This window comes from Paraliobacillus sediminis (genome assembly GCF_003426055.1).
Map to the genome: position 1 here is coordinate 576,711 of NZ_QJSI01000001.1, position 230,686 is coordinate 807,396.

Consider the following 230,686-nt stretch of genomic DNA (forward strand, 5'->3'; position numbering starts at 1 on the left):
GCGTTGAAAAAGAAAGAAATAATTGATCTAGCTTTTCATGATTTTGCAAAAGAAGTTCGCAATACATTGAAACTATTAATAGATCGTCATAATGAAGATGCTGTTCCAGAAATTGTAGATCAATTCATTGCATTCGCAAATGACTCTAAAGGGATAGCGGTAGCGACGGTTTACAGTGTTCGCGCACTCTCTGAAGAAGAAAAGGAACAGTTACAAGTTGTATTCACCAAAAAATTAGCTGTTAAAACAATAAAAATTAATAATGAAATTGATACTTCAATTATGGGTGGCATCAAGCTTAAAGTTGGTAATACAATTTATGATGGCTCTATAAAAGGAAAATTAGAAAGAATTGAACGTAATATCGTTTCAGTAAACTAAAGATGATAGGGGTGAATTGGCATGAGCATTAAAGCTGAAGAAATCAGTGCGCTGATTAAACAGCAAATTGAAAATTATCAAGCGGATATTGAAGTCAGTGATGTCGGCACGGTTATTGAAATCGGTGACGGTATCGCACGTGTACATGGTCTTGATAACGTTATGTCAGGTGAGCTTGTTGAATTTTCAAATGGTGTAATGGGTTTAGCCCAGAACTTAGAAGAAAGTAATGTAGGTATTGTAATCTTAGGCGCTTATAGAGAGATTCGTGAAGGCGATGTCGTTCGTCGTACTGGTCGTATTATGGAAGTACCTGTTGGTCCTGAATTACTAGGTCGTGTAGTAAATCCACTAGGTCAACCAATTGATGGAAAAGGCCCAATCGAGACAGGTAAAACGCGTCCAATTGAAGCGCCAGCACCAGGTGTAATGGATCGTAAATCTGTTCATGAACCACTACAAACAGGAATTAAAGCAATTGATGCACTTGTGCCAATTGGTCGTGGACAACGTGAATTAATTATCGGTGATCGTCAAACAGGTAAGACAACTGTTGCAATTGATACGATTATTAATCAAAAAGACCAAGACATGGTATGTATTTATGTTGCGATTGGTCAAAAAGATTCTACTGTTCGTTCTACAACAGAGGTATTTCGTAAACATGGTGCACTAGATTACACAATAGTAGTTAGTGCCGGAGCTTCAGAACCAGCACCACTTCAGTACCTTGCACCATATGCAGGTGTAACGATGGGTGAAGAATTTATGTATGACGGCAAGCATGTACTCGTTGTTTATGATGATCTATCAAAACAAGCAAATGCATACCGTGAATTATCACTATTACTTAAACGCCCACCAGGTCGTGAAGCATTCCCAGGTGATGTATTCTACTTACACTCACGTCTATTAGAACGTGCAGCAAAGCTTAGTGATGCAAAAGGCGGTGGCTCATTAACAGCGTTGCCATTTGTTGAAACACAAGCTGGTGATATTTCTGCTTATATCCCAACAAACGTTATTTCCATTACAGATGGTCAAATATTCTTGCAATCTGATCTATTTTTCTCTGGTGTTCGTCCAGCGATTAATCCAGGTCTATCGGTATCACGTGTTGGTGGATCAGCACAAATTAAAGCAATGAAGAAGGTTGCTGGTACACTACGTTTGGATCTAGCCTCATATCGAGAGTTAGAATCATTTGCACAGTTTGGATCTGATTTAGACAAAGCAACACAAGCAAAACTTAATCGTGGTGCTCGTACGGTAGAAGTGTTAAAACAAGGCCTACATAAACCACTTGTAGTTGAAAAACAAGTTGTGATTATCTATGCGTTGGTTCATGGCTACTTAGATGACGTTGAAATAGATGATATTACGCGTTTCCAATCAGAATACTTTGATTATTTTGACGCAAAACATGCGGCTATCTTAACAACAATCCGTGAAACCGGAAACCTTGCTGAGGCAGAAGCGATGAATGCGGCAATTGAAGAATTTAAAGCACAATTTGTACCGAAAAATAAATAATTTGGAAGTGGAAGGTATGAAAAATGAGAAGCAATTCTGATTTTCGTTCTTCTTTTGCAACAGAAACCTTTTCAAGAAAGGGGGCTGAACGTAAGTGGCATCACTTAGAGATATTCAAACACGAATAGGCTCAACTAAAAAAACAAAACAAATTACGAATGCAATGCAAATGGTTTCAGCATCAAAGCTTAGTAAAGCGGAATTAAGTTCAAAGTCTTATATCCCTTACAGTGAAAAGATGCAAGAAATGGTGCATCATATTGCATTAAGTAATGAGACATTTGAACACCCGATGCTAAAACCAAGAGAAGTGAAAAAGACAGCCTATTTTGTCATTACATCTGATCGTGGATTAGCGGGTCCTTTTAATAGCAGTGTATTACGTAAAGTGTATCGAACCATTCATGAAAAACATCAATCGGTAGACGAATATACGTTGATTGTAGTTGGACGAATGGGGAGAGACTTCTTTAAACAACGAGATATGCCAATTACAAATGAGATTATTGGTTTAGCAGACCAACCTGTTTTTTCAGATATTAAGGATTTAACTTTGGAGTCCGTGCAACTATTTATTGATGAGGAAGTAGATGAATTAAATATTGTCTATAACCATTATATTAGTGCAATCTCACAAGAAGTAGTCACTAAAAAGTTACTACCTCTTACAGACTTTGAAAATGCTGAACACACAACTGAAAGCAAAAACAGTGCATTTGAATTTGAACCTAGTAAAGCAGAGATATTGGAGTCATTATTACCTCAATATGCTGAGAGCTTGATCTATGGTGCTTTATTAGATAGTAAAGCAAGTGAACACGCAGCGCGTATGTCAGCAATGCGCAGTGCTACAGATAATGCGAACGATTTAATTGATGATTTATCTTTACAATATAATCGAGCTCGTCAAGCTGCTATTACACAAGAGATTACGGAAATTGTCGGTGGAGCAGCAGCCCAAAAATAGTAAAATGTAAGTAAGGAGGGAAATCGATGAGTAAAGGACATGTAACGCAAGTAATGGGACCAGTTATTGACGTGAAGTTTGATAACGGACAACTTCCTGAAGTATATGATGCATTAGTCATTTCTCCTAAAGAGGAAAATGGTGCTGCATTAACACTTGAAGTAGCATTACACTTAGGTGACAACACAGTGCGCACAATTGCCATGCAGGCAACAGAAGGTATTCAGCGAGGCGCAGAAGTAATTAGTACTGGTGGTGCTATTTCGGTACCTGTAGGTGATGTCACATTAGGTCGTATATTTAATGTGTTGGGAGAAGAAATTGATTTAGGTGAAAAACTGCCTGATGATGTTCGCCGCGATCCAATTCATCGTCAATCACCAGACTTTGAAGATTTGGCGACGGAAACAGAAATTCTAGAAACAGGAATTAAGGTTGTTGATTTATTAGCACCATACATTAAAGGTGGTAAAATCGGTTTGTTTGGTGGAGCCGGAGTAGGAAAGACCGTCTTGATTCAAGAGCTTATTAATAATATCGCGCTCGAACATGGTGGTATCTCCGTATTTGCTGGAGTTGGTGAGCGTACACGTGAAGGTAATGACCTTTACTTTGAAATGAAAGATTCTGGTGTTATTACAAAAACAGCAATGGTGTTCGGACAAATGAACGAACCACCTGGTGCACGTATGCGTGTAGCTCTAACAGGGCTTACAATGGCAGAATACTTCCGTGATGATCAAGGACAAGACGTGCTCTTGTTTATCGATAATATCTTCCGTTTCACACAAGCGGGTTCTGAGGTATCGGCATTACTAGGTCGTATGCCATCAGCGGTTGGTTATCAGCCAACGTTAGCAACAGAGATGGGTCAGTTACAAGAACGTATTACATCAACGAATAAAGGTTCTGTTACATCAATTCAGGCGATTTATGTACCTGCGGATGACTATACAGATCCAGCGCCGGCAACAACGTTTGCGCACTTAGATGCAACAACTAACTTAGATCGTAAATTATCGGAGCAAGGTATTTATCCTGCCGTTGATCCATTAGCATCAACTTCACGTGCACTAGACCCTGAAGTTGTTGGAGAAGAGCATTATAATATATCCCGTGAAGTGCAGCGTACACTACAAAAGTATAAAGAATTACAAGACATTATTGCAATCCTAGGAATGGACGAATTATCTGATGAAGATAAATTGACCGTTTCACGCGCTCGTCGCATGCAATTCTTCTTATCACAGAATTTTCACGTAGCTGAACAGTTTACGGGTCTTCCTGGTTCATATGTGCCGGTAAAAGAAACAATTCGAGGCTTTAAAGAAATTTTAGCAGGTAAATATGATGATCTTCCTGAAGATGCGTTTCGTTTAGTTGGAACAATTGAAGACGTTGTTGAAAAAGCAAAACAAATGGCGTAAGAAATATTCTATAATAGCTTTATTCCAGCCTGAGGAGGGGTTTCATTGAAAACACTAACGGTGAGTGTTGTCACTCCTGATGGCCCTATTTTAGAAGACACATTTGAAATGGTTAGTTGTAAAGCTGAAAACGGTGAGTTAGGAATTCTCCCAAATCACATACCATTAATTGCGCCACTTGTAATTAGTGTTACACGATTAAAAAGAGATAACGAAACAATAAAAATTGCGATTAATGGTGGATTTGTTGAAGTAAATAATAACAAAGTAACCATTCTTGCGCAATCAGCTGAAACGCCTGGTGTCATCGATGTTCAGCGTGCTCGTAAAGCAAAAGAACGTGCTGAAAGGCGTTTGCAAACTAAACAAGATGATGTTGATTTTAAAAGGGCAGAATATGCACTTAAACGTGCACTAAATCGTCTAGATGTGATAGAAAACAAATAGATAAATACCACTTTTGTGGTTTTATCAAAAAATAAAAGACTTTATTTCCATATAAAATTGGATTTAAAGTCTTTTTTTTGTCCATTGCGACTATATTCAGTAAAGGAATAAGAATGTTTAGTTTAAACTAGCTGGGGAATAGTTAAAAAGTCATTTAAAAAATAGACGATCCATGGTATTATTCTTATTTAGGTTGAATGATAAAGTAAGAAATGAATTTGTGTAATAATGTCGTTATTCCCCGGGAAATGACAAATGATTGTATCGATAATTAAAACAGAAAAGTGAGGTTTCGTTTATGGAAGAACTAGGGAGATTAGCTTTAATCAGTATGCTTTCCCACATTATCTTTATTGTTATAACGTGGCAAATCATGCAAGCTTTAAGATTGGATTCGATCTTTAAAAAAGAGCGGACTTTTGAAGCGAAGATTTTTATTGTTTTTATTGCAATTGTTATTGGTACTACTGTAAGTAATTTCTTCTTAGATTTCCTTAAATGGTCACAACAGTTTGTTTACTTGTTTTAAACCTATTGTCATGATTTGACGAACGCCTTTTAGTATGGTTTGATTGCCGACCGACCATACTGAGTAATAAAAAAGGTAGGGAGATAAAATCATGATTAAAAATAGAAGTTTAGCAATCATACTACTTGTGGTACTAATTTTCACCTTTCATTTAAAAGATGTAATTGCAAAAGATTCGGCAATAAATGAATTAGTAGAAATGATCGACGCGGTAGAAGACGAAGCGTTACAGGTAAAGACATGGCAAATTATGATTAGAGAGCAAATCAACAAAAAAGAGATGCCAGATATGATGCAGGCAATAAATCAAATCGGCTTTTCTTCTAGTTATACAACTGAAACTACAAAAAATGCAATTAAATATAAGTGGAACAGCCGTATAGAAGAAAACTCAAACGAATCTATTATAATGGTAACCTCAAAAGAACAGGATACTGTTGACGTAATTTACAAAATCGAATCATTAGAAGTAGGTAGTTTGGATCAAAAATATTTAGAAAACCGCGTGCAACGTGTATTGGAAAATGTTTTCAGTGATGATATGACAAAATTTACTTGTATTTCGACAGAAGTAGATGCTATTATAGATAGTGATGTTCTTTTTGATAGAATGATAGAAAAATTACAGGTAAAAGAAATTGATGAAATGAACGAAAAAGACTTTATTGTAATGTCTGGATACACAGAAAAGTGGGAGACTGCTATGCCTTCATTGAACAAGTCAATGAATATTCAATTAGCAGCAAGAAAAGGTTTAAACGGAAAATTAAACTTTACAATAGGAACACCTATCCTAACGACTGAATATTAATAATATAGAAATTGGACTTTAGAGGAGAATGAGCCTTGGATAAAATCATCGTCCGTGGTGGTAGGCAGTTAAACGGCACTGTACAAGTAGAAGGTGCAAAAAACGCTGTATTGCCTGTCATCGCAGCAAGTATAATGGCAAGTAAAGGGAAAAGTGAGCTTCATAACGTTCCAGCTTTAGCTGATGTTGTGACTATGAAAGATGTATTAAGTAATATGAATGCAAAAATTGATTTTCAACAAAATACAATAATCGTTGATGCAGTGGAAGATTTAATTACAGAAGCCCCTTTTGAATATGTTCGAAAAATGCGTGCATCGGTTCTAGTTTTAGGACCAACGTTAGCACGTTACGGCCATGCAAAAGTAGCAATGCCAGGTGGCTGTGCTATTGGATCAAGACCGATTGATTTGCATTTAAAAGGCTTTGAAGCAATGGGTGCAGACATACATGTTGGAAATGGATATGTCGAAGTGTTTTCAAAAGGACGTCTAAAAGGTGCGAAAATTTATTTAGATGTACCAAGTGTCGGTGCAACCGAAAATATCATGATGGCAGCAGCATTAGCAGATGGTAAAACAACAATTGAGAATGCAGCAAAAGAACCAGAGATTACTGATCTTGCCAACTTTTTGAATAAAATGGGTGCAAGAGTTGTCGGAGCTGGTACGGAAACGATTAAAATAGTAGGTGCCGAAACGTTACATGGTGCAGTGCATTCAATTATTCCAGACCGAATTGAAGCGGGAACCTATATGGTTGCAGCTGCAATTACTGGTGGTAATGTACTTGTAAAAGGTGTAGAGGCAGAACATTTGCGTGCACTAATTTCTAAGATGGAAGAAATGGGTGTAAGGATTGTTGAAGAATTAGATGGCGTGCGGGTAATTGGACCACACAAATTAAAAGCAACTGATTTGAAGACAATGCCACATCCAGGATTTCCGACGGATATGCAATCACAAATGCTTGCACTTATGTTACAAGCAGAAGGCACAAGTGTGATTACGGAAACCGTCTTTGAAAACCGTTTTATGCATGTAGAAGAATTTCGTCGTATGAATGCAAATCTTAAAATAGAAGGTCGTAGTGTAATTGTCGAAGGTCCAACTGATTTACAGGGTGCAGAGGTTGCAGCTACAGATCTTCGAGCAGGAGCAGCATTAATATTAGCTGGTTTAAAAGCAAAAGGTTATACACGCGTTACAGAATTAAAACATCTTGATCGTGGTTATGTAGATATTACAGAGAAACTTGCGAGCTTGGGTGCTGATATTGAACGTGTGAATGATGATGTTGAAGAAGAAATTATCTTAGAACCAGCAGAAGAGAAACATTTTTCTGCTTTGTAAAAGAAAAGAAAAAAGCTGTGCGATGAGACGGATATTCGTCTCAATTGCACGGCTTTTTTTGTATACATATCGGCTAATCGTAGCCTGTTTTAAGTTTAGGAGTATATCTGATAAATTGCTTGGCTTTCTTAAACAAAAGCTACTTTCTTTAAGAGTGTCATTAACTTTATTATCCCGCTACGGAAGCAAAGGCTATCGCTTTCCGTGGGCACAACCTCAGCTATCTATAGAAGCAAAGAGCAGCTTCTATAGAGGATCTTCGGTTTGTGCTGTTCCCACAGGAGTCTCAAGCCTTTGCTTCCTCCGCTAGAAATAAGGGAATAATGGAATTCTTAAACAAAATGGAACAGACCCATTCCACTAGCAAAACCGGCTTCAACCCCTTGGACAGACTTGATGAAGGAATGAAAGAACATTAGACTCGTTGAGGCGTGGTGGGGATGGGCCACCAGGGGCGGTGTTGAGAATGCGTGCAGTATATTTTGGGAATAAATAGAGTTAATATCAATACATCTATTTCCGCATGCCTTCATGTAACCTTAATCATCAACAAGCATTTCATTTATCCGTTATTTTTCTTGCAACGGGTTTGAAATCCTGCGAATGAGCAATAATTTGCGAGTATATGGAATCTAACTTAGAAAGTTTGAGGATCAAATTGTAATGTAAGTTAGAAACAATTGATATGCCTGTCTTTTTTTCATAAATGTAATATTTAACTCATGAAACGTCTACGGTAAAGTTTCTCGTAGCCACCAATTATTATGAAAATAAAATTATTATCATACAAAGAATGCATCTTTACTAGCGATGGAAATATACGTAGACTCCTGTGGGAACAGCGCGGGCTGAAGATCCACTTCGTAAAGCGATCTTTGCTTTACGAAGTTAGCTGAAGCCGTGCCCACGGAAAGCGGAGTATATTTCCAGAGCGGTATGTCAGATTATTAGATTGCGTCACTTTTAAAGTTTACCAATGCTTATTTGAAAATTTTACTCTGCGAAGGTTGCGTAGATATCTCTGGAAATCAGATGATGCGGTTTTAACATATTTGCTCGTATCAAACTAAATTTCTCGTTCTACTATCTTAATTTTATGTATAGAGTAATTAGTAGAAACGAAGATGATGTTTGGTAAAGGGAGGACGTATATGCATCCGTATCATAAAAACAAAAAGGGACACGTGTATTGGAAGTCTTGCAGTATGTTACTAATAGGACTGTTGTTAACCATTATATTACTCGTTCCTGCTTTAATCGTAGCGCCTCATACAGGCACATCAACAAAAGTGAAGACATCTACTGAGAAGACGACAGAAAAGACAGCAGAGACAGCAGAGACTGTCACATTGTCTTCTGAGGACTCAGCATTTACGGTTGAAGTAATGCGATCAGAAACAGATCAAATAGAAAAGGTATTATTGGAGGATTATGTTACACGAGTAGTTGCTTCTGAGATGCCTGCTGAATTTGAACTGGAAGCATTAAAAGCACAAGCACTTGCAGCAAGAACATACATTGTGAATTATCTGGCACATGTCAAAGATGATGCCGCAAATGTTACGGATACCATACAACACCAGGTTTATAAGAACGACGAGGAGCTCAGGAAAGTTTGGGGAAGTGACTACAGTTGGAAAATAAGCAAAATAAAACAAGCGGTGGCAGGTACAGTAGGAGAAATTTTGACCTATGAGGAACAACCTATTACACCAGCCTTTTTTTCTACTAGTAATGGTTACACAGAAAATTCCGAAGATTACTGGGAGAATGCCTTGCCATATTTAAAAAGTGTGGCTAGTCCATGGGATCAAGATTCGCCAAAATTTCTGGACCAAAAGATTATTCCAATTAATCAAGTAGAAGAAGCGTTAGGTGTGACACTATCACAAGCAAGTACTGCCTTTAACATGATAAGGACAGAGAGTAATCGGGTTGAAACGGTGGAAATCGCGGGACAAACTTTTACAGGAAGAGATATACGAGAAGCATTAGACTTAAGATCAAGTGATTTTGACATAGAACAAAAAAATGATCATCTTATTTTTACAACGAAAGGGTATGGTCATGGAATTGGAATGAGTCAATATGGCGCCAACGGTATGGCTAAGGACGGGAAGAATTATCAGGATATTGTAACCTATTATTATCAAGGAACAGAGATAGAAAGAATAGAAGATGCAACACCTACTCTAGTAGTAAAGAATTGATCCTTATAATAAGGATAGTTTTTTCTGTTAGTCAAGAACTTAGCTGAATTAGAAGAGGTTTCGAAGGATATATCATCGTATTAATTAAAAAATTGCTAAACGATGTATATTATTTCCTGTTTCTGATCAGAATGGTTCCTGAGGTGATGTAAAATGAAAGAAGATAATAATAACGTTTCAAAACAAAGTTGGAAACGTATCTTCAAGAAGAAATGGTTTTTCCCTGCTGTATATTTAACAGTTGCTGCATTTTTGTTAACTGGTGTTCTATGGTATCAAAATTTAGATAACCAGATTCCAGAGGCAACAGATAATACAGAGACGAATCTCGGAAATTCTAGTGGGAATCCATTAGACTATGAACAAGATTCAGATACTGTTGTAAGCCAATCAGAAACCGTTAAAATGCCAGTAGCAGAAGACAGTCAAACTGACATTGTAACAAAATTCTATGATTTCGGTAAAACATCTGAAGAGCAAGAACAAGCACTCGTTCTATACAACAATAAATACTACCAAAGTAAAGGTATAGACATTGCATCAGCTTCAGATGAAACATTTTCAGTAACTGCAGCATTAAGTGGTGAAGTTACAGAAGTCAAAGAAGATCCATTGTTAGGTTATGTACTAGAGATGGAGCACGAGAACGGTGTTTCTACGTATTATGCAAGTTTACAAGATGTAACAGTAAAAGCGGGACAAAAGATTGAACAAGGTGAGAGTGTAGCAACTGCAGGTCAAAACGTATATGGGCAAGCAAGTGGGACACATGTTCACTTTGAAATTCGCAAAGACAACGTAGCAGTGGACCCAGAAATATACTTGAACAAACCATTATCAGATATTAAAGCTCCAAGTGAAGAGGAATCATCAGAGGAATCGGCTGAAGAAACAGAAGATCCAGATGAAGCAGAAAGTGATGAAACTCCTGTTCCAGATGAAGAGCAATCAACAGAGGAACAAGAATCTTCTAGAGCAACAACAAACACATAAGTGTAATAGAAAAGAAGCGTGAGGGATTATCCTTCATGCTTTTTTTATTATACAGATTAGTAAAGTACGCAACCCTCTTTACAGTACTTGATAATCCTTAATAAAACCTGCTTTCTAAAAGATTGACGTTTATTGCGAAATATCATCTATCAACTGCGACTTAAAATCTCTGCTAAGGGAGACCATTTGCTTGCGTAGCGTGTCTAAAGTAATTTATTGTATGCGACGCGAGCACAAAGTCAACTTCAAATTTGGATTGCGAGACTTCCTGGTTATACCAAGATTAAAATGCCTGTTTCACTCTGCAAAAGTTGAGTGAAGTAGAATATTAGAAATATATAAGAAGAAAATATCGATTTAAATCATAGACTTAAATCATATCTTGATCACTAGTTTTCAATACTTGTAGGAAAATGTCGAACGATTGTATATTTTAGGGGTTGAATAATATTGAATTTATGAAATAATAATAAATGATGGTTGATTTTGGGAGGAGGAGTGTTTATGAAACAAGATTACTCTCTCCACAGGGAAGACGAGAAAAATACCGTTATAAAAATGGATGAAATAACTAACTTAGAACAATTCATTACGGTCGCTAGTATGGAAAATGAAGAAGATACTACTATTCAAAAAACATGTGAATATTGTCTAATCACAAAAAATGAAGTCGATTGGCGGATCGGCATGCATTTTTTATACACGAATGGATTCTATGAAGAAACACAATTCTTAATAGATAAAAATAAAAAAAGTAAAAATCAGATCAACCACAAATGGGCTGCTGTTTATGAACTGGTTCTTGCCAGACGTTTTCGCAGTATACCCCATCATGAAATTTTAAAAAAACTACAAAAATTTAAAACAGAAGACACAAATTTACAATTTATCATCAAGCAAACATTGCTCAGTACAAATTTTGATATGTTTGATTATGGAAGTTTTAACGCCTTGTTAGAAGAATTACAAGGCCTATTACTTAAATTAGATAATCATGTTTTGATTTCGCTAGCTCATATTAATTTGGATCAACTCTTCTTTGTTTATTATTGGAAAAGTAATGAGGTCATCTTAGCAAGAAAGTATGGCTTTCGCTTATTGAATAAGATGTATAATAAAAAACAGAAGGCACATTTACATGTGAATTTAAGCCTAACCTATATATTTGATGATTTTAACGCTTGTATGTATCACTTAAATCAAGCGAGGTTAATGGCTGAGGAATTTCAAGATAACCGATTACTAAATATGATTCGCAATCAAAATTACCCTTTTATCTGTGCGCATTTTCAGCAAACAGATAATGTGGCATCACCAAATAACAGTGAACAAGCACATCTAGAAATAGCCAGGGGTAATCTGATAAAAGCACAAGGTTTGTTAGAGCCAGTTACACAGGTAACCCCCTTTATAAAATATTATCTTGGACTAGCACATCAAGACAGAAAACTGCTGATTAGTTCCTATAATGATTTTATAGAAAAAAGAAGCGATTACTTTTTCGCACGGTTACCTCTACACGCATTACAAAATTTATAATCGGGGAGGAGGTCAGTAGCTTGAAAAAAAATCTGTTATCTATTTTGTTAACATTTTTTCTTATTTCAAGCATCCAGATTATTCAACCAGATGTAACGCTTACTAAAGAAATAGAAATAGATATACCGTCTCCCGTCGTCAATATGATGGCTGATCCTGGACACGGAGATACGGGTTAATGTTTAAGGTTGTTCTTCATGCTAGATGAAGAACAGCCTTTTTTATGTCATATTTGAAAAGCATGGGTTGTCCTTCAACTGTATTGTTAAATTTTAATCATAATCAAAAAGATTAACTAATAAACTGATACAAACCAAGCAAGTCTAAGGTGATCATGTAGCGCAAACCAAAACTCCTACTTTTGAAAAACAAATCAGAGAAATAGTAAACAGGACATCAACTATCACCTTGTCTCATTCACACCTTGGACAGACAACACGAGGAGGCTAGTGATGTGCATGATTACATCAAAGAGAGAACGGTTCGTATTGGAAAACACATTGTAGAGACTAGAAAGACGGTGCGTGTTATCGCAAAAGAATTTGGTGTTTCAAAAAGTACAGTCCATAAAGATTTAACAGAACGATTACCGGAAATAAATCCTGAATTAGCAAATGAAGTTAAAAATATCCTTGACCACCATAAAGCGATCAGACATCTCCGTGGTGGAGAAGCGACAAAGATGAAGTATCAAGTTACACCACCTAAACCAACAGAGCCTACAATGAAATCAGTCCAATAACCACATGATCCTCCCGAATTCTTAATAATACAATCCATTTTCTAGAGCTGAAGTAAGGTATGATCAATCGAAATTCGTACAAACTAATAAAAATTCTATCATTTGTTGCAAAATATACAATTAAAACCAACTTCTTCTGAAAAATGATTAACTAATCCAGTATATGTATGATATTATATATAATTAGAAGTAGCACAATCATACGGAAAAAATGTAACACTACTAGCAGGGAGGATCTAAGAATGTTTTCTAGGGATATCGGGATTGACCTTGGAACGGCAAACGTTTTAATACATGTAAAAGGAAAAGGGATTGTCCTTGACGAACCATCAGTTGTTGCGATGGATCGTACAACAGGACGTGTCTTAGAGGTTGGAGAGGCTGCACACCGAATGGTAGGTCGTACTCCTGGAAATATTGAAGCAATCAGACCACTTAAAGACGGTGTCATTGCTGACTTTGATGTAACAGAAGCAATGTTAAAATTTTTTATAAATAAAATTAACGTGCGCGGTTTTTTATCTAAACCACGGATGTTAATTTGTTGTCCTACTAATATTACTAAAGTGGAACAAAAGGCAATTAAAGAAGCGGCTGAAAAATCTGGTGGGAAACGCATCTATCTAGAAGAAGAGCCAAAAGTTGCTGCAATTGGTGCTGGGATGGATATTTTTCAACCGAGCGGAAACATGGTAGTAGACATTGGTGGAGGAACAACAGATGTTGCGGTTCTTTCCATGGGTGATATCGTAACCTCGGAATCAATTAAGATGGCTGGGGACAAATTTGACGGGGAAATTTTAAATTATGTAAAACGAAAGTATAAATTATTAATTGGTGAACGTACATCTGAAGATATTAAAGTGAATGTCGCAACAGTATTTAAAGGTGCGCGTAATGAGTCGATGGATATTCGCGGTCGCGATATGGTTAATGGCTTACCACGCACAATCAGTATAAATTCTGGAGAGATCGAAGAGGCTTTACATGAATCAGTAGCATTGATTGTTCAAGCATGTAAAACCGTATTAGAACGGACACCGCCTGAATTATCCGCAGATATTATTGATCGTGGCATCATTTTAACTGGTGGTGGCGCACTCTTACACGGAATTGATCAATTATTGGCAGAAGAATTAAAAGTACCAGTTATCTTAGCAGATGAGCCAATGAATTGTGTAGCAAAAGGGACTGGCATCATGCTTGAGAATATTGATAAAATAGAAAAACGAAAAATTATTTAAGCTATCTTCATTGCGAAAATTGTTAGAAACTAGATACAATTACATAGTTGTAGTATTTACTGTCTAGTTACGCAATAACTTTAATTAAAATAGCGCACAATTTGTCGATTTTATGCTAAAATAAGTTTAACTAAATGAATCGCTCATTCTGTAATGAATAGAAAATGGTTCAAGCTAAGAGAGGGGGAATCGTACTTTGTTAAGAGGTTATTATACTGCGGCAAGTGGCATGATGGCACAGCAACGCAGACAAGATACATTAGCTAACAACATCGCAAATGCACAAACACCAGGTTACAAACAGGATCAAGCAACGATTCGGTCTTTTCCTGAATTATTAATTCAACGCATGGAGTCAGGTTCTACTAAAACGTCCAGTGGTCAATTGGGGTTTCCAATAAAAAATACAATTGGATCAATTAACACGGGTGCCTATGTACAGGAAGTAATTCCTGATTACACAGAAGGTAGTTTAAAGGAAACCGGCACTGCAACAGATATGGCATTGATTAATGGTGCTTTACCAGACGAAGATGGAGGTCTCTTCTTTACTGTGCAAAATGCGGATGGTGAAGAACGCTATACTCGAAATGGTAATTTTACTGTCGATGGTGAAGGGTTTTTAACAACGAATCAAGGATATTACGTTTTAGATAACGCTGGAAATCCAATTGAGACGGATGGTCAGACATTTACTGTATCAGCGGATGGCATCATACAAGTTGGTGAGCAGGCGATTCCCTTAGCAATTGGTTATACTCCGAATGTAAATGGCATGGTAAAAGATGATGAAGATCTTTTTGCAGTAGGAGAAGATGGTGTTGCAATCGAGAATGCTCGAGGTAATGCTAATACAACATTTTCTATTCAACAGGAATACCTAGAAAACTCAAACGTTGATGCTGTTCAATCGATGACTGATATGATGCAAGCTTATCGTTCGTTTGAAACGAATCAAAAAGTATTACAAGCATATGATCAAAGTATGGATAAAGCAGTAAATCAAATCGCTCGATTAACATAAAACGAAGTTAGTAGTATCATGTTCGTCGTGAAGGGGGAACCAAGTGTGAATCGTATGTCTGTGCAAGCTGCTGTAACAATGGGACAGCTTCAAAGTAAGTTAGATCTTGTTGGTCATAATCTTGCAAATGTCGATACAACTGGATACAAAAATCGTTCAGCTGAATTCTCTTCTTTATTATTTCAGCAAATTGATAACTTAAGTGATGAAGAAGCGAATGCAGTAGGACGTGTAACTCCTGATGGCATTCGCTTAGGTTCAGGTGCAAAACTCGGATCTACCAATGTGAATTTAGCATTAGGTTCGATAAAACAAACAGATCGTGGCCTTGATATTGCGTTGTTACAAGATAATCAACTACTACAGGTTGATGTAACCGAAAATGGTACAACGGAAACGCGTTATACACGAGATGGAACGTTATATCTTAATCCAATGGAAGATGGTCAATTAATGCTAACAACAGCTGATGGTCATCCTGTTATTGGTGAGAATGGTCCGATACAAATAGCTGATGGAGCAGAAAATGTTTCTATTACTGAAAATGGAGCGATTCAAGTCACTCGAAATGGTATCGCACAAAATGAAGGCCAGCTGGCGATTGTGGAAGCAATTAGACCACAATTTTTAGAATCAGCAGGTAATAATCTTTTTCGCTTACCAGATATCACTGATGAAGCATATGTTGCAGGTGACATCATTCAGGGTGTAGCGTTTAATGAGATAGAAGTTCAGAGTGGTGCGTTAGAAAGTTCAAATGTTGATTTAGCAACACAGATGACTGAAATGATGCAAACACAACGTGCCTATCAATTTAACTCTAGAACAATCTCGATGAGTGATCAAATGAGTGGATTAATTAATCAGATACGTTAAAACAGACTAAAGATTGAAGGAGTCACCAAGTATGCAGCCTGAATCAAAGGAAATAACACAAGAAGAAAAAAAGAATAACAGTAGAAAAGAAAAACGAAAGCAACGACGAACTGAGAAAAAGCTAAATAAAAAACCAATTCGTCGTATCTTTCCTATTTGGCTCCGTATTATCGTTGTCTTTCTGCTCTCTTTTTTGGCGCTTATTATTGGCTTAATTGTTGGGTTTAGTGTACTTGGAGACGGTAATGCACTAGATGTCTTAGAATTTGAAACATGGCAACATATTTTAGATATTGTTACAGGTGAAAGTTGATCGCGTCTCATAAGACCGATTAGCTTTTTATTTGTATAGAATAATTCAAAAACAACAGTTTTCTGGGGATTTATTAACACTGACATAACAAACTTTCCTGCCCCGCTTCTCAAGTGAAATCGGCTCCCTTTCCGCAGGCACGTCTTCAGCTAAATTCTTAAAGCAGAGAGCGCTTTAAGAATTGGATCTTCAGACCGTGCTGTTCCTGCAGGAGTCTCGCCAATTTCACTTGATACGCTAATTTAGTATACCTTAATAATAAGTAAGGGTTAAATTGCTTTATTAAATGTAGTTACACTCGAGTTAGACAAAAATGAAATCTGTATGCAGCAAAGATACGCTATCAAGCGAAGGAAGCAATTGGATGACACTCCAGTGGGAACAGCACAAGCCGAAGATCCACTTGGTAAAGGTTTTTTCTTTACCAAGTTAGCTGAGGCTGTGCCCACGGAAAGGGAATCCATTTGCTGACGTAGCGGGTAAGAAGCTTCCCGTACATCGCATTTTCCAGCTAATACGTTTATAATTAACAAAGTTTTTGAAGATAACTTAAAGAGAATCAAGGAGATGAAGATATTATGTTAGATATCCAACAAATAAAAGAAACGATTCCGCACCGCTATCCATTTTTACTAATAGACGAAGTAATCGAATTGGAAGAAGGAAAGCGCGTCGTTGCAAAAAAAAATGTCACAATCAACGAACCATTTTTCCAAGGACACTTTCCAGAATACCCAGTAATGCCAGGTGTTTTGATTGTTGAAGCATTAGCACAAGCAGGTGCAGTTGCAATGCTTAAAAAAGAAGGAAACGAAGGTAAAATTGGCTTTCTTGCAGGAATTGATAAATGTCGCTTTAAACGTCAAGTGAAACCAGGCGATCAATTACGACTTGAAGTGGAAATTACACGCTTAAAAGGACCAATTGGAAAAGGCAAAGCAATCGCAACAGTTGACGGTGAACTTGCTTGTGAAGCTGAAATCATGTTTGCCATTCAGTAATTTTACACCACTTCTTTAAATTATTTTAAAATAGTAGGAATTTTTCTGTGAATATGGGAAAACTACACGTGAAAATAATTTTTCTAAGGAGGGAATAATAGATGATGAAAAAACATGCAATGAAATTTTTAATCCCAATGTTTGCATTCACAATGCTGGTAGGTTGTGCGCAAGATGAAGAGGATGACGTGGAAGCACCAGTTGATGAAATGGAAGAAGAGATGGATGACACAGGTGAAGAAATGGAAGAAGATATGACCGAAGATCCAGCCACGGAAGAAAATCAAGATCAAACAGAAACTGAAACCGACACAGGAACGGGAACAGAAGAAGGCGATGCTGAAATCGATCAAGATACAGATGACGCAGACGATGCTGGTAATGAAGATACAATGGAAAATGGAGAAGAAGAGCAAAAAGAACAAGAATAATAACAACAGCAAAAGAGGGACTTGGGATTACAGCCAAGTTCCTTTTTTGCAATCATAGATATAAAAAGTATAGTGCAAGAAGCGAAATAATTGCATCGTGTTTCATTTTTATGCTATAGTGTAAATCTGAATGACTGACTGGTCATTCAGAAATGAAACCTTTTGAAACCTTATTCGTAAATAAAAATAGAACCAGGTGAGAATAGTGAATGAAAAGAAAAAACGAATTATTGAAGAAAGTATGAAGTTATTTGCAGAAAAGGGTTTTCATGCAACTTCAATTCAAGAAATAGCAAAGAAAAGTGAGGTGTCAAAAGGAGCTTTTTATTTATACTTTCATTCAAAAGAAGAACTGACCATTGCAATATTTGACTACTACACTTCCATGGTAATGGAAAAGGTAGAAAAAATTCACCAGCAAGACAAGGATGGGAAAACAAAACTTGTCGAGCAGTTGAAAATGTTTTTTGACTTAATAACAAATCATAAAGAGTATGTGATTATGCAATTCCGGGATAACCTACAAGTTGGTAATAAAATTGACGAAATGGTCATTAAACTAAATAAGCAAGGTTTTGAGTGGATTCAGAAAAGTGTTAAGGAGATTTACGGTGACAAAGCAGATGTGTATATTGTCGATATATCAATTCAATTAGACGGTATTATACAAGGATACTTTAAATCAATCGTCTTACATAATTTACATCTTGATACGAGTAACCTTGCGCAATTCGTTGTTGATCGCTTAGATGATATGATTATTGGAATGGTAAGTTCGAATGCCAAACCACAAATTACTCTTGAGCAGCTTTCCTATGATTTTATAAAAGAAAATAAAGTAAATAATGAAAGTGTCCAATTACTTATCGATCAATTAAGTAGTCGAATTAATGATTCAAGTCTAGAAAGTGATAAAAAAACACAGTTACGTGAAGCGGTTAGTGTGATACATGATGAATTACAAAAAGAGAATAAGAATGAACTAATCGTACAAGGTATGTTGACACAATTTTACGCCATACCATCTTTGCAACAAATAAGTAAAGAAATAGCTGATGCATTACATGTATCGGTAACCACAATAGATATAAAAAAGAATGAGGGGGACCAGTAAATGAAGAAGATTTGGATACCATTACTTGCATTGCTATTCATATTAGCAGCTTGTTCAGAAAATGATGCAGAGTCAGAAGAAACAGAAGAAAGTGTAACAACAGTAGAGGTTGGTGAAATCACGAGTGGGGATTTAACAATTGATAAGAATTTTTACGGACGTTCAACACCTACACAAACAACGCCAGTAATGGCACCAATGGCTGGTGAAGTAGACAGTCTTGATGTTTCAAATGGTGATCAAGTAGAAGAAGACGATGTAATTATGACCATCATTGGTGCTGAAACGGGACAATCATTTGAAATTGTCGCACAAAGTGATGGAGAGGTAACAAGTCTTACAGCTACAGAAGGCGCAATGGTTTCAAATACAGATCCAGTCGCAGTGATTGCTGATCTAGAACAACTTAAAATTCAAGTTGATGTTACAGCGGCGAATCTAGAACTTTTCAAAAAGGATGAAGAAGTTGCAATACAATTTACTGGTGATGAAGAATCATCTGTCGCAACTGTTGACTACATCCCGTCATTACCGAATGAATCAGGTTTATTCCCTGTTGAATTAATGCTTGAAAATGAGGATAACCAATGGATAGCAGGTATGGTAGCAGTTCTTACATTAACCGAAGAACGAATGGAAGATACGCTTTTAATTCCTACTGCTTCATTAATCGAAGAGGGAGATGAATCATTTGTCTTTCTTGTAGAGGATGATACAGTAAGAAAAGTATTAGTTACAGTTACTAAAACAGAAACAGATGTGACTGCAATTGAAGCAGAACTGGAAGAAGGAAATGAAATCGTAACTAGCGGTCAGTTAACCCTTTCAGATGGTAGTAAAATAAAAGTAGCAAACGGGGGAAGTGAATCGTGAAGTTAGTAGATCAATCCGTCAAAAGACCAGTCGGTGTAGTGATGATTGTTCTTGCGATTATCGCACTAGGGATTATTTCGGTACGTAATCTAGCAATCGATTTGCTTCCGGAAATTGACTTACCTATAGCGGTAGTAGCAGTGAACTATCCAGATGCTGCACCAGAAGAAGTTGAAAAACAAGTTAGTCAGCCGATAGAATCTGCCTTAGGTTCCATTCAGGGGATTCAATCGATTCAAACACAATCGCAAACAGGGTCAGCACTTGTGGTTATGATGTTTGATACAGGGACAGATTTAGATAATGCACTCCTGGAGGTAAGAGAAAGTGTTGACCAAGTAAAAGGTTTCCTTCCAGAAAGTGCAGGGGAGCCAAGTGTATTACGCTTTAATCCAAACCAATTACCAATCATCCAAGTTGGTATATCTGGCGATAGTCTTGCGCAACTACAAAGTATTGCAGAAGATCAAGTAGTACCACAGTTTGAACGTCAAGCTGGTGTGGCTTCTGTATCAGTTGAAGGTGGTCAAGAACGTGAGATAAGACTTGAACTGGATCAAGCTAAATTAACAGAGTACGGCCTGTCACCACAACAGATTATGCAAACACTGAGTCAAGTGAATCAATCAGGTTCTGCAGGTACTGTAGCAAAAGGTGATAAGGATTTACAAATTCGAATTGATGCGGAGTACACGTCAATCGATGATATAAGCGAAACAATATTACAAACGGCACAAGGTGCAACGATACACGTAGAAGATGTTGCAACGGTTATCGATACATTTGCTGATTCAGGTACAACGTTAGTAAATGGAGAAGAATCTGTTGTCTTATCCGTTATGAAACAATCAGACGGTAATACAGTCGACGTGTCCAATAACATTTTGTCTAGTATAGATGAATTAAATGAAACACTTACAGGTGATGTAGAATTAGATGTTGTTTTAGATACATCAACATTTATTAAACAATCTATTTCGTCCGTTATTCAAAATATGGTAATAGGTGGAATATTCGCCTTGCTTATCTTATTACTTTTCTTGAAAAGTTTTCGGGCAACGCTTGTTGTTGGTGTTTCGATCCCAATCGCAATTGTCGCAACATTTACCTTATTATATTTTACAGGTGGAACGTTAAATGTTCTAACAATGGGTGGTTTAGCACTCGGACTCGGGATGATGGTCGATAGTTCAATTGTTATATTGGAGAATATTATTTCCTATCGGCAAAAAGGATATAGTATGGTGGATGCAGCGAAAAAAGGTGCCTCAGAACTTGCACCAGCTGTTATTGCCTCTACGACAACAACATTAGTCGTATTCTTACCAATTGTATTCGTTGAAGGAATAGCTTCAGAATTATTTGCACCACTCGCAATGACGGTTGCATTCTCTTTAATCGCATCGTTAGTTGTTTCGATTACTTTAATTCCGATGCTTTCATCTAAATTATTAACGAAGGCAATGGAAGATAATGGTCGACGTTATTGGTTTGATCAATTACTAAATCGATTTAATAAAGGATATGAACGTGCACTACGGAAAGTAATGAAATTCAGAAAAACGACAATCTTTACGAGTTTGTTCTTAATTATCGCAAGTTTAGCTTTAACACCTTTTATTGGAACGGAGTTTATTCCAGAAGGTGATCAAGGACAATTAACTGTTAATGTTGAAACGCCAGTAGGAACAACAGAAGAAAAAACAAAAGAAGTTACGGACCAAGTCAATGAAAGGTTAGCAGAATTTCAAAATGTAATTGATGTTAGTTATGTATCGATTGGTGGATCTGGTAATGGATTGATGGGCGGAAGTGCGAATCAAGCATCATACACGATCCAATTAGTAGGTGTAGATGATCGTGATCAATCAACAGAAGAAGTCTCACAGGCCATTAGCAATAATCTAGAAGGTATTGTTGGTGCCGATATTACAGTAAGTGAAGTGGGCGCAGCAATTAGTGCTGGTGATCCGATCCAGGTCCAATTGAATGGTCCAGAGCATGAGGTCTTACAAGAATTGGCTGACCAAGTGTTAACAGAGATCGCTACGATTGATGGCGTGCATAATCCAACTACTTCTGTATCTGAAACACAGTCACAGTTGAATATCACTGTAGATAATGAAGTAGCAGCGCAATATGGACTGACCGAACAAGAAGTGATGACGCAAGTGCAGTTAAGCTTCACTGGTCAAACGGTTATGCAATATCGAGAAGATGGCGATGAAATGGATGTACGAATTACGTATCCAGAAGAATCGCAGGACACGATTAGTGATCTTGAAACATTGTTAATTTTAAATCAACAGGGATCACAAATTCCGTTAGAAACAATTGCAACATTTGAACAAACACAAGCAGCGGCATCACTAACAAGAGAAAACCAACAGGCCCAAGTTAACATAACGACCGGCGTGTCAGGTAGCGACTTAGGTACCGTATCTGCAGCAATTGAAACAAAACTAAGTAACATGAATTTACCGGAAGATTATACGTATACGATTGGTGGGCAAGCAGAGGATATGTTAGAAGCATTCTCTGATCTAGCTTTAGCACTTGTATTATCGATTTTCTTAGTCTATGCAGTAATGGCAATTCAATTTGAGAACTTCTTATTCCCATTTGTCATTATGTTCTCCATGCCAGCAACTGTAGTAGGCGTAATAGGTGGATTGTTTATTACCAATACACCACTAAGTATTACAGCCTTTATCGGGGTGATCATGCTCGCCGGTATTGTCGTTAACAACGCGATTGTGCTTGTCGATTATATCAACATACTGCGAGGGCGTGGTATGGGAAGATATGAAGCGATTATAGAAGCGGGTGTCAGCAGGATGCGACCAATCCTTATGACTACCTTAACAACAATCTTAGCGATGGTTCCATTAGCAATGGGGCTAGGTGAAGGTGCAGAAATGCAAGCACCAATGGCAATTGTCGTTATCTTTGGACTAACAGTATCAAGTATCTTTACCTTATTGTTAATTCCGGTTATTTACACATTATTTGATGATTTAACGAAAAAAATGCAAGGTAAGTCTAAAAAGAAGAAAGTAAAGACTAGTTAAATAATATATGATAAAAAAGGTAGCTCCCAAACTAGTAGGAGCTACCTTTTTTTGTGTGATGTGGAGGAGTGGAAAGCTGATCGCCCGATCCGACCAGATATCGCCAGAATAACCAGATTAACACCCGATTCAATTAGAGATAGATCACAAAATAACTTTACTTACAATCACTCCAACACAATTATTAACTAAGTTCCTCTATAAATACATTAGATAAGCAACAGCGATCCGATAATAATCAGGCTAATACCGCCAACTTTTTGCAGAGTTATTTTCTCTTTAAGAAAGATGGCAGCAAGTAAGAATGTCCACACATAGGTGATGGATGTTAATGGGAAGAGGATCGTATAGGCAACGTGTTGTAAGACATATATGTTCAGAAGTGCACCGATTCCATAAAAGCATCCACCTAAACAAAGATAAATAAATAAGCCCTTATTCCAATTCAATCCATTTTGGCCGGCCTTTTTAAAAAATAATCCGCCAACTGCACCGAACAAAGTAAACAACAATATAAGTGGTAACCAGTTAATGATCTCCACCACCAATCAAAATTGCGCCAACTATAATACATAACGTTCCAAGAAGATGGGTAGGAGTAAGCATTTCATTTAAGAAAAACCAACCAAAGAATAAAGCGACAACATATCCAAGACTTAATAAAGGATGAATGACAGACAAGCTTCCATAACGAAAGGCGACAATCATACAAACGGCACCAATGAAATATAAAAGAAAACCAGCGAATAGAGCGCTATTAATAGCGCCGTCCGCTAGCTTCCAAAATAATTGTCCAGTAGCAGTAAATAGGGAAGCTAGCGTCATAATCATGATACCAATTTTATTGTCTTGAAGTGATTGGCTCATTTTATTCATCTACAACACTCCGATCATCCACCAAAAAAGCTAACATTAATAACATATAAACAACTAGTGTATTCGAATATAGATAGCGAAAGTCTTGGGCAGGAAGGCCTGCATATATCGTAGCCGTATTCAATAATACAGGCAGGGCGATGAGCCATACCCGCCATCCTAGTTTAATAGAACTGACAAAACTTAATAAGATAATAGCGAACGTATAAACAGCAGGCCGCCAGATTATTTCTTTCATATGCGCTTGTGAAAAACTATACCATCTTGAAATATTTGTTTGTAACCATGGGCTAATCGATTGCGTTTCTAATCCATACTCATTTGGTTGATAAATCGTTGTAGTAAAGATATCTGTATACCCATTATCTGGTTGATTGATTTGCCAAACAAGAGATGTTTGTTTAGCAAATGCCTCAATTGCTAGAATAGGATTCTGATAGACGACAGCTACCCAGTTCTTTAAGAATGTACCGTTATCCGACGTGATTACCTCCGAATTAAAATCAGCAGCAAATTTAAGTGGATCAGTTCTATAAGGGTTATAAAGTGATTTCCACTGTTCAATTGGTAAGATTCGATTAAAATAGGCTTCTTGTTCTTGGCTCAATTCTCCATCAGATGTGATCACATGTGCAATCTGTTGTGTTGGAATCCCCATCGCTTCATTTGCATTTGCGGGTATCACCTCTAAATAATCATATAAAGGACCAGTTACAAGATAAAAGAAAGCAAATACGCTAGCAAGTAAAAATAGCACACGCTTAAAATAAAAGCGGTAACTACTTAATAGACAAACTCCCAACAAGATAATGATCGGAAATCCGTTATTACGAATAAACAACACACCTAGCATGGCACTGGCTAAAAGTAATAGATTTGGCCACCTTTTTAGCCACGCGCCCTCAGATAATACAATCCGAAATAATACAATGGTTAGTAAAAATAAACAAGCGCTATAGAGTACGTCTTTCCAAAGCATTAACACAAAACCACTATTAACCGGTGATAATGCGAAAATAATTGTTATCGTCCATGTGATACGCTTATGTAATCCATAGCGATTAAGGCTATACATGCCATATCCAAATATGAGCGCTAGAATAATACTTTGCCCAATTACCACAATGGCAGGAGAATGCCAAATTGACGTTAGTACTAACATAAACCAAGTATATAAAACCGGATGCCAATTACTAAACTCCAGCGTATGGATTTGACGCCAATGCGATAAGGAGTCAGGTGTCATTGCGCCTGGAAAGAAAGCCAGTAAGCATAGTATCCATACGATCGTACAGGGTATTGCATAGTAAAAAAGTTGTCTTTTTGAAATAGAAGTTGGTTTCATGGTGATAGTTGCGTTTAAGATTAAATAAGTCACTGTGTAAATGATCACTACTATCGTGAAGAAACCGCCAAGATAGACGAAAAGCTGCGTAAACCAGCTGTTGTCTGTTAAGTGTTCGAGCGATCCTTTAAAACTAAACGTCACTGCAAGAGAAAAGAGTACGATTATCAAAAAAATAACTGGTTGAGAAACCAGGTTAAAAAACATGTGTCGCTTCTTATGAATCAGCCGTGCTAAATAGTAATAAAAAGCAACAAATAGTAAACCGATGAATAAAGAAATGTACCAATTCGTATGTGTGAAAGATTGTTTGAGTGAAACAATAGATACCGTGCTACAAATACTTATAAAAAGAAGCAGAAAGGCTGTTTTACTACTCATTTTGATACCCCTCACAACTTTCTATGATTCGATTTAACTCCAATTCATAATTTTTCTTATTGGATGAAATGACTGTATCTAATATTAAGCCGCAAGAAAAGGTCAGCATCGCTATTGTAATTAATCCAGTCGCTAGAATAGCAGAAGGTACTTTCGTAATATAGCTTGTCTGGATGAACTCTAGGATAACAGGTAGGCCAACTAGTAAACCTAATACTAAAAACAGAAAGGAAAATAGCCCAAAGAATAGAAATGGCCGATACTCCTTAAATAATGAAAAAATCTTGATGAGGACTTTGAATCCATCACCAAGTGTATTCAATTTCGACTCACTTCCATCTGGACGGTCTCGATAATCAATAGGAATTTCCTTGATTGGAAAACGTTTATCTAACGCATGTAATGACATTTCCGTCTCGATTTCAAAGCCAGGACTCATAACGGGCATTGATTTAACAAACAATCGGTTAAATGCACGATAACCAGTCATAATGTCATGTACATCACTTTTATATAGAAGGTTAATACATCTTCGAACTAATGAATTACCAAAGTTATGAAATTTACGTTTATTTTCCTTCGTATAAGATCCATTAGAGAGCCGATCACCAATTACCATACTCGCTTCATTACTTTCAATCGGTTTGATCAATTGATGTACAAAAGGAGCAGGATAGGTATGATCCCCATCAACCATTACATAACAATCAGCATCTATATCGCGAAACATACTCCTGACAACGAATCCTTTACCTTGACGATTTTCTCTGCGAACAATTGCACCATGTGCTTTTGCAATTATTGCTGTATCATCTCTAGAATTATTGTCGTAAATATAAATCTTAGCTTTAGGAAGCTCATGCTTGAAGTCATCAATCACATTTCCAATTGTCAACGCTTCATTATAACAAGGGATTAAAATAGCGATTTCCAAGTTTTCACCTCATTCAAAATAGTAGTCTATGATTAAGTGCATTATAGTAAAAAGTTCCTTAAAAGAATTGAAATTTACATAAACAACAGCATTATTTTACAATTTTGTAAACACGTAACTCACTTTTTTCTTTTAGTATGAACCATTCACACACTTTTAAATCACATGTATGTAAATCCGTTACTAGGAAAAGCACAATTCGTATAGTAAGGCCTATTTTAGGCAATGATAGATTTGGTGTTTTCATTTTGTGGTAAAGTGTTAAGCTAACATGAAGAATATGTAAAATAATAGATATTCCCGTAAATAGTTGTTTCAATTCTGCTATATTTAACATATAAAGATTGGAGTGTTGTTAATGTGAAGGGGAAGATAGCGATCACGAGCATTATCTTTATTTTAGCAACATTAGTATTAAAAATAACAGGCTTACTTCGTGATATTGTCGTAGCTTACTATTTTGGTGATAGCTATCAAGCGGATGCTTATCTAGCCGCTTTTATTATTCCAAACATGTTGTTTCTATTTTTAACAACTGGAATGAAGAATGCTTTTGTACCACAATATATAGAAAGTCTGGAGCAGAATCGCTCCCGAAAGCTTTTTAATCAGATATGGAAAGCGACAGGAATAACAAGTCTCTTGTTTGCTATTTTAGGTATTTGTTTATCGCCAATCATTTTGCCTTTGGTTTATGCCAATTTTGAAGAAGTGGCACTAGAAATAACCATTCATGTCACGATGATATTTATGAGTGCATTGGTGTTTGTCGGAATAAATGCTGTTTTAGAAGCGTATTTAGATGCAGAAAACAGGTATACACTATCTATTATTTCGCAAAATATCGTACTCATCACGATGATTACCAGCGCCATTTTATTTGTCCCTGAAATAGGAACTTATGCATTAGCAATTGGCTATTTAGCTGGAACAATTATTTCATTACTATTTAAACTGTTTTTCATTATCCCAAAGAAAATTATAAAGATAACTGATAAAATCGATTTTCCTGAAGTAAAATCATTTTTCATCATTCTATTCCCTGTAGCAATCACGGTGATGGTTGGTCAAGTTAACTTAGCCGTAGATAATATCTTTGCTAGTTATTTTGAAGAAGGTGTTGTAACCTATATCAATTATGCGAAAAATCTCGTCCATTTTCCGCAATCCATATTCGGTGTGACAATAGGTACAATTGTTTTTCCACTGATTGCTAAAGCATATGCCAAGCAAGATATAGAAGGTTTTAAAGCTGGTACTGAAAGAGGATTAACTGTCATGTTTTATGTACTGCTACCAGCAATAGTAGGAATGCTTCTGTTAATGCCGACGATCATCCAATTATTATTTGAACGAGGTGCTTTTGATCAAGCAGCGACAATAGCTACAAGTAAAGTTGCCTATTATTATGCAGGCTCTGTCTTGTTTTTTAGCTTAAATATTATGATCAATAACGGATTGTATACGATTAAAAAAGGGCATTTAATTATGATGATTGGTCTCTTTTCTATCGTACTTAATGCCATTTGCAATCTGATTTTAACCAATTGGATGGGGTATGTGGGGATTCCGTTAGCTTCATCTATTGTAGGACTCAGTTATGCAGGAACGTGTTATCTCGTATTTAGAAAACATGTTGGTCCATTAGTAAGCAAAGTATTTGTCAAAGAAAGTCTGAAAGTAATGCTGGCAGTTGGTGTAATGGCAGGAGGTATTATTTTATTAAGATCTAGTCTACCACCAATCTCGGCAATTATTGATCTTATCCTATCTGTCTCTACTGGTGTAGTGGTTTATCTTGTATGTTCTTACGTGTTGAAAATCAAATCTTTTCAATTTTTATTGAAGCATGTAAAAAGGACAGAAGGTTAATAATATAAAAAAGCAGCTCATATTCGGAGGTATAGAACTAATGAAACAAATAATTCAGGGAAATATGCATCGAATAGAATACATCTTTATTTACTTTATTCTATTACAACCAATTCTAGATGTATTTGCATACATGGAATTACCGATACCCGAAGTCATTCGAGTAATGGCAATTGGACTTGGATTTTTGTACCTCACTTTTTTCCCGAATCAAAAGATACAAAAATATACACGTTTCTACCATGTGCTAGCTTTTGTTTACTTTCTAGCACATTTTATCACCAATTGGTTCATCAAAGATCCATTCTCGCTAACATTAGAACTGACACATATGATTAAAACGTTTTTCTTTATTGAGTTGTTACTGGTTTATGTTTGTTTACTTTATTCATTTAGTAAAAGAGTAGACTGGCAAAAGATAATTTTGCGCAATGTAATAATTAGTATGGCGATCATTAGCGTAATTATGCTACTTGCAAGTTTTACCGATACAGGAAAGCGTACCTATGACATGTTAGCGAAAGCTGGACATACAGGCTGGTTTTTTTCAGGTAATGAACTAAGTGCAATATTGGTGTTTGGGTTTGGTATGACACTTTTACTCATGCTGAAAAATAAAAATAGACAGCACAAACTATTCATTTTTTCGCTACTGCTTGTATTAATTTGGTCCATGATGACAGTAGGAACGAAAGTTAGCTATGGTGGATTACTCTTATTACTAAGTACAGCTATTTTGATAGCGATCGTAAATCATTTACGTACAAAAAGCTTTCCAATTAACGTAATCATTTTACTGCCGCTATTAATTGGGACTATTTTATGGACACCCTATTCGGCAATTGGTCAAAATTTAAATCTAACTCTAACGAACCAGCAAAAGAGTGAGCAAGATTTAGCTGATAATGTATTAATTGAAGAAGAAGGCGTAGGCGTAGGAATTGTATTAAGTGGTAGAAATGAATTTATGCAAGAAACGATTAGCCAGTATAAAGACGCAGCGATTCCCCAACAACTATTTGGAATGGGATATGGTGGAAATTATCAGCGTGATCCCAAGCTGATAGAAATGGACTTTTTTGATTGGTTTTTTGGATTTGGCATTATCGGCATTATCATCCTACTAATTCCGGTCGTATCAATTGGTTTTTATATTTTGAGAAACCTCTTGCAAGGTCGATTTCAAAAAATAGATATGAGTATGATTATGATTGGATTAAGTGTTTGTTTAGGATTTGGAATTGCATTTGTTGCAGGACATGTTTTATCATCGCCAGCTGCTAGTATTTATTTAGCGCTAATGATCGCCTATCTATATGTCCTGTCAAATCGGCTAAAACAACCAAATGAAGGGTTGGATTAAATGAGGCATGCAAAGGAAAGAGTTTTAGTAATTAGTACGATGTATCCAAGTAAAGAGAATAAAACGTTTGGTATTTTTGTGAAAAATCAAGTAGAAGCAATTCGTCAACAAGGTATTCTTGTTGACGTTGTAGCTATAAAAGAGCCAAGAATGGGCAAGACTATGCTTATTAAAAAGTATACCAAATGGTTTCTACAAACGGCTGGCTATTTTATCAGAAATGGCCGAAGATACACAACGGTTCATGCGCACTATACCTTTCCTAGTGGTTGGTTGGGCCTTTGGTTTAAGCGTGTCTTTAAGGCAAAATTACTCGTTACAGTTCATGGTGGAGATATCGACAAAATGGCTAGAATTAATTCATTTTTGTATAAGCAAACAAAACGTGTGTTACATGCAGCGGATGAAGTAATAGTAGTTGGAGAGGGCCTAAGGCAGGCTGTAGAAGGTGAATTTCAGGTAGACCCTAGCAAAATATCCGTATTAAATATGGGCGTTAACCGAAACATCTTTCAACCAAGAGATAAGGAAAAAATGAAGAAAGAATTAGGAATACCTTCTTCCCATAAAGTTATTCTGTATGTCGGTAATTTAATTAAGGCGAAAGGGTTACAAGAATTAGTTATGGCCTTTAAAGATTTAAAGCAAGAAGACGACGATTTACACTTACATCTAATAGGTGCGAATAAAGAACCGAACTTTTTAATCTTTATTAAGCAACTAATCCATGATGAAGATATAAAGGGGATTAACTTTCATGATGTGAAGACACAAACTGAGGTTGCGAAATGGATGGCGGCATGTGAAACATTTGTCCTACCATCTTATATAGAAGGTTTTGGTCTCGTTGCCTTAGAGGCAATGGCATGTCACACACCTGTTGTCGGCAGTGATGTCGGTGGATTACATTATTTGTTAGATCAGGAAGCGGGCTTGCGGGTTGCACCTCAAGATGTCAAAGCATTACAGCAAGGATTACGTCAGGTCTTATCCGATAAGGCCTTGAGACAAATTCTAATATACAACGGGGATAAAAAGGCACTAGAAAATGAGCAGCAGAGGTTGATTGATTCACTGATTACATTATACCGTAGATAGGAGCGAGTTAAGATGAAACAGAAAAAAATTCTTCTGATTTCTTCAGTAGGTGGGCACTTAACGCAGTTACTCCAGTTAGAGTCTTTATTTAAAAATTATCGCTATCATATCGTGACGGAAAAATCAGCAATCACAAAGGATCTAATGGATAAGTACCCAATCTCCTTATTACTTTATGGTGCACGAAATTACCCTATTCGCTACCTCTTTAAATTCCCGTATAATATTATCAAATCATTATGCATTTTTGTGAAGTATCGCCCGGATATTGTTATCACAACAGGTGCGCACACTGCGGTACCAATGTGTTATATCGCTAAATTATTTGGTAAAAAGATTGTCTTTATTGAAAGTTTTTCGAAGTCAACAAGTCCTACATTGTCTGGCAGATTAGTATATCCTATTTCAGACTTATTTATTGTCCAGTGGGAATCAATGAAAGCAATATATCCAAATGCAGTATATGGGGGGTCAATCTATTGATATTTGTCGTATTAGGCACACATGAATTACCTTTTACTAGGTTGTTAAATGAAGTGGAACGTCTTGTAGATAAAGGTGTTCTTAATAATGATATTATTGTTCAAGCAGGCCATACCCCATTTGAAAGTGACAATATGACAATTTATAAATTTGTTACCTATGAACAAATGGATAAACTCTATGAACAGGCTGACCTAATTATTACCCATGCTGGCACAGGATCTGTCATTACCGGCCTAAAAAAAGGGAAAGTAGTTATTGCTGTTCCACGATTGAAGAAGTATGGGGAACATAATGATGACCATCAATTACAGTTACTTAACGCATTTGTTGAGCAAGGACATATATTAGCTTGGCAAGATGGGGAATCATTAGAAACAAAGATAGTTGAGGCGAAGTTTTTTAACCCAAAACCATTCATATCAGGAAGAGAACGATTATTCTCGATATTAGATGATTTTATTCAACATTAGATGGAAACTGAATAATTTGTTTTTAAGGTTAAGTTAAAGAAAATGTCATAAACTAATTACTGTTACACGTAATAGAAACGAAAGAGAAATGAAAAAGAAATGAAATGCTTTTTTTTTGTGAATATGCTATAGTTATTTGATGAGATAATAATTAAGTTGAAATGAAATGAACGAAAAAATGAAACTTTTTCTTCTAGTTAACGTCTAAAAAGTAGAGCCGTAAAAAGGGCGTCAAATTTCCACAAAATTAAAATCAAACAAATAAGAGATATAGCTGGGTGACCGGGAGGAAAGATTATGAAATATATTGCATTAGTCATGTGTATGGCACTAGCAATTGTATTAACGCCATATGTAAAAAAACTTGCAATTCGGATTGGGGCGGTTGATCAACCGAATTATCGTAAAATTCATGCGAAAGTAATGCCAAGACTTGGCGGATTAGCCATTTTTATTAGCTTCATGGTAGGTTTTATCGTCTTTAATCCGAATAGTCCTTACTTTTGGCCGATTTTTATAGGTGCAGTTCTTGTTACAGGAACAGGAGTTGTCGATGACCTATATGAACTATCAGCTAGGGTGAAATTTTCTATTCAACTTGTTGCCGCAGGTGTTGTTGTATTCGCTGGAGCACAAATTAATTTTATTAACTTGCCATTTGGTGAAACCTTGCATTTTGGGTATTTCAGCATCCCGATTACCATTATATGGATTGTTGGCATAACGAATGCTATTAATTTAATTGATGGTTTAGATGGTTTAGCTGCCGGTGTATCTTCGATTGCATTGATTACCATATCTGGTCTTGCGATCACATTAGGTGACACCTTTGTTGTTGCAGTTGGTTTTATGTTACTTGGTAGTACATTAGGTTTTCTTGTATATAACTTTCATCCAGCAAAAATATTTATGGGTGACACAGGCGCATTGTTTTTAGGGTATATGATTGGTGTTTTATCGGTTTTAGGATTTAAAAACGCTACATTATTCTCCTTAATTGTACCAATCACCATTTTAGGTGTACCAATTCTGGACACGTTCTTTGCAATTGTTCGTCGCGTTGTAAATAAGAAACCATTGGCTTCACCAGATAAATTACACTTGCATCACGCCCTATTAAAATTAGGATTTGGCCATCGACAAACGGTAATTCTAATTTATGCAATGAGCGCATTATTTAGCCTTGCAGCATTGATTTTTACGAAATCAACCATGTGGGGATCAACGATTACATTCTTAGCAATGGCGTTGTTGATTGAAATAACAGTAGAACTAACTGGATTAATTAGTGATAAATATAGACCACTATTAAGCTTATTGGATCGACGGAATAAATCATAAAAAAACTTTCCTTATTTAATAAGGAAAGTTTTTTTATTTTTAACATTAATCGACAAATAAATCTTAACATTTGCCTGCAAAACGTGCATAATGGTAAGTAAGGTAGGTGATTTATATAGAAGAACTAGAATATTGTCGTGTTTAGGTTATAGTCTTATGGGGAGGTATATATGAGAAGAATTATTTCTGTAATAATGGTTGTTTTATTAATGTTCAGCTTAGTGCCTTACAATGTTGCTTTTGCTGCAACTGACAATAATCTAGTTGAAGATACTAGTGAGGAAGTTGTAGAGACTGAACAAAGTGAAGTAACATCTGAAGATGATAAATCAGCAGAAGAAGAGTCAATTGAAGAGACTAACATAGAAGAAGACTCAGTGGAAGAAAGTACAATAGATGAAGAAGTGGTTAATGATTCAGAAGAGAGTTCTATTAAAGAAGAATCGACTTCCAACAATGAATCTAGTGTAGAAGATACAGAAACTGAATCGTCGACTATAGAAGAAGAATCCTCTAGTACACAATTAAGAATGTCTTCAACAGTCGTTAGTAACATTGACGAAAGTTCTACAAGTCTATTAGGTCACATTAGAAATTCAAATGTGCGCATTTACGATAGTTTGGAGAATCTATCAGACTACGAGACTGCAGGCTCTAGTTACACTAACGCAGTCTACTATATAAAAAAGCAAGCAAAACTAAATGCTGAAACCTACTATTTAATTAGTGAAAACCCAAGTAGTGTAAATGGAGTTGTCGGTTGGATAAAAGCCTCAGATCTATCTACGCATACACATGTAGGAGAGGACAAAGACTCAAAAACCTTTTACATCAAAGGAACAGGCAGTGCATTTAGCAAAGCTTGGGGTGGAAGCAAGGATCTTGTCTTTCAAGACATGTCCACATATAAAAATCAAGAGTTCAAGGTACACTTAACAGAAAAGGTAGGAAGTAACACGTGGTATCGTGGTACGTTAGACGGTAAAACGGTATGGTTGCACTCAAGTTATGTAACAACTACTTCTTCTGCTTCTTTCGTTGAAGAAAGCAAGACTAGCAGACTAGGACATTTGATAAGTTCTGATGTACGTATTTATGACAGTTTAAATAATCTTTCATCTTACCAATCTGCGGGCGCTTATACGAATGCGGTGTACTATATTAAAAAGCAAGCAGAATTAAATGGTACAAGGTATTATTTAATTAGTCAGAATCCTAGTAGTCTAAGTGGAGTAGTCGGTTGGGTAAAAGCATCTGATTTATCTACGCACACGCATGTAGGTCAGGATAATGACTCAAAATCCCTTTATATTAAAGGAACAGGCAATGCGTATAGTAAGGCATGGGGCGGAAGTAAAGATCTAATTTATGATGATATGGCAAAGTATAAGAATCATGAATTTAAGGTACATCTAACTGAAAAAGTTGGAAGTAATACCTGGTATCGCGGAACGTTAGATGGTAAAACGGTGTGGTTGCACTCAAGTTATGTGACTAATGATGCTGTTATTGAGGAAAGTTCTACAAGTCTATTAGGTCATATTGATAATTCAAATATACGTATATATGACAATTTGAATAATCTATCATCTTACGAAACTGCAGGCACTACTTATACTGACGCAGTTTACTATATTAAAAAGCAAGCAGAGCTAAACGGTGTGCGTTTTTATCTAATCAGTCAAAATCCGAGCAGTGTAACAGGAATTGTTGGATGGGTCAGAGCATCTGATTTATCTACACATACACATGTAGGGGAAGATAAAGACTCAAAAACATTTTATATCAAGGGAACAGGAAGCGCATATAGCAAAGCATGGGGTGGAAGTAAGGATCTTGTCTATCAAGATATGTCCCAATATAAAGATTACGAATTTAAAGTTCACTTAACTGAAAAAGTTGGAAGTAATACATGGTATCGTGGTACTTTAGATGGAAAAACAGTGTGGTTGCATTCTAATTTTGTAACAACATTAAGTGAGAGTAGTACGAGTAAATTAGGACATCTAAGAAGTACTAATACACGAATATATGATAGTTTAGGTAACCCTTCATCTTATGATGTAGCTGGTACTACTTATACTAATGCAGTGTATTATATTAAAAAGCAAGCAGAGTTAAATGGTGTTAACTATTATTTGATTAGCAAGTATCCAAGCAGTGAAAGTGGAGTCGTGGGTTGGGTGAAAGCCTCTGATCTTTCTACCAATAATCACGTGACCGTAAATGGCAATACTAAAGTGCTTTATATTAAGGGAACAGGTAGTGCCTTTACTAAAGCTTGGGGTGGAAGCAAAGATCTTGTCTATCAAGATATGTCTCAGTTTGAAAGCCAAGAGTTTTTTGTTAACTTAACAGAAAAGGTAGGAAGTAACACATGGTACCGAGGAACATTAAACGGTAAAACAGTATGGTTACATTCAAGTTATGTGAATGAAACGAATACTATTACTTCAAATTATGATCTATCATTAAGTCAAATGGTAACAAAGCAAATGAGTGTTACGCCTCAAACAGATAAATATAGAAATGCAGCAATTTGGGTTCACAGTAGTGATGTAGTAGCTACGAGTGGAAAAGCTAACGTAAAGGGAACAATTACTGGATCGGGTGTTAATATTAGATCGAGTGCGAATACATCCTCTGGTATTGATGCAAATTTATCTAGTGGTACAAGATTTGAATATTTAGGTAGTGTTACTGGTACTACTGTCAGTGGAAGTAGTAGATGGTATAAAATTAGATATAATTTAAAAGTGAGTTATGTACATTCCTCACTAGCTAAAACTTCTGTTTCGTACTATGAAAGCTCTAGCGCAACAAGTCACCGATATGGTAATCTATCATCATTTTTATCGGTAAACATTGCAGAAACGTCGGGCTCTTGGTATAGATTGAGCACAACAGTAACTTGGAGAAATGCTAAATACGCTGATGTCAAATCTTATGTAGATCCAAATTTACAGGATAATTTCCAATATTTAGTTCTATCTGAAACTGTTAATGTTAGTGCTACCGATCTAAATAGAACGCTAGCAGGAAAAGGTATTTTAGCAGGAAAAGGAAGCAAATATCTTGAAGCTGGTGAAAGGTATGGCGTCAACGAAATCTACTTAATAAGCCATTCTTTACTAGAGTCGGGTAATGGTACATCACCTCTAGCAACTGGTGTAGAGGTTGGTAAAAACTCAAGTGGTAATCCTACATTAGTTACCAATAGTAATAGAAGTAGCTTAAGTAGTATAAAAACGGTCTACAATATGTATGGTATTGGTGCATATGATAGTTGTGCTTTATCTTGTGGTGCGACCCATGCATACAACAATAATTGGACTTCTGTAGATACTGCTATTGTAGAAGGTGCTGCTTTCGTAAGCAATAATTACTTTGGTAGAGGACAAAACACATTGTATAAAATGCGTTGGAATCCAGCAAATCCAGGAAGCTATCAATATGCAACTGATATTGGATGGGCAAGTAAACAAATTAGTAAGATGAAAAATTTGTATTCTATGCTAAATGATCCAAATATTGTTTTTGATATTCCGAAATATAAATAAAAGTAATAATCATAGGAGCTACCTTTAAGATAAATCTTAAGGGTAGCTTTCTTTTTTTAGAAATATCTTCATATTTTAATAGATTTAACCGATAAAAGATATGTTGTATAAATATTGTTATCTAATTTAAATTGGAGGTATGTATGAAATTACGTAATTTATTTGTGTCGATATTATTTATAATTATAACTTTGTTGTTTTCTAACGGGGTTACAATATATGCCAATGATAAAGAACAAGGATTAATAGAAGAAGTTGTAGAAATACCTATAACAATTTTTGATGATAATAATCTAGGTAAGGGAGAGTACAATGAACTAGGAGTAGAAATAGGAACTGAAGTTTATGGTGAAGATATTAGTGAACTATCAGAAGAAGAGCTTCAATACGTTCCCAAAGGTTGGCGCGATGGAGTGGATGAAAACGAGCATGAAAGTACTAATCTTATACAAAGTAGATTCTCGATCATGCGAGTTAGTTATCCAGATGTAAACAGTTATATTAATAATTTGTCAGTTGCAAAAACCGAGTATGATTATAAAAGTGTTTTTGAAAGATTCAATTATCGAAATGGTTTTGGTGCAGTGGAGGGTGTAGTTGCTCATGAAACGGCAAATGATAAGTCAACTATTAATAGTGAGATAGCCTATATGACACGAAACCATGAAAATGCGTTTGTGCATGCATTTGTAGATGATCAGCGTATTATTGAAATTCATCCTCTAGATTATGGTGCGTGGGGAGCAGGTAGACAAGCTAATAAACGATTCGTACATGTGGAATTGGTAAGAGTAAATAACTTTGATGCATTTGCTAGATCTATTAATAATTATGCTGATTATATATCAAATGTTTTGTATAATTATGATCTTGGGGTCACAAGTGCTGAGGCTAGTGGTAAAGGATCTCTGTGGTCACATAAGGCGGTTAGTATACACTTAGGTGCTACCACTCATGTCGATCCACATGGATATTTCGCTAAGTATGGTTATAATTGGAATGACTTTGTTAATTTAGTTAAATCTAAATACGATGATATAGAACCCATTATAAGTAATACGAGCAAATTGGGTCATTTGCGTAGTGAAAATGCAAAAATATACAAGAGATTAGCAGATAATGATTCGTCAATAGTCGCAAATAGCATATATACGAATGTAGTTTATTATATAAAATCAGAAGCAAAAGTAAATGGCCAAAATTATTATTTAATTAGTGAAGAACCAAGCAGTAAACAAGGGATTGTTGGTTGGGTGAAGGCACAGGACATGAATACACATGCCCATGTGGGTGTTGATAAAAAGAGTAAAACGTACTATCTAAAAGGAACTGGTATAGCTTATGATAAGGCGTGGGGCGGATCGAAGGATATTGCATATAAAACGCTATCCTCATATAAAGATCAAGCCTTTTATATTGATTTGACCGAAAAGGTAGGGAATAACACATGGTATCGCGGTGATTTAAATGGTAAGAAAGTGTGGATCCATTCAAATTATCTAACAACGAAAATAGAATCAAAAACAAGTAAACTAGGACATTTTAAAACAAGTAATGTCGATATTTACAATAATTTAGAAGACAAAGATGTAGTAATAAAATCCGGAAATAAATATAGTAATGCGGTGTATTATATCAAAAAAAAAGCTAGGATTAATGAACAAATTTATTATTTGATTAGTGAACAACCAAGTAGTTCAGCTGGTGTTCTTGGATGGGTTAAAGCATCTGAAATGAATACACATAACCATGATGGGGTAGATAAAGATAAGAAAAGTTACTATATAAAAGGAACAGGAATAGCTTATAGTAAAGCATGGGGTGGATCAAAAGATGTAGTCTATAAAGACTTAGTTTCTTATGAAGAAACTATATTTAATATTGACCTAACGGAGAAGGTTGGCAATAATATCTGGTATCGCGGTAATCTGAATGGTAAGACGGTATGGATACATTCTAGCTATTTAATAGAGAAGAAAGAATTAAATACAAGTAAATTAGGTCATTTTAAAAACAGTAGTGTAAAAGTATATAAAGATTTTAGTGATAATACATCACATGAAACGATAAATGATGAATATACTAATAAAGTATATTATATAAAAAAAGAGGCTAAAATAGGGAATCAAGTCTATTATTTAATGAGTAAGCAACCAAATTACAAAAACAGTTTAGTAGGTTGGGTAAAGGCAGAAGATGTAGCTTCCCATAGCCATCTAGGTGTAGATAATACACAGAAAACATATTACCTAAAGGGAACAGGAATAGCATATAGTAAGGCTTGGGGCGGATCAAAAGATGCTGTTTATAAAGACCTTAGTACTTATAAAGGAGCTATATTTACTGTTAACTTAACTGAAAAAGTTGGAAATAATACATGGTATAGAGGGAAATTAAATGGACAGACGGTATGGATACACTCCTCCTATCTAACATTAAATAGTTTAGTAGAGGAGAAAATAACAAGTAAATTAGGTCATATTAAAAGCCCTAATATAGTTATTTATAAAGAACCTGGTAATAATGCATCAGTTACAACTGCAAATTCAGAATATACGAATAAGGTATATTACATCAAAAAAGAAGTTAGATTAAATAGCCAATCATTTTATTTGATTAGTGAACAACCAAGTAGTGTTTCAGGAATCGTTGGGTGGGTTAAAGCGAAAGATATGAGTACACATACCCATTTAGGAATTGATAAAGAGAATAAAAAACTAAAGATAAAAGGAACAGGAAAGGCATATAGTAAAGCTTGGGGTGGATCAAAGGATATTGTTTATCAATCTTTAAGCAATTATGAAGAGCAAACATTTAATGTTAATTTAACAGAGAGTGTAGGAAATAATACATGGTATCGTGGCACATTAAATGGTAAAATTATTTGGATCCATTCAGCATTTGTAATATAGTAATAACATAATCTAAAAAACGCGTATTCCATTTTATCGGAATACGCGTTTTTAGGTTGCATAATAATAATGTGATTAATTTAGAAATAATTATTCTATGTTGTGTTGATTATAATTCATATAATAATATTGAAAATAAATACTACTTACTTTGAGGCTTCCTGTTGTTCAGTTGTTTTATATAGGAATTCAATAATATTTTTACTAGAATTACCACGAGAATATTGATTCCATTGTTGAGAAAAGGATTTAACTTTCTCGATATTAAATTGATTTTGTTTAATTGTATTAATTAAGTCGGTAGTACTCGTAACTATAGGTCCAGGTAATTGGGTTTGATAATCTTCCCAAAAACCACGATTTTGTGTATATTCATCAAAATCATAAGTGAAAAAAATCATTGGTTTTTCTAGTAATGCAAATTCAAATGGTATTGAAGAATAATCAGTGATTAATAGATCTGTAATAACTAATAAGTGATTAATATTTTGATATTTTGATACGTCTATTACAAATTCAGGATACTGATTTATAAAGGTACCTTTAACTGCAGGATGAAGTCGTAATAATAAAACATGATCTTTACTGAGTTGAGCATACATTTTTTTAATATCCAACATAATTTTTTGATCATTTAACTGGCTATCACGAAAAGTTGGTGCATACAGAATCACCTTTTTATTAGTAACAATTGGAATTTCCTCTTGTAATTGCACCTTTATATTTGCCGTTTTTACTTTATCAAAGAAAAAATCTGTCCTTGGAATTCCTGTACGTAAAATTTGCTGATTAGATAATCCAAAGCTTTTTCGGAATATAGCACTCATTTTTTCTGAACCAACAATTACATAAGTGAAACGGTTATAAACCTTAATGAATCGATCATTAGCTTGTGAAGAGCGAGTTTTAACAGATGGATCCATTAATCCGAATTGTTTAATAGCACCAGCAGCATGCCATACTTGTATACATGTCACACTAGCTTTGAACTTTGTAACAGACAAAAATCCAAAGTAATTGTCAACGAAGATCACTTTGGACGTAGCTAGGTGATAGATGGATTGGATAAAACCTATCATATTTAGTGTTTCAAACTGTAAAACTTGATTTCTACTATCTTCAAAATTAACGCGACAACTTTTACTTTTTAAAATAATTATCTTTTGATCTGTTAAACTATATGCTGATTGAGCAATATGATTTATATTGTCACCAAACGATGCAACACATGTTATTTTTTCTTGTTGAGGAAGTAATTTAAACAAAATAAAAATTATCTTGAAAATAAATAGATAACTAGAAATTGCAAACTCTCTAAGCATTATTTACCTTTTTCATATCATTTTTAATCTTTGTTGTGGAAATACCAACCGTTCTAGGTAAATAAATGACTTCGCAATGATCGACAAGAAAATCAAATTTACCTTCCCAGTCATCACCCATAACAAAGATATCAATATCATGATTAATAACGTCATTAACTTTTTGTTCCCATTCATCCTCAGGAATAACAGCATCGACATATCGAATTGCTTCTAAAATCATTTTGCGGTTTTCATAACTATGATAAGCTTTCTTTCCTTTAATTTCATTAAATTCATCAGAAGAAATAGCAACAGTTAAATGATCACCAAGCTCTTTTGCACGTCTTAGAATATTAATATGACCATTATGAATTAAATCAAATGTTCCATAGGTTATTACTTTTTTCAATTTTGAAACCTCCTAATAAATTTTGGATTAGTTACTCTATATGTTTAATTCGTTTATAATCTAATTTCACAAGCAATCTATTATAACATGAATTTCAAATTTTAATATAATTATTTCACATAAGTTTTAACATTACTTATCTATACATCTTAACTTATTTCATAGAAGGATACAAGAATACAAGAATACATTTGCAAATAATGTATATTTTGCAAATGTATTTGATAGTAGACAGAGTCTGTATTTTTCTCATACTTAAAAGTATTTCATATATTGAATAAACTCTACTTAATTAAATTTATTCTTCATAGCTATGTCTAAAGCTTCCAACCACTGTTGTTTATATATATCTTTATTAAAATGTTTGTTTATATATTTATTTGCGTTTTTACCCATAACCATTGTTTCTTTAGGATTATCAAACATATATATCATCTTATCTGCAAGTTCTTGTATGTTTTCATTTTCAACAATAAAACCATTATCATTGCTTACTATCATATCAGTTGGTCCATATTTTATGTTATAACTTATAACCGGAGTACAATTATACATACTTTCTAAAACCGATAAGGCAAATCCTTCTTTTTTCGAGGTCATTATAGAAAACAAACCCTTTTGATAGACTTCGTCAGGATTTTGCGTGTAGCCCTTTAGCAATACATTATTATCTAAATTTAGTTGATTAATCAATTCTTTTAAATTGCTTAATTCATCACCTGTGCCCCATATTTCTAATTTAGCTGACGGAACTCTATTAACCACTATTTGAAATGCTTTTATTGCATGATCAATTCTTTTTAATGTAGATAATCGACTGACTATAATTGCTACATTACTATCCTTTTTTATTGAAGGTGATAGCAAAGGTTTTAGTTTGTCAAATCCTCTTTGTTTGTTGATCTCATGGTAATGAGGTACAACGCTAAGAGGGGTATTCCCACTAAACCTAGCTTTAAAGTCCATTTGTTGTTCTTCTGTTAAAAATAACGCCAAATCAAAGGCATCAATATTATTAACACCTATAGCTGTTTTGGATGTAATGTTTGCATCCCGTGTATAAGGAGCATCCAGATGACTGCTATGAAGTCTCCAAATTTTTGCTGCCTTTTGATGGTTAAAATTCACTAAAACTTCATCAGTACTTCTAGTATCAGAGACGATAATACATCGATCATTGTTAGTATTATTAATAATATCAGTTAACCAATCAATTTTATGAGAGAGGTTATCATTTACATAGGAAGTCTTTATACTATTATTTTTATCGAATAAGACAATTCTTTTTACTTTTTCGTTGGATGGATCATTCCATTGAGATAAGAATGCTTTGTTGTTCTTATTATAATATATTAATTGTCTCGGTTTATTTGAATTAATATCCATAAAGCTAACTTTTTTCAAGTTACCCCACGGATCATATTCTTCTCTTTTGGTACGATATCGATTTTCGTTAAAGTAATCGATAAAATCCAGAACCCCATTATCATTTAATGAGAGATATTTCGAATAAATACCATTATCGTATACTCTATATGCATTATATCCACTTCTTTTATCTAATGGTAGTCCTTCAGATAATATTTCTAAAGATGCTTTTTTTGGTGGATCTTCTGTAAATAAAGGTTTTTCGTATCCTTCTAATTCCTCATACATATTTCGAATAACTACATTTTCATCAATCTTATTTAAATCAATTAGTTTTTGGCGTATAATCGGATATCTAGGGTTAAAATTAAATGTTAACATATATGTTTCATATCCCATTTCCGAAAAAAATGAAGCTTGTTTTAAAGATGCTTTAGTTAGTCCACCTCTTATTAAATCAATGGAATTAATCAAAAAAAATATTGTTGGTTTCATTTAGTAAATCCTCCATATCTATATAATTGATATCCAGTATAAAGTATATACACAAAATTACGTTATATCAATCTTGAGGTAAAAACATTTAAATGAAGTTGCTATATTGTGCCTTTCCAAATATAATGTGAATAGATTAATTATATAGAAGGAGAATTTTTTTAATGCAAAATAGTAATTTTAAACATAAAAAAATTGATAGCATTACATTAAAAGAAAACACATATCAGATAATTGTCCCTATAAAAAAATCAATGCTTGAAAAAAGTGATGACTATTATTTTATTTTAAAAGATAGAGACCATGAGAACACTATAATTAAATTAGATTATGAGATAAGGGAAAATGTTGAAGAATTAACAATATTCAACGTTATTATTTCTGTAGATATCAATGATCAATATAAGGAACTTATCTTAAACAATACTATATTGGATTTGTATTTTGTGACACTAGGTGATGAGATCGAGAAAATCACTAGAATTAAGAGTAATACAGATAATCACCGTTTTCTAGCACTTGTTTTTTCGGAACAAACGAAAATGTTTTACCCTTTCACTACAAAAAAGGGAAATATTTCATTTAGATCCAATGAATATACTTTATTTGCAAAAGTTGATGAAGTCAATATATCTAAAAATGGAAAACTAAATATTGCTGGTTTTTTTAACTATCCTCCTCTATTTAATGAGAAAGATTATGAAGTAAATAAGCTTAATTTAGTTATCACTAACAATTTAGATGATAATGAAATTATATTACCCATGAAATGTATAGATAGAAAAGATATTTCAGAGACTATTGGAAATGATAAGTTAGAACCTTGCGGATTTCAGATTGAATTTGATCCTAGGTTATATTTACTCAAATCAGATAAAACACAATTTTTTAAATTTTACTTAGAATTAGAGTATACGCTGAATGATAAGCAGGATTTAATTCGCAGTACTCGCATAATGTGTGATTATAAAGTTAATACAAACAAGTCGATAGTAACTATTGATGGAACAAAAATGAGATTTGTTACTAAAGCTACAAAGAAATCAAGGTTTTTTTCATTCTCAGTATCTTTATATGATTTAAAAACAGAATTTAAAAGAAAATTATATAAAAATTGGGTTAAGTTTAGAAGAGGTAATACAGCATTAAAAATTTATAAATTTATATTTAAACTATCAGGAAAACTACCTACTGATAATAAACTTATTATGTTTGAAAGCTTTTTAGGAAAACAATATAGCGATAACCCTAGAGCTATATATGAGTATATGTTAAAAGAATATCCTGAGTATAAGATGTATTGGAGTGTAAATAGAAGTGACTCTGTAAAGTTTGAAGATAAAAATATAAAATATGTTAGAAGATTCTCTATTAGTTGGTTAATAAAGATGTCAAGGGCAAAGTATTGGGTAACTAACTCTAGATTACCGTTATGGATACCTAAACCAAGAAAGACAATATATTTACAAACTTGGCATGGTACACCTTTAAAAAGATTAGCAGCTGATATGGAAGAAGTGCATATGCCTGGAACAAATTCTGTTAGATACAAGAGGAATTTTCTGAGTGAAGCAAGTAAATGGGATTATTTAGTCTCACCAAATAATTATTCAAGTGTTATATTTAGAAGAGCGTTTCAATTTGATAAAGAAATGATTGAATCCGGTTATCCGAGGAATGACTATTTAATAAACAGTAATAATGAAAAAACAATTAAGGAATTAAAGAAAAAAAATAATTTACCTTTAGATAAAAAAATATTGCTATATGCTCCAACATGGAGAGACAATCAATTTTATACAAAAGGGAAGTATAAGTTTAATTTGCAACTAGATTTAGAAAGACTTAAACTTGAACTCGGAGAAGAATATATTGTAATACTACGGATGCATTACCTTATAGCAGAAAAACTTGATTTGTTGTCTTATGAAGGTTTTGTTTTTGATTTTTCAACTTATGAGGACATTAGGGAGTTATATTTGATGTCAGATATACTAATAACCGACTATTCCTCAGTGTTTTTTGATTATGCTAATTTAAGAAGACCAATGCTATTTTTTGTATATGATATTGATGAATACAAGGATAATTTAAGAGGTTTTTATTTTGACTTTGAGAAAGAAGCACCTGGTCCACTTATTAAGACAACCGGTTCACTTATTGATGAGATAAATGCAATTAAAGAAAATGATTTTGTAACTTCAACTGACCTAGATTTATTTTATCAAAAGTTTTGCTATTTGGAAAAGGGTGAATCAACGAAAAAGGTTGTAGATGAAGTTTTTAAAAAATGAATGTAAACTCAAATATTACGTTTAGATAAAGATTGTGTGAAAGGGTAATTCATATGAAGTCTACATGGCAAGTTCTTAAAGAACAGATAAAATATTTCTATTTAGTTAGAAGGCTTTCCTTATATGAGCTAAAGAGTAATAATAGTAGCAACTATTTGGGGATGACATGGGAAGTTATCAACCCATTATTTCAAATTTTAATTTACTGGTTTGTATTTGGGTATGGAATTCGAGGTGAGCGTTCACCAATAGAAATAGTACCTAATGTAGAAGTTCCATTTATAAATTGGATGCTCGCAGGTATGATAATTTGGTTTTTCTTTTACCAGTCAGTTATTCAGGGTTCTAAATCAATTTATTCTAGAATAAAAATGCTGTCTAAAATGAATTTCCCAATGAGTATTATACCAAATTATATTGTTTTTTCTAGATTTTACGTGCATCTTGTTATGCTGTTAATAACTATTATTATTATGCAAATTTCAGGTTTTAGTATAAACATCTATTATATACAATTTTTTTATTTTACCACTTCTTTATTTGTACTTGTATTTTCAATAGCGTTAATTATGTCCACCTTGTCGACAATAATTCGAGACATTCAAATGTTCTTACAAGCTACATTAAGAATGCTTTTATACTTATCTCCGATACTTTGGATAGTCGACCCTGTTGGAAATGAGACGTTAATTCGTATTATGAAATTAAATCCACTTTACTATGTGATTGAGGGTTATAGGTCCAGCTTTTTTGGGACAGGATGGTACTTTATTGAAAATTGGCAATACACGTTATATTTCTGGTTTTTAATAATGTTATTTTTTGTATTTGGTTCAATACTACATGTGAAATTCAGAAGGTATTTCATTGATTACGCATAAAAGTAGGGATAATATGGATATATCAATTTCAGTTAAAAATGTTTCTAAAATATACAAATTATATACTAACAAATCTGAAAGGATTTTGGATTTAATTATGCCTAAAAGTTATGGAGAAGAATTTTGGGCACTAAATAATGTTAGTTTAGAAGCAAAAAAGGGTGACATTATTGGCTTTATTGGAGTGAATGGATCGGGAAAATCCACTCTTTCGAATATAATTGCTGGCATTGTGCCAGAAACTAGCGGAGATGTAGAACTTAATGGGCAGGCATCTTTAATAGCAGTATCATCTGGTTTAAAAGGCGATTTAACAGGAAAACAAAATATTGAGTTGAAATGTCTTATGTTAGGGTTTTCTAAAAAGGAAATTCAAAAATTAGAACCAGAAATTATAGATTTTGCAGAACTAGAACAGTTTATAAATCAGCCCGTAAAGAGTTATTCTAGTGGAATGAAATCGAGGTTGGGATTTGCAATATCTGTAATGATAGACCCGGATATATTAATTATTGATGAAGCACTTTCGGTAGGTGACAAGGCCTTTGCTGAGAAAAGTCTATCCAAAATGAAAGAGTTTAAGGATAAAGGCAAGACAATGATTTTTGTAAGTCACTCCTTAGGTCAAATGAAAGAATTTTGCGAGAAAATTTTGTGGTTGGAATATGGTAAGGTAAAAGAATACGGTCTAGTAGAAGATGTATTACCAAAATACGAACAATTTTTAAAAGAATTTAAAGAAATGTCAAAAAAAGAAAAAGAAGCATACAAAGAAAATTCACTGAGCGATTGATTAAATACTCATAAATAATTACTTAATCCCTGTCTAAATTAGTTTAGACAGGGATTATTAATGTGTATTTGGTGTAAATTTCTAATTGCGAACATTGTATATTCGTGTAATAATATACAGGAATGTGTTTTATATAGGTAGATATAAATAGATAGATTAGTAGAGAGGTGCTTTTTTAGTATGTCCAACAACGAAGTGAATATTATGGGTATCTCTTTTTTTAATAGGAGTAAGAGAAGCTTGTTTGAAGATATTATTTATCCTAGTTTAAAAAGACAGGAAAAAAGATTTATTGTAACTGCTAATCCGGAAATTGTTATGTTAGCTAGGGAAAACAAGGAATATAGAACGATTATCGAGAAAGCGGATTATATTATTCCAGATGGTGCTGGAATTGTAGTTGCTTCTAAAATATTGAAACAGCCGGTAGAAGAGCGCATACCAGGGTTTGAAATAATGACTGAAATGATTGGACACGCGGAAGAACAAGGTTTAAGCTGCTACTTTCTGGGCGCGCATGAAAGAGTAGTTGATAAATTTATTGATAGAATTAAAACATTGCACCCGAATTTATTAATAGCTGGACATTATCACGGTTTTTTTGATATAGCAGATCGTGAAATAGTTGATACGATTAAAAAGGCAAAGCCAGATATGATTTTTGTTGCACTAGGTTCGCCAAGACAAGAGCAGTGGATTTCCACCTATTACCACGAATTTGATAAAGGTTTTTTTATGGGTGTTGGTGGTAGCTTTGATGTTGTAGCGGGTAAGGTGAAACGAGCACCAGAGGCTTGGATTAAACTGAATTTAGAGTGGTTATATCGACTATTGCAGCAACCATTTCGTTGGAAGCGGATTTTAAAAGTGTTTGAATTTATGTTTCGAATTGTTATAAGAAGATATTAAAAAGGCTTAGGAACTTTGTTCCCAAGCCTTTATTTTTATTCGATAGTTTGTGTGTCAGTTTGAGTAGAAGAACTACTTAATCCCAGATGTTCTTTTAAAATTGCTTGTTTTTCTGCTACATCAGCTTCATCTAGCTGGTAATAATAAGCGTCAGTTACTAAATCAGAACCTTCTAGACTTAATGTTTCGATATCTAGACTTCCTGCACTTCCATAGGATACAAAACTCTTAATCTCATTGAATGTCATATTGGTTGTCATATTATCCCCAACAGCCTGCATCAGGTTATCAAGATTCAATATCGTATTAAAAGAAACAGAACGATCTACAATTGCTTTGATGATTTCTTGTTGACGTTTACCACGCTCAATGTCATTATCTTGTTTTCTAGTTCGAGCTAATGCTAGAGCTTCTTCGCCATCTAATAACTGCTCACCAGGCATAAGATGAATAGCACCTGCTGTGTCTTCAGAATCTTGCTCATACAGTTCGTAAGGGACATCTACTTCTATTCCATTTAATTCATCGACTACATCAATAAATGCATTGAAATTAATCTTCACATAATAATCAACAGGAATATCGAATAATCCCTCAACAGTTTCTAGTGTAGATGCTACCCCGCCAAAAGCGTGAGCATGGTTGATTTTTGTCGTGTAACCAAGGTCAGGTATATAAACGTAAGAATCACGCGGGATACTAACCATCTTGACAGACTTATCGTCTTTATTTAATGTAGCTAAAATCAAAGCATCTGTTAATTCATTACTTTCATTGTTAGCCTCACGTTTTTCACTTTGGTCAACACCGATAAATAGTATAGATACGTCGTCAACAGTGGGATCTACATCACCATCACGAAGACTAGATCCATTTTCTCTGCCATCATCTTCGTATGATTCTGCTGCAATATCACCAGCCTTACTCAACATAACCGCACCGTAGGTTACACCAGCACCTAGTAAAACTACTATCGGAATGAGTATATATAAATAACGTCTTCTTTTTTTGTTTTTGCGGATCTTAATTCGCGATTTCGTTTTATCCTTAGCCATACCTTTATCTCCTTTTTAATAAATACACATTAAATCCTATTTTACTACTATTTTGTGGGATGGTAAATTAAATTTGTGTAACAAATTGATGTGAATTGTAATAAAATACCGTTTGTCAGTTTATTAGTGGTTTAAATGATAGAGATTTTTAACTTCGTATTTTCTAGTATAATATAGTTGCAAGTGTAAAGAAATATAAATATAACAATATCTTAGGTAATTTCAATTGTATTATATGGTAATATACGTGTTAAATAAATTAATTAATGAAAGAGGATAGATAAGATTACATAGAGGTGACTTTATAACATTCTATTAAAGTCGTTACATCATTCTTTTTGAACGCCTTTAACGCGTGTTGAATCCTCAACTGGGTTAATAATCACACCCAATGTGATTATTAACCATTGCATCAGTCCGATAGCATAATTATTTTGGAATAGTGTTGATTCAAAATTCATGTACACTAAGGTTGCAATAAAGAAACAGGCCGATAACTTTGATTCAAAGGTAGTTAAATTCCGTAGCAACAGTTTCCAAATACTAAAGAGTAATAAAAGGAATAAAATTAATCCTATAACCCCAGATTCTAATAAGATTTGAATATATTGATTATGAGAAGTGTGAGCTGGTGAAGTAAGTCCTCTAGCATCAATACCAATACCGTAACCAAAAAATGGCTTGTCGTATACATATGGAAGTAACTGTTTCCAGATTTCATTACGACCACTGTAGAAGGATTTATCTAATAAATTTAAAGAAACTTCATTTAAAAACTGACCTATTTTTGTGTTTTCTAATTGAACATAGATTAAAATGAATCCAAAATTTAAAATTAGCCCTATCGAAAAAATCTTAGAAAACACCTTTTTTGAGTATAAGAGTATTAACATGGATAAAAGTATGATTAATATAGATAAAAAGACAGATCTAGCACTCGTTGTGTATATTAAAAACAAATTTATACAAATTAATAAACCAAAATATGAACGACCAATATATGAACTGTATCTAAATGTTAGTAGCTGCATGTATAATATACAGAATAAAACGATAGCTAGACTATTTGGGTTTTTGGAAATACTTTGATAACCATCAAATATAAGCTCAATTAATAGCCAATTTAGAAAAACAAGCCAAATGATGCCAGAAGTTATATGTGCAAAAAGTTTGAGATATTTATGTTGCCATTGATTGTGTGAAGAAATAAGAATAAATGATAGTGTACTTAACAACGCAAATAAATAAGAAAAGGAATTATTTTCAGCGCTTATGAAAAAAGTAATTATATAAATAATAAAGTACATAGCACTATACAAATACAGATGAAACAGTTTATCAATATTATGGTAATTATGTAAGATGTAATATATAAATAAGCACAAAAAGAAAAGAAGTGAAGCCATTATTGATAATGTCCCTACTTGATGTAGCGCTTCGTGTGAAGTCAGTGCTAGTGTATTTACGATTAATAAACTACATATTAATATATATGTGAACCTTGAAAACTTTAATGATCCGTTATCGGAATTATTCATAGTCACTGCTCCTTGTTTAAATAACGAAACTTTTATAAATGGTAAAGGAGTATTTATGTAATCTAATTTTAAATAGTATTTTTATCTTAAGCGTTCTTACATCCTAGATTGGAATTAACTGTAGTATAGAACGCTTAATGTCAGTATCTTGATTTTTCATAAACACATTAAACACTATTTTACTACTACTTTGTTTGAAGGTATATTAAATTAGTGTAAAAATTTGTTAATAATTTAAATATTATTACTATTTGTTAATTGATTAGTATTATATGGTAATATATACATATTAAATAAATTAATGAAAAGGGGATGCATAACACCAATGAAAATAGCAGTTGCAGGAACTGGTTATGTTGGTCTTTCGAATGCAATCTTATTAGCGCAATATAATGAAGTAGTCGCATTAGATATTATCGTAGAAAAGGTAGATATGATTAATCAAAGGAAATCACCAATTGTTGACCAAAAAATTGAGGAATATCTAACGGAAAGAGATCTGAATCTCACTGCCACAACGGACCCTTATACAGCATATGTTGACGCAACGTACGTTATTATTTCAACGCCAACAAATTATGATCCAGAAAAGAATTTTTTTGATACGAGCACAGTTGAAAAAGTAATTACGGATGTTTTATCAATTAATCCTGAAGCAACAATGGTCATTAAATCAACTGTTCCTGTAGGATTTACAGAAGAAATGAGGATTAAATTTGACGCAAAGAACATTATTTTCTCACCAGAATTCTTACGTGAAGGTAAGGCGTTATATGACAACTTGTATCCTTCTCGAATCGTTGTTGGGGAACAATCAGAGCGAGCAGAGATATTTGCTAACCTTTTAAAGGGCGGAGCATTAAAAGAAGATATAGATATATTATTTACGAATTCAACGGAAGCAGAAGCAATTAAGTTGTTTGCAAATACGTACCTTGCCATGCGTGTGTCGTTTTTTAATGAACTAGATACATATGGAGAAATAAGAGGTTTGGATACGAAGCAGATTATTGAAGGTGTCGGACTAGATCCGCGTATTGGCACGCATTATAACAATCCTTCATTTGGTTATGGTGGTTACTGTTTGCCAAAAGATACGAAACAACTTTTAGCTAATTATCATGAAGTGCCGAGTAATATGATGGCAGCAATCGTTGATGCAAATAGAACAAGGAAAGATCATATTGCAAACAGTATTCTAGCTAGAAATCCTAAAGTTGTAGGGATATATCGATTAACAATGAAAACAGATTCAGATAACTTTCGCCAATCTGCAGTTCAAGGTGTGATGAAACGGATTAAAGCAAAAGGAATTGAAATTGTTGTATACGAACCAGCGCTAGAAGAAGATGAATTTTATAATTCAAAGGTAATAAACGACTTGAATGAATTCAAACGTCTTTCTGATGTGATCGTTGCAAATCGCTTAACAGAAGAATTAAAAGATCAAGTAGATAAAGTATATACGAGGGATTTATATAGTAGGGACTAATTTATAGCTAAAAAAGTACGCTCTGATTATAGAGCGTACCTTTTTAGTTATGCTGTCCGTCCATTTTTAAACAATAAGCTAATGTAAATCAGCATGGATGTTACAACAGAAAGTGCTGAAACTAAGTAAATGAAGCTATATCCAAAGCTTGCGGCAATTAAGCCAAATGTCATCGCACCAACACCGACACCAAGGTCAAAGGAGGCGAAGAAAGTAGCATTAGCCATTCCTTTTCGGTTAGTAGCAGCTTCATTAATCGCCCACGCTTGTAAGGCTGGTTGAACACTTCCGAATCCTAGACCATAAAGCGCAGCGGCTACATACAAAATGAGTGAGTTTGGTAGCCAAACTAATAAAAGCATTGCCGCTACAATCATTGCTGTTCCTGGAAGAAATACCGCAATATGACCCTTTGCATCATACAGTCGACCTGCGAAAGTTCGTGATACCATTAAGAATAGGGCATAGATAAGAAAGTAAATGCCAATTCCTTCAATACCCTTTTGTGTTGCATATAGAGGTAGAAAAGAAGCAATACCACCAAAAGTTACTGTAATGAAAAAAAGTAGGATCGCTGGTTTGATTGCACTTTTTTCAAAGATATCGAATTTAACAGTAGTTGCTTTATGTTGTGATGCTTCGATTTTTTTGTAACGTATGCGTGTTGATAATAGAAAGGAAACAAAACCAAGCGACCCTGCGATTAAGAACAGTTGTGGGAAGCTTATGATACCTACTAGTGTCAATCCTAATGCTGGACCAAATGCAAGCGCTAGATTGCCAGACAGTCCAAAATAGCCCATACCTTCTCCGCGTCGTTTAGGTGGAATTAAATCTGTTGCGATTGTTCCAGTTGCAGTGGTAGAAAATCCCCAACCAACTCCTTGAACCATGCGCATCACAATTAGAAATCCAATGCTTGTAATAATTGAATAGGAAGCGACGGATAAAACAAAGATTCCGAGCCCAGTCATATAAACAAACTGCCGCCCTTTTGATTCAAGAGCATGTCCAGCATATGGCCGGAATAATAGTGCGGAAAAAGTAAAAACACCAGTAATTAAACCAATTAATTGATCACTTCCACCTAACTCTTGTACGAACAGAGGAATAGTCGGTAAAGTCATTTGAAATCCAAGGAAAATAAAAAAGTTCGCCATACATATCAAAGCAAAATCTTTCGTCCAAATCTTATCTTCATTTATTGCCGTCTTTGATTGTGTCCGTGCATTATCTGCCATAATTTTAATCCTTCTTTCTTTCGGCACTCGAAATATATTATACACAAGATTGAAGGCTTTGTTAACTAGATCGGCTGATAAGTCTGGAAATTGTCAATTTTGGCTACAAAAGATGATCGTTTGCTGAGTCGATGCGAATCGGGCGAAAAATCGAATAATCAGGCGAACACAGGCTGAATCGGGCGAAAATCCGAATAATCGGGCGATCACAAGCCGAATCGAGCGAAACCACAATTAATCAGTCGAACGCTAACTAACTAAAGTCAGTCATCTAATAAAGACTGAAGTGAGTAAACAATGCCTTTTGTTTTACCAACGTAAGTCAGTTTCATATTGGCTAGCAGGCGCTTGACGACATGGCTCGATTTTATTTGCAAAAATTCTCTAGCTTGTTGATTCGTGATAGTAGGTCCATATAATAGTGCATATTCTTTCAATGCCTGGATATGTGCGTCCCTATTTTTCTCCTTACAGGTGGGGCAGATCCAGTAGCCGTGCGCACGATTCATGATTACCCTCTTACATAAAGGACACCAAACGCCATTTTTAATATTGTGCTTATTAATCTGATACTTCTCAATAACAAGATACGTTTTAGGCGTATGGTTATCTTTCAGCATAGTAGCAAGTCTCTTAAGCTTCTCCCTCGTATAATGATTAACTTGGTGTTGTTGCAAAAGTTCCTCTATTCGGAGCGGAAGGTGATGGTTGTCGACGATATCAGGTTCTCGCTGATTGAATTGAAGTATCACATTGGGATGGGTGAATGACACGAGTGTATGAATGGGTATGGAGGGGAATCCCTGTCTCGCAATGTATCTTTCAAGATGCCTTTTTTGGATAGCGGCTTGGTGGAGTGGGCTTTTGTAGCTTTTCTTTTCTCCATCAAGTGTTCGAATCATTTGGTCCGATTGATTTAGTGTGATTTCTCCTTTGAAGTTTTTAGCTTCAATAATAATACCCATTTTAGGCGTTAAGAGTAAGGCATCAATCTGGAAATAGTCATTCAGCCAAGGTAGTCGTAAGTCATACAAAATCAAAGCCGTGTTTAAATTCAGTAATTGAAAGGGATAAGCGAGAGACGCCTCGCCATAAAATCCACTAGAATACTTTCCGAATAAGCTATCTAATTGCTGGAACGATCGATCACGCTGTAACAGCCTGGGTATAAGCACTTCTAACTGTTTGAGTTCTGACGTTTTTTTGTAGCGGTTTGGTAATCAAGATTTAACTCCTCTCTATTATGAATAACTTTTTGGAAGCACCACAAATAAAGCGCTTCCAAAAAAAGTTATTGACTCAATGTATCCAAATGATAAGATGATGTTTTTGCAGTACCACTTTGCTTTATATTTAAACTGGTGAATAAGCTGGTTACAACTTTAGCGGATTCCACTTGTAAAAAGTGACGCGCCTCTTTGTTTGTAATCGCGGTCCTATAAAGCAATTGATATTCATGCAAGGCTTTGATATGCGCACTATCAGAACGATTATTGCACGCTTTACATTTCCAATAGCCATGTTTGCGGTGCATCATTTCTAATTTGCATTTGAGACACCATACGCCGTTTCGAATATCGTGCGCTGGAATGTGATGCTTATCAATTAAATTATAATTTTTGGCTCTGTGTTGGTTTTTAAGTTGATTGGCGAGGTGCTCTAGCTGGTCGATTTGATAGAAGCGTTTTTGATAGATGGAACGAAGTGCGGTAATGCGCTTAAGTAAATACTTAATGTGGACCATATCATCAAAGTTTCTATCAAAGTTTAACATTACTTTAGGGTGTGTAAAGGTAACAATAGGGTGAAGCGGTATCGGAGGGAGTCCGTGTTGTTCTAGGAATTGGTGAAGGTGTTCAATCTGGATGTTTGCATCACTTAACGGATTTGGGACCGTTATTGTTTCGCCATTATTCGTGTATGTAAATTTTCCGATTGTATTAAAGTTTAGTTCGTTTTCAACATGTACAACGACAATCAAATATAAGACATATGGTGTGATAATGAGTGCGTTTAAGTTGAAGTAGCTACCGTCTTTTTTAGGAAGACATAGATTATAGCATACGTACTTTTGATACAAATCTTTCTCAAACAGCAAGTCATTTAAAACTTTGGTACCTAGATATGCATGTGAGATCCGCTTGCGATGATAATGTAACTTTTGGTAATTTGGATTTCCATGATTCAATCTCGGTATGAGCACATCCAATTGTTTGTGTTCATGCGTCTTCGTATTAGGAAAAATGATCAGTTTAATTGCCTCCTTTCCTGCTATTATGTTTATTATTATAAGACAATAATCCAAATGAATCTAGGAATAAATACAATATTTTAACAAATTTTTATTTACTGAACTTAAATACTAATCCAACAAAAAAAGGCTCCATATTTCGGAACCTCTCTAATTAAACCATCCTTTACGTTTAAACCAAGCATACATCGTAATTGACATCACAGCCATTACAATAAGTACGATTAAATAGCCATACTTCCAATCAAGTTCAGGCATAGTCACAAAGTTCATACCGTAAATACCAGCGATAAATGTTAACGGGGCAAAGATGGACGTGATTATTGTTAAGACTTTCATCACTTCATTTGTTTGGTGCGAGTTTAATGATAAATAATTATCACGGATATCATTGGCAACTTCGCGATTAGATCCAACCATTTCCGATAATTTAATCAAATGGTCATAAATATCAGCAAAGTAGACTTTACGATCGTTGATACCACTTAAATGACTTGAGTTTAACATCCGATAAAACAAATCACGGACTGGATTAATCGTGTGCCGTAACTGTAAGAGTTGATGTCTAATATCAAATAATTTATCAAGTAGTATTGGCATTGCCTCTTGATTTGAATTATCTTCTACTTTATTAAGCTCATCCTCAAGCGCATAAACAATTGGAAAATAGTGATCCACTATTTTATCTAACACTTCATAAAATACGCGATAAGGATCCCACAAGGCTACATCATTTTTCTTTACATTTGCTAAACGCTTCCAAATACTTTCAATCTCTTTGGATGCTTGTTTATGAAACGTGACGATATAGGTAGGATTAAGGAAAAAATCGTGTTCATGTTGTGTTAAATTATCTGGATCAATTGCATGCATGATAAAGAAACTAAAATCATCATAATAATCTAATTTAGCGCGTTGTAAGTTTTGCAGACAATCTTCAATTGCTAATGGATGAAAGTGTAAGCTATCATGAAGGTACTGCACTTCATGATCACTTGGTTGATCAAAGTCAATCCAATACCATTTAAAGTCGGCTTGTTTAAGTGCATCAAGGCTATTAAGTTGGACTATTTCATTGTTGTTAGTTATAGCTACAATATGTATCACTGACTATCACCTCTAAAAATAGTCTAGTATAGCTATTAGAAATAAACAAGTAATCAAGTAATGAATTAATTAGAAACTCGCTTTTTTTATTATTGCGCGGACTGCTGCTTATTCTTTATGTAGGTATCGTAGGAGTTCATAAATTGATAATAATCATAGTCGGACATAATAATTTTTATGCCGTATGTATAATCATCTTTTTTGTTCGTTTGTTCCTTCCAAATCACTTCGCCAAAAATGTGATTGGTTGGTGCGAACAATCGTAAATTCATTATTATATTATCGCCAACTGAGAATGCGTTAGAACTAGAAAAACGCAATCCTTTGACGCTTAATTCATGCAAACGAATCTGACTGTTTGTTTCCAAATTTATTTCATCATGCAATACTTTAATCTTAGCCTCTGTTTCAGGAGAATCTGAAAAATGCGCACGAGCATGACTTCTAGACAATGTGTTCCCTCCTTTTTGGATATTTCAGTAACGTTTTTAGACTACCTATAAACTGGCATAAAGTCAATGGAAACAAGAAAAAATTAACATAAAACAGCCTAAAAGTGACATATGAACTAATTATAATTACTATAAGCTAGTAAATAATAAAAATACAAGATAACATGGCTACATTCATGGTATGATAAAATTACGTTTAGCTAACAAAACAGGGGGAAAAAGTCATGTCTGATTTATCCATTTTTCTATTTCTAGCGGCTATTATAGTGTTAAGTGCGCTTTACACTAGGTTGCGAAAAAAGGTCGGCTCAAGTTACGTCCAACAAAAATTACAAACGTTAAATGAGAAAGAATACAAAATAGTCTCAAGTTTTCAACTACCAGAAGCCGAAAGACTAGATCATGTCGTTGTTTCGATATATGGCGTCTTTTTGATTAAAAGAGAAAACTATAATGGTTCTATTTATGGAAAAGAAACAGATGAAGAATGGCTTTTTCAAGTGAAAAAGAAGCAGACACCATTTATTAATCCATTACCTGCAAGCAAGCAAACAAAACAACATGTAGCAGAATATTTACAGCTAGATGAAAAGTACATCACGCCTATTGTTGCTTTTTCAAACAAAGCGATTCTAGCAATTGATCCCACGCTACTAAAGACTAAAACCGTCGTGCTATATGATGAAATTGTCGCACGTATTGCTTCGCATAAAACACCGCGTTTGAGTAAGGAACAGGTAACGAAACTAACCGAGAAATTACAAGAAGAGAAAAAGGCTCACTCAAAGTGAAGCCTTTTCTAATGGGATTTTTAATTTATGCAAGTCAATAATGCGTTGATTGCTACTACCTCGAAAGGAAAGTGTTAAGTCTTTCTTCGCTAAGATAAACGGACCATCTACTAGTACATCGCAATAGGAAAGCAATTCGCGCTGATGAACATCTTCTGCATCTACCAGCTGTTCGAGTGTATAGCCACTATATGCCCAGATATTTTTTCCTGAATCTTTTAAAAGACGCGCAACTGCTGCAACTTCTTTCGCTTGGAAAAACGGCTCGCCTCCTGAAAGGGTCACATCTGTTAAAGGATTACTAGCGACCTCTTGAATGACTTCTTCAACAGACATCTCTGTACCATTGCGCATGTTCCAACTAGCGGGGTTATGACATCCCAGACAAAAGTGAGGACAACCTGCAAAAAAGATAACCGTCCGTAATCCTTCGCCATCAACAACGGAATCGTGAATAATATTCATTACTCTCATTGATTGGTGTCCTTGCTGCTTGTTTGGTGTTTAACACGTTGGCTTTCCTCGGCACGTTTGGCAGAGTTCCATTTCTTCATGTCACCAACAAGGTAACCAGTGATTCGTCTAATACGTTCGACTTTTTCTTGATCGCTATTGTGACATTTTGGACATGCATTATCAATGATTCCGGTATAGCCACAGCTTGTACAACGATCGACAGGGTGGTTAATCGATCCATAGCCAAAGTCGTTCATTGCCATCGTTTTAACAAGTGTATCGAGTGCTTTGGTATTTTTTGAAACATCGCCATCACACTCAATATAGGAAATATGACCACCATTACATAACTTGTGAAAGGCACCTTCCTTTTTAATCTTATCAAGTGCTCTAATTTTGTAATAAACAGGTACGTGATATGAGTTCGTATAATAATTCCGATCGGTTACACGCGGAATTTTACCGAAAACAGCTTGATCATCTCTGGTAAACTTTCCTGACAAACCTTCTGCAGGTGTTGCAATTAATGAGAAATTCAGGTCGTAGCGTTCTGCGGCTAGATCAACGAACTTACGCATATGCTCAACAATACGGTAACCTAATTGATATGCTGCTCCAGACTCACCATGATGTTCACCAGTAAGCGCAACAAGTGCTTCAGCCAATCCAATAAAGCCGATACTTAATGTACCATGTTTTAAAACCTCTGTTAACTGATCATTAGCTTCTAATGTATCGCTATCTTTCCAAACCTGCTGTCCGTACAAAAAGGAGAAATGCTGTGCTTGTTTTTTCGATTGAAACTGATAACGCTCGAGTAATTGTTTAACCGCAAGTGCCATATAATGATCAAGCTTTTCGAAAAATGCAGCCTCATTATTTGTTAGTAAAGCCATTTTCACTAAATTAAGCGAAGTAAATGATAGATTCCCACGTTGGATACCTGTTTCATCGCCATGTCGATTAGCCATCACCCGTGTGCGACATCCCATATAAGCAACTTCTGATTCAGGTGAACCGTCATAATAGGGATGATTAAACGTTGAATCGATAAAGCTAAAGTTCGGAAACAGACGTTTAGCAGTCGTTTCAAGAGCTAATTGATACAAGTCATAGTTCGGCTCATTCGGTTCAAAATTAACGCCCTTTTTCATTTTGAAAATTTGAATCGGGAAGATAGGTGTTTCACCGTTACCAAGACCTGCTTTCGTCGCAAGCAAAATATTCTTCATTACCAAACGGCCTTCAATTGATGTGTCTGTTCCATAATTAATTGATACAAATGGCACCTGGCCACCACCACGCGAGTGCATGGAATTACAATTATGGACAAATGCTTCACAAGCTTGATAAACATCACGATCGGTTTCGTTCCATGCAATCTCTGCTATTTCTGCTCTTGTATAACTTGTTGCATAGCTAGACAAACGTTTTTTATTCTTCATGAATGTTTTATGTACATATGGTGCAAGGTCGTAATCGAACATCGGGTAGCTTTGTCCGCCGTGTTGCATGTTTTGATTGGACTGAAAAATAATTGACGCTAAAGCCATCGCACTTCCAATATCATTCGGTTCACGCATATAGCCGTGTCCGGTATTAAAACCACCATTTAAAATCATCCCTAGTGGAATTTGGCAACAAGTTGTCGTACCAGTTGGCATGAAATCAAGATCATGTGGATGAATGAAATTATCTGTAATTGCTTGCGTAACATCCACGCTGAGCATCTTTTGTTTGCCATAATGTTTTGCTGCTTCTGACCCGAATTTCGACATCTGTCCCATTGGTGATTGTCCATCGACATTGGCATTCTCCTGGATAAGATCTTGATTACTTGCGTTAACAATGTCATCTAACGATTGTAATAGCTTGTCCACTGTTTTTGTATATGTTTGCATCCTTAATTCCTCCAATTACAATATATCGTATTTATCAATACATAAAATCTATATATAGTACCTGGAGAATATCTTAGCATGAAATCAGATCAGAAAACTGTGAGGAATATCACAGAAAAGCATTTTTTTACTTCCTAAAAAAAGAAAGAACGGATCCAGTGGCTAACTGAATCCGTTCCAATAAAGAAGGTGTGCTTATTGCTGTACAAATGTTTGACAATCAGTTTCTTTTTGGTTTGCAGCATGTTTGCCGTGGTGGCTTACTACATAGATGGCATCCGCGCTGCAATGATTCCCTTTCGCCCAGTACTTGCAATTGTGCACTTCACATAGAACGTCTTTAGCCAATGCGCCCACCTCCTATGCAAGTAGTTTCTGAAAACAATCAAAATAAATGCGTGTTAGATATTGACAATAAGTCTTAAAATCCGTAAAAACTATTTTCTAATTGATATAAAATACTATCACCAATGATTAATAAAATGATCGTCATTGCAACGTATGTCAGAACAACCCCGTAAAACACATCGAGACCACCAGTAACAGGTGCTTTTTCTTTTATAGAAAAGATAGTTGCTAAACTCGCTATACTAGCAAGGCCCATAGAAACGATTAATAAAATAATACTAAAGTCGTCAATGCCTAAAATGGCAAATAAAACAGCGACTAAAGCTGTGGTAGTTGGTAACACCATCACGATCCCAAAACGAGTCATAACGTTGATAAAAGATACATCTGCTTTCATTAACTTTGCGACACCATATTTAACTGCAAGTAGTAGTGCGAAAAAGATAACGAAAATAAAGAATGGTTGTACTACCATTTCAACAAATGGCGGTCTGAAATAAGACGATAAGCTGATATAAGAAAACAACGGGATCAGTAAGGAAAATAAAATCAATGTAATCATAGCGTTAATCTTATTAGCAGGACCAGCATGTTTGCTTGCTGCGAAAGGATTTGCTAACGCGCTAGGAATGAAGTTCCAATACTGTTTGCTAATTTCTTTTCCTTGTTGCACATAATCAGGTGTTTGCTTAGCTGTTGTTCCTGTAGATTGAACAGGCTCTGTGTTACTGTTTTCTGTCTGTATGTGATCTATTTTAACCCCACAGCTTGTACAGAACTTTGCGTCTGACTCAAGTGATGTTTGACAATTTGGACAATTCATTTTCATTTCCCCTATTCATTATTAATTTGTTTCGACGACACGTTCGACTGTGTTTTCATCATCAAATGACCAAAGGCCAGCATAATCCTCTACTAACCAGATACCTTCTTCGGCTTGATATACGAATGTGATTTCCCATTCATTAATCTCCTCTTCGGTATCTATCTCTTCATCATCTAGATAGTAGGTTGCTGCATCATCGTAATAAAGTGCAGCATCTACACTTAATTGATATGTATCATCTGTTTGATACAAGTAAAAACTATCTGAATCAATAATTGCTTTTTTATATGTCCCTTTCCAACGTTTATCATAATCTTCCATATAGCTATAATTACTATCATCTTCTTCGGCTATAAATGCATCTGTTGCTGTCGTGAATAAAGAGGCATCCAATGCTTCATTAGCTAGTGCAAAATCTTGTCCAAATGTATGGATGGTGTTAATGATGTCTGTTTGCATTTCTTCGGTAAAAGGATTCGGTACAACTAAATCAATATAGCTATAATCAATCGGTGTTTTTTCAGTTGTTGCTTCTCCCCAAGGGAAAGTCAAGACAGCGTGAGCTTCCACTGAACCATCTACTGAAACAGGACCAAACGCTTCATCTTCTGCTATGTCTAGTTCGGTATCATTAACAAAGTAGCTAATTGAATCAGCGATAGCAGCATATTCTGTGTCAAAAGAAACGTATTCTCCATACAGTGAAAGGTCTACATATTGATCTTGATGGTAAGGTTCTAACAAATCAATGGTAGACTCATTCTCTAAGACGGCATATTCGTTATTATAACTTGAACTTAACGTATATACGCCAGGTAAAACTGGTCCATACTCTTTCGTGAAATCATCTGAATCACTCGTTGCAATTTCCTCTTCACCAAGAAAAAGTTTCGCATCAGTCATGTTCGTACCAACTTGAAAATAAAACGGCATAACCTCGATAAAATAATTATCATAGATAAGAGCGGTCTTTCCTTCTTTTTTAAGTGAAAAAATCGTGCTTGATTCTAGTGTTTCATCCCGTTCAAAAGCATCTGCCTGTGACTCAAGTTCGTTAATAAAATACTGTTGGGCAGAAGGTGTTTCAGAAATCAACGTTAACAGTTCAGAAACTTTCTTTTCCGTGATTTCTAAACGTTCATCACTCGTTTGTAGCATGCTTGCAATTGTTTTTGCATCTTCTTCATGTAATGCTGTTTCAAATTTTTCAATGATTCGATTCTTATCCGTTATCTTGGCACCGACTTGATGTCCACCAATTAAAAGAACAAGTAAAGCTAGTACACTAATCGCGATTACTTTTTGCTTTTTTGTTGCTTGTTTTAGCTTGGTTCCCAATGTTGATCGAGCAGAAGGTGCTTGTTCACTAACTTGCGGCTGCGTTTGCGTTCCACAAGCTGAACAAAACTGTGCGTCATTTTTAAGCTCATGCCCACATTCTTTACAGTAATGCATCATTGTCATCCTCTCATTATAAGATTGTCATACAATTTTTAATTATAGCGTAAATAGGTAAAAGAGACCATATAAAATTGTCGATATTTGCTGAATAAGGGAATAATGTCATTTTAAAAATTTGTCGGATATATTAAATGATATGTTAAAATAGATGCATACATTGAGGTGGTGTTTAGAAGATGGAACAAGCAGAAATCGGGCGGATATTGCAGGCAATAACAGAGATGAATGAAAGTATGGAGAAGCGTTTTGATCAAGTAGATAAGCGATTCGTAGAAGTAGACAACCGTTTTGATAAAATCGAAACAAGGCTAGATAGAATGGAAATGAAAATGGATAAAGCGGAAGAGAATGTCTCGTTTTTATTCAGTGAAGTTGGAAGTAACGCACTCCAGTTAAAAAAGCTCATTTCTTCAAAATAAACAACCGTACACCTCAGAATAGTAAAACACCACATGTATAGCTACATCCTCGTCGCGTATCCATGCATAGGATACGTGATTTTCGCCTATAATAAAGGTGTTATTCATCAACATACCCGCTACGGAAGCAAATGGGCTCCCTTTCTGTGGGCACAGTCTCAGCTAACTTGGTAAAGAAAAACACTTTACCAAGTGGATCTTCGACTTGTGCTGTTCCCACTAGAGTGTCGCCCATTTACTTCCTCCGCTAGTTTTAAAATCAAAATGTAAAGTAAGTTAGAAACAATTTATCAGCTTGTCTGTTGCTAAAGTGTAAGTAACTTCATCTAATACACAAACATCATACAGTATATTTGATTTAAACTAGCGTATCAAATGAAATGGGTACTTTTTCAGAGGTAGGCTTCAGCTCGCACTGTTCCTACAGTAGATGAAATACGCCGAAAGCGATTAAGAGCTTATTTTCTCTAATACATTTAATTACTTTTAACTCGCGAAAGAAACATCTATACTAGCGTTGGAAATATATGTAGACCCATGTGGGAACAGCGCGGGCTGAAGATCCACTTCGAAAAGCGATCTTTGCTTTACGAAGTTAGCTGAAGCCGTGCCCACGGAAAGCGAAGTATATTTCCAAAGCGGTAATTTACATCGCCTTTTCATCAAGTTAGTAAGATGAAACGCAAGGATGTTTACGACAGGAGCACATGAAATCAAATCCGTTGCGCTCGTAATATATTTTAAAGACCATAAAAAAAAAGACCTCACACATTGTGAGATCCTCTAAGCTATTAATAAAAACGTTTAAATCCTTCAAAGTGGCTTGACCAATAAGAATTGTCTAGGCTTGTAATTTGAACACCTTTTGAACCGGCATGGATGAAGCTGTTGTCTCCAACATAGATACCAAGATGCGAAATCCCTTTACGATAAGTATTCTCAAAAAAGACTAAGTCACCCAATTGTGGTGTATTCACATAATACGAACGGTTATAATAGCCATCACTTGATAATCTGCTAATCTCTTTACCTGCTTTATTATACGTATGATAGATAAAACCACTACAATCAAATCCAGCACTTGGATTTGATCCACCAAATAAATAGGAAGTACCTAAGTATGATTTAGCCTGTTCTAAAAGTTTCGTCACATCGTAATCAACATTAGTAGACACAGTCTCAGAAGCGGGAGCAGAACTCACTGATTCTGTTTTTGACGCTGTTGTTCCGATAGAAAGAACTTGTCCAACACGGATGATATCAGAGCTAAGATTGTTTTGTTTTTTTAGTGCAGTAATCGAGACACTGTATTTTTTGCCAATCTTCCATAAAGAATCGCCTGACTTCACGGTGTACGTCGAAGTATTAGCGGGTTTAGCGGCTGTTTCAGTTGTTGCTGGTTTTGTTTCTGTCTTAGTCGGTGTGGAAGCAGATGAAGAATTAGAAACTGCTAATACATCATTCGGATAGATCAATGTCGAATCAAGATCGTTCCACTTCATTAAGTTACTTAAAGTAATACCATGAGCAGATGCTATTTTACTTAACGAATCACCAGATTTGACCTTATATGTTGTCGCTTTTGATGATGTTGTAGTTGATGCCTTCTTTTCAGTTGTAGTAGTTTTCTTTGCTGTGCTTGTTGTAGTCTTTGTTGTTTCTAACTTTTGGTTAGGAAAGATTATCGAACTTGATAGTTTGTTCATATCTAACAACTGTGTAACAGTTGTTTTATTTTTTTGGGCAATCGACCATAATGAGTCACCTTTTTGAACGGTGTATGTCGCGGCGTCAGCAGTTGTGGCAGTAAAAGCAGTAGCGATAACGGCACCTGCAGAAAGGCTTATCAATGTTTTTTTCACTATGTCATTCTCCTCTTTTAGTAGTCTTGTAATCGTTCTGTCTATTTTTTCTAGTATAGCATGAAGTTGTAAGTTTTAGGACTTATTTTAAGAGATAACTATTTTTTATGTATGTACCGTAATCCATTCACTAAAAGGAGCTGGTCTACCTAAATAGAAACCTTGTGCATAAGGTATTCCTAATTGCTCTGCCATTTGCAATTCTGCTTTTGTTTCAATTCCTTCTAATATCAAATCAACCTGGTGTTCATGACAATAGTTTAGGAAAAAGCGGACAAGATCCTGCTTCTTTTTGGAAATGTCGAGTTGATCTGCGAATAAACGATCAAGCTTAATATAATCTGGCTCCATCTTAATTAGCATATCGAAGTTCGCATAGCCTTTTCCAACGTCATCTAGAGCAATTGTAAATCCTTGTTGCCTAAGTAATTCGAGGTGTTGGAGAAAATTATCGGGGTGTTCAATTAACTCAGATTCAGAAACTTCCAATACGATCCTTTTACTAGATAGTGCAAGTTTCGTAGTTAATTGATCTAGAAAGCTATTAAAATTCGGATTGGACAGAGTGGATGGGAAAACATTAATAAATAGTAGCTGTCCCTCTATAGGAAAAGGGCTATCTTGATAGGTGGATAAGGCATTATGTATCGAACGTATGTCTAAATCATAAAGTCTGTTAGCCTCTTTTGCTGCTTGAAAGGCTTGTTCGGGATTTTCGAATACATTTGAACGTAGCAATATTTCAAAACCGATCATTTTCAAACTTTTCACATCAAAAATAGGTTGGAAGAAATGGTGAAATTGTTCTTCTTCGATAAACGGATCAATTAACATAGGTACGCACTCCTTTTCATTAATTGGAACACATAGGGATGTATATCCCGGTTGTTGTTTAGCTTAAGGATTTGTAGCGTTTTTGATAAGTTAATCAAGCATGTATTGCAATAATACATATTTCATATTATTGGTATATAATATACCAAAATCAGCCATAAATCTAGCTGATTCGACAAACAATAACTATTTACCTACTTTATGCCCATCAAAGTAGATAAAATATTACTAACCAAAAGAGGTTCCGCGTTAGCGAAACCTCTTAGTTATAAATCTCTTATTCTTTAAAAGTTCCTTCATAAATGGATTCACTTAAAGGACGTCTTGGTGATGGTGTTTCTCCTTCTTGTAAGGCAGCAGAAAGTGATGTTTTCTCTCCTCGATAACCGAGTGCAATTACTGCGTGGAGATCATAATTAACAGGGATATCTAAAACTTCGCGTGCTTTTTCTTTATCAAACCCACCCATCGCATGTGTGCAAAGTCCGTTCTCCGCTGCTTGTAAGGCTAAGTATCCCCAAGCAGTACCAGCATCAAATGTATGTGCGCCGCCTATTTGTTCAGAAAGTAATAGAATAAGGGCTGGAGCTTGCTCACACCATGTTCGATTCGCATCCATAATAAAAGAATGGAATTTCGCGCGATCAGCATCATTCCTTGCAAGAATAAAGCGCCATGGTTGACTGTTTCTACTTGATGGCGCCCAACGTGCAGCTTCTAATGTGCTGTAAATTAGTTCTTCAGGTACCTCTTTCTCTAAGAATGAACGTGGTGACCACCTGTTAACAAACTGTGGATGAATCGAATATGTAGCTTTTCGAGAATTTTCATTTGACATTATTTTTTCCTCCTACGCGCACTTGTTTGTTCAAAAGTATAGAGTAAATTGGAAGTAGGAGCAAACCAAAGAAATATTAATCCAATATACAATTGAAGTAGTTGCTTAAAATTTTGATAATATGATTGTTGTTACTAGATTAGGTTACTATAATGAATAAAAGAAGAATGTTATCTTTTTGTAAATTAGTTGCCTCAAAATTTAACAAATAACTTACAATGAAGTTCAAATTATTGTTGTATACTGGAGCAGGAGAAAGAATTGAAAACAACCAAATAAAGGGAATGTGATTAATACAATGAAATTTCTAAAGGTATTGAAATTTTGTACATGAATCAAATAAGTAAGATAATATTTAGTTCTATATTTAGAGGGTTTGAAACTTAATTGTTAAAACAGAGGTGTATCTGAATGGAAGAAGAAATAAGTCTACGCGAGATAATTTATATACTTTGGCAGGGTAAGTGGGTTATAACTATAATAACTATTGTTGCGTTATTAATAAGCATTCTATATAGCTTTATTTTGGCTGCCCCCGTATATAGTGGAGACGTTAAGGTAAGCGTTAATAACGTTTCGTCTGTTCCAGAGACTGTTCAACCTGTTATCGATGAATTGACAAAACCAGAAATCTTTGAACAAACAATGAAATCATCAAATGTTTTGGGAAAGGTAATTGAAGAAGCGCAACTAGACTTATCAATAGAGCAATTACAATCCAAACTGGAAGTTGAACTTCCTGAGGGTGAAACAGATAACTTCATAGTTATATCTTTAAAAGGTGAGGATCGAGATCAAATTAAATCCGTTGTTGATCATGCGATTACTTTGACTAAAGAAGAAATGAAAGTGAATTTTAGGTCAAGGCTTACTTTACTTGAAGAAGAGTATCAGTTAAATATGGAACAAGAGAATAAAAATATTAATGAAGCTGTTCAAGATTTTAATGATATACAAGCAGCTGAAGGGCTACCTGCATTATTATTATTTCAACAAAATAATTCAGATGGCCAATATATAATAGAAATCAATGAAGAAATTTTAAATAAATTTAATGATTTAGATAAAATGGAACAAGTGAATTATGAAAAGATAAACAGTGAAATTGAAAACTTAACTTCTTTATATGGTTTTTATAGTAATAAATATGATGAAATAAGAAGTGTAAGCATGTTGAACATAGTTGATATAAGCATTAATGTTTTATCAGATACTTATGTGCCTAATGATCCAATTTCTCCTAACAAATTATTAAATATAGCTATTACATTAGTGCTAGGATTAATGATTGGTGTAGGTGTCGTATTTTTCAGGGATTATTTAAAAGAAGATACTAGCAAGAAGACCAAGGAAATTTAGTTGTATAAAAGGTAATTCGAAAAAGTCTAAGGTTTGATTTCAAAACCTTAGGCTTTTATTATGTACGTGAGTTAGCTAGTTGTCAGAGGGTTTTAAAGAAAGGATAGCGCTTAATAAGAAGGGAGACATAAATAGGAAGGGATTAAAATATAGCGATTGATAATAAATACAACGTAAACGATTCATTTGATAAAAGACCCCCACAAAAATAGACTTAGCGATATTTTTATAATTAAAATTTAATATAATTGTCCCAATTTGACAAATAGATATGATATAATTCCTTTTGGTACTTATTCATAAAAACAAGACATTATTATAATACGCTTCAGGGGGATCATATCAATGGAAGAAACTATATCGTTGAAGGAAATATTTGAGGTGCTGAAAAAGCGCTTAGTACTTATTATCACGCTTACCTTAGGGGCTGCACTTGTTAGTGGTTTAGTTAGTTACTTTCTCTTAACTCCTACCTATCAATCTACTTCTCAATTCATCGTAAACCAAAAATCAAGCGAAGACGATAGTGTTGATGTGAACGAAATTCGTTCGAATGTTGAGATTATTAGTACGTATAACGTTATTATTAAAAGTTCCCGTATATTAGATCAAGTAGTTGAAGAATTAGATCTAACTATTTCTTCTGGTACATTAAGTGAAAAGATCAGCGTAGCAACTGAAGATAGTTCACAAGTTGTGACAGTCACTGCAACAGACCCAGATGTAGATATGGCAACCGCTATTGCAAATAAAACAGTAGAAATATTTGAAAATGATATTTATGATTTAATGAACGTAGATAATGTTAGTGTCCTGACAGAAGCGACAACTGCGGCAGATCCACAAGCCGTTAGTCCGAATCCACCGCTTAATATTGCGATTGCACTTGTTCTAGGCGCAATGGTTGGTGTTGGCTTAGCCTTCCTATTAGAGTACTTGGACAACACGATTAAGACCGAGGAAGATGTCGAACATAAATTAGAATTACCAGTATTAGGTGTGATTTCGCATATTACCGAAAGTGATCTAGCATCAACACATTACCCAACACCAAGCGCAGCGCGCAATCGAGAGAGGGGGAATTTCGGTGGCAAAACAAAGAAAACTAGCTAAAAGTAACGTGATGCGTCATTTGATAACGAAATTAAATCCTCGCTCACCTATTTCAGAACAATATCGTACCATTCGTACAAATTTACAATTTGCTGCAGTTGATGGCGAAATGAAAACAATGCTTGTTACATCTTCTGGACCATCAGAAGGAAAATCATCAACCGTTGCAAACATGGCAATTGTATTCGCGCAACAAGAAAAGAAAGTCTTACTTGTTGATGCTGACTTGCGTAAACCAACAGTGCATTATACATTCCGTGTTGATAATCGTAGAGGCTTAAGCAGTGTATTAGTCGGGGAAGTAACATTAGATGAAGCAATTGAAAAAAGCGATACGCCCAATTTAGATATTCTCTCATGTGGTCCAATTCCACCGAATCCGTCTGAATTACTCGGTTCAAAGGCGATGGAGAAATTAATTCAGGACGCTTTAGGTCATTATGATTTGATTATTTTTGATACACCACCAGTTCTTGCAGTAACAGATGCACAAATTCTTGCAAATATTTGTGATGGTGCATTGCTTGTCGTGCGAAGTAAGCAAACAGAATATGAATCGGCACAAAAAGCACGTGAATTATTAGAGCCAGCAAAAGCAAAATTACTTGGTGTTATTCTCAACGACCGAGAAATGAAAAAAGGAAGTAACTATTACTATTACGGAAATAATTAACTTGAAACTTGTCACAGTATTGTGGCAAGTTTTTTTATTTGCATAAAAGTATAAATAAGAAAACAGTTTTCTAAATCGTTTTTAAGGGAATAGCAATATTATGACATTAGGAAACATGCTTCCAGTTAATTAAATGAAAGGAAAGGTGCTCCCTTTGATTTGTGAATGTTTTCGATCCGGATGCGTAAACGCAGTTCCGTGCATTCAGCGAACGTGAACGTGAATTTTCAGAATAATTAAATGCGACAAAGAGTCCTATCCATCGACAGATAAGCTTATGCTATGATGAAGTATAAAGTACGAATGATAACAATTAGGGGGTGAGTATTATGATAGATATGCATGGTTATATTTTGCCTGGCGTTGACGGAGGAACGAAACATACGCAAGAAAGTATAGCAATCGCAAAGGCTGCTGTAGACCAAGGAATAGATACCATTATTGCAACACCAAAATATAAGGACGAAAATTATGATAATTTTAAAGAAGAGATTATTGAGCAAGTAAACATCCTCAACCAAAGACTACAAGAAGAGCGAATAGCTTTAACTGTCTTACCAGGACAAGAAATTCGTATCTATGGTGATATGCTTACTAACTTCGAGAAAGAACACCTTCTTACTTTAAATGAAACAACAGAATATGTATTAATTGAATTACCGAAAGACCATTTTCCGTCCTATATAACGCAACTGTTTTACGATTTGCAAATTAAGGGCTATAAACCAATTATTTCACATCCAGAAATAAATTCCTTTATTAGAGAAGATCCAGATCTTTTATATAATTTAGTCAAGAAGGGTGCGCTAACCCAGTTAGCAAGCGCTAGCGTTGTCGGTAAACAATCAAAAAAAGTTCAAAAATTTGCGTTCCAACTGATTGAATCAAATCTTGCGCATTTTATTGGTTCAGAAGTTCGGTCATCTAGAAATTATATCTTTCGAGATGCAATAACGAAAATAACCAAACAATTTGGTGAAGAAAGGACTTTTTTCTTTATTGAAAACGCGAATAGTTTAATAGATGGCAATGAAGTAATAGCAGACCAACCATTACGTATTAAGAAAAAAGGATTGGGTATATTTAGAAAGACCTAAACACTTCTATAGTGTGAAATTCGATCCATTTAAAAGATTCTAAGCCAAATTGGTTTAGAATCTTTTGTTTTTGCATATACATTGTAAAGAGAAATTTACAATCTATCACTTTCGTTATACGTATTTCTTGAGATAGTCTGATAAAACTAATAGAGGGTGGTAGCAAGACTCTTAAAGGCACAGAAAAGACATCATATACTTTGTGAATTTAAGTCAGCACTATAAAAAAGTGACAAAGCTTCAAATCGGTTGACACGCTATAGTGTGCTAATCTAAGTGAAAATCAAGATAAACTGAGATAGGAGATGTTTATATGATTGATATTAACTGTCACATTTTACCTGGAATAGATAATGGATCCAAGCATATGCAAGAGAGTGTATCGATTGCTAAAACTGCTTTAGCGCAAGGTATCGATACAATAGTCGCGACACCAAAACATATGAATGGGAAATACCATAATTTTAAACAACAGATTATCCAACAAGTAGTTATACTTAATCAGCGACTTGAGGAAGAAGAAGTTGCCGTAACAGTCTTACCTGGACAAGAAATACGAGTATATGGAGAATTTATCGATAGCTTAGAGAAGGATCACCTGCTTACGATAAATGAAACGCAAGGATATTTGTTAATGGACTTGCCAAGCAATCATATTCCTTCTTACATGATGCAACTTATTTTTAATTTGCAAATAAAAGGGTATAAGCCTATCATTGCGCATCCAGAAATGAATCCTTTTATAAGAGAAGATCCCGACCTGTTATATGAATTAGTAAAACAAGGGGCACTTATTCAAATAGCAACAGATAGTATTGTTGGAAAAAATTCAAGAAAAGTTCAGAAATTCACGCTGGAAATAATCCAAGCGGGATTAGCACATTTTATTGGTTCAGAAGCGAGTCATGCCTCGTCTTATTCGTACCAAGCAGCAGTAAGAAAAATACGGAAACATTTTGGGAACGAGATGACCTATTTATTCTTTGAAAACGCCTTGTCTCTTACAAAAGGGGAGGCAATTATTATAGAAGAACCAGTAAGGATAAAAAAGAAACGATTAGATTTTTTAAATAAATAACGGTGCTGAAGCAGTAAATAGATGTAAACATTCATTCGGACACAACAAAAAAAATAATTGCTATAGTAATTGAAATACTTTCTCCTTATAAGGTGAAGGTATTTTTATTTGATTTATTTTATTATATAACATCAAATGTAAACGAAAATTAACAGAGTTAATTATTGGGAAAGAGTTATTATTACTATTAAAATACTGTATACTTGACGTAAAGAGAAGTGAGAAAATGATCTGTTATATAATTGATTTAGAAAAATAGATCGATATACTTACTATCTGAGTCAAGTAAGCTAAGAGTATAGTTAAAAAGGCGCAAATTACGACAATCATTTTTCAGATAAATGTTATAAACCTTGTTTCATTTTCATAAATCGACTGTTATACTGATAACATTGTTTTTAGAATGTTAATTTACTAATTTATATAATAGAAAGAGGTTGGAGCATTATGATCGACATTCATTGTCATATATTACCGAATATCGATGATGGGGCGAAACATTTGGAAGATAGTGTCGCAATGGCAAAAGCTGCTGTTGCACAAGGTATCGATACCATTATTGCTACGCCGCACCATAAGAATGGTAGCTACAACAATACCAAATCAACGATTCTACCTCTTGTTGAGCTTGTAAATGCTAGATTAGAAGCAGAAGACGTACCATTAACTGTTTTACCTGGCCAAGAAACACGTATTTATGGCGAAATGGTTGAGGACTATGATCTTGGAAAATTACTTCCCTTAAATCAAACGAGCGACTATATATTTGTCGAACTCCCTTCCAATTCTGTACCGCGCTTTACCAATCAACTTTTATTTGATTTACAAGTGCATGATTTAAAACCAATTATTGTGCACCCAGAACGTAACAAAGCGATTATGGAACATCCCAATCTATTATTTGAAATGGTTCGAAATGGCGCATTAACCCAAGTTACCGCAGCAAGCGTGGCAGGCAAGTTTGGGAAAAAGATTAAAGGTTTTAGCCAAGATCTAATCGAAGCGAATTTAACTCATTTTATTGCATCAGATGCGCATAACATAACGACGCGTGGGTTCTGTAATCAAGAAGCAAATACGGTGATCAAAGATACATTTGGTCATGCGATGCTGTATTACTTTATGGAAAATGCACAATATATTGTTGAGAACGAAACAGTAATTGGTCATGAACCAGAACGAATTAAAAAGAAAAAATTTATGGGTCTTTTTTAAGAAAATAGTAGATTCGAAAAATAATGAATGGTAGAACACAGTAAGGGAGAGTCAATAATGAATGGTAGAACACAGTAAGGGAGAGTCAATAATGAAAAAAGTAAGAAAAGCAATTATACCAGCAGCAGGCTTAGGAACACGCTTCTTGCCAGTTACGAAAGCAATGCCAAAAGAAATGTTGCCAATTGTTGATAAACCAACGATTCAGTATATCGTCGAAGAAGCGGTTGCTTCAGGTATTGAAGATATTATTATTGTTTCTGGTAAAGGTAAACGAGCAATTGAAGATCATTTTGATAATTCACCTGAGCTTGAACGTAACTTGGAAGAAAAAGGGAAACTGGATCTGTTACACAAGGTACGCCATTCTTCTAATCTTGCGGATATTCACTATATTCGTCAAAAAGAACCAAAAGGTTTAGGGCATGCTGTCTGGTGTGCGCGTAAATTTATTGGAGATGAACCATTTGCTGTGCTTCTTGGAGATGACATCGTTCAAAGCGATGTGCCATGTCTAAAACAGTTAATTAATGAATATGAAGATACTCAATCATCAGTAATTGGTGTGCAACAAGTAGCAGATGATCAAACACATCGTTATGGTATTGTCGATCCTAGTAAACAAACCGGTAGACGTTATCAGGTGAATAATTTTGTGGAGAAACCAGTAAAAGGTACTTCCCCATCGAACTTAGCAATTATGGGTCGTTATATCTTCACACCTGAAATTTTTCGTTTCTTAGACCGTCAACAAGTAGGTGCTGGTGGAGAAATTCAGTTAACTGATGCTATCCAAATGTTAAATGAAATTCAAAAAGTATATGCATATGATTTCGAAGGGCGTCGTCATGATGTTGGAGAAAAGTTGGGCTTTATTCAAACAACAATTGAATATGCTCTACAAGATAAAGAAATTGGCATGGATGTAAAACAATTGCTTCTGAAAATTGTTGGTGAAATGAAAGAAACTTCTAAATAAACAAAAAGTATCAGTATAGAAAGAAGGTAATTTCCCCATGTCCTATCGAAAGAGGATGACGTTTCTAATAATACTCGATTCCATTATTGTTGCGACAGCGATTTTCGTTGCATCATGGCTTGTCTATCCATCGAGCGATGTTTGGTCGATGGATACGATAATAATCAGTTCGATTTCATTATTATTTTTTCATCATCTTTATGCCATGCTTTATAAGCTTTACCATAAAGTTTGGTCATATGCTAGTGTTGGAGAACTAATTTCTATTGTTAAAGCAATAACATTATCGATCGTATCAACAGCAATTATTCAACTTTTAACAAACGATTTTACAATATATCGACGTGCTTTTGTTATCACGTGGATGCTTCATATCATTTTCATTGGCGGTTCACGTTTTTTTTGGCGCGTTTTCCGTGATCGATTTATAATTGCAAATCGTAATCAAAAACGCACATTAATAGTAGGAGCAGGTGCAGCAGGGGCGATGATTGCTAGGCAACTGAAAAACGAACCACAGAATACAGATCTTAATCCAGTTGCTTTTGTTGATGATGATAGTAGCAAGCATAAAATGCAACTATATGGAATTTCAGTGGAAGGCTATACGAAAGATATCCCTCAGTTAGTAGAAAAAATGAAAATTGACCATATAGTGCTTGCGATTCCTTCCTTACGTAATGGTGAATTGACCAAAGTTGTCACCATGTGCAACCAGACCAATGCTAGAGTGCAGATGCTTCCTAAAATTGAAGACTTAGCAAGTGGTCGTGTTTCTGTAAGTGCACTACGCAATGTTGATGTGGAAGATGTACTAGGTCGCGCACCAGTTAAGCTAGATATTGGTACCATTTCTGAATTTGTTACAGGCCAGACCGTTATGATTACTGGTGCAGGTGGGTCAATAGGTTCTGAGATTTGTCGACAACTAATGGTATTTAATCCAGGTAAAATACTACTTGTTGGTCACGGTGAATTTAGTATTTACTCGATTGATATGGAGTTACGTGGAACTTTTCAAAATAAGGATACAGAAATTATCCCGATTATTGGTGATGTGCAAGATCGTAAACGCATATTTGAAATCGTTGAAAAATATCATCCGACGATGGTCTATCATGCAGCGGCACATAAACATGTACCATTAATGGAATATAATCCACATGAAGCGATTAAAAATAATGTGATTGGCACCAAAAACGTTACAGAAGCATGCGATACGTATGGGGTTGATACATTTGTATTAGTCTCAACAGATAAATCGGTTAATCCAACGAACGTAATGGGTGCCACAAAACGTTTAGCTGAGATGGTTGTACAGAACTTAGCAAAACAAAGCAAAACAAAATTTGTTGCAGTACGATTTGGCAATGTATTAGGTAGCCGCGGAAGTGTTATCCCACTATTCAAAAAACAAATTGAAAAAGGTGGGCCAATTACAGTAACGCATCCAGATATGACGCGTTACTTTATGACCATACCAGAAGCATCACGTCTTGTAATACAAGCTGGAACATTAGCAAAAGGTGGAGAAATTTTTGTGCTAGACATGGGTGAACCTGTTAAAATCGTTGATCTTGCGAAAAACTTGATTAAACTATCTGGTTACACAGAAGATGAAATACCAATTGAATTCTCTGGTATCCGACCAGGCGAAAAAATGTATGAAGAATTACTAGATGATAACGAAATTCTTCCTGGAGAAGTATACGAGAAAATCTATGTTGGCAGAACAATAGCTGCAGAGATGGATAGAGTAGTAGACTTAATTGCACAATTTGAAGCCTATACGAAAGAAGAAGTAAAAGAAGCGTTGATGGCGATTGTTTATGCCGAGAAAGAATTGAAGGCTGTTGAGGGATAATTCATTTAATTATGAGATAGTAAGATAGAAGTTTGCATCATTTGAAAGGTTTACGTATTACCTTAATGCAAATATTAAAAAACAGTAACAATCTATGGTGATTATAGCAATATCAATGTAAATTGACTTCTGATAATGAAATACTTGAAGACAATAACAATGGAGGTACTCCGTCTTTATAATTCAATAACTACATAAGTGCGAACAGAGAATAAGACAAAGGTTACAATGGTATCCCATATATCAAATAGTTTAGTTCAGTGAGTGAAGATATTGTTATCTAATAACTGTTTTACTTTACTTTTTCGAACTAAAAAAAAGATTATTCGAACATTAAGAAGCATTAAGAAATGAGAAAGGTATTATAGATCAATATTATATAGAGGGTATGTATTTTTGCTTTTTGATAATACGAGATGATAAAAGGGTAAATTTTAGAGGGTTTATAAGTGAAAAACATTAATATAACAGGTTTTTAGTTTGAAGAAATAGAACATAGTAATAGGTGATTTGGAAAAGGATATCCATTTCATATTTACTTGATAGATTGAATAGACTTTTCGGGATGAACAGAATAAGTAGTTAGTGGTTAAGTAGTTTGTTGGGAAATTTGAGTCTCCAATTAAGCATTAAGGACTAACTAAATTCTAAGGAGTGTTTCAGAAATGTATTTGAAAATAAAAAGATTAACTGATTTCAGTCTATCCTTTTTAGCGATGATTGTTTTATGGCCGATTTTTCTTTTTCTTGCAGTTATAATAAAATTCGACTCAAAAGGACCCGTATTTTTTAAACAAAAAAGAGTAGGTATAAATAAAAAGTACTTCTATATATTAAAATTCAGAACGATGAGAACAGATACACCAAAAGATATGCCCACTCATCTTTTACAAGATCCGAATGCATTTATTACAAAGAGCGGGAAATTTCTTAGAAAGACAAGTTTAGACGAGCTACCGCAAATTATAAATATTCTAAAGGGTGAAATGAGCATTATTGGTCCAAGACCAGCTTTATGGAATCAATATGATCTTATTGAAGAACGTGACAAATATGGCGCGAATGATGTTCCAACCGGGTTAACAGGTTGGGCACAGATCAATGGGAGAGATGAGTTACCTATTAAAATGAAATCCAAATTAGACGGAGTATATGTTGAAAATATCGGACTTAAAATGGATGTTAAGTGTTTTTTTGGTACGATCAAAAGTGTTTTGAAGAATGATGGGGTAGTTGAAGGTGGAACGGGAGTTTCAGAGATCAAAGAAGAAGTTACTAGTAGTAAGGAGAGTAATTTTTAATGAAGAAAATACTGATAACAGGATCTAATAGCTATATAGGAAATAGTCTAGAGACTTGGTTAGGGGAAAAAACTGATTCATATTCAATCGATGTTATTAGTCTAAGAAACGACTTGTGGAAGGAAAGAGACTTTTCTGCATACGATGTTGTGTATCACGTTGCAGGGATAGCTCATCAAAAGGAAACAAAGAAAAATAGAGCTCTTTATTACAAAGTGAATCGTGATTTAGCTTTTAAAGTAGCAAAGAAGGCAAAAATAGAGGGAGTTGAACAATTCATACTTCTAAGCTCGATGAGTATTTATGGCATTGATAATGGTGTAATTTATAGAAATACTTCTATAAATCCTAAAACTAATTACAGTAAATCCAAGTTTGAAGCAGAGCAATTAATAAGGCCTTTGGGTGATGGTCAATTTAATATTGCAATACTTCGTCCACCAATGATATATGGTAAAGGATGTAAAGGTAATTATTCAAGGTTAACAAGGTTAGCACTAAGAACACCAATTTTCCCTAAAGTTGACAATAAGCGAAGTATGTTATATATAGACAATTTGAGTGAATTTGTAAAACAATTGATTGATGAAAGTAGATCAGGTATATTCTTCCCACAGAATGAAGAGTATGTGTGTACTGCAGAGATGGTCAAGCAGATAGCAAAAACTCACAATAAAAATGTTAAGTTTACGAAAGTTATCAACCCTATTCTAAAACTTTTGAGTTTCAAGTTTGATATTGTTAATAAAGTGTTTGGAGATTTGACTTATGAGAAAAATATAAGTGAAAGTATAGATGATTATCAGGTTATGGATTTGAAAGAGAGCATATTAGCAACTGAACTGGAGAGAAGATAGTATGAGTAAGGAGAAAAATACGAGAGTAGAAGAAGATATGGTTTCTATAGTAATGCCTGCATATAATTGTGGAGATTTTATAGAAGTAGCTCTTGATTCAGTAATCTCTCAAATATATCAAAACTGGGAAGTAATTGTTGTTGATGACTGTTCAACGGATAACACTGCAAAATTAGTTAAGGCATATATGTCGAGAGAACCGCGAATTAAATATAATAAATTAAATACCAATTCGGGTGCTGCAGTAGCAAGAAATGAAGCCGTAAATTTAGCAAAAGGAAAATATATTGCTTTCCTTGATAGTGATGATGTGTGGTTTCATGACAAACTTTCCAAACAGATTAATTTTATGAAACAGAATAAATACGACTTTACGTGCACTAGTTATACAAAGATTGATAAAAATGGAAATGATCTAAACCGTAAAATCAAAGCAAAAATTAAGAGTGATTACGATGGTGTTTTAAAAAGAAACCCGGGAAATTCTACAGTAATCTATAATGCTCAAGCTTTAGGGAAATTTAAGATACCTAATATTAAGAAAAGAAACGATTATGTGATGTGGTTACAAGCTATAAAAAAGGCTAAAAACCTATACGGTATAGAAGAACCTTTAGGAAGTCATCGAATAAGAATAGGTTCCTTATCAAGTAAAAAAGGAGGACTAGTAGGCTATCACTGGAAAGTGTATCGCGAAATAGAACATTTATCAATCGTGAAATCGTGTTATCTAATATTATATTGGGTTATTTTTACTATTTTTAAATTGAGATAAAAATGAAACAGATTTCTACACGCATTATTAGGAAGGTGTTTGCTAATAGAAGATTTATAGTATAGTAGATACGATAGTATAAAAATACATTTAAGAAATGGGGGATTCTGTGAATAGTATATCAATAAAGCAAGTATGCGAGACAATATGGAATATTGAAAAAGAAGAGGATTTACTCAATTGGGAAATTGAAAACGTTAAAATATGGCAATTACTAAGATTTGAAATCTTTATGATTTTAAGTCAAAAAGTGGGTTTATATGAACAAGCACATTCAAAAACAAAATTATCTCGAAAGATTCGTTTGCTTCCACTATTTTTAATGAACTCCTTATATAAAAGCCCATTTAAAGATAGATACGAAAAAAAAATTTTAGTATTTGATCATCCAAGGAAAGTTAAGGATGGCGAGAAGTATTTAGATATCTATACAGATGATCTATTAAAAGAGATGGATGATGAGCAAGTGAATGTTATTGAAAGTGACTATTTAGGAAGTCATTACAATAAACACGAGAAAAATAGAAGGTATTTAGATTCGCTTAAGCTAAGTATAAAAGTAAAAAGGCCTTTTACTAAATGTAAATTAAATGATAGCGATGTACTACTTATAGAGAAAGTTGAAAGAAACATAGAAAAGTATTTAAAGGTAAAAGTAAAGTTGAAAGATTTTATTATTGCTGGAGTTAAGAAATATAAAATAGAATATAATTATTATAATAAATTATTTAAGAAAAGAAAACCCCAAAAGATATATCTTGTTGTTTCTTATCGGAAAGGAGCTTTAATTGCCGCTGCGAAAGCAGATAATATAGAAACTGTTGAAATTCAACATGGCGTTATAAATAAATATCATTTAGGATATAATTTCCCTTTTTTTAGTGGGTATATTGAATACTTTCCAAATAAGTTGTTATTATTTGGTGAGTATTGGAAAAAAACAATCAGCTTTCCAATACACAAAAATAATATACAAGTTAGAGGATTTCCTTACTTAAATAATAAAATAAAAAACTATAATTCTAATAATAAAAAGAAACAAATCCTTTTCATTTCTCAGGGAACTATTGGTAGAGAACTTATTGAATTTGCATATAAAGTCGCAAGTGAGTGTAAAGAATATAACGTCCTATTTAAACTACATCCAGGAGAAGATGAAGCGAAATATAAATTTATCAACCATAATATAGCTTTAAAGAACTTCAATGTGATTATTAATGAAAAAAAAGAATTATATAGTTACTTTTCAGAATCGGAATACCAAGTAGGTGTGTATTCAACTGCATTATATGAAGGATTAGTATTCGATTGTAAAACAATTTTAATTAATTTACCAGGAATAGAATATATGGAGGATTTAATTTCTAATAAATTCGTACACAAAGTAAGTAATATTGAGGAATTTAAATCATTACTTTCAGGTAATAGCAATAAGGAAGTTTATAGTGATTTTAAAAATCAAATTTTCTTTACTTGAATTTAATACTGGTGTGAAAGAGGAATTCAAATGTATGAATTAGTATATTATTTTGTGTTAATATTTTCAGTGTTATTTTATTTATTTTTTATAAAATTATTCAATTTTAATTTGTTTCGTTATTCTAATATTTTATACTTTTTTTCGGTTACATTTATAAGCATTCCAGGCTATGAAATTGCTTCTGGCAATCTTATAGCACCTAGATATAATAATGGTTTTGATATAGAAGTATATTCATTGTATTTGTTTTATACTGTACTTATACCTGTAGGATTAATAATAGGGAACCTTATAGGTAAAAATATTTATATTCAAACGAGAGAATTTAAAAGTTCGAAAATCAGATTGAAAATTGTACTATTATTTATTGTTATATACGCAGTAGGTTACTTTCTATGGTTACCTACGATACCTTTAAATTATTTAATTGCAAACCCCCAAGATATATTTAACGCTAATATGCTAAGGTTGCAAAGTACACATCTATTAGGAGAAAATGTTAATTTACCTTTTATCTTTAGATACTGGAGAAATATTATTCAAATATTATTGTTGATATTATTTGTTTTTTTTATTCTAGAATTTAATGATAGGAAAAGAATGAGTACAAATAGAAAGATTTTTACTATAATGCTTTCATTTTTTGTATTATACTCGTTTACCTTTACCCTTGAAAAAGCACCTTTGATGTACGTAATAATAGCGATAGCATTAACAAGTTTAATTAATAAAAAGTTTTCAATTAAAATAATAATCAGAAACTTCATAATAGGAATAATAGCAATTACAATTATGTATGCAATATTTATGGGTGCTTCAATTAATAGTCTTAAAGATGTGATTAGCGTTCCATTGAATAGAATTTTCGGACAATCCTCTGCTACTTATTATCAAATAGAATATGTTAGACAGAATGGATTTTTACATTGGAATGGTATTCCTATGCCTTTTGTAGGTGATTTCTTTAATTATAAATATGTTGATGTAAGTGAATGGGCGTATCAAAGTTTATATTCACAATACTCTACTCAAGGGGGGACTGGGACTACTGGAGGAATGTCATTAGCGAAACTATACTATGCTTTTTCGTGGTACTCTATTCCAATTTTCTTTGTTTTTGTCATAGCATATGGATTATTAGATGCAGTGTTATTTAATTCTACAAAATTCGAAAAATCTACATTAATGGCTAGAAGAATAAACTTGTCTATTTATATCTTTATTTGTTCTTTTTATTCTTTGGCATTAGTAAGTTCAGTTTTTTCAATCTTTTCAATTCCAATTATCTTTAACCCATCTTTTTACTTTGTAATATTATTATATTTATTTTTAATTGATGTCGGAAATATGAAAATACACTATAAAAAGTAGTAAATATATTAAAAAAGGTTGTTGGTTTTATTATGGATAAGAAAGTAGCGCATATAACAACTGTTCACCATCCACTAGATACTAGAATATTTTATAAACAATGTGTATATATGGCAGATGCTGGATTTGATGTTAGTCTTATAACTAGTCACTTTAAAAATATCGATAAATCAGTATTTTACGAGAATAAAATTAAACACTTTCAATTAAGAAAATATAAAAATAGATTTCATCGCATAATTCAAGGTTTGTATGATGCATACAAAGTTGCTAAGAATTTAAAATCAGATATCTATCACATTCATGATCCTGAATTACTTATAATTACACCATTCTTAAGAAAAACAGGCGCTAAAGTAATTTATGATATGCACGAAGATTATTATACAAGCATTTTACAAAAAAAATATATTTTTAAACCTTTAAGGAAGATTATTGCGAAAGTCTTTTCATACATTGAGAATTTTCTTATAAGAAAAAACAATTTAATAATTGCTGAAAAATATTATAAAGAAAAGCACACGAAAGGAATAGAAATTCTAAATTATCCATTAATATCATTTACACCACTTGAATACTCATACTCTCATACTAGTAAAAAAATTCTATATACTGGTAATGTAACAGAAGATAGAGGTGCTTTTATTCATGCTAAAATTCCTGAGTTGTTAGATGAAATAGAAGTCTACTATGTCGGTAAATGTTCTTCAACTGTAGCCGATAAGATTAATTATTTATCTAGTAATTCAAATAGAATAAAAATTAAAGGAATCGATTCGTACATTCCACGCAAAGAAATTGACAAAGAATATTATCAAAATAATTGGTTGGCCGGTCTAGCAATATTTCCACCGACAGAACATTATGCAAAAAAAGAACTAACAAAATTTTTTGAGTATATGTTAGCCGGTATACCCATAATTGTATCTGATTTTCCTATATGGAGAGAATTTATTGAAAAATATCGGTGTGGAATAGTTGTGGAATATAATGATAGTGAACAAATTAAAGATGCTATTAGATATTTAATGAATAATCCGGTTAAGGGTATGGAAATGGCCGAAAATGGTAGAAATGCGGTTCTATATGAGTTGAATTGGGAGAATGAAGCGAAAAAGCTTATTAATTTTTATAAGCGAATATTAAGGTAAGGGTTATTTAACTTGTTGTAAAACAATATATAATTAGCAAGAAATCGAATAAATGAAAGACTTTATGAATGACATCATGATGGTTGCAGATTTGAATTAATTGAAGTGGATAAAGAAGAAGATTTTATAAAAAGGTAATATTATTAAACTGGAGGTTGAGGAGTAATGAAAAAAAACGTTTTAGTTACAGGAGCTGATGGATTTATCGGTTCTCATTTAACAGAGGAATTAGTAAAACAAGGTCACAAAGTAAAGGCTTTTACTTACTATAATTCATTTAATACATGGGGGTGGTTAGACAGCATTTCTAAAGAAACAATAAGCGAAGTTGAGGTTTTCACTGGTGATATTCGTGATCCGAATGGTGTCAAAGAAGCTATGAAAGGTATCGATGATGTTTATCACTTAGCTGCTCTTATTGCAATTCCGTTTAGCTATCATTCTCCAGATACATATGTGGACACGAACATTAAGGGGACATTAAATGTTTTACAAGCTGGACGTGAACTTGGAACTTCGAGGTTATTAATGACCTCAACATCTGAAGTATATGGAACGGCTCAATATGTACCTATAGATGAAAAGCATCCATTCCAAGGTCAGTCACCTTATTCTGCAACAAAAATCGGTGCAGATCGTTTAGCAGAATCATTCTATCGTAGCTTTGATATGCCAATTAGCATTGTAAGGCCATTTAATACATTTGGTCCACGTCAATCTGCGAGAGCTGTTATTCCGACAATTATCACACAGCTACTGGCAGGAAAGGAAGAGATAGAGTTAGGCTCCCTGACACCAACACGCGATTTTAACTTTGTAAAAGATACGGCAAATGGTTTTGTAGAAATCGCCAAAGCTAAAAATACAATTGGTGAAGAGATTAATATTGCAACCCAGGATGAAATATCAATTGGACAACTTGCTGAGGAATTAATTCGTCAAATTAATCCAAATGCCCGTATTATTTGTGATGAGCAGCGTCTTCGCCCAGAAAATAGTGAAGTTAATCGTTTGCTTGGATCAAACGAAAAAATTAAACGTCTAACTAACTGGGAACCACAATATACCTTTGAACAAGGGATATCTGAGACAATTGAGTTTTTTAAACATAACTTAGATAAATACAAAACTGATATTTATAACATTTAGGAGGAAATCGAATGAGTCAACGATTTATTCCTCTTTCTGTACCAAGTTTACGAGGAAATGAACTGAAATATGTTACGGAAGCAATCGAAACTGAATGGGTATCTACAGCTGGACCATATATACAACAGTTCGAGGAGAAGATTTCAGAATACGTTAAAACTAAGGGTGCGGTAGCTGTCCAAAATGGTTCATCGGGGCTACATATAGCATTAAAACTTATGGGCGTAGAAAATGGAGACGAGGTGATTGTTCCTACATTAACCTTTATTGCCGCTGTTAATCCAGTGAAGTATTGTCATGCTGATCCTGTGTTTATGGACTGTGATAATTCTCTATGTATAGATCCTATCAAGCTAAAAGAGTTCTTTGCGAATTCTTGTGAGTTTAAAAATGGGGTTCTAAAGAATAAAGTTACGGAAAAGCCAATAAAGGCTATTGTTGTTGTGCATGTCTTTGGTAATATGGCTGATATGGAGGCCCTTATGGATGTTGCTAACGATTATCAATTACCAGTCATTGAGGACGCTACTGAAGCAATAGGTACTTACTATACTTCAGGTCGTTATAAAGATAAGTATGCTGGTTCGATTGGTTCGATTGGTGTATATTCATTCAATGGTAACAAGATCATGACAACTGGTGGCGGCGGTATGATAGTTTCTAACGATATGAATGTGCTCAGTAGGGCTCGTCATTTAACAACTCAGGCAAAGAGTGATCCACTTTATTATGTACATGATGAAATTGGCTATAACTACCGTATGACGAATTTACAAGCAGCATTAGGGCTAGCCCAGTTGGAACAGTTAGAAGCATTTATTAAAACGAAAACTGAAAATTATCAGCACTATAAACATGAGTTAGAAAATATACCAGGTTTAGATTTGTTGCCGTTTAGAGAAGGGACGCGACCAAATCACTGGTTTTATGCAATTTTTATAAATGAAACCTTTGGCCTAAAACGTCATAAATTGATTGAAAGTTTAGCAGAAAAGGGTGTTCAAGCACGACCAATATGGGATCTTATTCATCAACAAACTCCCTATCATAAAAATTATGCTCACCAAATTGTACAAGCAAATAAGTATTTAAATCAAGTTGTGAATCTTCCATGTAGCTCGAATTTAAATACTGAAGATGTCGATTATATAACTGAGTGTCTAACAGAGTTTAATTATTCAATATAAAAGGGGTGAACAAGATAGATGGAGGTAAAAGACTTTTTAATTAATGAACATGCCACAATGCTAGAAGCTATGGCATTGTTAGATAAAGTAGCTAAGAAGGTTCTATTTGTAGAACGAGATGATAAATTTGTTGCTGCTATTACTGATGGTGATATTCGCCGTTGGATATTAAAAAAAGGCAATCTTGATGCCCAAGTAAAAGATATTGCTAATTATGACCCTAAATTCATTTATGAAAATGAAAAGTCGTCTTCTCATGAAAAAATGTTAGAACTTTCTATTGAGGCTTTGCCGATATTAACAGAACAAGGTGATCTTGTGTCTGTAGTACTTTGGAATGATTCTGAAGTGAAGAAAAAAAAGACCCTTCAATTACCAGTTGTAATAATGGCTGGTGGATTTGGAACTCGCCTTTATCCTTATACACGTATATTACCTAAACCACTTATTCCTATCGGTGATATTCCTATTGCTGAGCATATTATTAATCGATTTCATGAAGAAGGTAGTAAAGATTTCCATCTAATAGTTAATCATAAAAAAAATATGATTAAAGCATATTTTAATGAAATTGATCGAGATTATAATGTTTATTATGCTGACGAAAATGAACCACTTGGAACAGGAGGAGGGTTAAGTCTACTTAAAGGAAAAATTAACTCAACTTTTGTATTAACAAATTGTGATATTTTGATAGAAGAAGATTATGAGAAAATCTATAACTATCATAAAAAAGAGGGGAATTTAGTCACAATGGTTTGTTCGCTGAAAAATATTAAGATTCCATATGGCGTTGTTGAGATTGGTGATAATGGTGAAATAGAATCGATGAAGGAAAAGCCTGAGTTTTCCTTCTTTACAAATACAGGTATGTATATTGTTGAAGCTAAAGTAATTGAAGAATTAGAAGAGAATAAATCAATCGGATTTCCAGATATTATCGAAAAATATCAACAAAATGGTGAAAAAATTGGCGTCTTTCCAATTAGTGAGCAAGCTTGGCTTGATATGGGGCAATTAGATGAAATGGAAAAAATGCGTAAAAGATTAGAGAAAAATGAATCGTAAACTTTTGCTGATAGGCGGTGGTGGTCACTGTAAGTCTGTTTTGGACAGCCTTTATCGATTGAAAAAGTATGATTCTATTGGGATTATTGATATAAAAGAACATATTGGGCGAACCATTTTAGAAACACCTGTTATAGGTTCAGATGAGGATTTGCCTTCACTCTATGAAAAAGGATTTAAAGAAGCCTTTATCACAGTTGGAAGTGTTGGTGATCCAACACTCCGAATTAAAATAGCTAATTCTCTTAAAAAACAAGGATTTACACTTCCGAATATAGTTGATCCTACTGCTACAGTTAGTCCTTATTCAGATTTAGCAGACGGAATCTTTATAGGGAAACAAACGATTATTAATGCAGGGACTAAAATAAAAACTGGAGTAATAATTAACTCTGCAGTGACAATTGAACATGATTGTAATATTGGTGAATTTGTTCATGTAGCCCCAGGTAGTGTCTTAGCTGGAGAAGTTTTGGTTGGAAATTATACACATCTTGGAGCAAATAGTGTTTTCAAACAACAAGTTTGTGTTGGTTCCAACACAATTATAGGAATGGGTAGTATAGTTTTAAAAGATATTTCATCTAATGTCATAGCTTATGGTAATCCATGTAGGGAGGTTAATTTAAGATGAGTGTTTTTGTTATAGCAGAAGCAGGTGTGAATCATAATGGTAGTCTTGAAATCGCAAAAAAACTAGTAGATAAGGCAAAGGAATCAGGAGCAGATTGTATTAAATTTCAAACATTTATTTCGAAAAATCTGGCTTCAAAAAGTGCTAAGAAAGCTAATTACCAAACAAGTGAAGACGCATCTGAAAGTCAGTTGGAAATGCTTGAAAAATTGGAATTATCTTTTAGCTCTTTTAAAGAACTTCGCAGATATTGCGATTCGAAAGGGATTATGTTTCTTTCTACAGGATTTGATTCTGATAGTGTTGATTTTCTTCAAGAACTAGGAATGGAAATTTGGAAAGTACCTTCTGGTGAAATGACAAATCTTCCATATCTGGTGAAAGTTGCCTCTTTTAAAAAACCTATTATTCTATCTACTGGAATGGGTACGATTGAAGATGTTCAAGCTTCAATGGATGTATTGTTAGAGCATGGAGCTCAAGATATCACAATTTTACATTGCACAACTGAGTATCCCACACCGTATAACGAAGTCAATTTAAGAGCAATGGATACGATGCATAAGAAATTTAATGTACCAATTGGTTACTCTGATCATACTGAGGGAATTGAAATTCCAGTTGCTGCAGTTGCATTGGGAGCGACCATTATTGAGAAGCATTTCACACTTGACCGAAGTATGGAAGGACCAGATCATCGTGCTAGTCTTGAACCAGATGAACTAAAAGCAATGATTCAAGGAATACGCCATATTGAAGTAGCGATTGGAACAGGGGATAAAGTACCATCAATCTCTGAGAGAAAAAATATGTCAGTAGCAAGAAAAAGTATAGTAGCAAAAAGAAAGATTCAAAATGGTGAGAAGTTTAGTGATGAGAATTTAACCGTAAAACGACCAGGAAATGGTATAAGTCCAATGAAGTGGTTTGAAGTAATAGGTAAGAAAGCAATAAGAAATTTTGAGGAAGATGAGTTGATTGAACAATGAAAAAAGTTTGTGTCTTAACGGCTACTAGAGCAGAATATGGTTTATTAAAGCCATTACTTCAAGTTTTAAAAGAAGACTCTTTCTTCGAATTAAGTATTGTTGTTACAGGTGCTCACTTATCACCTGAATTTGGTTTAACTTATCAAGATATAGAAAATGATGGTTTTATAATAGATAAAAAAATTGAAATTTTAGTCAGTGCAGATACGCCTTCTTCGATATCGAAATCAATGGGTCTTGCTATGATTAGTTTTGCTGAATACTTTTCTAATTCAATTCCTGACCTTCTTATTGTTTTAGGCGATCGGTATGAGACACTTGCAGTTTGCACAACAGCCATGAATGAGCGAATTCCTATAGTACATTTATATGGTGGGGAAGTAACTGAAGGCGCTATTGATGAATCAATTCGTCATGCGATTACAAAGCTAAGTTATTTGCATTTCACAAGTACAGATGAATATCGTAAACGAGTTATTCAACTCGGTGAACATCCTGATCGAGTATATACCGTTGGAGGTTTGGGTGTTGAAAATATTCTTAAACAGAAATTTATCTCTCTGGAAGAGCTCTCAACTTCAATAGATTTTGATTTGGATACGCCATATTGCATGGTTACATTTCACCCAGTTACCTTAGAAAATGAACAGGCAGAGAATCAATTCCAAGCTTTACTAGACGTATGTGAAATGTATCCGAACATGAAGTTCATCTTCACAAAAGCAAACGCGGATGCTAATGGTCGTGTGATAAATCAGATGATTGATCGATACGTTAAAGGACATTCTCATGCGGTTGCCTTTGCATCTTTAGGCCTCACAAGGTATTTAAGTGGAATGAATTATGCTTCTTGTGTAATTGGTAACTCTTCTAGTGGTTTATTAGAAGCGCCTTCCTTTGGAATTCCTACCATTAATATAGGTGATCGTCAAAAGGGAAGAATTCAATCAACAAGTGTTATTAACTGTCTCCCTATTAAGTATGAGATTAAAAAATCTATGGAATTAGCTTTAAGTGATGCATTTAAAGATATAGCAAAATTAACGATAAATCCATATGGAGATGGAAATACTTCAAATAAGGTGATTGAGGTTATTAAGGAATTTATTCAAAATGATCATATTGATTTAAAAAAACAATTTTATGATAATGGAGGTTGAGACATGCGTTGTCTAGCTATTATACCTGCAAGAAGTGGTTCAAAAGGTTTAATTGATAAAAATATTAAACCTTTAAATGGTAAACCACTTCTAACTTATACAATCAATGCGGCAATCCAATCAAATAAATTTGATGAGATTATGGTTTCAACTGATTCAGAGGATTACGCAGAAATTTCTAAGAATGCAGGTGCAAAAGTACCGTTTTATAGAAGTGGGGAGCTGTCATCAGATAATGCCTCATCTTGGGATGTTGTCTATGATGTTCTAAGTCAATATTCTAAAAAAGGCATAAGCTTTGATACAATCGCACTACTTCAGCCAACGTCTCCTTTACGAGATTCAGAAGATATCAAGAGAGCTTTTGATCTTATGAAAGAAAAAGATGCTCAGGCAATCATTTCAGTTTGTGAAGTTGATCATTCACCACTTTTGTCTAATGTATTGTCGCATGACTTATCAATGAATGGATTTATAAACGAGGGATTAATTCAAAAAAGAAGACAAGAATTACCAATCCATTATCGTATTAATGGTGCAATTTATATCATTAAAAATAATTATCTAACAGAAAGACTATCATTATATAGTGAGAAGAGTTTTGCTTACGTGATGGATAATGGTAAATCAATTGATATTGATACCGACCTAGATTTCAAGTTAGCTGAGTTAATTCTTCAAAGTAGTAGAATCAAATAGTATAAATTAACCAAGAGGGATTCTAATATAATGTTATCAAAACTTAAGAAAAGTAAGTTCTTTAAAAATTCAATTTTATACACTATAGGTGGTATGATGACACCCATAATCGGATTTATCATGCTACCTATTTATACTAATTACTTAGTACCTGCTGAATATGGAATAATGACAACGATCCAATCTCTTGTAGGAATGTTTCAAGTGTTTTTGTTATTATCCCTACATGGAGCGGTCACAAGATTTTACTATGATTATCTTGATAATGAAAAAAAACAAAAAGAATATTTAGGAACAATTTTTACTTTTGTAATTATATTTTCTACTGTTGCTGCTGCATTGCTACTTCTATTTAATGAACAAATAGGCTCCATACTATTTGGAGATATACCAATTAAACCTTATTATTTTTACATGGTTATATTATCATGGGTTAGTGCTATTCTAGCACTTCCTCTGGCGCTTTTAAGAGCACAAGAGAAAGCAGCTTCTTTTGTGATAATAAATATAGTAAAAGCATTTATAATTATGCTTCTGAGTATCTACTTTATAATAGAGCGAGGATTAGGTGCCGAAAGTGCCCTTCTCTCGCAAGTTATTGTAACAGGAATTGTAGTAGTATATTTAATTATAAAGCAACTTAAGTATTTGAAAATATCATTTAATATAAAGTACATAAATTCCAGTTTGATTTTCAGTTTACCTTTATTGCCACATGTCGCAAGCGGGTGGATTATTAAATCTTCGGACAGAATAATTTTAGAAAAGTTCGTGAGTCTTGACGATATCGGTATCTATGCTTTAGCGGCTCAAATATCAGCAATTTTAGCTTTGTTTTATACAAGTATTAATAATGCCTTAGTTCCTAGATACACTAAACTTAGAGTAGATAGTAAAATAAGAGAAGCTAATCGATTATTAAAAATATTCAGCTGTATAATTTTATTTTTTGGTATATTATCTATACCTATTGCTATGGTAGGAGCGACGTTACTTTCAAGTGATGCATATAATAGCGCAATTTGGCTTATCCCATTGTTAATTATTGGTGAAATGATAAAAGGGTTTTACTTTATACCAGTAGCAAAGTTATTTTATAACAAAAAGACTAGACTTATTGCTTCTAGTAGTACTGTAGCCGCCATAGTTAATATAGTTGTTAACTTCACTTTTATCCCCATAGTTGGAATTTTTGGTGCTATAATTTCAACAATCTTAGCAGAGATTACTAGAATGGTCCTGATTTATCGAGCTAGCCTTAAAAATAGAGAAGAGAATATTTAAGTTAAGAGTTACTAAGATTAATAAAAGTTTTTTGAATTTGGTGGAGAATATCCTGGTAACTGGTGCGGTTGGTTTTATAGGCATGTACCTATCTAAAAGACTATTATATGTGGGGCATCATGTTATTGGTTTGGTTAATATAAAAGAGATCTTTGAGGATCATAAAGTTGGTGTTGTAATAAATTTAAGAGCTTAATCTGGCTTGCGTTATAATACAGAGAATCTGCAAGCTTATGTAGACTTTAATTTGAAAAATTTTGTTAATTATTTGGGAACCGTTTGTCACATCGATGTGAAGTATCTAATTTAATTTATACTTATCTGGTTATGTATACGGTACGAGTGTGAAGGTACCATTTTTCAATCTTGATGAAGTTAATCATCCAGTCAGTTTATATGAAGATGAAGCAACGAAGAAATTAAATGAATTAATGGCACATACCCCGTCATTTGTATAACAATCCGACTACTGGATTACACTTTTTTACTGTTGATTGGTCGATCGGAAATGGCTTACTTCTCTTTTGTTTAACATTGGTGGAATAATGCGTGACTTTATATATCGATGATATAGTTGATGGAATTGTTCGTTTGCTCGATCATCAACCGAAAGCCAATCCTGAATGTGATCATGAACATCCAAATCTATGGTCTAGTTATTGAGTATATAAGGTTTATTAAATTGGGATAAATATCCATAAAAATTAGTGGACTTTATTCAAACGTTGGAAAAAACATCTAGGAATGGAAGTAAAGATAGAATTTTCAACAATGTAAGCTGGTGATGTAAAGGCGACATATGCTATGGTAAAAGTTAATAGACTCATATATGTCGAAGACTATTATGGATTTTTTTTCAAAATACCTTAGATAATAAAATGACGATTTGTTATTATGTGATACATTTGAAAAGAACTTAGCAGAAGTAGATATAATAAAGGTATGTTTGGTAATTAAGAGTAGAAAGAGACTTTACGAAAGTTAGAGAAAGAGGATATAAGTTGAACTCGGGTTTACAAACAGAAAACTGAAGGAACTGTTAGACGATATATCAAAAGGAAAATGGCGGAGCAAGTTTAGAAGAAGTTATGCAGCTAATGAAGAGTGAATTAAATCATATATAAGGAATTTATAAATAAAGAGAGATGGTGAAAGAGTTGAAAATTGCAGTGGCAGGTACAGGTTATGTTGGTTTATCTAATGCTATCCTATTAGCACAGCGTAATGAAGTTATAGCACTTGATATTATGGAAGAGAAAGTGGCGATGATCAATAATAAAAAGTCACCAATTATTGATGATAAAATTGAAGAATATCTAGAAACAAAGAAGTTGAATCTAACGGCTACATTGGATAAGGAAATGGCTTATCGAGATGCTGAATTTGTTATTATTTCTACGCCAACAAACTATGACGCAGAACGGAATTATTTTGATACTAGTACCGTTGAAAATGTGATGCAAGATGTGTTAAAGATTAATCCAGACACAACGATGGTTGTTAAATCAACTGTTCCAGTTGGGTATACAGCTGAGATTCGTAAGAAGTTTAACACGACTAATATTATCTTCTCTCCAGAATTTTTACGTGAAGGTAAGGCATTGTATGATAACCTATATCCATCCCGTATTATTGTCGGAGAACAATCAGAACGTGGACAGACATTTGCTGATCTATTAGTCCAAGGTGCTTTGAAAGAAAATATTGACGTATTGTTAACAGATTCTACAGAGGCAGAAGCTATTAAACTATTTGCCAATACATATTTAGCTATGCGTGTTGCTTTCTTTAATGAGTTGGATTCTTATGGAGAAGTTAGAGAATTAAATACAAAACAGATTATTGAAGGTGTAGGTCTTGATCCACGTATAGGATCACACTATAACAATCCTTCCTTTGGTTATGGTGGTTACTGTTTACCTAAAGATACAAAACAGTTACTAGCAAACTATGAAGATGTACCAAATAATATCATGGGAGCAATTGTCGATGCTAACAGAACAAGAAAAGATCACGTTGCAGCTAGTATCGTTGCTAAGAATCCAAAAGTTGTTGGCATTTATCGCTTAACCATGAAGATGGATTCTGATAACTTTAGACAGTCTGCTATCCAAGGTGTAATGAAACGCATCAAAGCAAAAGGAATTGAAGTTGTAGTTTTTGAGCCAGCGCTTGAAGAAGCAGAATTCTATAACTCTCGCGTGATCAAGAACTTTGATGAATTTAAACAATTATCAGATGTAATTGTTGCAAATAGATTATCAGATGAAATTAAAGATGTGGCAGATAAAGTATATACAAGAGATTTATTTAGTAGGGACTAATAAAGATGTGCTTTGTGGCGCATCTTTTATATTTCTTATTAGTTATCTATTTGACGCTTACATATGTAAAGTTTGCATCCTTATTGATACGTGGAGTAATTTTTATTTAAATTAAAAACCGTGTGCACTAGCTACTTCCTTGTTATAATTAGCTTGTGAGACTTTAGTTATAGCGCTTATCGTAGTTCTGAATAATTGCGTTAAAGTCACTTTCTTTAAATGTAGAGAATTTCTGTATAAAGCTTTGTACATCTATTTCTGTTGCAAATTCTTGATGGAATAAATGGTGATCGATGTGATAGGCTGTTTGATCGTGTAGTGATAATTTGTAAATGTCTAAGATGAGGTCACTGGCATTACTACGCATGACAGCCATGCCATGTATTGGATTTGTTGGATGAAGTAACATGCCTTCATAATAAGAATGCGCTGCAATGTCGTCTGCTATAATCAAGCTTAAATTTGAATTAGTCATGTGATTCCCTCCTTTTTTAAGGTTATTCCTATTTTAAGCTATTTTCTTCTGTTGAAGGTGAGTCTTTTTTGTCAATTTTCAAACAGTTTCAAAAGGGTGTGAATTATGATGCTTGATCGCGTAGTGTAGTTGTATCGTACGGTTAAGTTGTGTGCGTAGCTGATAGGTAGATTCTTCGAGGTTCAGTGTAGTACCATTATGAAAGGTGATCGTTGACTGATTGGTATCAGGGTGTCGGACTATTTTAAGTATATGCTGGGCAAATAACCAACTACAAGCATAATTAGTAGGTGATTGTGTCGGGAACGCATAAATGTTTGTGCGTTCATAGATGAGAAGCGGTACTTTATGGATATAGCCTACAAGATGACTTGCGGCTTTTCGTCTTCCTTGATAGGAGGCAGCACCAGTTAGGCAATTGGTTTTAATGATCGCTAGCGGTGCTTGTCGCGTCATTAAAGTTTGGTTCTTTTCTATAATACGTGTCGTATAATCGATTTGTTTTGCAGGGGTGATAGCTAACGTATCTTGAGTAATGTGATAGGCGTCATTAATCTATCGCATCGTTTACTCTGCCTTTTCTTTGATTTGGTCGATGAGTGGTTTGAATTGTTTGTATAAATCAACCAGATCAATTTTTAGTGGTTCAACTAATTTTAATAATGTTATGAAAGAAGGCGAACTGATACCATTTTCAATTTGACTTAAATAAGTATCACTAAGTCTAGCTTTTTCTGCTACTGTTGCTTGTTTAAGATCAAGTGCTTTTCTTCGCAAGCGTAAATACTTACCCAATTCTTCCTCTAGTAACTTTCGATTTTTCATTAGAATCGCCCTTTTTAACCCATTATCTATATAGGCAAAACAGAGTAACATAAGCTATAGTTGGAATTATGGTAGTATATGTAATTCGGGTGAAGTTTTTTGTTGAGTCTGTGGTAGAGTTTAGTTTCGGATGCCTGTCACTTCCTGAATAATCTTGTTTTACGCGAGTCCGTTGGCTACTAAAAATGAATTCTTCATCCCTTAAATCCTAGGTAGCGGATCAAAGCGATGGAAGGATTGTAGTTTTGTGGTAGAAGAATTGTAAATAAGTCTTGTAACAGAAAAGATACAATTCAATATTACTGAAAACCTTGTGAAACATGGTAGTTTTGTTATAATGGAATAAGTTTGGAATATTTGTAATTGTAAATGTTTGGATTAAGATATGTTGAAAGTTAATTGATGCATTATGCATAGATATGGAAGGTTATATGAAAAAAATTGCTAGACTACCTAAGACAATAAAAAAGACGATTCGTTATATATTACGTGATACAGATGAAAAGAATTTAGTAGAAATAGAAAGACAGTTACAGGAGGCAATTGAGAAACGAAAAGAAACTTTACGAAAGTTAAAGCAGGAGGATTTAAAATGAACGCTTTACAAACAGAAAAGCTAAAGGAACTGTTAGTCGAAATTTATCAAAAGGCAAATGGCGGAGCAAGTTTAGAAGAAGTTATGCAACTAATGAAGAGTGAATTAAATCTTACACAAGGATCTTAAAATAAAGAGAGATGGTGAAATCGTTGAAAATTGCAGTAGCGGGTACAGGTTATGTCGGTTTCTCGAAACATAGAAAAAAGTTATATAGTAAATAATAAAAAGATGCGCATTGTGGCGGGGCGCATCTTTTTATTATTTACTATATAACTATATGTTATGGGATTAACTATGACAAATAATGGAATATTAAGTTAGTTGATATGTTTTATGAAAGGTCTTTTTATAAAGCAGACTGGATAGCACCTAACCAAAGAGTTTGGCTTTTAATTGGTTAGGTGATGTTTCTGGGTCAGCATGTAATGAATTAATATGTTCTTGAACTTCACTAATTGATATTTTAGGTAAATTTTTATGTGATGTCTGGTGCTTTTGATAAGCTATTAATAAGGTTGTGAATAGATCTTTCAATTCTTCATTATCATTCTTACCTATAATCTGCTCGAGAAAGCTTAACAGTTTATTTTTAGGTGATAAGATACTATCTTTTTCAACTAAAATTATTTCTTGAAGAACACGTTCAATTGTATGTTTATAGACTTCATTTTTTTCTGAAAGATACGTTTTAGTCATAAACGTAATAAATTGATCATACGTGTAAATTGCAAGCTCTTTAATATCATCCACCGTATTAGCAGGAATATTCGATGGGATTTTATGAAAGAATGCTTTTTTATAATAAATCAATAAGTGCTCTAAAAATTTATATGTATATAGATTCGATGAATTTCCGAATGTATTAATTTGACTGATCACGCGTGTGAAGTTACAAAGACGAATATAGTCGAAACGATCGTGCTTATTGGAGTTATCAAATAACTCGAGAGCGGTTAGTAACCATCGGTCTTGGATATCAGAATACCGATATATTTGAAAGAATTCATGAGAGATATCTTTAGTGCGATAGATACTTTCCCTGTATATGTAAGGTGTCACTATATTAAACTTTTTTGATCGCTTTTTATTTAACCTTTTTGAATAACAATAAATCATTGATTGAGGACCAAATAGATCGACAAAGGCATCATGACTGTCACTAGAGTAATTATTAAAGTAATGGATAAGGTTTCCAGACATCTTTTTCGACGTACGAGATCCATTGTTTACTTGCGCTTTAATATCAGGACAATAGGTTGTGGGCTCGCTACTATTGTAATAGTGACCAAGTATCTCTTGCTCGTAAATTTGCTTTGTTACATTTCTACTCTCAACAATAATATAAGTAAAGAAGTAATAAATGGCGAAAATCAGCGAAACAATGAGTACCCAAAAATGAATCAACCGAAAAGTAGGATTAGAAACAACGATTAAAAATAGTGAGCTTATGTTGATAAGAGCAAATAAAATAAGTAAGTAATAAACACGGATCCAACCCCATATTTTATATTTTCTCAGCAAAAATCTGCCATAATCTATTCCCACAACATTTTTCATCTCCGCGAGTGACGTTAACCCGATGACTGTCATATTAATGGCGATAATTGCAATAATAAGATTTGTATCGAATATGACAGGTTCCATATGTGCACTCCTTGTATGAATTTAATAGTAGTATAGCTTGTCTACTTTATCAGTCTAAATAACTATAATCCTACATGGGTCCAGACGAAATTATAGTAGATAGGCTTCTGCTAGATAACAAGATATACTTAATTATACCAGATAAAAATATGAAGCTTACTATTCTATTTTACAATAGTAAGCTTCATATATCTGTTTCGTTCCTTATTGTCTATATGCAGATTGCCATCGCAAACCAATGCTGACAAAATGAATTAGCACAATTAAATTCTAGGAAATGCTTGTCACACACATACGCTCTTTTTTTTCTTTTAGATAGGTTTGTAACATTAAGGGTGCATTTTCTTCTACTTCTTCTGTTTCAGGCTCTTCCGGTATTGGTTGTTTCTTTAGATTTGTAAACCAACCTGGAACGATCTCTTTCTTACTTGTATAAGTTTGAGCCGTCTTTTGTTTTTTTGCTTTTTAAATTTGGCCTTTTCTTGTTGTGTTTCTTCCACGTGCGTAATTCCTTTAGTGCTCCAGGATTGCAGGATGCCTTTCACGTATCCCTAATTAACTTTGTTTTTATCTAATGCATTTTTCATCGCTTCTTTTGCTAAGCCTTCCCCCAACCATTATTACAAGTAATCTATCCTTTTTAAAATGGCAAGAAATATTTCGTGACCCTGTACTGACAGCTGAATTACCAGATCGTCTAACTCATAAATCACATGTTTTATATAAGAAACACCGAAGAACAGATGAACAAGTGGCCCAAAATTAAATTAAATTATGGTATGGCTCACTTTGCATTTGCAAAATACACCGTTCCCTCCATTGATGTGTTTGATAAGACATCAATGGAGGGAAGCGTTTTTTATTTTACTGGTGTATTTGGGTAATAAATGTTTCTTCTCTAGTTTAACAGTCACAATGCAACGACTATATGTCTCCAATTCTAATAAATCGTTCGCGTATATAATAGTAATTTTCTTCTGTAATGGTTTTGATTTTGTCGAATTGTTTTGTAGTAATAGCTGTATAGAGCTTGCTGTTCAGAGCATTTACAGAGTAATGTTTATCATTCGGTTTTAATTTCCATCCGATCATCCCTGCTCGGAAGCCCTTGTCACTCCATGAATCGAACGTCTGGAGCATAATTTGATTATGCGTATTTTCAATCATGGTTCTGCCAAATAAATTAGAGTGTTCAAGGTACACCGCATACTCGTCAGTTTCCTCAGCTCTCAATGCCGTTTCCAAATGCAATTTAAGCTTTTCCGTATCAAAGCTGATTGCTCCCTTTATTGCTAATTCAGCAGCATAAACAGCCATACAATTGTTCAACTCGATGATTTCGAATAATTCCTTATAAGAAATTTCTTTTACAAGTGACCCTCTGTTTTTTAGGGTGGTAATAAAGCCCTCGTTTTCTAAATAAAGTAGTGAATCACGAATTGGTGTCCGGCTCATTTCTAATTCTTTAGAAAGTTTATTTTCCGATAATAGCTCACCTGGCATGATATCTCCATTGATAATCCGCTTCCGTAATTCCATATGTGCTTTTTCCGCTAATGAAGTTAATTTCATTTTTTATTCCTTTCTTTACATCCTTATGTATTTCTATTTATTATTCTTTATTTAATAGTACCATCAAAAACCTTGTGTACAAGATGTTTTTTAAAAAAATAGGATTTTTTGGTATCTAATTATTCTTCTTAATCTAAGAATTATTAATGATTCTTAGATTAACCAAAAATTTTCAATAGGTTAATATTCTCTTAACAAAGTCGTTGTATAGTAGTGTGTGTAAGGATATGTATTCTAGTTGTATACAAGTTGTGCGCAAAGTGAAAAAGACGGAAGGGATTGGAATTTCAATTTGATGGAGCAAGTATTACTAATTAATAAATAAAAAGGAGAGAAAAGTAATGAAAAGTATATTTGGAAAAATTATGCTACCACTTCTATTAGTTATCGTTTTAGCGGCATGTGGAAGTACGAAAGGCGCCACTCCTACTGATGATGGAGATAATGAATGGCCAGAAACTGTTACATTAGTACAGATGCCTGATGAAAATAATCCAACAGAAGCCGCTTCCCTACATTCCTCTTTAAAAGAGCATCTTTCGGAAGAGCTTGGTGTAGAAGTAAATGAATATGACGGAGGAAGCTATGCAATTGGAATTGAAGCAATGGCTGCAGGAAATCTTGATGTCATGCTGGGAAGTCCAATGAGTTACTATCAAGCGAAACAAAAGGCAGGAGCTGAGCTGTTAGTAACACCTAAATTGCCAGGAGAAAGTAACTACTACACGGCTTTTATCACACAAACAGATAATGAGGAAATTAATAGTTTAGAAGATTTAAAGGGGACAAACTTTGCTTTTGTAAATGCAGCTTCCTCTTCTGGTTACCTCTATCCAAAGGGTACTTTGGTTCAAGAATTGGATTTAGATCCGGATAAAATCGAACAATCTGGCTATTTCTTTGAAAATATTGTTTTCTCTGAGGGGCATCCAAATAGTTTAATGGGTGTGGCTATGGGAGACTTTGAGGCTGCAGCGGTAGCTTACTCGGTAATAGAAATGATGGGTGAATCCGGTAATTTTAATCCAGATGATATAAAAGTTATTGGACGCACACAGGATATTCCAGAAGCATCTTATATTGTTCGTGGCGATTTACCGGAAGATTTTAAACAAGCATTACAGGATGCATTTGTATCATTTGAAGATGAATCATACTTTGAGGCGCTTCATGGTGATGCTCAAGCTCGATTTGAAGCGACTGAAGACGGTTATTATGATTCTGCACTTGAAATATTAGATACAATCAATGCGTTAGAGGATGTGAAAGAATAATGGAACCAATACTATCAATACGAGATTTAGTAAAGGTGTATGGAAAAGAAACACGAGCTTTAAATGGAATTACTTTAGATTTTAATCCTGGTGAGTTTATTGTTGTTATCGGTCCATCTGGAGCGGGAAAATCAACATTTATTCGTTGCATTAACCGTCTTTTGGATCCAACAGAAGGAGAAATTGTATTTGATGGTCAGCATATGGAGAAGATAAAAGGCCGGAAATTACGAGAGAAACGCTCCAAAATTGGTATGATATTTCAACATTATAATTTAGTGAGTCGAACCAATGTCATAAAAAATGTGCTACATGGTCAATTAAGTAATACACCTTTATATAAGAGTTTACTTGGTTTGTATAGTCATGAAGATAAACAAGAAGCGGTTGAGCTTTTGAAAAAAGTTGGTCTTGAGGATCAAATGTATAAACGAGCTGACGCACTATCTGGTGGTCAAATGCAGCGGGTTGGAATTTGTAGAGCACTTCTGCAAAGACCTAAAATTCTGCTCGCTGATGAACCAATCGCATCCCTTGATCCGGTTTCTTCTAATATTGTCATGCAACAACTGCACAGTATTTCAATGGAAAAGCAATTAACTTGTGTGGTTAATCTCCACCAAGTAGATTATGCAAAGAAATACGCTTCTCGAATCATTGGCATCAAAAAGGGGACCGTAGTTTTTGATGGTTCACCGTCTCAATTAACAGATTCTATAGTACAAGAAATTTATGAAGGTAAGGAGACACAAATGAGGCACCAAAATGAAAATGAAATTACATCTTCATTTGCTACTGAAGACAGACAAATTACTGGGGCAGAACGATGAAAATACAAACAAATAATAAAATTCTATTGCAACAAGGGGATTCTAAACGAACCATTATAACTATAGGTGCGTTGTTGGCGACTTTAATCTTTTGTATTTATTATTTGGAGTTAAATTTTCTAGAGATGATTATGGGTTTACCGAAATTTCTCATTTTTTTCTTTCAAAAATTCTTTCCTGCCAATTTTGAGAATCTTAGTGAATATATCCCATTGGTCATTGATACGTTGGGCTATGCCCTAATTGCAACCTATATTTCAACTCTAATTGCCTTTATTCTAGGTATATTAATTTCCGAACATACGAATAAAATAAAAGCCTTACGTACAATTGTCCGCGGATTTGTTTCAATTTTAAGAAATATTCCATTTATAATATGGGGTGCTTTATTGGTTTATATTTTTGGTATCGGTGGCATTGTCGGTATCATGGCATTAATTCTTGTAACGGTTGGTTTTCTTGGGAAAAGTTATGCAGAATCGATTGATGAAATATCTGGAGATAAGTTAGAGGCATTGCAGGCAAATGGAGCTTCCTATTTTCAAATATTATTTCATGGCGTAATCCCACAATTTGTGCCAGCCTGGATTAATTGGACATTATTTGCATTTGAAATTAACGTTCGAGCATCTACCGTATTAGGATTAGTGGGTGCGGGTGGAATTGGTGTCTTGATTGATACAAATATTAACTTATTTAATTACGGTGAAGCTTTGATCATCATTACTGTCATTGTTTGCATTATTTTAATAACAGAATATGTTACTAATTCGATTCGAAATCGAATTGCTTAACTTATAATAAGGGATGGAATATTAATGAAAAAGATTCGAGTCACTTCAAAAGGAAGTGTAACAAAATCGATTATAACTTTTTTAATTTTAGTAACCGTGTTTTTTGTAGCGATCGACATCGTTAATTTGGATATTCAAAAATTTTTTGAAAGATTAGAAAACGTACCGGCCGTAATAGCTAGAATGATGGTTATAGATTTGAGTGTAGTCCCGGATATCTTGTTGGCATGTGTGACCAGTTTATCGCTTGCTTTCTTGACTTTAGTTGTTTCTGTCATAGTAGCCATGTTGTTTAGCTTTCTAGCAGCGGGAAATATTACTCCCAATCTATACGTAGCAAATTTCATTAAAGGCTTTTTTGCGATAATCCGTTCGGTACCCTCACTTGTTTGGGGGTTAATGGTTATTGCTAGTCTTGGTTTTGGTTACACATCAGGATTCATTGCGTTGTTATTGTCGGCAGTGGGTTATCTTGTAAAATTATTTACAGGTAGTATTGAAGAGGTTGGTACTGATATTGTTGAAGCTATGAAATCAACCGGTGCTTCCTGGTTTAATATTATCTTTCATGGATTAATTCCACTCTGTGTTACGTCCTTTTTTGGATGGATTACTGTTCGATTTGAAGCCAATGTAGCGGAATCAATTGGTTTAGGAATTATCGGGGTTGGTGGAATTGGTCTACTATTAACAAAGGCTATTGGTGCCTATAATTACGCACAAACTACGACCATATTAATTGTCATATGCCTATTGATGTTAGTCTTAGAGTTTTCCATGACGAAGCTTAAAAGAATAGTGAAGTACGGTCAAAGTTAAATGAAATTTAAATTTGGAGGGAAAAACGTATGGTGAAGAATGCAAAATTAAATTGGGTTCGTTTGCCCCTTGAGAGTGTTGAAAATTGTCGAGAGTTAGGCGGCTATAATACGCAATACGGTGAGCAAACAAAATGGCACGAATTATTAAGATCCAGTGATATGAGTAAGTTAACTCAAAATGATATCGATTTTTTTAGAGCATATGGAGTGAAGACAGTCATTGATTTACGTGGAGAAGATGAAACTCAAGAAAGTCCTAACGTTCTGATAAATGAAGAATTCTGCACATACTACAATTTTCCACTGATCACTGAACAGGTTTCTAATATTGCCTTTTCTACAGAGAAAGTATTCATGGGTGATTTTTATGTGAAGTTGCTGGAAAATAATAAGGTGATCTCTCAGATATTCGATCGAATCGCTCATGCGGAAGATGGAGCTATTATTTTTCATTGTGCAGCAGGTAAAGACCGAACTGGTATCTTGGCAATGCTACTTTTAAGCTTAGCCGGTGTTGAAAAAAAGGATATCCTATCAAATTATGAAGTTAGTTATACAAATTTAGAGTCTATGCACAACTTGGATAAATTGTATAAAGACGTCCCAATGGAACTTATATACTCAAAGCGTGAATACTTGGAAAAAGCATATGATTATCTTATAACTAATTACGAAACGGTTGAGCAATACTTATTAGCTAAGGGTGTAGACCAAGAGACAATTACGGTGGTGAAGACAAGAATAGTTGGTAAGGATTCTGTTATGGCAGTATAGTTAGCTTTGGGGAGCTTGTGACTTTCCCGTTACAACTCTGGTGTTATCAGGGATGTTGAAGAATGTAAGTAACAAGGATGCGCTTTTTAGCGCATTTTTGTATTTCAGGCTATTCAATTTAACTGAAATTAGCTCTAATCGAGTTTCAACTACGAAAGATTAGACAAGTAGTTGTTTTTTCTTTGTTAAACATAGGTGCGTGCTAAAACTTTTAATAGCATTTGCTTATGCTGGACTTGGTGAATGGCATCAAAATTTTTAGCAGTAATCAAATAAGGATTATATCGAATAGAAATTTACGGATGAATGAATAGATGGATGCTATACAATCGCTTGACTCTGTGCGGTCATACGTCCAAGCTCTTTTTGTTTTTTATAGTTTTGCAACATTAAAGATACATCTACTTGCCCTTCTTCTTCTGAAACAGGTTTTTCCGGTATTGGTTGTTTCTTTAGATTTCTATACCAACCTGGGACTTCCTCTATCTTCGCTGTATAAGTTTGAGCTTTCTTTTGTTTTGTTTGCTTTGTAAAAGTGGACTTTTCTTGTTTTGTTTCTTCCACATTGGTAATTCCTTTCTTGCTCCAGGATTGCAGGATGCCTTTCACGTATCCCCAATTATTTTTGTTTTTATCTAATGCATTTTTCATCGCTTCTTTTACTAATGCTTCACCACTATTCGCAATCCATTCAAGCACCTCCTCGGTAATATAAGGACGAACATCTCCAAAGTTTTCTATGTAAAAGGTTAGTGCTTCTGATTCTGTACTGTGTTGTTTCTTCGCAGGGTTTGTTTCTTGTGGTTTTTCTTCAAGTTCATTACTTTGACAAGTGTACAGGAGTGAATGCATTTCGTACTGTGCTGCTTGATTTCCTCCCCTCGATTGAAAGGATATATAGCCTTTTTCTTGTAGTTCTATTCGTGCACGTTTAAATGCACTATCTTTTAGTCCGGCTTTGATTCGGAGAACGCCTGTTGCAACGGTGAAGGTTTGTTTCCATCCTGTTTTATTATTTATATGCATCAACGTATGCCATAAAGCAACAGCAGATGAGGATAAAGGATTGATTTCGATTTGATTGTAAAATGCATTCATTTCTTTTATGTAATTCATTTGATCGCATCCTGTTCCGTTAAATTTATTGTGAATCCCGTTTGATTCTATAATCGATCGGACAGTTACGGTTGGTGTCTATTTGTTTCGTTTTATTTTGAAATAACTAATAAAGGTGAGCTGCTGTTGTCTGTACTGTTTTAAATTACTCTTTTTATTTAGTAATGGGGCCATTGAGTAGTCTGCTAAAGTTCGTATAATAGGTGGTATTGCGGTTCATAGTGGACGACAGAGGGAGGTCGTAGCTGCTAAACTACAAAGAAGTAGTAGAATTAATTGTAATTATAGTGACGATCAGGAGTGAGGATATTTTTTCTATTGGTGAAATTAGTTATCGAAAAGAAGCAGAAAACCCGCCTCTGCTTCCTCAATGATTTGCTTCAATAAATGCGTTGAATTCACTTTCTCTAAAAGTAGAAAAGGTATGCAGAAATGCTTGGACATCCTCTTCTGATTTAAATGTTTTATTAAGTAAATGGCGTTCGATATGATAGGTTGTTCCGTCACGCAAGGTTATTTTATAAATGTCTAAGATGAGGTCACTGGCATTACTGCGCATGACAGCCATGCCGTGTATTGGGTTTGTTGGATGAAGTAACATGCCTTCATAATAAGAATGCGCTGCAATGTTTTCGTCTACTAACAAGCTCAGGTTTGGGTTAGTCATTAGTCGTTCTCCTTTTAATAGATTACTTCCATTTTACGTTATTCTCTTGTTTAGTGGCTTCTGATTTTATGTCCATTTCATTACACTTTAGCTAGACTCTAAGCTGGTGTCTCTAATCGCATAGTAAAGTTTTAATGTACGTGTTAGTTGAGTTTTTAATTGATAAGTAGATTCTTCGAAATCGATTGCCGTGCCATTACGAAAGATGATCGTTGATTGGGTTTGTTTCCTTCTTGCTTGTGGGTGTTCGATTATTTTATCTATATGCTTGGCAAACACCCAACTACAGCTAAAGTTGGGTGTTTGCGTGGGAAATGCATAAATCTGTGCGCGTTCATAGATAATAATTGGTACTTTACGGGTTGAACCAATTAGCTTACTTGCTGCTTTTTGTCGTCCTTGATAGGTGGAAGCTCCTGCTATGCAGTTGGTAGTTATGATTGCAAGCGGTGTTTGTTGCACAAGCAAGTCATGCGTTGTTTCCCGCACAATTGCTTGATAGTCTATCGCAATTAATCTGATAGACCATACTTATTTTCAACATGAATATCTACCCTTTTCCATCGCATAAATAAGAGTGGCTAGGATTCGGAGTCACTAGAATGATGTAATAGATTCTTAATATACGTATGATCAAGATGTAGTTTCTCTTCTAGCAATATACTACTTGTTAAACTCGGAGAAGTAATTCCTCTTTCAATCCGTCCTATAGCCACCGTACTATGCCAATTTGATAGGCCAATTCTTCCTGTGACAGTTCATGGATATTTCGTTGATTCTGTATGTAGTGCCCATAATTTCATTTGAATTGTTCACGTGTCATTTGAAGGCCCTCTTATTTATTCTCCAAGAATGAATAAGAAATGAGTAGAAATTATACTATGGTTACTGGTAATTTAAGGTTATTATGTGAATTTTATTTTAGTTGGGCAAATATAAACAATATTACTTACCTAAGCATGACTTTTCATTTGGTAAGAATATGGAGTAAAAATTAATTGGTGATTAGTAAAAGGAATACGAAGTCAAAAGGATGTCAGTTTAGTAATAATCTATTGTTTATTCATGGAAAATATTTGTTTAATGAAAAATCAGACCACTTGTTAAAGTAGAATGAGCAAAAACAGTCTATTACTCAACAAAGTAATAGACTGTTTTTTTGTGATCATGAGCAAGCGCGTTATTTATAGTTATTCTTTGACCATTTCATCCATAACCCAATTAGTTCTAGTAGCAGATACTGAGGTACTTGGGCACTCAATGGCTTTACCTGTCAATTCACCAACAATAGTTTCTACAAGGGGTTGATGGACATGTTGGATTGGGTCAAAGCTCCATTTCTCAGTTCCATTGGAGGTTGTTAATATAACGGGATCATGTTCAAAGGTTGAGAAGGTGATTTTGCCTTTACTACCAATGATTTCATTCGTATCAGTTTTTTCAAACGCAGAAAAACACCAGTTACCTGTACCATGAACACTAGATTCAAATAAATAAGTTGCTGTAACGATATCTTCTGCGGTGTAGAAACCTGCTTGATTAGAAGCAAAACCCTTAACAGATTTAATTGGTCCAATTAGGTAATCCAAGATATCTAACGTATGGCTTGCTAAATCAAAAAATAAACCACCGCCAGAAATTTCAGGCTGAAGTCGCCAAGGAACATCGTTAGAATTAACTATATTTTCCGAGACCTGTTGGAACTGGTTGGTAAGTACGAAGCGAATGTCGCCAATGGCTTTGTTTTCTAGTAGCTCCTTTACTTTAAGAAACCGTGGTTGTGCTCTCCTGTAATAAGCAACAAACAAAGGAACTCCCGCCTCTTTACAAGCAGCAATCATTTTTTTACATTCACCTGCGTTTCGTGCCATTGGCTTTTCCACATAAACCGGTTTACCTGCCTGTGCGGCTTTAATCGTATACTCCATATGTGATCCTGGTGGTGTTGCAATATATACAACATCCACTTCCGGATCATTAATAAGTTTGTCTGCGTCATCATACCACTTTGGAACATTGTGCCTTTTTGCATAGTCCTCAGCAAGGTGAGCCGTCCTACGCATAACAGCAACCAATTCTGAGTCTTCCACTTTTTGAAAGGCAGGGCCACTTTTTACTTCTGTTACGTCCCCACATCCGATAATTCCCCAACGTACCTTGTTCATTTTCAATTCTATCCCCTCCTTATGATTACAAGTATCCCTATTCTACCATTTCGAGGAAGCAGGGGACGGTTCTCTGCTTCTTTTTAGAGCTTATTTTTGAATAGTTTGCTAGTAGCACCTGTTTTTGGGTGCCTGTGGTCACTTCCAGTTTTATGTCAAATTAATGTTCTCGGTAAAGAGAAGCCTTGTGAGGGAAATTGTCGCAAGGCTTTTTTTGTTTGAAAATTTTTTGGTATTTGTTGAATTGGAAGTTTAGAGGGCTGTTGTTAGATGAAATTTAAAATTCACTTTATGGAAATAGGAAAACGGGTTAATTTTGTGCGTTAAATTAACTATTTATTGATTTTACAGATTTGGTGGATCCTTCTATTCTTTAAAAAAGAGGATTGTGGGAGGTTCATGTCATGACAACAATCGTTCAGAGTATTGGTTTAAAGGGAATGGAAGGTTATCCTGTGCAAGTGGAAGTACAATTGATTCCAGGGTTGAATCTGTTAGTATTGTGGGCCTACCAGATACGTCTGTCAAAGAGTCAAAAGAAAGAGTGATGGCAGCTTTATATGCTTATGATATCACCTTGCCGGATCAGAAGATTGTTGTTCATCTATCTCCTGCAGAAGAGCGGAAGAATAGTGACGAGTGAAGTGGAGAAACAAGGTATCCCACGCCATTATTTAACTATTCTTTCGCGAGAGGGAATGTTGGATCGAGCATCACATGGAGTTTATGTTACACCTGATGCATTTGAAGATGAGATGTATATGCTTCAGATGAAAAGTCCTAAAGTGGTATTCTCTCATGAAACAGCATTGTTTTTCCATGATTTAACGGATAGAGATCCACTTGAATGGTCCGTTACAGTACCTTACGGGTACAATGCTACTAAACTAAGGGATTCTGGTATTCAAGTACATTCTGTAAAAAAATCGTTATATCTAATGGGAACTACTGAGGTTGAAACTTTGTTTGGAAGAAACGTTACAGCCTATAACAAGGAAAGAACCATTTGTGACATTATTCGAAATCGAAATAACATGGATATTGCCATCTTAAATGACGCATTGAAAAGATACCTTGGCAGTAAAGACAAGAATATCTCTTTATTAATGAAATATGCCAAAGAGTTATGGGTACAAAAAATTTTAAGAAGTTATACGGAGATTTTATTATGAAGAGTTCAACACAAATAAAAGCCTTAATAATAATTTTATAGATAAGTTTGAAGGCATGCTAATCGCAGGTCTTTTTTTATGCCCCAAAAGAGAGGAGCAGCGATATTTTAAGAATAACTTAATTTATAGAGGGAGAGATTGCATAATGGCGTGGAAGCGTTGTCCTCGATGTGATAGTAATAGAGTTAGAGTGTTAAATAAAAGTCTAAGTAAACCTGGATATGGATGTTTCGGTATCATAATGATAATTATATTTTTCTTTCTTAGTATTAGTGTTATTGCTGGAGTGATTAGCAGTCGCTCGCTGTTGTTCTTACTGTCAATTGATACACTGGTGGTTATTGTTATTTATGGTTTAAATTTTATTTATTGGAAAAATAAATGTGAAGCTAATCGAAAAGTAATAGCAAGAAATAATGCGACTACTTATTTATTCTGTAAGGATTGTGAGTATAAATTTTATATAGAAGACTAATATACGTGAGAGCTGGTGGCTTTCACTTCCTATTTTGTACCGAATGCAGTTTCTCTGTGTGTGGAGAAGTCTTGTGAGAGAAATCGTCGCAAGGCTTTTTTTGTTGAAAAAGTTTTGGGATTATAGTCGAATCAACTTTCCAGCTCGGAATAGCACAAGTATTTACTCAAAAAGATCACTAGAAAGTACATATAGTTGTCTATACCATTTTTTGCTTTCAAGTAAAAATATATATGAATTTTTCTTTATTTAATCGTATCCTAGATTATTACCACCCCTGTAATTGATGTAGACCACTATATTGATTGAATAATATGCTTATTGAGTATACCATTAGGATAATATAAAAAATGAATGTAATGGGAGAGGATCTTTATGTTTGGTCTATTTAAAAATAAAAATAAAGTAGCCGCGGTTGAGGAGTTTATTATGCCAATTGAAGGTGAAATTATTGACATCACAGAAGTGGAAGATCCTGTTTTCTCGGAAAAAATGATGGGGGACGGATTTGCGATTATTCCAGCTACTGGTTCTGTGATTTCACCTGTTGATGGAGAAATTGTTAGTGTGTTTCCAACAAAACATGCCATTGGAATTAAATCTGTGGAAGGATATGAAATTCTCATTCATGTAGGCCTTGATACGGTTCAGTTGAACGGAGAAGGCTTCACTGCCCTTGTTAAAGACGGGGAGAAGATAAAGGCTGGACAAGAAATTTTACAGTTTGATTTAGAAATTATTAAGAAAAAGGCGTCATCATATGTAGTTCCTGTGGTCTTTACTGATTCGACAAAAGTGAGTGTGAAAAAGTTTGGGAAAACAGCACAAGGCGAAAGGGACATCTTGTCTTTTGACTAAGAACAGGCATGAACATAAAAAGCTACTTGATTTGGAGTGATACTCCTTTCAAGTAGCTTTTTTATATTTTCAAAATTATGAAAATATTTTCATTGTTTAAGATAAGGTAATGAAAACGCATGAAAACAGTTACAACACCATTGAATAACGATAAGTTGGACTATATGATACGAGTATAAGTTTAAGTGAGTTTCCGCATAACACTTATAATACTTAAAGGAGGTAGACTTTATGAAGAAAACTTTTGAGAAAGCGCAGCAATTTGGTAAATCGTTTATGCTTCCGATCGCCGTTTTACCGGCTGCTGGTTTGTTATTAGGAATTGGTGGAGCATTGTCAAATCCTAATACGGTTTCAGCTTACCCATTTTTAGATATTACTTGGTTGCAAGCTATTTTTATGATTATGAGTGCTGCCGGTAATATCGTGTTTGCAAACTTGCCAATCATCTTTGCGGTGGGTGTGGCGGTTGGATTAGCTCGTTCAGATAAAGGGACGGCTGGATTAGCGGCGATGATAGGTTATTTTGTTATGAATAGTGCCATCAATGCCTTACTTACTTTAACAGGAGAATTAGCTAGTGATAATTTAGCAGGTGCAGGTCAGGGGATGGCTGTTGGTATTCAGACACTAGAAACGGGTGTGTTTGGTGGAATTGTTGTCGGGATAGTCGCAGCATTTCTTCACAATAAATATAATAAAATTGAATTGCCACAAGTGTTAGGCTTCTTTGGAGGATCTCGATTCATTCCAATAGTAGTTTCATTTGTTGCCATTTTTATCGGAGCAATTCTATTTGTAATTTGGCCTTTTTTTCAACTATTTATTAATCAACTTGGATCGCTTGTAACCAGTACAGGCGAAATTGGCACACTTTTATATGGATTTATTTTACGGTTGCTTGGTCCTTTGGGCTTGCATCATATTTTCTATCTGCCATTTTGGCAAACAGCTCTTGGTGGAACGATGGAGATTAATGATAAATTAATAAGTGGTACGCAAAATATCTTCTTTGCGCAATTGGCGGATCCGTCTACTGGACAGTATTACGAAGGCGTATCAAGATTTATGTCGGGTAGGTTTATTACGATGATGTTCGGTTTGCCGGGTGCGGCATTAGCGATTTATCATTGTTCTAAAAAGAATAATAGAAAAGTTGTTGCCGGAATTCTACTTTCAGCTGCATTAACTTCTTTTTTAACAGGGATTACCGAACCACTTGAATTTAGTTTCTTATTCGTTGCACCACTTCTTTACTTTGTACATGCGGTGTTTGACGGATTTGCTTTTATGATGGCTGATATCCTTAATATTACGGTTGGACAAACCTTCTCAGGTGGGTTTATTGATTTTATATTATTTGGAGTCCTTCAAGGTGGAGATAAAACGAATTGGCCTTATGTTCTGCTAGTTGGAATTCCGTGGTTCTTCTTATATTACTTCACGTTTAAATTTCTAATTAAGAAAAAGAACTACAAGGTCATTGGTCGTGAAGACGCGGAACAAGTTACTGAACAAGTTACTGCTACAGATCGTGCGAAAACAATTGTCGAAGGATTAGGTGGAGCTAATAATATTGATATTGTCGATTGTTGTGCAACGCGACTTCGGGTTACAATTAAGGATGAATCCTTGGTTCAAGAGGAAGTCATCAAACAGACGGGATCTAAAGGGATTGTTAAAAAAGGAACAGGCGTTCAAATTATCTATGGACCTCAAGTGACGATCGTGAAAAACGAAGTGGAAGAGTATTTAGGTGAGTAATAAGATTTTATAGTAAGGACGTGTTTGGACATGCATCAAGTGTTAGGTCAGATTGAAAAGGGATTAATTGTTTCTTGCCAGGCTTTAGAAGGGGAACCGTTACACAGTTCTTTCATTATGGGGCGTATGGCGGTAGCTGCAAAAGAGGGTGGAGCTGTTGGGATTCGTGCCAACTCTGTTTCAGACATAGTCGAAATCAAAAAACAAGTAGGGTTGCCGGTCATTGGCATCATTAAACAAGTGTACAAAGACCATCCAGTCTTTATTACACCTACGATGAAAGAGATCGATGCCTTAGCAGAAACGGGTGTCGAGATCATTGCCACAGATGCGACAAATCGTCTTCGACCTGATGGTTGCGATTTAGCGACATTTTATAAAGAGATAAGATCTAAGTATCCTGATCTCTTGTTGATGGCGGACGTCTCTTCGGTGGAAGAAGCGATGTTTGCCGATGAGTTAGGGTTTGATATAGTGGCGCCGACTTTATACGGCTATACAGCGGAAACAAATGGATTAAAAATTGATGATCATGATTATGAGGTTATTAAACAAATTGTAAAAAAAGTAACTAAAGCAAAGGTTTTGGCAGAGGGAAATGTTTCGACGCCAACAATCGCACGTTCTGTCCTAGATAGTAATGTTCATGCGGTCGTTGTAGGTGGCGCAATTACAAGACCACAGCAAATTACAAAAAGATTTGTTGAGGCATTGGTACAAGATTAACGATGATTGAATAGTTCTTGAGTGGGATTATCTCGCTAGCTAGATTAACGCTGACAAAACAAAGAACAGATATTTTTAACCCAGGCGATTTTGCTTGGGTGATTTTTTGTGGAGAAATATGTATGGGAATCTATTTGGATGGAATATTATTGGGTGCTTTTGTTGTAGTTATTGTATTCTTATCATTTTTAGGGAAGAATAGGGTATATGTTCGTGTATAATTGAGGAATGAATTTCAGATATAATGAACATATGAAACTCGCGTAAAATGATTGAGCCACGTATCCTGAAAGGGGAGGGGAATATGGAATATCTCGGTGAGAATCTGATCCATGGTATCGAATCTAGTATAGAAAAATTCACTAATTCTGAAGCAGATCTAGCAAAATATATCATATCCAATTCAGAAGAAGTTAGCCAGTTAACGATTAGTCAAATTGCAAAAAAAAATCATGTTTCACCAGCCACAATTACTCGATTTTGCCAAAAAATTTCATTTTCAGGATTTAATGAATTTAGGCATGAATTAAAACGGTATATCGACTTACGAAACAAACCAACTGTGACAAGTGACATCAAGGAGATTGATTACTTTTCTAAACTTTATCAAAACCATTTAGAGATTATTGAAACGACCTTTCGAAAAATCACGTATCCGGACATTCAACAAGTCGTTGCTCTTTTAAATAAAGCAAAGAAGGTTCATGTTTATGGAATAGGCAACTCCGGGATTGCTGCACAAGAGTTTAAATGGAAGTTTTTTCGAGTGGGTATCTATGTGGAGTCGATTACCGATCCACATCAAGCAGTAATGGACGCAGCATTAACGACAGAAGACAGTTTAGTGATTGGAATTTCGATTTCGGGAAAAACAAAAGAAGTCATCGATGCGGTTAAAATCGCCAAGCAACAAGGCGCAACTATTTTAGCGATCACCAGTGAAAAAGCGTCGGAACTCTACCAGTTAGCAGATTTATCGCTTTTAGTCATGAGTAGAAATAATATGCATATGGCCCAGAACATTTCACCAACCTTACCACTCTTCCTTATCTTTGACTTAATTTACACAGAACTTGTAGCTAAGGATTATATAAATAGGACGCAAATTCGTAAAAAAACGCTAAAAGCATTAAATGAATTCTCGTCAGAGGGTTGAAGTGAGGAAGCAGGGGACGGTTCTCTGCTTCCTTTTTCAATCAAATCTATACCGTTTACAATTCAAAACTATGAAAGTATGATTCTGAAAAGGTAAAAAGTGGGGATTAAACAAAAGATTTAGCGGTTTTTTTCGTGGCAATTTAAATAGATATAGTTTATCTGTTTAGCATCAAGGGGTTGCACATTGTTCCAAAAATTCGCCCCCATGACTAAGTAAAGTGCTAGCTCAGAACGACAATATTTTATCAAATATCAAATATCAAAGGAAGCAGAGAACCGTCCCCTGCTTCCGTCTCTCCCCCCCTTGACTTTTACTTTCAATAAGATAAACTAAAGGTAAAATGTTTTACTAACTATTCCTAAAGGCTATACTGCGTTATATGTGATTAGTGGATGTAAGGTAATTCAGCTAGGAGGAAGAAGCGATGGCGACGATTAAAGATGTGGCGAAAACAGCGGGTTGTTCTATTACAACTGTATCACGTGTATTAAATAATGATCCAAAGCTTTCTGTTTCAGATCAGATGCGTGAGAAAATTTATCAGGTTGCTGATCAACTGGATTATAAGAAGAAAATTATCCGACCATTAATTAAAAATATCGTATTCTTATATTGGCTAACTGACATAGAAGAACTAGAAGATGTCTATTTTAAATCGATGCGGTTAGAATTAGATAAATTGGCCAAGAAATTTAATGTCGAACTTACAACATATAAAATTAATGAAGGAATTGAGCAGATTCCAAATGATATTGAAGGGTTTATTGCAGTGGGTACTTTTTCCAATCAAGAGCTAGTTCAACTAAGGGAGTTAACACCAAATGGCGTCTTTATCGATACGACCCCTGATCCCTATCACTTTGATTCAGTGCGACCGGATTTAGCACAAGTGACGCGGAGAACAGTTGACTTTTTAGTGGACAAAGGACATAAAGAAATTGGGTTTATTGGTGGGACTTTCCGCAATCCAAATACCCATGAAGATGAAATGGATATTAGAGAACGAACATTCCGGCGGTATATGGCGGAAAAGGGTTTATTAAACGAAGATTTTATCTTTTGCCACAGAGGATTCTCTGTCGCAAATGGCTATCACTTAATGAAGAATGCCGTCGAGACACTGGGTGATCAATTGCCGACTGCGTTTTTCACAGCTGCTGATCCGATTGCCGTTGGATGTTTGCAAGCATTAAACGAATCGGCGATTGCGATACCAGACAGAGTATCAATTATTGGCATTAATAATATTAGTGTTGCGAAATACATCTCTCCACCACTGACGACATTCGATATTGATATCCACGAAATGTGCAAGAATGCGTTGGAATTATTAGTAGAAAGAGTTGTAGAGAAGCGTAAAATAGTAAAAACATTATATCTCGGCCCGGAAATGATCATTAGAAAAAGCACAAACTAATATTAGGGCGAAAAGGAGAGACCATTACCAAGCGATAAAAGGTAATGGTCTTTTCGTGTGGAAGCAGGGGAAGGTTCTCTGCTTCCGTTTAGTAAAATACGATGATAATATAGTAAAATATTTTACTTAATAAAAGTAAAAATATATTGAATAAAAGGTAAAAATTTTGTTTACTTATTATATTTCATGTGCTATATTTATATCAATAAAACGTTTTCATTAATTAAAGGAAGCGGTTTATTGCAATTTATTATATAAAAGGGAGATGTATCCTAATGATAAGATTAAAAAAATACTTAGGACTTATTAGTTTTACAGCATTGCTTTTTGCTTTAGTTGCTTGTGGACCTCAGGAAAGTAATGGAGATGCAGGTGATTCAGATGAAAGTGCAGAAGAAACGAATCAATTAACCGTTTGGGCAGATATTGATAAATCTGCAGGTATAGAAGCTGCAATCACTACATTTGAAGAAGAACATGATGTTGAAATAGAAGTAATCGAAAAGGCTTACGCACAACAAGTGGAAGACTTACGTTTAGATGGACCAGCTGGTACAGGCCCAGATGTTTTCACAATGCCTGGTGATCAGATTGGTACAGCTGTTACAGAAGGTTTACTTAAAGAGTTAGATGTAAGTGAAGATGTTCAATCAATCTACACAGATGTTGCGATGAATTCTCAAATTTACGACGGTAAAGTTTATGGTTTACCAAAAGCAGTTGAAACAAACGTGCTTTACTATAACAAAGATCTTGTTTCAGAAGACGAAGTTCCTACTACATTAGATGGTTGGTATGACCTATCCCTAGAATTAACAGAAGGTGAAAACTATGGTCTATTAGCTCTATTTGACCAAATCTACTATGCCAATGGTGTATTAAGTGGTTATGGCGGATATGTATTCGGGAAAGATGCTGACGGTAACTTTGATCCAAGCGATGTTGGATTAAACAACGAAGGCGCAATTGAAGGGGCGGAATCGATTCAAAAGTTTTATGATGAGGGTCTTTTCCCATCAGGTTTAGTTGGGGAACAAGGTATTAATGTGTTAGATTCCTTATTCTCTGAAGGTAAAGCTGCTGCAGTTATTTCTGGCCCATGGAACTTAGGACCATATGAAGAAGCAGGAATTAATTATGGCGTTTTGAAATTACCTGAATTAGCAAATGGGGAAAATATGAGTGCTTTTGTTGGTGTGAAAAGCTACAATGTCAGCACGTATGCTGAAAATCCAGAACTTGCAGAAGAATTAGTTGAATTCATTACGAATGAAGAAAATTCAAAAACAAGATATGAAATTACAGGCGAAGTGCCAGCTGTTAAAGCATTGGCAGATGATCCTGTAGTTACTGAAAGTGAAGCAGCACAAGCTGTCGCACAACAGTCTCAGTTCTCAGAATTAACACCAAGTATTCCTGAAATGAATGAAGTTTGGACGCCTGCTGATGCAGCATTACAAACAATTGCTACAGGTAAGGCCGATCCAGAAGAAGCATTAAACCAAGCTGTAGAAACAATTAAAGGACAAATTGAAGCAAACCACGCTGGACAATAATTTAAAATAACAGCTATATTATAAAAAAATGGTGTCAAATGATAACACGATGTTTGGCACCTTTCTAATTTAAAATCAGTGTTTCCTATATAAAGAGGTGAGAAAGGTGCAACATCGGACAAAAGCAAGCTTATTATCTATCATTCCTGGTTTTGGACAATTTTACAATAAGCAATGGGTGAAAGGTCTCGTGTTCCTAGGTTTTGGAGCAGCGTTTTTATTCGTATTTGGTGATATGTTGAATATGGGTTATTGGGGCATTCTTACCTTAGGAACTGAAGTGCCAAGAGATAATTCAGTATTTTTATTGGCGCAAGGTATTATTGCGATCCTCGTTACACTTTTAGGATTACTTGTATACTACCTGAATTTCCGGGATGCTTACAAAAATGGTGAATTACGTGATAATAACAGACAGCTCTATTCACTTAAACAGCAATACCACAATCTTGTAGATGCAGGGTATCCTTATGTAGTTAGTGGTCCCTCGTTTTTCATTTTAATATTCGCGGTTATCTTCCCTATTTTATTTAGTCTTGGGGTAGCCTTTACGAATTATGACTTATATCATTCTCCACCAGCTAGTTTAGTTGATTGGGTAGGATTTGATACATTCGCAAAAATTTTCACAGTTGATATCTGGCGTTCTACTTTTTTTGATGTTTTAGGATGGACGGTCATTTGGACACTCGTTGCTACTACATTACAAGTTGGTCTTGGTATTTTATTAGCAGTAGTTGTAAACCAGAAGGATATCCATTTCAAAAGAGTCGTTCGAACAGTCCTCGTATTACCATGGGCTGTACCAGGATTTGTTACGATCTTAATTTTCGCAGGTCTGTTTAATGACAGTTTTGGTGCCATTAATAATGATATCTTAGCCTTCTTTGGAATTGATGCGATTCCGTGGTTAACTGATGCAGCATGGTCAAAACTAGCGCTTATTCTGATGCAGGGATGGTTGGGATTCCCTTATATATTCCTAGTAACGACAGGGGTCTTACAATCTATTCCGGATGATTTATATGAAGCGGCAACGATTGATGGCGCATCTATTTTTGCTAAATTCAAGCATATTACAATGCCAATGATACTACTCGCAATTGCGCCGATTATCATTACGCAATATACCTTTAACTTTAACAACTTTAATATTATTTATTTGTTCAACGGTGGTGGTCCTGCTGTGCCGGGATCTACAGCTGGAGGAACAGATATCTTAGTATCTTGGATTTATAAATTAACCATGCAATCCAGTCAATATTCTCTAGCAGCTGCGTTAACTATTTTGTTATCTGTATTTGTCATTGGAATTGCATTATGGCAGTTCAGACGAACAAATTCATTTAAGGAGGATTAAGAGCTAATGACGAACATGAAGAGAAGTAAATTCACTCGACTCTTTGCCTCTTACTCTTTATTAATTTTCATGATGATCGTGATTATTTATCCGTTGCTTTGGACTGTGGGCGCAAGCTTTAATCCAGGTAATAGTTTAATAAGTACGTCACTCATTCCTGAAAATCCGACTTTGGATCATTACAAAGAGTTATTTGCAGGCAAAGAAAGTCTACAGTATGGACAATGGTATTTAAATTCAATAAAAATTAGTGTTTTAACCATGATTGGAACAGTTATAAGTGTTTCATTTATGGCCTATGCTTTTTCACGGTTTCGTTTTGTCGGTAGAAAGAATGGTTTAACCTTATTCTTACTATTACAAATGATCCCACAGTTTTCTGCTTTAATTGCACTATTTGTATTAGCTCAAGTTCTTGGCTTGATGAACAGTCATTGGTTGTTGATCTTCCTTTACATTGGTGGCCAAATTCCAATGTGTACGTATCTAATGAAAGGTTATATTGACTCGATTCCAATCTCATTAGATGAAAGTGCACGAATTGATGGCGCGAGTAATACAACGATTTTCTTTCGGATTATCATGCCATTATCTAAACCAATGATCGCGGTTGTAGCAATGAATGGATTTATTATTCCACTTGCTGATTTCGTTTTAGCATCAACCATATTGCGATCACCTGAATCGTATACGTTGCCGATTGGTCTATACAATTTAGTTAATGATGTAATGGGAGCAAGTTACACGACGTTTGCTGCTGGTGCAATTCTAATCAGTATTCCGATCGCGGTAGTGTTCGTTCTCTTACAAAAGAACTTTGTATCAGGGTTAACATCAGGTGGAACGAAAGGGTAAGTACAAAGGATTTTTGGGAATTATTATTCCTAATAGGGCTTCAACCTAGATATCAGTAAATAGATAAATAACAATATGGGGGACAGTAACATGCCAAAACACCAAAAGTCATATGTAACGAAGGCAGATTTTATGCTTCATGGCGGCGACTACAATCCTGATCAATGGTTAGATCGACCAGAAATTTTAGCGGATGACATAAAGTTGATGAAACTTTCACATACGAATACGTTTTCCTTAGGGATTTTTGCGTGGAGTACGTTGGAACCTGAAGAAGGTGTTTACAATTTTGAATGGTTGGACACGATCATTGAAAATATTGCGAACATCGGGGGTCGCGTTATTTTAGCTACACCAAGCGGAGCACGTCCAGCGTGGATGTCAGAAAAGTATCCCGAAGTATTACGTGTAAATGAAAGTCGTGTCAAGCAATTACATGGTGGTCGTCACAATCACTGTTTTTCGTCAGTTGTTTACCGTGAAAAAACACAACAGATGAACCGGTTACTTGCAGAAAGATATGGTAAGAATCCTGCATTAATCATGTGGCACATCTCAAATGAATATAGTGGCGAATGTCATTGTGATACATGTCAAGATGCATTTAGAGGATGGTTGAAGGAAAAATACAAGGATGATCTTCAAGCGTTAAACGATGCGTGGTGGGGCCCATTCTGGAGCCATACTTTCTCAGATTGGTCACAGATTGAATCTCCTTCTCCAATTGGGGAGAGTGCTGTCCATGGGTTGAACTTGGATTGGCGCCGTTTCGTAACCGATCAAACGATAGACTTTTATGAAAATGAAATTGTACCAATGCGTGAACTGACACCGGACATTCCAATTACAACGAACTTTATGGCTGATACATTCGATTTAATTCCATTTCAGTCACTCGATTACAGTAAATTCGCAAAGCACCTTGATGTTATTAGCTGGGACGCTTATCCTGCATGGCACAATGACTGGGAATCAACAGCTGATTTAGCAATGAAGATTGGTTTTATCGATGACTTGTATCGTAGCTTAAAGCAAAAGCCATTTCTTTTAATGGAATCAACGCCAAGCTTAGTAAACTGGCATGAAGTAAATAAAGCGAAGCGTCCTGGCATGCACTTACTTTCTTCCATGCAAATGCTTGCGCATGGTTCAGACAGTATCATGTATTTCCAATGGCGCAAATCTCGTGGTTCTTCAGAGAAGTTTCATGGATCAGTAGTTGATCATGATAATAGTTCTGAAAATCGTGTGTTCAAAGAGGTTGCACAAGTGGGTCAAACGTTAGAGAAGTTGTCTGACGTTGTCGGAACAAATCGTCCTGCAGACGTGGCGATTATGTATGATTGGGAAAGCAACTGGGCATTAAATGATGCACAAGGGTTTGGTCTTTCAACGAAACAATACCCACAAACCTTGCAAGAGCACTATCGTACATTCTGGGAACAAGATATTCCAGTAGATGTAATCACAAAAGAACAAGATTTTTCTGATTATAAATTGTTAATCGTTCCGATGCTTTATTTAGTAAGTGAAGCTACGATTGCACGTTTGAAAGCCTATGTTGCTGCTGGTGGTAGATTGGTTATGACTTATATTAGTGGGCACGTGAATGAACATGATCTAACCTTTTTAGGCGGATGGCATAAAGATTTACAAGATATATTTGGTATGAAGCCAACGGAAACAGATACACTGTATCCAAAGGACAAAAATACGGTTACCTATCAAGACAAAAACTATCAAGTGAAGGATTATGCAACTGTCCTTGACTTAGCAACAGCTACTACCGAAGGAATCTATCAAGAAGATTTCTATAAAAATACAGCTGCTGTTACAAGTCATTCCTATCAGGAAGGGAAGTCCTACTATATTGGGGCAAGGCTAGATGAGCAATTCCATCGCGATTTCTATCACGTATTAATTAAGGAATTAGCACTTAAGCCAGTTGTTTCTATTAAACATGGTAAAGGTGTTTCCGTCCAAGCAAGACAAGGAACGGAATCTGACTACGCTTTTGTCATGAACTTTACCGAAGAAGCACAACAAATAGCATTCAATTCTAGCTTGACGGATTTAATCACTGGAGAAGTTGTTTCAGATGAAATCACACTCGAAAAATACGAAGTTAGAATACTAGAACAACCTAGAAAATGAAGCAGGGGACGGTTCTCTGCTTCCTCTATTTTTGTGTTTGGGAGGAAGCAAGGGTCGGTTCTTTGCTTCCTTCCTTCGTTAAATGAAAGCGTTCTATTTAAAGTGTAAAGTGAAGTATAAAAATTTCTGTTTTTCAAAAGAAAGGAAACAGGAAATGGTTCTTTGCTTTGGAAGCAGAGAACCGTCCCCCGCTTCCTTATAAAGGAGATAAGAGATATGAGAAGAAAAGGAAAGCAGTTGAAATTCGTTTACGTATTAATTGCATTTTCGTTGGTGTTTAGCATGCTTGGATTAAATACGAGTTCTGTAAATGCACAAGCTTCATCGACAAACCTACTAACAAATGGTGGATTTGAAACAGACTTTTGGAATGACGGGTCATGGGATGTAACTTCTCAAGGTATGGTTGATGTGAAGCAGTTTGGATATGCGGAAGATGAGTGGATGACCAAAGATGAGGGAGAGTTTGCAACTAATTTTTGGGTGCAAGATACGGCAGAAGGAAATCAATCCTTTACGTTAAGTCAAACAATTACGGCCCTTCCAGCTGGAAGCTACGAGCTTTCTGTAAATGTAATGGGTGGTTCAAATGCTGAAGCTGGTAATGTTAGATTATTTGCAGGAGAAGAAATAGCAAATGTGGTAACTACAACAGGATATAATAATTGGGAAACAGTTACACTGACTTTTGAATTAGCTGAAGATGCAACTGATTTTCAAATAGGAGCAAATGTTGATGGCGAACCGAATGCATATGGTTATTTGGATAGTTTCCAGCTTATATCTACAAACGATGACGGCGAGGATACAGTGACTGTTCCGGATCCAGTAGAAGCTGCTATTTTTGTAGAAAAAGTAGATGGGATGTCTGATGATTTTATCAAAGGTGTGGACGTTTCTAGTATTCTTTCATTAGAAGATAGCGGCGTGAAGTTCTACAACGAAGCAGGGAACGAACAGGATATTTTTGCAACCATGAAGGATTCTGGTGTTAACTATGTCCGTGTACGTATATGGAATGACCCATATGATGCAAATGGAAATGGCTACGGTGGTGGTAATAATGATTTACAGAAAGCGATTGAAATAGGAAAAAGAGCTACACAGAATGACATGAAGCTTTTAGTAGATTTCCACTACTCAGATTTTTGGGCAGATCCCGCGAAACAACAAGCACCAAAAGCGTGGGAAAATCTAAATTTTGAAGATAAGAAAGACGCAGTTTATAACTATACAAAAGATAGCGTCCAGGCTTTACTTGATGCAGGTATTGACGTTGGAATGGTTCAAGTTGGGAATGAAACGAATGGTGGATTTGTCGGAGAAACAGATTGGACAAAGATGAGTGCACTATTTAATGAAGGAAGTAAGGCGATTAGAGATGTAAACGATTCTATTCTTATAGCATTACATTTTACAAACCCAGAATCTTCTGGAAGATATAGTGGGATTGCGGCAACATTGGATGAGAATAATGTAGATTACGATGTGTTTGCTAGTTCTTACTATCCATTTTGGCATGGGACGCTTGATAATTTAACAGCAGTACTTAAAAATGTTGCTGATACGTATGGGAAACAAGTGATGGTAGCTGAAACTTCTTATGTTTACACGGAAGAAGAAGGTGATGGACATGGTAATACAGCACCAAAGGATTCTGGACAAGTATTGAACTATCCGATTACAGTGCAAGGACAAGCGAACGCTTTAAGAGATGTATTCCAAGCAGTTGCTAATGTTGGTGAAGCGGGTATTGGTGTATTTTATTGGGAACCTGCATGGATTCCAGTTGGTCCTGCTGATGAACTAGAAGCAAATAAAGCGATTTGGGAGCAACAGGGTTCAGGCTGGGCGACTAGTTTTGCATCTGAGTATGATCCGGAAGATGCAGGTGAATGGTACGGCGGAAGCGCGGTCGATAATCAAGCGTTATTTGACTTTAACGGCCATCCATTACCGTCATTAAACGTATTTAACTATATCGATACTGGTGCGGTAGCCGGTTTGGAGATTGATAAAGTTAACGATATAACAGTTACTGCTAATCTAGGAGACGCGATAACATTACCGGAAACTGTCACAGCTGTTTATAACGATGGCAGTGAAAAGGACGTTTCCGTAACATGGGACAATGAGGCATTAGAGCAAGCGATAAACAGCGGTGCTGGTATCTATGACATTGAAGGGGTTACGGATGGCGGACACACTGTTGTAGCACATCTTGAAATAAAGCCCATGAATTTTGTAGCTAACCCAGGCTTTGAAGACAGTGATCGTAGTATGTGGATTGTTACCTATCCAAGTGGAACAGCACATACTGACTTTCAAAACAATGCAGCAGATGCTAATTCAGGAGATTATTCCTTACATTTCTATTCTGATACAGGAGTAGACTTTCAAGCAGAACAGACAATTACTGGTTTAGAACCAGGGTATTATAATTATTCGATGTTCTTACAAGGCGGAGACGCTGGCGATTCTGATATGTACATTTATACGAAAACAGCGGATGAAACCCTTGAAACAGAGACAGAGGTTAGTGGTTGGACTAATTGGAACAATCCAGAAATTGGTGACATTCTTGTATTAGATGGAACAATCACGATAGGTGCAGTGATCAAAGCAGACGCAGGGGCCTGGGGAACATTAGATGACTTTAACTTTTATAAAGTAGGAGATTACCAAGTACCAGAAGAACCAAGTGACCAAGATGGGGAAGAGCCAGAGAATCCAGGGGCTGAAGAACCGGAGATAGAGGACCCTGTAACTGAGAATCCAGAAACAGGAGAGCCAGAAGAACCGGAGTCAGAGAATCCAGAAACTGAAACAGATAAAGAAGAACCGGGAATAAAGAACCCAGGTTCAAAAGGATCTGCGGCTGTTAAAGCATCTGATTTAGTTCGAGATGATGCAAGTAAGGTTTACACGTATCCTAAAGCTTCAAAGGTCGTTAAAATTAGCAAAGCAGAGCTAGAGAAATTCGCTGACGGGTATTCCCTTGAGCTTACGGATGGTAACGTGAAAGCTAATATTCCAGCAGCATTGCTTTCAAAAGGTGAAGATATAGCCTTTGAATTTGGTAAAGTATCCGATAAGATTGCCAATAAAAATAAAGATGTTTTGAGTGAGATAATCGATTTCTCTCTTTTAATAGGTGGAGAAGAAGTAACTGATTTTAGTGACACCCCGATTACGATTACATTTAAAATTAACCCAGATAAAGTTAAGAATTGGGATGACCTGAAAGTAGTATATATCGATGATAATGGAGAAAAGAAAGAATTTATCACACCAATTTCATACAACAAGGAGACTGGTGAAGTAATTGCAGAATTGACACACTTTAGTGCATATGGTGTCTTTGAAATTGCTACTGAAGCGACTTCCGATGCTGAATTACCAGATACTGCAACGAATCAGTATAATTGGTTCGTGTTAGGTGGTTTACTATTAATTATTGGTGCAATTACTTTGTTTGTAAGAAGAAAAAGGTTGCAAAGTTAATTAGGAGAATTTCATTCTAACTTTTGGTTCCTTGAAGTAATTTTTAACTTTTATAACATATTTCTAGTTATAAGGTCCTATTCCATTTATGTATGTTGAAATAAATGGAATAGGATGATTTTAATTTTACTATAAGGTTAGAGCATCCTAATTTTTAAAAAAATTAATCCAACACAACATATGTTTAACGAAGAAAAGGATCCGGTTCATGCTAGGATAACGAAAGATGGCTATTCTAAATTCATCGATAAACAAAGTTTTAAAAAGGATTACATAAGGGGGAAATGACGTGAAGAAACTGCTGTTTAATCGAAAGAACAAAAAAACATCAAAGAAAAATCCAAAAGAAAATAAAGCGTTAAAAATGACAAACAAGTCGAAAAAGATAGCCATTTTTAGTTTGCGCAATAAGTCTATCGGAGGTAAATTCGGTTTTATTTTCATTATAATTCTATTATTACTAAGTATCTCGATAGGATTTGTTGCAAAATCCATTTTTACAATTGGTGATGAAGTAAATGCGCTCGATCGAAGAGGTGACCGAGCAATTACCATTACTGAAATAAGTTCAGAGATCAGGGCTAAATCACTTGCTGCTTTTAGTTTTGCGCAATATGGAAGCGAATCATATGTTGATGAATTTAAAGTGAAGCAAGAACTAGTAACCTCAGCCTTAGAGGAGATTAGCGTTAATCTCGATACAGAAAAACAAAAAAAGTTACTAGAAGAAGTAGATAAATTTAATAAAGAAATGGACACACTGTTTTTAGAACAAATAGTAGGGAATTACAGCCCAGATGGTATGTCATTTTACCACATAAATCTATTAGGTGATTCGACAGAAGAAATAATGGCTTATTTAGATGCATTACGCAAAACTGTTAATGAAGAACGAGCAGAATCTGTGAATACAGCAATGTCTAGTCACCGTGCAGCTTTAATTATTTTAGCTGGTTCAATGGTATCTTCTATTGTAATCGGTATCATAATGATTGTATTCGTAAGTCGTTCTGTCGCTACGAATTTGAGAAAGGTAGTGCAAATGAGTGATGATATTGCGAGCGGTAATTTAACGACAGAGCCGTTAACCTACCAAGGAAAAGATGAAATTAGTAAGTTAGGAATATCGATGAATGCGATGCAAAACAATATTAAGCATATCGTTCAACGAATTAGTAAAACAGCCAAAAGCGTTAGTGAACAAAGTGAAGAATTATTACAATCCTCAAATGAAGTGAAAGATGGTTCTGAACAAATTGCAGCAACGATGGAAGAATTAGCTTCAGGTACCGAGACACAAGCTAATTACGCGGGAGATCTAGCTCATACAATGAAAGACTTCACAACGAAAATTACGGAGGCAAGTCAAAGTGGTGAAAAGATTAGCCAAACTACTGGTAAAGTGGTAAAGGAAACCGAAGATGGCAACAAGCTCATGCAACTGTCTATTAACCAGATGACGAGTATCGATGCAATTGTCAAAGAAGCGGTTAATAAAGTGCATGGCTTAGATCTGCAATCAAGAGAAATCACAAAACTTGTTTCAGTAATCAAAGATATTGCAGCTCAAACGAATTTGCTAGCATTAAATGCTGCGATAGAGGCTGCTAGAGCGGGAGAACATGGGAATGGTTTTGCGGTTGTGGCTGATGAAGTTCGAAAATTGGCAGAACAAGTAACCGTTTCGGTCGGAGATATAACGACTATCGTAACCAATATACAAAAAGAATCGTCAACAGTAGCAACGACGTTAGAAGCTGGTTATCAAGAAGTAGAGAGTGGTACTCAACAAATAATAAGCACAGGAGCTACATTCGAATCGATAAAAAATGCAATTGAAACAATGACAACGAATATTAGAATGATGACAAATGGCTTAACGCAAATGGCAAAAGACAGTGATCAAATGAATGGATCAATTCAAGAAATTGCTTCTATATCGGAGGAATCAGCAGCAGGTGTAGAAGAAACGTCAGCATCCGCTGAGCAAGCAACAAGCTCAATGGTAGAAATTGCAGATGGCTCTAATCAATTAGCCCAATCAGCAGAAGAATTAAACGAACTAGTAAAAGAATTTAAGCTATAAGAAATACAGAAGCAGGGGACGGTTCTCTGCTTCTTTTTCATATGTATGTATCAGATGAACAGTAGATATTGAAAATGAAAAAGAAAGAAGATGAGCAGTACAATGATAAATAAATCTAACCTAAAAAGGCTCTCGATAATTTATCAAGAGCCTTTATTGGTGTCCGATATCTGGGTTAAACGTCAATTAAATTCGCGTCTTATTTGTCTTTTTCTATACGATTAGTAAGAGACAGTATCTTTTTTAGCTGCATCAACGACTTGCACCCAAGTTTTGCCGGGATTAAGTGCAATAAGCGTATTATCTAGATAAAAGCTAAGATTTCCGTCTTCCGTTTTCCATGTCCCTTTGACAGCCTGCCCGTCTAAAAAGTAAACTGCTTCTCCATTACCAGTTAACGTTATATCAATTCTTCCACTATTATCACCAGAAATTAATTGCTGGTTAGCATAGGCAACGATAATGTTGTTTGCGCTAATTTGCGTACCGGCAGCTGAAAAAGCGCAAGCGTATCATGTTTATTTAGGCCAATAGGTATTTTCTGCAATTATGTTTGGCTAGTGTTAGTGCCCTGTTATTCCTTGTTTAGACCCACGTATAGGAATAGATAATAATTACCCCTCCTTTGGTTACGGTGTGACATCTGTAACTGTCTTTCTATTTCTACTAAATTCTTTTCATCTGTATCACGTAATATATAACGAATCGGATCTTAAAATAAAGACTGAAACCAGTTCTAATCGAGTTTCTACTGCGAAAGATTGGACAAGTAGTTGTTTTTTCCTTTTTAAACAATTTCTAACTTTTGTTACATTATGGGTAATGCCTTTATTGCTCCAGGATAGCAGGATGCCTTTCACGTATCCCAAATTATCTTTGTTATTATCTGATGCATTTTTATTTTTCATCGCTTCTTTTACTAATGCTTCATCACTATTCGCAATCCATTCAAGAACCTCCTCCGTAATATAAGGACGAACATCACCAAAGTTTTCTATGTAAAAGGTTAATGCTTCTTTTTTTGCACTATGATTGCAAATGGCGTTTGTTGCACGAGTAAGTCATGCGTTGTTTCGCGCATGATTGCTTGATATTCTACAGCCTTAGCAGGAAGGGTTGCTAGTGTATTGCGATTAATCTGATAGAGCGTACTTATTTTTAACATAGATATCTACCCTTTTCAATAGCATAAATAAGAGTAACTAGGATTCGGAGTCACTAGAATGATGTAATAGAATCTTAATATACGTATGATCAAGATGTAGTTTCTCTTCTAGCAATAGACTACTTGTTAAACTTGGAGAAGTAATTCCTCTTTCAATCCGTCCTATAGCCTCCGTACTGATGCCAATTTGATAGGCCAATTCTTCCTGTGACAGCTCATGGATATTTCGTTGATTCTGTATGTATTGCCCATAATTTATTTTAAATTGATCACGTGTCATTTGAAGGCTGTGTAGATAGCCCCTTAGATCAAGAAGTGAATCACTTGCTTGTTTTATGCGAAGAGTTAGGAAATGTGAGGGATGAAGAAACGGACGGTAGAAATTTACCTCGAAATTTTTTGAATAATACTTTCACAGGGATAAAGAATTTATCACTCGAGTTTTTCCAAGGGTTTTCATTTGTTAGTCCTTCCGCTAAGACAATGGTATCGATTTAATAAATTTGATGATTGCCTGTCACTATACAATTTTGTTGAAAGTTGGACTTAGTAACTCAAAATATATTATTTAGCTTTAGGAAATAAAACAAGCAATCTCTAAAGAGATTGCTTGTTTTTGTAATTACTATTTAACCAACTAAAGGAGGATAAATAGTAATATTATCAAAAAAACAATTGACAACGCTTTCTTAAAGAAGGTAAACTTAGTTTAATCGTTATCCTAACTTTTTATAGTTTCAGATACTTTGTTAATTAAATAAAAAAAGAAACAAAAATTTAATTGCTATATTAGGTGTGAAGGAGGAATTAATGAAAAATAATAAAGTTGAATTTAATTATGGATCATTAGGTGATCGGAAATTTAATTGGGTTTTATGAGAGAGCGTTTTATTTAATTGTATAATATCTGACTTTAATTAACTGAAAAGGAATAGTGAAGCCTATATTATTTCAATTAAACCAAAGATAACTTTAGGAGGGACTATAAATGAATAAAAAATTATTAATAGTAACAATATTGTTATTGCTTTTTGTTAGTGTGTTATCAGCTTGTAGCGACAATGAGGCGAATAGTGATAATCCTGATGCGACTACCTTAACTTTCTGGAATAGATTACCGGAATTAACTACGCACTTTGATACTTTTATAGATCAATTTGAAGAAGAATATCCTGATATTGCAATTGATATGGAAACGTTAGGCGCTTCGGGAAACCAACAATATCAAACTGCTATTAAAAATGATGAATTACCAGATATTTTTGTAACAGCAAACGTAACGTCTCTCCAAAATTTAGTTGAACAAGATTTGTTGCATAACTTGAACGACCTTATTGAAGGTGATGTAAAAGAAAAGTTTTATCCAGGTGTATGGTCTGAAAATTTCACAAATATGGGTGATGATATTTATCAGCTACCACTTAATTCAGGTAAAAGCTCCGTTTTGATGTATTATAACAAAGATGTGTTGGAAACATATGGTATTTCAGAAGATCAAATACCGGCAACATGGGAAGAGTTAAAGCAAATTGGTACAGAAATTTACGATCAATCAGGTGGAAGTGTTTATGGACTTATTATGGGAGCTGAAGCTACATGGCTATCTGATATGACTATCAATCAAATGGCTACAAATATCACTCCAGAGGTCCACTCGTCGATAGACTTAGCTCGTCAAATTAATTTCCAAACAGGAAATCCGGATTTTGTGAATGACGGCAACATTGAGACAATCGAGTACTTAAAAGATCTTATGGATGAAAATGTTTTAGCGCCAGCAAGTATTGAATATAATGAACCTACCGCAATAGCAAACTTTGCTGCTGGTAAATCTGCTTTCTACTTCGATGGTAACTGGGGTGGATCTGTCTTAGTAAACGGAGAGTCAGGACCAGGCTTTAACAATTGGGGTGTAGCTCCAATGCCAACAAAAGATGGTGGTGCATATTACAGTGATATGTTAGCTAAAGAGGGGTTAATGGTTTCCAATCACACGGAGCATTGGGAAGAAGTACAAATATTCCTTAACTACTTTATCGAGCATGGTTATGAAGATGTAATTATCAAATCGGGTGCACATGAGCCACCAATTGATATTGAAGTGACTGAAGCACCATTCGAACAATACGCTGAAATAAACAAAATTAACGGTGCAAATAGTATCGCTACCCCTGATATCTATAAACGTAATACAAACACAATTTCTTTTATCCAAGATTATCATGGAGCACTTTCCTATAGTGTAGGATCAATTTTAGCTGGTTATTTGCAAGGTGAAATTGAAGATCCAACAAGTGAACTAGAAAAGGCACAAGAAGAGGCACAACAAGCATTTAATACTGCGGTAGAAGAGCATGAGGTTGAGCAACCCGACTTTGTTTTTGATGATTGGGTACCGTTTGAGCCTTATACATCAGAGTAATTGAATGTACAAAAATTAAAAAGGACGAGAAAAAGTGTAATGCTCGTCCTTTTTAATTTAAAGAAAGGAGAATTAACTTTGGCAAGTGTACCTACAGAAAAAGTATCTATTGCTAGTAATACACAAAAGAAAAAAATATCAAAGAGACAAAGAAGTAGATATATGTGGGCATATATCTTTATACTTCCTCAGGCAATCGTATTTCTTGGTCTATCATTATATCCAATTATTATGAGTTATGTTTATTCATTTTATTCATGGGATGGTGCTAGTTCACTAACAGACTTTATTGGTTTTGCGAATTATATCGAACTATTCCACACGGAGCGATTCTGGAATTCACTTGTAACTACAGTGGTATATATGGTAGGTACAACAGCATTAGGTGTGGGAGCTTCTTTAATTCTGGCAATAGTTCTTAATGCAAAAAATATTGCTGGCAAAGCAATCTATCGGACTATTTATTTTATACCAGTAGTTGCAACGACAGCAATTATCGGTTTAATTATGAAAAACATTTTTGGAGTAGACGGTTCTGTTAATCAAATGATGCAATCTTTAGATCTTATTCAAAAACCAATTCCATGGTTAACAACATCATCGTTAGCAATGATGTTATTAATTATCGTTGGCGCTTGGAAAAACTTAGGTATTAATATGATTTATTGGTTATCAGGTCTGCAAGCTATTCCTGCAGAACTGTATGAATCAGCTCAATTAGATGGGGCAGGATTTTGGAAAACATTAGTTTACATTACCCTACCACTCTTAAAGCCTATCTTAGCTGTCATATTATTATTATCAGTAGTAAGTGGTATGAATGCATTTGACCTAGTAATGACTTTAACCAATGGTAATCCATATCACACTACAGAAACATTAGACCTTTACGTATTTAATTACGCATTTGGTGGTGGCTTAACTGGCGCTACCACGCGTATGGGTTTTGCATCTGCAGCAGGTGTAATGTTAGGGGTCTTTACTTTACTGATTAGTGGTCTGTTTGGGTCAGTTATCTGGTATGTTCGAAAAAAGCAGAAAAAACAAAATTAAACAAAAAAATGAAAGGAGAACACACGCATGATTATATCAAGTAAGTTGATCAGATTTCTCATCCATGCGATTTTAATTTTTCTTGGCCTAATATGGATATATCCATTTATCTGGATGATTTTAGGTTCATTAAAAACCAATTTGGAATTCATTGTATCAGGAAGTCCAATACCGAATGGATTTGCTTGGGAAAATTACTCTCGGGCGTGGGTGGATGCCAATTTCAGTGGTTATTTTTTAAATACGGTGATAATGACAGTTGCGACTGTTTTAATTGTAGTAATTCTTTGTTCACTTACAGGTTATGCGCTAGGTAGAGTGGATTTTCCAGGTAAGAAAGCAATCATAGGAATAGTTGTTGGAATAATGTTTATACCAAAAGGTTATACAATAATTCCTCTATATGAACTTGTGGATCAATTGGGCCTAACGAATTCACTGTTTGGAATAATTTTAGCTGAATCATCTGGGGCACATACGTTATTTGTTCTATTATTTATGTCTTATTTTGCGACGATTCCAAAAGAAATGGAAGAAGCAGCTATTATGGACGGATGTGGCTTTGTTAAAACGTTCTTTAAGGTAATGCTACCTTTAGCAAAGCCTATAATTGCTACTACTGTCATCATGCAATTTATTTGGACGTGGAGTTCCTTCTTAGTTCCAACAGTTCTTACTATTTCAAAACCAGAACTAAGAACATTAGCAGTTGGAATGCAAAACTTTGTTGGACAATACTCCACAGACTGGGCAGGTATGGCAGCAGGTGCTACCATTTCACTTCTACCGGTGTTAATCGTTTTCATTCTAATGCAACGCTACTTTATTGAAGGCGTAGCTGGAGCTGTTAAACAGTAATTTTATCAAAGGATAGAAAAACTCAGATGTAATAACTAGCACAAACGTCTGTTTCTAACTTAAAAGGCCCTCGATAATTTCTCGAGAGCCTTTTTTGATGTCCGATATTCGGGGTGAACTCCGATCAAATAAAACATCATGTCCGTTTCTTTTGTAAAAACCAACTATACGATTAGTAAGAGACAGTATCTTTTTTAGCTGCATCAACGACTTGCACCCAAGTTTTGCCGGGATTAAGTGCAATAAGCGTATTATCTAGATAAAAGCTAAGATTTCCGTCTTCCGTTTTCCATGTCCCTTTGACAGCTCGCCCGTCTAAAAAGTAAACTGCTTCTCCCTTACCTGTTAACGTTATATCAATTCTTCCACTATTATCACCAGAAATTAATTGCTGATTAGCATAAGCGATAATAATGTTGTTTGCACTGATTTGCGTTCCAGTTTCTCTATCCACATGAGGCAGTCCTTCTAAAAAACGATTGTATAGATTTGTCGTAGCATCATACTGGTACTCTATGTGGGTAAAATTGTTATAACTAATTTTTAATGAAGTAGAAGGTAGTGAATTTTTGTAATTGGCATCTTCATCAAATGTAAACTTTTCATTTATAGGATTCTCTTCGAAAGCCTCCAACTGGTTCGTGACAAGATACGCATTGTGCGGGGCATATCTACCGCTATCTCTTATAAAATACTGACTTTGCGTCATCCCATCTATCGTAGGAACCGCGAGCGTACTTAATTTATTGTATGCCTGTGGAGAACCACCAAAGTGGATATAAGGCATATTCCATGATGCTGCAACTGGTAAATAATAATGTCTCGAACTACGAGCAGGCCCTACTTTCTCAGGGATCTCATCATTAAAAAGTGCAAGAAAACGCGTCACATTTCCTTCAACTTCCATCTCATAAACAACATCTGCCTGAACTAGACCCGTATGGGGACGAGCATTAGGAGAGTTTTCAACCATAATAGAGAATTTTATTTTTTCGGTATTGTCCTCTTCTAGAGGTAAACCAGTAGTAACAGAAACTGGACCATATATATCTAGCGGTTGTTTTTCTGTCGCTGTCCGCGTTGAGTTTTCTACATTTCCGGCGCTTTTCATTGCGTTTTCATTTTGATTACAACCAACTAGTAGTAATATTAGTACTAAAATCAATAGATAACAGAGGTTTTTCATTTTAGTGCTTCCTTTCTTATTGTTTTATCTAGGAGGTTTTTCGGATACTTAGGTGCTTTTGAGGTGACCACGCAAGGCCTTGCCGCCTCCTCAGCAACCTTTATATAATGGCTATTCGTTTATAAATCATATTATTTGCTATACTTGCTATTTTACCATGAAGTTAAGGGAAGAAGGGGACGGTTCTCTGCTTCCTTTTTGGTTCTTTTTAATCCAGATTTCATTAAAAATACGGATGCATGGATATGTTTAAACTGTTTTTCTGGAAATAGGCCCATTGTACAAGGTAGGTTTGGAGCGTTTAATCTGAAAGTCAATAAAGATGAATTTCTTGAGGATTGATACATTGAAAGAAGAAGGTTTAATGATGATGATGTTAGAAAGGAAATAGTGAAATTGTTGGGATCGGTAAATAGCGCATGTGAAAATGTTACCAAAATTAGAAATAGATAACATCTTGTATAAAGCAAAAGGAACTGAAGCATTTTTACAACGCCAGGCTTTAAGAATTTTAGGAGTGTCACCGAACCTAATAGTTAAGGCGTAAAAAAAGGAGAAGGAAAGGGAAGGAAGCGGAGAACCGTCCGGGACCGATGATAAAGTACAACTTTTTCAAAATCAAAAAATGTAATTAACAAACGTGGCCATAGAATCGCTTCTAAGCCACGTTCGTCGTGTGCCGAGACATTTATGTACCCCCAAAATAGACCACTTTTCAAAAATAACTACTTTTTCACTGGTCCCGAACCGTCCCCTGCTTCCACCCTGCTTCCTCATATACTGGTGTTAGTGAGGCGAATTGGTTAGTTTTGTTCAAGAAGTTGACATATAAAACGATTAATATATAAAATTTTATATATTACATTGACGCTTTTTTTATGTAGATGTATAATTTAGTCAATGTCATTCATGTGAATAAAAGCACAAGGTTAAATTATCCCTGTTTTGTATTACTTAATCTAACTTGATTTAACTACTCAGAAAGGAGCACAGCAATTGAATATTCAGTGGTTTATTGATGCTCGTAAAGCGCGCGGGTTAACACAAAGTGAACTTGCAGACGGCATTTGTACGCAAGCGACACTTAGCCGGTTTGAAAATAATGGTCAATTACCAAATTTGAAAATATTGATTAAGCTTTGCAATAGAATAAATTTACCTCTTAATGAATTATTTCCAAAAGTAGGTGTGCGCTATTCTGAAGTAGTTGAAAAAATGAATAAAGCTGAATTCTATTTAATCACAAGTAAATATGAAGAAGCGCATCAGCTAATCAATAGTATCGATATTGAAACAATTGAAGACGAACATCTATCATTTCGTTATTACTATTTGAATGGCTTTATTATGATTTTCCGGAAACAGCCGATTATGGATATACTTTTTACTTTTGATCAAGTTTTACTAGAAGAAGAAACGCAGGATTCTTTAATCTTTCGGTTACTAGCATATACTGGGATTGGTATGGTGTACGCTCGAGAAAATGACTTGTCTAAAGCTGAATTTTACTTTAACAAAGTACTTGAGAAGATTTATAACTATCCAGCTCAAAATATGGAAGGGACATGGCGGGTACTAAATATTGTATTTCAATGCGGGGTGTTTTACTCGACGATTGAGGAACTTGAAATAAGTGATGCACTCTTAAACTATGCTGTTACCATTTGTTCCGATAACCATGTTACTTACTATTTAGCACGTGCTGCGATTCAACTTGCTAAAAACGCTATTTTAAAAAATGAAACGAAAGATAAGATCTTGGAGTTAATTTATGATGCTCGTGCTTACTCAAAAGTGAACCGAAATGAAATTGCACTTGCTGAACTTGTCGATCTTGAGCAATCTGTTCTTCAAAACAAGTAGATTATTGAAGAGAGGAGGGTGTATATGCCTCGTTCAGAAGCTTCCATTCATATGATGGGAACAATTATCGATCTTATGATTGACAGCAATGAGAGTAAGCATCTTATAAACCAGGTAATAGATGATTTAAAAGTTTATGGTAAACGGTTTAGTGCGAATCAGCTACAATCTGAATTAATGGCAGTCAATCAGCAAGCAGGTATTTCACCCATTTCTGTTCACACAGAATTGTATCATCTAATTAAATTAGGACAATTGCACAGTACTGCTGAAAGTAGCTTTTTAAATATTGCACTCGGACCATTAATTAAGATATGGCACATCGGCTTTAACGATGCAAAGAAGCCTACAGATTATCAAATAAACACTGTTCTGAAATTAACAGATCCAAATCAAATACAATTACATGATGAAAATAGGACCGTTTTTTTACCACAAAAGGGTATGGAAATTGATTTAGGAGCTTTAGCAAAAGGCTTTATCGCCGATCAAATTATCCAAAAGTTAAGACAAGATAAAGTAAAGACAGCCTATATTAATTTAGGCGGAAACTTTCTTTCGACTGGTTCATCATCAACGCGTAAATCAGGTGAATATCGTATCGGTATTCAAGATCCAAAAAAAGAACGCCATCACTACTTACTTGCAGTCGATACTTCAAATCAATCTGTCGTTACATCTGGTGTATACGAACGTAAGCTAAAACATGATAATAAAAGTTTTCATCATATTTTTGATCCCAAAACGGGTTACCCTATCAAAACGGATATTGCTAGTTTAACAATTGTTTCATCTGCTTCTATTGATGGTGAAATATGGACAACGCGCCTTTTTGGGTATCCCGCTAAAGAGATAACATCATTTGTGAATACTTTAACAAATATTGAATCGATTGTTATCACGAACGATTCTAACATATATATATCAAAAGGATTAAAAGGGAAAATTACACCTTTTACTTCTGCATTAAAAATAATTGATTAACATAGGAGAGGAAGACAAATATAATGAATCATTTCATCGGTTTAGTAGGGACGAATTCTGATAAGTCTACCAATCGTCAGTTATTACAATTTATGAAACAACATTTTAGTGAAAAAGCTACAATCGAAATTGTTGAGATTAGAGATTTACCGCTTTTTAATAAACCAGAAGATAAAACATTACCGCCACTTGTAAAAGAAGTGGCAGATAAGATAGAACAAGCTGATGGCGTTATTATAAGTACACCTGAGTATGATCATGCAGTTCCAGCATCACTTATGAGCGCATTAAACTGGTTATCTTATGGGATTTATCCGTTTGTTGATAAACCTGTGATGATTACGGGTGCTTCTTATGGCACGCTAGGTTCTTCACGTGCACAAGCGCACTTACGTCATATGCTTGATTCACCAGAATTAAAAGCGCGAATTATGCCAAGCTCAGAGTTTCTTTTAAACCATTCGCTACAATCCTTTGATGAAGAAAATAACTTGAAAGATTTTGAAAAAACCGAAGAGCTTTCGAATCTATTTGATGATTTTCTTATTTTTGTAAATATTGTCAATCAATTAGTACATGCACATGGCAGTAATAAAAAAGCTGCTGCAAACTTTTCTTGGGAAAATCAATAAAATAGGAGTGTGATTAATATGAAATTTGTTGGAATTGTCGGATCAAATGCAGAAAAATCGTACAATCGAAAACTACTTCATTTTATCAAAACGAAATATAAAGATCTATTCGAATTGGAAATAGTTGAAATTAAAGATATACCCCTATTTAATCAAAGTAATGACCAGACGCAGAGTGAACCGATCCAAAAATTAAACCAAGCAATTTTAGATGCTGATGGTGTTATTATTGCAACACCAGAGCACAATCATACAATCCCTGCTAGTTTAAAAAGTGTTCTGGAATGGTTATCATTTAATATTCATCCGTTTGATGCTAAACCTGTAATGATTGTAGGAGCTTCCTATTTTGATCAAGGTTCATCTCGCGCGCAACTACATTTACGCCAAATTCTAGATGCACCTGGAGTAAATGCGATCGTTATGCCGGGTAATGAATTTTTGCTAGGTAAAGTAAAAGAAGCTTTTGATGCGAATGATCAACTAAAAGATGCTAATACAATCAAATTCTTAGGAAGTGTTTTAGAGAAGTTCACAGAATTTGTTAGCTTAGTCAATCGTTTAGAGGCACCTAAAGAAGAGCCATTGCCAAAAGAGGATCTACACGCAACGAAAGCGATAGATACTACGATTGCAGATGTTGATATGGCAGCAGAAGACTGGGTTGAACAAGCCGCAAAGAAAGTCAATGCCGTTGAAGGTAATACGTACGTGAAACTAAATCGTGGTATTTTAACAGTAGATCAAATTAATACTTTCCTTGCATCGATGCCAATGGAATTAACTTTTGCAGATGAGAATAATCAATTCTTATATTATAACTATACGAAGGAAGCCGCAGATATGCTGGCAGATCGTGTACCAGGACAGGTTGGAAATCCGCTTGTGCTTTGCCACCCAGAGCGCTCGCTAGGTAGTGTAGAATGGGTTATTCAACAACTTCGTTCTGGTAAGCAAGATGCTGTTCGTGTAAATGTTCCAACACATGGACCAGATAAATTTGTTGTACACAATTATCAAGCAATGCGCGATGAAGAGGGAAATTATAAAGGTATTAATGAATACATTCTTGACTTTAAACCGATTGTCGATTGGTACTTAAAACAAACAGGACTAAAACTTGAAGGTGAAATAGATGCAGGATCAGGCGCATCTGCACAAGACCACAGCGTAGACGCAGGATCCGGAGCAACAGCCAAAGATTAATTAAAGGAAGCATGGGACGGTTCGGGACCAGTGAAAAAGTCCAATTTTTTAAAACCGAAATTTGATAAAGAAAAAACGAGGCTATAGAATCGCTTCTAAGCCACGTTTGGAAGGTAGGGAGACATTTATGACCCCCTAAAAAACATCATTGTTTAAAAATAACTACTTTTCACTGGTCCCGGACGGTTCTCTGCTTCCTTTTGGTTCTTTTTAATCCTGATTTCATATAAAAATATGGATGCTAATTTTGTGGATATGATGGAACTATTTTTTGGAAATAGGTCCGTTGTACAAGGTAGGTTTGGAGTATTTAATCTGAAAGTAGTAGATTTACAGATAATGATGCTAGAAAGGAAATAGTGAAATTGTTTGGATCCGTGGAAATAGCGTAAGTGAAAAGTTTACCTAAATTAAAAAGAGATAACGTGTTGGATAAAATGAAATAAATTGGAAGAAGAGGAAGCGGAGAACCGTCCCCTGCTTCCTCATTGATAGAATTCTACTAATTTATGGCTCATTATTTTGATGTCTCGTTCTAGGGCCAATTGAAATCCTTTTATCGTTAAGTTAGGTAATTGTTGCTCTAAAATAGCTTTACTAATTTGTTCGAAATCTTCTAGCGTCCTGCCTTTATAGACCGAATCTTCATGTTGTAACCAATTCTCATAAATTGGAATATCTCTTATTAATAGTGGTATTTTTGCTGCTAAAGCTTCTAATAATACAATTCCTTCCGTTTCCTCATGGGTCAAAAAAAGAAACAAATCACTGCCTGCATAAGCATCACGTAATTCTTCTCTTGAAATATATCCAGGAAAATAAAGATTAGGCAGTTTGCATGCAATAGCACGCTTTACATTACTCGGTACCATGCGGAGATTCGTATAGCCAAACCAATAAAATTGATAACTTGGCATTTTTTTAGCTAGTTTGACGAAATCAAGAATTCCTTTGCGTTCCATATAATGGCCAACAGATAGTATTACTTTTTGCTCTTCTTTTAATTGATATTTTTTGCGAAAGCGTTGACGTCCTGCTTCTGTCATTTTGAAGTACGCCGTATCAATCCCATTTGTAAGCGAATAGATTGGCGGTTTAATCGTATATGTCCTTAAGATATTTCGGGAGTAATCTGTTGGTGTAATGACGATGTCGCCATGGTTATAACAAAAAATTATCCATCTTTTAAAAAGTGGTGCGAATAGATTTGATCCAATAAATGAATTGCGAAAATCCTCCATAGTAGAATGCGCATAATAAATAATCTTTTTCCCGCTTCTTTTTGCCAACCATGCCATCCATAATGTATTTGGGAAAATGGTATTAAGATGGACAATATCATAGTTTTCTTTCCTATTTGACGTATGCGGGATATGTAATATCTCTAGCGCCTTTTTTTGATGTTTCATCGCTTGACCAATCCCACTCTTGTCGACTAACTTCAAGGAACCGGTATATAAGAGTACTTTCATATTTAACCTCCATTAACTTATCCATGTGAAAAGATTTCTGAAAATCCATTCCAGTCCGAAACTAAATATTGTGATTGGTAGCGGTTTTCCGACTAGAATAATCAGGCTGAATTTTTTATATGTCATTTGGGTTGTACCTGCTAGAAAACATAAATAATCATCAGGTGCAATTGGCGAAAAAATCGCTAGAGTAAAAATCAAATCAAACCGTTTGTGGTTAACCCATTGTTGATATTTTTGACGCAGCTTTTTACTAACAAAAAATGAAATGATGGAAGTGCCATAATTTTTTGCTAAGGCAAAGGTAGCAATAGAACCGAAACAAATACCAATATAATTATAAATTAAGCCCATGACCGGACCGAATATTAAGATTCCGGCAAGACAGCCAATTCCCCCAGGTACAATAGGAAGGATCACTTGTACAAATTGAAAGATAATAAAGAGAATTGGCGCCCAAATGCCAAACTGTCCGAGAAATTTTTCTAACGCATGTTCAGAATAAAATAAATTATGTTTGAATCCATAGATAATAAAGAGTACCGATCCAACTAAAGTTAGTGCGGTGCCAAGCTGCCAAACTATTTTTAATGTGCGTTTTGTGACCATTTAGCATACATATTCCATTTTTAGATAGTATGATGCAATCGTATTTTCATATATATCTTGTATTTTTACAGCAAAGGCTCTTGAGGAGTAGTCCCGAACAATTCCTTGTGCAGCGTTTATCGAAAATTGCTGATAAAGTGTTGGATCTTTTAAAAGTGAACAAACAGCATTACTAAAATCAGTGTAATCAAGGTATTGAAAACCGTTCACGCCGTTAGTTACCACATTTTCTAAGCATGGGTCTTGTCGGCAGATAGCAGGAATCCCACTTGCTAAAGCTTCTATATAGGTAAGTCCCTGTGTTTCGCTATTTGATGCACTTACAAACAAGTCAGCAACTTGATAGTAGGATGCAATGTCTTTTGGCTCTATTAATCCTGTGAATTTCACTTGATGCGTAATGGATAATTGTTCGGCATAATGTTGTAAATAATCACGATGAGGGCCATCCCCAACGATTAAAAAGGTCAACTTTGGGATAGCTAATTGGGCAAAGTAGGATAAAATCTCTTCTATGTTTTTTTCTTTGGCAAGACGGCCAACAAACAATAGAATCTGATGATCGTGAGGAATGTTACATGTGTCAAAAATGAATTGTTTTTTATTCGCAGCTAAACTCTCTGTGAACTGTTTTAAATAAATACCAGTAGGGACAACAGATACGGGCTGATCTATCCTGTAGCTCTGTAAAAGAGCGCGTACCTTTTTAGTTGGTGCAATCACAGTGGTGGCATGTTTTAATATTTTTCTTGTAAATAGCGCAACCATTGCTTTTCCCCATTTATGATTGGGTGAAAAATAGTGCGTATAATCTTCATAAATCGTGTGATAGGTATGCACAATAGGAACGCTTACCATTTTGGCAATGTGTTTCGCAATGCGAAATGTACTAAATTCACATTGACTATGAACAATATCAGGTTGCCACTTGATAATTTCTTCAAGAAATTGATGGTGGGTGGATAATGAAATTCTTGCACCAGGATATATCTTACCAACACTTAAGGAACTCAAATAATAAACGCCATCTTGATGGAATGATTTACTTGATGATGACAATGTTAGAATGCGCACATCATGGCCAAGTAGTTGTAATTCTTTGCGCAAATTCACAATGGATGTCACAACCCCATTTATAACAGGAAGATAACACTCGGTAGTTATCAAAATTTTCATTTGTAATCCCCCAATGTTTGTAATCGTGGAAACAATAGGTATGCCTGTATTAAAATAGTATAAAGAAAGAACATTAAGGGAATATAAATTTGTGTTAAATAATTGTGAAAATTTTGATACGTTTTAGGAATGAAGCGGGGGCAGGGAAGCAGGGGACGGTTCTCTGCTTCCTTTTTAAGGGTACATGAAGCGAAAAACCTAGCCCGTGTAAATCAAAATGAGTGTCAGAAAATTTTATTCCATCCTAATACCAATGAAAGGAATATTTTTATATAGCGAGAGAAGGATGAATTGGAATGAAATGGTCTTCTGTTTGTGAAATATATCCTAATCAATTCGTAAAACAAAGGCTTTGACATCAAAGGTTATGAATGATAGACAAGAAGTGGTAGGAGATGTAGCGCTATAAAATTAAAAAAGGTAGTGAATTCAGAAACTAATCAATGCATTGCTGTTAGATCAGAAAGACAATGTTTTACCAAGTTCAAAAAAATAGGATCAAAAGGAAGCAGAGAACCGTCCCCTGCTTCCTCAATTATTAACTGCCATGCGCCCGAGTGGTCCGGTTTCATTGATAATATCTTGTATGTCATATACGGATATTGGAAACATTGGGAATCCAAAAACATAAGGAGTTATATCGTACAGTTGAAAATAAATGACGAGGGTTTTATCGGCAATGTAAAAATCTTGGTTGGGTTGAATTGTTGTAAAGTCGTCAAGTAGTGAAATGTCACGTTGTTTGATTTGCTCGTGAATTATCGTTGAAAGCCTAGCGATATAATCACTTCCAGGTATAAATAAGTCTTCAAGTTTACACAGCGTTCCTTTTTGTAAGTCGAAAGTTAAAGACTTTATATACGTCATCCCATGCGCTGCCTGGTGATGGTACGTATAATTGGAGAACGATAAGCTTAGTACATCACGCTGATTATTTTTAATTTCATAATATCCGATCATTTCTTCCACAGTTGTAGGCATATTTCCCACTTGTTGATCGATAAGCTGCTGGGTTTGTCGGACAATGGATCGATTAATAAACCTCTCCAATCTATTGTTTTGCAAACCATATACTTTGGGGTAATAGACTGTGTTATTTGGTCCAGAACTAACTTTTACTGTTTTAATACTTACTGGCAACGAAATAGACATCGTATCTCATCCTTTTTGGGTTTTAACCCATCATATTCATAAAAGGAAAAATAGGTTCTTGGCGGAAGCAGAGAACCGTCCCTTGCTTCCTTTGATTGGGATTTTTATGGTAAGATATAGTTAGAATAGTAGTGTTAATTGATTGTTTGATAAGGAGTTTGATTTAATGTGGCATTTTAGTATTAGTCTGATAGATTTCTTAATGGGTCTTTTAGCTTGGATGGTAATTGGTTTTATAGCTTATCGTATATACAAAAAGCAGGCAGTGGGACTACGCGTTTGGAAGATTGTGTTCGTTATCCTTGTAGGTCTTTTTTCTTTTTCAATTAATTGGAATGCATTTGATACGTTAATTAAAATACCTATTCTGCCTTTGGGCGTATGGGTTTTGTATGCCGTTCTTAAAAGAAAAGAAGGAAGATGGCAAAACTACCGTCTATTCGCTTGGCTAGGATTTTGGTCTAATTTCATCTTTTTAATTAGTAGTCTTATATCAATTCCAATCCAACAGGTGGTCTATCCACCAGATCAACCTTCTACGTATTTATTGATTTAGATGACCTTACAGTTGTTGCGATTCATCCATCAGCAAGTGAATTAGCAATAAATAAGGAAAAGATTTTGGAACAATTGAGCAAATTCAGCCAAGAAAAAATCATGAGTGACGACTGGTATGAAGAGACTTTTCTGAATGTTGAAGACTATGAAAAAAAAGAACAATTTCCATACCTGTTAGTAGACTACAAATCAAAGTGGGGTAGTGGTTTGGAGAGTATGATTTATGTTGAAGGTGATGGAAAAGGGATATTAATTTCTACCGCTGATCAACAATATTATTATCGCTCCGAAATGTCTACTTTGAAGGAGGTAGATGACAGTGAATAAGAAAACGACCATTTGGATAGTAAGTGGAATGACTGGTGTCTTGGTTTTGGCAGTTATCTATAGTTTCTATTTTCGCAGCCCATCTCCTTTTCCAACAAATGAACACTTAATTGAAGAACTGCAGGATACTTTTCCAGCATTTCCAGAAGTAGGTGACAGCGAAATATTAGAAGTTTTTGATGTGGGTGAACGTAAAAAGTACGTTCCATTGGTGACAAGTGAAGGAAGTTATGGAAGCAGTTATTGGGTGTGGGATAAATATAAGTGGAAAGTGGAAAGCGTGGACACGAAAGGTGGTCCTCGGATTTGGAAGGCTAATAAAGGAGATCCTTCCACCTATCACATTGTTTGGAATATCCATCCGAATGACAGAGTGAAATATATAGACTTTCATGTACTGAGAGATAGAGGATATAGCATTGCTAATGGTACAGATGAAACGTACTATCCAAGAATACAAATGAAGCAAACTGTTTCACTAGAAGAAAAGTCATATGGGGTATTACAACTACCGAAAGAGTGGGCCAGCTTTGTAAGTGGATTGAACGATACATATGCTGCGCAACAACCGGACCTATTTTTCAATCAACTTTATACGGAACAACAGGTCTCATTTGGTTGGATTCCCTATGACACAAATAACGAGGAGATATTTCCGAACCATTCTGTAAATGGCAGTGGGTTTTCAAATGGTGGTGGAGATGCGTTTGCTTATCTGTCAATCTTGAATGAGTATGATTTGGAAGTCTGGAGTGGAGAATAGCTTGGGAAGCAGGGGACGGTTCTCTGCTTCCTTATCACCGATTTTTTTCTGAATAAATTAAATAAATTGATGCAAATTTTATTGAAATGTTATATCATATATATGTTAATAAACAAGTAATACTAATGCTTTTGCCATAATTACTTCCGCATTTAAGACCGCTTATTTAAATTTCAATCTACTTCTAAATTTTAAACACCAACTAGTTTGTCTTTTCCTGCTAAAAACCCAATTGTTATTTTCACTCACTGCTAAGTCTACAAAATTTTATTCCCTAAAAGTTAACCGCCTCTAAAGAACAAAAAACCTACCTACGAGAATAAATCATTTCACCGTAATTTCCATAATCCTAAATAAAAAAAGGGGAGATCAAATGCCTCGCCAAGCTAGATTGAAAAGTAAAAGCAATATATACCATATTATGCTAAGAGGAGCTAATAAACAGGAAATCTTTCATGATGAAGCGGATTGTAGATATTTTTTAAATACGATTAAAAAGTACAAGGATGTATCGGGAATGAGCGTTTATGCGTGGTGTTTGATGAATAATCATGTACACTTGTTGTTAAAGGAAGGTACTGAAGAATTATCAATAACAATGAAGCGGATTGGTGTGGCGTATGCCTATTACTATAATTGCAAATATAATACGATTGGTCACCTTTTTCAAGATAGATTTAAAAGTGAGAACGTTGAGACTATCCGATATTTGCTAACGGTAATCCGTTATATACACCAAAATCCTTTGAAGGCAGGAATAGTATCCAAAATGAATGAATGGAAATGGAGCAGTTTTTTAGGTTATCTGGACAGCGCTGTTTACCCAAAGGATTTACTTGATTGTGCTTACATTTTAAATTGTTTTTCTGAAAATAAGGGACTTGCACAAGTTAGGTTTAAAGCGTTCAATCAGAAAAACAATAAGGATGAATGTCTAGAGGACAAGTATATTGAAAGAAAAAGATTTACAGACGAAGAAGCTAGAATAGAATTAGTGAAGCTGTTGGGGAATTTAGAGATAGCCCAGGTGAAAAGTTTACCTAAATTCGAAAGATATAACATATTACGCCAAGTAAAAGAAGTGGAAGAGATCTCACAACGCCAGGCTTCAAGAATATTAGGTGTATCACCAAATCTGATATTTAAGGCTTAATTGCGGAAAACAGAGGAGGCAAGAAAGGAAGCAGAGAACCGTCCCCTGCTTCCTTAAAGCGTATGAAGAGGATATTTGGTTATGTTTCACCTTATAAATTTTCGATGGTTATTGCTATAATTCTAATGGGTGTGGAGCTGGCTGTAGAGTTAGCGCAGCCAATTATTTTGGGTATCATTGTGGATCAAGGGATTGAAGGTCGAGATTCCGCTACGATATTGTTTTGGCTTGCCATATTACTTGGTTTAACGCTCGTAGCATTTGCTGCTGGAATTTCAAGTTCCTATTTTGCGGCTAGAGTGAGTCAGGGAGTAGGACACGATCTAAGAAAAGACTTGTTCCAACGCTCACAACAGTTTTCTACCTTGCAAATGCAAACTTTTACTGCATCTTCACTACTGACGCGTATCACAAATGATGTGACGCAAGTACAAGGATTCCTGTTTGCTTTCATGCGAATAATGCTACGGGCCCCGTTATTTATTATTGGTGGGTTGATCATGTCCTTCACCGTGCATGTCCAATTAGCTACGATTCTAGTGATCGTTGTTCCGATCCTTTTAATTATCATGTTTTGGATTTTGACAAAAGGAATTGGAATGTTTCAAAAGGTGCAAAAGCGCCTAGATAAACTAAATAATGTGATTAGAGAAAATCTACTAGGTATAAAATTAGTAAAAGCATTTAACCGCAATGATCATGAACAAAAACGATTCAAAAAAGAGAATAAAAAGCTAATGGAAGACAATAAAACGGCATTACGGTTTATGGAATTAACGATGCCAATTGTCATGTTAGGAATGAATGTTGGTATCATGCTTTTGCTTTGGTTTGGATACATAGAGCTACGTGTTGGTGGTGCCGAGCAAGGTGAGATTGTGTCTATATTAAACTATGCAACAAGAATGTCGGCTTCATTTGGTGTGTTCGGTTTTTTATTAATGAACTATTCTAGAGGCAAGGCGTCAGCATCACGTATTAATGAAGTGATTGAGACCGAACCAACAGATTTTGTTGCTACCGAGGTAACGAAACACAGTAACAAAGAAATAGTAGGAGGAATTCGTTTTGAGGATGTAAGTTTCGCCTATCCCAATGCTACTAAACAAACATTGCATCAGATGTCTATTGATATAAAAGCAGGTGATACAGTAGGTATTTTAGGTGAAACAGGATCAGGAAAATCGACTTTCTTGAAATTGATTCCGAGGTTATATCCGACAAGTGCAGGGAAACTCTATATTGATGAAAAGTGGATAGATGAGTGGGGTCCAAGTGTCCGCGATAAAATTACGCTTGTCCCACAAGAAGGGTACTTATTTACTGGAACACTTCGAGAGAATATCGCGTGGGGGAATGAACAGGCATCAATGGAAGAAGTGATAAAAGTGGCGAAGGATGCTACTATTCACGATTTTATTATGACTTTAGCAGATCAGTATGACACACAGGTTGGGCAAAGAGGTGTTAATCTATCTGGCGGACAGAAACAAAGAATTTCGATTGCGAGAGCGCTAATCGCAAATCCAGCTATTCTTTTGTTAGATGATAGTACAAGTGCATTAGATGCAAATACAGAAGTGCGTGTATTATCGGCCATTAAAGAAAGACAATGTACAACAATCATTGTTGCACAAAAGATTAGTTCCGTCATCGACGCTGACAAAATTATCATACTAGAGCATGGACAGGTTGTTGCGACAGGGAGTCATCAAGAGCTTTTAAAGAACAGCAAACTATACATGAAAATCTACCAATCTCAAATAAATGAGGAAGGGCTTATCGATGAAAAATACTAAACAAAAAAGTCCCATTCAGGTTCCAGCTGCGTCACGTCATCAACAAAAAACGAATAGTAGTAATATACAAGAGACTGTTAAGCGAATTTGGGGATATATGCGTCATTATAAGAAGCTATTTGTGCTTGTACTAATGCTTGTGGTTGTTAGTTCTTTGTTATCGTTATTTGGGCCATATTTATTAGGTAAGGCTGTCGATACCCTCATTGCTGGTGTTGATCAGAAGACATTGTTGCAGCTTATTATGCTTCTAATGGTTGTTTTTCTGCTACAGTCAATAACGGTTTGGTTTCAAAATTATTGGATGATTACGGTAGCACAACAAACGATCTACCATATAAGAAAAGATTTGTTTCACCATGTATTGCGCTTACCGCTCTTGTTTTTTCAAAAGAGACAGAGTGGGGAATTGATGAGTCGGTTGACCAATGATATTGAAAATGTAAGCCAGACATTAAACACTTCCGTTATTCAACTTGCTACTAGTTTATTAACGCTTGTTGGAACAGTAATATTTATGCTTTTGTTAAGTCCGTTATTAACGGTGTTAACATTTATGATTGTCCCGCTAATGTATATAGGAATGAAATGGATTACCAATCGTACGAATCGATACTTTAAACAACAACAAAATGATTTAGGCGAATTAAATGGTTATGTAGAAGAAACGTTATCTGGACATCATATTATAAAATTATTTAATCAAGAAGCACGCGTAGAGCGGAATTTTGAAAAAAGGAATCAGCGTTTAAGAGAATCGGGTTACTGGGCTCAGGTATATTCGGGTTTTATCCCAAAATTAATGAACTCACTCAATAATTTAAGCTTTGCCATTATAGTTGGAATTGGTGCATTATTGGTTTTTAATGGAACAGGGGTTACGGTTGGGGTAATTGTTGCTTTTACCACATATGCTAGACAGTTTACTAGACCACTAAATGATTTAGCTAACCAATTTAACTCCATTCTATCTGCAGTGGCTGGGGCAGAACGGGTATTTGATATTATTGATGAAGCGAAGGAGGATGCAGACGATCATGCGCATCATAAACCGCTAAAGCAAAAACTAATTGGTGACGTCCGCTTTGCATCTGTCTATTTCTCCTATGAAGAAGGTGTAGATACGTTAGAAGATGTCTCTTTTCATGCCCAGCCTGGAGAGGTAATTGCATTAATTGGACCAACAGGGGCAGGGAAAACAACAATTATATCCTTGCTATCTAGGTTTTATGAAATAAATAAAGGAACTATTTATATCGATGACCAAAATATTAGCGAGATCCCAAGAAGTAAATTGAGGGAGCAGATGGGGATTGTTCTGCAAGATTCCTTTTTGTTTGATACAAGTATTAAAGAAAATATTCGCTATGGTCGCCTGGAGGCAACAGATGAAGCGGTTATTGCTGCAGCGAAATTAGCCAATGCACATTCCTTCATTTCACAACTAGAGCATGGCTATGATACGATACTAGATTCTAACGGTTCCGGGATCAGCCAAGGGCAAAGGCAGTTAATCTCGATTGCAAGAGCTATGCTTGCCAGTCCCGCTATACTGATTTTAGATGAAGCGACAAGTAGTATTGATACCATTACCGAGATAAAAATTAATGATGCCCTTTCGAATCTGATGAAAGGGAGGACTACTTTCGTTATTGCACATCGATTAAATACAATTAAACACGCAGATGAAATCTTAGTACTCGAACATGGAAAAGTGATCGAACAAGGGAATCACGAACAATTAATAAGAAATAAAGGATTTTACGCCAACCTAGTTAAATCACAAAACAGATAAGGAAGCAGGGGACGGTTCTCTGCTTCCTTTTCAACATGTTTGTTGATTTGTTAAACTTAAAAGTCAGAAAAAAGTAGTGAATTTTGAAACTAACGAAATACACTGCTTTTTTTGTTTGTGAAATTATATAAATTCCCGAAGAGAATAAGTGACAGATGATATTTTACTGGATAGATATTGATGTAATCAATAATTTTATAGATAAGGCTTGAAGACTTGGTAAACGCAGGTCTTTTTTTTAGTGCACTCATGCAAAAAAAAAGCAAAGAACCGTCCCCTGCTTCCTACTTATTTTTTTACCATATTCTCTAGTATTTTTCGTCCTTCTGCCGTTAAATAAGCATGGCGATCTTCAAGTAATTGTTTTGCTGAATTTGATGTCATGGGTTTTGGTTGTGTTTTCATTCTTATCCCTCCTTCCTTGCTCATTACTAGCGTATGTACAAGGATGAGAAATGTAAGAGACAGGTATACTGATATAAGAGTGTATTTATAGATGAAGAATATAATAGAAAGGAAGTTGAGGTAAGATTGATGATATAAAAAAGCAATAATTGTATGGCTTAAACATTATCTCGCATATCGTAAATTGTCAGCCCTCTTTTTAACCAAGCCTTCTCGCTAATCAATTCTACAATTAAATTGTTTCGTATCTTCATGTACTAAAGTATCTACTGGCCAGTGGTGCTACTATGAACTATTTTACCAATATTATAAGTACTTATTTTCTCTAAAAAATGAACAGGATTGAGGGATGGAGATGTATCACATTTATCATCCAACAGGTTGTATCCACCAGTTCGCAACATATACACTTACTGGATGGATGATACTTGCTACCATTACTTACTTCGAACAAGTCTTCAATTATAAAAGGACAAGAGTGTTACTAATTCCAATAAAAAGAAAATTAATCACAAATTTTTCAAAAAACTTGCTTTTATTTTTATGAATAAGTTATACTACTTATTATATCGTAATCATTACGATTTACAAAAAATAGGGGGAAGAAATATGAGTGATCAATTATATGATATTTGGTGGCAAGATACCGATAATGGAGAGCAGTCAATGGAGGATGATCATTTAGAAGGATGGCAACAAACAATTGATACCATTGTAGAGCCATCGTTAGAAGGAATGACTGTTTTAGACTTCGGTTGTAATCAAGGTGGGTTCCTCAGACATTTATATCACTATTCACCATATAAAAAGGCGGTTGGGGTAGATTTAGCGAAAGCTTCTATTAAGGTTGCAAATAAGAGAATAGGAGATTTACCAATAACATATGAAGCAACAGGGCAAGTAGAATTGCTTGGCCCTAGTTTTGATATGGCTTTTAGTACATCGGTGATTTATTTAATAAAAGATTTAGCTCAGCATGCTTGGCAGATGAAACAAGTACTGAAGCCAAACGGTGTGTATTATGCTACGTTTACGGATCAAAGCACAAATCCTAGCTTGGCGTATATGAAGAAACAGATAGATCAGTATGGAACTACACCGATGCAGTTACATAACCTTGACGATATTGCTAATGCGTTTATTAAAGAAGGGTTTTTGGTGGAGCTGAAAAGGGTGACTCCGCAACAATTTGTTCGAGTAAATCGGAATAGTGCGTTTTACCAGCGTATTTCAGATAGAATGCTAGCGGAATATGAATTGGCATATGTATTTCGCTTTATTGCACCTAATGAGGAAGGGGAATAACAATGAAAAAAATCTGGAATGTTATTGTGTTTAGTTTTATTGGATTCTTTTTGCTTGCCGGTTGTTCGATGGAAACTGAGACGGATAACACAATAGAAGAAGATGGTATAACAGTCGTAGATGTACTTGATAGAAAAGTAGAGATAAAAGGACCAGTAGAACAAGTGTACTACGGATTTTACTATGAAAATTTATTGGCTGTAGGGGGTGCTGATGTATTTAAAAAGGTTAAAGCTACTTCGCTTTATGATACGGAAGGCTACTTCTTGTCATTATCTGAATTATATCGTGAATATGTAGCAGGGTATGACGATATGTTGGATGTTGGTTCTACGTTACAGGATAACTTTGATGTTGAGAAGTTATTAGAAATGGATTTAGATGTAGTTATTTTAGGTGCATATCAATATGACATGCTAGGAGATACGGTTTCTGTCATTGAAAATGCAGGTATACCTGTAGTGGCTATTGACTATACAACAGGTTCGTTAGAGCTTCAAATTGAATCAACTAGTATTTTAGGAGAACTATTTGGAACAGAAGATAGAGCGCAAGGTTTAATTGATCAGTATCAATCAAACTATCAAGATATAGAATCAAGACTAGCAAATGTGACAAATAGCCCCAAAATATTTGCTGAATTTCAGACGACCATTTCAAGTTATAAAGATATTGGTACTTCAGCTGTAGAAGGGAACTTTTTTGGGGATTATCTAAAGCTCTCTGCTGGAAATAATATTATGAATGGATTTGGTACTGATAGTGAGAACACAAGTATTGAGCCAGAGTATTTATTAGAAGCGAATCCTGATTATTTAGTTTTTGTTGGTGGAGAATCATCGAATGGGGAAAAAGACGGGGTAGTAGTAGGTCATGATGTGACAGAAAAGGAGCTAACTGATTCAACTGCAACGATTTTGAGTAACCGACCAGGCTGGAGTGAATTAAGTGCTGTAGAAAATAATGATATCTATGTAATTGATGATGCTGTGGCACGTACGTTGGCTGACTACACGATCGTACAATATTTAGCGAAAGTAATGCATCCAGAACAAATGAAGGATATAGATCCTTTAGAAAGTTTAGAGCAGTACTATCATGAATACTTGCCGGGACTACCATTTGAAGGAACATTTTTTTACAAATTACATGCTGAAGATATACAATAAGCATCTTCAAGTTGTTAGGAGTTATGAACATGGACAGTATTAATGAGTATCAGAAGGTAATGCGCGGGAGAATACGAATATTAGTCATTTTAGTAGTTATCTTTATTATGCTATTTCTTCTAGATATCATGGTAGGATCTTCTTCGTTAACCATCGTTGATACGATAAAAATAATAGCTAGAGGACCAATGGATAATGATCGGTACAATGCGATTGTGTGGGGGATTCGCTTACCCATGGCACTAACCTGTGTATGCGTTGGAGCTTCGTTAGGATTGGCAGGAGAACAAATGCAAACAGTTCTGCATAATCCACTGGCAAGTCCATATACATTAGGCGTGTCTTCAGCTGCAGGATTCGGTGCTGCATTTTCCATTGTTACTGGCTTTCCAAACTTATCACCAAGCTGGGTGAATATCCCGGTTTCAGCCATGATTTTTGCTTTACTAGCAAGTGCAGTAATTGCATTTGCTAGTAAGCGCATGGGAAGCCAGGATACGAAATCTATGATTCTATTTGGGATAATCATAAATTTCTTTTTTTCAGCTTTACAAACCTTTATGCAATATATTAGTAATCAATCCGAGACGAAAGAGATTTTGCACTGGCTATTCGGGTCACTAGCAAAATCGAGTTGGGTAGGGGTTCTCATTTGTATGAGCATCTTTCTCGTCATCTTTATGATATCTATGCGCTATAATTGGCAATTAACGGCTTTATCTATAGGAGAAGAACGTGCACAGAGCTTAGGGATTAACACAAATTCCTTGAGAATAATGATTTTTATTTTAACAGCGTTGCTGACAGCGGCTGCTGTTTCTTATGTTGGTTCGATTGGTTTTATCGGTCTAGTAGCGCCCCATTTTGCGCGTGCATATGTTGGAGAAGATCAGCGATATCTAGCGCCAATGTCAGCATTTTTTGGTGTCATCATCTTGCTAGCAGCATCTCTTCTTTCAAAGGTAATTGTACCAGGTGTCATGATTCCTGTTGGTATTATTACTAATTTAGTAGGTGTATTATTTCTGGCATATATCATGTTAAGGAGGAAGATTTAGTGCTAGAATTAAAGGTAAATGATTTAGCAGTCGAAATTAATAATCAGAGCATTATTCGCAATATAAATGCAGTATTCTCGGAGGGAACCTTCCATTCTATTATCGGAGTAAATGGCGCTGGAAAAACTGTATTTGTAAAGGCTATTGCAAATCTTCTAACACATCACGGACAGATAAAATTAATTGAAGCGGAAAAAGAACTTAGCAGAAACACAATTGCATATGTACCGCAAATGACGGCTGTCACGTCTGAATTGACAGTATTTGAAATGATATTATTAGGAAAAGTAAAACAGTTGACGTGGCGTGTAAAGCCTGAAATTTTAACAGAAGTGGAAAAGCTTTTACGTGAAATGAAGTTAACGTATTTAAGTAATAAACGATTTTCTACCTTATCTGGTGGACAGAAGCAAATGGTCATTATGGCTCAATCGCTTATAGCTAGACCAAAAGTGTTGTTATTAGATGAGCCAACTTCAGCATTAGACTTAAAACATCAAATTCAGTTATTAAATATTGCAAAACAGTATGTAATCGACAATAAAGCCATTTGTTTAGTAATTATGCATGATCTTGCTTTAGTATCAAGGTATTCAGATGCCGTATTAGTGTTACATCAAGGGATGTTATATAAACATGATTTACCGCAGTATGTGGTCAAAGAAGAGCTATTAGAGAAAATCTATGGTGTAGAAGTTGAAGTAACAGATACAACGCGGGGGTTTAAGGCAGTAACACCACTTAACGTTTCTGAAAGGTGATAGTTAATTAACTATCACCTTTTGGTGTGAAAAAATAGTTGTTTCTCTATTAAATCTGTGTTTACAGTCATTTAACTATTAAAAATATAAAACCTATTATTTAGTGCAAGTTAAGGTACGCTTATTCTTTTAGCATCTTGGTAATGCTCTTTTTTGTTTCATAATTGACCGTAGTGGGAGAATTCAATTAAACAAATAAATTGTTGAAATCACTTACTATAAACGTAGAAAATGTACGAAGAAGTGCTTGGACATCTTCTTCTGATTCAAATACTCTATTAAGTAAATGACGTTCAATATGGTAGTTCTTTGTCGCGCAGGGTTATTTTATGAATATCTAAGTTGAGGTCACTTGCATCACTGCGCTGACAGCCATACCATGTATTGGATTTGTTGGTTGAAGTAACATGCCTTCATAATAATATACTGCAATAATTTCGTCTTCAAATAAGCTTAGTTTTTGATTGGTCATTCTCACTTCTCCTTTTACCGATTCTGTTTCTAAGAGGCTCCTGTTTTATGTCCATTTCTTCATACTTTAGCTAGATTACCTGTTTTTATCTGTTATTGCATATGAAAGGCATATTTTTTGTAAACAAATAGTAAAATAATGAAAACCATTACTTTCGTTACATGGCAGATGACTTTTCGTTTGGTATAAATAAGTAAGTAAGAGGGAGAACCTAGTTGGCTGCTCCCTGGGTTAGACGATTACATGACAATTTCCGTTAGAAGGATGCGTTGTATTTTAGGTTTGGCGAGTCTGGCCCAATTCTTCACCGCATCTTCGGTTACCTTTTCTTGCTTAGCAATTTCCTTGTATGATCTTTCGTATAAGACAGCTAGTGTAAACCAGGTCATTTGCTTGTCTGTTAAGTTTTGTTTGATCTGTTCTAACAAATAAGGATCAATCACAGGTTCGTCTTCTAGTTCTGTGATCAAGTTGTCTCTTTCCCTTGAGACCGCAGTAATATAGGCCTCTTGCTTTTCGGTGTTCCGGTTTCGCGTCCGTATCATTGTTAGGAATGCTTTTTCAATTAAGAAGTATGCATAACTAGAGAATTTACCTCGTGATGCATCATAGTTTTCCATTGCCTTCCATAACGCAATGAGTCCTTCTTGATAGAATTCTTGATCTGGGTCACGAATCCCGTATTTCTTGATTAAATAATAGATAATATTTTCGTGATTGCTTAACACGTCTTGAAAGTCTAACGTTTCGTCAGTCATTATGCCCTCTATCTATAAAGGCGCCTTTATTCATATTCCGCGGTAGATTTAGTTTAGTTTAAAGGTGTCTGGCGTGCAGAATAGATAATTAACAAAAGGTAGCTGAAAATTCGAGTTTAAGCGGTTGAAAGGAGAGAATCAGTAACTAAAATGCAAGTTTGGTGGAGGTATTTGATAAGTTTCTATTGAATTTTAAATGTGAAAAAGTGACGTTTGATCACAAAGCATCTCCACTTGATCACAAATTAGGCTATTTGATCATATTGTGGAAACTTTGATCATAAACATAAAAGGTTGATCACAAACGTAAGAAATTTGATCACAAACTCAATTTTCCTAAAAACTTTCTTTTCTATTTCGCTAAAATACAGCTATTAAGTAGTGTGTACGACCTTGTGATATAACAGGATTCGACAAACAAAGTGAAAATACGGCATAAACGCCATATATCATGCAGATTTTCATACTTTTTTTACCAAAAAGTAATCTTGTAATTGTCTATAACTTTGGTACTATGTGTATAAGTAACTAATTACCTATTTAGGGAAAAGGAGTAATGTTTATGTTGACGGATTTGAAATTTCATGAAATTGAACCGTTGTGGCGTATTGGAGATTTTCAATTTCTAAAAGTAATCTCAGACAGCTCAGATAAACCGCTACTGTTACGCAAACAGCTGAGTCGCTCCACTTATTCACAAACGGAATTAGAAAGAGAGTTTTACATATTAAAGAAAGTCAGCTTACCAAATATGTTAGTCCCGATTAACGTGTGTGAACAAGGTATACTGTTTGAGGATACTGCGGGTCAGCCTTTACGAACCGCACTGAAAAATAAAACCCTCACGATAGTAGACAAACTTGAGATAGCACTTCATTTAGTTGAGACCTTACACGACTACCACGAACAAAGCAAAACAAACCTCACGATTACACCAGATCAGCTTGTCCTAGATTCAACTAACCAAATTAAAATCATGCCATTACCATATGTATTAGAGCCGTTTACAAATAAATATCAATCACCAGAGGCGTTACTTAAACCAGAACAGACGTATGACCAACGTTCTGATTTATACAAAATAGGTATGCTATTGTATGTACTTTTTACAAATGGGAGTCACCCTTTCCCGGGAAATAAAAACATCAATTGGAAGCATTGTCATATCGCGGTTGAACCTGTTACTCTAACGAGATTAAACCGAACGATTCCAAAGGTGATTAATGACATTGTGATGACTTTGTTAACGAAGAACCCAGATAATCGCTATCAGTCTGGCAGCCACTTGTTAAAAGATCTCGCTATTTGTTGGAATGAGTTGAAGGAGCATGGTACGATCCAACCGTTTCGTTTATCGTTAAAACAGATCGATGGCTATTTTAAACTTCCTAATCATTTTTATGGTCGAGAAGATGAACTCAAAGCATTATATGACCTCTTTCAAAAATCTGCTTTTGGATCGACAGAATTGGTGTTGTTACATGGTGCGAGTGGGATTGGTAAAACAAGGTTAGTTAATGACCAATTCAGACATATGATTCAAAATAGAGCCTATTTTATTTCAGGCAAGTTCGATCAAATGCAAAATAATATCCCATATCAGTCACTAGTGGAGGCTTTTCGAGAAATTGTTTCTGAGATTTTAACCCAAACGAATCAACAGGTTGCAGAATGGAAAGACAAAATCCTTGCTGCAGTTGGGACGAATGGTTATGTAATTACAAGTGTGATTCCTGAATTAGCGGCAATTATTGGGGAGCAGGAAAGAATAGAACTATTGTCTGAAAAGGAGACAGAACAGCGATTTATTAACGTTTTTCGTCAATTCGTTCAAGTATTTACGAGTATCGACTATCCATTGGTATTGTTTCTAGATGATATCCATTGGGCAGATCAAGCCTCGATTCGATTAATTCATTTATTATTAACAGATCCGAATAGTCATCGCTTTATTGTGATTGGATCATTTAGAGGAAATGAAGAAGAGCAAACTGCTTTTATAGATAGGTCTTTTAAAGATATGGATCAGTATGGTGTTCGGACAACGGCATTGCAATTACCTGACTTGTCTATTGCTGATATCGATCAGTTCGTCGCGGATACATTTGATAGTGATCCAGTTGATACCAGAGGTTTAGCACGATTAATTTTTCAAAAAACTGCGGGGAATCCTTTTTACACGGAACAGCTGCTTCAGTTAATTTATAGTAAGAAGTGGGTCACCTTTCAATACGCATCTCAAAAGTGGAGATGGAATGAGATTGCGATTCATACGATTAAAGATCAAGAACATATTCTTACCTATATGGTTAGTAAGATTAGTCAACTACCAGTAAATGTAACGGATACATTGCGCATTACGGCGTGCTTCGGTTATTCCTTTTATAAGCAAGATCTGAAGTTATTCTCTACGCTCTCATCTGGAGAAATAGTCGATGCATTAGAGATTGCTGAACAGGAAGGCCTGATCTTACCACCTGACCTGGAGAATGGCAATAAACGCTATCATTTTTTTCATGACCGCATTCAACAAATCGCATACAGTTTAAATACAGAAACGGACAAACAGCGTATCCATTTAGGGGTTGGTAGATTCTTAGAAGGAATTGATCCAAAGGGAGAGCTCATTTATAAAACTGTCGATCATTATAATAAAGGGAAAGCATTAATCACAGAAATAATAGAGAGAGATAAACTCTTACAATTGAACTATCGCGCAGGTAATAAAGCGAAAGAATCTACTGCGTATGATACGGCTTTGCATTATTTCCAAACAGCGGCTGATTTGATAGATACGTGCAAATGGCAGACAGATTTCTCGTTTTGCTTTCAGCTTTATTTGGAGCTCTCAGGTGCTGCATACAAATGTGGTGACTATAAACTAGCTGATAATATTTATACCGATTTATTGCAACGCGCACGTTCTTGGTCTGAACGATCTTTGGTTTATTGTAAAATCATTACCCAATATGTTAATCAAGGAAACTATCAAGAAGCGATCAATGCTGGTCTTTATTGTATCGATGAGATAAACATAATGATACCAACAAAACCAACTGAGGAGATATTAAAACAAGAGATTATCAAAACAAAGGCGATTTTTCCAAAAGATCTAACGAAACTAACAGAGATACCTGATACAGAAGATAAAGAGATTGAGGCAATAATGGCTCTCTTGTTTCAACTGGTTATACCGAGTTTCTTTTCAAATAAAGGCGTGTTCACCCTTATTATTTGTAAATTCATTCAATTGATTTTACAACATGGGAAAACAAACGTTAGCCCAGCTGTTTTTGCGGGTTATGGCATTTTACTTTGTACGGAATTAGAGGAATATGATACGAGCTATCAGATTGGTAAAATAGCAGTCGCTCTTGCGGATGATACAAACCTCGCTTCTGTTCAATGTAAAACATATATGATGTTTGGTGGAGTTATCTGTCAATGGGACAATAAGGGCATACGTGGAGAAGGCGATATTTATTTAAAACAAGCAGTTAAATTAGGATTGCGTGTTGGGGACTTTATCTATACAAGTATGGCGATTGGCGCACACATTAATAAAATCTATGTGCATGAAACGTTGGATACAATTAGTCGTATTAATAAAGGTTATGTGGAAACATTAGAACAAATTAGGGAAAACTTCGTATTAAAAAACGCACAAGTTTATGTACAATTTGCCAAGAGTTTACAAGGTATGACAGCGCAACCTTTATCAATGGATGATGTATCTTTTAATGAAAAACTGTTTCTTGCAGAAGTTGAAAAACAAGATACCAAAAATATCACGCTGTTTCAGTTTTATACATATAAGACACAAATATGTTATCTCAATGGATCCTATCAACAAGCTGTGGCTTATGCGTTAAAAGCTGAAGCGTTTATTGTCTATGCTACCCACTTGCCACATTTGGGTGAGTACCATTTTTATAAAGCATTAGCGATGTTGGAATGCTGGAAAGATGAAGTCGGAGAGAAGCAAATGGAATGGACAAGAATGTTACGCCACGACTTAGCACAACTTGCAAAATGGCGTGAACATAATGAGGAAAACTTTGCACATAAGGAATGGTTAGTTCGAGCGGAATATGCAAGGGTGCTTGGTTATACTGACAAAGCAGAGCTTTTATATGAACAGGCGATTACAGCAGCAGAGAAAAGCAACTATGGTCGTAACATAGCAATCACGAATGAACTAGCAGGAAAGTTTTATCATAACAGAGGTAAAGCACGAATGGCTAAACTGTCACTAGAAGTAGCTGTTGAAGCGTTTAACCTATGGGGAGCAAAGCCTAAGGCAAAGGCTATCCAACAGACTTATCCAGCATATTTTAAAATCGAAACAGATCATGGGGTGGTATCGGATACTTATGAAAGCGAACCGATACAGATTCAAAATGAGTTAGAAGTTTATCCCGTTAACAGTCTCGCCGCGATTATGAAAGCATCGGAAGCAATGGCTGAAGAGATGGATTTTGCACTTTCCTTAAAAAAATTAATGCTCTCAATTAAGCGAGAATCACTTGCAGAGAAAGGTATCCTTCTCATCAAAAAAGGGGATAAGATTACCGTAACGGCTATGGTAAAGGGATCAGCAGACTTCATGCTGATCGATGAGCCACTTGATACATCTATGGAGATTCCACATCAAATTATTCGATATGTTACCCGAACGAAAAAGCAGGTGCGGACGGATGATCGGGCGTATCAGAAGGCGTATCAGGGTGATATGTATTTAAAACAGCATATGCCTAAATCAGTATTATGTTTGCCTCTTTCGCTTCAAGGAGAGTTTAAAGGGATTTTATATTTAGAAAATCGCTGGATAGCACATTTATTCTCAGAAGAACAGGCCAAAATTGTAACATATCTTGGCACCCAAGCGATGTTTGTTAATCGATTACTAGAAACTTTTCAGATAAATGAAAAACCTGAACCGGCTAGCGAGACAGAAGCAGATAACCCGGACATGATGCTCTATGAAGAGCTTACTGAAAGGGAACTAGAAATTATAAACTTGATGGCAGCAGGGCTTTCAAATCAAGAAATAGCTCGGACATTAGGATTAAAAGTTGGTACGGTGAAAGTCCATAACCATAACATTTTCTCAAAATTAGATGTTACACGACGAACCAAGGCAGTCTTTAAAGCAAATGAATTAAAACTAATTAAGCAAGGCTAAAATAGTTCTTTTTGGGGCTATTTTTTTTGCGTTATAGCCGAAAAGTAATTAAAAAAAGCTAATTTTATGATGTGTTTATTACCAACAATTAGCTGCACTATAACTTTTGATATATGCAGGCAGGTGAGCGTTCATAGTATAACTAATAACAAGTTAGTTAGTGTTTCTTGTAGCTAAAATAGATGAATTAAATAATAGCAAACAATGGAGGGTTAAGATGCAACAGGCAAATGCAATAAAGGAAATGTTTGAGGTCATAAAGAAACGCTTCGTGTGGATTTTATTACTAGCTGTTGGAGCTGGGATTGTAAGTGGTTTATTTAGTTACTATTGGGTCACGCCATCCTATCAATCTAGTTCCCAATTCCTTGTTCAGACAACCAAAGAGCAAGAGCAACCAACGTATGATGCAAGTCAAATTAGTACAAATATCGATTTAATTAGTACATACAGCGTCATTATTAGAAGTCCTAGAATTCTAGACATTGTATCGGAAGAGTTTGGGCGTGGCGTTTCTGCGCAGAATATTACTGTTTCAAGCGAGTCTGGTTCACAGGTCGTGACAGTAGGTGCGACAGATAACGATCCAGAACAGGTAGTAAAACTAGCAAATACGGTTGTGGAAGTTTTTAAAGAAGAAATTCCAAAGTTAATGTTTGTAAACAACGTAAATATTATAGCGGAAGCGAAGGCAGCACAACAGATCAGCCCGAATCCGGTGCTTAATATTGCAATTGCAGTTGTTCTTGGGACGATGGTAGGTGCTGGTTTAGTGCTACTATTCGGTTACTTCGATAACACGATTAAATCGGAAGCGGATATTGAGCGATTAGTCGACATCCCAGTTATTGGCGTGATATCCCATGTTGATCACAAAGGCACAATTTTAAAAGAAGAGTTCACGAAAGCACAACGTAATAGGGGAAGGGGAGTCGTACCAAATGCCAAGAAAAAAACAGTCTAGTCACCAGTATACGAGTCTTTTAGCACGAAGTAATCCGATGTCAGTGATTACAGAGCAGTACCGAACAGTTCGGACTAACCTTGAATTCACGGCAGTAGATCGTGACATAAAGACGATGCTGATTACTTCTCCAGGTCCAGGTGAAGGAAAAACGATGACAAGTGCTAACTTAGCTGTCGTCTTTGCCCAACAAGATAAAAAGGTATTAATCGTAGATGCTGATATGCGAAAGCCGTCTTTACACTTACGTTTCCGAAAAAACAATCAAACAGGACTTAGCAATATCTTAGCTGGTCATATGGAATTAAAAGAAACGGTTTTAGAAAGTGGTGTACCTCATTTAGATTTAATAACATGTGGACCAATCCCGCCGAATCCATCAGAATTATTAGGTTCAAAAGCAATGAAAGAGTTGTTAACAGAAGCAAAAGAAAAGTATGACTTCATTATATTTGATACACCACCAGCACTTGCGGTTGCGGACTCACAAGTATTAGCTAATATTTGTGATGGCGCGTTGTTAGTATGTCGAAGTAAGCAAACAGAAGCTGGAGGTATTCAGAAAACGGTTGAACTATTTGAAATGGCCCACGCCAAAATCCTAGGCATCGTCTTAAATGGCCAGGAAAAGAAAAAATCAAATCACTACCAGTATATGAAGTAAATAATTAGGGGTGAGAAAATCCCTTACGATTGTATAAGAGATTTCTACATTAAAACAAATTTTATTACGAAAAAAATGCTATTTTTCTAGGGAATTAGCCCTTCTATAACTTTCGATATATGGCATATAACCTATAGTTTGCTATAAATAAGTCATAGGAAGTAACGACAAATGATTAAAAGTAATAAAAAGAGAATTTCATAAGTAGTAGTTTTAACAAGAACCTACAAATACTAGTAAATGAACATAAATACAAGATAAAATTTCTGAATATTAAGTTTTCTATAGGTGATGCCTCCTTACCTCTATCAATGGAAGCACTCGGTCACACTGTGGGTTGGATAAAAGTCCAGAACCTTAGCGCATGTCAGCAGTAGTGTGGTGATGAGGACGGGTTAAATGCCCATTATACATAATAAATTACTAACTATTGGTTATTAAATAGTTAGTGAAACAGTACTTATAGAAGTATTGTTCCATTAGCTATTTAATGCACGCATTTATTTTAAGGGGGAAAAGGGAAAAATGAAAAAGGTCAGAAAAGCAATCATACCAGCAGCAGGATTAGGAACACGTTTTTTACCGGCAACGAAAGCAATGCCAAAAGAGATGCTTCCAATTGTAGATAAACCAACGATTCAATACATCGTCGAAGAAGCGGTCGCGTCTGGTATTGAAGACATCATCATCGTAACAGGTAAAGGGAAGCGCGCGATTGAAGATCATTTTGACAATGCGCCTGAGTTAGAAAGAAATCTAGCAGAGAAAGGTAAATTAGATTTACTAGCTAAGGTCGAATATGCTTCGAATCTTGCGGACATCCATTACATCAGACAAAGCCAACCAAAAGGCCTTGGACATGCAGTATGGAGTGCACGTAATTTCATAGGAGATGAGCCATTTGCTGTCTTACTTGGTGATGATATCGTCCAAAGTGATGTCCCTTGCTTAAAGCAATTAATTGATCAATATGAACAAACGCAATCTTCTATTATTGGGGTTCAACAAGTACCAGAGAGTGAAACGCATCGCTACGGCATCATTGATCCAGATACTTCAATAGGTCGACGCTATCAAGTTAATAAATTTGTAGAAAAGCCAGCACCTGGAACAGCGCCATCTAATCTAGCAATTATGGGACGTTATATCTTCACACCGGAAATTTTTAGATTCCTAGATAGACAGGAAATTGGCGCTGGTGGAGAGATTCAGTTAACAGATGCGATTCAAATGCTTAACCAAATCCAACGTGTATATGGCTATGATTTTGAAGGGAAACGCTACGATGTTGGTGAGAAACTAGGATTTATTCGAACAACAATTGAATTCGCATTGCAGAATAAAGAAATAGGAGCGGAAGTGGAACAGATGCTCAAAGAAATGCTAGCTGAAACAGTCGTTTAAGACGATTTGATAATGAAGACAAAGATAATCTGAAAGTTGGTGAAAAAAGGTGCAAGTTCCCAAAGATCATACTGTCGCACAAGAAATGAGCAATGTTACCTACCAGGATATAGCTACTAAAGAACGTAAAGTGTATTTATTTGCTAAACGAATGGTTGATGTCATCTGTGCCATTATCGGATTGATTATTTTGTCACCACTCATGGTTATTATTAGTCTACTTATTAAATTGGAAGATAAACAGGGTTCTGTTTTTTTTAGTCAGCCACGGTTAGGTAAAGATAGTAAAAGCTTTCCGATTTATAAATTCCGTTCGATGGTATCCAATGCAGAGGAATTAAAATTAACACTCTTACAAGAAAACGAAGTAACAGGACCAGTATTTAAAATAAAAAATGATCCGCGGATTACGAAAATAGGAAAGTTTATGCGAAGGACAAGCTTAGATGAACTCCCACAGTTAATCAATGTACTAAAAGGAGATATGAGTTTAGTCGGACCAAGACCACCGCTACCAGAGGAAGTTGCAAAATACAATGATTATGAGAAGCAGCGATTAAAAGTGGTTCCCGGTCTTACGTGTTACTGGCAGGTTAGTGGACGTAGTAACTTGGATTTCAAGGAGTGGGTCGATTTAGATCTGAAATATATTAGGGAAAGAAATATGTTGATTGATATTAAATTAATATTTAAAACAATATTAGTCTTATTTGGTTCAAAGGATGCATATTGAAACAAGTATAGAAGCGAGGTGAGAGATGGAAACGTCGGTTATTATCCCTACCTATAAACGTACAGAAGATTTGAAAAGATGCTTAGAGGCTTTAAGTGAACAGTCTTTGTTACCTGATGAGGTCATTGTTGTTGTGAGAGATACGGATAAAGAAACACAACAGTTTTTAGCTAATTATACCGCTTCGATTCCAATCAGGAGCTATCAAGTTGATCGACCAGGTCAAGTCGCAGCTTTGAACATTGGATTAGCATCATCGCAAAATGAAATCATTAGTATTATAGATGACGATACCGCACCACATAAACATTGGCTAAAGAGAATTATTGAAATATTTGCCGTATCGGATGACATAGGTGGCGTTGGTGGACGTGACTGGGTCCATGAAGGGGATAAAAAACTAAATGGAGAAAGAGAACTAGTTGGGAAAGTCCAATGGTTTGGCCGTGTGATCGGCAATCATCATTTAGGCTCTGGACCAGCACGAGATGTTGAAGTTTTAAAAGGTGCCAACATGAGTTACAGAAGAGCAGCAATTAAAGGCATGCAATTTGATGAAAGACTACTTGGCAACGGTGCACAAGTTCATAATGATATGGCGTTTAGCCTTCGTGTCAAAAAGAGTGGCTGGCGATTGATCTATGATCCAACTGTTTCCATCGATCACTTCCCAGCACAACGATTTGATGCAGATGAGCGAAATGCATTTAATCCAGAGGCTTATTATTACGCTGTTTATAATGAGACATTAATAATGACTGAGTTTATGGAAACCCCATATCAAAAGTTGATATACCTTTTATGGGCATACACAATAGGGACTAAAAACAAACCAGGTTTCTTACAGGTTATCAGGTTATTCCTATGGGATAGTAGTTCAAAAAGAAAGTTTGCTATTGGGATAAAAGCTAGAAAGGACGTAAGAGTACGCTTAAGATAAGCATAATTAACAATGATTTTTTAAGGATGGTGAAAAGTGCATATTGCAGTAGTAAGTCGTAATTTGATTAAAGGTGACGGGCAAGGACGAGTGAATTATGAAGTTGTTAAAAGGTCATTAAAGAGAGGAAATAAAGTTACTGTTTATTCTTCTAATATAGAAAAGGACCTTTTAGAACATCCATTATTTAATTGGGTACGAATTAATGTAGATAAGGTTCCTACTGCATTATTAAAAGTGCAATACTTTGCAATCAAAAGCTACCTCAAACTTAGACAAGATAAAAAAAGTATTGATATATTACTTGTAAATGGTTTCATTACCTGGTCAAAAAGTGATTTTAACGCCGTCCACTTTGTACATAGTGAATGGATAAAATCTAGTGTTCACCCAATTAAAAACAAACTAACTATAAATTCGATTTATCAGTTTTTGTATACTTTTATAAACTCAAAACTTGAGAGGATTTCTTTTAAACAATCAAAAGTATTAATTCCAGTTTCGGAGAAGGTGAAAAATGAATTAATTAAATCTGCAAGAGTAAAACCAAATTCTAAAATTATGACCATATTTAACGGTGTTGATATTAATGAGTTTAGTCCCTATAAAAAAGTTGTTAAAAATATTGAAACACCACCTAATCAAGTAATTGCGCTATTTACAGGTGATATCAAAACGAATAGAAAGAATTTAGATAGTGTATTGAAGTCTATAAAAGATGTCCCAAATCTCTTTTTATTAATTGCAGGTAGTACAGATGGTAGTCCATATCCACAAATGGTAAAGAAAATGGGGTTGGAAGAAAAAGTTACTTTCTTGGGGTTCAAAAAAAATATAAGTGAATTAATGAATCAAGCGGACTTTTTTCTTTTTCCATCAAGATATGAGGCCTGTTCGCTAGTTGTTTTAGAGGCATTGTCAAGTGGATTACCAGTCGTAACCACTACGCAATCTGGGTTAGCAGAATTGATAGAAGATAAAGAAGGAAGCGGTGGATTTATTATTGATAATCCAGAAAATATACTTTCAATAACTAAAGCCGTAACAACTTTAGTGAATAATAAAAACATTAGAGAGACTATGAGTCAAAATGCAAGGAGGATAGCTGAAAAGAACACATGGTCGTTTATGGCGGATACTTATATTAATTACTTCGAAGACGAAACGGAAAATAAGAAAAGTATGGAATTAATAGCTAACGAAAGTTAAAAATGGGGTTGAAGGGTTTGGCATTCTTAATGAACAATACTTTTATGAAGCGTATACAGTTAATCATTTTAATTGGATTAATAATTTTTGTTATTGGGAGCCTTTCTATTTTCCCTGGAATGATAAGAAATCTTATTTTTATTGCACTTTTTTCGTTGCTATTTGTTTTTGCTATCTCCTTGAAAGAACGTGTAATAGGTATATTAATAATTTACTTATCATTGATGGGTTTCTTTAGAAGGGCCTTAATTCCTATTGCGGGTTGGAGCGGGTTTGATCCTTTATTAATAATCGGTCCAAGTTTAACAGTAATAATAGCATTACTTATCTTTTGGGAAAATAAAAAGGACAACACTTTAATTCAAGAAAAACCAGATACATTAATGATTGTATTATTTATGATGGGATGTTTACAAATATTTAACCCACTCTCTGGAAGTCCTATAACAGGATTGATAGCTACAATATATATAATCATACCTTGGTTATGGTATTTCATTGCTTTTTACAGGATAACAGAGAATAATATAAAAACTGTTTTTACTATCATTGAAATTATGGGAACTGTCATCGCATTATATGGTATATATCAAACCTTTTATGGTTTACTATCTTTTGAAATGAGTTGGGTGGATATATCTGGGTATGCAGCTTTACAATTAGGTGATAACACGATTCGCGCAATTAGTACATTCCCAAGTGCACAAGAATTCATTTATTTTGTAATGATTACATTTATGGTCGCATTTACAAGAATGTTTTTTGATAAAAATAAGTTAATTCACTTTCCAATAGTAATTATTACGTTAGTATCAATTTTTCTTGCTAGTTCGAGAACGATCATCTTTCTAATGGCAATAGCTATTATCTTCATAATGATAATAGCTCAGAAAAGTATAGCAGGTAGGCTTGTAGGTGGATTAGCGTCTGTTATGTTTTTAGTAGTAATTTGGATGTGTATACCGCTAATAAACCCAGTTTGGTTTGGAGTAGCAGAGCCTGCGGTTGAACATATGATTACCGGATTAGTTGATCCATTATCAGAAGATGATACAGGAGTTGGCCACATTAATAGATTTGTCGAAGGGTTAGAATCAATATTGACTAATCCTGTCGGTTATGGAATTACTTCTATAACGAATGCTGCAGCTAAGACTTCATCATCAGCAGAAATGACGACAGAGATAGATATATCTAATATGATCGTTGGTATGGGCGTTGGTGGAATTATTTATATAATAGTTATTTTCACAACAATATGGAAGCTAATAAAATTAGTATTGGTAAACAGAAACGTTGAGTTAATTATTACGTCAGCAATTCTAATTGGCGGTTTAGGTCAATGGATAAATGGTGGCTTTTATTTATGTTCCATTATTGTATGGCTTCTAGTTGGCTGGGTCCACAAGGAACACTTTAAATATATACAAGAAAGGACCACTATTCATGGGGAGGTATTGTAGTGAGAATTCTTATTGTTTCAGCCTTAGGAGAATTAGGTGGTGGTGCAGAATCAATGCTCTATGAGTTGGTAAAGGTAACTAGAAAAGAACATCAGGTAGAAGTTTTATTTATGAAGGATGGAAAATTAAAAGAAGGAATAGATGAATTAAAAGTAAAAACTTATTTATTAGAAAGTCCAAGAATGAGTAATCTTTTAGGTGGTATTAAGTGGATGGTTAAGTATGCATCATTATTAAAACACAACGAAAAACCAGATGTTATTTTAAACTGGATGACAAAAGCGCAATACTTTGCTGCTATTCCAAGTTATTTATTACATATCCCGGTTTGTTGGTGGCAACATGGTGTACCTGCTCCGCCCAACTTGTTAGATAGAATTTGTACTGCTTTACCAGCTAAAAAAATAGGCTCATCTTCCACAAAAGCACAATTGGCTCAAAAGAAGATGACGAGTAAAAAAGTTTTTTGCAGTTTCCCTGGATCAGATAGTGAACTTCATTCACCTAGGATGGAAAATAGAACATTAATTAGAGAAGAACTAGGGATTAAAGAAAAAACAATATTGCTTGGAAATATTGGAAGACTTCAAAGTTGGAAAAGACAAGACGTCCTAATTGAAACGTTAGAAATATTGTTGGAAAAACAATATAACGTAAAACTACTATTAGTTGGTGGCAATCTTTATAATCTTGACAATGATTTTGAGAATAAAATCTTTCAGTTGATTAAAGAAAAAGGATTAGAAAATAACGTGATAACTACTGGAAATCAATTAGATGTTTCTCCCTATTACGATGCGATGGATATATATGTTCATGCTGCCACAGGTGAACCGTTTGGCATAGTAATGGTAGAAGCTATGTTACATTCCAAACCACTCATTGTTTCAAAGTCACCAGGATCAGTTGAAATTGTAGAAAACGGTGTAACAGGAATGATTGTGGAAGATGGAAGTAGTGAGAATATGGCTAGGGAAATAGAGCAAATGATTACGAACGAAAACTTACAGCTACATGGAGAAAACGGTAGAAATAGAGCTATTCGCTTATTTTCAAATAAACAAATGGGTTCAGATATAATCAAGGAATTGGAAAATATCAGCAAGGAAAAAGAAAATAATAAGGTTGTGGTCTAATTGACTAATCGTTTATTTGTTTCTGTTGATTTCCCTCCGATTAAAGGAGGAATTCAGAATTATTTATATGGCATTATCTCCAATTTAAATCCTAGTGAAACAGTTGTTTTAACTTCAGATGTTGGAGACAGAGATGAAAATAAACATTTTGATGAATCACAAAAATTTACTATTTACAGAACTAAAATTTCAAGTGGTATTAGTTTTTTAAAACAATTATTTAAATTAATTCCATTATTATTTCAAATTAAGAGAATTATTAAACAACATAATATAGAAGAGGTTCATTTTGGCAATGCACTTCCCATCGGATTGTTAGTGTTTTTACTTGGAAATAGAGTTAGAACTTATGCTTATCTGTATGGTTTAGATATTTCACATGCTAAATTGTCACCTGTTAAATCAAGAATACTTAAATTAATTCTGAAAAAGACAAAAAAGGTAATAACAATAAGTAATTATACAAAAGATCTTATAATTTCAATAGGAATTGATAATAAAAAAATAAAAATAATAAGCCCAGGTTTCTCGATGCCTGAGTTACTAGATTCAAAGAACAACATTAGAGATGAATATGGTATTAGTAAGGATAAGAAAATTGTTCTTACCGTTGCAAGGTTACATGAACGAAAAGGACATGACAAAGTAATTGAGGCAATAGAGCTAGCCTTAGAAGAAAATAAGAAGATCTTTTATGTCATTTGTGGGAAGGGACCCTATGAGAAAACACTGAAAAAACAAGTAAAAAACAAACAATTAGATCGTTACATTTTATTTACTGGAGAAGTTTCTAACGAAGAATTAATCTCATGGTATAAGGAAGCAGATGTATTTATTATGACTAGCCGACAAATAGGAGAAAAGGGTGATGTAGAGGGTTTCGGAATTGTATTTCTTGAGGCTAATTACTTCGGGATTCCAGTAATCGGTGGTAATAGTGGAGGTATGCCTGATGCTATTAGAGATGGGAAAACAGGATTTTTAGTAGATCCATTAAATGTTAACGAAATTGCTGATAAGTTAATTTCTCTAACAACTAGCGTTAAATTAAGAAATGAGATTGGTAGAGAAGGACATAAATGGGTTATAAGTGAATGTTCATGGCAACAGAGAATTAAATTATTAGAGTCAATGTAATCAAACCAATAATTATATTATTGGTTTTTTATTGTATTAAAAAAGGGAGGAAGTTATATGAAAGCAGCACTAATTACAGGTATTACTGGACAAGACGGTGCATATCTAGCGAGGTTGTTATTAAACAAAGGCTATAAGGTATATGGATTAATAGCTAGAAGAAGTACAGATACAACGTGGAGACTAGATTATTTAAATATTAAAAATGAGGTTGATTTAATCGAAGGTGATATGACAGATTTATCTTCTTTAATAAGAGCTTTAAATTTCTCTAAACCAACAGAGGTTTATAATCTTGCAGCACAAAGTTTTGTTGGAACATCATGGGAACAACCTGTATTAACAGCTAATGTGACAGCTGTAGGTGTAGTGAATTTATTAGAAGCTATCAGGCTAACAAATCCGGCTATTCGTTTTTATCAAGCTTCAACGAGTGAAATGTTTGGACTCATTCAGGAACCAATGCAATCAGAAAGTACGCCTTTTTATCCAAGAAGTCCTTATGGAGTAGCAAAGTTATATGGCCATTGGATTACGGTAAACTACCGTGAAAGCTTTGGAATGCATACATCAAGTGGTATCTTATTTAATCATGAATCACCATTAAGAGGTATTGAGTTTGTTACTAGAAAAGTTACTGATGCAGCCGCAAGAATTAAGTCTGGATTACAAAGTGAGCTTAGGCTTGGAAACATCGATGCTAAAAGAGACTGGGGCTTTGCTGGAGATTATGTTGAAGCAATGTGGCTGATGACTCAACAAGAAGTTGGAGACGACTATGTAGTAGCCACAGGGAAGACAACAACAGTTCGAGAAATGTGTGATATCGCCTTTTCTTATTTGGATTTGGATTATCAAGACTATGTGGTTATAGATCCTAAATTCTATCGTCCAGCCGAAGTAGAAGTATTATTAGGTGATCCGACTAAGGCGATTACAAAGTTAAATTGGGAGCCTGAAACAAGCTTAAATGATTTGGTGAGAATGATGGTAGACGCTGACTTGCAACGTGTTAAACAAGAAGTAAGTTTAGTTGCAGGGGTGTAAATCATGCGCATCCTTATTACAGGAGCAAACGGATTTGTAGGTCGACACTTAGAGCGTGAATTGGTAAGCAGAAACCATGAAGTATTCTTAGGAGTAAAACAGATAGATAAGAATGAAGAAATAAGAAGGGTTAAACAATCTGTAGATTTAAACATTTTAGATAAGGAACAAGTCAAAAGTGTGATTGCTTTTGTAAAGCCTGATGTGATTTTCCATTTGGCCGCGCAAAGTAATGTAATGCAATCATGGGACGATCCAACATATACACTTACGACAAATATTATAGGGACAGTTAATATTGTCGAGGTTGTTGGAGAATTATCCTTAAGCACAAAGATAATTACTATTGGATCAAGTGAAGAGTATGGTATAACAGCAAAGTATACCAACAAGCTTACTGAATCAAGTCCTTGTTTACCGCAGAATCCATATGCAATTAGTAAATTTGCAGCTGGAGAAATAGCGCAACAAATTGCAAAAAAATATCACCTGAACCATATCCATGTAAGGCCATTTAATCACTTCGGACCAGGTCAACAAGAAGGATTTGTGATTAGTGACTTTGCATCTAAAATTGCCAGAATAGAAGCTGGTTTAGCTAGTAATAGTATTAAAGTAGGTTACTTGGAAGCGGAAAGAGATTTTACAGATGTGCGGGACATCATTGATGCATATGTACTACTAATAGAAAGTGTTGTTCCAAACGGCATATATAATATTGGATCTGGTGTTTCAAGGAGTATCTCAGAAGTATTAGATTACTTAATTGAATTGGCAGATGTACCAATAGATATAGAAATTGATTATGACAAATATAGAATTTCAGAAGTGAAAAATATTGTTGGGGATTCGAATAAAGTTCAACAGGCTATTGATTGGAAACCAGAACATGATTTTAAAGATAGTTTGAAAGATACGCTTAATTGGTGGAGAGCATCGGTTACGGTTGAAATATAAATCTTTTAAGAGGAATAAAGCGGAGGGTTATGCTATTGATAAATGATCACAGGATAAAGGTTATGTTCCTAAATCACACTGCAACAATAGGTGGTGGTGAAAGAAGTTTGTTGGATATTCTGACATTTATAAATAAAGATAAGTTCCAAGTTTCACTTGTTTGTTTTGAAGAAGGACCACTAGTAGAAAAAGTAAAGAAGATCAAAAATATAGATGTTACCGTCGTTCCATTTCCAAATAAAATATTAAAATATAATCGTGATAAAAGAAGTATTCTCCAGCTGTTTTCATTTTTTTATATTGTAATTCCAGTTATTAAATTATTAGGGTTTACTTTGAGAAGTAAACCCAATGTATTATACACCAATTCAATGAAAGCACATTTTATTGGCGTTATTATCGGGAAGTTATCGTTTAATAAAGTAATCTGGCATGTCAGAGATATACTAGATGAAGGGCTTAATAAGCGGGTATTTATATGGCTTTCACAATTTACAAATGAAATCATTTGTATTTCAAAGGCTGTTTCGAAGCAATTTGAACAAAATGAAAAGATCAAGGTCGTTTATAATGGCATTCTTCCACTAGAGGAGGTTAGCATCAGTGAAGGAATTTAAAGTTGCGATCATAGGACAAATCGCAAGATGGAAAGGCCAAGATGTATTTATAAAAGCAGCGAAATTACTTCACCTAGAAAATCCAAAGGTGAAGTTTTTAATTATTGGCGACGTTTTGTTTGATAAACAAGCAGAACATAATTATAAGAAAGAGATAGTTGAACTTGCTAAAGACTGTGACTATATTACGTTTCTTGGTCATCGAGATGATGTAGCTGAATTGATAAAAGAAATAGACATTATTGTTCATGCTTCGATAAGAGAAGAGCCTTTTGGTCGAGTAATCATAGAAGGCATGGCAGCTAAGAAGCCTGTTATTGCATCGGCAATTGGCGGGCCATTAGAAATTATTGAGGATGGTGTTTCTGGTATTCTTTATGAGCCAGGAGATTATAATGTACTAGCGAAAAAGATCGTTACAATTATGATGGATGAGCAATTATATAATGACATAGCAATTAATGGATATATAAAATTTCAACACTCATTCCATGTCCGTAACACTGTTAATTTGGTAGAGCGCTCACTAACTAATTATTAAAGGAAATAGATTAGATAAACCAAGTTTAAAAATGACGATTTTAGAGGGTGATAGATTGAAAATATTACAAATTGCAGATGACTTCCATAGTGGTGGAGGAAAAGAAAGGTTTATATTTGATTTAACAGAAAAACTTATAAACAAAGGAGTTAAAACATCACTTCTATGTATAGATCATGATAATACATCTAGTTGGGGGGATGAACTTAATTGTGAAATTATAAAGTTCAGTAGTGCCTGGCTCAGTTATATAGAAGATTATAATCCGGATGCAATCCTTTGGCACGTGGGTGTTGAAACTACAGATAAAATTACCAAGATTGTCTCCAAATACAATGTTCTCTCTATTGTACACAATGCAACCTGTCCATCTGGAACTAGATTATTTAGGGATAATGATCAAATTTGCAAAGCTGCCACTGGTAATATGTGTATGGTCAATTGGTATGTTAGAAAATGTGGTACGAATAAGTCACCCAAAGAGGCATATAGACTATTTAATAAAAGTAAGGAAGTACATGTAATACTAAATAAGTGTAAGACCGTTTATGTTGCAACAAAGGCAATGCAGAAAACACTAGAAATAGAGAATATAAAGTCTGAAAAAATAAAGCTATTTGATATTACACTAGGAAATCTTACTGACTTAGGGCCAATAAAAGTAACTAATAATACAGACATATTAAAGATCTTGTATGTAGGGAGATTGTCATATAACAAAGGAGTTCAATACTTAATAGAGGCTATTTCAAAAATGAAACAAGATAATATTAATGTTATGTGTAACATTGTTGGAGGAGGATGGTATGAGGAAGAGTTAAAAGCTCTAGTAAAGAAAAAGGGTTTAGATAACTATATTAATTTCATTGGAAGAGTTAATGGATATGAAGTAAGTAAATATTATTTAGAAACTGATGTGGTTGTTGTTCCTTCTATTTGGTATGAAGCTGCTGGTTTAGTTGTCCCAGAAGCGCGTGGAACAGGTAAACCTGTAGTTGTGTTTAATAGTGGGGGATTACAAGAATGGCAAGTTATGATGAATAATATTTATTATGCTGAGCGCACGGACTCACGGTCACTTGCAAATACAATAATGGAAGCGAAGCAGGGGATGGAACATATACATCAGGAGAATCAATTTAAATCACCCTATAAAGATTTATGTAGAGACGTGATAGAGGATATTAGTAATTACGCTATATAATGACAAAAATAGTGAGGTTAAATTCATGGAACAGAAGATAAGTGTTATTGTCCCAATTTATCGGGTAGAGAAATTCTTAAGTAAATGTATAGAAAGTATAATAAATCAAACATATTTTAATTTAGAGATAATACTTGTTGATGATGGTTCACCAGATAGGTGTTTTGAAATATGCGAAAAGTACGCCTCTATGGACAATAGAATAGTAGTTATTCGAAAAGAAAATGGAGGGCTTTCAGATGCTAGAAATGCTGGTTTAAAAGCCGCATCAGGTAATTATATAAGCTTTATAGACTCTGATGATTATATTTACGAAACGTTTTATGAATGTTTACTTAATTTAATAATAAAAAATGATGCAGATATAGCACAGTGTGGTTATCAAATAGTAGAAGAAGATCAAGAATTTACACCAATAAGAAACGAAAAAGCGATAGAAGATATAGTTGTTTTAGATAAATTAGATATTCTCCACAACTTATATAATATAAATTATGGTGACACAGTTGTAGTTTGGAATAAACTATTCAAAAGTAATCTTTTTAACAATCTTTTTTTTCCGAAAGGTAAAGTTCATGAAGATGAATTGACCACTTATCAAATTTTATATCGTGCTAATAAAGTAGCGATTACTTCTAAAAAAATGTATTTCTATTTGCAGAGATCAGACAGTATAATGGGTCAAGGTTTTACCATTAAAAGTCTTGATAAATTAGAAGCATACTATAATCAGATAAAATTCTATAATGATAATGAATTAATTGAATTAAAGGAAAAGGCAACTAAAAGTTTAGAAGGGATGATTAAAGCTACGATAAACAGAGTGGTTAAATCGAACTTTGAAAATAAAACGCGAGTATTAAATAGCCTAATAGATTACTATAAAAAGAATTTACATTTGTTTTCTATATTTCCTAGTTCTAAAAAAATAAAGCTAACTAGAAACCTTTTTCGTTATACGCCAGTATTTATAATTAGATGGATCTATAAAGTTGTAAATATAAGGCGTAAGGTCGAATTCTAAAAAAGTGAAAATGCTTTTACTTAAGAAGGTGGTTATGATGATGGTACAAAAGATTTTAAGATATATAGTTAAAAAAGTTAAATGGCATCGTAATAGGCTTTATATCAGAATAAGTGCAAAAAGAACTTGTGAAAGGATTAAGAAAAGTGATAAATCTAGAATTATATTAATAGATACTCCACAGCACGGTAATTTAGGAGACCAGGCAATAACTTTTGCTGAAATAAAATTTCTTGAAGAGAATTGTAAGGCATATAATATATTTGAAATTCAGATTAGTGAAATTGAACTTTCTTTAAAAAAACTTAAAAGGTGTCTCATGGAAAGTGATGTATTAATGCTTCAAGGTGGTGGGAATATGGGATCTGAATATTTAGGAGAGGAAGAAATTAGACGTAAAATTATTAGTTCATTTCAAAAACAAAAAATAATTCTATTTCCTCAAACCATTCACTTTGAAAACTCTGCAATTGGAATAAGAGAGTTGGAAAAAACAAAAGTAATATATAATTTACACAAACATCTGACTTTGGTAGCACGCGAAAAGAAATCATATGGAATTATGAAAAATGAGTTTGTAAATAATAATGTAATCCTTACCCCTGACATTGTATTGTATTTAAATCAAACTAAAGGCTCTGAAACTAGAAGTAATATTTTATTTTGTTTTAGAAATGATGTTGAAGGGATTTTAGATGATACTTTTAAAGATACGCTTATAAAAATGGTCACCACTTATAAAAATAATGTTAATTTTACTGACACGGTAATTAATAAGACAATCTATAAAGATAATAGAGAAGAAGAACTTGAAAAGATCTGGTCTTCTTTTAGAAAATCAAAATTAGTAATAACTGACAGATTGCATGGAATGGTTTTTGCAGCTATAACATCTACACCCTGTATTGCATTTGGGAATTATAACCACAAGGTTGAAGGGACTTATGAGTGGATTAAGCATCTTCCATACATTAGATTTATAGAGAACAAGGAAGATGTCACTATGCATATTAATGAATTGCTGGACCTAAATGAAAGTGAATTAAACTATGACAATAATTTCACATCAAACTATTATAATAAAATATTAAAGACTATTTTTTCTGAGGGAATCATAAAGGAAAAGGGTATAGAGAATATTGTCTAATTCTAATGGATGATAGTAAGAAAAGAGGTAAAATCTTGGGTAAGCAAATTAAATTTGGTGTGATATTAACATATATAAGTACATTTATAAATATAATAACTGGCCTATTAATCACACCTATCACACTAAGACTGTTCGGGCAAGCAGAATATGGATTATATTCATTAGCTTTGTCTATCATGGGAATGTTGTTTCTTTTTGATTTTGGATTTTCAAATGCCATTGTAAAATATGTAACGCAGTTTAAAGAAAAAGATAATAAAAAAGAGTATGAAAATATTAATGCAATGTTCCTGGTTTTATATTCTATTATTGGATTACTTGCATTTTCATGTGGCATGTTTGCAGCTTTTGGAGCGGATAAGATATTTGCAAATGGACTAACCACTGAAGAAGTGGCCAAGTTTACAATTATGCTTCAAATAGTTGCTGTTAACTTGGGGATCTCTTTTCCTCTCAAATTGTTTAATGGAATAATAATTGCACATGAAAAATTCATCTTCAGTAAGTTAATAACGGTAGTTAGATTTATAATTAATCCATTAATTACGGTTACGATATTATTTATGGGATTTTCTTCGATTGGCGTTTTGATAGCAATATCGATAGTCAATTTTTTATTATCATTGATTGATGTTTACTATTGCTTTGTCATACTTAAAACGAAAATTAAGTTACATAAATTTGATTTTAGACTGATGAAAGAGATTTCTATGTATTCCTTATGGGTCTTTATTGCAAGTCTAGCTGATTTTATTTATAGCAGAACAGACATGTTTATTTTAGGAGCATTAGTAAATACAGCTGCTGTTGCTATTTATAACGTAGCGGAAGTGATAAATGGATTATATACAAAATTAACGATGGTTTTAAGTGGTTTTTTCTTACCTAGACTTGTTCAAATGGTTTCTAAGAACGTGTCAAATCACGAATTAACAACTATGTTTATTAGAGTTTCTAGAATTCAGTTTTTACTTGCTGCACTCGTATTAACTGGATTTGCTCTTGTCGGTAATGAATTTATCGTGATTTGGGCTGGGGCCGATTATGTCTTAGCATATTGGGTTGCGTTATTAGTTATGTCATCAAGGTTCATCCCAGTCGTTCAAGTGCTTGCCACATCAATTTTACAAGCGAAAAACGAACATGCTTTTCAATCAAAGCTTTATCTAGGAGTAGCAATTTTAAACTTAGCTATTAGTATTCCTTTAGCCCTTACTTATGGTGTTATTGGTGTTGCTATTGGTACGTTGGTAGGGAAGATAATTAATACGATCGTTATGAATTTTAACTATGCTAAAGTCGGTATCGAGATGAAACGATATTTAAAAGAAGTCTTTGTGCTATTTATTCCAATGACGCTTGTTTTCATAATTGGATTCATACTCAAAAGATTAGTAGACGTTACTACTTGGTTTGATATTTTACTGTTTGCATTAGTTTTAACTGCATTTTATGGTGGAATCATGTTTAGATTCTTTATGAATAATAGTGAGAAGGATATGTTGGTGAAGCCATTAAGAAAAATTATTGTGAGAAAAGCGAGTTAAATAATGTTTGAATACTTAAGGGGTCTTAAAATGAAAAAAATGTTTTTAATTATAAGTGTAATTTTCCCTAATTCATTAAAAATATTTTTATATAAGCATTTATTAAAATGGAAAATTGGTAAAAATGTAAAAATTGGTTTATCTATAATTGATGCCCAAAATGTCGTTTTGGAAGACAATGTAAGGATAGGTCACTTTAATATATTCAAAGGGTTAAAAAATATTGTATTTAAAAACAATAGCTATATGTTAAATTTAAATTATGTTGGCTCAGCATTATATGATGAGTCAGGGTGGAATAGAGAAATAAATGTGGGAGAACAAACAGGGATAATGAGTAGGCATTTCTTTGACGCAAGTGGAGGTATTTATATCTCTGATAATGTTGTTATTGCAGGCAGATCTTCAGAATTTTGGACACATCAAAAAGCTAACGGAGAGTTCGGACTGATACCTAAATCGGTTACTATTGGTTCTAATTCATATATTGCAGCACATGTATTATTTGCTCCTGGTGTATCAATTCCCAATAGTACAATAGTTGGGTTAGGAAGTGTAATTAATAAGGTTTATAATGAAGAAAAGCTTCTCTTAGTAGGTAACCCAGCTCTAATTAAAAGGAGATAAAAAATAGGTTAGTTAGTAGCGTATTTCACAAGTTATTGTATTTAATCCTTTGATTAATAATAATAATAATAATAAACAAGATGAAATCTAGAATTTATTAAACAATCATAAATACCAAATTAAGGAGGGATTATATGAAAACAGCTATCATTCACGACTGGTTAGTAGTCTACAGTGGTGCGGAAAAAGTCTTAGAAGAAGTGCTGAAGATCTACCCAGATGCTGATTTGTTTAGTACGGTTGATTACTTACCAGAAGGTCAGCGTGATTTTATTATGAATAAAAAGGTTAAGACAACATTTATTCAAAGGCTTCCTTTTTCTAAGCGTAAATATCGGACCTATCTTCCGTTCATGCCTTTAGCAATTGAACAGTTGGACTTATCAGAATATGATTTAATCATTTCTAGCTCTCATGCTGTGGCTAAAGGAGTTATTACCGGACCAGATCAGTTACATATTTCTTATGTGTATTCACCTATTCGCTATGCTTGGGATTTGCAACACCAATATTTAAGGGAAACTGGTATGGACAAAGGAATAAAGGGTTTTGTCACAAGATATCTTCTACACAAGGTTCGAAACTGGGATTCCAGAACTTCGAATGGTGTAGACTTTTTTATATCTGTTTCAGACTTTATCGGGAGAAGAATTTGGAAGGTTTATCGTAGAGAGTCTGAAACGATTTATCCACCTGTTGATGTATCAGCATTTGCTTTTCACGAACAAAAAGATGACTTTTATTTAACCGCTTCTAGAATGGTTCCGTATAAAAAGATTGATGCGATTGTTGAAGCCTTTTCGTTGATGCCAGATAAGAAATTGATTGTGATTGGTGATGGTCCTGACTTTAAGAAGATTAAAGCGAAAGCAGGCCCGAATGTTACGTTGCTTGGTTATCAATCTTTTGATGTATTGAAAAGTCACATGCAACGTGCAAAAGGTTTTATTTTTGCAGCGGAAGAGGATTTTGGTATAACGCCATTAGAAGCACAGGCATGTGGTACGCCTGTGATTGCATACGGTAAAGGGGGATCTCGGGAAACTGTTCGAGGCTTTAATGAATCAGTAGATCCTACTGGTTTATTTTTTTATCACCAAACAGCAGAAGCTATCAAAAATGCTGTTGGTCAATTTGAACAGTTAGAAATAGATCCACAGCATTGTCGAGCGCATGCGATTAAGTTTTCACCAGAGCGCTTTCGGACAGAAATAAAGGATTTTGTTGATGCGAAAATAGTGAGTAGACAAGAAAAGCTGTCAACTATAGAAGAGAAAAGCGTTACCCAATCATTTTCAATTACGGGTATTAAATGGCGGAAGAGAATGTACAAAGTTGGTATGTAAGTAACTTTGATGAGGGGGTATATTTTGAATGATTCAGAATCAATTGACCGATCAGCAACTGTATGTTCAGTCCAAAGATAACGTGATTCACAGTAACGAACAAAAGCAAAGGCTTGTGAGTATGGAGAACGGCACATGTTATGACTTAGGAGAAATAGGGCAAGTCATTTGGGAGGTTCTCGCGATGTCGGCTACTATTGATCAGATTGTGACGATTCTAACTACTGAATTCGAGGTTGAAAATGAAGCGTGTAGAAGTATAGTTTCGGTATTTATAGATGAGTTGTTAGTTGCTGGTTTGATTGAAGCGGATCAGGAATCAAGGTGATTAGCGATGAAAACAGTGGCTGATAGGTCCAAAGAACTTACATTGTTGATCGAACTCTTAGATGCTGAAAAGATTGAAGGGCTCAAACAGGATAGTGAATTGCTGTCAAAGATTGATTGGCAAGCGTTTTTAGAATTATCGAGCTACCATCGTGTCTATCCGATTATCTATAAAAATATCAAGTTGCTAGATAGTCCGCTTGTTCCAACTGGGGTAGTTGCTACGTTGCATCGTCATTACGTAGAGAATACGATGCGAATGATGCAATTGACTGCTGAAATGGAGCGGGTATGTAACGTATTCAATCAAGAAAGCCTTAAGATGATCATCTTAAAAGGTCCAATTCTTTGCTATCACCTATATCAGGACTTATCTTCACGGACATCGAATGATTTGGACATATTAATAGATCTAGATGACTTGGATAAAGTGACTACCGTTCTCGGTACGCTTGGTTACCAGATTGCATATGAACCACCAAGAATGTTGGAGGATTGGAAGGTACAGAATCATCATATTGAATTTTACAATAAAGAAAAAGGTTGTGAAATTGAGATCCATTGGAAGTTAAATCCTGGACCATCGAACGAACCGTGTTTTGAGGAATTATGGCAAGAAAAAGTCCGTGTTCCAGTCACAACAACTGAAGTTTATGGGCTTGATCAGGCTTATCTGCTTTTTCATTTAATCACCCATGGCGCGCGTCACGGCTGGTTTAGACTGAGATGGTTGACCGATATCGATCAGTTACTTAAGCAGACAGAGGATCAAGAAAGAATTATTTCCTTATTAAAAAAATATAAATATAGTTACCTAGTTGGTCAATATGTCCAACTTGCTAGTGATGTATTAAAGCAACCAATAACAGCCGAATTACTACAATACGGTACATCAAAAAAAGCAAGAAGTCTTGCCAAACAAGTGGCAACTTTTATCGAGAATAAAATAGATATAGATCATCCACCATCAGGGTGGGAAAAAAGCTGTAAGGATTATCTGTACCGTATTAAAAATCACTATCAGAAATGGCAAGCTTTTATTCGAAAAACGTACCCGAATTCATGGGATGCGCAAGTACTCCCATTACCAAAATCACTCTATTTTCTATATATACCATTACGACCTTTCCTAGGATTGTGGCGCTATACGCGTAGACGGTTCTTTTCTATCAAGGGTTAGTCGTTCATTATGTCTATTTATCAACTGATTCTTCAGTTGGTTTTTTTTATACAAAAAATAATGGAAAGGCAGGGATACTATGAAACTTGTACTCTTATCTGGAGGTTCTGGAAAACGATTATGGCCACTATCAAATGATGCAAGATCGAAACAATTCTTGAAAGTCTTAACGAATGAATTTGCGGACAAAGAATCGATGGTTCAGCGTGTTTGGGGACAATTAGCGAAGAATGATTTAGCAAAGGATTCTATTATAGCAACAAGTAAGAATCAAGTTGACATGATCCATAATCAGATTGGCGTAGGTGTGCCGATGGTGGTAGAACCTGAACGTCGTGACACGTTTCCAGCAATTGCACTTGCTGCTGTTTATTTGTATGACGTGAAAGGCTGTAGCCCGAGTGAAGTTGTCGCGATGCTACCAGTCGATCCTTATGTAGAAGATCACTTCTTTTCAAAAGTAAAAGAATTAGAGGATATCTTACTAGAATCGGATGCGGATCTAGCGTTAATGGGTGTGACACCAACGTATCCTTCTAAGAAATATGGTTATATTGTACCGAAAACAGCTGATGAAAAGCATTATGTAACGGTTGATTCGTTTAAAGAAAAACCAAATGAAGCGACTGCGACAGAGCTCATTACGAATGATGCACTATGGAACTGTGGGGTGTTTGCATTTCGATTGGATTATATTTTGAATCTGTTAAAAGAAAAAGGTCTACCAATTCAATATGATGCGCTCTTAAAACAGTATCCCCTGTTACCTAAAACAAGTTTTGATTATGAAGTTGTTGAGCGTGCAAACCATATTGTTGCCTTACCGTATGATGGATTTTGGAAAGACCTTGGTACGTGGAACACATTAACAGAAGAAATGGCGTCTAACTTGGTTGGTAAAGGGATAATCGATGAAACACTAGAGAACTCCCACATCGTCAATGAATTAGATATTCCAATTGCGTTGATTGGTTTAGAAAACGTGATTATAGCCGCAAGTCCTGATGGCATTCTTGTTTCGAATAAAGATGCCAGTGCCAAAGTGAAAGATTATGTCAACGGGTTTGCTGGTCGTCCGATGTATGAAGAAAGAAGATGGGGTTGGTACCGTGTACTAGAATACACAAAGTATGAGGAAGGTAACGAAGTATTAACAAAACGAATCGGGATAAATGCAGGTAAAAACCTTAGCTATCATGTCCATTACAAGCGAAGTGAGATATGGACAGTGATTAAAGGTGATGGTGTCTTAGTTCTAGATGATCAAGTGCGTCACGTAAGATCAGGAGATGTTTTACACATACCATTAGCTACCAAGCATGCGATTAGAGCAACGACTGATATGGAATTTATTGAAGTGCAAACAGGTAGCGAATTAGTAGAAGAAGATGTGCATCGATTTGCAATGAAATGGGAAGATATTGAGGATATTATGCGCGCATATATGTTAAGTAACTAAGGTTTGAGCCGTGCTTCTTCTCAAAAGCGGGAATCTAGCATTCTAATAAGAAAGTAAAATTTATTCCTAACAGAAGCAGTAGCTTTTTGAGGAGGAGGGCCTATGGATTGGGTAGAGAAATATCAGAAGTGGAAACAGTTTGATGGTCTGGATGGTGGCATAAGACACCAGTTGAACGCGTTTGAAAGAGATCTAAGCGAATTAGAAGATTGTTTTTGTGAAGAGATCGTGTTTGATCAGGATGGCATGTGCGGTGAAATTGGACCGGGTCCTAATCGAATCAATATATATACGATAAGAAAAGCGGCAGAGGGTTTGGCACGTTTTATGGAAGGGCAAAGTATTTATCACCGTGTAAGAGGTGTGGTAATTGCTTATGATTCACGCTTTCGGTCAACAGAGTTTGCATTAGAAGTGGTCAAAACACTTGGCATTCATGGCATACCTGTTTATTTATTTGATCGAATGCGCCCGGCGCCATTGCTTGCTTTTGCTGTTCGTTATTTACGTGCTTACGCAGGGGTAATGATAACAGCTGGTCAACATCCTCCAGAATATAATGGTTTTAAAGTTTATGGGCCAGATGGAGCGGATCTTTCAGACAAGGACGCGGTATTACTAATCGACAAAGTGAATCAAGTCAAAGAGCAATTAGCTATTAAGATAGCGGATAAAAATGAACTCCTACATTTAAGATTATTAACGATACTACATGACAATGAAATCGAACGGGCGTACATGATGCAACTTAAAAATGTAATGAGAAAATCAGAGCTTATCCAAAACTACTCGAATAACTTATGTATCGTCTACACGCCTTTACATGGTGCTGGTAATTCACTTGTCCGAAACGGCTTGGATGCAATGGGCTTTACGAATGTCCATGTAGTGGTCGAGCAAGAGTTGGCTGATCCAACATTTTCAACAGTGACATGTTTAAATCCAGAAGAAATAGAGGCTTATACGTTAGCAATAGAATATGGCGACCGTTTAGATGCGGCTATTTTACTTGCAACAGATTCCGATGCGAATCAAGTAGGTGTTGCGGTTAAAAATAGTGTCGATGCCTATCAGGTGCTAACAAAGATTGAAATGACTGCGTTACTCCAACATTATAGGCATGAAAAAGGGTTGATACCAGTCAGCAAAAGTGCGGAATTTGATGCGATTCACATCTGTATGATGCTCGCTGAAGTAGCGGCCTATTATCAATCAAAAGCAATGACGATGTATCAAGGGCTCTTAGACATTACCGAGAAATCTGGTGGATGAAATGCGCATGACGGCTGACGCAAGGAGAGAATAGGATGAATAAAAAGTATACGGTATTAATTGCTGAAGATCAGTTACTCTTTCGTGAAATGATTATAAATATATTTGATGAAATGGACGAATTTCTCGTGATAGCGAGTGTAGATAACGGGGAGGAAGCAATTGAATTTATTAATAGAAAAGAAGTTTTCCCAGATCTTTGTTTGCTAGATATTCAAACGCAAAAAATGACGGGTGTTATTTATGCAGAGCGATTAAAAGATTTATTTCCGAAAATGAAGGTAGTTTTGTTAACAGATTTAGCTGGGGAATCCTTTATTGAGAAGGCGTTGTCTGTTGGGATAGATGGTTACGTATTGAAGGAATCTAGTCTAGACCAATTTAAACAGATGTTACGGTTTATTATCGAAGGTCAGTTTATTGCACCACAACACCTTATTCATCATTTTTCTGAGCGACTAATTACGTTACAGGGGATTGAGCAGGATGGTTCGATGTTTGCGATTAAAGAGCTTTTTAAAGAGGAAAAGGATTTAGATTTAAATGATCGAGATTATAGATTAATTCAATTTGTTAATAAAGGATGGACGAATCAGATGATTGCCAATGAACTTTCGATTAAAGAGGGTACGGTCAAGAATTATATCTCGGGCATGTATAAGAAACTGCATATAAGAAGTCGGAGGGAACTGATGCAGATCCTGATGAAGACGACAAGTTGACATGGATAAACTTAAAAAAGTAGTGTCCTTACCGTTTGATAAAAAACGCCTTTATATCGAAGTGTTTGTCCTGTTAGCATGGGCTCGTATTCTAAAAGCCTTACCATTTGGTCGAGTTGCTCCTAGTTTGGGTGAAAAATCAGTGGAGACGTCAGAAACGATTGCGACAAGTCCATCTCTAATTAGCGACATTTCAAAAGCGATTGCACTTATTAGCCGTTATACATTCTGGGAAAGTGCTTGTCTTGTTCAAGCAATAGCTGCAATGAAAATGCTAGAAAGAAGAAAGATAGAAAGCACCTTATATTTAGGGACAGCTAGAGACAAGGAAGGTAAAATGATCGCACATGCGTGGTTAAGAAGTGGCCCTTTTTATGTAACAGGAAGCAGTGTGATGCACAACTTCACTGTTGTTAGTGTGTTTGGCAAGTTTATTGATAGAGGGGAGGGAAGACATTGAGCGCGATTGCTGGCATATATCATCTAAACAAACAACCTGTCTCATCAAAGAATAGCACATGTATGATGGATAATTTAAGCCAATTTCCTGCAAATGACGTAAGTGTTTGGCAAAAAGAAAATGTTTTCCTTGGTTGCCATGCGCAATGGATTACACCTGAATCTATTGGTGAAGTTTTGCCTTACTATGATGCTGAACGACAGTTAGCGATCACAGCCGACGCAATTATTGATAACAGAGCGGAGTTATTTGAATCCTTACAAGTTGATAAAGCGAAAAGAAAAGGCATGCCGGATAGTCAGTTGATTTTACTTGCATATTGTAAGTGGGGAGAAGATGCACCGAAGTATTTGATTGGTGACTTCGCATTTATGATTTGGGATGAGCGCGAGCAAAAGCTATTTGGAGCAAGAGATTTTTCTGGTATGCGCACACTTTATTATTTCAAGAATCATGAGCATGTTGCTTTTTGTACCACAATAGAACCTTTACTTGAGTTGCCGTTCATTGAGAAAAAGTTGAATGAAGCATGGCTTGCTGAATACTTGAGTCTGACAATGGTTGTCGATACAGCAGATTCATTTCTAACACCTTATCAAACGATACAGGAAGTTCCACCATCACATAGCATTAGGATTGTAAAAGGCGAGGTTCGTTTTAGACAATATTGTTCTTTACTTGAGGGTGAAAAGTTAAGCTATCGATCAAATCACGAATATGTCGAAGCTTTTCAAGAAGTGTATCAACAGGCAATTGATGCGCGATTACGCACGCATCGACAAGTCGGTGCGCAATTAAGTGGCGGACTTGATTCAGGATCAGTTGTTAGTTTTGCAACAAAAACGTTAAAGAAACACAACAAACAATTACATACGTTTAGTTATATTCCAGAGGAAGGCTTTGATGATCAGACGCCGAAATATTTAATTGCGGATGAGCGCCCTTATATTTCAGCTACTGTTAACTATGTCGGCGGAATAAAGGATTATTATCTAGATTTTGCTGGGAAGAGTCCTTATTCGGAAATAGATGATCTTCTAAAAACGATGGAAATGCCTTATAAATTTTTCGAGAATTCATTCTGGCTCAAGGGTATGTTTGAGGAGATGAATGCACATGACATAGGGATTCTGTTAAGTGGTGATAGAGGAAACTTAACGGTTTCATGGGGGAATGCACTGGAGTATTACGCGAAACTAATCAAGAAAATGCGCTGGATCAAACTGATGCAAGAGGTTAACCAACTTACGAAACATACTGGCGGTTCACGGCGAAAGAAGTTGTCTATTATTAGAAAGCATGCGTTTCGATCCCATGAGAAAGAAGCATATCAACTTCCCAAAATGATCAATCCAGCTTTTGCTACACGTACAGGCGTGTATGCGAAGTTAGAGAAATACGGAATTGATCAGTCTGGTTGGTATGGTTCAGATGAGGATAGTGATATGCGATTAAAGCATTTTGAGGCATTATTTCATTGGAATGCAACTGGTACGCTATCAACAAAGTTGTCATTAAAGCATGGACTTTGGAAGCGAGATCCAACTAATGATCTACGTGTCGTGCGTTTCTGTTTGGCTTTACCAGAAGATCAATTTGTCCAGAATGGCTATGATCGTTCATTAATCAGGCGTTCTACTGCGAATATGTTACCAGATAAAGTCAGGTTAAATCAACGGATTCGAGGTGTGCAGGGAGCAGATTGGGTGTATCGAACAGCTCCGGTATGGGATGAATTTATTGCTGAAATAGAATGCCTAACGAAGGATGCTAGGATGCTAGCATTATTGAACGAAACAACAATTAAAGAAGGATTAGAAAAGATTAAAAAGGGACCACAGCAAGAATTAGATGATGATCCACATTATCGCGTCTTGATGCGTAGTCTTATTGTCTATCGATTTATCAAACAATTTTCTTGAAAGGGGGTGATTGAATGACGAAACAAGAATGGAAGCAACCGGTGTTAGAAGTGTTAGATGTTAGCTTGACAATGGCAGCTGAAAATCCAGGTACAAGACTGGATGCTGCATGGTCAGAAGGTACACTTTATGAAGACTTAACATGGAGCTAATTTTTGGGGAATAGGAATACTTACTGTGGAAAGGGATGTCCAATCAGGGCATCCCTTTTACTTACTATGGAGAGGAACTTTCTTAATGATAGAAAAATTGTATTACCATGCATTTGGTTTGGATATCGTTAGTGATCGCGTATTACCAGAGCTAACGCAAGTAGTGACGCCTATGGCCAGTTATGAACTAACGATTGAAAATGGTAAGCTTTCTGAATTATGGGCGACTTTAGCTGATACGAGTAGTCACTTTGTTGTGAAGGAAAAAGCTATTTTATTTCATGTACCTGATACAGCGATTTTCTTAATAGAAAATGGAAATCGGATTGTCGTCTCTCCGATTGATGAAACGAAGCATGATGAAATTCGGTTATATCTTCTCGGCACCTGTATGGGCGCATTATTGATGCAACGAAAATTACTTACCTTGCATGGCAGTGCCATTGTTATCGATGGAAATGCGTATGCGATTGTTGGCGATTCTGGTGCTGGAAAATCGACCTTAGCTTCCGCTTTTTTACAAAGAGGTTATCACTTGTTGAGTGATGATGTTATTCCGATTACTTTTTCAAGTGAGGGCAAGCCACACGTGATTCCTTCGTACCCAAGTCAAAAGCTCTGGATAGAAACATTGCAACAATACGGGAAAGATACAAGCCATTTGAAGCCAATTGTATTCAGGGAAACGAAATTCTCCGTACCAATTGAAAGCCAATTTGCTTTTAATAGGACACCTTTAGCTGGTGTATTTGAGCTTATTAAAACTGATAATCAGGTAATCACGCTAAGAACGATTGAAAAGCTAGATCAATTTTATTTGTTATATAAACACACGTATCGCAACTTTTTATATGCACGAGCAAGTTTAATGGATTGGCATTTTCAAACTTCTATACAAATTGCTAGTCAAATCCCGATATATCAGCTAAAACGACCAACAGGACGATTTACAGCGGGTGAATTGGCTGAATTAATTTTAGCAACAATCGAAGGGAGCAAAAGTTTACATGAATAAAGTGGATACGATATCGATCAACCAACGCGTTAGCCAAGTTGAGGGAAACATTGTAAGTGATATGGACGGGGAAAAAGTAATGCTTAGCGTAGCAAATGGAAAGTATTATAATTTTGGTGTTTTAGGTGGAGAAATATGGAGTGAAATTAAAGAAGCAATTACGATTCAAGCATTGATCACGAAACTTGTCGGCCGTTATGATGTAACAGAAAAAGAATGCGAGGAACAAACAATGGCTTTTCTTAATCAATTAGCGGCAGAAGGGTTAATTCGGCTTGATGAGTGATAGGTAATAAAATGAGATATGGAGGTGAAAGAGATGAATCACGTTTTTTATTTTTTTAAACAAATACATGCACAGACTGGAAAGGCGCTCTATATTAATACTATCGCAATGTTAGGGATTGGTTTACTCGATAGTGTTGGGATACTGTTGCTAATTCCGATGATTAGTATGAGTGGAATTGTTGACCTAAATGCAGTAGATTTACCTTTTATGCATTTATTTGGTTTCCTAGGTAACTTCTCCGATACGGTTGGCTTACTTCTTATTTTGACTGCTTATGTAGGTATTGCAGTCGGTCAGAACGTATTAAAAAGGCATATTACAATCAAGAATGCGATTATTCAACAAGGATTTTTACGATATCTGCATTTAGAAACATATGGTTCGATACTAAAGGCAAATTGGAATTTCTTTATTAAAAACAGGAAAACAGATATTATTCACATATTAACCGCAGAAATTGGACGTACAAATGCTGGTACACAGGCATTTTTAAATTTTATGGCCTCCTTTATATTTACTATTGTTCAAATTGCGCTTGCTTTTTACCTTTCACCAGCCATTACAGGATTCGTTTTGGCATGTGGTTTGGTTTTATTACTGTTCAATCGGAAATTTTTAAAACGATCTGTTGTATTAGGAAATCAGAATTTTGAAATTGGAAGAGAGTATCTTGCTGGAATAACGGACCAAATAAATGGAATGAAAGATATTAAGAGTAATTCGTTAGAGAAGCCGCGAATGGATTGGTATCGTTCCATTACAAAGAAAATGAAGAATCAACAAGTAGATTTCATGAAACTAAAAGCTACTTCACAAGTTTATTATAAAATTTCCTCGGCAATATTTATCGCGATCTTTATTTTTTTTGCGATTCAGTTATTTGCAGCGCAAGCGGCACAATTAACTTTAGTTATCGTGATTTTCTCTAGACTGTGGCCAAGAGTCGCTGGGATTCAAGGTTCAATGGAGCAAATTGCAGTCACAATCCCTTCATTAAAAGTTGTTCGATCTTTTCAAAAAGAAACAAAGGATGCAATTGAGTTTAAAGAAAAGGTGCGAGCTGTTGCTAAACCGATTCAAATTGAAAAGGGGATCCAATGTGATCACGCATCGTTTCGTTATGATAAAAAGAAACCGACATTCGCTTTAACGGATATCAACTTGTTCATTCCTGCCAATCAAATAACCGCAATTGTTGGGAAGTCAGGTGCTGGCAAGAGTACGTTAATTGATTTGTTAATGGGACTGAATCAGCCAGAATTCGGGTTGGTGTTAATCGATGGCATACCACTTCAAGAGGACCGCGTACTTTCTTTACGTGAATCGCTTAGTTACGTATCTCAAGACCCATTTCTATTTAATACAACCGTTAGAGAAAACTTATTACTTGTAGCACCAACAGCTAGTGAATCTGATTTATGGGAAGCACTCGAATTTGCTTCAGCAGCTGATTTTATTCGGAATTTACCAGACGGACTGGATACGGTTATTGGAGATAGAGGAATTAAGTTATCAGGCGGGGAGCGGCAGCGACTTGTATTAGCTAGAGCAATTTTACGCAAACCCTCTGTTTTAGTATTAGATGAAGCAACGAGCGCGCTCGACACAGAGAATGAATTGAAAATCCAACAAGCAATAGAACGCTTAAAAGGCACAATGACGATCATCGTAATTGCCCACCGGTTATCCACAATCCGCAACGCTGACCAAGTAATTGTATTAGACGAAGGTAAAGTCGTGCAACAAGGCGGATACCAACAACTATCAGACGAAACAACAGGCGTCTTTCGTAAATTGGTTAATCAGGCATAGAGATGGTGGGGCGGGAAGCGGGGGACGGTTCTCTGCTTCCTTTTGGGAGTTGTTTTGTGTTTGATCACATAGGGGGTCGAGTTGATCACATATGGATGGAAATGATCACAAGCGCTTGGATTTGATCACAAACAGTAAAAAGGGTGTGCACATCATGTATGTGTGCACCTTTTTTTGGGTTGTATATTATGTGTATTTAGTTATGAGTCAAATGACTTATAATTGTTCTTTTTCAGTGGAGTTTATATATCAGAAAGTGAATGTTTCAGTACTGAATTTTACACAATATAGATGATTTCAAAAATATAGAAGAGGTAATACAGTATCTGAAATAAATTTGAGTACCAGCCATTTCTCGATAAATAAATGAATGCTTATGGTCTAATAGGAAGTCTAGTAGAGAGAAATCTCTGTGAGGCTTCTTTTAAATTGAAAACTTGCCTGAAAAGAAGGTTCTTTTTAGCTTAGTATAGTAAAATGTACCAAAGGTTATAAAATTTAATTTCGCGTATAAAACTTAACCTGTATCATTAAATGAGGAGGTTTACTTTTATGACAATTAAGATTGGTATAGTTGGAACAGGAAATTTTAGTGAGAAGCACGCAGCTATTTTAACTGAAATAGAAGATGTAAAGGTGGTTGCCTTTTGTGGCACAAGTAAAATGAAAGCGGATAAAATGGCGTCCAAATTTGTAGATGCTAAGGGGTATGATGATTTTCATGAAATGTTGGACGCTAACAAACTAAATGCGGTATATCTTTGTGTCCCACCCATGTCTCATGGAAAAATGGAATTCGAATTAATAAAGCGTCAGATACCTTTCTTTGTGGAGAAACCACTAGGAGTGGATAAAGATATTCCAGGAGCGATTTTATCTGAAATTAAGAAAAAATCATTGCTAACGTCAGTGGGTTACCATTTTCGATATAGCGAATCGGTTCAAGAGTTGAAGAAGTTACTGGATTTACAAACAATAGGGATGATCTCGGGTCAATGGATTGGAGGTATGCCTGGTGTATCGTGGTGGAGAAATCAAGATTTATCTGGTGGTCAATTCAATGAACAAACGACACACATTGTAGATATATTACGATACATAGCGGGTGAGGTAGATGAAGTTCATGCCTTTTTCGGTAATCGAGTCATGCATAAAAAAGTAGAATCACTAACAGTTGCGGATGTTGGAACGGTAAATTTAAAGTTTAAAAATGGAATTATCGCAAATGTTTCTAATGCATGTATTTCACCTGATGGGCTTAGTAAGATTGGTATAACGGCTCACACCGATAAAGCTATTGTAGATTGGAATCAAAACGTATTGCGTATTGCAACCGAAAAAGAAAATACAGCGTACAGCTATGAATCAAATCCGTATTTATTAGAGAATATGGCTTTTGTTAACGCTTTACGTACAGGAGATTCTTCGTTGATACTGTCTGATTATGAAGATGCATTCAAAACTCAACAAGTAACGAGTGCTGCACTTGAATCTGTACTAAGCAACGGTACTATCAGGCTCTAAATGTACCCTGTTCTTTTAAAGAGTGAGGATGCTTGCTTATATACGTAATTTTGCTTAAACTTACTTGAGGTTAGGTTAATTTATATCAATCTTCACATCAAACAGATGCAATGTCGCTGTTTATTGATAGATTTGAGAAAGAGTCCACAAATGAATATAGTTTTAGAAATGTAGCAGAACATCAAGAATGAACGGAAGGGATGACTTATGATTAACTACAAAGAAAAGATTAAATATGAAGAGGTACCGGCTCCTAAAATTGAATTTGCAACCGAACCAGTGGACCTAACGGATGAAACAATGCAGCTACACAAAGAAAAAGTGCTAGAGCGAATGAAAGAGGAAATGATGGACGTTCTTCTAGTTTATGCAGACAGAGAACATGGAACTAACTTTGGTTATCTTGCAGGGTTTGAACCAAGGTTTGAAGAGGCTATCTTGGTTTTGCATCAAAGTGGTAAGACATACATGTTATTAGGAAATGAATCGCTTCGCATGCAACAGTATAGCCGGATACAAGTAGAAGCAATTGCTATCCCACATTTCTCCTTACCAAATCAACCAATGGGAAATAGTAAGACATTCTCAGAATTAATTCAATCTGCCGGAATTGAAGCTGGTATGAAGATAGGTATAGCTGGGTGGAAGATGTTTACAAGTGAAATGGATGAAAACAATCAACTGTTTGACACACCATATTTTATAGTAGAAGCCGTGAAAAACCTGGTAGGAGATGCTGGACACGTTTGGAATGCAACCTCACTTTTCATACACCCTGGTAAAGGGGCTCGAGTCAATATGAATGCTAATGAAATTGCACATTATGAATTTGGAGCATCCCTAGCTTCTTCACGTATTATGAAAATGTTGGACAAGCTAGAACCAGGTATGACGGAAATGGAGCTAGCTGATGAGTTGGCGGCTTACGGACAACCAAATAATGTACAGACAATATGTGCAACAGGTGATCGTTTTACTAATGCGGTAGTAGCACCAAGAGCGAAAAAAGTTAGTGTGGGTGATAAGTTTTCATCAACACTTGGTTTCAGAGGTGGTCTTACTAATCGTTCTGGCTATGTAGTTGCATCTTCAGATGAACTACCAGAAGATGTATCCGATTATCTAGATGCAGTGGCTCGACCATACTACGCAGCTAATGCTACCTGGTATGAAAATATTGAGATAGGTATGACTGGTGCAGATATGTATGACGTAATTGAATCTGTACTTCCTAAATCAGTTTATGGTTGGAAATTAAATCCTGGTCATTTAACCGCAGGAGAAGAGTGGATGTCTTCGCCAATGTATCAAGGATCAGATATTGCTGTTTCAAGTGGCATGCTTTTCCAGGTTGATATCATCCCAAGTGTCCCAGGATATGGTGGAGCAAATGCAGAAGACGGTGTTGCTATCGCTAATGAAGCGTTAAGAGAGGAAATTGCTGAAAAATATCCTGATGTATGGCGAAGAATACAAGCACGTCGAGATTATATGATGAATACGTTAGGTATTCGTCTTAAGCCAGAAGTGCTGCCAATCTCAACTATCAATGGTTATTATCGACCGTTTCTATTGAATAAAAAATATGCCTTTAAAGTTAATCAAGAAAAGTAAGAGGGCTTAAGAAGCAGGGAAAAGCAGAGAATTGTCCCCTGCTTCCCCTTAATATTTTCCTAATCCCATATGCTGATATCTGCCTCTAGCTATTTGATAAACGCCATATAAAAATAATCCAATTGCAGTTAATGCAAGCAATACTTGTCCATAAGGTTCCTGAGATAATTCAGATAGAACACCATCTAGTCCCTTTACTTGATCGGAATTAGAGGTCCACGCGGTTTTAATAAATAAAAATCCAATCATACCAAATACAAATCCTCGTGAAACTAGACCTAATCTTCCAGCGTTTTTAGCGATTTTATACTCATGAGAGCTCATATCTTCTGTATGAAATATTTTCATGAACTTTGTAGTAATTCCCTTATAAAGCTCTACTATTCCATAAACAATGATAATTACGCCAATTGCTGCTATGAGCCATTGCCCAAAAGGTTGTGACAATAATTTAGCGGTCATTGTTTTTTCCGTATTACCACCACTACTTCCTGCATTTATAGCTATTTTAAAAGCACTAAAAATAAGTCCACCATAAATAATTGCAATTACCAAACTGGATCCTCGTGATAAAAGTCCTTTCAATCCTTTTCCTTTATTCTGGGGATCTTTGATAACTTTAATGAGTAACCACATTTCATATAATAATAATCCAATAACAATTAGCCAAAGTATTATCTCACCAAAAGGCATTCCAGCCAAAGATCTAAACATTCCTTTTGTGCCTGATGTGTTACCACCAATGCCGATCGCTGCCATAAATGTTAATATACCAACCATGACAAACACCAAACCTTTTGCCATATATCCAATTCTTGCAAGGCGTCTAATCCAGGGCTTTAATTCTTCTTTAGCTTCTTCTGTAGATACATTGCTAGAATTCCCTATCTCCATAAGTAACCTTCTTCCTAAATAATAATAGATTCACTGTAATATTCCCTTTCACATAAAAAAGAAACCAAAGGAAGCAGGGGACGGTTCTCTGCTTCCTTTTAGCTTGTGTTTTTTCTGAATAATAGTCTCCAAGATAGGTGAATATTTTGAGAATCAGTAGTATATCGAAAGAAGAAATTTACAGACGGTGAAGCTAGAAAGGAAATAGTAAGGCTGTTAGGAGATTTAAAAAAAGTGTAGGTCGAAGATACAAAATAGTAGGGAAAGTAAAAAGAGTTGAAAAGATATCACAACGGCAGGTTATCAAGAACTTCAGCTGTGTCACGAAACTTAATATTTAAGACTAATAAGGAAGCAGAGAACCGTCCCCTGCTTCCCCAAACAGTTCCTATATGATCACAAGTGCAAAATCTAAGAAGACTGTCTCACTAATCAGGAGACAATCTTCTTTTCATTTTAGTGCTTAGTTATTAACTTTCTCATCATGTAAAACAAATTTATCAACGACTTTTGCTACTCCGTCGTTCATATTTGTATCTGTTACGTAATCAGCTATTTCTTTAATATCATCTGGGGAATTTCCCATTGCGACACCGAGACCGGCAAATTCAATCATTGCTTGGTCATTGTAACTGTCACCGATCGCAATAACTTCCTCGCGTTTAATGCCGCAAGCTTGAATTAAGTGGTCTAGGCTTGTCCCTTTTGTTACGCCTTTTTCCGTGAATTCTAGAAAATAAGGCTTGGAACGCATGACACTAAATTCTTCTGCTAATTCAGCTTGAAGCTTTTCTTCAACTTGCTTTAATTTATCTGGAGCGTCAACCATTAAGATTTTAACAACTGGTTCTGGAACGCCGTCTATAAATGAGGGCACTAATTTTATTGGCAGTCCTGTAAGTTTGGCCTCTATCGTTGTATACTGATTTTCAGCTTCTGTAATAATTTCATCTCCAACATAGGTGTGGATAAAAACATCTTCACGACGGCTAAGGTCATAAATTCTTTTTACATTTTCAAGAGATAATGTGCTGCTGAATAATTCTTGATTGGAATGACAGTTTGTTATCTTTCCACCATTAAATGACAAAATAAAACTTCCATATTGCGCTAAAGAAAGTTCTTCGGCAATTTTTGTCATGCCAAACGTTGGTCGACCAGAGGCAAGTACGACTTTTACCCCTTTTTCTTGTGCATCCATCAAAGCTAATTTCGTGCGCTTGGAAATTGTCTGATCATCACGCAATAACGTATCATCTAAGTCTAGTACAATCATTTTATAAGCCATATCAATTAATCCTCTCTATTTGCAACATATTCTTTAATTCTACTAGATTTTATAAGAAAAAGGGCTGAAATTGTGAAAATTCAAGATTATTTTTCATGGTAATACATGTTATATTAGAGATAAGTTGAGGGGGCTATTAAAATGGATACAATAATTTTTGATGTCGATGACACATTATATGATCAAGCGCTATCCTTTCATAACACGTTCAGGGCGCTAATTGAAGGCTCATTTACATATGAAGAGATTGATCAGATATATAAGGTTAGTCGTAAATATAGCGAGATTTTATTTGACCAAAGTGAAGCAGGTGAAATAACACAATTTGAATGGCAAACTGGACGTATTATAGCAGCATGTAACGATTTTGACATACCGATTGATACAAAAAAAGCAGCAACCTTTCATGAAGCGTATGTTACCGAACAACAAAACATCGTATTGTTTCCTGAGGTAGAAAAGCTGTTAGACGTTCTTTATAAACAAGGATACCGACTAGCAATCCTCACCAATGGGGAAGAACAACATCAGACGCGGAAGATTAATCAGCTGAAACTTAGTAAATGGATTCCGTTAGAGAATACCTTTATTTCTGGAACCCTTGGTCATGCCAAACCGAAAATAGAAGTATTTGAGATTATCGAAAAGAAGCTTCATCTTGATAAATTAAATACGGTTTATATTGGGGACTCTTTCGAAAAAGATATTGTAGGTGCAAAACAAGTAGGTTGGCAGGCTATCTGGATGAATCATCGCAAAAGAGAGTTGCCAGCGGATGCTCGATTTAAACCGGATCAAGAAGTGTTTAATGCCAAAGAGCTTTTAGAACTATTTGTAAAAAACAACTAAGCCAGACTAACTTTAGGAATCAGTCCAAGAACTGATTTCTATTTTTTGTATGCAGCTGCCACGTATTTTAATGTATACAGACACTAGTTATTTTCCGATACTAATGAAATACCCTCAATCAAAACAAGGAGTCATCATTATTATGAGAAAAAGAAGACTGGTTATTTTGGCTGGAAATGGTTTGTCTGTAGATTTGATTAAATACTTACATTTAGAGTTGGATACTTCCGCACCATTAAAATCCTTTCATAACCCAAACATAAAATTTGACCCATTCATTAATAAGTTAGACTCTATCAAGCATAAGTTGATGCCTCTTTCACATACGCAATCTGATTTTGATGCGATGAATGAATTTTTAAATTATGGACATTGGAAAAAGCATGATCAACAAAATGAATCTGATTTGCGGAAATTTTTAGCTTTATCTTATTCGACTTTTCAATTAGAAATGGATAAATATAATCTCGTACAATGGCCATGGACACTGTGGATGCAGAGGTATAGAAAAGACATCGTCGGTTTGATCTCTTTTAACTATGACTTGATTTTGGAAAATGCTTTTAGACAAGCGTATCCTATCAGAGGATATCATAGGGTCGGAACACAGAATGAAAAAGGTGGCGTTCCATTTTTTAAGCCACATGGATCGATTGATTTTGAATTACCTGAAAGTGATACTGCTAGTAGTTCAACAACGAATGGGAATCAAATACACGATGCAAAAGAAAATCGTTTTGTGACAACTATTTCCTATCATGATGTAGAAAAATTTAGAATACAACCAGATCTTATTCCACCAACGCAGAAAAATTATCATATTGGAAGAGCGTGGATTCAAGATTTATTTGAGAGCTATTCAAATTGCGTGCAATCCTCTTATGTGAATACGTTTGTAATAGTAGGTCATGCTTTTGGTCTTGCAGATAGAAAAGAAATACATTATTTTATATCTGAACTACCTAAGGGATGTTCCTTTTATATTGTTAATCCATCGTTTAATTCCGAAGCTATTCAAGAACTAGTAAGCTTTATTGAATCGAATGGCCATATCGTAGTAGTTACACGAAGATATGGTCCGCCCCGTTTGGATTAAGTTTGTACGTTGCTACTTTTGATATCTCACGAAACAATACTGCCTAGAAGCCCAATAATATGATACGATAATTGAATGAATCGAGATAGGATTTGCTAGGAGGTAATTATGAAACGCGTGTATTATTTATATATATTTTTAATTGTATTATTAATTACAGGGATAGCTTTTTCATTTTCTTTTTATAAGAAAGCGGATACTTTTGATGAAAAATTGACTGAGGCTCAACCTTCTTCGTCTGTCCCAACCTATCACTTTGCCTTAATTGGTGAGGAGATGGATCATGATTATTGGCGCTTAGTTGGCGATGGAGCAAAAGCAACAGAATCAATCTACGATGTTTTTATTGAATACGTGGGACCGAGTCGATCAAATCCAGAGGAGCAACTAGAGCTTCTTGATATGGCGATTAAATCTAAAGTGGATGGAATTATTGTTCAAGCTTTAAATGATGATTTCACCTCGTTGATTAATCATGCGGTAGATGCTGGTATTCCAGTACTAACGATTGATACGGATTCTCCGACAAGCCTACGTTCTGCTTATATCGGTACAGATAATTATGCAGCGGGTCAATTAGCTGGAGAGGCACTAGTCAAAGATACTGGAGGAGAAGCAACTGTAGGAATTATTACTGGTAGTTTTGATAATGCGCATCACCAACTTCGAATAGAAGGATTTAGAAATGTCGTCGACCAAGTTGAAGGGATTAAAATTGTTGCGATTGATGAATCGAATATCACTGGAGTGGAAGCTGAGGAAAAGGCGTATACGATGTTTTCAGAGAATAGTGAGATCACTGCATTTTACGGTACGAGTTCATATGATGCAAGCGGGATTATTGCAGCTGCTAATTCTTTAAATCGAGAAGATGACCTGTATGTAATTGGTTTTGATACATTAGATGAAAATATAGATTTGCTCCAAAATGGTGATATTGACGTACTTATCGAACAACAACCGTATGAAATGGGCTATCAAAGCATCGGAATTATGCTCGATATCATTAAAGGTGGTTCAGTTGAGGAGATAAATCATACCGATGTAACCGCTATCCGTAAAGCAGATTTAGCTAATTGGACAAGAGAAAAGGATGAGACGCCATGATTAAAATACGGACAAAATTACTGCTGTATTTTACTGTGCTCTTATTATTTATTTCCATTCTATTTTTTGTTCGTGAACAAAGTGATCAACAAGTGAAGGAGCTATATGAAGAAAGTTCGAATCATTTATTACTATTAAATGATATTACCGACATCACGGAGCAAACATATCAATCTTTAGAAATCTATGTGAAAGAACCGATAGTAGATAATCTTGATACATACGAGCAAAATAAGAATAAGCTGCTCGACTTACAACAGGCTTTTACCAATAAAGAAATGTTGGGCATACCAAAGAAAAACTTCTTTAATATAATAACGAGTTTTATTGCGCACACAGATCAAACGATTATAGGGATAGAGAATGAGGATATTCAAAATTATTCGCTCCATTTAAGTGAAGCAGAGAAAACATCGCGTTACATTCATGCGCAAACGCTCGATCTTATTAATACAGAACTATCAAACTATCAGGGTGTGTATAAGCTTGAACATCAAAAAATACAACAAACAAAAAACATGGGCACTGCGATATTTCTTTCTTTTATCGTCCTTAGTATTTTATTTGCGATTTGGTTTTCCAATGGTATTACGCGAACAATCGATCGCTTAACAAGAGCGGCGCAAGAAATATCAGCTGGGTACTTTTCTGGGAAAGATGTTGTTATTTCTAGAAAAGATGAACTATGGTTTTTAACAAAAACGTTCAATGAAATGAAAAAAAATATTAAGCAATCCGTAACGGAAATTGAAGAAAAGGCTAAGCTTGCACAATTATTAAAGGAGATGGAGTTAAAAAGCCTCCAAAATCAAATTAATCCACATTTTCTGTTTAATACACTAAATACAATTTCTAAAACATCAATAATTGAAGGTGCAGATCGGACAAATGATTTAATTGCCTCCGTATCAGCGCTACTTCGTTATAATATTGGCAATATTGAGCGAGATACAATCCTCAAGAATGAAGTGGAAATTGTGAAGGAGTATTTTTTTATTCAAAAAACGCGCTTCGGAAATCGTGTTGATTTCGTTGAAAAGGTTGATCAAACATGTTTGTCAACGCCTATCCCATGTCTAACACTGCAGCCAATTATAGAAAATGCATTTATGCACGGAATTGAGTCGATGGCCAGCGGAGCTAAGATTGAATTACATATCTATCAGGATGTAGGAAATGTCGTAATTGATATTACAGATAATGGTGTTGGTATGGAGCAGGAAACAATTGATCACTTGCTAGAAGATAAGGAAGAGCAAGAACTTCTTCTACCAGAAAAAAGATCGGGACATTCAACGGGGATTGGACTACGTAATGTGATAGATCGGCTTAATTTATTTGACAAAGATAGTAAGGTTACCATTTCTTCGACTTTAGGATCTGGTAGTACTGTTTCCATTCGATTAAAGAAACAACAGGAATAGGGGGGGAATAGTTTGATAAAAGTAATGTTGGTGGATGATGAACCATTAGAAAGAGAAGGACTGGGACTTATTCTTCAAAAAAATCGCTCCAATTTTGAAATAGTAGCAGAGGCTGAAAATGGAAAAGAAGCAGTGGAACAAGCTTTAAAATATGAACCGGACTTGATTTTTATGGATATAAAAATGCCTGTTTTTGATGGTATTGTAGCAATTAAAAAAATTCTCGCAGTTCTCCCTCATGTGACGTGTATTATGGTGTCTGCATTTGATACCTTTGATTATGCACAGGAAGCGATGAAATACGGCATAAAGGAATATTTATTGAAACCAAATAAAATTTCCAATGTTCTAGAGGCCTATGATCGGATGGTTAGTGAAATAGAGAATGAGAAACAACAGGCTATCGAAAAAGTGGAGACTGATCATAGACTTGAACGCGCTAATTCTGTGGTGGAGAGGGAGTTTATCGTTACATTAATGATGGATCACATTCATGAATTTAGTGAAAAAGATTGGGATCAATGGTTATACGTAGAGGAAAGAAAAGGCTTTGTTGCAATCTTTTCATTTGATTCTACGATGCTAAAACCGGATCGGGATGAAAAAAGTACCTGGTATCGATTGTTGAAACAATCATTACATGAACATGACTACCATTGTCTTGTCGGTCCATTAATTAGTTTTCAAGTACCTGTCTTTATTTTATTTCATGATCATCAGGAAGTAACACTAGAGATGAGACAAGAATTCGCACGATCGATCATTCATTCCGTGCAAAATAAACTAGACCAGAGTCGGTTGTTTGCTGGAGTCGGCGCAGTGATAACAAATGTGAATGACTTTTCGCAATCTTATCAAGAAGCAAGCTATGCTTTAGAATTTGTTCAACACGATCAAAACGCCTCTTACATGGTTTACAGTTCGAAATTAAAACGAAAACAACAAGAGTTAATTCCGTTCGAAGTAGAGAAAACGTTAATTGAATCTATTAAACATGGAGACATACAAGAAACATTAAATCATTTTAATTCCTATTTCCAATTAATCCAAAAAGCATCTGATTATAAAGTAAAAACTATTAAAAAGGCTCTGGAGGATTTTGTAATCGTATTAACGCGTTCAGTCAAAGAGCTTGGATTAATGGAAGATTTCCAGATGCGTTTTTCACATTTAGAAACGGCCATGCAAATAAAGGAAGTAACCAAAACCCATCTTTCTTATATTGTTGAGCGAATTGCAAAATGGCGCACAGATGGGGTGCAAGGTTTATTAATTCAAGCCAAAGACTACATCGATCATCATTTCGATAAACAAATCTCATTAGAAGAGGTAGCTGAAGAGATTGGTATTAGCTCTTATTATTTAAGTAAGTTATTTAAAGAACGTTTTGAAATAACTTTTATCGACTATTTAACGAACACGAGATTAGAAAAAGCAAAAGGATTACTATTAGATTCTGCTATGCCATTAAAAGAAATAGCATTGACTATCGGCTACAAAGATCCAAATTATTTTAGTCGTGTTTTTAAGAAAGAAACAGGTTGGAGTCCGCGTGCTTATCGAACAAACTATCAATTTTATAAGTAAATAAATTTCGTTTGATCGAATGGGACAAGAGTTTTCTTGTCTCATTTTTTGCGTTTCACAAGATAATCTAGGTTTTAACAAGAATATGCAGACGAAAGCGCTATCAAATAAACGATTTCTTGGTAAATTAAATATATGTTAAATCGAAACAATGTAAACGGAATCATTTGAACATTTTGTTTGTAGGGTTTATCTACTAAAATTTCAAAGTTATATTTTTATTTAAAATGGAGGAGGATCATCATGAAAGATAAACATTCAATTTGGTATGTAATTTTAATCACTGCTTCAGCTGGTATGGGTGGTTTGCTATATGGTTTTGATACTGCAGTAATTTCAGGTGCAATTGGCTATTTGCAAGTTTTATACGATTTGAGTCCAGCGATGGAAGGTTGGGTCATTTCATGTGTAATGATTGGTGGTGTTTTAGGTGTTGCGATGTCAGGCTTTTTAAGTGATAAGTATGGAAGGAAAAATATACTTATCATTTCGGCAGTGTTCTTTATTATCTCTGCCCTTGGCTCTGCATTTGCCGTAAACGTAACGATGCTTGTTTTTGCTAGAATATTAGGTGGATTTGGTATCGGTTTTGCTTCGGCTTTATCTGTGACGTATATTAGTGAATGTGCTCCACCAGCAATTCGAGGACGGCTAGGCTCTCTTTATCAATTGTTTACGATTATAGGTATTTCGATCACTTTTTATATTAACTTTGGTGTAGCAAATAGTGGTACTTATGAATGGGGTCTAGAAAGCGGTTGGCGTTGGATGCTGGGATATGGAACTTTCCCAGGAATTATCTTTTTAATTCTATTGTTCTTCATTCCTGAAAGTCCAAGGTTCTTAATAAAAAAAGGAAGAGAAACAGAAGCATTTCAAATATTAAAGCGCATTAATGGAGAAAAAGTAGCGATAAAAGAAGCAAAGGAAATAAAGCATTCTATTGATGTGGAAAAGAATACTTCTGTAAAACAGCTATTCAAGCCTGGGCTTCGGGCAGCAATGGGTGTCGGTATCTTTTTAGCTTTGTTTAATCAAGTAATTGGAATGAATGCGGTTACGTACTATGGTCCAGATATTTTCCGGAGTGTTGGGTTTGAAAATAACACAGAATTCTTGGCAACAAGTATCATTGGAAGTGTACAACTTGTGTTTACTATAGTTGCGATTCTATTAATTGATAAATTAGGAAGAAAAAAATTAATGGCAATCGGTTCAAGTTTAATGGCGGTCTTTATGGTGCTAATTGGAAGCGTGTTTTATTTTACGCCAGAAAACAGTGGTCCTTTACTAGTAATTTTCATTGCAGGTTTCACGGCTGCTTTCTGTGTCTCGATGGGACCAATTCCTTGGGTTATGATTCCAGAAATTTTCCCAAACCATTTACGAGGAAAAGCAGTTGGGATTGCAACAATGTTTCTTTGGGGAGCAAACTGGGCGATTGGACAATTTACACCAATGCTAATTAATGGCATGGGCGGTGCATTTACATTTTGGATGTTCGCAGCAATAAATGTTGTTTGCTTTACATTTGTAATGACAATTGTACCAGAAACTAAAAATAAATCTCTTGAGGAAATCGCATTGATCTGGAAGCCTAAGAAAGATAAAAAGACACAAGATAAAGTAGCGAGTATGCGTTAATAATAGTGGGAGTAAAACAATGATCGAACATTTAGTTCGATCATTGTTTTTGCTTTATTTTGCAGTGAATGACGGATCCTTGTATATAAAAAGGAAAATCCTGTCATTTTATTATTATTTTCAAATCTAATGATCTATAAAACTACCTATATTCTCATCGGTACGTGTATTTTTTACTTGTTTTAGTGTGGCTACTATTAGAAAGCTGACAATAACAAGCAATAGCCAGGAACTCACTTTTCCTAAATGAACAAGTGTCCATGCTTCAGCTTGGTCAGGGTATTCCCAAGCACTGAAAAATGTTGCGATGTTTTCAGCAATCCAAATAAAAAATCCAATCAATACAAAGGATAAAGAAAGAGGCATCCGGTAGAATGTGCTACCGACTTCGAAAACTACCCATGTTTTCCGGAAGACAAGAATAACAAGTGCAGAAAGGAACCATCTAATATCTATCCAAAAGTGATGTGTGAAAAAGTTAAAATAAATGGCTGCAGCAAGTGGAACAACAAGTGCAAATGGAGGCCATTTAATTAAGCGAACATTAAGTCTCCGCCATGCTTGGCATAAATAGCTAGCAACACTCGCATACATAAACCCACTATATAATGGCACGCCAAAAAACTTGGAGTACCCTTCATCGGGATATGACCACGAGCCCATATGTACTTTAAACAGTTCAAGCGCGAGTCCAATTAAATGAAAGATAGTAATAACTTTTAATTCATCACGCGTTTCAAGATGGGTATATACCATCAAGACCTGCGTGATGAGACAAATTAGTAACAGCCAGTCATAACGAGACAGTAAGGGAAGTGAGACAAACTTGGTAATAGCCAGTGAAGCAAAAATGACAACGGGAAAGATACAAGACAATGCTTGTTGCAGACCAAATAGGTAAAGTTGTTTTAAGGCTTTCATGAGATCGGCCTCCAATGATTTTATTTAATAAAACGAGAAATTTATTATCCCTTGCTAGTTTTTTGTGCTAATTCCTTCTCATTAAACGCCATTTTCCAGCTGTAGTAGTCGTTGTCAGGATTTTTTTGATAACGTAAATAGGCATCAAACGTGTTGCCTTTTTTACTTGTTAATCCTTTTATGTGTATAACTTCTTTTGTTAAAAGTGTTTTTGCCATTGTTTTGGTTACATGCTTTTTCATCGTTGCTAGGAATTTATCATTCTTCCATAATACGAAGGTACAACCATTTTTCCAATCGCTACATCCGAAACCTTTTACGCCTTCTATCACAGGACTTCCACATGCCGGGCACTTTCCGAGCGAATCCTTTAAAGTTGCCGGATTACTTTCGCCGCCGGATGTATTTCGAATTGTTATCGCTTCTGTCCCTTTTATAGTAGAAACTGCATCATTGGTGAACGTATATACTTCATTTAGAAATTCATTTTTGCTGATTTTACTTTTTTCCATATCAAATAAGGATTTTTCTAATCGACCAGTGAATTCTAAATCAAATAATTGTTTGATAGGGAAGGATTCTACTAATCTTTTTCCTAATGCGGTACAGGTCAAGTTTTTTTGTTCAGTCGTAATATACCCAACATCTTTAAGCTTCTTTATCGTGTCGGCACGCGTTGCAGCGGTTCCAATACTAAATCCTTGTAAAATTGTCCCCATAATCGCTTCACTTGTTTCGCTTTCTTCATCCTTATAAGACTTTCCGCATGTTTCCATAACCCGGAGAAGCGTTCTCTCGGTATGCTTTTTTGGGGGTTTTGTCGCATGGGTAGATAGTTCTGTATCTAGTATTTTAACTTTCATATTTACTTCTACTGCTGGTAAAAGTACATCTTTCGTTTGAATTCGCTCTACTTTTTTCCAACCTTCTGTAATTTGCACTTTTCCTTTTGTTTGAAAAAAACCTGCTAAGGCGACGTGATCTACTTCTGTCTTAATTGTTGTTTCCTCGTATTTTGCAATCGGCATAAATTGCATGATGAAACGATTTTTAATTACTGTGTAGACAATCTGTTCATCGCTAGTCAGGCGCTTTGGAATCAAATAGGTTGGTATAATCGCACTGTGACTCTCTACTTTTGCATTATTAAATATCCGTTTATTCTTAAGGAATTTAATTTCTTCTTTATAAGGTAGATCAGTCGAAACGGCTTCAAGGACTTTTGCTGTTTTTTCAACTAAGCTCTCTTCTAAAGCTGTGCTGGATGTTCTTGGGTACGTAATGAATTTTTTTTCATAGATTGACTGGGCCACTTTTAAGACTTTATCTGATGTCCAACCTTTATATTTGTTTGTAATATAACCTTGCAAGTTAGATAGATTAAATAAAAATGGTGGATATTCTGTTTTTTGTTCGACTTGTTTATCTGTAATTGTCGCAGGTTGATTGTCTATCTGTTTTTGGACCACTTCTAACTGCGATTTCTCCTTGAACTTAGCCTTTTCTTCTATATATGTACCTTGATAAACGTGGCTTTCAACTGTTTGGAAATTCGCATTTAACTTGTAATAATCTTCGGGTTCGAATTGTTCAATTTCACTATCACGATCATAGATTACTTTTAAAGTAGGCAACAGCACACGGCCGATATTAAGCACCTTACCTCTACCTTTTTGGAATTTTAAAGTTGCGACAGAAGTCAAATTAATACCGATGACCCAGTCTGTCCATTGCCGGCTTAAACCTGCATGAAGCAATGGTCTCATTTCTTCATTTGGCTTAAGGTTCTCCATCCCACGTAAAATTTCCTTGGGCGTCCATTCATTTAATAATAATCGGTAAACCTGTTTCTTTGTTTTGCTATTGTAAATGATGCTATCTCCAATAAGTTGGCCTTCACGATCAAAGTCACAAGCAGAAACAATCGCATCAACATCTTGTCGCTTAATAAGGGAATGAATGATTTGTAATTGTTTTGCTGCCCCTGCATCACGTTGTTTGCGATTTCGTGGGTTACTTTTCACTTTATATTGAAATGCTGAAGGAATAAAGGGGAAGTTATCCAATTTCCATCGTGCCATTTTTTCATCATAATCTTTTGAATCATATAACTCTAGTAAATGGCCAAAAGCCCACGTAATTAAATAACCATTGCCATCAAAATAGCCATCTTTTTTCTCTTTTACTTTTAAAGCATCCGCAATATTCTTTGCTACAGATGGCTTCTCAGCTATAAATAATTTCATCATCGTACTCCAATCATTTAGGGATGTATTTGTGTTTGAGGGTATAGGAATGTGGTAAACCGATTAACATGCATGCTTTTAGTATACCACGATATGCTATTTCGTTGAGAAAAATGTTGAGATAGGAATTAAAAAGAGGCAGAGTTTTTTGATGAAATAAGGAGTAGCTCCGTTTCGAAGCTACTCCTTTTGAACGTTTATTTATTTTATTTTAAAGCTTAAGAAACCATCGTCTACTGGTAATGTTTGGCCATTGATTGCACTAGCATCTTCGCTAAATAAGAATGAAACAACGCTAGCTATTTTTTCTGGCTGTATCAACTCGCCACGCATATGTTGTTCTGCTAGGAATTTCTTTGTCTCTACATCATCACCGATTATTGGTGTGTCGATAAATCCAGGTGCGACACCAACAACGCGAATGTTATGTTCTGCTAATTCTAGTGCTGCAGATTTACTCATCATAACAACCGCTGCTTTTGCTGCATTATAATTAAAGCTTCCAACTGCTGCTAATGATCCGTAAATTGATGCAGTATTAACAATTGTACCCTTCACGCCTAGTTCAACCATTTTCTTAGCGCCATAATATAAGCCATAGTATACACTATGCTGGTCAACATCGATCACTTTATGATACGTTTCAGGATCCATTTCTAAGAAAGGTTTAACAAGTCCAATTCCAGCATTATTGAATATACCGTTAAAGGTACCGAATTTTTCAACTGTCCAGTCAATTAAAGCTTTGATCTCATCCCCGTTAGCCACGTCAACTTTATATGAAGCTGCTTTTCCACCAGTTGCTTCAATCTCAGTTACTACTTGGTTTGCACCTTCTTCATTAAAGTCTGCAATAACTACAGCAGCTCCTCTAGCGGTAAGTTTTAAAGCAGTTTCTTTACCTATTCCACTTGCTCCGCCTGTGACGATAATAGCTTGTCCTGTTAGTTTTTCCATTGTTAAAGTCCCCTTTGTATAGACTAGTTATTTACTAATAAAATTATACGCCTCTTATATTACTTTTGAAAATAAAACGATTATAAAGTTTAAAAACTTTCAGTACCCGGGTTCTTGGCTATTATTTATAACAGGTGTTATAACCATTATTATAGAAGTAAGGTTGCTTCCATTAGTAGTATTTTGTGAATCTTGGAGGATAGTTGATTTAAAAAGCTATGAGTATCTTAATAGCAAAATACACAAATAAAAGTTCCCTAATCAAAATTCAATTAGGGAACTTCCTATAGCTATTGTCTCATTATTCTTTTCTGATCTTATGAATTTCATCAGCAACAAATTGAACTTGTGTTCCAACTACAACTTGAATATTATGTGAACTTACAATATTGATTCCAGGAATTCCAGTTGCTTTAATTCTCTTTTGATCCACGACATCCATGTCTTTCACTTCTAAACGTAAACGTGTGACACAATTATCAACGGAAACAACATTTTCATCTCCACCCAAGCCTTTATAGATTTCAGTGGCCATCGTTTTTACTTTATCATTAGATGAATCCGTTTTATCTAATGTACTTTCTACATCATCACTATCTTCATCTTCTCGACCAGGAGTTTTTAAGTTAAATTTTGTAATTAAAAAACGAAATAGGAAGTAGTAAATAAGAGCAAATACTATTCCTTGTACTACCAACATTAATGGTAGGTTCGCTAGTGGAAGTCTTGAGCTTAATACAAAGTCAACAAATCCAGCACTAAATCCAAATCCTGCTGTCCAATGAAATAAGGCAGCAATAAATAATGAAAATCCAGTTAATATAGCGTGAACAAAGTAAAGCGCAGGTGCCAAGAACATAAACGAGAATTCTAATGGTTCCGTAACTCCCGTAAAGAATGAAGCAAATCCTGCTGCTAATAATAAAGAAGCTGCTTGTTTCTTTCTTTTCGTTTTAGCTGTATGATACATTGCTAAGGCAGCAGCTGGAAGCCCAAACATCATAACAGGGAAAAATCCAGCTTGATACATACCAGTAATCCCTTTTACACCAGATCCATCCCAAAACTTACCGATATCATTAATGCCAGCAACATCAAACCAAAATACAGAGTTTAGTGCATGGTGTAAGCCTGTTGGAATTAAGAGTCTATTGAAGAAACCATATAAACCAGCACCAACCGCACCTAAATCACTAATTGCTGTTCCAAATGAAACTAAAGCAGAGTATACAAGTGGCCAAACGAAGAACAATACAGCTGAAGCTCCGATCATAGAAGCTGCACTCATAATTGGTACAAGCCGTTTACCACTAAAGAATGCAAGAGCGTCTGGTAATTTTACATGACTGAAACGATTGTACATAATGGAAGCAATAATACCAGAAAGAATACCAACAAAAGCATTCTCAATCTTTGAAAAAGCAGGATCTACTACGGAAGGATCCACACCTTGTAATAATGCTACTGTTCCAGTTGAAAGTAATGTTGTGGTTACAAGAAAAGCAACCAAACCGCTTAATGCAGCCGAACCATCTTTATCTTTAGACATACCAAGAGCGACACCGACGGCAAATAGAATAGGAATGTTATCAATAATCGAAGAGCCAGCTTTGATCAAAAAGGCAGCGGTTACATTTCCGGACCCCCAACCTGAAGGGTCAATCCAATAACCAATACCCATTAGAATAGCTGCTGCAGGTAAAACTGCAACCGGTAACATTAATGAACGACCAAGTCTTTGAACATAATTCATCATCTTTACATGACCTCCTATAAATAATTGATCCAAACGTAACAAGATAAAATGTTAGTTATTTAGTTCTAATCAAAACATGTTACGATTAATAGGATTACCTAAAGCGTAATTAAGGTGCTTCTCCTTTCATTTATTAAATCTATACTAGCACAGCAAACTTATAGTTGTCTATACCAATATAGATTTATTATTATTTTGTAGATTCTTTTTTTCACTTCATCTATGTGTTTGATCCGTTATAATCTTGTATAAGAGTCAGGAAATCAAGAACAACTTGTCTATACCAATACACTTATTTAGTAAATATAAATTTATTTATGTAAGTTAACTAGACAACTATACAATAAAAGTGTTATTCTTATCATATATTAAAAAATACTGGCGGTGAGAAAATGAATAATCATAATGTACTACTTACCAACTTAGAAATTTATACAGACAATGACAAGATTGAAAAAGGTTATATAAGAGTAGTTAATGGGACAATAACTGAAATAGAAGTGATGGATAAACTTTCAAATCATGATGGATTTGAATTAATAAGGTTACCGGACCATTCCAAAGCAATTCCTGGAATGATTGATGTCCATATTCACGGTGTTAATGGTGCAGATACGATGGATGCAACGAAAGAAAGTTTGCAAACAATGGTTAACTCTCTTCCATCTGAAGGGACGACCAGCTTTTTAGCGACAACAATCACGCAGGATCAAACGTCAATTGAAAATGCATTGCATAATGCAGGTGATTTTATAAAATACCAGCAACCAATAGGACAAGCGGAACTATTAGGTGTTCACTTAGAGGGTCCTTTTATCAATCGAAAACGAGCGGGTGCACAACCAGTTGAACATGTGATCAATCCTAACATAACGTTATTCAAAAAATGGCAAAGTATTGCTAATAATGCGATTAAGCTAGTGACGTTAGCTCCAGAACAAGCTGGGGCAAATACACTGATTAATTATTTGAAAGAAACGAATGTTATTGCGTCTATTGGTCATTCGGATGCAACACTTAAAGAAGTTGACCATGCAATTACAGAGGGTCTAACACACGTTACGCATTTATATAATCAAATGCATGAATTTCATCATCGCGAACTTGGTGTTGTTGGTGCAGCATTAATTAGAGAAAAATTAATAGCAGAAATAATCGCAGATGGTATTCATGTTGAACCAGAAGCAATCAAATTAGCTTACCAACAAAAAACAGCAGAGCGATTAATATTAATAACAGATGCGATGCGGGCAAAGTGTTTGAAAAATGGAAGCTATGATTTAGGCGGTCAACAAGTAACAGTGAAAGATGGGAAAGCAACACTTGCAGATGGTACTTTAGCAGGAAGCGTTCTAACGATGGTGCAAGCATTTAAAAACATTATCTCGTTTACTGGTTGTGGTATAGAAGATGCAATCAAGATGTCCTCAACGACACCTGCAAAAGAATTAAAAGTATACGACCGTAAAGGAAGTATTACAACTGGTAAAGATGCTGATATTGTTATTCTGGATGAACACTTAGAGATTATTATGACACTATGTAAAGGCAAACTTGCCTATAAGAAGGAGAAATAAAATGAAACTTATTACAGCAACTAATTATAGTGATATGAGTAGAATTGCTACTGAAATAATTTTAAAGCGTATCAAGTCTTCAGATAAGCTCACATTAGGTTTAGCTACTGGTAGTACCCCAATTGAAACGTATCAATATATGATAGAAGATTATCAACAAAATAAAACCGATTATCACCACGTAACTACATTTAATTTAGATGAATATGTAGGTGTGGGTCCAACTGATCGGACTAGCTATTATTATTTTATGAAATCGAAACTATTCGATCATATTCATATACCGAGGGAACAAACGCATATCCCTAATGGTTTAGCAAACAACTTAGAAGATGAGTGTAGCTATTATGAAAATAAAATTAAAAATCAAGGTGGAATAGATTTACAGTTGCTTGGTTTAGGGAGTAATGGTCACATTGGATTTAATGAGCCGGGAACGAATTTTGATATAAAAACACATGTAGAACAGTTGACTGAAGCGACACGTAGCGCAAATGCAAGGTTCTTTGACAGTTTAGAGGAAGTACCAACGCATGCAATTACAATGGGAATTAGCACGATACTACAAAGTAATGAAATACTACTGTTAGTATCTGGTGAAAAAAAGAGTAGTGCGCTGACAAAATTATTAAAAGACACGAAATTAGACCCGTCATTTCCCGCTTCTTCATTGCACAATCACCCAAATGTAACGATTGTTGCAGATCAAGAAGCATTGCAGTATGCTAATCTTACTTAAGTAAAGATACGGTAAGAGATAATCAATTAGATCAAATGGATTGAATTTTTTACGTTTGAAAGGAGGTAACCAAGAATGATTGATAAAAATTCAGCTGTTCCAATCTATCACCAATTGGAGGAGCATATTAAAAAATTAATTGAAAATGGTGATCTAAAACCAGGTGACATGATTCCATCTGAACGTGAATATGCTGAAAAATATAAAGTGAGTAGAATGACAATACGTCAAGCAATAGTAAATCTAGTAAATGAGCGTTATCTTTATCGTGTAAAAGGTAAAGGAACATTTATAATGGAAAAAAAACTAGAACAAAGTTTACAAGGCCTAACTAGTTTTTCTGAGGATATGAAATCAAGAGGTATGAAAGCGAGTAGTAAATTAATCAGCTTTGAGATTATTCCTGCTGATAGTAAACTCGCAGATCAGTTGGGAATTCAGGAACATGGCCCAGTCTATGAAATAAAACGTATTCGTTTAGCTGAAGAAGTACCGATGGCGCTAGAACGCACTTATATTTCTGCGAATAAAGTAAAAGGCTTAACAGAGGAAATCGTACAACAATCTTTATATAAATATATCGAAGAAAAACTTCATTTAAAAATTGCTAAAGGAACACAAGAAATTGAGGCTGTTTTAGTAAACAGTGAAGAGGTCGAATATTTAAATGTTCCGGAACATTCACCGATTATGTTAATTCAGCGCACAACTAGTCTTGAAGATGGGACAATTTTTGAAGTGGTTAAATCATCTTATCGTGCAGATAGATATAAATTTATGATTGATTTAACGCGAATTTAATGCCTAAGTTTGGGGTGAATACAATGAAAAAAATACCTGTTACGGAATCCGTTAATGAAAATAGTTTAGCTATAGATGAAATGGAAGCAATTGATATTGTTACGTTGATGCTTGAAGAAAATCAAGTAATATACCAAGGTGTGAAGACATGTTTGCCTCAGATAGCACGTGCTGTTGATTTAATCGTCTCACAATGGAACAAAGGTGGACGGGTATTTGTTGTTGGAGCTGGAACGAGTGGTAGGATAGGTGTACTTGATGCGGTCGAGTTAGGACCAACATTTTCAGTTCCAGCAGACCGTTGGATAGCGATTGTAGCTGGAGGTCAAAAGGCAATGTGGCATCCGCTGGAACAGCATGAAGATGATAGTTCTAAGGTAATTAAGGAATTAGAGCAACACAATTTAAATGCGCGTGATTGTGTGATCGGTATAACGGCTAGTGGTTCAACATCATTTGCGCTCGCAGGTATTAAATATGCAAATGAAGTGAATGCGGTAACAATTGCGATAAGTTGTAATCATGATACAACTGCTTCTTCTATAAGTGATTGTGCAATTGAAGCTGTCGTTGGACCAGAGGTAATACGTGGATCTACTCGACTGAAGGCAGGTACTACGCAAAAGATGATTATTAACATGTTGTCTACAGCTACAATGATTCAACTTGGCAAAGTATATCAAAATCAAATGGTAGAAGTACAACTTATAAATAACAAGTTAGTAAAACGCGCGGAGCAATCTTTAATGACGATTGCAGATGTATCAGAAGCTGAAGCAAAGATACTTATGAAAAAAACAGAACATAATTTAAAGCAAGCAATTTTTATAAGTTTAACAGATGCAAGCGTTGAACAAGCAGAAAAATATTTAAGAGAGTCAAACGGACACTTAAAAAAAGCAATACATAATTTCTTTTAGCAAACACGTCTATTTGAACACTTTCAAAAATAAAATTATTTACGAACGTTAGTTCTTTATTTGTGGGATCCTTTGCTGTATACTTAGAGTAAATACAACAAAGGATGGTGATTAGCAATGCCTGCTTTATTATCGGTTCATGAAGATAAACCTACTTACATGGACCACGATCAGTTATTCAAACAGTTGATCGGCACCTTTTTTGAAGAATTTATAGACCTATTTTTCCCCGAGATTCACCAACAACTAGATTTCTCATCCTTAAAACCACTAGCAGATGAAGTATTTACTGATTTGATTCATGGCGAAAGACGTCAAGCAGATATAGTGATGGAAGCATCATTAAAAGGTCAGGATACACTCCTCATTATACATGTAGAATCGCAAAGTTATACGCAAGATAATTTTGATGAAAGAATGTTTCAATACTTCAGTTTGTTGTATACTAAATATAGAAAACCAATCCTTCCTATTGCACTATTCACCTATGATACGATTCGAGAGGAATCAGATATTTTTGAAATGAAATTTCCTTTTCATCATGTATTAACTTTTCAATTTTTAAAAGTTGAGTTAAAGAAACAAAATTGGCGCGCTTTTTTAAAGTCTAATAACCCAGTCGCAGCGGCATTACTAAGTAAAATGGGTTACAAACAGACAGAGAGAATACAAGTGAAAAAAGAATTCTTACGTATTTTGGCAAGAATGGAACTAAATCCAGCGAAAATGCAATTAATATTCGGCTTTTTTGAGTCGTATATGAATCTAAATCAAACAGAGGAGGAAATTCTAATGGGAAGTTTGCGAGAATCCCAAGATGAAAGTCTAGAGGAATTCGTAAAAAAACTGCCTAACTCTTGGCGTGACAAAGGCTTGCGTGAAGGAAGGGAAGTTGGGAAAATAGAAGGACGAAAAGAAGGGAAGATTGAAGGTAAGATCGAAGGAAAGATCGAAGGAAAGATTGAAGGAAAAACTGAAGCACTTGCTGAGGTTGTCATTCGATTAATCACAAAATTTATTGCTCCCTTTCCAGAAAACATGAAAGAAAAGATGTTGGAACAAGAAATTGACACATTAGAATCAATTATAGATCATATAGATAGTTTCAAAAATATAGAAGAGGTAAGACAGTATCTGAAATAGATTTGAGTACCAGCCATTTATGAATGCTCTTTGTGTATGAGGAAGTCTAGTGGAGAAATCGCTACAAGGCTTCTTTGTGTAGTTGAAAAACTTCTGATCCTGTTAAATACAATGCTGTTGATAGAATTTTTAAATAACCCAACATTCAATCGTTACATTTAATTTACCAATGAGAGCTACTCTATTTCGTTTTTTTGATGATTGTACACAGTCGATCTCCTCCCTTTTACATATAATATTATATATTATGAAGTGGAGGGATCTGTATGCCTTGTTATCCTGGTTATCGATATTGTGGACCTGGTTGTAGTGGTCCTGGTACTCCCGTTAATCAATTAGATAGAATTTGTATGGAACATGATGCTTGTTACCGAAGATATAGTAAAAGAGTGTGCGATGATATTTTCCTAAGACAAACAAGTCGATTAGCGAACCAATCTAATAAAATGGGGAGAGATGCTAGATTTATGAATCAAGTTATTGGGAATAAACGCAATTGGTACTGATATTTTTACAATTTTAAAAACTTTCAGCTTAAGTTGCAACAAATGCTATCTAAGCTGAAAGTTATTATCACGGCTACGTTCATTCTTCCATAACAAGAATTGGTTTGATGGTACTACCATTCTTCGATTCTTCAAATGCTTGTTTCACATCTTTATAGTTATAGAATTTCAGTTGAAACTTTTGAGTATTAATTGAACAAGTACGCTATCGATTATGTAAGCGCTCCAATTAATCTACTTTGATCTATTTTGGCATAATGCCAAGCCAACGTATCATAAATAAAGATAGCACTGTATCAAAAATGATAAGAAAATGAAACAATGTACGAGCATAATGTTTGTTACAATTAAAGAGAGTAGAAAAAATGGACTTTTTTAGATAGCGATAAGATGTACGGGTAGAAGATGTACATTTTTAAATACGTGTTATGGGGGATTTAAATGACAACATTAGAGAAACAATTGATCAGTAAATCTTTTTATAAGACACTTATGGAAAGTAATGAAACTGAACACCCGATTAAGGTTTTGGGTGAAAAATATAAGGAAGCGCAACAGAATGAAGCGAGCGATTTAGCTTCTATTCGGTTTGCACAGGGCGAAGTTTATTTTTTGAATAACGACTATGAAACGGCTATTTTTAAATGGAAAAGTGTTTCAAATGAGTTACGTTCTTGGGCACAATTAAACATAGCGGATGCGCATTATGAAATGCATGCATTATCTATTGCTGAGGAAAATTATAAAGAAATTGAAACGGATTCAGATGTTTTGAAAATAGAAGTACTGTTGCAATTATTAGCACTTTACATACAACAGGGTAAGCTTGATATGGCAACCGAGACAATAAAAAAAGCGGTCCGTCTAAACCCAGATGATCCAGATGTGACCGAAACAGCTCGTGCGTTCTTTGAGGATAATTACGACTTTGATAATGCAGTTGCGCTTGCGGTTGATGAAGTTATTCGAACAGGTTCACTCGCATGGGTGGGTTCTTTAGAGTCGTATATTAGACAAGGATATACAGCGCAAATGGAGCCAGGCTATTTTAGTGATGTCTTGATGGTGGTATATAATATCGATCATGTTCGATTTGAAAGCCTTACTAGTGAACTTTGGAAAAGCTATCGTGAAACAGATTTTTATTTCACATGGCTAAGAGAGATCAACCAATTGATTCTTGATACGGCACCAGAATATGGACTTATATGGAAGGATCTTTCCTTCCTATATAAAGAAACGTATTTTTCATTGATTAATGGTGAGTATGTCATACGTGAGTTCTCTGATTTAATAGCGAATCATCTAACAAATTGGATAAAGCTATCTACAGAATCAGATGCTTTGGTCGCTTCAGCGGCTGTACTGGCATGGAATGAAGTTTTCCCAACTGATCTTGAAAATTCTGTAGTCAACGAAGCGGAAAGTTTGGTAAATAATGCTGCTTCCTATCCGAAACTTCTGGATGATGCTTTAGGTCTATTCGAGTCAATTAGAAAATGGGCGGAGGATAAGAATTTATCCGTTAGTAAACGAATTGAATCGATGGTCAGTGAGCTGTCTGATGTTGCGCATCACCACTTACTTGTTGCAGGAACAGCGAGTAATAAAAAATCCGCTTTTGTAAACAGGTTACTAGGTGAGGAACTCTTAGATAATTCAGCCACAGCTACCGTACTTTTTAAAGATTCCGAAGCCACGGATATTCAGATGATTTCGGATGAAGAAATAAAACCTATTTCTGGCTTCGCTGATTTGAAAGATAATGCGAAACAAAAGGATGCGTTTATTCATTGCAATATGCCACTACCTTTTTTAAGTAAAAATAAGTTGGCATTGGTAGTAGGTAGAGGTGAGCGATTCAGAGATATGCATGTAGCAGATAGTATTCTATTTGTTCTTGATGCTGATACCTCTTTAACAGGGAAAGAGTTAGATGCAGTTATCAGAATAGGAGAGCGAATTCCATCATTGCCTATTCATTTTCTGTTAAGTAAGAAGGAAAATATAACGGATAGTGAGATAGTCGAACAAACAACGACACGAATTACAACGTATTTTCCAGACGCAAAAATATTTATTCTGTTCGAAAATGAAGAGCCTACAGGTTTGTTCCATGAGTTGTCTACTTTTGTTCGTTCATTAAATGTGAAAAACAAAATGGCACGTTCCAATAGTCTTCTCTACTACATGAAGGAATCAATTGCCTATCTGCTTGAGAAACGAGTAGAAATGGAGAATGAGATCGTCAATAATATCAAATGGAATGAAGATATTGTCGAAAAGCTAAATGGTGCGTTTAATCAGTTGAGTGATATGGAAGAGAATCAAGTCCGTGTTACGAAACATGCATATAACACGATTAAAAATGAAATAAAACAAGATGTAATGAAGAAAATACCAGAGATTTTACGAAGTTGCTCTAAAATGGTGACCAAAGACAGTGATTTTGGAAAAATACATGTGGAGCTAAATGATGAAATGAATAAACGCGTGACCACCTATTTAGAAGGTACAGCTATGCCTAAATTTCGGGCTGCAATTCAAAGCTGGATTGCCCAAAGCGAAGCAGAATTCAAAGAAAATCAGGTATATTTAGATGAAATGAGTGATAGTTTCAATCAATTATACCGTGAAGAAAAGATAGTCCTAACGTGTGATTTTAAGGTGATGGATGATTGGCGTCGTGATGCAGACAGGATGACGCTTGGAAGTATGCAACTAGAAAATAACAATATTCTCATGCGTTTTACCCAATCACAGTTTTTATTAAAAGGTGCTGGAAAGTTGTTTGATGCACTATCACAAAAAGAATTACTTCATAATAAATATAAGCAATACATTGAAAATAAAGACTATAAAGCGACAACAGTAACGATTACTGATAAATTCATGCAGCAATTTGAGTTATTCGAGCGATCGCTAGAACGAGATATCAGCATGTTTTTCATTACCCCGATTGCTGTATTAAATAGAACGCTAGAAGAAACGAAAACGGAGATTGAAGAAAATAATGCTGCTTTAAGTCGTATGCAGACAAATCCTGAAATCTATCGTGATCCGCTTAACTTATTTGAATTAAAGTTACGCCAATACGAATGGATGGCAGCTGCAGGAATAAAATAGAATGATAAAAACCTCTCAATTCTTTGAGAGGTTTTTTGTGTGTGATGTCGCAACTAGTTTGATTTAATTCGTATTTGTTATAAAATAAAGAATATTAGAAATAGTTTGATTTAATTTTTTAAAAAATGCAATCTGAGAGGCTGATAACGATGAAATCATACCGACCAACAACTATGGGGATGAATGGCATGGTGACAACCCCTCATTACTTAGCGTCACAGGCAGCAATTTCAATTTTGCAAAAAGGAGGAAATGCTGTCGAAGCGGCGATTACAGCTGCATCCGTCTTGTCGGTTGTTTATCCACATATGAACGGTTTAGGTGGGGATAACTTCTGGCTGATTCATAATGCGACAACAGGTGAAACAAAAGGGTTAAATGCAAGTGGTAAGTCCAGTGAAAATGCAACGATTGAATGGTATATAGAAAAAGGGTATAATCGTATTCCATTACGAGGCTATGGAGCCGCGAATACAGTTCCAGGCGCGCTTTCTGGTTGGGATGAGGCTTATACTTATGCAAAAAATGAAATGGATTCCGAGTTAGAGTGGTCGGAACTATTACAAGGTTCGATTGACTATGCAGAAAAAGGTTTTCCGGTGACACCAAGTCAGGAAAAATGGACGCGAACAAATAATGATTCCACACAAAAGGAGAACCGTTATTTGCAACGGTTTGACGGATTTAAGAAGACATATCTTAAAGAAAATAACGACATCTACCAAGTAGGAGAAGTGTTTAAGCAATCGGATTTAGCTAAAACGTTGAATGTTATAGCAGAAGAAGGTGTAGCAGCATTTTATCAAGGAAAGATAGCCGATAAAATTGTAGCAGATATGAAGAAAAACAGAGGATTATTATCGAAGGACGATTTTGCTAATCATCGTGCGGTTTGGGTAAATCCTATCGCAACAGATTACCGTGCGTTTAAAGCTATTAATCTACCACCAAATACGCAAGGTCTGGCTTCACTGATGATTCTTAATACGCTAAATCAGATTGATTTTAGTAAGGTAAAAGAAGGCGAAGACCAGTACATCCATTATATTGTGGAAGCAACGAAAAAAGCGTTTGAAGCTAGGGATAAATATGTGACAGATCCTGCATACTTAGAGGCGCCGATCACACATTTGTTGTCTAAAGAATATGGAGAAGCGCGTGCGAAAGAGATAGTGGAAGGAGAAAAAGCAAAAGAGTTGGCTCGTTTAGATCCAAAAGGAGACACCGTCTGGTTTGGTGTTGTTGATTCAGCTGGTAATGCCGTTTCGATTATTCAAAGCATCTATCATGATTTCGGTTCAGGAATTATACCTGAGGGAACAGGAGTCCTCCTCCAAAATAGAGGGAGTTTCTTTGTTCTTGATGAAAACCATATTCATGGTTTAGCACCGAATAAAAGGCCATTCCATACACTTAATCCGGCTATGTTACTAAAGAATAATAAACCACACTTGGTATACGGAACAATGGGCGGAGAAGGTCAACCGCAAACACAGGCTGCTTTAGTTACGCGCATAGTCGATTATCAATTTGATCTACAACAAGCGATAGAAGCACCGAGATGGCTTTATGGGCGAACATGGGGAGAGGAATCCAATTCGCTTAAGGTAGAGAATCGTCTTTCTGAAAAAACGTTAGCTTCTTTAAGGAAAAAAGGGCATGATATCGAAATTGTACCGCCATTTTCTGATGTAATGGGTCATGCGGGAGCAATTTTGATTAATCAAAAGAATCAGGTGCTATTTGGCGCTGCAGATCCTAGAGGTGATGGAGCTGCAATTGGGTATTAAGGTAAAACAAAGAGAGAAGCGGGATATATGTCCTGCTTCTCTCTGTTTATTTAGAACCTTTTTATAGCTAATCGCAAAGCAGGCTTCCTGTTACGAACTGTTTCTTTGTTGACCTTGAAGAAAATCTTTTTGAATAGTGCTTCCAATTCAGGGTATTCCGCTTCAATAATAGGGATTACTTTTGATAAAGAGCCATTCTTTAAGATACCTTCTACAATCACACACTGCTTTTCTAGTTTGTCCTCACATTCTAGTGCTAAAAATTGACGATCATTCCGAACGAAATTGCATACTACCGTGTAGCTAGCAGTCGTATTAGGATTGCTCGGATCGCCGACGTGAATCTTTGTCGGTTCATCAAAAATTGGTCTATCTAATCCATTTCTTTTTCGTTTATAGTCGCTGAAATCAATTACATTGTTTTTCACTGACATAATAAACTCTCCTCGCTTTCTGGATTAGTAGTACATGACTGTTTTCGTCTTACTAGAAGAGATGAGAAGGCTTGATCCAATTATATCACCTTATGTTACAAAAGAGGTAGTTATTCTAAATCTATTCCAAGTTAGCGTTTGCGTTTGAAAATAACTAGCGAATAGCTATTACTAAAATAATAACGATTCCCCAAAACGGTAAACAAAATAGCAATCCCCATTTCAGCCCCGTAAGGAAATCATTTTCTTTCAATGTAATCTTCTCCTTTGCGTATTCTTACTGGTAGTCTTGCCAAGTAAGCTCTAATTTAGTCTTAGATATACATACTAAAACACCTATTGGAAATAATAAAGAAAAAAAGAGGTATGTTATGATGACAGAAAAATTATTAGTTGGAAAAGTAGCATTAATAACTGGTGCGAGCTCAGGGATTGGTAAAGCAGCAGCTATTCGACTTGCCAAGGAAGGCGCAAAAGTTGGCCTTGTTGACTTAAAGGAAAAAAATGCGGAAGCGGTTAAAAGTGAAATTGAAAAAATGGGTGGAGAAGCAATCATCACCGATACAGATATTTCTGATCCAGTGCGTGTGAAAAGTAGTATTGAGGAGATTGTCAGTAAGTGGGGACGTCTTGATGTCGTTTTTGCTAATGCAGGTATAAATGGAAAAGTTGCGCCTATTGAAGATATCACGCCTGAGGAATGGGACCAAACGCTGAAGACAAATTTGAAAAGCACATTTCTAACTACGAAGTATGCCATTCCTCATATGAAGGAAAAGGGTGGTAGTATTATTATCACAAGTTCTATTAATGGCAATAGGACATTTTCTGGGATTGGTATGTCAGCATATAGTTCAAGCAAAGCAGGACAGGTTGCATTTGGTAAGATGGCAGCTTTAGAGCTTTCTACTTATCGGATAAGAGTTAATATTATTTGCCCGGGTGCGATAGAAACGAATATTGGTAAGAATACATTTGCTGAACAGGATAATCTTAAAAAAGTTCAAATACCAGTCAATTATCCAAATGGAAGCCAGCCACTAGAACATAAGCCTGGTGCTCCTACTCAAGTTGCGGATCTGGTATGTTTTTTAGCATCGGAATCTTCGAGCCACATAACAGGTACAGAGGTATATATTGATGGTGCTGAATCTTTATTGTGAGTTTATTATTCAATGAAAAAAGCATCCCAGCTTTCTTAGGGATGCTGGATAATATGTCTTCTTTCTTCAATTACTTTATCAGCCCTTTTAGCAACTACCATCAAGCTCATTATACATACACCTATGATACAAACAAGTAAAGTGCCTAGAACAAATAGGATCATGGTCTACCCCTCCTGTATTAGGTAATATTTTCTTTAAATTCATTATACATTATTATGTAAGCGGTTACCAAACAAAAACGTTCCTTACTTTTCGCGTTATTCTGCATTTTGGCTTTAATGAAAGGTCATCTGTAATCTAATATAAAAATTTGAAAATTGACAAATGACTGTTTTTATATTTCAATTAAAAAGCCGTATATTTTAAATGTTTTAAAAATGATGTCGGATAGTCAATTTCATAACACGTTTTTTTTCGATTTATGTCCGCTTATAATTGGATTAGACCATTCCCGACCTATATACGGGCATAAATTGCAGAAGGTAATCATGAAATTGATTTGGATAATAGAAGTAGTCTAAATAGTAGACTTAATTATACAGGGGGTTAGCAATATGAGCTTAACGAAAAAAATATTTATTGGTCTTATACTTGGTTTAGGGATTGGCATACTATTACATTTTACAGCCCCTGATTTATTTATTACACTGGATAGTTATATATTTGGTCCACTTGGTACGGTTTTTCTTAATTTAATTAAAATGTTAGTTGTTCCAATTGTTTTTTTCTCGATCACGTTAGGAACTGCTTCCTTAGGTGACCCAAAAAAGTTAGGGCGAATTGGTGGTAAAACGATTGGCTTTTTCTTAATAACAACAACAATTGCCATTTCAATCGCGATAGGTTTAGCTTACTTATTTAAGCCTGGAAATACAGGAATCGATACATCAGGTGCTGATTATGAATCTACTGCAGCGCCATCCGTAGTAGAAACGTTTACAAGTATTATCCCTACAAATCCGATTCAATCAATGGTAGAAGGAAATATGTTGCAAATTATAACCTTTGCTGTTTTTGTGGGCTTTGCTTTAGCGATGCTTGGTAAGAAAACAGAAGGTATTTATAAATTAGTAGAACAAGGAAACGAATTAATGATGTTTCTAGTAAATATCATTATGAAGTTCGCGCCATATGGTGCATTTGGTTTATTAGCTTCTGCAGTTGGTAGAATGGGATTAGATGGTCTCGATGCGATGTTCTCTTATATGAGTATTGTTCTAATTGCTTTATTCATTCATGGAATTGTAACGTATGGTTCAGCAGTTCTGTTTATTGGAAAGATGAATCCAATCTTATTTTTCAAGAACTTCTTCCCAGCTATGACCGTAGCCTTTAGTACATCAAGTAGTAGTTCGACACTACCAATTTCAATGAAAACTGCGCAAGAAAACTTGGGTGTGCCTAAACCAATTAGTAGTTTTGTTCAACCATTAGGTGCAACAATAAACATGGATGGAACAGCTATTATGCAAGGTGTGGCAACGATATTTATTGCTCAAGTTTATGATACAGAACTATCATTTGTCCAATTGATGATGGTTGTTCTGACTGCAGTACTAGCAAGTGTTGGTACAGCTGGAGTTCCAGGTGTAGGTCTAATTATGTTAGCAATGGTGCTAGAACAAGTTTCCTTACCAGTTGAAGGTATAGCATTAATTATCGGTATCGACCGTTTACTTGATATGGCTCGTACTGCTCTTAACATTTCGGGTGATGCAGCATGTGCTGTTATCGTAGCTGAAACGGAAAAGAAGTACGATAGTGAGCCTGTTTTAGAAAAATAGCGTTATGTTTTAAGTGGAGACTGCATCGAAAAGATGTGGTCCTTTTTGTGTTTTTTTATAGTGATAGTATATCTAATGTTACAGAATTGAAGGTGAGAAAGCTCATTCCTTTAGGGATGGGAGTGTCAAGTATGGATTGTTCATGATACATGTTCAACTTTGTTTTGCAAGGCAACGCTGAATTCTGCCGAAACGCAACAAACAAAAAGGAAAAGATGGATGTATACATCCTTCTTTTCCTTTTAAGAAACTTAGAAAAGCTGTTTTAGCCCAAAAGTATTTGTGAACTCATCGAAGTCTAGATCTAATTGATCGCAATAGAATTTAATATCTCCAAAGAAATCAAAATTTGGTTCTACAGGCATATCTCTATTTTCTGCATAAAAAAGAATTAAACTATGAAGTTCTTTGAAAGCTTTAACTTTCTTTGATTCTGTCATCTTTATCATTCCTTTTCCTGTTAAAATTACTTATTGAATAATAAGTAGAACTTAGTATATCGTACTAGATGATTTTACGCAAAAATACTATAATTGTTTAATCGGACAAAGCAAAATCTTATTGAAAAAGATAAATCACTATAAGAATAAGGAGGGAATGAACCAATGTTAAGAATTATTTCAATTTATAACGCTAAAAAGACCGCTATTTTGTAATATTACATGTAATTATCACGTCATATGTAAGGTAATCTGACATGCGGAATTAACTAAATTGACAAAATTCATTATTGCTTTAACTAAAAAAATAAAGTAACCTTTAGTCTAAACAGACAAAGTAATATTCTGAAAATTCTAGTAAAGTAGTGAGTAAGTAAAAAAATATAAAAAGGGGCGATCAATTTGTTTAAAAACAAGATAATGTTTTTTATACTTTCAATTTTATTTGTATTAGTACTAGCGGCATGTGGTGGTCAATCAAGTGAAGGCACAACTGATAGTGGAGAAAACACGAATGGTGATGAAGAAGGCTATGATCCAATTACTATCACATTCAGTCATAATCAGCCTGTCGGTAGTCCAGAGGATATAGGAGCAGAGAAATTCAAAGAACTAGTAGAAGAAAAATCAGACGGAAATGTCACAGTTGATTTGTATCCTTCTTCTCAATTGGGCAGTTTACGCGAACAGGTAGAAGGTACGCAAATCGGTGAGATTGATATTACGATGCAACCATCGGCAGTAGTATCGCCATTCGTTGATGACATAAAAGCAGTTGATCTTCCTTACTTATGGCCAACTGAAGCAGAAGAAATGTATGAAGTCTTAGATAGTGATGTAGGTGACGAATTACTAGCAACATTAGAACAAGGTGGTTTTAAAGGTCTCGGTTTTTGGCCTGGAGGGTACAAGCTATTCACAACAAATGGAATTGAAATTCATGAGCCTTCTGATTTTGAAGGAGTAACAATGAGAACAATGGAATCTCCTATTTTACTAGCACAATATGAGACTTGGGGAGGAAATCCTGTTCCAGTACCATATGCAGAAGTATATAATTCTTTACAACAAGGCGTAGTAGATGGACAGGAAAATCCGCTACAAACGATTTTCTTAAATAACTATCATGAAGTACAAGATACAATTGTGGAAAGTTATCACGGTGGAATGAATTACGTGCTAATGGCAAACCAATCATGGTTTGAGGGCCTTCCGAGTTCTGTAAAAGATATTATTACGGAATCAGAAGAAGAAGCTAGAACCGTAGCACGCGAGGCTTTGACAGATACAGAAGATGAGTATCGTCAACAAATAATTGACTCTGGAGTTAATTATTATGAGTTAACGGAAGAAGAGATAGACGTATTCCGTGAAGAATCAGTTTCTGTACATGAAGAATACTATAACACGGATGAACAACAAGCATTGTTACAAAAGATTTATGACAAAATTGATGAAGTAACAGCTGAATAATGACTTCAAAAAGGGGCTTCCTAAGGGTAGTCCCTTTAATGAAATTATTATATAACCTATAGAATGTGATGCGACATGATTTTTAGGAGGTAAGACATGAAATATTTAAATAAAGTAGAAGAATTCCTTATAGCAAGCACCCTGCTTATTGTTACAGTCGTTTTGTTTGTTAATATCGTTCTTCGTTACGGTTTTTCAAATAATACAAGCTGGGCAGAAGAATTTATTCGTTATGGGATGATATGGATTGCTTTTATTGGTTCAAGTGTTTGTTTTCGAAAAGGAATGCATGTGGGAGTAGATTTTTTAAGTGAATTACTGAAAGGGAAAGTCAAAAAGGGGTTACGTTTATTTGTTAATCTTGCATCAATGGTGTTCATGGTATTTTTAATTAAATACAGTATTGATTTAGTCTTGTTTACGCAAGAAATGGGGCAAATTACACCATCCTTACAAATTCCACTTTTTTATATATACTTAGCTATTCCAATTGGATCAGCATTATCACTATTACATTTAACTATTCAAACCGTACAGATTATTCGAAATAAAGAAAAAGTAGAAACGTTAGCAGAAACTATACAAGATTAGGGGTATAAAACATGATTTCTTTATTATTAATTTTGATCATAATTCTTCTTTTTGCTAGTACTCCCATTTTTGTTGCATTGGGGTTATCGTCATTTTTAGCGGTCACACTCTTAAGTGATATAGAACCTATGATATTAATTCAACGGTTATTTGGTGGTCTCGATCAATTTGCGTTGATGGCATTACCATTTTTTATATTAGCAGCAAATATTATGGACGTTGGTGGACTCTCCAAAAGGATTTTGCGCTGGTCAAGTGCACTTGTTGGTCATATTACGGGCGGTGTCGCGATGACGACTCAAGTATCCAGTATGTTTTTTGGAGCATTATCAGGTTCTAGTCCTGCAACTGTTATTGCAATTGGTAAAATCATGTATCCAGAATTGCTTCGAAAAAAATATGATGAAAAATTTTCATCAGGACTTCTAGCGTCTGCAGGCGCAATCTCACTCATTATACCTCCAAGCATTACGTTAATTATTTTTGGTTCTGTGACGGGTGTTTCAGTTGGAAGCTTGTTTATAGCAGGTATCGGGGCGGGAATTATCTATGGAATATCATCAATTATTTACATTTATTACTATGCAAAGAAAAACAAATTGCCTAAAGATAAACGTGCATCTGGAAAGGAAGTTCTTGATGCCACGCTTAAAGCCTTTTGGGCTTTATTAATACCAGTAATTATTTTAGGTGGGATTTACTCAGGGATTTTCACACCTACAGAGGCAGCAGGTGTATCGGCTGTTTATGCACTGTTTGTTAGTACGGTTATTTACAAAGAGATGACCTGGAAGTCTTTTTACCAAACATTAGTCGATTCAGCAATTACAACAGGTCAAGTACTTGTGTTAGTAGCAGCAGCACAATTATTAGGTTGGATTTTGACACGCGGTGGCGTTCCACAGCAAATCGCTTCCTTTATAACTGAAAATATTGATTCGACAATCATTTTCCTATTGTTACTCAACATCGTACTTTTAGTTTTAGGAATGTTTATGGAAGGTGTTGCAGCAATTACGATATTGGCACCGTTAATTTTTCCAACTGCAATGTCCATGGGTATTGATCCTGTACATCTAGGTGTAATTATGATTGCGAACTTAGCAATTGGGATGTATACACCACCCTTTGGGATTAACATATTTGTAACACAAACGATTACCAAGCTTAATATGGTCCAAATGTTACCAGGTTTACTTCGCTTTTTTGCCGTTAATATGGTCGCGTTGATCGTGATTACATATTTTCCTGAGAGTTCGCTATTCCTTGTAGATTTACTCGAATAATTATATTGGTGGGATGAAAATTGGCAATTACTTTAAAGCAAGCTCTAAAAATAGGTGGTTTAAGAAAGTGCGATGTAGTAGCAGGTAAACAGGGGCTCGATTGCCAACTGAATTATGTAACAATCATGGAAGTTCCAGACATTGTTCGTTGGTTAAAAGGGAAAGAACTATTAATTACCAGTCTGTATCCAATTAAAGATGACCAGCAGGCAATAAATAATTTAGTGAAAGAGCTTCATGCAAAAGGAACATCTGCTCTCGCGATTAAAGCACATCGCTTTATTGAAGAGATTCCACAAGTTATTTTAGAAGAAGCAGAGAAGTATAACTTTCCAATTATTGAAATTCCAGAGGAAGTAAGTTATTTAGATATTCTTTCACCTGTTATGAATGTGATTTTTGATGAAAAGGTAGTTATTCAAGAGGATTTAGAACAAGCCTACAAATTATTAGATGAAATAAAATTAAATAAATGGACAACACAACAATTTATTGAAACACTTACCCATCTAATGAAATATGACATTCGTATAGACAGTTTTGTTCCATATTTTAATATGACGACGACATCCGAATATGTTTTAGCTTCACTAACAGATGAAGAAATACGAGAATTGGAGATTATTCAACGTCCAACAAGATTAAGTAGATGGAATGAGACATTGTCAGTTAAACAAGATTGTATTATAGCTCCAGTAATGATTGAAGGACGCATGTTTGGCGCAATTACGAGTATGAACGTAGAAAAAGAGTTTTTAGAAGTTGATCTAGCTATATTAGAGCGCGCGACAACGATGCTATCGATAGAATTTATGAGAAAAAAAGCAAGCTACGAATTAGAGCAACAATACAAAAGTGATTTTTTTAGAGAGTTACTCTTTTCGCCCATTCAGCACGAGGATTCTATGCTAGAAAAAGGCAGAATGCACGGATTTGATTTAAATAAAAAATATTATTTCTTATCACTTCAATTTATGGAAAGTGAAAAAGGGATAACTTTTATTGCCGATTTAGTTAGTCATTTAGAGCTAATCTGTTCTAAATTTGATTCGAATATTATTATAGGTGCGATGCAAAATAATATTTTTCTCCTTTATCCGTCGATTAACAAAACGCGAGATAGAATGGACCAAGATTTTCACTCAATATATAAAGAAATGAAAAGAAAAGTTTCAGGCGATTTATATATTGGTGTCGGTAGTATTGCGACAGAGCTAAATGATATTGTTCGAGGTTATCAGCAAGCAAACCAAGCTGTTATTATTGGTCGAACGTTATATGATAGCAAGTCGATAATATTTTATCAAGATTTAGGTTTTTATCGCTTATTAGCTGAAATAAAAGACACCAATGAAATTAAAAAGTTTTATAATGAATCGCTAGGTAGCTTGATTGAATACGATAAACACCATGATCTAGAATTGGTTCAGACGCTACAAGTCTATTTTAAAAATAATGAATCAATATCCAAAACGGCGAAAGAGTTATATATTCATATTAATACAATGAAATACCGTCTTCAACGAATTAAAGTTATATCAAACTTACATGTCAAAAATGCGGAAGATAAACTAAATCTACAAATTGGATTGAAAATTCACAATTTTATAAAAAAAGACTATCGATTTAGATAAAAAAACCAAGGTATTCATGTCTAGATAGACAAAGAAAGCGTGGCGTTAATTTGAGAAAATAGAAATAAGAAAAAAAGAGTAACTATGAAGGATGAGGAATAATGCAAAAACAGTCAGGGGAGAGAATTCAAGCTACGTTAGATGCATTTAACTCGATTGGTGACACAGGTGAAGGAATGCAGCGCCTTGCTTTTACAAAAGAAGATAAACAAGTCCAGCATATGTTTATTGATTTTTGTAAGCAAGCTGGTATGCATGTAACAAGGGATCAAATCGGAAATATTATTGCCAAACGAAAAGGGGCACTTAAAGATGCACCTGCAGTTGCAATTGGATCGCATTTAGATACGGTTTACAATGCTGGAAAATTTGATGGTACGGCTGGTATTGTAATTGGACTAGAGCTTATTTATCGCCTGAATGAAAAAAATACGACTACTTTATATCCGATTGAACTTATATGTTTTGTTGCAGAAGAGTCTGCTAGATTTGGGATGTCTACGATTGGTAGTAAGGCAATGGCAGGAAAATTAAGTATGAAAGCAATGGAAAAATCCATAGATAGCAAGGGAATAAGCTTACTAGAAGCAGTGAAAAGTAACGGTGCGGACATCAGTTCTTTGCATCTTGCCAAAAGGAAAAATAGTGAACTTCTTGGTTTTATTGAACTTCATATTGAGCAAGGGTTAGAGCTGGAACAATCAAATAAAAAAATTGGGATAGCAACAGCGATCGCTGCACCGACTAGATTACATGTTGAAGTGAAAGGAAGAGCAGCTCATTCGGGATCTACGTCAATGGAGTATCGTAAAGATGCTTTAGTTGCCGCTGCACAACTTGTGTTAGCGGTTGAAGAAGCAGCAATAAAAGAGAAGCGATACAAAACAGTTGCCACAGTGGGTGTATTTGATGTCTATCCTGGTGCGATGAATGTAGTTCCTGGAAGAGTAAGTTTCAAAGTTGATATTAGAGGGCAAGATATCGCTTCTAAACAACGTATTATCGATCAACTACAGAAACATATCGAACGCTTAGAAGAAAAAGATGGTATTTTCACGACTACAGAAGTGTTAAGTGATGAAAAACCAATTATCTTAGATGCCGACATGCAACATGTTTTAAAACAAGCATGTAAGACACTCTCAATCGAATCGTTAGCGTTAATGAGTGGAGCAGGACATGATGCAATGAATATGGCATTAATTTGTCCAACGGCATTAGTTTTTATCCCTTCCTACAAAGGTATTAGTCATCATCCAGAAGAGTTTACATCTATAAAAGACATGGTTATTGGTGCGGATGTATTAGAGGAAGCGGTGTTGCAACTAGCCAATGTCAAAGAAGGGATGGTAAAAAATGAAACAATATAAGGCGCCAGTGCTTTCGAATCAACAAGTAAGTGAGCGATATTGGCATATGGTTGTAGATACAACCATAATCGATTCGTCCATTGATCCGGGCCAGTTTTTTCATATTAAATGTGCAGATAAATATACACCATTCCTGCGACGTCCACTTAGCGTCTATCGAATTAATAAAAACACGGTCGAATTTCTCTATTTAGTTAAGGGTAAAGGAACAACGGAAATGACCAAGATAGTGGAAGGGGAAACAGTTGATTTGATGGGACCTTTAGGAAAAGGATTTGTCATAGATCCTACTTCGAAGACGGTCTTGCTGATTGCACGTGGTGTTGGGGTTGCAACGTTAGCTGCTGTAGCACAAGAAAGTCATGAAAAAAATATACATTGTGTCGCTATTTTATCAGCCAGGAGAAAGGATGATTTATTGGCTGCTGAATTTCTAGAAGGATTCGGTGTAGAAGTCTACAAGGTTACAGAAGAAGATGGTACCAGTGATGTTGTGGATGTAAGGAATATGATTGTCAATGAAGTTTTCAGAAAATACAAAATAGACTGTATTTATACGTGTGGATCTCGCAGACTCTCACAAATGTCGCAACTAATTGGAGAGCAATTTGATATTCCAGGTCAAATTGCTTTAGAGGAGCATATGGGTTGTGCGTTAGGGGCGTGTTACGCGTGTGTGTGTGATATACAAGAAGAAGGTGTAACGAAGTCTGTTCGTGTATGTATCGATGGTCCAGTTTTTCCTTTAAGTAAGGTGGTTTTGTAATGGTGACCAAAGTAAATACCACAGTAAAAATAGGTTCATTAATATTGAAAAATCAAGTAATGCCAGCATCTGGCGCTTTTGGTATTGAAATGAAAGATGCAATTGATTTTAATCTATTAAGTGCTATCGTGCCAAAAAGTATTACAAAATTTCCTCAAGCCGGTAATGCGAAACCTAGGATTTGTGAAACAAGTGCTGGAATACTTAATTCCATTGGAATACAAAGTAAGGGTATCTCCTATTATTTAACGGATATTATTCCTTCGTTCAAACCCTATGATGTCCCACTAATTGCTAGTATCTCTGCGGAATCAATTGAAGAATTTGTAGAAATGGCA

Annotated in this window: 207 protein-coding genes and 2 pseudogenes (2 of these 209 only partly in view); 156 read left to right on the forward strand and 53 right to left on the reverse strand. The window is 35.2% G+C overall.

The annotated features are described in order from the left end of the window. From D2K60_RS02560 to D2K60_RS02660, 22 genes are all read left to right on the forward strand, one after another. On the forward strand, positions 1-381 hold the 3' portion of the coding sequence (locus D2K60_RS02560) for a F0F1 ATP synthase subunit delta (RefSeq protein WP_117168420.1). Its footprint begins 162 nt before the window's first position; only the last 381 of its 543 coding nucleotides appear in the window; the start codon falls outside the window, past its left edge; the stop codon is at positions 379-381. A gap of 21 nt (positions 382-402) precedes the next feature. Beyond that, positions 403-1,914 (forward strand): F0F1 ATP synthase subunit alpha, encoded by a 1,512-nt coding sequence (gene atpA / locus D2K60_RS02565; protein ID WP_117168421.1) that lies wholly within the window; start codon positions 403-405, stop codon positions 1,912-1,914. Positions 1,915-2,008: 94 nt separating this feature from the next. Then, entirely contained in the window at positions 2,009-2,881 is an 873-nt protein-coding gene (gene atpG / locus D2K60_RS02570) for an ATP synthase F1 subunit gamma (protein WP_117168422.1), read from the forward strand. Positions 2,882-2,907: 26 nt separating this feature from the next. After that, on the forward strand, positions 2,908-4,308 hold the full coding sequence (gene atpD, locus D2K60_RS02575) for a F0F1 ATP synthase subunit beta (RefSeq protein WP_117168423.1): 1,401 nt from the start codon (positions 2,908-2,910) through the stop codon (positions 4,306-4,308). A 45-nt stretch (positions 4,309-4,353) separates the two neighbouring features. Then, entirely contained in the window at positions 4,354-4,755 is a 402-nt protein-coding gene (locus D2K60_RS02580) for a F0F1 ATP synthase subunit epsilon (RefSeq protein ID WP_117168424.1), read from the forward strand. Between the two features lie 298 nt (positions 4,756-5,053). Further along, a complete protein-coding gene (locus D2K60_RS02585; RefSeq protein WP_117168425.1) occupies positions 5,054-5,284 on the forward strand; it encodes a DUF1146 family protein in 231 nt (76 codons plus the stop codon). Between the two features lie 91 nt (positions 5,285-5,375). Then, the gene (locus D2K60_RS02590; RefSeq protein ID WP_117168426.1) at positions 5,376-6,095 is read left to right on the forward strand and encodes a YwmB family TATA-box binding protein; all 720 of its coding nucleotides are present in this window, start codon (positions 5,376-5,378) and stop codon (positions 6,093-6,095) included. 35 nt (positions 6,096-6,130) lie between these two features. Beyond that, complete coding sequence (gene murA / locus D2K60_RS02595; RefSeq protein WP_117168427.1) at positions 6,131-7,447, forward strand: UDP-N-acetylglucosamine 1-carboxyvinyltransferase; 1,317 nt, start codon at positions 6,131-6,133, stop codon at positions 7,445-7,447. 1,151 nt (positions 7,448-8,598) lie between these two features. Beyond that, positions 8,599-9,657: a stage II sporulation protein D gene (spoIID, locus tag D2K60_RS02600; RefSeq protein ID WP_240335219.1), complete on the forward strand. Its 1,059-nt coding sequence runs from the start codon at positions 8,599-8,601 to the stop codon at positions 9,655-9,657. A 153-nt stretch (positions 9,658-9,810) separates the two neighbouring features. Further along, on the forward strand, positions 9,811-10,650 hold the full coding sequence (locus D2K60_RS02605) for a stage II sporulation protein SpoIIQ (protein WP_117168428.1): 840 nt from the start codon (positions 9,811-9,813) through the stop codon (positions 10,648-10,650). Positions 10,651-11,154: 504 nt separating this feature from the next. Then, positions 11,155-12,189: an AimR family lysis-lysogeny pheromone receptor gene (locus D2K60_RS02610; protein ID WP_117168429.1), complete on the forward strand. Its 1,035-nt coding sequence runs from the start codon at positions 11,155-11,157 to the stop codon at positions 12,187-12,189. A 20-nt stretch (positions 12,190-12,209) separates the two neighbouring features. Then, positions 12,210-12,368 carry a hypothetical protein gene (locus tag D2K60_RS20535; protein WP_162880670.1) on the forward strand — a complete coding sequence of 53 codons (159 nt, stop codon included), beginning with the start codon at positions 12,210-12,212 and terminating at the stop codon, positions 12,366-12,368. A gap of 275 nt (positions 12,369-12,643) precedes the next feature. Beyond that, positions 12,644-12,931, forward strand: coding sequence for a sporulation transcriptional regulator SpoIIID (gene spoIIID / locus D2K60_RS02615; protein WP_117168430.1), 288 nt, complete (start codon positions 12,644-12,646; stop codon positions 12,929-12,931). A 242-nt stretch (positions 12,932-13,173) separates the two neighbouring features. After that, positions 13,174-14,175, forward strand: coding sequence for a rod shape-determining protein (gene mreB, locus D2K60_RS02620; protein ID WP_117168431.1), 1,002 nt, complete (start codon positions 13,174-13,176; stop codon positions 14,173-14,175). Between the two features lie 196 nt (positions 14,176-14,371). Further along, on the forward strand, positions 14,372-15,199 hold the full coding sequence (locus D2K60_RS02625; RefSeq protein WP_117168432.1) for a flagellar hook-basal body protein: 828 nt from the start codon (positions 14,372-14,374) through the stop codon (positions 15,197-15,199). Between the two features lie 45 nt (positions 15,200-15,244). Further along, entirely contained in the window at positions 15,245-16,075 is an 831-nt protein-coding gene (locus tag D2K60_RS02630) for a flagellar hook-basal body protein (RefSeq protein ID WP_117168433.1), read from the forward strand. Positions 16,076-16,106: 31 nt separating this feature from the next. After that, complete coding sequence (locus tag D2K60_RS02635) at positions 16,107-16,388, forward strand: DNA-directed RNA polymerase subunit beta (protein WP_117168434.1); 282 nt, start codon at positions 16,107-16,109, stop codon at positions 16,386-16,388. A 578-nt stretch (positions 16,389-16,966) separates the two neighbouring features. Then, the gene (fabZ, locus tag D2K60_RS02640) at positions 16,967-17,389 is read left to right on the forward strand and encodes a 3-hydroxyacyl-ACP dehydratase FabZ (protein WP_117168435.1); all 423 of its coding nucleotides are present in this window, start codon (positions 16,967-16,969) and stop codon (positions 17,387-17,389) included. 101 nt (positions 17,390-17,490) lie between these two features. Further along, positions 17,491-17,820 (forward strand): hypothetical protein, encoded by a 330-nt coding sequence (locus D2K60_RS02645; protein WP_117168436.1) that lies wholly within the window; start codon positions 17,491-17,493, stop codon positions 17,818-17,820. Positions 17,821-18,025: 205 nt separating this feature from the next. Beyond that, complete coding sequence (locus tag D2K60_RS02650) at positions 18,026-18,934, forward strand: TetR/AcrR family transcriptional regulator (protein WP_117168437.1); 909 nt, start codon at positions 18,026-18,028, stop codon at positions 18,932-18,934. After that, entirely contained in the window at positions 18,935-19,807 is an 873-nt protein-coding gene (locus D2K60_RS02655) for an efflux RND transporter periplasmic adaptor subunit (RefSeq protein WP_117168438.1), read from the forward strand. Beyond that, positions 19,804-22,878, forward strand: a complete 3,075-nt coding sequence (locus D2K60_RS02660) for an efflux RND transporter permease subunit (protein WP_117168439.1) — start codon at positions 19,804-19,806, stop codon at positions 22,876-22,878. The genes D2K60_RS02655 and D2K60_RS02660 overlap by 4 nt, the downstream gene beginning before the upstream one ends. Before the next feature lie 209 nt (positions 22,879-23,087). On the opposite strand, the gene D2K60_RS02665 is transcribed toward D2K60_RS02660, so the two are convergent. The 4 genes from D2K60_RS02665 to D2K60_RS02680 are packed head-to-tail and all read right to left on the reverse strand — an operon-like array spanning position 23,088 to position 26,414. Continuing rightward, the gene (locus D2K60_RS02665) at positions 23,088-23,423 is read right to left on the reverse strand and encodes an EamA family transporter (RefSeq protein ID WP_240335220.1); all 336 of its coding nucleotides are present in this window, start codon (positions 23,421-23,423) and stop codon (positions 23,088-23,090) included. Beyond that, positions 23,407-23,754 carry an EamA family transporter gene (locus tag D2K60_RS02670; protein WP_117168441.1) on the reverse strand — a complete coding sequence of 116 codons (348 nt, stop codon included), beginning with the start codon at positions 23,752-23,754 and terminating at the stop codon, positions 23,407-23,409. The genes D2K60_RS02665 and D2K60_RS02670 overlap by 17 nt, the downstream gene beginning before the upstream one ends. Continuing rightward, on the reverse strand, positions 23,747-25,480 hold the full coding sequence (locus D2K60_RS02675) for a DUF6020 family protein (protein ID WP_117168442.1): 1,734 nt from the start codon (positions 25,478-25,480) through the stop codon (positions 23,747-23,749). Before D2K60_RS02675 ends, D2K60_RS02670 begins: the two co-directional genes overlap by 8 nt. Then, entirely contained in the window at positions 25,473-26,414 is a 942-nt protein-coding gene (locus tag D2K60_RS02680; RefSeq protein ID WP_117168443.1) for a glycosyltransferase family 2 protein, read from the reverse strand. Before D2K60_RS02680 ends, D2K60_RS02675 begins: the two co-directional genes overlap by 8 nt. 360 nt (positions 26,415-26,774) lie before the next feature. Between D2K60_RS02680 and murJ the strand changes: the two genes are divergently transcribed. The 8 genes from murJ (at position 26,775) to D2K60_RS02720 (ending at position 39,516) form a co-directional block, all read left to right on the forward strand. Continuing rightward, positions 26,775-28,286: a murein biosynthesis integral membrane protein MurJ gene (gene murJ, locus D2K60_RS02685; RefSeq protein WP_117168444.1), complete on the forward strand. Its 1,512-nt coding sequence runs from the start codon at positions 26,775-26,777 to the stop codon at positions 28,284-28,286. Between the two features lie 40 nt (positions 28,287-28,326). Next, a complete protein-coding gene (locus D2K60_RS02690) occupies positions 28,327-29,649 on the forward strand; it encodes an O-antigen ligase family protein (protein WP_117168445.1) in 1,323 nt (440 codons plus the stop codon). Further along, the gene (locus D2K60_RS02695; RefSeq protein WP_240335221.1) at positions 29,650-30,747 is read left to right on the forward strand and encodes a glycosyltransferase; all 1,098 of its coding nucleotides are present in this window, start codon (positions 29,650-29,652) and stop codon (positions 30,745-30,747) included. 12 nt (positions 30,748-30,759) lie between these two features. Then, positions 30,760-31,230 carry a PssD/Cps14F family polysaccharide biosynthesis glycosyltransferase gene (pssD, locus tag D2K60_RS02700; protein ID WP_117168446.1) on the forward strand — a complete coding sequence of 157 codons (471 nt, stop codon included), beginning with the start codon at positions 30,760-30,762 and terminating at the stop codon, positions 31,228-31,230. Further along, on the forward strand, positions 31,227-31,703 hold the full coding sequence (gene pssE / locus D2K60_RS02705; protein ID WP_117168447.1) for a PssE/Cps14G family polysaccharide biosynthesis glycosyltransferase: 477 nt from the start codon (positions 31,227-31,229) through the stop codon (positions 31,701-31,703). The genes pssD and pssE overlap by 4 nt, the downstream gene beginning before the upstream one ends. 297 nt (positions 31,704-32,000) lie before the next feature. Continuing rightward, a complete protein-coding gene (locus tag D2K60_RS02710) occupies positions 32,001-33,044 on the forward strand; it encodes a glycosyltransferase family 4 protein (protein ID WP_117168448.1) in 1,044 nt (347 codons plus the stop codon). 170 nt (positions 33,045-33,214) lie between these two features. Beyond that, complete coding sequence (locus D2K60_RS02715) at positions 33,215-36,604, forward strand: N-acetylglucosaminidase (RefSeq protein ID WP_117168449.1); 3,390 nt, start codon at positions 33,215-33,217, stop codon at positions 36,602-36,604. A 143-nt stretch (positions 36,605-36,747) separates the two neighbouring features. After that, on the forward strand, positions 36,748-39,516 hold the full coding sequence (locus D2K60_RS02720; protein ID WP_117168450.1) for a GW dipeptide domain-containing protein: 2,769 nt from the start codon (positions 36,748-36,750) through the stop codon (positions 39,514-39,516). A gap of 146 nt (positions 39,517-39,662) precedes the next feature. Here D2K60_RS02720 and D2K60_RS02725 read toward each other — a convergent pair whose 3' ends face one another. The 3 genes from D2K60_RS02725 to D2K60_RS02735 all read right to left on the reverse strand — a co-directional run bounded on the left by D2K60_RS02725 (position 39,663) and on the right by D2K60_RS02735 (position 43,092). Next, positions 39,663-40,838: a CDP-glycerol glycerophosphotransferase family protein gene (locus D2K60_RS02725; protein WP_117168451.1), complete on the reverse strand. Its 1,176-nt coding sequence runs from the start codon at positions 40,836-40,838 to the stop codon at positions 39,663-39,665. Next, the gene (gene tagD / locus D2K60_RS02730; protein ID WP_117168452.1) at positions 40,831-41,229 is read right to left on the reverse strand and encodes a glycerol-3-phosphate cytidylyltransferase; all 399 of its coding nucleotides are present in this window, start codon (positions 41,227-41,229) and stop codon (positions 40,831-40,833) included. The genes D2K60_RS02725 and tagD overlap by 8 nt, the downstream gene beginning before the upstream one ends. Before the next feature lie 288 nt (positions 41,230-41,517). Beyond that, positions 41,518-43,092, reverse strand: a complete 1,575-nt coding sequence (locus D2K60_RS02735) for a glycosyltransferase (RefSeq protein ID WP_117168453.1) — start codon at positions 43,090-43,092, stop codon at positions 41,518-41,520. Positions 43,093-43,256: 164 nt separating this feature from the next. Between D2K60_RS02735 and D2K60_RS02740 the strand changes: the two genes are divergently transcribed. From D2K60_RS02740 to D2K60_RS02755, 4 genes are all read left to right on the forward strand, one after another. Beyond that, complete coding sequence (locus D2K60_RS02740) at positions 43,257-45,386, forward strand: CDP-glycerol glycerophosphotransferase family protein (RefSeq protein WP_117168454.1); 2,130 nt, start codon at positions 43,257-43,259, stop codon at positions 45,384-45,386. Between the two features lie 53 nt (positions 45,387-45,439). Then, a complete protein-coding gene (locus D2K60_RS02745) occupies positions 45,440-46,267 on the forward strand; it encodes an ABC transporter permease (protein ID WP_117168455.1) in 828 nt (275 codons plus the stop codon). A gap of 13 nt (positions 46,268-46,280) precedes the next feature. Beyond that, on the forward strand, positions 46,281-47,060 hold the full coding sequence (tagH, locus tag D2K60_RS02750) for a teichoic acids export ABC transporter ATP-binding subunit TagH (protein ID WP_117169088.1): 780 nt from the start codon (positions 46,281-46,283) through the stop codon (positions 47,058-47,060). Positions 47,061-47,300: 240 nt separating this feature from the next. Further along, positions 47,301-47,969 (forward strand): WecB/TagA/CpsF family glycosyltransferase, encoded by a 669-nt coding sequence (locus D2K60_RS02755; RefSeq protein ID WP_240335222.1) that lies wholly within the window; start codon positions 47,301-47,303, stop codon positions 47,967-47,969. Positions 47,970-48,004: 35 nt separating this feature from the next. Here the strand turns inward: D2K60_RS02755 and D2K60_RS02760 are convergent, their stop codons facing one another. Both D2K60_RS02760 and D2K60_RS02765 read right to left on the reverse strand, forming a co-directional pair. Beyond that, on the reverse strand, positions 48,005-49,024 hold the full coding sequence (locus tag D2K60_RS02760; protein WP_117168457.1) for an LCP family protein: 1,020 nt from the start codon (positions 49,022-49,024) through the stop codon (positions 48,005-48,007). Positions 49,025-49,353: 329 nt separating this feature from the next. Continuing rightward, positions 49,354-50,562 (reverse strand): O-antigen ligase family protein, encoded by a 1,209-nt coding sequence (locus tag D2K60_RS02765; RefSeq protein WP_117168458.1) that lies wholly within the window; start codon positions 50,560-50,562, stop codon positions 49,354-49,356. A gap of 325 nt (positions 50,563-50,887) precedes the next feature. On the opposite strand from D2K60_RS02765, the gene D2K60_RS02770 reads away from it, so the two are divergent. Beyond that, positions 50,888-52,054, forward strand: a complete 1,167-nt coding sequence (locus tag D2K60_RS02770; RefSeq protein ID WP_117168459.1) for a nucleotide sugar dehydrogenase — start codon at positions 50,888-50,890, stop codon at positions 52,052-52,054. A 47-nt stretch (positions 52,055-52,101) separates the two neighbouring features. Here D2K60_RS02770 and D2K60_RS02775 read toward each other — a convergent pair whose 3' ends face one another. The 5 genes from D2K60_RS02775 to D2K60_RS02795 form a co-directional block, all read right to left on the reverse strand. Continuing rightward, positions 52,102-53,295 (reverse strand): MFS transporter, encoded by a 1,194-nt coding sequence (locus D2K60_RS02775; RefSeq protein WP_117168460.1) that lies wholly within the window; start codon positions 53,293-53,295, stop codon positions 52,102-52,104. A gap of 263 nt (positions 53,296-53,558) precedes the next feature. Continuing rightward, positions 53,559-54,470, reverse strand: a complete 912-nt coding sequence (locus D2K60_RS02780; protein WP_117168461.1) for a nuclease-related domain-containing protein — start codon at positions 54,468-54,470, stop codon at positions 53,559-53,561. A 116-nt stretch (positions 54,471-54,586) separates the two neighbouring features. Continuing rightward, a complete protein-coding gene (locus tag D2K60_RS02785; protein ID WP_162880671.1) occupies positions 54,587-55,483 on the reverse strand; it encodes an NERD domain-containing protein in 897 nt (298 codons plus the stop codon). 213 nt (positions 55,484-55,696) lie between these two features. Next, complete coding sequence (gene corA, locus D2K60_RS02790) at positions 55,697-56,653, reverse strand: magnesium/cobalt transporter CorA (RefSeq protein WP_117168463.1); 957 nt, start codon at positions 56,651-56,653, stop codon at positions 55,697-55,699. Positions 56,654-56,742: 89 nt separating this feature from the next. After that, a complete protein-coding gene (locus D2K60_RS02795; RefSeq protein WP_117168464.1) occupies positions 56,743-57,105 on the reverse strand; it encodes a hypothetical protein in 363 nt (120 codons plus the stop codon). Positions 57,106-57,329: 224 nt separating this feature from the next. Here D2K60_RS02795 and D2K60_RS02800 point away from each other — a divergent pair, with 224 nt between their 5' ends. Then, a complete protein-coding gene (locus D2K60_RS02800; protein WP_117168465.1) occupies positions 57,330-57,896 on the forward strand; it encodes a nuclease-related domain-containing protein in 567 nt (188 codons plus the stop codon). On the opposite strand, the gene nrdG is transcribed toward D2K60_RS02800, so the two are convergent. The 5 genes from nrdG to D2K60_RS02825 all read right to left on the reverse strand — a co-directional run bounded on the left by nrdG (position 57,888) and on the right by D2K60_RS02825 (position 62,885). Beyond that, entirely contained in the window at positions 57,888-58,370 is a 483-nt protein-coding gene (gene nrdG, locus D2K60_RS02805; RefSeq protein WP_117168466.1) for an anaerobic ribonucleoside-triphosphate reductase activating protein, read from the reverse strand. The two genes, D2K60_RS02800 and nrdG, sit on opposite strands and share 9 nt — an antisense overlap. Next, positions 58,367-60,253: an anaerobic ribonucleoside triphosphate reductase gene (locus D2K60_RS02810; RefSeq protein WP_117168467.1), complete on the reverse strand. Its 1,887-nt coding sequence runs from the start codon at positions 60,251-60,253 to the stop codon at positions 58,367-58,369. The genes nrdG and D2K60_RS02810 overlap by 4 nt, the downstream gene beginning before the upstream one ends. Positions 60,254-60,448: 195 nt before the next feature. After that, positions 60,449-60,601 (reverse strand): DUF1540 domain-containing protein, encoded by a 153-nt coding sequence (locus D2K60_RS02815; protein WP_117168468.1) that lies wholly within the window; start codon positions 60,599-60,601, stop codon positions 60,449-60,451. A 73-nt stretch (positions 60,602-60,674) separates the two neighbouring features. After that, on the reverse strand, positions 60,675-61,424 hold the full coding sequence (locus D2K60_RS02820; RefSeq protein ID WP_117168469.1) for a zinc ribbon domain-containing protein: 750 nt from the start codon (positions 61,422-61,424) through the stop codon (positions 60,675-60,677). Between the two features lie 21 nt (positions 61,425-61,445). Next, positions 61,446-62,885 carry a zinc ribbon domain-containing protein gene (locus D2K60_RS02825; RefSeq protein WP_162880672.1) on the reverse strand — a complete coding sequence of 480 codons (1,440 nt, stop codon included), beginning with the start codon at positions 62,883-62,885 and terminating at the stop codon, positions 61,446-61,448. A 179-nt stretch (positions 62,886-63,064) separates the two neighbouring features. Between D2K60_RS02825 and D2K60_RS02830 the strand changes: the two genes are divergently transcribed. Further along, on the forward strand, positions 63,065-63,307 hold the full coding sequence (locus tag D2K60_RS02830; protein ID WP_117168471.1) for a hypothetical protein: 243 nt from the start codon (positions 63,065-63,067) through the stop codon (positions 63,305-63,307). Between the two features lie 100 nt (positions 63,308-63,407). On the opposite strand, the gene D2K60_RS21080 is transcribed toward D2K60_RS02830, so the two are convergent. The 4 genes from D2K60_RS21080 to D2K60_RS02845 all read right to left on the reverse strand — a co-directional run bounded on the left by D2K60_RS21080 (position 63,408) and on the right by D2K60_RS02845 (position 66,844). Continuing rightward, positions 63,408-63,542 carry a hypothetical protein gene (locus D2K60_RS21080; RefSeq protein WP_275896232.1) on the reverse strand — a complete coding sequence of 45 codons (135 nt, stop codon included), beginning with the start codon at positions 63,540-63,542 and terminating at the stop codon, positions 63,408-63,410. Positions 63,543-64,098: 556 nt separating this feature from the next. Next, complete coding sequence (locus tag D2K60_RS02835) at positions 64,099-65,169, reverse strand: C40 family peptidase (RefSeq protein WP_117168472.1); 1,071 nt, start codon at positions 65,167-65,169, stop codon at positions 64,099-64,101. A 105-nt stretch (positions 65,170-65,274) separates the two neighbouring features. Next, on the reverse strand, positions 65,275-66,003 hold the full coding sequence (locus D2K60_RS02840) for an EAL domain-containing protein (RefSeq protein WP_117168473.1): 729 nt from the start codon (positions 66,001-66,003) through the stop codon (positions 65,275-65,277). Between the two features lie 277 nt (positions 66,004-66,280). Beyond that, positions 66,281-66,844, reverse strand: coding sequence for a nitroreductase family protein (locus tag D2K60_RS02845; RefSeq protein WP_117168474.1), 564 nt, complete (start codon positions 66,842-66,844; stop codon positions 66,281-66,283). Positions 66,845-67,252: 408 nt separating this feature from the next. On the opposite strand from D2K60_RS02845, the gene D2K60_RS02850 reads away from it, so the two are divergent. The 24 genes from D2K60_RS02850 to D2K60_RS02965 all read left to right on the forward strand — a co-directional run bounded on the left by D2K60_RS02850 (position 67,253) and on the right by D2K60_RS02965 (position 93,648). Next, entirely contained in the window at positions 67,253-68,200 is a 948-nt protein-coding gene (locus D2K60_RS02850; protein WP_117168475.1) for a Wzz/FepE/Etk N-terminal domain-containing protein, read from the forward strand. Positions 68,201-68,545: 345 nt separating this feature from the next. After that, on the forward strand, positions 68,546-69,313 hold the full coding sequence (locus D2K60_RS02855) for a YveK family protein (protein WP_117168476.1): 768 nt from the start codon (positions 68,546-68,548) through the stop codon (positions 69,311-69,313). Beyond that, a complete protein-coding gene (locus tag D2K60_RS02860) occupies positions 69,288-69,986 on the forward strand; it encodes a CpsD/CapB family tyrosine-protein kinase (RefSeq protein WP_117168477.1) in 699 nt (232 codons plus the stop codon). Before D2K60_RS02855 ends, D2K60_RS02860 begins: the two co-directional genes overlap by 26 nt. A gap of 329 nt (positions 69,987-70,315) precedes the next feature. Further along, positions 70,316-71,083 (forward strand): tyrosine-protein phosphatase, encoded by a 768-nt coding sequence (locus D2K60_RS02865; protein WP_117168478.1) that lies wholly within the window; start codon positions 70,316-70,318, stop codon positions 71,081-71,083. Between the two features lie 313 nt (positions 71,084-71,396). Beyond that, complete coding sequence (locus tag D2K60_RS02870) at positions 71,397-72,161, forward strand: tyrosine-protein phosphatase (protein WP_117168479.1); 765 nt, start codon at positions 71,397-71,399, stop codon at positions 72,159-72,161. A gap of 447 nt (positions 72,162-72,608) precedes the next feature. After that, the gene (locus D2K60_RS02875) at positions 72,609-73,376 is read left to right on the forward strand and encodes a tyrosine-protein phosphatase (protein ID WP_117168480.1); all 768 of its coding nucleotides are present in this window, start codon (positions 72,609-72,611) and stop codon (positions 73,374-73,376) included. A gap of 91 nt (positions 73,377-73,467) precedes the next feature. After that, on the forward strand, positions 73,468-74,355 hold the full coding sequence (galU, locus tag D2K60_RS02880; protein ID WP_117168481.1) for a UTP--glucose-1-phosphate uridylyltransferase GalU: 888 nt from the start codon (positions 73,468-73,470) through the stop codon (positions 74,353-74,355). Between the two features lie 37 nt (positions 74,356-74,392). Then, on the forward strand, positions 74,393-76,219 hold the full coding sequence (locus D2K60_RS02885) for a polysaccharide biosynthesis protein (RefSeq protein ID WP_117168482.1): 1,827 nt from the start codon (positions 74,393-74,395) through the stop codon (positions 76,217-76,219). Between the two features lie 665 nt (positions 76,220-76,884). Then, positions 76,885-77,520: a sugar transferase gene (locus D2K60_RS02890; protein ID WP_117168483.1), complete on the forward strand. Its 636-nt coding sequence runs from the start codon at positions 76,885-76,887 to the stop codon at positions 77,518-77,520. Continuing rightward, positions 77,520-78,377 (forward strand): NAD-dependent epimerase/dehydratase family protein, encoded by an 858-nt coding sequence (locus D2K60_RS02895; RefSeq protein ID WP_117168484.1) that lies wholly within the window; start codon positions 77,520-77,522, stop codon positions 78,375-78,377. The genes D2K60_RS02890 and D2K60_RS02895 overlap by 1 nt, the downstream gene beginning before the upstream one ends. 1 nt (position 78,378) lies before the next feature. Further along, complete coding sequence (locus D2K60_RS02900) at positions 78,379-79,152, forward strand: glycosyltransferase family 2 protein (RefSeq protein WP_117168485.1); 774 nt, start codon at positions 78,379-78,381, stop codon at positions 79,150-79,152. Positions 79,153-79,261: 109 nt separating this feature from the next. Continuing rightward, positions 79,262-80,629, forward strand: coding sequence for a polysialyltransferase family glycosyltransferase (locus D2K60_RS02905; protein WP_117168486.1), 1,368 nt, complete (start codon positions 79,262-79,264; stop codon positions 80,627-80,629). Positions 80,630-80,659: 30 nt separating this feature from the next. After that, positions 80,660-82,003 carry a hypothetical protein gene (locus D2K60_RS02910; RefSeq protein ID WP_117168487.1) on the forward strand — a complete coding sequence of 448 codons (1,344 nt, stop codon included), beginning with the start codon at positions 80,660-80,662 and terminating at the stop codon, positions 82,001-82,003. A 32-nt stretch (positions 82,004-82,035) separates the two neighbouring features. Next, positions 82,036-83,154: a glycosyltransferase gene (locus tag D2K60_RS02915; RefSeq protein WP_117168488.1), complete on the forward strand. Its 1,119-nt coding sequence runs from the start codon at positions 82,036-82,038 to the stop codon at positions 83,152-83,154. Between the two features lie 165 nt (positions 83,155-83,319). Continuing rightward, on the forward strand, positions 83,320-84,303 hold the full coding sequence (locus tag D2K60_RS02920) for an NAD-dependent 4,6-dehydratase LegB (RefSeq protein ID WP_117168489.1): 984 nt from the start codon (positions 83,320-83,322) through the stop codon (positions 84,301-84,303). An 11-nt stretch (positions 84,304-84,314) separates the two neighbouring features. Further along, the gene (locus tag D2K60_RS02925) at positions 84,315-85,490 is read left to right on the forward strand and encodes a LegC family aminotransferase (protein WP_117168490.1); all 1,176 of its coding nucleotides are present in this window, start codon (positions 84,315-84,317) and stop codon (positions 85,488-85,490) included. Positions 85,491-85,508: 18 nt separating this feature from the next. Next, the gene (locus tag D2K60_RS02930; protein ID WP_117168491.1) at positions 85,509-86,558 is read left to right on the forward strand and encodes a sugar phosphate nucleotidyltransferase; all 1,050 of its coding nucleotides are present in this window, start codon (positions 85,509-85,511) and stop codon (positions 86,556-86,558) included. Further along, complete coding sequence (locus tag D2K60_RS02935) at positions 86,548-87,192, forward strand: acetyltransferase (RefSeq protein WP_117168492.1); 645 nt, start codon at positions 86,548-86,550, stop codon at positions 87,190-87,192. Before D2K60_RS02930 ends, D2K60_RS02935 begins: the two co-directional genes overlap by 11 nt. Continuing rightward, positions 87,189-88,181 carry an N-acetylneuraminate synthase gene (gene neuB / locus D2K60_RS02940; protein ID WP_117168493.1) on the forward strand — a complete coding sequence of 331 codons (993 nt, stop codon included), beginning with the start codon at positions 87,189-87,191 and terminating at the stop codon, positions 88,179-88,181. The genes D2K60_RS02935 and neuB overlap by 4 nt, the downstream gene beginning before the upstream one ends. Then, positions 88,178-89,341, forward strand: a complete 1,164-nt coding sequence (gene neuC, locus D2K60_RS02945; RefSeq protein WP_117168494.1) for a UDP-N-acetylglucosamine 2-epimerase — start codon at positions 88,178-88,180, stop codon at positions 89,339-89,341. The genes neuB and neuC overlap by 4 nt, the downstream gene beginning before the upstream one ends. A 3-nt stretch (positions 89,342-89,344) precedes the next feature. Then, positions 89,345-90,040, forward strand: coding sequence for an acylneuraminate cytidylyltransferase family protein (locus D2K60_RS02950; RefSeq protein ID WP_117168495.1), 696 nt, complete (start codon positions 89,345-89,347; stop codon positions 90,038-90,040). Positions 90,041-90,070: 30 nt separating this feature from the next. Then, the gene (locus D2K60_RS02955) at positions 90,071-91,324 is read left to right on the forward strand and encodes a lipopolysaccharide biosynthesis protein (RefSeq protein WP_117168496.1); all 1,254 of its coding nucleotides are present in this window, start codon (positions 90,071-90,073) and stop codon (positions 91,322-91,324) included. 82 nt (positions 91,325-91,406) lie between these two features. Beyond that, entirely contained in the window at positions 91,407-91,520 is a 114-nt protein-coding gene (locus tag D2K60_RS21250; protein ID WP_420818809.1) for a hypothetical protein, read from the forward strand. 961 nt (positions 91,521-92,481) lie between these two features. Then, entirely contained in the window at positions 92,482-93,648 is a 1,167-nt protein-coding gene (locus D2K60_RS02965; protein WP_117169089.1) for a nucleotide sugar dehydrogenase, read from the forward strand. A 163-nt stretch (positions 93,649-93,811) separates the two neighbouring features. On the opposite strand, the gene D2K60_RS02970 is transcribed toward D2K60_RS02965, so the two are convergent. The 3 genes from D2K60_RS02970 to D2K60_RS02980 form a co-directional block, all read right to left on the reverse strand. Continuing rightward, on the reverse strand, positions 93,812-94,123 hold the full coding sequence (locus D2K60_RS02970) for a hypothetical protein (RefSeq protein ID WP_117168498.1): 312 nt from the start codon (positions 94,121-94,123) through the stop codon (positions 93,812-93,814). 78 nt (positions 94,124-94,201) lie between these two features. Next, positions 94,202-94,678 (reverse strand): competence protein ComK, encoded by a 477-nt coding sequence (locus tag D2K60_RS02975; protein ID WP_117168499.1) that lies wholly within the window; start codon positions 94,676-94,678, stop codon positions 94,202-94,204. Between the two features lie 12 nt (positions 94,679-94,690). After that, on the reverse strand, positions 94,691-94,948 hold the full coding sequence (locus D2K60_RS02980) for a helix-turn-helix domain-containing protein (RefSeq protein WP_162880674.1): 258 nt from the start codon (positions 94,946-94,948) through the stop codon (positions 94,691-94,693). A gap of 431 nt (positions 94,949-95,379) precedes the next feature. Between D2K60_RS02980 and D2K60_RS20540 the strand changes: the two genes are divergently transcribed. Both D2K60_RS20540 and D2K60_RS21085 read left to right on the forward strand, forming a co-directional pair. Then, entirely contained in the window at positions 95,380-95,544 is a 165-nt protein-coding gene (locus D2K60_RS20540; protein ID WP_162880675.1) for a 2-oxo acid dehydrogenase subunit E2, read from the forward strand. After that, complete coding sequence (locus tag D2K60_RS21085; protein WP_275896233.1) at positions 95,541-95,672, forward strand: hypothetical protein; 132 nt, start codon at positions 95,541-95,543, stop codon at positions 95,670-95,672. The genes D2K60_RS20540 and D2K60_RS21085 overlap by 4 nt, the downstream gene beginning before the upstream one ends. Positions 95,673-95,915: 243 nt before the next feature. Here the strand turns inward: D2K60_RS21085 and D2K60_RS02985 are convergent, their stop codons facing one another. Beyond that, the gene (locus D2K60_RS02985; RefSeq protein WP_117168501.1) at positions 95,916-97,190 is read right to left on the reverse strand and encodes a hypothetical protein; all 1,275 of its coding nucleotides are present in this window, start codon (positions 97,188-97,190) and stop codon (positions 95,916-95,918) included. 613 nt (positions 97,191-97,803) lie between these two features. On the opposite strand from D2K60_RS02985, the pseudogene D2K60_RS02990 reads away from it, so the two are divergent. Then, positions 97,804-97,956, forward strand: a pseudogene (locus D2K60_RS02990) (ATP-binding protein); the annotation flags it as partial. A gap of 158 nt (positions 97,957-98,114) precedes the next feature. Here the strand turns inward: D2K60_RS02990 and D2K60_RS02995 are convergent. After that, positions 98,115-98,762 carry a GntR family transcriptional regulator gene (locus D2K60_RS02995; RefSeq protein ID WP_117168502.1) on the reverse strand — a complete coding sequence of 216 codons (648 nt, stop codon included), beginning with the start codon at positions 98,760-98,762 and terminating at the stop codon, positions 98,115-98,117. Between the two features lie 341 nt (positions 98,763-99,103). On the opposite strand from D2K60_RS02995, the gene D2K60_RS03000 reads away from it, so the two are divergent. Genes D2K60_RS03000 through D2K60_RS03020 form a run of 5 tightly spaced genes read left to right on the forward strand, consistent with a single transcriptional unit; the run spans position 99,104 to position 103,255 of the window. After that, positions 99,104-100,036: a phosphate/phosphite/phosphonate ABC transporter substrate-binding protein gene (locus D2K60_RS03000; protein ID WP_117168503.1), complete on the forward strand. Its 933-nt coding sequence runs from the start codon at positions 99,104-99,106 to the stop codon at positions 100,034-100,036. Then, positions 100,036-100,866, forward strand: coding sequence for a phosphonate ABC transporter ATP-binding protein (gene phnC, locus D2K60_RS03005; protein WP_205418572.1), 831 nt, complete (start codon positions 100,036-100,038; stop codon positions 100,864-100,866). The genes D2K60_RS03000 and phnC overlap by 1 nt, the downstream gene beginning before the upstream one ends. Next, positions 100,863-101,660 (forward strand): phosphonate ABC transporter, permease protein PhnE, encoded by a 798-nt coding sequence (phnE, locus tag D2K60_RS03010; protein WP_117168505.1) that lies wholly within the window; start codon positions 100,863-100,865, stop codon positions 101,658-101,660. The genes phnC and phnE overlap by 4 nt, the downstream gene beginning before the upstream one ends. Positions 101,661-101,684: 24 nt before the next feature. Then, a complete protein-coding gene (locus D2K60_RS03015; protein ID WP_117168506.1) occupies positions 101,685-102,479 on the forward strand; it encodes a PhnE/PtxC family ABC transporter permease in 795 nt (264 codons plus the stop codon). 29 nt (positions 102,480-102,508) lie between these two features. After that, the gene (locus D2K60_RS03020) at positions 102,509-103,255 is read left to right on the forward strand and encodes a tyrosine-protein phosphatase (RefSeq protein ID WP_117168507.1); all 747 of its coding nucleotides are present in this window, start codon (positions 102,509-102,511) and stop codon (positions 103,253-103,255) included. 321 nt (positions 103,256-103,576) lie between these two features. Here D2K60_RS03020 and D2K60_RS03025 read toward each other — a convergent pair whose 3' ends face one another. The 4 genes from D2K60_RS03025 to D2K60_RS03040 form a co-directional block, all read right to left on the reverse strand. Further along, positions 103,577-104,371 carry a DnaD domain-containing protein gene (locus D2K60_RS03025; protein WP_117168508.1) on the reverse strand — a complete coding sequence of 265 codons (795 nt, stop codon included), beginning with the start codon at positions 104,369-104,371 and terminating at the stop codon, positions 103,577-103,579. 367 nt (positions 104,372-104,738) lie between these two features. Next, a complete protein-coding gene (locus tag D2K60_RS03030; protein ID WP_117168509.1) occupies positions 104,739-105,038 on the reverse strand; it encodes a hypothetical protein in 300 nt (99 codons plus the stop codon). An 87-nt stretch (positions 105,039-105,125) separates the two neighbouring features. Further along, positions 105,126-105,527, reverse strand: a complete 402-nt coding sequence (locus tag D2K60_RS03035) for a competence protein ComK (protein ID WP_162880676.1) — start codon at positions 105,525-105,527, stop codon at positions 105,126-105,128. 701 nt (positions 105,528-106,228) lie between these two features. Continuing rightward, on the reverse strand, positions 106,229-107,203 hold the full coding sequence (locus tag D2K60_RS03040) for a Gfo/Idh/MocA family protein (RefSeq protein ID WP_162880714.1): 975 nt from the start codon (positions 107,201-107,203) through the stop codon (positions 106,229-106,231). Between the two features lie 404 nt (positions 107,204-107,607). Here D2K60_RS03040 and D2K60_RS20820 point away from each other — a divergent pair, with 404 nt between their 5' ends. The 14 genes from D2K60_RS20820 to D2K60_RS03110 all read left to right on the forward strand — a co-directional run bounded on the left by D2K60_RS20820 (position 107,608) and on the right by D2K60_RS03110 (position 126,289). Then, positions 107,608-107,751: a hypothetical protein gene (locus D2K60_RS20820; RefSeq protein WP_240335266.1), complete on the forward strand. Its 144-nt coding sequence runs from the start codon at positions 107,608-107,610 to the stop codon at positions 107,749-107,751. Next, complete coding sequence (locus tag D2K60_RS20825) at positions 107,706-107,846, forward strand: magnesium chelatase domain-containing protein (protein WP_240335258.1); 141 nt, start codon at positions 107,706-107,708, stop codon at positions 107,844-107,846. Before D2K60_RS20820 ends, D2K60_RS20825 begins: the two co-directional genes overlap by 46 nt. Then, a complete protein-coding gene (locus D2K60_RS03050; protein WP_205418573.1) occupies positions 107,836-108,375 on the forward strand; it encodes a type IV toxin-antitoxin system AbiEi family antitoxin domain-containing protein in 540 nt (179 codons plus the stop codon). The genes D2K60_RS20825 and D2K60_RS03050 overlap by 11 nt, the downstream gene beginning before the upstream one ends. 850 nt (positions 108,376-109,225) lie before the next feature. Next, positions 109,226-109,708: a PTS sugar transporter subunit IIA gene (locus D2K60_RS03060; protein ID WP_117168514.1), complete on the forward strand. Its 483-nt coding sequence runs from the start codon at positions 109,226-109,228 to the stop codon at positions 109,706-109,708. Between the two features lie 231 nt (positions 109,709-109,939). Next, positions 109,940-111,472 carry a maltose/glucose-specific PTS transporter subunit IIC gene (locus D2K60_RS03065; protein WP_117168515.1) on the forward strand — a complete coding sequence of 511 codons (1,533 nt, stop codon included), beginning with the start codon at positions 109,940-109,942 and terminating at the stop codon, positions 111,470-111,472. A 30-nt stretch (positions 111,473-111,502) separates the two neighbouring features. Continuing rightward, entirely contained in the window at positions 111,503-112,198 is a 696-nt protein-coding gene (locus D2K60_RS03070; RefSeq protein WP_117168516.1) for an N-acetylmannosamine-6-phosphate 2-epimerase, read from the forward strand. 304 nt (positions 112,199-112,502) lie between these two features. Next, on the forward strand, positions 112,503-113,354 hold the full coding sequence (locus D2K60_RS03075) for a MurR/RpiR family transcriptional regulator (RefSeq protein WP_117168517.1): 852 nt from the start codon (positions 112,503-112,505) through the stop codon (positions 113,352-113,354). A gap of 427 nt (positions 113,355-113,781) precedes the next feature. Continuing rightward, positions 113,782-114,774 carry a LacI family DNA-binding transcriptional regulator gene (locus tag D2K60_RS03080; RefSeq protein ID WP_117168518.1) on the forward strand — a complete coding sequence of 331 codons (993 nt, stop codon included), beginning with the start codon at positions 113,782-113,784 and terminating at the stop codon, positions 114,772-114,774. Between the two features lie 275 nt (positions 114,775-115,049). After that, positions 115,050-116,330: a galactooligosaccharide ABC transporter substrate-binding protein GanS gene (locus D2K60_RS03085; RefSeq protein ID WP_117168519.1), complete on the forward strand. Its 1,281-nt coding sequence runs from the start codon at positions 115,050-115,052 to the stop codon at positions 116,328-116,330. A 106-nt stretch (positions 116,331-116,436) separates the two neighbouring features. Further along, positions 116,437-117,690, forward strand: a complete 1,254-nt coding sequence (locus tag D2K60_RS03090; protein ID WP_117168520.1) for a galactooligosaccharide ABC transporter permease GanP — start codon at positions 116,437-116,439, stop codon at positions 117,688-117,690. Between the two features lie 15 nt (positions 117,691-117,705). Beyond that, positions 117,706-118,545, forward strand: a complete 840-nt coding sequence (locus tag D2K60_RS03095) for a galactooligosaccharide ABC transporter permease GanQ (RefSeq protein ID WP_117169090.1) — start codon at positions 117,706-117,708, stop codon at positions 118,543-118,545. Positions 118,546-118,635: 90 nt separating this feature from the next. Next, positions 118,636-120,699, forward strand: a complete 2,064-nt coding sequence (locus tag D2K60_RS03100) for a beta-galactosidase (RefSeq protein WP_117168521.1) — start codon at positions 118,636-118,638, stop codon at positions 120,697-120,699. Positions 120,700-120,915: 216 nt separating this feature from the next. Beyond that, positions 120,916-124,203: a glycosyl hydrolase 53 family protein gene (locus D2K60_RS03105; protein WP_117168522.1), complete on the forward strand. Its 3,288-nt coding sequence runs from the start codon at positions 120,916-120,918 to the stop codon at positions 124,201-124,203. Positions 124,204-124,492: 289 nt separating this feature from the next. Continuing rightward, positions 124,493-126,289, forward strand: a complete 1,797-nt coding sequence (locus D2K60_RS03110) for a methyl-accepting chemotaxis protein (RefSeq protein WP_117168523.1) — start codon at positions 124,493-124,495, stop codon at positions 126,287-126,289. A 221-nt stretch (positions 126,290-126,510) separates the two neighbouring features. On the opposite strand, the gene D2K60_RS21255 is transcribed toward D2K60_RS03110, so the two are convergent. The 5 genes and pseudogenes from D2K60_RS21255 to D2K60_RS21195 form a co-directional block, all read right to left on the reverse strand. Next, entirely contained in the window at positions 126,511-126,768 is a 258-nt protein-coding gene (locus D2K60_RS21255; protein WP_117169091.1) for a DUF3048 C-terminal domain-containing protein, read from the reverse strand. 207 nt (positions 126,769-126,975) lie between these two features. Continuing rightward, a complete protein-coding gene (locus D2K60_RS21260) occupies positions 126,976-127,329 on the reverse strand; it encodes a DnaD domain protein (RefSeq protein WP_117168524.1) in 354 nt (117 codons plus the stop codon). Further along, the gene (locus tag D2K60_RS20545; RefSeq protein ID WP_162880677.1) at positions 127,296-127,454 is read right to left on the reverse strand and encodes a hypothetical protein; all 159 of its coding nucleotides are present in this window, start codon (positions 127,452-127,454) and stop codon (positions 127,296-127,298) included. Before D2K60_RS20545 ends, D2K60_RS21260 begins: the two co-directional genes overlap by 34 nt. A 37-nt stretch (positions 127,455-127,491) precedes the next feature. Next, positions 127,492-127,734: a helix-turn-helix domain-containing protein gene (locus D2K60_RS03125; protein WP_117168525.1), complete on the reverse strand. Its 243-nt coding sequence runs from the start codon at positions 127,732-127,734 to the stop codon at positions 127,492-127,494. 40 nt (positions 127,735-127,774) lie between these two features. Beyond that, a pseudogene (locus D2K60_RS21195) lies at positions 127,775-127,948 on the reverse strand (transposase); the annotation flags it as partial. 494 nt (positions 127,949-128,442) lie between these two features. On the opposite strand from D2K60_RS21195, the gene D2K60_RS03135 reads away from it, so the two are divergent. From D2K60_RS03135 to D2K60_RS03145, 3 genes are all read left to right on the forward strand, one after another. Beyond that, positions 128,443-129,876 (forward strand): ABC transporter substrate-binding protein, encoded by a 1,434-nt coding sequence (locus tag D2K60_RS03135; RefSeq protein WP_117168526.1) that lies wholly within the window; start codon positions 128,443-128,445, stop codon positions 129,874-129,876. A 78-nt stretch (positions 129,877-129,954) separates the two neighbouring features. Next, positions 129,955-130,929 carry a carbohydrate ABC transporter permease gene (locus D2K60_RS03140; RefSeq protein ID WP_162880678.1) on the forward strand — a complete coding sequence of 325 codons (975 nt, stop codon included), beginning with the start codon at positions 129,955-129,957 and terminating at the stop codon, positions 130,927-130,929. 27 nt (positions 130,930-130,956) lie between these two features. Further along, entirely contained in the window at positions 130,957-131,787 is an 831-nt protein-coding gene (locus D2K60_RS03145) for a carbohydrate ABC transporter permease (protein ID WP_117168528.1), read from the forward strand. A gap of 172 nt (positions 131,788-131,959) precedes the next feature. On the opposite strand, the gene D2K60_RS03150 is transcribed toward D2K60_RS03145, so the two are convergent. Next, the gene (locus D2K60_RS03150; protein ID WP_117168529.1) at positions 131,960-132,973 is read right to left on the reverse strand and encodes a DUF3048 domain-containing protein; all 1,014 of its coding nucleotides are present in this window, start codon (positions 132,971-132,973) and stop codon (positions 131,960-131,962) included. Positions 132,974-133,969: 996 nt separating this feature from the next. Between D2K60_RS03150 and D2K60_RS03155 the strand changes: the two genes are divergently transcribed. From D2K60_RS03155 to D2K60_RS03170, 4 genes are read left to right on the forward strand one after another with little or no spacing between them, the layout of a single operon-like run. Continuing rightward, positions 133,970-134,836: a helix-turn-helix domain-containing protein gene (locus tag D2K60_RS03155; protein ID WP_117168530.1), complete on the forward strand. Its 867-nt coding sequence runs from the start codon at positions 133,970-133,972 to the stop codon at positions 134,834-134,836. Positions 134,837-134,860: 24 nt separating this feature from the next. Beyond that, positions 134,861-135,820 carry an FAD:protein FMN transferase gene (locus D2K60_RS03160; protein WP_117168531.1) on the forward strand — a complete coding sequence of 320 codons (960 nt, stop codon included), beginning with the start codon at positions 134,861-134,863 and terminating at the stop codon, positions 135,818-135,820. A gap of 23 nt (positions 135,821-135,843) precedes the next feature. Then, positions 135,844-136,452, forward strand: a complete 609-nt coding sequence (locus tag D2K60_RS03165) for an NADPH-dependent FMN reductase (RefSeq protein WP_117168532.1) — start codon at positions 135,844-135,846, stop codon at positions 136,450-136,452. Between the two features lie 18 nt (positions 136,453-136,470). Further along, a complete protein-coding gene (locus tag D2K60_RS03170) occupies positions 136,471-137,658 on the forward strand; it encodes an NADPH-dependent oxidoreductase (protein WP_117168533.1) in 1,188 nt (395 codons plus the stop codon). Positions 137,659-138,143: 485 nt separating this feature from the next. On the opposite strand, the gene D2K60_RS03175 is transcribed toward D2K60_RS03170, so the two are convergent. The 4 genes from D2K60_RS03175 to D2K60_RS03190 all read right to left on the reverse strand — a co-directional run bounded on the left by D2K60_RS03175 (position 138,144) and on the right by D2K60_RS03190 (position 142,067). Then, the gene (locus D2K60_RS03175; RefSeq protein WP_117168534.1) at positions 138,144-139,130 is read right to left on the reverse strand and encodes an LTA glycolipid anchor biosynthesis glycosyltransferase, IagA/BgsA family; all 987 of its coding nucleotides are present in this window, start codon (positions 139,128-139,130) and stop codon (positions 138,144-138,146) included. Positions 139,131-139,142: 12 nt separating this feature from the next. Beyond that, positions 139,143-139,739, reverse strand: coding sequence for a TVP38/TMEM64 family protein (locus D2K60_RS03180; RefSeq protein WP_117168535.1), 597 nt, complete (start codon positions 139,737-139,739; stop codon positions 139,143-139,145). Further along, positions 139,740-140,915 carry a glycosyltransferase gene (locus tag D2K60_RS03185; RefSeq protein ID WP_117168536.1) on the reverse strand — a complete coding sequence of 392 codons (1,176 nt, stop codon included), beginning with the start codon at positions 140,913-140,915 and terminating at the stop codon, positions 139,740-139,742. Between the two features lie 531 nt (positions 140,916-141,446). Further along, positions 141,447-142,067, reverse strand: a complete 621-nt coding sequence (locus D2K60_RS03190; protein WP_117168537.1) for a DUF3298 and DUF4163 domain-containing protein — start codon at positions 142,065-142,067, stop codon at positions 141,447-141,449. 166 nt (positions 142,068-142,233) lie between these two features. On the opposite strand from D2K60_RS03190, the gene D2K60_RS20830 reads away from it, so the two are divergent. The 10 genes from D2K60_RS20830 to D2K60_RS03235 all read left to right on the forward strand — a co-directional run bounded on the left by D2K60_RS20830 (position 142,234) and on the right by D2K60_RS03235 (position 153,160). Further along, complete coding sequence (locus D2K60_RS20830; RefSeq protein WP_240335224.1) at positions 142,234-142,623, forward strand: hypothetical protein; 390 nt, start codon at positions 142,234-142,236, stop codon at positions 142,621-142,623. A gap of 65 nt (positions 142,624-142,688) precedes the next feature. Further along, positions 142,689-142,952 (forward strand): hypothetical protein, encoded by a 264-nt coding sequence (locus tag D2K60_RS20835; RefSeq protein WP_240335225.1) that lies wholly within the window; start codon positions 142,689-142,691, stop codon positions 142,950-142,952. Beyond that, positions 142,945-143,715 carry a hypothetical protein gene (locus D2K60_RS03200; RefSeq protein ID WP_117168538.1) on the forward strand — a complete coding sequence of 257 codons (771 nt, stop codon included), beginning with the start codon at positions 142,945-142,947 and terminating at the stop codon, positions 143,713-143,715. Before D2K60_RS20835 ends, D2K60_RS03200 begins: the two co-directional genes overlap by 8 nt. Before the next feature lie 373 nt (positions 143,716-144,088). Beyond that, positions 144,089-144,868 (forward strand): transposase, encoded by a 780-nt coding sequence (locus tag D2K60_RS03205; RefSeq protein ID WP_117168539.1) that lies wholly within the window; start codon positions 144,089-144,091, stop codon positions 144,866-144,868. Between the two features lie 62 nt (positions 144,869-144,930). Next, positions 144,931-146,667 carry an ABC transporter ATP-binding protein gene (locus D2K60_RS03210; RefSeq protein ID WP_117168540.1) on the forward strand — a complete coding sequence of 579 codons (1,737 nt, stop codon included), beginning with the start codon at positions 144,931-144,933 and terminating at the stop codon, positions 146,665-146,667. Further along, a complete protein-coding gene (locus D2K60_RS03215) occupies positions 146,654-148,462 on the forward strand; it encodes an ABC transporter ATP-binding protein (RefSeq protein WP_420818801.1) in 1,809 nt (602 codons plus the stop codon). The genes D2K60_RS03210 and D2K60_RS03215 overlap by 14 nt, the downstream gene beginning before the upstream one ends. A gap of 1,014 nt (positions 148,463-149,476) precedes the next feature. Then, the gene (locus D2K60_RS03220) at positions 149,477-150,172 is read left to right on the forward strand and encodes a class I SAM-dependent methyltransferase (protein ID WP_117168542.1); all 696 of its coding nucleotides are present in this window, start codon (positions 149,477-149,479) and stop codon (positions 150,170-150,172) included. Positions 150,173-150,174: 2 nt separating this feature from the next. Further along, positions 150,175-151,341, forward strand: a complete 1,167-nt coding sequence (locus D2K60_RS03225; RefSeq protein ID WP_117168543.1) for an ABC transporter substrate-binding protein — start codon at positions 150,175-150,177, stop codon at positions 151,339-151,341. A 29-nt stretch (positions 151,342-151,370) separates the two neighbouring features. Further along, positions 151,371-152,399, forward strand: a complete 1,029-nt coding sequence (locus D2K60_RS03230) for a FecCD family ABC transporter permease (RefSeq protein ID WP_205418574.1) — start codon at positions 151,371-151,373, stop codon at positions 152,397-152,399. Continuing rightward, the gene (locus tag D2K60_RS03235) at positions 152,399-153,160 is read left to right on the forward strand and encodes an ABC transporter ATP-binding protein (RefSeq protein ID WP_117168545.1); all 762 of its coding nucleotides are present in this window, start codon (positions 152,399-152,401) and stop codon (positions 153,158-153,160) included. Before D2K60_RS03230 ends, D2K60_RS03235 begins: the two co-directional genes overlap by 1 nt. Before the next feature lie 337 nt (positions 153,161-153,497). On the opposite strand, the gene D2K60_RS21090 is transcribed toward D2K60_RS03235, so the two are convergent. Together D2K60_RS21090 and D2K60_RS03240 are read right to left on the reverse strand one after the other, a co-directional pair. Next, on the reverse strand, positions 153,498-153,632 hold the full coding sequence (locus D2K60_RS21090) for a hypothetical protein (protein ID WP_275896234.1): 135 nt from the start codon (positions 153,630-153,632) through the stop codon (positions 153,498-153,500). 239 nt (positions 153,633-153,871) lie between these two features. Continuing rightward, positions 153,872-154,390, reverse strand: a complete 519-nt coding sequence (locus D2K60_RS03240; RefSeq protein WP_117168546.1) for a sigma-70 family RNA polymerase sigma factor — start codon at positions 154,388-154,390, stop codon at positions 153,872-153,874. A 562-nt stretch (positions 154,391-154,952) separates the two neighbouring features. Here D2K60_RS03240 and D2K60_RS03245 point away from each other — a divergent pair. The 33 genes from D2K60_RS03245 (at position 154,953) to D2K60_RS03405 (ending at position 193,033) form a co-directional block, all read left to right on the forward strand. Continuing rightward, complete coding sequence (locus D2K60_RS03245; protein ID WP_162880679.1) at positions 154,953-159,575, forward strand: AAA family ATPase; 4,623 nt, start codon at positions 154,953-154,955, stop codon at positions 159,573-159,575. Positions 159,576-159,792: 217 nt separating this feature from the next. After that, positions 159,793-160,539 (forward strand): YveK family protein, encoded by a 747-nt coding sequence (locus D2K60_RS03250; protein WP_117168548.1) that lies wholly within the window; start codon positions 159,793-159,795, stop codon positions 160,537-160,539. Next, positions 160,517-161,203 (forward strand): CpsD/CapB family tyrosine-protein kinase, encoded by a 687-nt coding sequence (locus D2K60_RS03255; RefSeq protein WP_117168549.1) that lies wholly within the window; start codon positions 160,517-160,519, stop codon positions 161,201-161,203. The genes D2K60_RS03250 and D2K60_RS03255 overlap by 23 nt, the downstream gene beginning before the upstream one ends. Before the next feature lie 525 nt (positions 161,204-161,728). Next, positions 161,729-162,607 (forward strand): UTP--glucose-1-phosphate uridylyltransferase GalU, encoded by an 879-nt coding sequence (galU, locus tag D2K60_RS03260; RefSeq protein ID WP_117168550.1) that lies wholly within the window; start codon positions 161,729-161,731, stop codon positions 162,605-162,607. A gap of 85 nt (positions 162,608-162,692) precedes the next feature. Continuing rightward, positions 162,693-163,340 carry a sugar transferase gene (locus D2K60_RS03265; RefSeq protein ID WP_117169092.1) on the forward strand — a complete coding sequence of 216 codons (648 nt, stop codon included), beginning with the start codon at positions 162,693-162,695 and terminating at the stop codon, positions 163,338-163,340. A 25-nt stretch (positions 163,341-163,365) separates the two neighbouring features. Continuing rightward, positions 163,366-164,280, forward strand: a complete 915-nt coding sequence (locus D2K60_RS03270; RefSeq protein WP_117168551.1) for a glycosyltransferase family 2 protein — start codon at positions 163,366-163,368, stop codon at positions 164,278-164,280. Positions 164,281-164,316: 36 nt separating this feature from the next. Continuing rightward, positions 164,317-165,489 (forward strand): glycosyltransferase family 4 protein, encoded by a 1,173-nt coding sequence (locus tag D2K60_RS03275; protein ID WP_117168552.1) that lies wholly within the window; start codon positions 164,317-164,319, stop codon positions 165,487-165,489. 17 nt (positions 165,490-165,506) lie between these two features. After that, positions 165,507-166,952: a hypothetical protein gene (locus D2K60_RS03280; protein WP_117168553.1), complete on the forward strand. Its 1,446-nt coding sequence runs from the start codon at positions 165,507-165,509 to the stop codon at positions 166,950-166,952. After that, a complete protein-coding gene (locus tag D2K60_RS03285; protein WP_117168554.1) occupies positions 166,952-168,088 on the forward strand; it encodes a glycosyltransferase family 4 protein in 1,137 nt (378 codons plus the stop codon). The genes D2K60_RS03280 and D2K60_RS03285 overlap by 1 nt, the downstream gene beginning before the upstream one ends. Next, on the forward strand, positions 168,089-169,225 hold the full coding sequence (locus D2K60_RS03290; RefSeq protein WP_117168555.1) for a glycosyltransferase family 4 protein: 1,137 nt from the start codon (positions 168,089-168,091) through the stop codon (positions 169,223-169,225). Between the two features lie 57 nt (positions 169,226-169,282). Next, positions 169,283-170,272, forward strand: a complete 990-nt coding sequence (gene gmd, locus D2K60_RS03295) for a GDP-mannose 4,6-dehydratase (protein ID WP_117168556.1) — start codon at positions 169,283-169,285, stop codon at positions 170,270-170,272. Positions 170,273-170,275: 3 nt separating this feature from the next. Beyond that, complete coding sequence (locus tag D2K60_RS03300) at positions 170,276-171,229, forward strand: GDP-mannose 4,6-dehydratase (RefSeq protein ID WP_117168557.1); 954 nt, start codon at positions 170,276-170,278, stop codon at positions 171,227-171,229. Between the two features lie 35 nt (positions 171,230-171,264). Continuing rightward, the gene (locus D2K60_RS03305; RefSeq protein WP_162880680.1) at positions 171,265-171,846 is read left to right on the forward strand and encodes a glycosyltransferase; all 582 of its coding nucleotides are present in this window, start codon (positions 171,265-171,267) and stop codon (positions 171,844-171,846) included. Continuing rightward, on the forward strand, positions 171,833-172,387 hold the full coding sequence (locus D2K60_RS03310; RefSeq protein WP_117168559.1) for a glycosyltransferase: 555 nt from the start codon (positions 171,833-171,835) through the stop codon (positions 172,385-172,387). Before D2K60_RS03305 ends, D2K60_RS03310 begins: the two co-directional genes overlap by 14 nt. Before the next feature lie 55 nt (positions 172,388-172,442). Then, positions 172,443-173,591 carry a glycosyltransferase family 4 protein gene (locus D2K60_RS03315; protein WP_162880681.1) on the forward strand — a complete coding sequence of 383 codons (1,149 nt, stop codon included), beginning with the start codon at positions 172,443-172,445 and terminating at the stop codon, positions 173,589-173,591. Between the two features lie 25 nt (positions 173,592-173,616). Then, positions 173,617-174,615 (forward strand): glycosyltransferase, encoded by a 999-nt coding sequence (locus D2K60_RS03320; protein ID WP_117168561.1) that lies wholly within the window; start codon positions 173,617-173,619, stop codon positions 174,613-174,615. A 37-nt stretch (positions 174,616-174,652) separates the two neighbouring features. After that, entirely contained in the window at positions 174,653-175,762 is a 1,110-nt protein-coding gene (locus tag D2K60_RS03325) for a polysaccharide pyruvyl transferase family protein (protein WP_162880682.1), read from the forward strand. A 35-nt stretch (positions 175,763-175,797) separates the two neighbouring features. Further along, positions 175,798-177,312, forward strand: coding sequence for an oligosaccharide flippase family protein (locus tag D2K60_RS03330; RefSeq protein WP_162880683.1), 1,515 nt, complete (start codon positions 175,798-175,800; stop codon positions 177,310-177,312). Between the two features lie 30 nt (positions 177,313-177,342). Then, positions 177,343-177,939, forward strand: coding sequence for an LbetaH domain-containing protein (locus D2K60_RS03335; RefSeq protein ID WP_117168564.1), 597 nt, complete (start codon positions 177,343-177,345; stop codon positions 177,937-177,939). A 134-nt stretch (positions 177,940-178,073) separates the two neighbouring features. Next, the gene (locus D2K60_RS03340; RefSeq protein ID WP_117168565.1) at positions 178,074-179,285 is read left to right on the forward strand and encodes a glycosyltransferase family 4 protein; all 1,212 of its coding nucleotides are present in this window, start codon (positions 178,074-178,076) and stop codon (positions 179,283-179,285) included. Between the two features lie 28 nt (positions 179,286-179,313). Further along, complete coding sequence (locus tag D2K60_RS03345) at positions 179,314-179,613, forward strand: PqqD family peptide modification chaperone (RefSeq protein ID WP_117168566.1); 300 nt, start codon at positions 179,314-179,316, stop codon at positions 179,611-179,613. Between the two features lie 6 nt (positions 179,614-179,619). Further along, positions 179,620-180,792: a nucleotidyltransferase domain-containing protein gene (locus tag D2K60_RS03350; RefSeq protein ID WP_117168567.1), complete on the forward strand. Its 1,173-nt coding sequence runs from the start codon at positions 179,620-179,622 to the stop codon at positions 180,790-180,792. A gap of 79 nt (positions 180,793-180,871) precedes the next feature. Then, positions 180,872-182,251: a sugar phosphate nucleotidyltransferase gene (locus D2K60_RS03355; RefSeq protein ID WP_117168568.1), complete on the forward strand. Its 1,380-nt coding sequence runs from the start codon at positions 180,872-180,874 to the stop codon at positions 182,249-182,251. Positions 182,252-182,353: 102 nt separating this feature from the next. Next, on the forward strand, positions 182,354-183,523 hold the full coding sequence (locus tag D2K60_RS03360) for a phosphohexomutase domain-containing protein (RefSeq protein ID WP_117168569.1): 1,170 nt from the start codon (positions 182,354-182,356) through the stop codon (positions 183,521-183,523). Between the two features lie 35 nt (positions 183,524-183,558). Then, positions 183,559-184,245, forward strand: a complete 687-nt coding sequence (locus D2K60_RS03365; protein ID WP_117168570.1) for a response regulator transcription factor — start codon at positions 183,559-183,561, stop codon at positions 184,243-184,245. Between the two features lies 1 nt (position 184,246). After that, positions 184,247-184,705 (forward strand): lasso peptide biosynthesis B2 protein, encoded by a 459-nt coding sequence (locus tag D2K60_RS03370; protein ID WP_117168571.1) that lies wholly within the window; start codon positions 184,247-184,249, stop codon positions 184,703-184,705. Beyond that, positions 184,702-186,627, forward strand: coding sequence for an asparagine synthase-related protein (locus D2K60_RS03375; protein ID WP_117168572.1), 1,926 nt, complete (start codon positions 184,702-184,704; stop codon positions 186,625-186,627). Before D2K60_RS03370 ends, D2K60_RS03375 begins: the two co-directional genes overlap by 4 nt. Positions 186,628-186,641: 14 nt before the next feature. After that, on the forward strand, positions 186,642-186,779 hold the full coding sequence (locus D2K60_RS03380) for a paeninodin family lasso peptide (protein WP_117168573.1): 138 nt from the start codon (positions 186,642-186,644) through the stop codon (positions 186,777-186,779). Between the two features lie 85 nt (positions 186,780-186,864). Next, on the forward strand, positions 186,865-187,794 hold the full coding sequence (locus tag D2K60_RS03385; protein ID WP_117168574.1) for a phosphoenolpyruvate carboxykinase (ATP): 930 nt from the start codon (positions 186,865-186,867) through the stop codon (positions 187,792-187,794). Continuing rightward, positions 187,787-188,080 carry a lasso peptide biosynthesis PqqD family chaperone gene (locus D2K60_RS03390; protein ID WP_117168575.1) on the forward strand — a complete coding sequence of 98 codons (294 nt, stop codon included), beginning with the start codon at positions 187,787-187,789 and terminating at the stop codon, positions 188,078-188,080. Before D2K60_RS03385 ends, D2K60_RS03390 begins: the two co-directional genes overlap by 8 nt. Before the next feature lie 33 nt (positions 188,081-188,113). Next, positions 188,114-189,895: an ABC transporter ATP-binding protein gene (locus tag D2K60_RS03395; RefSeq protein WP_117168576.1), complete on the forward strand. Its 1,782-nt coding sequence runs from the start codon at positions 188,114-188,116 to the stop codon at positions 189,893-189,895. A gap of 552 nt (positions 189,896-190,447) precedes the next feature. Further along, on the forward strand, positions 190,448-191,419 hold the full coding sequence (locus D2K60_RS03400) for a Gfo/Idh/MocA family protein (RefSeq protein WP_117168577.1): 972 nt from the start codon (positions 190,448-190,450) through the stop codon (positions 191,417-191,419). 207 nt (positions 191,420-191,626) lie between these two features. Next, complete coding sequence (locus tag D2K60_RS03405; RefSeq protein ID WP_117168578.1) at positions 191,627-193,033, forward strand: M24 family metallopeptidase; 1,407 nt, start codon at positions 191,627-191,629, stop codon at positions 193,031-193,033. A gap of 48 nt (positions 193,034-193,081) precedes the next feature. Here the strand turns inward: D2K60_RS03405 and D2K60_RS03410 are convergent, their stop codons facing one another. Continuing rightward, positions 193,082-193,927, reverse strand: coding sequence for a DUF1206 domain-containing protein (locus tag D2K60_RS03410; protein ID WP_117168579.1), 846 nt, complete (start codon positions 193,925-193,927; stop codon positions 193,082-193,084). A 463-nt stretch (positions 193,928-194,390) separates the two neighbouring features. After that, positions 194,391-195,215, reverse strand: a complete 825-nt coding sequence (locus D2K60_RS03415; protein ID WP_117168580.1) for a Cof-type HAD-IIB family hydrolase — start codon at positions 195,213-195,215, stop codon at positions 194,391-194,393. A 141-nt stretch (positions 195,216-195,356) separates the two neighbouring features. Here D2K60_RS03415 and D2K60_RS03420 point away from each other — a divergent pair, with 141 nt between their 5' ends. The 6 genes from D2K60_RS03420 (at position 195,357) to D2K60_RS03445 (ending at position 202,922) form a co-directional block, all read left to right on the forward strand. Further along, on the forward strand, positions 195,357-196,064 hold the full coding sequence (locus tag D2K60_RS03420; RefSeq protein WP_117168581.1) for an HAD family hydrolase: 708 nt from the start codon (positions 195,357-195,359) through the stop codon (positions 196,062-196,064). Between the two features lie 142 nt (positions 196,065-196,206). Then, positions 196,207-197,160, forward strand: coding sequence for a hypothetical protein (locus tag D2K60_RS03425; RefSeq protein WP_117168582.1), 954 nt, complete (start codon positions 196,207-196,209; stop codon positions 197,158-197,160). 108 nt (positions 197,161-197,268) lie between these two features. Beyond that, positions 197,269-198,267: a sugar-binding protein gene (locus D2K60_RS03430; protein WP_117168583.1), complete on the forward strand. Its 999-nt coding sequence runs from the start codon at positions 197,269-197,271 to the stop codon at positions 198,265-198,267. After that, positions 198,264-199,691 (forward strand): sensor histidine kinase, encoded by a 1,428-nt coding sequence (locus D2K60_RS03435; RefSeq protein ID WP_117168584.1) that lies wholly within the window; start codon positions 198,264-198,266, stop codon positions 199,689-199,691. The genes D2K60_RS03430 and D2K60_RS03435 overlap by 4 nt, the downstream gene beginning before the upstream one ends. A gap of 12 nt (positions 199,692-199,703) precedes the next feature. Further along, the gene (locus D2K60_RS03440; protein WP_117168585.1) at positions 199,704-201,278 is read left to right on the forward strand and encodes a response regulator transcription factor; all 1,575 of its coding nucleotides are present in this window, start codon (positions 199,704-199,706) and stop codon (positions 201,276-201,278) included. Between the two features lie 243 nt (positions 201,279-201,521). Then, a complete protein-coding gene (locus tag D2K60_RS03445; RefSeq protein WP_117168586.1) occupies positions 201,522-202,922 on the forward strand; it encodes a sugar porter family MFS transporter in 1,401 nt (466 codons plus the stop codon). Positions 202,923-203,048: 126 nt separating this feature from the next. On the opposite strand, the gene D2K60_RS03450 is transcribed toward D2K60_RS03445, so the two are convergent. The 4 genes from D2K60_RS03450 to nagE all read right to left on the reverse strand — a co-directional run bounded on the left by D2K60_RS03450 (position 203,049) and on the right by nagE (position 208,802). Further along, positions 203,049-203,843 carry a DUF817 domain-containing protein gene (locus tag D2K60_RS03450; protein WP_117168587.1) on the reverse strand — a complete coding sequence of 265 codons (795 nt, stop codon included), beginning with the start codon at positions 203,841-203,843 and terminating at the stop codon, positions 203,049-203,051. 44 nt (positions 203,844-203,887) lie between these two features. Beyond that, a complete protein-coding gene (locus tag D2K60_RS03455) occupies positions 203,888-206,089 on the reverse strand; it encodes a type IA DNA topoisomerase (protein ID WP_117168588.1) in 2,202 nt (733 codons plus the stop codon). Positions 206,090-206,290: 201 nt separating this feature from the next. Continuing rightward, positions 206,291-207,046 carry an SDR family NAD(P)-dependent oxidoreductase gene (locus tag D2K60_RS03460; protein ID WP_117168589.1) on the reverse strand — a complete coding sequence of 252 codons (756 nt, stop codon included), beginning with the start codon at positions 207,044-207,046 and terminating at the stop codon, positions 206,291-206,293. A 301-nt stretch (positions 207,047-207,347) separates the two neighbouring features. Beyond that, positions 207,348-208,802 carry an N-acetylglucosamine-specific PTS transporter subunit IIBC gene (nagE, locus tag D2K60_RS03465; protein ID WP_117168590.1) on the reverse strand — a complete coding sequence of 485 codons (1,455 nt, stop codon included), beginning with the start codon at positions 208,800-208,802 and terminating at the stop codon, positions 207,348-207,350. A gap of 392 nt (positions 208,803-209,194) precedes the next feature. On the opposite strand from nagE, the gene nagA reads away from it, so the two are divergent. The 8 genes from nagA to ggt all read left to right on the forward strand — a co-directional run bounded on the left by nagA (position 209,195) and on the right by ggt (position 219,404). After that, positions 209,195-210,379 (forward strand): N-acetylglucosamine-6-phosphate deacetylase, encoded by a 1,185-nt coding sequence (nagA, locus tag D2K60_RS03470; RefSeq protein ID WP_117168591.1) that lies wholly within the window; start codon positions 209,195-209,197, stop codon positions 210,377-210,379. A gap of 1 nt (position 210,380) precedes the next feature. Then, positions 210,381-211,118 carry a glucosamine-6-phosphate deaminase gene (gene nagB / locus D2K60_RS03475; RefSeq protein ID WP_117168592.1) on the forward strand — a complete coding sequence of 246 codons (738 nt, stop codon included), beginning with the start codon at positions 210,381-210,383 and terminating at the stop codon, positions 211,116-211,118. Positions 211,119-211,193: 75 nt separating this feature from the next. Further along, positions 211,194-211,919, forward strand: a complete 726-nt coding sequence (locus D2K60_RS03480) for a GntR family transcriptional regulator (protein WP_117168593.1) — start codon at positions 211,194-211,196, stop codon at positions 211,917-211,919. 23 nt (positions 211,920-211,942) lie between these two features. Beyond that, positions 211,943-212,839 carry an N-acetylmuramic acid 6-phosphate etherase gene (gene murQ / locus D2K60_RS03485; RefSeq protein ID WP_117168594.1) on the forward strand — a complete coding sequence of 299 codons (897 nt, stop codon included), beginning with the start codon at positions 211,943-211,945 and terminating at the stop codon, positions 212,837-212,839. Positions 212,840-212,956: 117 nt separating this feature from the next. Then, the gene (locus tag D2K60_RS03490; RefSeq protein WP_117168595.1) at positions 212,957-213,982 is read left to right on the forward strand and encodes an RpnC/YadD family protein; all 1,026 of its coding nucleotides are present in this window, start codon (positions 212,957-212,959) and stop codon (positions 213,980-213,982) included. A gap of 266 nt (positions 213,983-214,248) precedes the next feature. After that, entirely contained in the window at positions 214,249-214,488 is a 240-nt protein-coding gene (locus tag D2K60_RS03495) for a phospholipase A2 family protein (protein ID WP_117168596.1), read from the forward strand. Positions 214,489-214,929: 441 nt separating this feature from the next. Beyond that, a complete protein-coding gene (locus tag D2K60_RS03500; protein ID WP_117168597.1) occupies positions 214,930-217,614 on the forward strand; it encodes a P-loop NTPase family protein in 2,685 nt (894 codons plus the stop codon). A 149-nt stretch (positions 217,615-217,763) separates the two neighbouring features. Beyond that, the gene (gene ggt, locus D2K60_RS03505; RefSeq protein ID WP_117168598.1) at positions 217,764-219,404 is read left to right on the forward strand and encodes a gamma-glutamyltransferase; all 1,641 of its coding nucleotides are present in this window, start codon (positions 217,764-217,766) and stop codon (positions 219,402-219,404) included. Between the two features lie 50 nt (positions 219,405-219,454). Here ggt and D2K60_RS03510 read toward each other — a convergent pair whose 3' ends face one another. Next, a complete protein-coding gene (locus tag D2K60_RS03510) occupies positions 219,455-219,838 on the reverse strand; it encodes a hypothetical protein (protein ID WP_117168599.1) in 384 nt (127 codons plus the stop codon). A 374-nt stretch (positions 219,839-220,212) separates the two neighbouring features. On the opposite strand from D2K60_RS03510, the gene D2K60_RS03515 reads away from it, so the two are divergent. Continuing rightward, complete coding sequence (locus D2K60_RS03515; RefSeq protein WP_117168600.1) at positions 220,213-221,001, forward strand: SDR family oxidoreductase; 789 nt, start codon at positions 220,213-220,215, stop codon at positions 220,999-221,001. Positions 221,002-221,036: 35 nt separating this feature from the next. Here D2K60_RS03515 and D2K60_RS21095 read toward each other — a convergent pair whose 3' ends face one another. Then, on the reverse strand, positions 221,037-221,165 hold the full coding sequence (locus D2K60_RS21095; protein ID WP_275896235.1) for a hypothetical protein: 129 nt from the start codon (positions 221,163-221,165) through the stop codon (positions 221,037-221,039). A gap of 393 nt (positions 221,166-221,558) precedes the next feature. Here D2K60_RS21095 and D2K60_RS03520 point away from each other — a divergent pair, with 393 nt between their 5' ends. Beyond that, positions 221,559-222,788, forward strand: coding sequence for a dicarboxylate/amino acid:cation symporter (locus tag D2K60_RS03520; protein ID WP_117168601.1), 1,230 nt, complete (start codon positions 221,559-221,561; stop codon positions 222,786-222,788). Between the two features lie 251 nt (positions 222,789-223,039). Here the strand turns inward: D2K60_RS03520 and D2K60_RS03525 are convergent, their stop codons facing one another. Beyond that, a complete protein-coding gene (locus D2K60_RS03525) occupies positions 223,040-223,228 on the reverse strand; it encodes a hypothetical protein (RefSeq protein WP_117168602.1) in 189 nt (62 codons plus the stop codon). Between the two features lie 402 nt (positions 223,229-223,630). Here D2K60_RS03525 and D2K60_RS03530 point away from each other — a divergent pair, with 402 nt between their 5' ends. The 7 genes from D2K60_RS03530 to D2K60_RS03560 form a co-directional block, all read left to right on the forward strand. Next, on the forward strand, positions 223,631-224,701 hold the full coding sequence (locus D2K60_RS03530) for a TRAP transporter substrate-binding protein (protein ID WP_240335226.1): 1,071 nt from the start codon (positions 223,631-223,633) through the stop codon (positions 224,699-224,701). Positions 224,702-224,797: 96 nt separating this feature from the next. Then, positions 224,798-225,292: a TRAP transporter small permease gene (locus D2K60_RS03535; protein ID WP_117168603.1), complete on the forward strand. Its 495-nt coding sequence runs from the start codon at positions 224,798-224,800 to the stop codon at positions 225,290-225,292. A gap of 11 nt (positions 225,293-225,303) precedes the next feature. After that, on the forward strand, positions 225,304-226,578 hold the full coding sequence (locus D2K60_RS03540) for a TRAP transporter large permease (RefSeq protein WP_117168604.1): 1,275 nt from the start codon (positions 225,304-225,306) through the stop codon (positions 226,576-226,578). Between the two features lie 20 nt (positions 226,579-226,598). After that, entirely contained in the window at positions 226,599-228,212 is a 1,614-nt protein-coding gene (locus tag D2K60_RS03545) for a PucR family transcriptional regulator (RefSeq protein ID WP_117168605.1), read from the forward strand. Positions 228,213-228,313: 101 nt separating this feature from the next. Then, entirely contained in the window at positions 228,314-229,582 is a 1,269-nt protein-coding gene (locus tag D2K60_RS03550; RefSeq protein ID WP_117168606.1) for a M20 family metallo-hydrolase, read from the forward strand. Further along, positions 229,569-230,348, forward strand: coding sequence for a dihydroorotate dehydrogenase electron transfer subunit (locus tag D2K60_RS03555; RefSeq protein ID WP_117168607.1), 780 nt, complete (start codon positions 229,569-229,571; stop codon positions 230,346-230,348). The genes D2K60_RS03550 and D2K60_RS03555 overlap by 14 nt, the downstream gene beginning before the upstream one ends. Next, positions 230,348-230,686, forward strand: the 5' portion of a protein-coding gene (locus tag D2K60_RS03560; RefSeq protein WP_117168608.1) for a dihydroorotate dehydrogenase. The gene runs 576 nt beyond the window's last position; the window shows 339 of its 915 coding nt (coding positions 1-339); it begins with the start codon at positions 230,348-230,350; its stop codon lies off the right edge, out of view. Before D2K60_RS03555 ends, D2K60_RS03560 begins: the two co-directional genes overlap by 1 nt.

Coding starts and splice junctions, on each gene's coding strand:
- atpA (WP_117168421.1), top strand. CDS start 403: ATGAGCATTAAAGCTGAAGAAATCAGTGCGCTGATTAAACAGCAAATT.
- atpD (WP_117168423.1), top strand. CDS start 2,908: ATGAGTAAAGGACATGTAACGCAAGTAATGGGACCAGTTATTGACGTG.
- D2K60_RS02585 (WP_117168425.1), top strand. CDS start 5,054: ATGGAAGAACTAGGGAGATTAGCTTTAATCAGTATGCTTTCCCACATT.
- D2K60_RS02590 (WP_117168426.1), top strand. CDS start 5,376: ATGATTAAAAATAGAAGTTTAGCAATCATACTACTTGTGGTACTAATT.
- spoIID (WP_240335219.1), top strand. CDS start 8,599: ATGCATCCGTATCATAAAAACAAAAAGGGACACGTGTATTGGAAGTCT.
- D2K60_RS02605 (WP_117168428.1), top strand. CDS start 9,811: ATGAAAGAAGATAATAATAACGTTTCAAAACAAAGTTGGAAACGTATC.
- D2K60_RS02610 (WP_117168429.1), top strand. CDS start 11,155: ATGAAACAAGATTACTCTCTCCACAGGGAAGACGAGAAAAATACCGTT.
- mreB (WP_117168431.1), top strand. CDS start 13,174: ATGTTTTCTAGGGATATCGGGATTGACCTTGGAACGGCAAACGTTTTA.
- D2K60_RS02635 (WP_117168434.1), top strand. CDS start 16,107: ATGCAGCCTGAATCAAAGGAAATAACACAAGAAGAAAAAAAGAATAAC.
- fabZ (WP_117168435.1), top strand. CDS start 16,967: ATGTTAGATATCCAACAAATAAAAGAAACGATTCCGCACCGCTATCCA.
- D2K60_RS02645 (WP_117168436.1), top strand. CDS start 17,491: ATGATGAAAAAACATGCAATGAAATTTTTAATCCCAATGTTTGCATTC.
- D2K60_RS02655 (WP_117168438.1), top strand. CDS start 18,935: ATGAAGAAGATTTGGATACCATTACTTGCATTGCTATTCATATTAGCA.
- D2K60_RS02670 (WP_117168441.1), bottom strand. CDS start 23,754: ATGAATAAAATGAGCCAATCACTTCAAGACAATAAAATTGGTATCATG.
- D2K60_RS02675 (WP_117168442.1), bottom strand. CDS start 25,480: ATGAGTAGTAAAACAGCCTTTCTGCTTCTTTTTATAAGTATTTGTAGC.
- D2K60_RS02690 (WP_117168445.1), top strand. CDS start 28,327: ATGAAACAAATAATTCAGGGAAATATGCATCGAATAGAATACATCTTT.
- D2K60_RS02695 (WP_240335221.1), top strand. CDS start 29,650: ATGAGGCATGCAAAGGAAAGAGTTTTAGTAATTAGTACGATGTATCCA.
- pssD (WP_117168446.1), top strand. CDS start 30,760: ATGAAACAGAAAAAAATTCTTCTGATTTCTTCAGTAGGTGGGCACTTA.
- D2K60_RS02710 (WP_117168448.1), top strand. CDS start 32,001: ATGAAATATATTGCATTAGTCATGTGTATGGCACTAGCAATTGTATTA.
- D2K60_RS02715 (WP_117168449.1), top strand. CDS start 33,215: ATGAGAAGAATTATTTCTGTAATAATGGTTGTTTTATTAATGTTCAGC.
- D2K60_RS02720 (WP_117168450.1), top strand. CDS start 36,748: ATGAAATTACGTAATTTATTTGTGTCGATATTATTTATAATTATAACT.
- D2K60_RS02725 (WP_117168451.1), bottom strand. CDS start 40,838: ATGCTTAGAGAGTTTGCAATTTCTAGTTATCTATTTATTTTCAAGATA.
- D2K60_RS02735 (WP_117168453.1), bottom strand. CDS start 43,092: ATGAAACCAACAATATTTTTTTTGATTAATTCCATTGATTTAATAAGA.
- D2K60_RS02740 (WP_117168454.1), top strand. CDS start 43,257: ATGCAAAATAGTAATTTTAAACATAAAAAAATTGATAGCATTACATTA.
- D2K60_RS02745 (WP_117168455.1), top strand. CDS start 45,440: ATGAAGTCTACATGGCAAGTTCTTAAAGAACAGATAAAATATTTCTAT.
- tagH (WP_117169088.1), top strand. CDS start 46,281: ATGGATATATCAATTTCAGTTAAAAATGTTTCTAAAATATACAAATTA.
- D2K60_RS02760 (WP_117168457.1), bottom strand. CDS start 49,024: ATGGCTAAGGATAAAACGAAATCGCGAATTAAGATCCGCAAAAACAAA.
- D2K60_RS02765 (WP_117168458.1), bottom strand. CDS start 50,562: ATGAATAATTCCGATAACGGATCATTAAAGTTTTCAAGGTTCACATAT.
- D2K60_RS02770 (WP_117168459.1), top strand. CDS start 50,888: ATGAAAATAGCAGTTGCAGGAACTGGTTATGTTGGTCTTTCGAATGCA.
- D2K60_RS02775 (WP_117168460.1), bottom strand. CDS start 53,295: ATGGCAGATAATGCACGGACACAATCAAAGACGGCAATAAATGAAGAT.
- D2K60_RS02800 (WP_117168465.1), top strand. CDS start 57,330: ATGTCTGATTTATCCATTTTTCTATTTCTAGCGGCTATTATAGTGTTA.
- nrdG (WP_117168466.1), bottom strand. CDS start 58,370: ATGAGAGTAATGAATATTATTCACGATTCCGTTGTTGATGGCGAAGGA.
- D2K60_RS02810 (WP_117168467.1), bottom strand. CDS start 60,253: ATGCAAACATATACAAAAACAGTGGACAAGCTATTACAATCGTTAGAT.
- D2K60_RS02820 (WP_117168469.1), bottom strand. CDS start 61,424: ATGAATTGTCCAAATTGTCAAACATCACTTGAGTCAGACGCAAAGTTC.
- D2K60_RS02825 (WP_162880672.1), bottom strand. CDS start 62,885: ATGATGCATTACTGTAAAGAATGTGGGCATGAGCTTAAAAATGACGCA.
- D2K60_RS02830 (WP_117168471.1), top strand. CDS start 63,065: ATGGAACAAGCAGAAATCGGGCGGATATTGCAGGCAATAACAGAGATG.
- D2K60_RS21080 (WP_275896232.1), bottom strand. CDS start 63,542: ATGGGCGACACTCTAGTGGGAACAGCACAAGTCGAAGATCCACTTGGT.
- D2K60_RS02840 (WP_117168473.1), bottom strand. CDS start 66,003: ATGTTAATTGATCCGTTTATCGAAGAAGAACAATTTCACCATTTCTTC.
- D2K60_RS02850 (WP_117168475.1), top strand. CDS start 67,253: ATGGAAGAAGAAATAAGTCTACGCGAGATAATTTATATACTTTGGCAG.
- D2K60_RS02855 (WP_117168476.1), top strand. CDS start 68,546: ATGGAAGAAACTATATCGTTGAAGGAAATATTTGAGGTGCTGAAAAAG.
- D2K60_RS02865 (WP_117168478.1), top strand. CDS start 70,316: ATGATAGATATGCATGGTTATATTTTGCCTGGCGTTGACGGAGGAACG.
- D2K60_RS02870 (WP_117168479.1), top strand. CDS start 71,397: ATGATTGATATTAACTGTCACATTTTACCTGGAATAGATAATGGATCC.
- D2K60_RS02875 (WP_117168480.1), top strand. CDS start 72,609: ATGATCGACATTCATTGTCATATATTACCGAATATCGATGATGGGGCG.
- galU (WP_117168481.1), top strand. CDS start 73,468: ATGAAAAAAGTAAGAAAAGCAATTATACCAGCAGCAGGCTTAGGAACA.
- D2K60_RS02885 (WP_117168482.1), top strand. CDS start 74,393: ATGTCCTATCGAAAGAGGATGACGTTTCTAATAATACTCGATTCCATT.
- D2K60_RS02890 (WP_117168483.1), top strand. CDS start 76,885: ATGTATTTGAAAATAAAAAGATTAACTGATTTCAGTCTATCCTTTTTA.
- D2K60_RS02895 (WP_117168484.1), top strand. CDS start 77,520: ATGAAGAAAATACTGATAACAGGATCTAATAGCTATATAGGAAATAGT.
- D2K60_RS02900 (WP_117168485.1), top strand. CDS start 78,379: ATGAGTAAGGAGAAAAATACGAGAGTAGAAGAAGATATGGTTTCTATA.
- D2K60_RS02910 (WP_117168487.1), top strand. CDS start 80,660: ATGTATGAATTAGTATATTATTTTGTGTTAATATTTTCAGTGTTATTT.
- D2K60_RS02915 (WP_117168488.1), top strand. CDS start 82,036: ATGGATAAGAAAGTAGCGCATATAACAACTGTTCACCATCCACTAGAT.
- D2K60_RS02920 (WP_117168489.1), top strand. CDS start 83,320: ATGAAAAAAAACGTTTTAGTTACAGGAGCTGATGGATTTATCGGTTCT.
- D2K60_RS02925 (WP_117168490.1), top strand. CDS start 84,315: ATGAGTCAACGATTTATTCCTCTTTCTGTACCAAGTTTACGAGGAAAT.
- D2K60_RS02930 (WP_117168491.1), top strand. CDS start 85,509: ATGGAGGTAAAAGACTTTTTAATTAATGAACATGCCACAATGCTAGAA.
- D2K60_RS02935 (WP_117168492.1), top strand. CDS start 86,548: ATGAATCGTAAACTTTTGCTGATAGGCGGTGGTGGTCACTGTAAGTCT.
- neuB (WP_117168493.1), top strand. CDS start 87,189: ATGAGTGTTTTTGTTATAGCAGAAGCAGGTGTGAATCATAATGGTAGT.
- neuC (WP_117168494.1), top strand. CDS start 88,178: ATGAAAAAAGTTTGTGTCTTAACGGCTACTAGAGCAGAATATGGTTTA.
- D2K60_RS02950 (WP_117168495.1), top strand. CDS start 89,345: ATGCGTTGTCTAGCTATTATACCTGCAAGAAGTGGTTCAAAAGGTTTA.
- D2K60_RS02955 (WP_117168496.1), top strand. CDS start 90,071: ATGTTATCAAAACTTAAGAAAAGTAAGTTCTTTAAAAATTCAATTTTA.
- D2K60_RS21250 (WP_420818809.1), top strand. CDS start 91,407: ATGTACCTATCTAAAAGACTATTATATGTGGGGCATCATGTTATTGGT.
- D2K60_RS02970 (WP_117168498.1), bottom strand. CDS start 94,123: ATGACTAATTCAAATTTAAGCTTGATTATAGCAGACGACATTGCAGCG.
- D2K60_RS02980 (WP_162880674.1), bottom strand. CDS start 94,948: ATGAAAAATCGAAAGTTACTAGAGGAAGAATTGGGTAAGTATTTACGC.
- D2K60_RS20540 (WP_162880675.1), top strand. CDS start 95,380: ATGAAAAAAATTGCTAGACTACCTAAGACAATAAAAAAGACGATTCGT.
- D2K60_RS21085 (WP_275896233.1), top strand. CDS start 95,541: ATGAACGCTTTACAAACAGAAAAGCTAAAGGAACTGTTAGTCGAAATT.
- D2K60_RS02985 (WP_117168501.1), bottom strand. CDS start 97,190: ATGGAACCTGTCATATTCGATACAAATCTTATTATTGCAATTATCGCC.
- D2K60_RS02995 (WP_117168502.1), bottom strand. CDS start 98,762: ATGAAATTAACTTCATTAGCGGAAAAAGCACATATGGAATTACGGAAG.
- D2K60_RS03000 (WP_117168503.1), top strand. CDS start 99,104: ATGAAAAGTATATTTGGAAAAATTATGCTACCACTTCTATTAGTTATC.
- phnC (WP_205418572.1), top strand. CDS start 100,036: ATGGAACCAATACTATCAATACGAGATTTAGTAAAGGTGTATGGAAAA.
- phnE (WP_117168505.1), top strand. CDS start 100,863: ATGAAAATACAAACAAATAATAAAATTCTATTGCAACAAGGGGATTCT.
- D2K60_RS03015 (WP_117168506.1), top strand. CDS start 101,685: ATGAAAAAGATTCGAGTCACTTCAAAAGGAAGTGTAACAAAATCGATT.
- D2K60_RS03020 (WP_117168507.1), top strand. CDS start 102,509: ATGGTGAAGAATGCAAAATTAAATTGGGTTCGTTTGCCCCTTGAGAGT.
- D2K60_RS03025 (WP_117168508.1), bottom strand. CDS start 104,371: ATGAATTACATAAAAGAAATGAATGCATTTTACAATCAAATCGAAATC.
- D2K60_RS03030 (WP_117168509.1), bottom strand. CDS start 105,038: ATGACTAACCCAAACCTGAGCTTGTTAGTAGACGAAAACATTGCAGCG.
- D2K60_RS03040 (WP_162880714.1), bottom strand. CDS start 107,203: ATGAACAAGGTACGTTGGGGAATTATCGGATGTGGGGACGTAACAGAA.
- D2K60_RS20820 (WP_240335266.1), top strand. CDS start 107,608: ATGACAACAATCGTTCAGAGTATTGGTTTAAAGGGAATGGAAGGTTAT.
- D2K60_RS03060 (WP_117168514.1), top strand. CDS start 109,226: ATGTTTGGTCTATTTAAAAATAAAAATAAAGTAGCCGCGGTTGAGGAG.
- D2K60_RS03065 (WP_117168515.1), top strand. CDS start 109,940: ATGAAGAAAACTTTTGAGAAAGCGCAGCAATTTGGTAAATCGTTTATG.
- D2K60_RS03070 (WP_117168516.1), top strand. CDS start 111,503: ATGCATCAAGTGTTAGGTCAGATTGAAAAGGGATTAATTGTTTCTTGC.
- D2K60_RS03075 (WP_117168517.1), top strand. CDS start 112,503: ATGGAATATCTCGGTGAGAATCTGATCCATGGTATCGAATCTAGTATA.
- D2K60_RS03080 (WP_117168518.1), top strand. CDS start 113,782: ATGGCGACGATTAAAGATGTGGCGAAAACAGCGGGTTGTTCTATTACA.
- D2K60_RS03085 (WP_117168519.1), top strand. CDS start 115,050: ATGATAAGATTAAAAAAATACTTAGGACTTATTAGTTTTACAGCATTG.
- D2K60_RS03095 (WP_117169090.1), top strand. CDS start 117,706: ATGAAGAGAAGTAAATTCACTCGACTCTTTGCCTCTTACTCTTTATTA.
- D2K60_RS03100 (WP_117168521.1), top strand. CDS start 118,636: ATGCCAAAACACCAAAAGTCATATGTAACGAAGGCAGATTTTATGCTT.
- D2K60_RS03105 (WP_117168522.1), top strand. CDS start 120,916: ATGAGAAGAAAAGGAAAGCAGTTGAAATTCGTTTACGTATTAATTGCA.
- D2K60_RS20545 (WP_162880677.1), bottom strand. CDS start 127,454: ATGTTAAAAATAAGTACGCTCTATCAGATTAATCGCAATACACTAGCA.
- D2K60_RS03125 (WP_117168525.1), bottom strand. CDS start 127,734: ATGACACGTGATCAATTTAAAATAAATTATGGGCAATACATACAGAAT.
- D2K60_RS03135 (WP_117168526.1), top strand. CDS start 128,443: ATGAATAAAAAATTATTAATAGTAACAATATTGTTATTGCTTTTTGTT.
- D2K60_RS03145 (WP_117168528.1), top strand. CDS start 130,957: ATGATTATATCAAGTAAGTTGATCAGATTTCTCATCCATGCGATTTTA.
- D2K60_RS03150 (WP_117168529.1), bottom strand. CDS start 132,973: ATGAAAAACCTCTGTTATCTATTGATTTTAGTACTAATATTACTACTA.
- D2K60_RS03160 (WP_117168531.1), top strand. CDS start 134,861: ATGCCTCGTTCAGAAGCTTCCATTCATATGATGGGAACAATTATCGAT.
- D2K60_RS03165 (WP_117168532.1), top strand. CDS start 135,844: ATGAATCATTTCATCGGTTTAGTAGGGACGAATTCTGATAAGTCTACC.
- D2K60_RS03170 (WP_117168533.1), top strand. CDS start 136,471: ATGAAATTTGTTGGAATTGTCGGATCAAATGCAGAAAAATCGTACAAT.
- D2K60_RS03175 (WP_117168534.1), bottom strand. CDS start 139,130: ATGAAAGTACTCTTATATACCGGTTCCTTGAAGTTAGTCGACAAGAGT.
- D2K60_RS03180 (WP_117168535.1), bottom strand. CDS start 139,739: ATGGTCACAAAACGCACATTAAAAATAGTTTGGCAGCTTGGCACCGCA.
- D2K60_RS03185 (WP_117168536.1), bottom strand. CDS start 140,915: ATGAAAATTTTGATAACTACCGAGTGTTATCTTCCTGTTATAAATGGG.
- D2K60_RS03190 (WP_117168537.1), bottom strand. CDS start 142,067: ATGTCTATTTCGTTGCCAGTAAGTATTAAAACAGTAAAAGTTAGTTCT.
- D2K60_RS20830 (WP_240335224.1), top strand. CDS start 142,234: ATGTGGCATTTTAGTATTAGTCTGATAGATTTCTTAATGGGTCTTTTA.
- D2K60_RS03205 (WP_117168539.1), top strand. CDS start 144,089: ATGCCTCGCCAAGCTAGATTGAAAAGTAAAAGCAATATATACCATATT.
- D2K60_RS03210 (WP_117168540.1), top strand. CDS start 144,931: ATGAAGAGGATATTTGGTTATGTTTCACCTTATAAATTTTCGATGGTT.
- D2K60_RS03215 (WP_420818801.1), top strand. CDS start 146,654: ATGAAAAATACTAAACAAAAAAGTCCCATTCAGGTTCCAGCTGCGTCA.
- D2K60_RS03220 (WP_117168542.1), top strand. CDS start 149,477: ATGAGTGATCAATTATATGATATTTGGTGGCAAGATACCGATAATGGA.
- D2K60_RS03225 (WP_117168543.1), top strand. CDS start 150,175: ATGAAAAAAATCTGGAATGTTATTGTGTTTAGTTTTATTGGATTCTTT.
- D2K60_RS03230 (WP_205418574.1), top strand. CDS start 151,371: ATGGACAGTATTAATGAGTATCAGAAGGTAATGCGCGGGAGAATACGA.
- D2K60_RS21090 (WP_275896234.1), bottom strand. CDS start 153,632: ATGACCAATCAAAAACTAAGCTTATTTGAAGACGAAATTATTGCAGTA.
- D2K60_RS03240 (WP_117168546.1), bottom strand. CDS start 154,390: ATGACTGACGAAACGTTAGACTTTCAAGACGTGTTAAGCAATCACGAA.
- D2K60_RS03245 (WP_162880679.1), top strand. CDS start 154,953: ATGTTGACGGATTTGAAATTTCATGAAATTGAACCGTTGTGGCGTATT.
- D2K60_RS03250 (WP_117168548.1), top strand. CDS start 159,793: ATGCAACAGGCAAATGCAATAAAGGAAATGTTTGAGGTCATAAAGAAA.
- D2K60_RS03255 (WP_117168549.1), top strand. CDS start 160,517: ATGCCAAGAAAAAAACAGTCTAGTCACCAGTATACGAGTCTTTTAGCA.
- galU (WP_117168550.1), top strand. CDS start 161,729: ATGAAAAAGGTCAGAAAAGCAATCATACCAGCAGCAGGATTAGGAACA.
- D2K60_RS03265 (WP_117169092.1), top strand. CDS start 162,693: ATGAGCAATGTTACCTACCAGGATATAGCTACTAAAGAACGTAAAGTG.
- D2K60_RS03270 (WP_117168551.1), top strand. CDS start 163,366: ATGGAAACGTCGGTTATTATCCCTACCTATAAACGTACAGAAGATTTG.
- gmd (WP_117168556.1), top strand. CDS start 169,283: ATGAAAGCAGCACTAATTACAGGTATTACTGGACAAGACGGTGCATAT.
- D2K60_RS03300 (WP_117168557.1), top strand. CDS start 170,276: ATGCGCATCCTTATTACAGGAGCAAACGGATTTGTAGGTCGACACTTA.
- D2K60_RS03320 (WP_117168561.1), top strand. CDS start 173,617: ATGGAACAGAAGATAAGTGTTATTGTCCCAATTTATCGGGTAGAGAAA.
- D2K60_RS03325 (WP_162880682.1), top strand. CDS start 174,653: ATGATGGTACAAAAGATTTTAAGATATATAGTTAAAAAAGTTAAATGG.
- D2K60_RS03335 (WP_117168564.1), top strand. CDS start 177,343: ATGAAAAAAATGTTTTTAATTATAAGTGTAATTTTCCCTAATTCATTA.
- D2K60_RS03340 (WP_117168565.1), top strand. CDS start 178,074: ATGAAAACAGCTATCATTCACGACTGGTTAGTAGTCTACAGTGGTGCG.
- D2K60_RS03345 (WP_117168566.1), top strand. CDS start 179,314: ATGATTCAGAATCAATTGACCGATCAGCAACTGTATGTTCAGTCCAAA.
- D2K60_RS03350 (WP_117168567.1), top strand. CDS start 179,620: ATGAAAACAGTGGCTGATAGGTCCAAAGAACTTACATTGTTGATCGAA.
- D2K60_RS03355 (WP_117168568.1), top strand. CDS start 180,872: ATGAAACTTGTACTCTTATCTGGAGGTTCTGGAAAACGATTATGGCCA.
- D2K60_RS03360 (WP_117168569.1), top strand. CDS start 182,354: ATGGATTGGGTAGAGAAATATCAGAAGTGGAAACAGTTTGATGGTCTG.
- D2K60_RS03365 (WP_117168570.1), top strand. CDS start 183,559: ATGAATAAAAAGTATACGGTATTAATTGCTGAAGATCAGTTACTCTTT.
- D2K60_RS03370 (WP_117168571.1), top strand. CDS start 184,247: ATGGATAAACTTAAAAAAGTAGTGTCCTTACCGTTTGATAAAAAACGC.
- D2K60_RS03380 (WP_117168573.1), top strand. CDS start 186,642: ATGACGAAACAAGAATGGAAGCAACCGGTGTTAGAAGTGTTAGATGTT.
- D2K60_RS03385 (WP_117168574.1), top strand. CDS start 186,865: ATGATAGAAAAATTGTATTACCATGCATTTGGTTTGGATATCGTTAGT.
- D2K60_RS03390 (WP_117168575.1), top strand. CDS start 187,787: ATGAATAAAGTGGATACGATATCGATCAACCAACGCGTTAGCCAAGTT.
- D2K60_RS03395 (WP_117168576.1), top strand. CDS start 188,114: ATGAATCACGTTTTTTATTTTTTTAAACAAATACATGCACAGACTGGA.
- D2K60_RS03400 (WP_117168577.1), top strand. CDS start 190,448: ATGACAATTAAGATTGGTATAGTTGGAACAGGAAATTTTAGTGAGAAG.
- D2K60_RS03405 (WP_117168578.1), top strand. CDS start 191,627: ATGATTAACTACAAAGAAAAGATTAAATATGAAGAGGTACCGGCTCCT.
- D2K60_RS03410 (WP_117168579.1), bottom strand. CDS start 193,927: ATGGAGATAGGGAATTCTAGCAATGTATCTACAGAAGAAGCTAAAGAA.
- D2K60_RS03415 (WP_117168580.1), bottom strand. CDS start 195,215: ATGGCTTATAAAATGATTGTACTAGACTTAGATGATACGTTATTGCGT.
- D2K60_RS03420 (WP_117168581.1), top strand. CDS start 195,357: ATGGATACAATAATTTTTGATGTCGATGACACATTATATGATCAAGCG.
- D2K60_RS03425 (WP_117168582.1), top strand. CDS start 196,207: ATGAGAAAAAGAAGACTGGTTATTTTGGCTGGAAATGGTTTGTCTGTA.
- D2K60_RS03430 (WP_117168583.1), top strand. CDS start 197,269: ATGAAACGCGTGTATTATTTATATATATTTTTAATTGTATTATTAATT.
- D2K60_RS03435 (WP_117168584.1), top strand. CDS start 198,264: ATGATTAAAATACGGACAAAATTACTGCTGTATTTTACTGTGCTCTTA.
- D2K60_RS03445 (WP_117168586.1), top strand. CDS start 201,522: ATGAAAGATAAACATTCAATTTGGTATGTAATTTTAATCACTGCTTCA.
- D2K60_RS03450 (WP_117168587.1), bottom strand. CDS start 203,843: ATGAAAGCCTTAAAACAACTTTACCTATTTGGTCTGCAACAAGCATTG.
- D2K60_RS03455 (WP_117168588.1), bottom strand. CDS start 206,089: ATGAAATTATTTATAGCTGAGAAGCCATCTGTAGCAAAGAATATTGCG.
- D2K60_RS03460 (WP_117168589.1), bottom strand. CDS start 207,046: ATGGAAAAACTAACAGGACAAGCTATTATCGTCACAGGCGGAGCAAGT.
- nagE (WP_117168590.1), bottom strand. CDS start 208,802: ATGATGAATTATGTTCAAAGACTTGGTCGTTCATTAATGTTACCGGTT.
- nagA (WP_117168591.1), top strand. CDS start 209,195: ATGAATAATCATAATGTACTACTTACCAACTTAGAAATTTATACAGAC.
- nagB (WP_117168592.1), top strand. CDS start 210,381: ATGAAACTTATTACAGCAACTAATTATAGTGATATGAGTAGAATTGCT.
- D2K60_RS03480 (WP_117168593.1), top strand. CDS start 211,194: ATGATTGATAAAAATTCAGCTGTTCCAATCTATCACCAATTGGAGGAG.
- murQ (WP_117168594.1), top strand. CDS start 211,943: ATGAAAAAAATACCTGTTACGGAATCCGTTAATGAAAATAGTTTAGCT.
- D2K60_RS03490 (WP_117168595.1), top strand. CDS start 212,957: ATGCCTGCTTTATTATCGGTTCATGAAGATAAACCTACTTACATGGAC.
- D2K60_RS03495 (WP_117168596.1), top strand. CDS start 214,249: ATGCCTTGTTATCCTGGTTATCGATATTGTGGACCTGGTTGTAGTGGT.
- D2K60_RS03500 (WP_117168597.1), top strand. CDS start 214,930: ATGACAACATTAGAGAAACAATTGATCAGTAAATCTTTTTATAAGACA.
- ggt (WP_117168598.1), top strand. CDS start 217,764: ATGAAATCATACCGACCAACAACTATGGGGATGAATGGCATGGTGACA.
- D2K60_RS03510 (WP_117168599.1), bottom strand. CDS start 219,838: ATGTCAGTGAAAAACAATGTAATTGATTTCAGCGACTATAAACGAAAA.
- D2K60_RS03515 (WP_117168600.1), top strand. CDS start 220,213: ATGACAGAAAAATTATTAGTTGGAAAAGTAGCATTAATAACTGGTGCG.
- D2K60_RS21095 (WP_275896235.1), bottom strand. CDS start 221,165: ATGATCCTATTTGTTCTAGGCACTTTACTTGTTTGTATCATAGGTGTA.
- D2K60_RS03520 (WP_117168601.1), top strand. CDS start 221,559: ATGAGCTTAACGAAAAAAATATTTATTGGTCTTATACTTGGTTTAGGG.
- D2K60_RS03525 (WP_117168602.1), bottom strand. CDS start 223,228: ATGACAGAATCAAAGAAAGTTAAAGCTTTCAAAGAACTTCATAGTTTA.
- D2K60_RS03535 (WP_117168603.1), top strand. CDS start 224,798: ATGAAATATTTAAATAAAGTAGAAGAATTCCTTATAGCAAGCACCCTG.
- D2K60_RS03540 (WP_117168604.1), top strand. CDS start 225,304: ATGATTTCTTTATTATTAATTTTGATCATAATTCTTCTTTTTGCTAGT.
- D2K60_RS03550 (WP_117168606.1), top strand. CDS start 228,314: ATGCAAAAACAGTCAGGGGAGAGAATTCAAGCTACGTTAGATGCATTT.
- D2K60_RS03555 (WP_117168607.1), top strand. CDS start 229,569: ATGAAACAATATAAGGCGCCAGTGCTTTCGAATCAACAAGTAAGTGAG.